Source organism: Massilia phyllosphaerae (genome assembly GCF_034659755.1).
In the GTDB taxonomy this organism is placed as follows: domain Bacteria; phylum Pseudomonadota; class Gammaproteobacteria; order Burkholderiales; family Burkholderiaceae_D; genus Telluria; species Telluria phyllosphaerae.
Genome location: NZ_JAXSQX010000005.1, coordinates 401214 through 592698, shown reverse-complemented (window position 1 = coordinate 592698; position 191485 = coordinate 401214). Strand labels below are relative to the sequence as shown.

The following is a 191485-nucleotide window of genomic DNA, read 5'->3' as shown; positions in this document are numbered from 1 at the left end:
GTACGGCTTGTCCCTATAACCTTGGCAGTACAAGGTTGAGATTGACAGCTGTTTGTTGATACCAGATTCAAAAAACTAAATACTTCTTCCGGATTCAGAGTGGCGCCCAGCACAGCGAAGCGCACTCGTACAGTTTATGCCTGATGACCATAGCAAGTCGGTACCACCCCTTCCCATCCCGAACAGGACCGTGAAACGACTTTGCGCCGATGATAGTGCTGCAACCAGTGTGAAAGTAGGTTATCGTCAGGCTAATTAACATGCTGTGAAAGCAGCAGTAAGTAAAGTAGTAATGCAAAACCCCACTCGGCGAGCCTGAGTGGGGTTTTTGCTTTTCCATCCCGGATTTCACAAAGCGCTCGTCCCATTCCCAGTATGTGTATACTCGGGATATTTCTGATGTCGTCGTCCTATGGCTGCTGATCAACAAGACAGAACATCCCGTTTGCCCACGTTCGCGCGTCGCGCGACTGCCTTATACGTGGGAGTCGCTCTCCTTTCACTGGGCGCCATGGTAGGCATCCCATCCGTGTCGGCACAGGCGACCCGGCCGTCGCCACCTGCCGCTCCTGCTGCACCTGCGCCCGCTCCTGCACCGGTCAAGCTCGACACCGTCACCGCCCAGCGCGGCGACATCCGCGATACCGTCGCGGCGAACGGCAAGCTGCAACTGCACAAATGGGCCGACGTCTACCCACAGATCGGCGGACAGGTGAAGGACGTGCTGGCTGCCATCGGCGACACGGTCAAGGCCGACCAGCCCTTGATCGAGATTACTCCGACCCAGCAGCCGACCAAGGCCGAGAGCAATCGCGCCCAGATGGCCCGCTTGCAGGCGGACCTGGCCGACCAGCGGGCGCAACTCGATTTTGCCGAGCTTCAGTTCAAGCGCCAGACCCAGCTGAAAGCCCAGAACGCGACCCGCGAGGAAGCCTTTGAATCGGCACGCATGAGCGCATCCTCGGCGAGCGCGCGCGTCGATGCGATCACCGCCCAGATCCGCGAACTGGAAGCGACCTTGAAGATCGACGAGGACGCGCGCCAGAAAACCATGGTGAAGGCGCCGATGGCCGGCACCGTCGTATCGCTGGCTGCGCGTCCGGGACAAATGGTAACGGCGGCGCAACCTGCGGCGCCGCTGCTCCGGATTGCCGACCTGTCCGACATGACGGTGGCTGCGCGCGTCGCCGAAAACGATGTGACGCGGCTGCGGCCCGGCATGGACGCGAGCTTCACCACGCCGGGCTACCCCGGCAAGCACTGGTCCGGGAAATTGCGCCAGGTGATCCCGATCCCGGCGGACGGCACCGGTGACCAGGGTAAGCAGGCCTTTTATATTGTCCTGTTCGAGGTGAAGAATCCGAATCATGCACTGATGAGCGGCATGAGCGCGCAGGTGCAGTTCGTGGTTGAGCAGGCGAAGAATGCGCTGCTGTTGCCGGCGAAAGTCCTGGGTGCGCCGGACGACGACGGCCTGTATGACGTGAATGTCGTCGACAACGCCCGGCAGATCAGTCCGCGCAAGCTGAAAGTGGGCGTGCGTGCCGGCCAGCAGGCACAGATCGTGGCGGGGCTTGAAGAAGGCGACAAGGTGCTGGTCGGTCCGGTGCCGAAGGGGCTTGCGCTGCCGGCTGCGCCGAATGCCGGTGCCAGGCCACCCGTGGCCTCGGCACACGAGGCGCATCAATGAGGCTGCGCCCCCTGACGCTGCCATTTCCCCGTGTGCCGGCAGCGGTGTCGTTGGCATTCGCTTGCGCCGCGCTGGCCGGCTGTGCCAGCCGCGGCCCGAGCGCCGAGCCGCCGCCCAAGGTCGATCTGCCCGCCGAGTGGACGGCCGGTACGCCCGAGCACGCGGCCTGGCCCGACAAGCAATGGTGGCAGCGCTTCGGCAGCGCCGAGCTGACCCGCCTGGTCGACGAAGGCCAGTCCGGCAACCTGGAACTCGCAAGCGCGCTCGAGCGCGTCAAGCAGGCCGAAGCAGGGGCGCGCATCGCCGGCGTCTCGCTGCTGCCCACGGCGAGCTTTTCCAGCGGCGCCAACCGGTCGGTGCCGCTTGCAAGCGGCAGCGGCAGCACTTCCGCCAGCAGTGCCCTGCAGGTGTCCTACGAAGTCGATTTCTGGGGCAGGAACAAGGCCAGCGTGGCATCCGCCCAAGCCTCGCTCGCGGCCAACCGCTTCGACCGCCAGACCGTCGCCCTGACGGTCACCAGCGGCATCGTCGCGACCTATCTGCAGGTGCTGTCGCTGCGCGACCGGCTCGCCGTCGCGCGCCAGCACGTGGCGAATGCCGAACACGTGCTGGCCCTGGTCGAAGCGCAGAAGAGCGCCGGCGCGGCGTCGTCGCTCGACCTGGCGCGCCAGCGCTCCGCCGTGGCGCAGCGCAAGTCCGACATACCCGACCTGATGCAGCAGGAACGCGAAGCGCAGTCGGCGCTGGCGATCCTGCTCGGGAAAGCGCCGCAGACCTTTTCGGTGGCCGAGGGAGGGCTGGCGGCGGTCACCTTGCCCGAAGTGGCGCCGGGCCTGCCGTCCGAACTGCTGGCGCGCCGGCCCGACATCCGCCGCGCCGAGGCCGACCTGGCGGCCGCCAATGCCAACGTGGCAGTCGCCCGCGCCAACCTGTTCCCCAGCATCAGCCTGACCGGGGCGATGGGCACGCAAAGCAGCGCCTTGCTGTCGCTGCTGAATGCGCCGAACCTGGTTGCCAACGTCAGTGCCTCGCTGTTCACGCCGATCTTCGACGGCGGCCGCCTCAAGCGCGAACGCGACATCGCCATCTCGCGCAAACAGGAAGTGGTGCAGGCCTACCGGGCGACCGTGATCGCCGCCTTGTCGGAAGTGGACAACGCGCTCGGCCAGGTCCACAGCCTGGATGAGCAGCAGCGCCTGAAGACCGTCGAGCTGGACCAGGCGCGCCAGGCCTACGATCTGGCCGAGATCCGGTACAAGCTGGGTGCCGAGGATTTCATGACGGTGCTCGACACCCAGCGTGCCTTGTCGGACGTGCAGAACGACATGGGGATTCTGAAGTTGCGTCGCCTGCAGGCGACGGTGTCCCTGTACAAGGCGCTGGGCGGCGGCTGGCAGGACGAGCCGGGCGCCGGGAAGCCGGCTTCCGCAAAATCCTGAACCCCAGGCGCCTCGGGCTTTGCGGCCCTAAGGCTTTGCTAAGTCCGGTTGACTACGATGTGCGCGATCCTGTTTCCTCATCGCACGTCCTTGGCGGCGGCGCACACCGGCGTAGTCGATCTCATGAAATTGTTTGCTTCCGTTTTCCTGGCGGCCGGCCTGCTGGCCGCTACCGCATCCACAGTCCAAGCCCGTGACAGGCATCCGACCCCGGTGCCGCCGGCCGCGCGCCTGACGGCGCTGCGCTCGAGCGCCGTCCTGATTCTCGATCCGAAGACAAAACAGGTCCTGTACCAGAAACATGCGGATGCGGTCATGCCGATCGCCTCGCTGACCAAGCTGATGACGGCGCTGGTGGTGCTGGAGGCGAAGCAGGACATGGCGCAAACGCTGGCCATTACCGGCGCCGACGTCGACCGTCTCAAGTATTCGTCGTCGCGGCTGCGCGTCGGCACCCGCTTGCCGCGTTCGACCATGCTCCACCTCGCGCTGATGAGTTCCGAGAACCGGGCGGCGTCGGCACTGGGCCGCAACTACCCGGGCGGCACCAGGAAGTTCGTCGCCGCGATGAACGCCAAGGCGCGCGCGCTCGGCATGCGCCACACGCGTTACGTCGAGCCGACCGGGCTGTCGAGCGCGAACGTCTCGACCCCCAGGGACCTCGCCAGGCTCGTGGTCGCGGTCGAAAAACACCCGCTGGTGCGGCGTTATTCGACCGACCGCGAACACACGATCAGCCAGGGCAGGGACCGCACCGTCTACCACAACACCAATCGCCTGACCGCCAGCCGAAGCTGGAAGATCCGGATGCAGAAGACCGGCTATATCTCGGAGGCGGGCCGCTGCATGGTCCTGCATGCGGCCGTGAGCGGACGCCCCACCGTGATGGTGTTCCTGGACGCCCAGGGCACGCGCGCGCGCGCGGCCGATGCGAATCGCGTCCGCGCCTGGCTGGCCAGTCTCAATCCCTGGGCACGGAACTAGGGACCATTGCGGTCTTGCCTTCATGCCGGCATTGATGCATCCTTGCGGACTTTATTGAACACTGCCGCCTGGCATCGTCCCAATGAGTCAATCCGCCCCACGCCAGACCGTGCCCCGCTGGGGCATGGCCGTCGACACCGAGCGCTGCATCGGCTGCCATGCCTGCTCGGTGGCCTGCAAGGTCGAGAATGCCGTCTACCTCGGCATGTTCCGCACCAAGGTCTATTACCATGACTTCCACGGCCGCGATGCGGTCGGCAAGAACACGCTCAAGCGCGCTTTCCTGCCGACGCTGTGCATGCATTGCGAGGACGCGCCCTGCCTGAAGGCCTGCCCGACCGAGGCGATCCGGCGCGATGCCGACGGCGTGGTGCGCATCGACGCCGACACCTGCGACCGCTCGCGCGACTGCATCGCCGCCTGTCCCTACGGCGCGATCCATATCGACCCGGTGGCGCAGGTGGCCGACAAGTGCGACCTGTGCAGCCATCGCCTCGATGCGGGCCTGCAGCCGGCCTGCGTGGAAGCCTGTCCGACCGAGGTATTCGCCTTCGGCGACCTGGGCGACCCGGACAGTCCGATCAGCCGCTTCAACGCGAAATACGCGCGCGAGCTCACGGTGCTCAAGCCGGAAGAGGGCGCGCGCCCGATGGTGCAATACCGCGGGATCGGCAAGGTGGTGCCGCGCGCGGTGGAGCGCAAGCTGCCGAAGGGCCGCAACCACGATCCGTTTACATATGAAATCGACACCTGGGCCGAGCTGCGCGCCGACTACGGCACCGAGGTCGGCGAGGCGAAAGGAGGCGCATGATGGAGCGCCGCCGGTTCATGAAGTCGGGACTGGGCGCGCTGGCCACGCTCGCGGTCGGGGAAACCATCCTGCTGACGCCGGAGGATGCCGCCGCGGCGACCGCCGCCGCGCCCGATCCGCTCGCCTATGCCGCCGACGCCGACGGCAAGGCGCGCAAGCAGCGGCCCGACTACCGCAACGCCGCGTCGGTAAAGAGCGTCTGCCTGAATTGCTCGACCGTGTGCGGCATCGAGGGCTTTGTCGAAAACGGCAAGGTGGTCAAGATCCGCGGCAATCCGCTCGACCCGAACCTCGGCAGCTTCATGACCTGCGCCAAGGGGCAGAGCGGACCGACCATCAATACCTATCCCGAGCGCCTGCTGTACCCGCTCAAACGCGTCGGCGCGCGCGGCGAAGGCCTGTGGAAGCGCATCACCTGGGACGAGGCGTACGACGACATCGCGGCGCGTATCCGCACGTGCATCGCCGACGGCCATCCGGAGCGCGTGGCGATCCACCAGGGCCGCTCGCGCTACGAATCCGAGTTCTCGCGCTTCCTGAACGCGGTCGGCTCGCCGGTGCTGCTGAACCACCGTGCGCTATGCTCCTCGAACAAGCGCGCCGCCAACTACGTCAGCCTGGGCGAGACCGACTGGGAGTCGATCGACGCCGAGCGCTGCCGCTACTTCCTCAACTTCGGCGCCAATTTCTACGAGGCGCACCAGGGCGGCCTGCACCTGGTCAAGCGCGTGGCCAAGGCGCGCTTCGACCACGGCGCCAAGCTGGTCACCTTCGACGTGCGCATGTCGAACACGGCCGGCCGCAGCGACGAGTGGTTCCGGCCGCTGCCCGGCACCGAGGGCGCGATCGCGCTGGCGATGGCGCACGTGATCCTGCGCGAGAACCTGCACGACCGCGCCTTTATCGCCGACTTCGTGCAGCCCGGCGAAGCGCAGCTGCGCGCCTGGCTGGCAGCGTACACGCCGGCCTGGGCGCACCGGCTGTCCGGCATGCCGGCCAGGGACATCGAGCGCATCGCGATCGAATTCGCCAAGCTGCGGCCGGCGGTGGCCGCCTTCACCAACCGCGGCACCGGCGCCCACTACAACGGCTTCAACGCCGAGCGCGCGGTGGTCATGCTGAACGCCCTGGTCGGCGCCGTCGGGCGGCCGGGCGGCTACTGCTACGGCCTGGACGACAAGTTGTCGCCGGCGCGTTACCCGGCGCCGCAGCCGGAGCCGCCCAAGGTGACCATCCGCACCGATCTCGAAGACCCGCCCGAATGGCCGCTTGCCAACCGCTGGCAAAAGATGAAGGTCGGCCAGGTGGTCTACGACTACCTGAAGCAGGGCCGCGCACGGCTCGACGTCTACCTCAGCTACACGATCGTCTCGCCGATGACCTGGCCCGAGGGCCGCACCACGGCGGTCGAGGTGCTGCGCGACGAGAAGCTGCTGCGGTTCCACGCCTGCTCGGACATCATCTATTCGGAGATGGCGCATTACGCCGACCTGATCCTGCCGGATGCGACCTACCTCGAACGCTGGGGCATGGACATCCGCAACAACCTCGAGCTGCAGCACTACGCCATGTTGCGCCAGCCGATGGTGGCGCCGCCCGGGGAAGCGCTGTCCTTCCCCGAAGTCCTGTTCAACGTCGGCCGCCGCCTGGGGCCGGCGCAGGCGCGCTATTTCGCCTTCGGGACGCACGAGGATTACGTGCGCGTGCAGTGTTCGAAGCTGCCCACGACCGGTCCGGACGGGCGCCGCTTCGCCGACGGCTTTTCCTACATGAAGCACTACGGCGTGCACGTCGATACCAGCCAGCCCAAGGCCTACGAGGTGTTCCGGCGCAAGCTCGGCGCGGCCCAGCTCGAAGGGGCGCGCGTGGACGAGGCCAGCGGCTGCATCGTCAAGGCCGACAAGCCGGGCGGCAAGGAGCGCGCGATCGGCCTGATGGTGGGCGGCGAGGCCTTGCGCGGTTTCGCCACGCCTTCGCGGCGCTTCGAGATCCATGCGCCCGAGGTGGCGAAGGTGGCCGCCGCGGCCGGCATGCGCGACGACGGCATGCCGAGCTTCCGCCCTGTGCCAGGGCTGGCGCGGCTGGCCGCGGACCGCTTCGTGCTCACGACCTTCAAGTGGAACGTGCATACCCAGGGCCGTACCGCATCGCAGAAATATCTGGCCGAGATCGTGCACGACAATCCGATGTGGATGCACCCGCGCACCGCGGCGCGCATCGGCGTGAAGTCCGGCGACCTGGTCGAGTTGACGACCTACCGTCCGCGCTCGGGCAGCGACGGCGACCGCGCCTTCAAGGCCGCCGCCGGCGCCGGCGACGAGGTGGTGGGGCGGGCGCGCATCCGGGTGTTCGTCACCGAAGGCATCCACCCGAAAGTGCTGGCGGTGTCGAATTCGGTCGGCTGGCGCTTCGGCGGGCGTGCCACCCAGGGGCGCAACGGCCGGCGCGACAGCGTGCTGGCCGCCACCGGCCAGGCCGGCATGCGCGGCGCGCTCGACGCCGAAGCGCGCTTGGACGACCTGCGCAATGGCGTGTGGTGGGACGAACGCAACGGCGGGCGTGGCAATGGCGTGAACATCAACGCACTGTTTCCGGTCAATCCGTCGCCGCTGGTGGGCATGCAGGCCTGGTTCGATACGGTGTGCAGCGTGCGCAAGGTGACGGCGGCGTAGCGCCGTGGCGGCGTCCTCGGGTAAGATGGACCGCTATGGAATTCCGCCAGATTAACTACTTCATCGCGCTCTACGAAGAGGGCACCGTGACCCGCGCCGCGCACCGGCTCAACATCGTGCAGCCGGCCCTGAGCATGCAGATCGCCAAGCTGGAAGAGCAGCTCGGTCAGCAGTTGTTCGAGCGCTCCAAGCAGGGCATGGTGCCGACCGCGGCCGGACGGCAGATGTACCGCCTGTTCCTGCCGATCATGCGCGACTTCTCGAACGCGCACGCCCAGCTGCTCAGCAGCGACGGTGCGATCCGCGGCGAGGTCAACGTCGGCCTGATCGCCTCGGTGACGGAAGGTGTGCTGGTCGATACGCTGAGCGAGTTCTCGAACCGCTATCCGGAGGTCGACGTGTCGGTGGCCGACGGCTACACGAGCACGCTGATCGACTGGGTCACGGCAGGGCGGCTGGATGCCGCCATCATCAACAAGCCGCGCCGTCCGCTCGCGCTCGACGTCGAGCACATCGTCGATGAAGAGATGGTCCTGATCACCAGCGCCGCGTCGGACCAGGGCGTGCCGCAGAGCCTGGCTCTGCGCCAGCTGTCCTCGCTGGACCTGGCGCTGGTGCTGCCGACCCGCGGGCACGGCCTGCGCGGCACCATCGATGCGTTCGCGGAAAGCGAGAACATCGAGCTGGCGCCGAAGTTCGAGATCGATTCGCTGGTGGCGACCGTCAAGCTGGTCGAACAGGCCCGCGTGGCGACGATCGTGCCGCGCATCGCGGTGCACCGCCAGCTCAGCAGCGGTATCCTGCGCGCGCATGCGATCACGGCGCCGCGGCTGGTGCGGCGGATGGTGAGCGTGGCGCACCCGCGCCGGCCCTTGAGCCCCGCGGCGCGGCTGTTCCTGTCGATGCTGGCCGCGAACCTGCGGCTGCGCGCACCGGCGGAGCCGGCGGGCCCGCCGCCGCCGGCCTGAGGTTCAGACCAGGCCCACGCTGCGGTAGATGTGCTTGGTCTCGAGGAAGTCGTTCAAGCCCTCGTAGCCGTGCAGGCGGCCGACGCCGCTGCGCCGGTAGCCGCCGGTCTCCGCTTCCGCGAACAGCCGGTTGTGGTCGTTGATCCACACCGTGCCGTTGCGCAGTGCGCGCGCGACGCGCATGCCGCGGTCGCCGTCCTGGGTCCAGACGCTGGCCGACAGCCCGAACACCGTGTGGTTGGCGCGCGCCACCGCGTCCTTTTCGTCCTCGAAACGCTCCAGCACCACGAAGGGGCCGAAGATCTCGTCCTGCACGAAAAAGGCGCCGCTGTCCTGGTGCGCCACCAGCGTCGGCGTCAGGAAGTGGCCGTTTGCCAGCCGGCCGCCCGGACGCCCGCCCTGCAGCACGACCTCGTCGCAGATGTCGAACGCGCGTTCGGCCGCGCCGGCTACCTGCTCCAGCGCCTGGGCGTCGATCAGCGGACCCATGCCGGCACCCGGCGTGTCGCCCGGCGCCACCACGATGCTGCCCAGGGCGTGCTTCAGCGCGTGCTTCATCTCGTCGTAGCGCGCCGCATGCACGAGGACGCGGCGCGCGGCCGTGCATTGCTGGCCGGAGATGACGGTCGCGGCTGCCGCGATGCGCTGGGCGGTCGCGCCGATGTCGGCGTCGGGGAACACCAGGCAGCAGGATTTGCCGCCCAGTTCCAGCGACAGCTTCTTCATGGTCGGCGCGGCCGCCGCCATGATGCGCTGGCCGGTGCCATTCGATCCGGTGAAGCTCAGCACGTCGACGTCCTCGGAGGCCACCAGTTCCTGGGCAGCCTCGCTGCCGGTTTCCAGCACCAGGTTCACTACGCCGCGCGGCAGGGTCTCGACCGCCGCCAGTTCGCGCAGCACCTGGGCCGTGATCTGGGCGGTCTGGTGCGCCGGCTTGACGACGACGCTGCAGCCGGCCGCCAGCGCCGGTGCCAGCGAGCGGATCAGCAGCACGACCGGCGCGTTCCAGGGAATGATCAGCCCCGCCACGCCGGCCGCCTCGCGCAGCGTCGCCGAGTAGGCACCCGGCTCGACTTCCGTGAAGTGGCCCGGCATGTGGCGCGCCATGCCGGCGTAGTAGCGGATTTCCGAGATGGCGGCGGCCATTTCGCCGCGCGACTGCGCCATCACCTTGCCGTTTTCCTGGGTCAGCAGCGCCGCCAGTTCGTGGCGCTTTTCCAGGCGCTCGGCCCATTGCAGCAGCACGTTCTGGCGCAGGCGGGCGTCGTGCGGCCACAGCGAGGTGTCGAAGGCATGGCGCGCGCTGGCGATCGCCGCGCGCGCGTCCGCCAGGCCGCCGGCCGCGAGGCTGCCGATGACGCTGCCGTCGGCCGGATTGCGGCTGGTGGCGACGCCGCCGCCCACCGCGCCCTGCCACTGGCCGTCGATGTAGTTGAGGGCACTCAGCGGACTCATACTCGGTTGGCTCATGCTCAGCTGCCCTTGAACTTCGGTGCGCGCTTGCCGTGGAAGGCTTCCACGCCTTCGCGGAAGTCGTCGGAGGCGCGCAGGCGGCTGTAGCAATGGCCTTCCAGCTCGATCGCGATCGACAGCGGCGCATCCTCGGTGTCGTTCAGCAGCTTCTTGGCGGTGCGCTGGGCCAGCGGCGAGAACGCGACCAGTTCCTCGACCAGGCGGTCGGTGGCGGCTTCCAGTTCGGCATCCGCCACGAATTCGGTGGCGACGCCCCAGTCGTAGGCCTGCTTGCCCGGAATGCGGCGCGAGCGCATCACGATGTCCTTGGTGCGGGTTATGCCGACCATCTTCTGCAGGCGCGCCGAGCCGCCCGAACCCGGGATCTGGCCGAGCTTCTGTTCCGGCAGCGCGTAGAAGGTGGTGTCGGTGACGATGCGGAAGTCGCAGGCCAGCGAGATCTCGAAGCCGACGCCGAAGCAGAAGCCGCGGTTGGCGGCGATCACCGGCTTGCTGCAGCGCGTCGGCGCCGCGATGTTCCAGGCCAGCTTGGAGACGTGTTCCGGCGAGGCTTCCAGGAAGCCCTTGATGTCGCCGCCGCTGGAGAAGTGCTGGCCTTCGGCGCGCAGCACGATCACGCGCACGCGCTCGTCCTCGTCGAGCGACTCGAACACCAGGCGCAGCTGCTCGCGCTGGCGCATCGAGATGATGTTGAACTGGCCGTTGGACAGGACGATGTCGGCGCGCTGGCGCCCGGCATCGACTTCCACGCGGAAGCCGTCGAGGTTCTCGAGCAGGTCGTGGGCAGGGTGTTTCAGTTGGGTCATGCTGTTCTCCTTGGTTATTCTGTGGTGTCGTTTGCTTGCTTGGATGCGGTGGCGCCGCTGCGCGGCATGCCTTCCCAGCGCCGGACCAGGCCCTCGTGCGGCAGGTCGAACAGGTCGAGCAGGCGCCCCACCGTATGGTCGACCAGGTCGTCGAGCGAATCCGGACGGGTGTAAAAGGCCGGCACCGGCGGGAAGACGATGCCGCCCATTTCGGTCACGGCCGTCATGTTGCGCAGGTGCGCCAGGTTCAGGGGCGTCTCGCGCGCCACCAGCACCAGCCGGCGGCGTTCCTTCAGGATCACGTCGGCGGCGCGCGCCACCAGGTTGTCGGCCAGCCCGTGGGCGATGCCGGCCAGGGTCTTCATCGAGCACGGCGCCACCACCATGCCGGCCGAGCGGAACGAGCCGCTGGCGATCGTGGCGCCGATGTCCTTGACGTTGTGGACCACGTCGGCCAGCGCCTCGATGTCGGCGCGGCGCATGTCGAGTTCCTGCTGCGCCGTCATCACGCCGGACGACGACATCACCAGATGGGTCTCGCAGGCGCCGGACGCGCGCAGCGCCTGCAGCATGCGCACGCCGTACACCGCGCCGCTGGCGCCGGTGATGGCGACGATGAGGCGGGGCTTGCTCATTGCCAGTCCACCCCGTGCCAGTCCACCACTGCGCCGGGCACGATTTCCTGGCCGAGGTCGATCTCGAGTTCGCCCGGGATGCGCACCTTGGTGAAGATGTAGCCGCGGTAGGAAACCGGCCGGGTCGCGTCCAGGCCCATCTTGGCGCCGACGCCCTGCAGGTGCGGCGGGGCCGGTTCGTCGATCTCGTGGTGGCCGGTGGCGACGGTGGTGGACGGATCCAGCACCGAGCCCTGGGCGCCGCTGATCACGACCAGGTCGCGGTCGGCCTGGAAGCGCGTGGCCACCGCCCACTCGACCTGCTGCGGATCGTGCACGTCGACGTCGTCGTCGACCACGATCACCTGCTTGATGTCGTAGTGGGCGCCGAACGCGCCGAGGATCACGTTCTTCGGCTCGCCCTCGCGCGCCTTGCGGAACTTGACGAACAGGTGGTAGCGGCCGACGCCGCCGACCGACAGGTGCACGTCCGTCACGCCCGGAAAGCTGCGCTGCAGGTGGGCCAGCATGGTCGCCTCGCGCGGGATCGAGCCCAGCAGCAGGTGTTCCATCTCGGCCGGCACGATGGTGTGGAAGATCGGATTGGTGCGGGTGGTCACGGCATCGACCACGATCACTTCGCGCTTCTCCTGGGCGCTGTAGTACTTCGGGAATTCGCCGAACGGGCCTTCGGCTTCGCGCACTTGCGGCAGCAGCCGGCCTTCGATGACGATTTCCGCATTCGCCGGCACGCGCACGGCGTTGGTCGTGCACTTTACTACCGGCAGCGGGGCGCCGTGCAGGGCGCCGGCGATTTCGAGTTCGTCGTGGTCGATCGGCGTGATCGCCTGCGACGCCAGCAGCGTGAGCGGATCGGCGCCGATGACGACCGCGACGTCGAGCGCCTGGCCTTCGGCTTCGGCCGCCTTGTAAAAGGCCAGCAGGTGGCGCGGCAGCATCAGGATCGCCATGCGGTCGCGTCCGTGCACCTGGATGCGGTTGATCGAGACGTTCTGCACGCCGGTCGCCGGATTGCGCGCGATCACCAGGCCGGCCGTGATGTAGGGGCCGTTGTCATGCTCGCTGTGGGTCGGGATCGGCAGCATCGTGTTCAGGTCCTTCGATGCGTCCATCGGCGTCACCACCTGCTGGCAGGGTGCCTCCGCGGATGCCACCTCGCGCCACGGCAGCGGATGTTCGGCGGCGTGGCGGAAGGCGGCCAGCAGGCCGGCCTGCTCGACGCCCATCGCCTCGGCGATCCAGCCGCGTTTCGACACGAAGCCCGACACCACCGGTATCGTGTGGCCGGCCGGTTTCGGGAAGTAGGCGGCCTGGGTGCCGTCCAGGCGCTTGGCGATGGCGGCCAGGCGGTGCTTCAGCGGCACGCCCTCGCGGATCACCGCCAGGCGGCCGGTGGCCTGCAGGTGCGCGAGCCAGGTGCGCAGGTCGGTCGCCTTGGGCGTTGGTTTGTTGTTCTCGACTGCGTGTGTCATTGTTGGGCCTTTCCTTCTTCGGAGGCCGGCAGGGCTTCGTAGTCGCCGGCGATCAGCTTGCGCCGCAGGATCTTGCCGACCGGCGACTTGGGGATTTCGCGCACGAACACGTAGTCGCGCGGACGCTTGAAATTCTGCAGGTCCGACTGGCGCACGTGTTCGTTCAGCGCTTCCGGGGTGGTCTCGCCGCGCGGCTTGACGAAGGCGACCACGCGCTGGCCCCAGCGCTCGTCCTGCAGGCCGGCCACCGCCACTTCGTCGACGTCCGGGTGCAGCGACAGCACCGATTCGATGTCCACCGGCGAGATGTTCTCGCCGCCGCTGATGATCATGTCGTCGACGCGTCCGGTGACGAACAGGTCGCCGTCCGGGTCGAGGTAGCCGGTGTCGCCGGTGAAGTACCAGCCGGCGCGGATCGACTTGGCGTTGGCGTCGGGACGGTTCCAGTAGGCCTCGAAGGCCTCGTCGCCCTGCAGTTCGCAGACGATCTGGCCTTCCTCGCCCGGCGCCACCACCTGGTCCGCGGTGTCGGCCCCGAGCGCCACCACGCGGATGCGGGTGTTGATGCCTGCGCGCCCGGCGCTGCCGGCCTTGCGGGTGGCGTCCTGGTCGAAGGCGAAGGTGAAGACTTCGGACGAGCCGTAGTGGTTCACGAACAGCTCGGGCTTGAAGGTCTCTCTGAGGCGCTTCAGCAGGCCGTCCTGCATCGGCGCGCCGGCGAAGCCGAGCTTGGTCACCGAGGCGATCTCGGCGCCGTGCTGCGCGCGCCACGCCAGCATGTCGTGGTACAGCGTCGGCACCAGGTACAGCGCGGTGATGCGCTCCCGCTCGATCGACTGGAAGGCGGCGGCGCAATCGAACTTGGGCACGCACACGAACACGCCGTCGACCAGCGCCATCGCCAGCAGCGAGCGCACGCCCATCGTGTGGTACAGCGGCATGACGCCGAGCGTGCGTTCGCCGCGCCGGTACAGGTTCTGCGCCACGTGGCCGAGGGCGGCCGCGCGTTCGGCGCGGTGCTTGCGCGGCACGCCCTTCGGCTTGCCGGTGGTGCCCGAGGTGTACAGCATCAGCGAGATGTCCTCGCTGTTCGCCGCCAGCAGCGGGGCGCTTGGTGCGTGTTCGAGCAGCTGTTCGTAGCGTACGGTGCCGTCGGCGCCGCCCACCGCGATGCGGGTGAGGCGGGCCGCGGTCGGGCTGCCGGCCACCGCTTCGGCGCTGACCGGTTCGTAGACGACGGCCTTGGCCGCCGAGTCGGTGGCGCAGTATTCGACCTCGTCCGGCTTGGCACGCCAGTTCAGCGGCGTGACGATCGCACCGAGGAACTGGCAGGCCCAGTGGATGGTCGCCATCTCGATGCGGTTCTGCAACACGACCATCAGGTGGTCGCCGCGTTTGACGCCGAGCACGGACAGGCCCTCGGCCACGCGTTGAATGCGCTCGTACCATTCGGCATACGTCAGGCGCTGCGCGCCGTCGACCACGGCCAGCGCATGCGGGCTGCGTTCGACGCTTTGCAGGAAGGTGCGTCCTAGATCCAGCACGGTGTTCTCCTCTATTGTTGTTGGATATCGATGACGGTGTCGGGCCGGTGTCAGGCGTTGACGAGCCTGGCCTGCTCGGCGGCGCCGACGCCCGCATGGCCGGGCTTGTCCGCCTCCGGCGTGGCGCCGACCGGGCGGCCGAGGCGCGCGGCGGCGGTCTCCAGCACCGCCTTGACGATGTTGGTGTAGCCGGTGCAGCGGCACAGGTGGCCGGACAGCATCTCGCGCACTTCCTGTTCGCTCGGGTCCGGCTTGCGCGCCAGGTAGTCGGCGCAGGACATCATGATGCCGGCGGTGCAGAAGCCGCACTGCAGAGCGTGGTTGCGGCGGAAGGCTTCCTGCAGGTCGGCCAGGCCGTCCTGCCCCCGATTCAGACCTTCCACGGTCTCGATGCTGCGGCCCTCGGCCTGCACCGCCAGGCTCAGGCAGGTGCGCGAGGCCACGCCGTCGATGGTGACGGTGCAGGCGCCACACACGCCGTGCTCGCAGCCGACGTGGGTGCCGGTCGCGCCCAGTTCGTGGCGCAGGAAATCGGACAGCAGGGTGCGCGGCTCGCAGGTGCCGCTGCGGCGCTGGCCGTTCAGCACCAATTCGATGCGCACGACGTCGTTCTTCTGGTAAGTCTTCATGACATGGCCCTGTCGATCGCGGTGCGGCCCAGGTGGCGCACCAGTTGTCTACGGAACTTGGCGGAGGCGTGGTGATCGTCCTTGGCGCCCAGTTCCCATGCAAAATCGTTGATTGCCGCGTCCAGGTCGGCGCGCGACAGGCAGCCCCAGGACTTGACACGCGGCCGGTCCGAGACGCCGCCGACCGCCAGCCGGATCCCGTCCGGGCGCACCACGGCGGCCACCGCGCAGATCGCGAAGTCGCCGTGGCGGCCGGCGAATTCCTCGAAGGCATAGCGCACGCCGGATTCGGCCAGTGGATAGCGCACTTCCTCGACCAGTTCGTCGGGCCGGCGCGCGGTCATCAGCATGCCCTGGAAAAAGTCGTCGGCGGCCACGCTGCGGCGCCCGCTGCGGCTGCGCAGCACTACCTGGCCGCCCAGCGCCAGCAGACACAGGGGCAGTTCCGCGCTCGGGTCGGCGTGGGCGACCGAGCCGCACACGGTGCCGCGGTTGCGGATCTGGAAGTGCGAGATGTGCGGGAAAGCCTGGGCCAGCAGCGGGACTTCCGCCGCCAGCCCGGGGCGCCACTCGACGCTGCCCTGGGTGGCGGCGGCGCCGATGGCCAGCACGCCGGCCTCGCTGCGCACGTAGTCCAGGTCGGGCACGCGCGAGATGTCGATCAGCACGCTGGGCTGGGCCAGGCGCAGGTTGAGGACCGCCATCAGCGACTGGCCGCCGGCGAGGATGCGCGCGTCTTCGCCGGCATCGGCCAGTAGCGCGACCGCTTCGGCGGCGCTGTCGGGGCGGGCGTAATCGAAGGCTTGCGGTTTCATGCTTTGACTCCAAACAGGGCTTTCAGGCGCTGCCACAGGCTGCGCGGCGGCGTGGCGGCGGTGTTCCCGGTGGCGGCCGGTGCGGCCGCGGCGCCGTTCTCGTCGCGCTTGCCGCCGCCGCCGGCTTCGCGGCCGAGCTGCTCGAACAGCTGGTTCAGCACGATCTTGGCCGCGCCTTCCAGCATGCGGCTGCCGACCGCCGCGACCTTGCCCGAGACGTCGGCCTCGTAGTCGTAGCGCAGCAGCGTGCCAGCGCCCTGCGGTTCGAGCGTGACCAGGCCGCTGCCGCTGGCGCTGCCCACCGACGACAGGCCGGAACCGGCCAGGCGCAGGCTGCGCGGCGGGTCGAGTTCGGACAGGGCGACTTCGGCCGAGTAGCGCGCCTTGATCATGCCGACGCCGACCGTCACGTCGGCGCGGTAGCGGTGTTCGCCGTTCGGTTCGAGCGCGTTGCAGCCGGGGATGACCTTGGCCAGCGCGGCCGGGTCGAGCAGCACCCGGAACACCGCTTCCGGGGTCGCGTCGAGCACGACTTCGCCGCGCGCGCCGAGGGACTTGCCCTTGCCGGTTCTGGCGCCCCTGACCGCATCGACGGCGGCGGTCGACGGGATCGCATCGCCGCCCGCGACCGGCAGCGCGCCGGTGGACGGCTGCTGCGCCTGCGCCACCGCCTCCGACGGCGGCGGCTCGTCGGCGCCGATCAGGTCCATCACTTTCGAAGGCGTCAGCGGCAGCGTCAGGTCGGCCACGCCGAGCGCGTCGGCGACGGCATTCGCGATGCACGGCGGGGTGCTCATGTTGTTGCCTTCGCCGAGGCCCTTGGCGCCGAGCGGCGTGAACGGGGAGGGCGTCTCGAGGTGAATGATCTGCGGTTCCGGCACTTCGCAGGTGGTCGGCACCAGGTAGTCGGCGAAGGTGCCGGACTGGAAGCTGCCGTCCTCGCCGTAGCGGAATTCTTCCATCAGCGCCGCGCCCAGGCCCTGGGCGAAGGCGCCGCGGATCTGGCCGTCGGCCAGCGCCGGATTCAGGATCTTGCCGGCATCGTGGGTGGTGACGTACTTGTCGATCGTGATGCGGCCGGTGTTGCGGTCGATCTCGATGCCGCACACGTCGAAGGCGAAGCCGTAGGCGGCCGAGGTGTTGACGCGGTCCTGCTCGTCCGGCGCGCCCAGCGATTCGGCGGTCCAGAACGCGGTTTCGCGCAGGCCCGGCTCGACGCCCGCCGGCAGCAGCGCCGGCGCCCAGTGCGGGCTGGCGGCCATGCGCAGGAAAGGCAGCGACTTGCCCGGATTGGCGGCGGCGAACACTTTGCCGTCCCTGAACACGACGTCGGCGGCGGCGCAGTCCAGCTGCGGCGCGGCGATCAGGGCCAGCTTGTCGCGCAGCTTGACGGCCGCCAGGTGCAGGGTGCCGGCGACGGCGCCGGCGAAGCGGCTCGAGTAGTTGCCGGCGGCGACCGACCAGGCATCCTTCTGGGTATCGAATTCGACGTTGACCGCGACCTGGTCCGGCTGCAGCCCGAACACGTCGGCCACCACCTGGGTACACACGGTGCGGTGGCCCTGGCCGGCAGGCGCCGACGCGATCACGACGTTGATGCCGCCGAGCGGATCGATGCCGACCGTGGCGGAGGCGATGGCGCCGTTCTTCGGGCCGGCCTTGGCGCGCGCTTCCTTGGGCAGCACGGTCGTGATGTAGCCCATGTTCGAGATCGACGGCTCGACGATGGCGGCGAAGCCGATGCCGTACAGCCGGCCTTCGGCGCGCGCGCGCTCCCTTTTTGCGTAAAGATCGGCCAGGCCGCCATCGCTCTGCACCAGTTCCAGCGCGCGCTGGTAGTTGCCGGAATCGATCAGGGCGCCGGCCGCGGCGCGGTAGGGGAAGGCGTCGGCGGGAATGAAGTTGCGGCGGTAGACCTCGAGCGGCTCGAGCTGCAGTTCGACCGCGATGCGGTGCATCAGGCGTTCCAGCGCGATGTACACCTGCGGGCCGCCGAAGCCGCGCACCAGGCCGGCCGGGGTCTTGTTGGTCAGCACCACGCGGTTGCGCACCGCCAGGTTCTGGATCGCATAGGCGCCGGTGAGCACGCCGTGCATGCGGTAGAAGGTGGCCGGCTCGGGGGCACGCAGGTAGCCGCCGACGTCGTCGAGCTGGTCGTAGTCGAGGGCGGTGATGCGGCCGTCGTTCTCGACCGCGGCGCGGATCGTCGACAGGCGGTTGGTTGCGGAGGTCAGGCCGGCCAGGTGCTCGAGGCGGTCTTCCACCCACTTGACCGGGGCGCCGGCCTTGCGCGAGGCCAGGCACATCAGCACCGCGTACTGGAACACGGCATGCTTGACGCCGAAGCTGCCGCCCGAGTCGCGGAAGTAGCGGTGGCGCAGCTTGTGGCCGGGCACGCGCAGCGCCAGCGCCATCACGGTGTGCAGCGAAAACGGCCCCATGAAGTTGGAGCTGACGTCGTAGCCTTCTTCCTCGGACAGCCAGTCGGCGATGACGACCGCGCATTCCATCGGCGTGCACGAGTTGCGCGGATAGCGCTGGGTCAGCGACACCACGTGCGGGGCCGCGGCGAAGGCCGATTCCGGGTCGCCGTAGCGGAAGCTGCGGTCGCTGACGACGTTGCTGCCGACGCCTTCGTGCAGTACCGGCGCGTCGGCCAGGATGGCGTCGTCGATGGTGGTGACCGCCGCCAACGGTGCATAGTCGACCAGGATCAGGTCGGCCGCGTCTTCGGCCAGGTAGCGGGTGTCGGCGACGACCACCGCCACCGGCTCGCCGACGTAGCGCACGTGTTCGCGCGCCAGCGCCCACATCTCCATCTGCGCCTTGACGCCGACGACGAAGGGTTTCGACCAGTCGGCCAGGTCGGCGCCGGTGAGCACGGCGCGCACGCCCGGGGCGGCGTCGGCGCGGCTGCTGTCGATGCGGGTGATGGCGGCATGCGCATGCGGCGAGCGCACGATGGTCGCATGCAGGGTGCCGGGCTTGACGCCGGCATCGTCGCCGAACTCGCCGCGGCCGGTCAGCAGCGCGATGTCCTCGATGCGCTGCAGCGGGCGCCCGACGAAGGGGCTGTCCTGTGCCGCCGCTCCTGCCGGTGCCGCCTGCGCACCTTCGCCGGCGGCTGGGTGGGTTTTCATTTCCATGTTATTGGCCTGTTGCTGGTGTCTGTCTCCGTGAAACCAGTATAGGGAGACAGGTACATCACGACAAATAATGTTTGTTTATCTTACCTATCAGTATTTCAGATGGATAAACTTGATGCAGCCAGCGCGATCAGTGCGCCTGCGGCTCCTGCGGCGCATCCAGCTTGCCCACGGTTTCCGGCACCACCAGCGCGCCGATCAGGAACAGTACGCTGATCGCGCCCAGGAACAGCGCCAGGGTGTGCGGGATATCGGTGGGCGACGGCGAGGCCAGCGACACGAAGGTCGGCATGATGCCGCCGATGGCGAAGCCCATGTTCCACGACAGTCCGGTGCCGGTGGCGCGGATGGTGGTCGGGAAGCGCTCGTTCAGGAAGATCAGCAGCGGTGCATAGCCGATGCTGCCGAGGGCGCCGAACGCGATCACGCACAGCGCCAGCTGCACCGTGTCGGTCACGCCGGGCATGAACAGCGCCAGCGCCGGCAGGGCGAACAGGCGCAGCAGGCCGGTGCCCAGGAAGGCCTTCTTGCGGCCGATGAAGGTGCTCAGGTGGCCGACCGCGATCGAGGCCACCACCACGCCCACGCTCGACAGCATCAGGATGAAGCCGGTGGTTTCGCTCGGCGTCTTGTTGACGACTTTCAGGTAGGTCGGGAGGAAGCCCGAGGTCAGATAGTAGCCGCTGCCGCCGCCGATGGTCAGCAGCAGGTTCACCAGCAGGATGTTACGGTAGTCTCGCGAAAACAGCGTGCGCAGCGGCGACACCGCCTTGGCACCGGCGGTCGGCGCGGCCGCGCTGTTCGCCGCTTTTGCGCGCGCCTTGGCTTCCTGCAGCTTCTTGAACATCGGCGATTCTTCGAGGTTGCTGAAGATGGTGATGCCCAGCACCGCGCTGATGATCCCGGTGAAGAACATGCAGCGCCAGCCCCAGTCGTCGAAGGCGTCGCCCGGGAACAGGGCCGACATGCCGTAGTAGGTCAGCGAGGCGATCAGCGCGCCCAGGCCGGCGCCGCCGCCGCCGATCAGGCCGGACACGGCGCCACGGTAGCGCGGCGCCACCGATTCGGTGCCGATCGTGTGCGTGGCGGCGACCACGCCGCCGACGAACACGCCCTGGACCAGTTTCAGGATGATGAACAGGATCGGGGCCAGCACGCCGATCGTACGCACGGTCGGCAGCACGCCGAAGGCGGCGGTCGAAACGCCGACGCCGACCATCGCCATGATCATCGCGCGCTTGCGGCCGTGGGTGTCGGCGTAGGAACCGAACAGCGCCGAGCCGAGGGGGCGCATCAGCAGGGTGACGCCGAACGACGCATACACGGCCGCCAGCGACAGCATCGGGTGCTCGGAAGGGAAGAACAGCCTGCCGATGACGGGTGCCACGAACAGCAGGATGAACAGGTCGTACAGGTCGAGCGCCCAGCCCAGGCAGGACGCTACCACGGCCTTGAGCACGTGGCGCTGCTGCTCGCGCTCGGCAATTGCTTCTTCATTCGCTACTACAGCCATGATTGTCTCCTTGTAATGCCCGGGTGGCATGGCGGCGCCCCGGGTGGGCTGGGTAACCGGTTGCCGCTGTGGTTCAGCGGTCTTCTGCCAGCGCGGTCGGGCGCTGGATGCCGGCGGGGTGCCGCTGCGCCAGGATGGCGCCGGCGATTTTTTCGGCCATCATGATGGTCGGGATATTCGTGTTGGCGGACGGCAGGCGCGGCATCAGCGAGGCATCCACCACGCGCAGGCCGGCGACCTTGTGCACCCGTCCTTCGCTGTCGGTGACGGCGCTCCGGTCGTGCGCCGGCCCCATGCGGCAGGTGCCGCTGGCATGCCAGACACCGAACACGCTCTTGCGGATGAAGGCGTGCAGCGCGGCCTCGTCGGCCACCAGCGAGGCCACGGTCTGCCCGCCCGTGAGGAAGCGGTCGACCAGCCAGCGCCGCAGCGGGGCCGGGGTGTCGAGCCCCAGGCCCAGGATTTTGGTCAGCCAGGCATTCGCCGGCGTGTAGCGACTCAGCGCCTTGACGCGCGGCGAGAAGGCGGCCGGGAAGAAGTCGGCGTCGTGCCGGTGCAGTGCGGTCTGCTGCACCACCTCGGCCAGGCGGCGCACGCCGATCGCCATGCGCTGCAGGTCGCGTTCGTCGTCCAGCAGGTTGAGCGCGATGTCGGCGGGCGCCAGCGGGTCGTTCGAAGCCAGCTGTACGCGGCCGCGCGAATACGGCCGGTTACACCACAGGAAGAACAGGCCGAGGCGGTTGCCGAGCGCGTGCCAGGCGGCGCGTGTGGCGCTCGACATGTACATGTCCGAGCCGTCGCAGGCGTCCAGCCCCGAGGAGAAGCGGGCCGCGGTCATGCTGGCGCGGCGGCGCGCCAGCGGCATGCGGAATGCCGGGTCCAGGAAATGGCAGAAGGTCAGCGACGGGTGGTCCTGCAGGTTGCGCCCGACGCCCGGCAGGTCGGCGGCCACCGGGATCGCCAGCCGCTGCAGCATGGGGCCGTCGCCGATCCCGGCATGCATCAGGAGCACCGGCGACTGCAGCGCGCCGGCCGAGACGATCACCTCGGCGCCATCCAGGCGCAGGCGGTTGCCGTCGCCGTCGACCGTCATCACGCCTTGCGCGGTATGGCCGTCCATCAGGATGCGCTCGACGCGCATGCCGGCGAAGATACGCAGGTTGGGACGGGCGCGGGTGGCGCTGTCGAGGTAGGCCGAGGCCGTGGTCACGCGGGTGTCGTCGATGTTCGAGAACGCGGCCGGGAACATGCCGTCGCCGAACTGGGCGTTCTGGTCGTCGAAATAGGGCAGGCCGCTGCCGCGCAGGCCGTCCGCGAACGCATGGCAGAAGCGCGGCCAGTCGGTCGGGAAGATGCGGCGGATGGCCACCGGGCCGGCATCGCCGTGCAGCGGCGCGGCGCCGAAATCGAGGTCGCGCTCGAGCCGGCGAAACCACGGCAGCACCTCCGACCACGACCAGCCGGCGGCGCCGGACGCGGCCCAGTCGTCGTAGTCGCGCGGCAGGCCGCGGTTGGCGGCCTGCACGTTGATGCTGGAGCCGCCGCCCATGACGCGCCCCTGTTCGTACACCTTGAGCGGGGCCGCGGCGGTGGCGCGCGCCTTCAGCTGCGGCCAGATGAAGCGTTCGCCGCAGAACACCGGCATCGGGTAGCTGTCGCGGATCTCGGCAGGCACTGCCCCGGGCGGCGTGTCGGGGCCGGCTTCGACCAGCGCCACGCGCAAGTCCGGATCCGCCGACAGGCGGTTGGCCAGCACGCATCCGGCGGATCCGCCGCCAATAATCACATAATCGAACCGCTCGTGGGCAGCCTGCATCTTCGTCTCCTGCTGTTTTGATGCGCAGCCGGTCGAATGCCCGGATTGCCACGCTGTTGCCATAGCGTAGCGTGGATCAACCATCTATTCTAATAATGTTTGTTTATGTTAAGTATCACGATTAGTGATGAAACAAATTATTCGATGGCGGACGTATGGTCGTGGATGAATTTGCCGGCGGCCTCGATCACGCGCGCCGGCGTGTCGCGGTGCGGCGAATGGCCGCAGCCCGGGATCACCAGCAGCTGCGCCTGCGGCACCAGGCGGGCGATTCCCTCGACCTGTTCCAGTGTGCCGTACTCGTCGTCTTGGCCCTGGATGGCGAGCAGCGGCACCCCGATCCGCGCCACCTCGGCACGGATGTCCCAGCCGCGGAAAGCCGGGTCGAGCCAGACGTCGTTCCAGCCCCAGAACGCCGATTCGACGTCGGCATGATGGCGAGCCAGGCGTTCGCGCAGCGGGCCGGCGAGATAGGCGGCGCGGGCCTCGCCGATCGAGGCGATCGATATGTCCTCGACCATGATGTGGGGCGCGGCGACGATGACGCCGCTCAGCAGCGCGCCATGGCGTGCCGCCAGCAGCAGGGCGATCGAGGCGCCGTCGCTGTGGCCGAACAGCCAGGGTTTCACCAGGCCCAGCCTGGCGAGCAGCGCCGGCACCACCTCCCAGGCCTGCTGTTCCATGAAGTCGAGCGGCCAGCGCTCGTCGTGCGGGCGCGCCGTGGAGCGCCCGTAGCCGTAACGCGAGAACACTAGGCCGCTCAAGCCATGGGCCCGGCACAGCTGGTCCGGGAAATCCTTCCACAGCGACACTGAACCCAGGCCCTCGTGCAAGAACACCACCGGCGGGTAGGCGGAGTCTTCCACGCCCACCCAGTCGAGTTCGAGTTGCAGCAGCTTGTCTCTCCAGGGCAGTTCCAGGGTACGGGGGCGGGCGGCGCTGGCGGAAGTCGGCATGGCGGGCGGAGGCGCAAACGAAAGACGCAGTGTACCCGAGACGCATGGCGCCGGTCGCCGATACCGGGATCGGTATCGCAACGGATAAAAAAGTTATTGGGCGGGTATTTACTTTCTAACTTAGAATTGTTAGCAAGTTAGCGCTAACAAAGTGTTTCAGCACTTGTTCGAAAAGGAGGTCCAGACACCCGACAATCGATTCGCGATCAATGGAAGTCATCGACAGCCTGGCACCGGTGAGCCACACCGGGCCATGTGGACCACTATAAGAACGGAGACACGATGCATACGCCATTCCAACAATCCCTGGTCAGCCTTGCGGTGGCCAGCGCCTGCGCCATCCTGGCCCTGCCGGCCCATGCCCAGCAGGCTCAGGATGCCCAGCCAACCCGGCAAACCGATGCCGCCGCCGCCGGCGCCGCCACCCCGGCCGAAGCGGCCGCCCCGGCGCCCGCCACCGCCGCCCGCGACACCACCGGCGACACCAGTCGCGAAGCCCGCCGGGACGCCGGCGGCGCCGCCGTAAACACCGTCGTCGTCTCCGGGTCGCGCATCGCGACGCGCGGTTTCAGCCAGCCGACGCCGACCACGACCCTGTCCACCGCCGACATCGAAAAGGCCGCCAAGCCCAACCTGTTCGATACCCTGACCGAACTGCCGGCCCTGCAGGGCAGCACCGGCCGCACCACGAATACCTTCAGCACCTCGAGCGGCATCCAGGGCCTGTCCTCGCTGTCGCTGCGCGGGCTGGGCACGATCCGCACCCTGACGCTGCTCGACGGCCAGCGCGTGGTCGGCGCCAACGTCACCGGCGTCACCGACGTCAGCCAGTTCCCGCAGCTGCTGGTCAAGCGCGTGGACGTGGTCACCGGCGGCGCCTCGGCCTCCTACGGTTCGGATGCGATCGGCGGCGTGGTGAACTTCATCACCGACAAGAAGTTCACCGGCTTCAAGGCCAACGTCGAAGGCGGCATGACCAAGTACAAGGACGACAAGAACGGCACCCTGCAGGCCGCCTGGGGCAAGGGCTTCATGGACGACCGCCTGCACGTGACGGTGAGCGGCGAATTCACCAAGCACCAGGGTATCGATGCGCCGCGCTTCGGCCAGGTGAATGCGGGCGGGCGCTCCTGGTACGACAATCCGGCGCTGCAGGAATCGACGCCGGCGATGCAGGCCGCCGGCGCGCCGCGCTACAAGTACATCCACAACGCCCAGCACATCCAGTACGCAAAATATGGCCTGATCACCAACGGCCCGCTGCGCGGCACCGCGTTCGGGCCGGGCGGCACGCCGTACCCCTTCGAATACGGCGCCGATTGCATGGGCAACTTCTGCATCGGCGGCGACCGCTCCGGCAGTGTCGGCAACGGCACCAACCTGGCCATGAACTTCAAGCGCCAGGTGGGCTACACCCGCATCTCCTGGGATCTCGATGCGGACAACGAAATCTACGTCACCGCCAACTGGGCCCAGGTGAAGTCGGTGTTCCAGCCGAATCCGGGCGCGGCCAAGCAGGGCAACCTGGCGATCCGCTGCGACAACGCCTACCTGCCGGCCAGCCTGGTCGCCGGCTGCCTGTCCGGCTACCCGAGCGGCGCGATGTCGGTGGGCACCGCCAACGCCGAGTTCCCGGCCGACATCAACGTCCATCCGACCCGCACCCAGCGCCGCTTCGTGGTCGGCGCGGACGGGCGCTTCGGCCTGTTCGGCCGCGACTGGCGCTACGACGCCTACGTGACCCACGGCGAGAACACCACCGTCATCCACGTGCAGGACATCACGCTCAACCCGCGCTACAACTTCGCCATCGATGCGGTGCGCGACGCCGCCACCGGCCAGATCGTCTGCCGCAGCGCGGCGGCGCGCGCGGCCGGCTGCCAGCCGATCAACGTGCTGGGCGACGTGCCGATCAACCTGGCGGGCTGGAACTATATCGCGCCGGTCAACGGGCCGATGCAGCATACCGATTCGAGCCAGGACGTGGCCAGCCTGAACATCAACGGCGAAGTGTGGCAGGGCTGGGCCGGACCGGTGTCGATGGCCTTCGGCGCCGAATACCGGCGCGAGAAATATGCGGTGCGCGGCGATCCCTACGGCGCCGGGGTGGCGCTCGAGTCGCCGTACAGCCCCAGCTACCCCCAGGACCCGACGCTGTCGGCCAGCGGCGACAACTGGTTCGCGGGTAACTATCACAACGGCAGCGGCAGCTTCAACGTGCGCGAAGCCTACGTCGAGTTCAACATCCCCTTCCTGAAGTCGGACACCTGGGGCGAAGCCAACCTGAACCTGGCCGACCGCGAGGAGAAGTACAGCACCGCCGGCAAGGCCAGCGCCTGGAAGATCGGCGCCACCTGGAAGACCCCGCTCGACGGCCTGCGCCTGCGCGCGGTGAGCTCCAAGGACGTGCGCGCGCCCAACCTGTCCGAGCTGTATGCGGCCATGACCGTCACCAACCAGGCGGTCAACAACAACCAGGGCCAGTCGGTCCAGATCCAGCAGCGCAATGTCGGCAACCCGAACCTGAAGCCCGAGATCGCGCGCAACAATTCCTTCGGCATCGTGCTGAGCCAGCCGAGCTGGGCGCGCAACTTCAACTTCTCGGTCGACTACTTCGACATCAAGGTCGACAACGTGATCAGCTCCCTCAATCCGCAGCAGGAAGTCGACCTGTGCTACGCCGGCAACCAGGAAGTGTGCGGCTCGGTCTCGATCAACGGCCCGGCCGGCAGCAACTACGTGCTGGCGCAGAGCTTCAACTTCGCCTCGCTGCACACCCGCGGCATCGACTTCGAGACCGCCTACCGCCTGAACATGGCCGGCTGGGGCCTGCCGGGCAGCGTGACCCTGCGCGGCCTTGCCTCGCGCACGATCCACGCGATCTCGGATCCGGGCGTGCCGGGCACCACCCCGAGCGAAGGCGCCGGCAACATGACCGGCGCGACGCCGAAGTGGAAGGCACTGGTGTCGCAGTCCTGGGACGGGCTGCTGGATGGCCGCCTCGGGCTGACGCTGAGCGAGCGCTGGATCGGTGCCGGCGTCTTCAACAACGAGTACATCGAGTGCCGCAGCGACTGCCCGCTGCCGACCGCCGCCCACCCGACCATCTACGACAACCACATGCCGGGCGCCGTGTACATCGACTTCGGCGGCAACTACAACATCTCGAAGCAGGTGACGGCCTACTTCAAGGTGGACAACCTGGCCGACCGGGCGCCGGTGCTGGTTCCGCAGACTAACCTCAGCCTCGCGCTGAACCCGGCCGTGTACGACGCCATCGGCCGTACCTACCGCGCCGGTGTGCGCATGACCTTCTGAAGGCGGCCGTCACGATGCAGATGACATTGAAACGCAAGCCGAAGCAGGTGTCCGGAGCGGTGCTTGCCATCGCGCTGGCAACCGCCGGCATGGCGGCAGCTGCGGCGGCCGCCGCTGTGCCGCCGCCATCGGTATCGGCCTACCAGTCGATGCCGGAGGATGCGCGCGCGGTGGTGGTGCAGGCCAGAGGCGACGGTGTCGCCGACGACAGCGACGCCATCCAGCGCGCCATCGACGCCGCCGCCAACAAGGGGCAGGGCGGGATCGTGTTCCTGCCGTCCGGGCGCTACCGCATCAGCCGCAGCCTGCTGGTGCCGATCGCCGTGCGCATCTACGGCGTCGGCAGGACGCGCCCGGTGCTGATGCTGGGGCCGAACACGCCGGGCTTCCAGAAGGGCGTCGCCAACATGCTGATCTTCACCGGCACCGACACCTACAACATCGGCGGCGTGGCGATGCCGGTGCCGGGCGCCGTGCCCTTCGATCCGGTCGATAAGCCGGTGCGCGACGCCAATTCGTCGACCTTCTATTCGGCGCTGTCGAACGTCGACTTCGAGGTCGGCGACGGCAATCCGGCGGCCAGCGCCGTGCGCATGCACACGGCCCAGCACTCGAACCTGTCGCACATCGATTTCCGCATGGGCTCGGGGCTGGCCGGGGTCTACCAGGTCGGCAATATCGCCTACGACCTGCGCTTTTTCGGCGGCCGCTACGGGATCCTGGCCGAGAAGACCTCGCCGGCCTGGCAGTTCACGCTGCTCGACTCGACCTTCGACGGCCAGCGCGACGCCGCCATCCGCGAGCACGAAGCCGCCCTGACCCTGGCCAACACCGAGATACGCAACACCCCGGTCGGGATCGAGATCGACCGCGGCTACGGCGACTGGCTGTGGGGGCAGGACCTGCGCCTGGAAAACGTGTCGAAGGCGGGCGTCGTCATCAGCAACGAGAACAACGTCTACACCCAGGTCGGCTTCGAGCGCGTCAGCGCGCGCAAGGTGCCGACCTTCGCGCGCTTCCGCGACAGCGGCAAGACGCTCACCGGCAGCGGCACTGATTACCGGGTCGGCGAATTCACCCATGGCCTGAAGGTGGCACAGGCCGGCCTGCCGGGCGCCTTCGACACCCGCTTCGTGACCGCGGCGCTGCCGGCCAGGGACGGCACGCGCCAGGTGATGCGTACGCTGCCGGCCACGCGCGACTGGGCCAGCGTGCGCAGCTTCGGCGCCAGGGGCGACGGCGTCAGCGACGACACCGCCGCCATCCAGAAGGCGATCGACAGCCGCCGCACGGTCTACCTGCCGCTCGGGATCTATGTCGTCAACGACACCATCCGCCTGAAGCCGGACACAGTGCTGATCGGCCTGCACCCCGGCCTGACCCAGCTGCGCCTGCCGAACGGCTCGCCGCTGTACCAGGGCAGCGGCACGCCGCGCGCCGTGATCGAAAGCGCGCGCGGCGGCGACGCCATCGTGACCGGCATCGGCATCAACACCGGCGAAGTCAACGACCGCGCCGTCGGCCTGCTGTGGCGCGCCGGCGAGCGGTCGCTGGTGGACGACATCCGCTTCCAGTGGAGCGCGGGCGCCGCCACCGATCCCTATAAAAAAGGGCCGCGCTTCGACACCAGCGCGTGGTGGGACCGCCAGGGCCCGAACCTGTGGGTCGACGGCGGCGGCGGCACCTTCACCGGCGTGTGGGCGCCGGCCGGCCACGGCCAGGCCGGCTTCTACGTGACCAATACCAGGACACCGGGCCGCGTGTACGAGCTCTCGGCCGAGCACCACATCCGCAACGAGATCGTGCTGGACGGCGTCGAGAACTGGGAATTCCACGCGCCGCAGACGGAAGAAGAGGTGCACGACGGCGCCGATTCGGTGGCGCTGGACATCCGCAATTCGAAGAACATCCTGCTGGCCAACCTGCATTCGTACCGGGTAACGCGTTCGATCAAGCCGGCGCCGAGCGCGGTGCGGATCGCGAATTCGAGCGGCATCCGCTTCCGCAACGTCGCGGTGAACGCCGAAAGCGGTTTCCCCACCTGCGACGAGAACGGCTGTACCGCCTACCTGCGCGCCTCCAAGTACGCCTACGAGAACGCGATCACGGACGTCACCAACGGGCTGGAAGTGCGCGAGCGGATGTTCTCGGTGTTCGACTATAACGGCGCGCCGCCGGCGGCGCCTTCGCCAGCCTCGACGTCCACGACCACGGCCAAGGTGGACAAGCTGCAGGACGGCTTCTATTCGATCGCCGGCGGCGCTGCCGACGCCGGCGGGCGCCTGTACTTCATCGACCGCCATTTCAAGCGCATCTTCAGCCACGCCGCCGGGGAAGGCTTGAAGACGGTCAGCGACGCCCCCATCGATCCGGTCAACCTGGCGGTGGAGCGCAGCGGCAAGCTGCTGATCCTGTCCTCGAGCGGCAAGGATGCCACGGTGTATGCGCTCGATCCTGCCAGGCCGGGTGCGCGGCCGGTCATCGTCGCAGCCACGCCGGCGGCGCCGCGCGCGGGCGCGCGCGTGGTCCTGCCGGTGAACTTCTGGAACAACGGCGAATTCAAGGACCAGCTGAACCTCGACACCTACGAGTTCACCACGCTGGACGAGATGTTCGCGCGCGACGTGGCGCAGGCCAAGGCGCGCGAATACGTCTCGCCCGACGGCAGCCTGGTGCTGCCGGCCTTCCGCGTGGTGCGCCACGGCAGCCTGGACCACCTGGGCTACCGCTGGTCGGACACGCTGGACGCCAACGGCTTCGTCACCGCCCCGGTCGGCGGGCGGGCGCTGTTCACCAATGCCTCGCGCAACATCACCTACAGCGCGCTGGTCGGCGAGGGCGGAGCGCTCACCGGGCTGGCCAAGGTGGCCGACCGCGGCGGCGAAAGCGCGGCGCAGGGTCCGGACGGCAAGGTGTACGTGGCCAACGGCCAGGTGTTCGTCTACGGCGCCGACGGCAAGCAGGTCGGGCGCATCGACGTGCCGGCGCGTCCGCTGCAGCTGGTGTTCGGCGGACGGGACGGGCGCACGCTGTTCATCCTGACGCACCACGCGCTGTACGCGACGACGATCTGATCGTGCAGGGGGGATCCGGCACGCGGGCCTATAATGGCCCCGTGTCGATTCCTGCGAGCGCCCATGCACACTTTACTGGTCTTCGATTTTGAAACGACAGGCACGGATACGGTCCGTGACCGCCCCGTCCAGTTCGCATGCGTGCGTACCGACCTCGATCTCGAGATCGTCGGCAATCCCACCACGCTGCATTGCCGGCCGACCCCGGATCACTTGCCCGATCCGGCGGCCTGCTTGCTGAACGGCATCACGCCCCAGTTCTGCCAGGAAGTGGGCTTGCCCGAACTGCAGTTCGTCGATGCCGTCCAGCGCGAGCTGGCCGCGCCGGGCACGATCAGCTTCGGCTACAACTCGATCGCCTTCGACGACGAGATCGTGCGCTTCATGTTGTGGCGCAACCTGATGGACCCCTACGCCCGCGAATGGAAGGATGGGTGTCGCCGCTGGGACCTGCTGCACCTGGTGCGGGCCACCTACGCGCTGCGCCCCGATGCACTGGAATGGCCGCTCAACGAGGACGGCACGGTTTCCTTCAGCCTGGCGCGCATGAGCGCGGCCAACGGCCTGCTGCACCAGTCGGCGCACGACGCCCTGTCCGACGTGTATGCCACGCTGTCCCTGGCGCGCCGCATCCGCGAGCGCCAGCCGCGCCTGTACGCGCATTGCTTCTCGATGATCGACAAGAACCTGGCGCTGGCCGAAATGGACGTGGCGCTGCACAAGCCTTTCATCCACGTCGGGCGCAGTAGTGGGCTCAATACCAGGCCGAATACCGCGCGCGCGGCCGGGGTGCGCATCCTGCTGCCGCTGGCCCAGCACCCGGTCAACCGCAACGAAGTCATCGCCTGGGACCTGGCGGCCGATCCGCGCCAGTTGCTCGACATCGATGCCGAGACCCTGCGCAGGCGGCTGGCGCCAGCCGGCGACGACGAACAGGAGGTCGAGCCGATCCCGCTGGCCTGCATCGCCGCCAACCAGTCGCCGCCGGTGTTCCAGAACCTGAGCGTGCTGTCGCGCGAGCGCGCCGCCGAACTGGAGATCGACGTCGCCGCCGCCCTCGCCAACGTGCCGACCATGCTGGGCGTGCTCGAGACGGTCGACCTGGCGCGGCTGCTGCAGGCCGCGTTCGACCACCGCGCGCCGGACTGCGATCCCGAGCAGGCGCTGTATGCCGGCTTCATCGGCAATGCCGACCGGCGCGCGCTGGACATGCTGCGCGCGATGGACCCGGGCAACCTGGCGGCCTTCGAGCCGGAATTCGGCGATCCCAGGCTGGGCGCGCTGTTCCTGCGCTACAAGGCGCGCCATTATCCGCAGGCGCTGTCGCGGCGCGAACAGGACAAATGGGAAGAGTACCGCTTCGACAAGCTGATCACCGGCGAGTGCGGCAGCCGCACGGTGACTTCGGTGCGCGCCTCGGTGGCCGAGTTGCGGCAGGGGCTGGCCGACCCCGCGGCCGCCGCGCTCCTCGACGAGGTCGTGGCCTACACCGACAGCCTGGCCGTGGAAATCGATCCTTTCGACAGCGGCACGCCGGCAGCCGCGCCCGCGCCGGAAAGCACGGCGCCGCCCGAGGCCGAACCGCCGCCGCTGCCGCCCGTAACGCCCGTGCCGCCGCAGCAGCCGGTTCAGCCCGACTTCTTCGGCGGTGCCGGCACTGCCCCGGCCAAACGCCGCGCTACGGCGCGCCGCCGCTGAGCAGGCGCTCGACCACCAGCGCCGGGTCGGTCGCGTCGTCAAAATCGAAGCGCTGGCGCTGCGTGTCGAACACGCCGCCGGCCTGTTCCAGCAGGCGCCGGATGTCGGCCAGCCGGCTCAGGTCCTGGATCGGCAGGTTCAGGACGTGGCCGTCCGGTTCGAGCGCGGCCAGCTGTTCGCGCAATTCCTCGTTGCTGTCCGGCGCGGGCGCGGCCGGCAGGGAAGGGACGGGCGGCAGCTCGGGCGGGGCGCTGGCGCGCAAGCCGGCCAGCACCGGATCGGCGCCGTAGACGGCCGCCAGCCGGCGCGCCAGGCGCTCGCTGTCGAAGCTGCCGGCGTAGCGGCGGCCGGCGTGGACCCGGCACATCAGGAACAGCCTGCCGTCGTCGCCGGCTTGGAGCAGGTAGTCGTCGGCGAGGTGGTCGACGACCGCCGGGCCGCAGATGCCGACGCGGTCGATCAAGTCCGTGAGCTCCGCTTCGGCCTGCACGCGCACGGGAAAACCGGCGGCGAATATCCGCACGTCGCCGGGATCCAGGTCCGCCAGCCCCAGCGCCTGCGTGCGTATCGCGTCGCCGACGTGCAGGGACAGCTCGCCGGGGCCATGCGCCGGCACGCCGGTCGCATAGCGCACCGCGCCCGGGCTGTCGGGACGCGGCAGCACCAGGGAAGCGAACAGCGCGGCGATGGCGTGGTCGCTCAGCACCGTGCGATAGCGCGGATCGAGGGTGGCCAGGGTGACGCCGTCGCCCAGGCCATCGGCCAGGCAGCGCTCGCGCAGCGCCCGGTAGGCCGGATCGGCTTCCAGGGGCGGCGCCGGGAAGCGCAGTTCGCGGTCGATGCGCTGGCCGTCGTAGTCGTGGACGCGCGCCGCCCGGAATTCGTCGCGGGTCGCCTCGGCTGTCGGCCAGCGCTTGTGGTAGGTCGCGAAGACCTTGCCGAGGCCGATGTAATAAGACAGGTCGTGGGCGGCTTCTTGCGGGCCGAGCGGGAGCTGGAGCTGGGTCGCCGATGCCTGCGCGGGATGCGCTTTTCGCTTCATGGTCGTTCGCCTGGAAAGCTTGTTCTTTGCCAGCCACGATACAGGATTGGCGCCGGGCCCGGCGCCGCACTCAGGACAGCGGGCTGTCCAGCATCCTCAGCAAGGTATCGCCGAAGCCGTCGCGCGCGCGTGCGTCGCGGCGCGCGCTGGTGTAGACGCGCGGCCGCGCGCTCCAGGCGAAGCGCGCGCCGATCCGCTCGAGTGCCTTGACCAGCAGCACGTCCTCGTGGCAGGACACCGCCTCGAATCCGCCCGCCGCCCGGTAGGCCGTGGCATCGACCCCTAGGTTGGCGCCGTGGATGTGGCGATGCCCCTCGCGGTCCTGGTAAAAGCCGTCGAAGTGGGCGCGCAGCGCATCGGCGCGGTCGCCGTGCGGCGACCAGTCGTCGACCGCCACCGAGCCGCAGACCACGTCGGCATCCAGCGCCAGCTGCGCGGCCAGCCATTGCGGGGTCACGCGCGTATCGGCGTCGGTGAACGCCAGCCAGCGCGCACCGAGGGACAGCAGGCGGCGAGCGCCGGCGGCGCGCGCGGCGCCGACCCGACGTTCGTCGACGGCGATGCTGTCGAGCGTCACCCCGGCCGCGGCGAACAGCGGACGGTGGCGCCGCACCACGCCGTCCGAATCGTCGTCGCAGGCATCCAGCACGATCAGCACCGCCACCGCTTCGCCACCCAGGCCGGGATCGCGGGCGGCGGCGAGCAGCGCCGCCAGGCAGGCGCCGAGCACGGCTTCCTCGTTGTGGGCCGGCACCGCGATGCCGATCATGATGCGCTCCGCTGCCAGGTCTCGATCAGGAAATCCTGGTCGAGGTGGCGCACGGTGCGCACCATGCCGGGCAGGCGCCCGGCCAGCGCATGGGCGTCGGCCGTGGCGCTCATGCGGTCGTCGAAATCGTGCAGGTAATGGCACATCACCAGTTCGCCGCCGGCGTCCAGCATGGCGTGGGTGCGCGCCAGCAGGTCTTGCAGGACCGCGGCGTCGAAGTAGTACGCCAGCTCGCTGATGACGACCAGGTCGAAGCGTTCATCCGCCGGCCATTGCGCGGGCAGGCTGCGCTGCTCGATGCGCACGGCTTGCGGCGCCGCGCCGTGCAGGCGGCGCCGCGCAGCGGCCACCGCGCTGGCTGCGCCGTCGCAGGCCAGCAGGCGATCGCAGCGCGGCGCCAGCGCGGCGCTCATCTCGCCGTTGCCGCAGCCCGGCTCGAAGGCGCTGCGGTAGCGTGCCTGGCCCAGGCTGGCCAGCAGGATGGCGCGCTTGCGCCGTTCGTACCAGGTGGTGCGTACGTCCCACGGATCCTCGTCGGCCGCGTACAGCGATTCAAAATGGTCGTGCAGGTTCATGGAAATACAATTCGAAAGGTATCAGGATCCGGTCCAGCGCATGCGCCGGCACTACCGGTTCGGCGGCGCGGCTGGCATCGGGCAAGACCTGGCTCTGGAAACAGGCCATGGCGGCGCGCTTGCGCGCCAGCACCGCGTCCGGCAGGGGCAGCTTGCGCGCATGCGCCAGCGGCATGGCGCCGTCGGCCGGCGTGCTCCAGTGCCAGCCCCAGATCGGCACTTCCAGCAGGCGCGCGCCATGCGCCGCCGCGGCCGCGGCGCAGGCACGCGCCGTGGCTTCGTGGTCGGGATGGCCGTCGTAGCGCCAGGTGGTGACCACGACGTCGTCCGGCCCCAGCAAGTTAGTGAGCCGCTGCGCCAGCTCGGCTTCGCGCGCACGCACGCCACCGTCGGCGATGCCGCAGCGCAGCAGCGACGGCCGGGCGACGCCGAGGCAATCGAGCGCCGCCAGCGTCTCGTGCGGACGCTCGGCGCGCAGCCGTTCGGGCGGCCAGGCGGCGGAACCGGGATGGCTGCCCTCGCCGTCGGTCACCGCGACCAGCAAGGGCGGCGGGGCGCCAGGGGCCAGCAGCTGCAGCAGGCCGCCGCAGGCGAGGATCTCGTCGTCCGGGTGCGGCGCCACGATCACCAGGCGCGATCCGGGCGGCACCAGCGCCACCGCATCGCTCGGTGGCACGGCGGCCAGCGCGGCATCCTCGTGCCAGGCCCCGGCGGCGGTGCCGTCGCCGTGGATCGTACGGTCGTGTGTCACAGCGTCCATGGCTGCTCCATGGTCTCGGCCAGGCGCCGGCCGAGCGCTTCCTGGTCGCGCTCGGCGTGGCTCTGGCGCATGAATACCGGCAGGTCGGCGAAGCGGCGCGCCATGGCCGCGTCCTTGCACATCGGACCCGGTCCGAGCGCGCGGCCGACCGCGCCCAGCGTGACGTTGGCTGCCGCTTCCACGCTTAGGCGCACCGACAGGGCCGCCGTCATGGCGTCATCCATCGGGGCGCGGTCGATCTCGGCGGCGGCCTCGCGCATCAGGGCGGCGGCGCCCTGTAGCGCGACCGCGACTTCGCCGAGTCCGGCCAGGCGGTGCGGATCGGGTTGCGCGGCCGAACGCGCGCGCAGCGCCACGGACAAGGCATCGGCCAGCGCAGTGGCCGCGCCGAACCAGCAGGCGGCGACGCCGGCGCCGCCATGCCAGAATCCGGCGCGCTTCACGTAGAAATTCGGGCCGCCGAGCGGCACCGCGGCGACATTCTCGAAGTGGACGTCGAAACTCGCGGAATCGCGCATCCCGACTGCTTGCCAGCCATCGTCGGTCATGCGTACGCCGGCCTGGCGCAGCTCGACCGCGGCCAGCATCGGCTCGCCGTCCCGGTTCCAGCAGCTGACCACCGCATGCGACACGCTGCGCGCGCCCGAGCACCAGGCCTTGCGGCCATGCAGTACGAAACCGCCGTCCGGCGCCGGCTCGAGGCGCAGGCGGGCGTCGGGCGGTTCCGCGCACCAGGTGGCCCAGGCCGCACCATCGCCGCCGCGGTCGGCGCCGGCTTCGTGCAGGATGGCCAGGGCGTCGGTATGACCTTCGAACAGCTTGGCCAGGCTCAGGTCGCGCGCGCCGACGGCGGCCAGCGCACGCCAGCGCGCCAGCGTCGCGCCGTGGCCGGGCAGGGGCAGGCGGTCGGCGCCGGCGGCGATCAGGCGCTGCAGGGCGGTGGCGGGCGGCTGTCCCGCCATGTCGTTCAATAGCGCGCGCAGGTGGCCGACTTCATCGGCGCCGGAAGAGGAGGGCTGGCTGAGCATGGCGTGACGTTGTAAAAATTACATCGTACCATTGCTTTGCCGAATTTGAACGCACTGGATGCGCCGGCCACGATTGCGGGTACGGCGAAATGATGAAGATGATGGGGGTTTCACTCCTGCCCGTAGCACGCCTTCAGCCGGGCGAGGTCATAGAAATGGCTGCCGGGCGCGATGCGGGCGCCGTCGCAGGCCGGCTTGAAGCCGGTCTCGGCCTCGTTCCACAGCATGCGCACGATGCGCCGTCCATCCGGATGGCGGTAGCTGTCCCACTGCAGGTTGGCGGTGTAGGGCGCCACCTCGGCGCTGCGCCAGCGGCTGGCCTGTTCGCTGAACGGCACCGACTGCGGCAGGGGTTCGGACTTGCCGGGCAGGCCCAGGGCGGCAGCCAGCGGCAGCATGATCTCGGCGTGGGTGAAGCGCAGGTGGGCCAGCGGCGCATCGGCGCCGGCTTCGCGGAACAGTTCGGCGACCAGCCCGCCGGCCATGCGCCAGGTCACGCCATCCTGCTCGCGCATCCCCGGGCCTTTTTCGTAGAAATCCTCGGCCTGCTTCAGGCTGGACAGCAGGCGCGCCTGCGCGGGCGGCAGGTAGGTGCCGAAGTCGCGGCGCGGGTCGCCGCCCAGTTCGCGTGCCAGGCCGGGGGCGATGTCGTGGGCATCCGACAGCGCTTCCAGGGCGTCCTTGGCGCCGGCGATGACGGTCTTGCCGTCGCCTTTCACCGTGGTCTTGAAGCTGCCGTCGGCGGTCGCGAAGTCGAAGCTGCCGGTGTTGGCCGCGTGGACGTCGCCACGCGCCAGCCGCGCCAGGAAAGCGGGGCGGAACAGGCGCCCCAGCACCGCGTGCGTGGCCGGTTTCAGGCGCGGATCGGCATCGATCGCCTCGAGTCTGGCGGCCAGGGCAGGGCTGTCGAGGTAGGCCTGGTAGGCGGCGCTGGCCCGGAACACGTCGCGGCGCCAGCCTTCCTGCGCGCCGCCGTCGGTTTTGGTATTCAGCTTGTGGAAGTACAGGGTGTAGCGGTTGGCGCCGCCATCCTGCAGCCGCGGCGCCAATGCCGGTCTGGCCTGCAGCAGTGCCGCGGTGTAGACGGCGGCGCTGTCGCGGGCGCGGTCGACGCCCGAATGCTCGACCACGATGGCGCCGGCGCCGTCGAACACCGCGGGCTGGCGCGCCAGCGTGCGCCGTGCCAGCCCGCGGTGTTCCTCGATGCCGGTGAGCGACAGGTTGCCGTAGCCCGGCTTGGCGACGCCTTCCACGCCGGCGCCGAGCAGGGCGTTGGCGCGGATCAGCGCTTCCAGGTCCGCCGCCAGTTGTTCGCCCAGCGGCGTGAGCGCCCTCTGCTCGCGCGCCAGGCGGCACAGGTTCAGCAGCGCCAGTTCGCCCTTCATGCCGGTCAGCCCGCGCGCGCCGTGGCGCGCCACCAGCTGCAGCTGCACCGGCACGAAGCCCGGCGGCGGCGCTTCGTAGGTGGCCGGATCCTGGCGCGGCGCGTAGGGCTGCTTGGTGCCGCTCACGTCCGGCGCCGTGGCAGCCGCTAGGGCGCCGCTTGCAATGCAGGCCGGCAGGATCAGCAGGAAAGCGCGCATCACAGCAGCGTCCCCTGCAGGCTGAGGCGGAAGGTGCGGCCGTACTGCTCGTTCTGCACGTTGTACGGCTTGGTGCCGAGGTAGACGTAGTAGCGCTCGCGCGTGATGTTCAACACCTCGAAGCCGAGCTTGACGCGCTTCGTGACCTGGTAGCGCAGCGAGAAATCGACCTGGGTCTGGCTGTCGACCCAGTTGTCCTGGCCGGCGTCGAGCACGTCGGCGCCGGTTTGCAGCAGGTAGCGCGACTTCATGTTGGCGGCGATGCGGGTGCTGAGCGGGCCGGTCTCGTAGCCGACCATCAGGTTCCAGATGCGGTCCGACTGGCCGGGCAGCGCGACCGAGCGCGACCGCATCGCGCCGCTGGCCTTGTCGAAGCGCGACAGGCGCGAGTCCGAGCCCGTCAGGGTACCGTTGGCGCCGACGATCAGGCCGCTCCACAGGCCGGGCAGGAAGCGCAGCGCATGGTTGTAGTTGATCTCGACGCCCTTGACGTCGGCGTCGTCGCCGTTGACGAAGCCGGTGGCGGTGGTGTAGCCGGTCCAGGCGCCGGTGCCGGCCAGGTTGGTCTGGTAGGTGAAGTCGCGGATGTCTTTCTTGAACGCGTACAGCGACAGTGTGCCGTCGGTGCCGAACACGTGCTCGATCCCGAGGTCCAGGTTGTTCGAGCGCAGCGGCTTCAGGTCTGGGTTGCCGATGGTCGCCTCGGTCGGGCTGGCGTAGGCGATGCCCGGCGCCAGCTGGCTGAAGTTGGCACGCACCACGGCGCGCGTGAGGGCGGCGCGGATGCTGGTGTCGGCGTCCACCCGGTAGCGCAGCTGGACGTTGGGCAGCGTGTTCGCGTACGACTGGCTGCTGCGCGCCGGCGTCACGGCGTTGCTGGTGGAGACCTGGTTGCCGTCGGCGCCGAACGCGGTGTTCTCGTGGCGCACGCCCAGCAGCAGGTGCCAGTTGCCGAAGGTGGTGGCGTCCTGCACGTACCACGAACGGATGTTTTCCTTCAGCGCCCAGTCGCTGACGACGGAGGCGGACAGGCTGCGCGCCGCGGCGGCGTTCAGGCCGGCCACGCGGGCGCGCACCAGGTCGGGGTCGATGGCCAGGCCGATCGCCTGCGGAAAGTCGACCGTCGCACCGTTGGTGAAGCCGGACAGCGTGGTCGGACCCGCGCCCCAGTAGTTCGGGCTGGCGGCGCTGGCGCTGGTGAAGGCCCACTGGTCGGTGTCGTTCGACTTGTCGCGGCGGCTGACCTTGGCGCCGAATTTCAGGGTGGATTCCAGTGCGCCGGCGGCGAAGCGGCGGCTCAGGTCGAAGCGCACGTGCTTTTCCTTGTCGCGGCTGGCGCGGCTCTGGAAGGTGATGGCGTTCAGGTTGTAGCGGCCCGCGTCATACAGACTAGCGGGGCCGCTCAGCAGCGGCAGCTCGGTGCCGCTGAACGCGAGGCCGGCCACGTTATTCTGGCGGAACTGGACGTCGTTGAGGGCGTTCGGCTGGTCTTCGTCGGCATGGCTGACGCCGGCGCCGGCGGCCAGTTTCCAGTCATCGATGCTGCGCTCGGCGGTGAGCACGCTTGAATCGATGGTGCGGGTGTACTTGCGCTGGCGCAGGCGTCGTTCGGCACGGCCGGTAAAGGTGGCGCCTTCGGCCGCCGACCCGCCCGTGATGTTGCCGATGGTCAGGCGGTCACGGATCTCGTCGTCGCTGAAGCTGCTGTGGAAGGTCTTCAGGGCCAGCATGGTGTCGCGCGCGGGGCGGTAATCGAGGTTGACGGCGAAGGCCTTGTTCTCGCGTTCGGGCTGGTAATCGCGCAACTCGACGCCGCCCAGACGGCCGTCCTTCCAGGCGCCGCCGGTCTCGACGTCGTCGGACGCCAGCTTGCGGCGGTCGGCGCTGGCGCCGATCGCGATGCCGAACCGGCCGCCGCCGAAGCGGTCGGCCCACAGCAGCCCGGCCTGCGGGCTGTGCTTCTTGGCCAGGGTGTTGTAGCCGTTGCCGAGGCTCATGTTCAAGAGCGGTCCTTTGACGTCGAATGCGGACACCGTCTTGACCTCGACCGTGCCGCCCAGCGAATTGGCATCCATGTCCGGGGTCAGGGTCTTGGTGACTTCGAGCGAGCGTACCATCCCGGCCGGCAGCACGTCGAGCGATACGCCGCGGCGGCCGTTCTCGGGCGCCGGCACCAGCGCGCCGTTGATGGTGACCGCATTCAGGTCCGGACCCAGGCCGCGCACCGTGACGTAGCGGCCTTCGCCCTGGTCGCGCTGCACCGAGATGCCGGGCAGGCGCGCCGCCGCTTCCGAGGCGTTGATGTCGGGCAGGGCGCCGATGTCGTCGGCGCTGACCACGCTGACGATGTTGTCGGCGCCTTCCTGCTGCAGGATTGCCTTGCGGATGCTGGCGCGCTGGCCCGTCACGACGACGGTGTTGTCGACAGGCGCCTGCTGTGCCTGGGCCTGGGCGTGGCAGGTCCAGGCCCAGCAGATGGCCAGGGTCAGGAATCGGGGTGGCGGCAGTTGGCGCAGGATCGCTTGCATGGTGCTCTCGGTCGGGGCAAAGACCGCTACTGTAGGCACAGGGTATGACGCGTTGATGACAAAACGGCATCTTAATAAAAGACAATGCCGGATTGAACCTTTTGTATACTGCCGGGTATTTACAGCCGGGTTCCACCAATCACGAAGTCAGTATGGCATTCAACAAGATCTCGATTTTTCCCCAGGGCGCCTTGCGCCACGCCGCCATCGCCTGCGCGGCCATCGTGGCCGGCAGCACCTTGTTTCTCCTGCAGGGGCACAGCGCATCGCGCAGCGCGCAGCTGGCGGTGCTGATGCTGCCGGGGGTGCTCACCCTGCTGTGGCCCTTGCCCGGCGCCCGCGCCCACCTGCTGCGCAGCGTTGTCGTCACCCTCTGGACAGGCCTGTTCCTGCTCGACGGCGCCGTGCGCTCCTATATGGGCGACGCCTACGGCGCGGCGCCGGACAGCAGCTTCGTCATCGGCGCCGTCGCCAACACCAATTGGCGCGAGGGCAGCGAATATGCGCGCACCTTCGCGCCGACGATCGCCGGCTGGGCCATCGCGCTGTGCATGGCGCTGGCCGGGGCGGCCTGGCTGGCGGCGCAGGGCAACCGCCGCACGCCGGTACCGCGGCTGGCGGCGCGGGTACTGGTCGCGCTGTTGTGCGTGTCGGTGCTGGCCCATGCCTTCAAGCCCTGGCGCAGGCTGCAGCCGGCCGTGTTCTGGAGCGGCTGGACACAGTCGGTGGCCGGCATGCGCGGCGAGTGGGACCGCTACGACGGCGTGCGTGCCCGCGCGCGGGCGCTGGCCGAAGGCGCGCGGCCGGCGGTGAAGGGCGACGGCCCGTCGACCGTGGTGCTGGTCCTGAGCGACAGCGTCAACCGCGACAACATGTCGCTGTACGGCTACGGCCGCGCGACCACGCCGGCGCTGGCGGCCCTGAAGCACAAGCTTGGCGACGACATGCTGGTGATCCGCAATGCCTGGGCCGGCGAAGCTACCACGCTGCCGGCGCTGAACGAACTGTTCGCCCTCGACCAGGGCAACGACGGCGGCGAGGACCTGCACCTGCTGGCGCTGGCGCGCGCCGCCGGCTACCGCACCTGGTGGATCAGCAACCACGACGACATCGGCATCGAGCAGCAGCATGCGCGCCTGGCGGACGTGGCGACCACCACCAACCGCAATCCGGGCCGCTCGGGCGGCGGTCTGGACGAGGTGATCACGCACGACGTGCAGGCCGCGCTCGCGGATGGCGCGCCGCGCAAGTTCATCGTGGTGCACCTGCTCGGCGCGCATCCGTATTACAAGCTGCGCTATCCGGCCGGCGCCGACGCCTTTGCCGCCGCCGATGCGGTGGATGCCGGGCTGGCCGCGGCGGGCCGCTCCTGGCGGGTCGGCACGTTGCGCAAGGAATACGACGCGGCGATCCGCTACCACGATACCGTGGTGTCGCGCATCCTCGGGCTGGTGCAGGCCAGCGCGGCGCCGCAGCCGGCGGGGAACGTGGCCTGGATGTACCTGTCCGACCACGGGCAGGAAGTCGGCCACGACGCCGACTTCGCGGGACACAGCCCGGCCACCCCGGCCGGCTACCGGATCCCGGCCCTGGTCTGGCGCAACCGGCCCTGGCCGGCCGCGGCCGAGCTGGCAAACCGTTCCTTCCGCGCCGACTGGGCCGGCTGGACGCTGGCCGACCTGCTGCAGCTGCAGTGGCAGGGCCAGGCGACGCGCTACAACGTGCTGGCGGCGGACTATGCCTGGACCGAAAGCCGCCTGCCCGGCCCGGTGGCGCGCGCCATCCCGGACTGATCACACCCCCAGCGCCTTCAGGCCGGCATCGACCAGCGCCTCCAGCGGATTGCGGTCGCGGTAGCCGGCCTGGCCGCGTGCGGGAATCTCCTCGTACAGGTAATAGGCATCGTCCCCGGCAAAGCGGTCGTCCAGCAGCGCGCGCCGTCCCAGCATGTAGGGCAGGAAGGGGCGGGCGCGCACGGTGGAATAATGGGTGTTGGTGCTGAAGCCCAGCGTCGCATCCTGGCTGACCAGCCGTCCCGCGCCCGCGTTCTCGAGCCGGACCCCGCGCCGGCCCTTGACGACCAGCGTCGCCGGTCCTTCGAACGACAGGTAGCGCAGCTGCAGCGTCAGCCAGGCGTGCAGGGTGCCGAGCCGCCAGTGGCTGCGGATCCGCGGGCGTTGCCCGCGCCGGTACAGCACCCCGGCCAGGCCCCTGGCCTGCAGCACGAAGGCGGCGCCGGCCGGGATCTCGAGCAGGGCGACTTCCTCGAGCGGGTCGACGGTGGACGAAACCACGATCTCGGCCGCGCGCGGCGCGTGCAGGCGGTTCAGCAGCCACAGGTGCGCCGCGATGCTGGGCAGCCAATAGGACCAGTCGAAAAGCAGCTTGGTGCCGACCTCGACGTGTTCGGGCTGGCTCTGGCAATAGGCCGGCCGGATCAGCATCTCGTCCCCGGGGCCGAGCGTGAGCCGCTGCGACACGGCCGAGATCTGCGGCGCGCTCCCGCGCAGGCGCCGCCAGGCGTGGAACGGACGGTCATCGCCGTCGCGCGGACCGGCGATGACGATGGGACGCGCCCGCGCCGCCAGCGGCGCCAGCACGAAGTAGAAAACGGCGCGGATCGCGAACGGCACCACGATCCACGATACCAGCACGGCCACCGCAGCGCCGAGCACCGGCTTCACCACCTGCCAGGTCTGCCATGCGACGCTCTGCGCGGCAAAGGTCTCGGCACGGCGCAGGCGCCCGGCCAGCGGGGCGGCGGCGGCGGCCAGGCGGCGCTCGTCGATCGCCAGCGTGGCCAGGTCCGGAGCGCGCGGCAGCTGCTCCACCAGCGCCTTCTGGCGCCGGAAGCGGACGAGCGCGGCATCGGTGCGCGCCGTTTGCGCCGCCACCTGGGTCTCCAGTGCGCGCAGCTGGCGGCGCGTGGCCGAATACGGAAACACGCGGTCGAACCATCCCTGCCGGGCGTAGGCGGCGGCGAGCTGCTTCTTCGCGACTTCCTGGACCTGGAATTCGCCCAGGTAGGCCAGCCGCAGGCCCTCCAGGTGCCGGCGTGCGGCTTCCTGGTCGAGCAGGAAGCCGAGGCGGCTGCGCAAGGTCGCCAGCCAGGCGCGCTCCTGGCGCCGCAGTTCGAGTTCGATACCCTGCAGCGCCGCCTGTTCCAGCCGCGCGGGCAGGGTGTCGGCGCCGGCGCGCAGCAGCGCCAGCGGGTCGCGCAGCTGCGCCTGCTGTCGTTCGAGGCGCAGGATGGCGGCGTCGACCTCGCGCATGCGGGCGTCCAGCTGCGGCAGCGTCGCCGCCGACATCCGGCGCGCGTCCCGCATCACTTCGTCGCGCAGCCTGGCCTGGACCGTATCGGCGTGCTGCTGCGCCGTCCGCAGCGCCGGCAGCTCGGCGGCGACGGCGCGCACCTGCCGCCATTCGCCGCGCAGCCAGCTCCCGCACACCAGGATCAGCACGATACCGATGAACAGGAGAGCGTAGCGGCGCAGCAGGGCGAAGAAGGACGACAGCAGATGACCCATGTGGCAAATCCAGCGAAGTGTGTGGCGCCGAAGCGCGATGTCGAGCTTTATATCACTGCCGGCGCCGATCGCTGGGGTCGGTCAGGCCGGCAAGTGTTGTTCGCGCATCGCCTGCACGACCTCGAGCACGTGGCGGATGCAGGCTACCTTGGGCGAGCTGATGGTGCCGGCGACGCATTTGGCGTACGCGCGGGCGATCAGGGTCGCGGCGCCGGCATCGGCCACATGGTCGCGAAACAGGGTTACCAGGCTGACGATGGCGTCGTGGACCACCTGGTAGGACGCCTCTAGGATCGTCTTGCGGGGAGGGTCCTGCATCGCCGCGATCGAAATCACCTGCTCGAGCTGCTGTTCCGCGCCGACGACCGCTGTTCTTATCCGTTCGGATGTCCATGGCTGGCGCATGATATCTGTCCCTTTACGTAATAATATTGCAACATATTTACTTGAATCGTATACGCATTGCTACATATGCACGATTGCAATTTGTTGCAAACCATTACACGAATGGGCCGCGTCTGTTAAATCTCGTAAATCTGGAAATAACAATTGGCGCGAACGCAGGCGTGCAAGGGGTAAGATGCGGCAAAATCGACGATTTCACGGAGACGCATGACCTTTGCCAGCGACCAGAACCAGGCCCCATCCACCCTGTCCGCGAATGCCAGGCGCATGCTGGAGCTGCGTGGCCAGGTGTTCGCGACCTGGCTGCAGCGCGTCAAGGAAGGTATCGCCGAGGCGCGCAACGTGGAGCTGCCCATCCTGATCGATACGATGCCGGTCTTCTACGACAACATCGCCGAAAGCCTCAGTCCGGACTATCCGCGCACCTCCGCCGTCGACGGCACCACGGTGGCGGCCGAGCATGGCGGCGAGCGTGCGCGCATCACGGCCTACACCCAGACCGCCCTGATCGAGGAATACCAGCTTTTCCGCGCGACCATCTTCGACGTGCTGCACCGGGAAAACGTCAGTCTCGACTTCAACGAGACCCACGCGATCAACAGTTCGATCGACTCCGGTATCCAGGAAGCGGTGGAAGCCTTTTCGCTGGTCCACAGCGGCTTCCGGGAACGCTTCGCGGCGGCGCTCACCCACGACTTGCGCGGGCCGCTGGCCGCCACCATGACGGCGCTGGAACTGATCGCGCTCCTCGACGATCCGGCGCGTATCCGAGCGGTCGCGGCCAAGGCCCTGTCGAGCACGCGCCGGATGGCGGACATGGTCGATGAACTGCTGCACACGATGAAGTTCCACAGCGGCGAGAGGATCGAACTGGGCTTGTCGCGCTTCGACATGCGCGAGGTCGTGGCGGAAGTCCAGGCCGAGGCGGCGGCCGCCTGGGGACCGCGTTTCGAGGTCGACGCGCGTCCGGTGACGGGCTACTGGGACCGCGCTGCCCTCAAGCGCACGCTCGAGAACCTGGTCAGCAATGCGGTCAAGTACGGCAGCGAGGGCACGCCGGTGACGATCAAGGTGGACGAGGTGTACGGGCGCCTGCTGCTGTCGGTCCACAACGAGGGCGCGCCGATCCCGCCGGACGAGCAGGAGTGCATCTTCCAGATGTACCGCCGCGCGGAATCCGCCATCAGCGGCGACAAGCAGGGGTGGGGCATCGGGCTGCCCTACGTGCGCGCGGTGGCGGAGAGCCACGGCGGCAGTATCGGCCTCGACACCAGCCACGAACGGGGGACCACCTTCGTCGTCGATATCCCCGTGGACGGCGGCCTGTACCCGAACGCGCCGACCCTGAGCCAGCCTGCCTGAAGATGGGTACAATGGGATCGCCATGAACAAGACCCTCCTTTCCCTTGCCTGCTGCGCGGCCTTGTGCACGACGCTTTCCGCCTGCGACAGCAAGACGGCCGCCAACGAAAAGAATTTCGGCATCACGGTCGGCCAGTATTTCGAGAAGAAGGGCGAGATGTGCCTGGAGCCGGTCACATGGCCGGTCGACGTCTACGAAACCGACCTGCGCCAGCAGAAGCTGTATCCGGACGGCGTCGCCGGCCAGATGGCGGCGCTGGCGGCGGCGGGCCTGGCCAGGGGCGAGGAGGTTGAATTGCCCGGCGCCCTGGCCGGCAGCAAGGTCAAGGCGCGGCGCTATACGATGGCCGATGCCGCCAAGCCCTACCTGCACGGCGGGGTGGGACAGCCGTCGCGCCTGTGCTGGGCCCGCAAGTCGCTGGATAAGGTGGTGCGCTGGGCCGATCCGGCCAAGGCGGGCGACCACCAGGAGTCCAGCGTGATCTATACCTACCGGCTATCCGGCGTGGCCCCCTGGGCCAGGTCGCCGCAGGTCAAGGAAGCGTTCCCGGTCCTGGGACGGACCGTCGACGGCGAACGCACGCAGCAGGAAAAGTTGTATGTCAGGTCGACGCCGCAGGGATGGCAGGCGCTCGGCCTGGACGGCTGAGCCACACTGCCACCGAAGCTCCGGTGGCGCACCACCCCGGCGCACCACCGGGTGTCTCTGCCCGCGCCGCCTACGGCAGCTCGGTCGCCACTTCCGGCGCCAGCCGATTGATCACGCTGTAGTTGATGGCGGTCCACCACTCCGCGCCTTCGCCCTCGAGCGCCGCCAGCGAGGCGGCGATGGCCGGGTAGTCGGCGCCGACCAGGTAATCCTCGACGTCGTTGAGCGATGCGAACGACAGCACCGAGACGGCATCGATGCGGCTGCCTTCGGGGTCTTTCTGGGTCGAGCCGATGTTGTGCAGCTGGGCGTAGCGGCGCACCAGCTCGCGCGTCCCCGGCTGCGCCAGCACCAGCGGCGCGTGCTCCTGCAGCAGCCGCTGCTGGAACACCTCGCGCGACATGCCGGGCGCGCGCATGTGGATCATCACCAGGCTGACCGGGTCGCGGTGGCGCGCGCTCGGAACCAGGATGTATTCGCGGGTGATCTCGCGCGTCACCATGCGGAAGGCGACTTGCTCGTCGGCGACGATGCGCTTGTCGAATTTTTCCTGGCCCAGCGTGCGCTCGATGTCCGCCTCGTCGGCATAGGCGATGTAGGCGAAGCCGTCCCAGCGCGGACGCCGGTAGGCGGGCACGTGCTTTTCGGGATCGGACGGCAGCCTGCCGTCGCCGTCGACCATGGCCCGGTAGGGCGGCGGAAACGAGGAGGAGGGGCCGGATGCCACGCGGTGCACCTGGTCGTAGCGCAGCACGGCTGCGGATGAACTGCCCGGTTCGTCCCAGGCGAACTTCGGACCGTGGACCTTGCGCCAGTATTCGTCCCAATGCTCGAACGCCAGGTTGGGATCGCCTTCCAGCGCCAGCGCGTGCGGGCGCCAGTTCGGGAAGTGCACCTCGTGGCCGTGCCGGCTTTTAGAGGCGCCGGCATCCTGCGGGCGTTCGCCGCGTGCGGTGTCGTCGACGCGGCTGACGAACGTGGGCGTGACGATCAGGGGCTTGGCGCTGGGCGCCCGGGTGGCGCCCAGAGGCGGGCGGTGCTGGTTGTCGCTGCGGTCGAAATCGGTCGTCATGGGCATCTCTCTGCTGGTGGAAGCGGAACGATACGTCGGGACGGGCGGACGCTCCGTGCGCTGCTGCACCCATGCTGCCATGGCGGCGCTTGCCTCGGTCGCGGCGGGGCGCAAGGCAGGTGTGGTTTGTACGCGTCCATCGCGTCGCTTGCAGCCGGATCATCCGTCGTCGGTCTGGGCTGCATCAAGGTCGCGCGCACATGCCGGGCCCCCATCCGAGGAGATCGCGATGCCGTTCCACCCTGCGCGCCTGTTCCTGCTGTCCCTGTTCCTTGGCCTGCTCATGGGCCCGCTCGCCGGGTGCAACCGCGGCGACGGCGCGTCCGGCGTCAGCGGTCCGGTCCAGCCCCAGCCGCCGGCGCCGGCCGTCGGCAGCCTGGTCGTGACGATCGACAATCTTCCGCCGGGCACGGCTGCAATGGTGCGCATCAGCGGCCCGGACGGTTTTGCGCGCGCGCTGGGCGGCACGCAGACCGTGACCGGACTCCAGCCCGGGACCTACGCGATCACGGCCAGGCCGGTGACGGCCGCCGGCCAGACCTGGATCCCGTCCACCGCCAGCCAGCAGGTCCGGGTCGGCGCCGGCGACGCCGCCAGGGCCACGGTCGCCTATGCGGTCAACAACGCGGCACTGGCGCTGGTCCGCGTCGCCACCGGCCTGACCGAGCCGGTGTACCTGGGCGCGCCGGCGGGCGACGCGCGCCAGTTCATCGTCGAGCGCGCGGGCCGCATCCTGGTCATGCAGGACGGCGTGCTCCAGGCCCAGCCCTTCCTCGACATCCGTGCCCTGATCGATCCCATCGTGGACGGCCTGATGTCGATCGCCTTCGACCCGGGCTTTGCCGCCAACGGCCATTTCTACGTCTACCGCACCGATCTGAATCGCGACATCGTGCTCGAGCTTTACACCGTCCCCTGCCATTGCGACGTGGCCGATCCGGCCTCGGTCCTGACCCTGCTGCGCATCCCGCACGCGGATGCCCTGATCCATTACGGCGGCCAGCTCGCCTTTGGCCCGGACGGCTACCTGTATGTGGCGACCGGGGACGGCGGTGTCGCCAACGATGCGCCAGGCAACGCCCACAACCTGGGGTCCCTGCTGGGCAAGCTGCTGCGCCTGGACGTCGGCGCCGCCAGCGTGATCGAGCCCTACGGGATTCCGCCCTCGAATCCCTACCTCGGCCAGCCGGGCAGGCGACCCGAGATCTGGGCGTCCGGGCTGCGCAACCCATGGCGTTTCAGCTTCGATACGGCTGCCGCGGCCGGCGCCAGCCTGTATATCGGCGACGTCGGCCAGGTCACGGTCGAGGAAATCGACCTGGTGCCGGCCTCGCAGGGCGGACTGAACTATGGCTGGAACCGCATGGAGGGCAACACCTGCTACCTGGCCCAGGATTGCGACCGCAGTGGTCTCACCTTGCCGGTGGTCGAGTACGTCCACACCGGCGCGGCCGACAGCCCGTGCGCGGTCACCGGCGGCTACGTCTATCGCGGTACGGCGATCCCGAAACTGGCCGGGCATTATTTCTATTCCGATTACTGCGCCGGCTTCCTGCGCAGCTTCTACGCCTACGGCACCGAGGTCTACGCGCAGCGCGAATGGAGCGTCCCTCGTCTCGGCCTGGTCACGTCCTTCGGCCAGGACGGGAAAGGCGAGCTTTACATGGTCACGCTGACCGGGGACGTCTGGAAGATCGCCAGGGCCACGCCCTGACCGGCACTGCCGGCGTCAACCGCGACAACGGCACCGGCTGCCCCTGCGCAGCCGGTGCCGTTTGCTGTTTTACAACAGCAAACGATTTATCCATGCCGCATATGCATAGGACCACTATCAGTCCAGCGGTATGCCACAGCCCGTCATTCCAGCGTCCCTCACCACCCTGGAGCAGACCACTTGTGGAAACGGTTCCATTGCGGTGCAACATCGCCGCAATGGCATAGAAAAACACCAATAAATTGGTAGTGATCTGGTATCAACCCCTTGTATATTGAACGCAGACTGGTGCTATCCCGATAGTCCAGTCCAGGGAGCATCACCTCATCAACGAAACGGTCACCAAAGAAGCCACTCAAGGGGGAAGCAATGAAAGATTCGAAGGCAGCAGCCGGCAAGCGCCAGGGAGCACATTTCCATACCACGCTGACGCCGACGGCCTGCGCCGTCGCGCTGCTGGTGCTGGGCGCAGCGGGCGCTGCGTCGGCGCAGCAGACGGCGCCCGACGATGCGCCGGTCAACACGGTCGTCGTGTCCGGTATCCGAGCTTCCCTGCAGCAGTCGCTGGCGGTCAAGCGCAATGCTGCCTCGAACGTCGAAGTCATCACCGCCGAAGACGTGGGCAAGATGCCGGACAAGAACGTGGCCGACTCGCTGCAGCGCCTGCCGGGCGTGAACATCAGCTCCTCGGCGGCCGGTTCCGGCGGCTTCGACGAGAACGACCGCGTCAGCCTGCGCGGCACCGCGCCCAGCCTGACCCAGACCACCATCAACGGCCATGCACTGTCCTCGGGCGACTGGTTCGTGCTCGACCAGATCGGCGGCGCCGTCGGCCGCAGCGCCAGCTATTCGCTGCTGCCGTCCGAGATCGTCGGCCAGGTGGTCGTCCACAAGACCCCGACCGCCGACCTGATCGAAGGCGGCGTGTCCGGCACCGTCGACATCATCACCCGCAAGCCGCTCGACTTCCGCCAGCCGCTGTCCTTCGAAGCTTCGGTGCAGGCGGTGCACTCGACGCTGGCCAAGCAGACCGACCCGCAGTTCAGCGCGCTGGTCAACTGGAAGAACGCATCGAACACCTTCGGCGTGCTGCTGCAGGGCTTTTCCGAGAAGCGCAGCCTGCGCCGCGACGGCCAGGAACTGCTGCAGTGGGGCCAGATCGCGCCCAGCAGCAAGATCGCCACCGCCCATCCCGACCTGGCCAACGTCTGGTATCCGCGCCTGATCGGTTCCTCGCTGTTCGAACAGGAGCGCCACCGCAAGGGCGGCCTGCTCGACGTGCAGTTCAAGCCGAGCCGCGACTTCTCGCTCGATGCGACCTATTTCACGTCGAAACTGGATGCGTCGAACTACAACCGCAACTACATGACCGACATGCTCGGTTCGGGCGTGATCGGCGGCGACGTCGCGCCGGACGCCTACACGGTGCGCAACGGCACCCTGACCTCGGCATCCTGGGCCAACCGCGGCACCGCCGCCGCGCCGCTGCGCTACGGTATCGTCGACAACATCAACCGCGAAGGCGCCTACGCCAAGACCCAGTTCTTCGACCTGGCCGGCAAATGGCGCGTGACCAACGAGCTCGAGCTGAGCGCCAAGGCCGGCAAGACGCGCGGCACCGGCGCCACCCCGGCGCAGGGCGTGTACGAGGGCGACATCAACAACTCGGGCGTGAGCTACCAGCTGAATGGCCTGGGCAATCCGGCCACCGTCAAGTTCCCGAGCATTAATACGGCGAATTTCACCGGCACGGTCCTGGACTGGGTGTTCGGCGCCTCGCCGGCCACCACCTTCGACGAGGAGAAATACGCGCAGATCGACGCCGCCTTCCGCCTCGACGCCGGCCCGCTGCGCGAGATCAAGTTCGGCTTCCGCGGTACCGACCACGCCCGCAGCAACCTGGAAGTGTCGCAGGGTCCGAACTGGGCCAACACCAGCCCGGGCACGGCCGACACCAACCCGGCCTGGAACGGCACCACCTACCCTGGCGACTACGCCAGCGACCTGGGCGGCGACTTCCCGCGCAACGTGTGGCAGCTCGATCCCCACATCCTGACCGAGTGGGCCAACCTGCACTCGAACCGCGACGTCAGCCGCACCTATTACCCGGACATGTTCAACCTGAAGGAAAAGACCAAGGCGCTGTACGTCTCGGGCGACTTCGAGGGCGAGGCCTGGAGCGGCAATGCCGGCGTGCGCATCGTGCGCACCGAGGGCACCTCGAACGGCTACCAGATCCTGCCGAACCAGCTCCCGGGCGGCAACCTACCGGCCTTCCCGTGGGGCGGCTTCGTGCAGCAGACCTCGGTCGAGAACAACAGCACCTATGCGCTGCCGAGTGCTAACGTCAAGTTCGACGTCAACAAGGACGTGGTGGCGCGCCTGGGCGTCTCGCGCACCATGACCCGTCCGGACTTCGGCGCCCTGGGCGGCACCGTCACGCTGACCGACGAGAACCACACCGGCAACGGCGGCAACGCGAAACTCAAGCCGGTCATCTCGAACAACATCGACGCCACCGTGCAGTGGTATTTCGCCCCGCGCGCGCTGGCATCGGTCGGCCTGTTCTACATGGACCTGCGCAACTACGTCGGCTATGGCCAGACCACCGGCACCTTCATTGACAGCCGCGCCTCGCAGCAGAGCGGGCAGGGCGTGTTCGCCACCTATGCCATCACCTCGCCGATCAACGTCGACGCCAGCGTGAAGGGCGCCGAGTTCAACCTGCAGCTGCCGCTGGGCGCGGGCTTCGGCACCGACGCCAACCTGACGCTGGCCGATTCCAAGCAGGACTTCGGCACCTGTCCGGCGACCCAGAACGTCACCAGCGCGGATCCGTGCGACATGCTGGGCGCATCCAAGGTCACCGCCAACGTCGGCGCCTTCTACGAGAACGACCGCTTCAATGCGCGCATCGGCTACGCCTGGCGCTCGTCCTACCTGGCAGCCCAGGACCGCGGCACGCCGATGTACCAGGATGCCGTCGGCCAGCTGTCGGCATCGGTGAACTGGAACATCACCAAGTACGTCACCCTGACCGCCAGCGGCCAGAACCTCAACAACCCGGTCCTGAAGAACTACGTCTACAACAAGGACCAGCCGCGCAGCTTCTACGTGAACGGCGCGCAGTACTACCTGGGCGTGCGCATCAAGTATTAATATCAAGTACTGATGCGCGAATACACCCACGTCGACGCCGCGCTGCTGCACGGCGAGATCGTCCCAAGGGCGGCGCCGGCCGTGCTGCGCGGCGTCGCCGCCGGCTGGCCCGCCGTGCAGCGCGCCCGCGCGTCGCCCGAGGCAATCTGCGCGTACCTGCTGGCCTGCGACAGCGGCCAGCCGGTCGACGCGCTGTTGCTGCCGCCCGGCGAGAAGGGGCGCCTGTTCTACGCCCCCGGCATGGACGGCTTCAACTTCGCACGTCGCCGTTTGCCGGTCTCCCAGGTGATCGAGCAGCTGGCGCGCTATTCGCAGTTTGCCGATCCGCCATCGGTGGCGGTGCAGAGCGCGCCCATCGAGGCCTGCCTGCCGCGCTTCGGGCAGGAGAACCGCCTCGACGGCTTGCTGGGCGAATTCGATGCGCCTGCGCGGATATGGATCGGCAACGCCATCGTCACCCCGGCCCATTTCGACGAGTCGGACAACATCGCCTGCGTGGTCGCCGGGCGGCGCCGCTTCACCCTTTTCCCGCCCGAGCAGGTGGGCAACCTGTACATCGGCCCGCTGGATTACGCGCCCACGCCGACGCCGATCAGCATGGTCGATTTCAGCGCGCCCGACCTGGCGCGCTTTCCGCGCTTTGCCCGGGCGCTGGAAGCGGCCCAGGTGGCCGACCTGGGGCCGGGCGACGCCATCTACATCCCGCCGCTGTGGTGGCACCACGTGCAGTCGAGCGCGCCCCTGAGCATCCTCGTCAACTACTGGTGGAAGCCGGCGCCCCAGCAGGGCGATGTGCCCCAGCACACGCCGATGCAGGCCCTGACGATCGCCATGGATGCGCTGCGCGCGCTGCCGCCGGCGCAGCGCCAGGCCTGGGCCGCGCTGTTCGGCCATTACGTCTTCGATGCCGGCGTCGATCCGGCTGCCCACATTCCCGCGCACCGCCACGGTGTGCTCTCCAAGGTCCGACCGCCATGAACAAGACGATCCTCGCCGCACTGCTGGGCGCCTGCACGCTGGCCCAGGCCGCCCCGGCCTTCGTCGCCGGCCCCTACCAGTTGCTGGCGCTGAGCGGCGGCGCTGCGCAGCCGATCCCGCACGGCACCCTGACCTGGGCCTTCGCCACCGGCGAATGCGGCGACGAGGTCTGGCACGACCAGGACGGCCGCCGGGTCGCGGCGCGCAACGTGGCGGCGTTCGTCAAGGCCGGCAAACCCTACATCGTCTCGACCGGCGGTGCCGAGCACAAGTTCACCTGCGCCGGCGCGGCCGGCATGGAGCGCTTCATCGCGCGCTACGAATCGCCACAGCTGGTCGGCATCGACTTCGACATCGAGGATGGCCAGAGCCAGGCGCAGGTGGATGCCCTGATGGCCGCCATCCGCGATGCGCAGCGTCGCCGTCCGCATCTGCGCTACAGCTTCACGGTCGCCACGCACGCGGCCGCCGACGGCAGCCTGGCCAGCCTGAACCCGCTCGGCGAGAGCATCCTGGCCGCGGTCCGGCGCCATGGGGTGCGGGATGCGGTGTTCAACCTGATGGTGATGGATTACGGCCCGGCCGCGCCGAAGGTGTGCGTGGTGGTGGACGGCGCGTGCGACATGGGCCGCTCGGCGCTGCAGGCGGCGCGCAACGTGCACGCCAAGTACGGCATCCCGTACGAGCGCATCGCGCTGACGGCGATGATCGGCATGAACGACGTGGTGTCGAACGTGTTTTCCGTCGACGATGCGCGTGTCATGGTGGAAGGCGCGCGCACGCTGAAGCTGGCCGGGGTGCATTACTGGTCGCTGGGGCGCGACAAACCGTGCGGGAAACCGATGACGGCGGCGAGTGATGCCTGCAGCGGCGTCGATGCGGCGGCCGGGGCGTTCGATGCGGTGCTGTCCCTGGACCGTTAAATTCCACCTGCAGCGCTAGCACGTCGCCCCTGCGCATGCAGGGGTCCAAGTTCGTTGCGTCACTGCGCATGCAAACTTGGGTCCCTGCCTTCGCAGGGACGACCGTTTTATGGCTGGCGAAATTATTCGCTCAAACAGGTCCCAGGGCGTCCGCACGGGCGCCACTCAAGACCGGCGGCGCCCCCATCGGAATCAGCTGCGACAGCACCGCCACCGGCACTGCCGCCACCATCACCCACAGGAAGAAATGCTGGTAGCCCAGCGCCAGCTGGATGTCGCCGCTGACGTACTTGAACAGCGAAAAGCCGAGCTGCATGATGCCGGTCGCAAAGGCGTAGTGCGCGGTCTGGTACTTGCCCGGCGCGACCACCTGCATCATGTACAGGATCAGGCCGACGAAGCCGAAGCCGTAGCCGAACATCTCGGCCGACAGCGCCGTGCCGATGATGGCCAGGCTGGCCGGCTGCGCCATCGACAGGTAATAGAAGACGGCGTTCGGCAGGTTGACCGCCAGGATCAGTGCCAGCATCGCCCGCTTCAGGCCCAGCCGCGCGGTGAAGTAGCCGCCGGCCACGCTGCCGGCGATGAAGGCGACTGTGCCCACGGTGCCGTACACGGCGCCCACTTCCATCGTCGACAGGCCCAGGCCGCCCAGGTTGCGCGCCTCGCGCAGGAACAGCGGGCCGATGGTCTGCACCTGGGCCTCGCCGGCGCGGAACAGGATGATGAACAGGATCGAGACCCAGATCCCGGGCTTCCTGAAGAATTCGACGATCACTTCCCACAGCGTGCCGGCGATCGCCGCGGCATCGGTGCCGACCGCCAGCGTGTTCCGGGCCGGCGGCAGCGCCCAGCTGTTGTACAGGCCGAGCGCGACCATCATCGCCGCGACGATGCAGAACACGACGGTCCAGGCCGACGCCACGCCCATGGTCTTTTCCAGCCAGCCCCCCAGCAGCAGCAGGCCGCTGGCCGAGATGAAGCGGCCGGCATTGAAGAAGGTGCCGGTCCAGCCGGCGTAGCGCGCCTGGCCGGTGGCGTCGAGGCTGGCGATGTACAGGCCGTCGCAGGCGACGTCGTGGGTGGCCGAACAGATCGCGACCAGGGTCAGCATGGCCACGCAGGCGCCGAACCAGAAGGGCAGCTGCAGCGCCAGCCCGACCAGGCCCAGGCAGACGCCGCCGATCAGCTGGAAGCTGACCACCACCAGCTTCTTGCTGGGCGCCAGTTCGAGGAAGGGGCTCCACAGCGGCTTGAAGATCCAGGCCGACATGATGGCGGCGGTCCAGTGGCCGATGGCGTCGTTGGCCAGGCCCATGCTCTTGAGCATCTGGGCGGCCACGATGGCGACGGCGTAGAAGGGCAGGCCCTGGGCGAAGTACAGGCTCGGCACCCAGCGCAGCGGGCTGGGAGGCGACGGCTTCGTATTCCCACCCGCCGGCGCGCTCACCGGCGCACCTCGGCCACGTATTCGTAGTAGTCGCTGCGGCAGTACGAGTGGGTCAGCTCGACGGCCGCGCCGCTGTCCAGGTAGCTGACGCGGGTGATGTGCAGCATGGCGGCGCCGGGTTCGATGCCGGCCAGGCGCGCCTGTTCGGCGCTGGCGTTGACGGCGCGGATGTGCTGCAGCGCGCGCGACGGAATCGCGCCGCGCTGCTCCAGGTAGCCGTACAGGGAATCGACCACGCCGTGCGGATCGGGCATGTAGACCGTGGGGATGGTGCTGGTCTCGATCGCCATGACGACGTTGTCGGCGGTGCGCAGGCGCTTCAGGCGCGCCACCGGCATCCCGGGCGAGACGCCCAGCGACAGCAGCTCGAGCGGGGTGGCCATGCCGACTTCGCGCTGCAGCCAGCGCGATCCGGCGGTGAAGCCGCGCTGCTTGAGTTCTTCGGAAAAGCTGGTCAGGCGCGACAGCGGCTGTTCCAGCTTGGGCGTGATGTAGGTGCCGGAACCGCGCCGGCGCGTCAGCATGCCGCGTTCGCACAGCATGTCGATCGCCTTGCGCGCGGTGACGCGCGAGATGTCGAGCATCTCGGACAGCGTGCGTTCGGAAGGCAGCGCCTCGTTGGCGCGCCAGTCGCCGCTGATGATGCCGCTGGAGAGCTTGTTGGCGACCTGGATGTAGAGCGGCGTGCCGCTGTTGGCATCGGGCCGGAAATCGGCGAGTTGCGCGAGCACCGTCATATTTGATTGCCTGACTATTCTATTGATTAGCTGTCAACGACCCGGTCCGCAGACTATAGGTTGGTAAGGTTTCCATGTCAACAGGTATTTAAGTGGTATTGCCCAGGCGGGGGTGGCGCCCCGTGGCAGGCCGGATCGACGGCGCCAGGTGGTCTGGTCGGGACCCGCCCGGACCGATGTCAGATGCGGTCCAGGGGCAGCGCCAGCAGGAAGGTGGTGCGCGCCGGCGTGCTGTCGACCGTGATGCTGCCGCCATGCTGTTCGGCGACGGTACGCACGTAGGGCAGGCCGATGCCCCATCCCGCAATGCCGCGCTCGCCGTCGCCGCGGGCGCGCCGGAACAGCTGGAAAATGGCTTCGGTCTGGTCCTCGGGAATCGGCGGCCCGGTGTTGCTCACGGCGATGACGGCGGCGCCGTTTTTTGCGAACACGCCGACGTCGATCGGGGTCTCCTTGGTGCTGTACTTGACCGCGTTGTTGAGCAGGTTCTCGACGGCCCGGCGGATGGCCTCGGCATGCCATTGCCCGGTGAGCGGTGCGCCGTCCAGGCGGATGTCGCGGCCGGACGAAAAGGCGACGCTGGCGACCGCCTCGTTCACCGGCTCCAGCAGCGCCGTGTAGGTCACGTCAAGCGTGGCCGGGCCGGCATTGAACACCATCATGTCCAGCAGGTCGCAGATCATGGTCGCCAGCCGCGCATGCTGGCGCATTGCGATCTGCGCCATCTGCTGGATGCGCACCGCATCGTTGGTCTTGTGGATCAGGGTCACCGCCGCCGTCGCCGCCGCCAGCGGGGTGCGCAGGTCATGCGTCAAGGCGCAGAAGAACTGTTCGCGGATCTGTACCTGGGCTGTCGAAAAGCCGGTCAGGGATTCGCGCAGGGCCACGTCGATCGCTTGGTTCAGGCGGCCCACCTCGTCGAGGTCGAGAACGATGCCCAGCCGGTCCCAGGTATCGACGATCGCGCTGCGCAGCAACTGGAATTCGTGGACGATGGAGCCGGCATTGAAGCGCGTCACCCGGGCGCGCTGGCCGCCATGTTCGGCGGCGATCCTGGCATGGTCGAATGGCTCTTCGGCGCCGGTCATGGTCAGCACCAGGTGTTCGTAGAATGCCGGCAAGGTATTGACCAGGGCCGGCAGCGAGATGCTGCAAGCGTAGGGAATTTCTTCTCGAACCCGGCCTTGCCACGCGGCAAGTACCTCATCTCTGGCGGAAAGCAGTTGGGTGAGCCGAACGGAATGCTGGGCCGACATGTTGATCTCCAGTCGAACAACCCCTCATCGTCCCTGCGTGATATGCCGCCTGCCAGCACCTTGCGTGGGACGATTGCCGCTATCGTGTTGGTATGGTTATTTACTCAAGTCATATACTACGCTTCAATAATTCTTAGTCAACTAAGAGATTTCCTAGGTCGATACTAGGAATAATCTTAATTCATCCATATAAAATATTTTTTAGGCAAATACAGAGAGGTATCACATGCATGAACCGGAAAAGGCCAGCCCGGCCGAACTGGCGTTTCAACTCGGCAAGGTCACGCGGCGCGCCGTCGATCACGCGGGCGGCAAGATCGGCACGTCCGGGCTGGCCGCATTCGCCAACGACCTGCTGGAAGCGGGGGAAGGGAAGGTCGGCAGCGAGCTGCTGATGGTGTTCGTCGCCGGATTCGAGGAAGGCGACCCGCCGGAGCGGCGCGCGCATCCGGAAGATCGCTGAAGCCGAGCGCGAAGCCGCCTAGGAGACGGCGAGCTGGCCGCCGTCCTGCTCGACGAAGGGACGGCAGTCGACCGGGATGTCGATCAGGAAGGTAGTGCCGAGTTCCGGCGAGCTGTCCACCGTGACGCTGCCGCCGTGGCTTTCGCCTACGGCTTTCACGAACGGCAGGCCTATGCCCCAGCCGGTCGCGGACAGCGGCCCGGCTTCCCGCCGCAGGTAGTCGAAGATGCGCCCGTGCTGCTCTTCCGGAATCGGATTGCCCCCGTTGTGCACGCTCAGCATGAGGCGCCCGCGGGTCTGGTGCGCCACGATGCCGATGGTGCCTTGGTCGCCGTACTTGATCGCATTGTTGATCAGGTTTTCCAGCGCACGCCGCAGCGAGGCGCGGCACCAGTAGCCGGTGACCGACTCGCCCGCGACGTCGATGGCGACGTCGATCGCGGCGCCGCCGGCGGCCGGGATGTACTGCTCGCGCGTCTCCTGCACCAGGTCGAGGATGTCGAAGCGCGTCAGGTGCAGCGGGATCCTGGCCGAGCCCTGGAAGGTCAGGGCATCCAGCAGTTCGGCCATCATGTCTTCGAGCCGGTCGGCGTTCGATTGCATCTTGGCCGCGACCTTGCGCACCAGCGACCAGTCGTCGGTGCGGCCGAGCAGCTGGGCGCCGTTGGCGACCACCGACAGCGGCGTGCGCATGTCGTGCGACAGTGCGGCCGCCACCTTGTGGCGCAGCTCTTCATGGATGCGCGTGAACGCGCGGATCGCCTCGCGCGTCGCGGCGTTGATCGAGGCGTCGATGACCGCCCATTCCGGCTCGCCCAGCGCGACCCGGCCGCGGGCGACAACGGCGATCGACTCGCGCAGGATCTGGTATTCGTGCACCACCTGGTCGGGTCCGAAGGGCGTCATGCGCGCGCGTTCGTCGCCATGGGCGCTGGCCGCGTTGCTGCCGCTCGCTCCCTGCACGCGCGGATGGTCAGGGCTCAGGGCTTCCGCGATGTTGTCGAAAAAGGCCGGCAGGGTATTCGTCAGCACCGGGCGCAGCAGATCGCGCGCGCCATCGACGCGCGCACGCACTTCGCGCTCCCAATGGTCCATGACCGCGTCGCGGATGGCGATGAATCGCAGGGCGGTCGGCGACAGGCCGTGCCCGTCGGTATTTTGGTCAGTGGCCAGTGTCATGCTGTCAATCAAAGGAAGCGGTGCCAGGACGGCGTGTTGTCGCGCACCCAACGCGGTGCAAAGGTGGCGTTAAAGTTGCCAACTTTCATTATATAGCGCCATTCCGCCACGATGAAATGGCAAACGGCTATTACCTTGGCTTATCAGTCGAGGACAGTGGCGTGGCCGCCACGCGCCCCACTTTGTCGGACCTCACAATGGCTCAAGTCCGCGCCGCAAGGCATCGCGGTCGAGGCTGCCGTCGCGCAGCGCCAGCACGATGCACGCCAGGCCGTGCCCGAGCACGTTGGTCAGCAGCCGGCATTTCATGGTCTTGTCGATCGCGACCAGCATCGCCACCGAGTCGGCCGGCAGCACGTGCAGCAGCGCCGCCGTCGCCGCCAGCGTGGCCAGTGCCGAGCCGGCGACACCGACCGCGCCCTTGGTGCTCAGCAGGCCCACGCCCAGCATCACGGCCAGTTCGTGCCAGCCGAGCGGGACGGCGGAGGCCTCGGCCAGGAACACCAGCGCCATGGCAATATATAAATAGGTGCCGGCCAGGTTCAGCGAATACGAGAACGGCAGCACGATGTCGCTGAGCCGGCGCGGGCAGCCGAGCCGTTCCAGCTTGTCGCTGAGCGGCGCCAGCACCGCCAGCGAGGCGCCGGTGACCGCCACCAGCACCAGTTCGTCGCGCAGGAAGGCGATGAAACGCAGCAGCGGCAGGCGGATCAGGTGGGCCACGCCGCCGTAGACCACGAACACGAACAGGACGCTGACCAGGTTGATGGCGAAAATGAAGCGCAGCAGCGGCAGCAGGGACGCCAGCCCGGCGCGCGCGGCCGCAGATGCCATCGCGCCGAAGGCGGCCAGCGGCGACAGCCACAGCACGATCCTGACCGCGGCCAGCAGGATCCTGCGGCCGCGGTCGATCGCGCCGAGGAAGGGCGTGTGCGCGCGCGTGCCGGCGACCAGGCCGAGCGGCAGGGCCAGCGCGAGCACCACCAGGTTGTTCGCCTGCAGCGGCGGCAGCAGATCCATCCAGTGCGGCAGCGCGTGGCCGGCAACCGCGCCTGCACCTGCTCCGGTGCCTGCCCCCGGCTGCGCCAGCGCCGCCCCGCCGGCGGCCGCGGACGCCATGCCGATGCCGGGTTCCAGCACCCAGCCGGCCAGCAGTCCGGCCACCATCGACAGCAGCGACATCGCCCCGAAATAGCCGAGCATGGCCAGGCCGATGCGGCCCAGGCCCCGGTTGCGGCCCAGTGCGGCGGCCCCGTCGACCAGCATGCAGAAGATGAGCGGGCACATCAGCCATCCGAGCACGCGGATGAAGAGCTCGGTCAGGACGTGCATGTGGGTGGCCGCCGCCGGCGCCGCGAGGCCGAACGCCAGCCCGGCGCCGATCGCCAGCAGCAGCGGCAGGAAGGCGAGCCGGCCCGGCAGCCGCACGGCCGCGCCCCGGCCAGCGGCCCCGGGCGCGCCGCGCACTACACGCGCCCCAGCCGCATGTTGATCGGCCAGCGCACCGGCCGCTGGCGCCCGGGGTCGCCCCAGGCGGCCGCGATGTCGTCGGCAAAGGCGGCCGCCAGGTCGTCGCGGCCGGCTTCGCGCGCGCTGCGCACGGCCGACCAGGTGCCGACATAGCCGAGGAACTGGGGCAGTGTCCAGGCGCAGCGGATGTCCAGCGCCGGCGGCGCCAGTTCCTCGAAGGGAAAGTCGATCGTCGCATAGCCGGTGTCGACCAGCTTGCGCTGCGCCGGCCAGAAGGGGCCGATCTCGTGGTGGTAGAAATGCTGGAAGCGCTGGTCGAGGTCGGGATCGAGCGCCATGACGCCATAGCTGACCAGCGCCAGCAGCGCAGCGGGCCGTGCGACCCTGCGCACTTCGCGATAAAACGCCGGCAGGTCGAACCAGTGCGCCGCCTGCGCCGCCGTCACCAGGCTGGCGCAGCCGTCGTCCACCGGCATGCGCTCGGCCGGGGCCTGGCGGTAGGCGATGCGTTCGTGCAGGCCGGCGTTGGCGATCTGGTCGGCGCTCGGATCGATGCCGATGACGCGCTCGAAGCAGGGTGCGAGAAGCTGGGTCAGCTGCCCGTTGCCGCAGCCGGCGTCGACGGCAAGCGCGCGGTCCGGCGCCGCCGCGGCCAGGAAGGCGGCGAGTGCGGGCGGGTACTCGGGCCGGAAGCGGGCGTAGGCCTCGCCTCCCTGGTCGAACCAGTTGCGTGACGGCGGCGTGGGTGTCGGCATGCGTATCTTCCTCGTGCGTGGGTGTGCGCCGCCATCATAACCTGCACGGCAATGTCACTGCACGGCCACCCGCTCCTTGACGAAGCCACGGTAGACCAGGAAGGTGGCCAGCAGGCTGATCGCGCCGGCACCCGCCATCCACAGGCCGGGCGCCGCCTTGTCGCCCGTGGTCTCGATCAGCCAGGTCGACAGCAGCGGCGTCATGCCGCCGAACAGCGCCGTCGCCAGGCTGTAGGCCAGCGAGAAGCCGGTGGTGCGGATCTGGACCGGAATGATTTCGGTGAGGGCGACGATGGTGGCGCCGTTGTAGCTGCCGTACAGGAAGGACAGCCAGAGCTCGATCATGACCATGTTGCCGAAGCTCGGGTTGGCGATCAGCCAGGACAGCGCCGGATAAGCGGTGACCACGGTCAGGGCGGCGCACACCGCCATCACCGGCCAGCGGCCGATGCGGTCGGACAGCGCGCCCATCACCGGCAGCCAGATGAAGTTCGACACGCCGACGCACAGCGTCACCAGCAGGCTTTCCTCGGTGGAGAGCTTGAGCACGCTCTTGCCGAAGGTCGGGGTGTACACGGTGATCAGGTAGAAGGCGACCGTGGTCAGCACGATCAGCATGGTGCCGGCGGTGACCAGCGGCCAGTTGGCGGCCATGGTGCGCATCATCTGGCGGAAGGTCGGACGGGTCTTCTGCGCCAGGTAGGCTTCGGTTTCCTGCAGCGACTTGCGGATGTAGAACACCACCGGGATGATCGAGCAGCCGATGAAGAAGGGAATGCGCCAGCCCCAGTCGGCGATGAACTCCTTGGACAGGCCCTGGTTCAGCGCATAGCCCAGCGCCGCCGAGCAGATCACGGCGAGCTGCTGGCTGGCCGACTGCCAGCTCACATAGAAGCCCTTGTTGCCGGGCGTGGCCATCTCGGACAGGTAGACCGACACGCCACCCAGCTCCACGCCGGCCGAGAAGCCCTGCAGCAGGCGGCCGATCAGCACCAGCAGCGGCGCCATCAGGCCGATGCTGGCATAGCCCGGCACGAAGGCGATCAGCGCGGTGCCGGACGCCATGATCGCCAGCGTCAGCACCAGGCCCTTGCGGCGGCCGATGCGATCGATGTAGCTGCCCAGGAAGATCGCGCCCAGCGGCCGCATGAAGAAGCCGGCGCCGAAGGTTGCGAAGGTCATCATCAAACCCGCGTACTCGCTGGTGGCCGGGAAGAACGCCGCGGCGATGTGGCTGGCGTAGAACCCGAACAGGAAGAAGTCGTACATCTCGATGAAGTTGCCGCTGGTGACGCGGATGACGGTCGAGAGCTTCGAGTGGGAACGTGCCGGCTCGGCCGCCTTCGAAGGCGGCGCGGCGGATGGTGAAAGATCTGCCTTGGCGGAGGATTGGATGGACATGATGACCTCTTGGTGGTGATGTTTAGCGGGCCGCGGTCGGCGGTGTGTTGACGGGTTCGAGCCCGGTCGCCTCGACGGCGGCGGCGTTGGCCGGCGCGGCCAGGAAACGCAGCAGGGCACGCGCGGCGTCGGCGTGCTGGCTGCCGCGCACCACGGCTGCGGAGAATTCGGTCTTGAGTTGTACTTCCTGCGGGATCAGGCCGACGATGTCGATGCCTTTCACCGGCTGCAGCTCGCTGCGCTGCTGGCAGCCGAAATCGGCGTCGCCGTGGGCGATGATCTCGCCGACCGGCGTGGCCGGAATCTGGGCCGCCTTGCCTTCCATCTGGCCGCGGATGCCGAGCTTGTCGAGCAGCGTGCGCTTGATGTATTCGCCGCTGGCGCTGTCGGAGTAGGCCACGTGCTGCGCCTGCAGGAAGGCGGCGCGCAAACCGTCGACGGTATGGATGTCGGGCTTGGCGGCGCCGTGGCGCACCGCGCAGGCGATCGGCGAATTGGCGAGGACCACCTTGCTGCCCGGTTCGAGGCGGCCCTCGGCCATCAGCTTGTCGAGGGCGTCGCCGACCATGATGACGACGTCGATCGGCTCGCCGCGCGCCAGCCGGGCCGGAATCGCGTTCTTCGTCGTCCCCATCGACGGGCCCCATTCGGAGATCAAATGGTCGCCGCTGGCGCGCTCGTAGGGGCCGGACAGGTCTTTATAGGCCTGGGCGAAGCCGCCCGAGCTGACCACGCGGATGTCGGTGGCCTGGGCCGAGGCGCCGGCGGCCAGCGCGCATGCGGCCAGGGCCGCGGCCGCGATGTGTTTCAAATAGGTTGGTCGCATGGTGTCTCCTTGTCTCCGTTAGAATTTCTGCATGAGCCCGAGCGTCAGGGCGGCGCCGTGGCGGTCGTTGGCGCGCGCCGCCGTCAAGCCGGCGGCGTCGCCGCGCCAGGTGGTGTAGTCGGCTTCGACGTAGGCGGTGGTGCGCGGGGCCAGCGACTTTTCGATGAACAGGAATTCGCGGTCGAAGCCGTCGTCGACGAAGCCGGTGGCTGCGCGCCGCACGCCGTACCAGGCCGCGGTGACCAGCACCCCGGGACCGGCCGGGTGGCTCACGCCGGCCGACAGCACGCGCTGCTGCACGCTGCGCTCCGGTCCGGTGTCGGCATGGTTGCGGGCGAGGTTGGCCTTGAACTGCCAGGCGTCGAGCTTGAGCGCGGCGCCGAGCGTCCAGGCATCCAGCGGCAGGCCGTCGCGGCTGCGGAACTGCATGGTGGCGCCGGACACCGACCACGCCGCCTGCTGGTAGGCCAGCGCCACGCCATGGCTCGACAGCGCCGCGGTGTCGCCCGGCACCTCGCCGAACGAGTAGGCCGCGCGCGCCTGCCACGGGCCGACGGTGGCGGTGTACTTCAGCGTATTGTCGAGGCGGTAGAAATTGTCGGCGTAGCCGCTGGGGCCGTACTGGGTGCCGAAGGCGTGGGTGCCGAACTTGGTGTTGCTCAGCCCCGCGATGTTGATGTTCGGGTTGAAGCTGGCGAAGCGCTTGCCGATCGGATCGACCGGCAGCAGGGCATCCGACAGCAGCGTCGGCTGGCGGCCCAGGGCCACGGCGCCGTAGGGAGAATCGAGGCCGACCCAGGCCTGGCGGTCGAACAGGCGGTCGCTCTTGGCCGAGGTGCCGGTATCGGCATTGATGCCGCCTTCGAGCCGGAACACGGCTTTCCAGTCGCCGCCGAGCGACTCCTGGCCGCGGATGCCCCAGCGGCTGGTGTTGTCGACGCCGCTGCTGAGCGACTGATTGGTGCCCGACGGCAGCGGGGTATTGCCGGCGCTCAGGCCGTTCAGCGAGCGGACACCGACATCGACGATGCCGTACAGGTCGACGCCGGATTGGGCGGTGCAGGCGCTGCTCGCAACGAGCAGGGCGGTGAACATGCAGGATTGGCGCACGTTTGTCTCCATGGGTGTGCCTTCTTGTCGAGGCTGATTTTCGTATAACAGTCATCATCCCTGAGAATGAGTGATTTGATAATTGCAATTTTCTGGCGTATTCTTGCGCCATGCGCATCAATTACGACATCCTCGACCTGCAAGCCTTCGTCGCCGTGGCCGAACGCGCCAGCTTTCGCCAGGCGGCGGCCGATTTGTTCCTGTCCCAGTCCGCGCTCAGCCGGCGCATCGACAAGCTGGAAGAAAGCCTCGGCGTCAAGCTGTTCGAGCGCACCACGCGCCGGGTCCAGCTCACCAACGTCGGCGAGACCTTCCTGGTGAACGTGCGCACCGCGCTCGACGGACTGGAAGACGCGGTGCTGGGCATTGCCGACCTGGCCGCCCACCGCACCGGCAGCGTCACCTGCGCCTGCGTGCCGTCCGCGGTCTGGCATTTCCTGCCCGAGGTGCTGAAACAGTTCAGCGCGCGCTACCCGCGCATCCGCGTACGCGTGCACGACGAGAGCGCCCAGGACGTGCTGAACCTGGTGCTGAGCGGGGAGGCCGACTTCGGGATCAACTTCGCCGGCGCCGAAAACCCGGAGATCGTGTTCGAGCCGGTGCATGTGGAAAGCTATGTGCTGGCGATGCGGCACGACCATCCGCTGGCCGGGCGCAAGGTGCTGAACTGGAAGGACACGGTGGACGAACGCTATATCTCGGTCGCCAAGTCGAGCGGCAACCGCAGCGTGATCGACGCCGCGCTGGCCGGCATCGAGAAGCACCCGGTCATCCTGTGCGAAGTGAATCACGTGTCCGGCGTGCTGGCGCTGGTCGAAGCCGGCATCGGCGTGGCCGCCGTGCCCGGCCTGTCGGTGCTGCCGGGCCGTCCGGACGGCATCGTCGGCGTGCCGCTGGTGAACCCGGAGATCAAGCGCACGCTCGGCTTGATCACCAAGCGCGACCACAGCATGGCGCCGGCGGCGCGCACGCTGTTCGAGATGCTGTCGGAGGCGCTGCTGAAGCGGGCATCCTGAGGCGGCGCGTGCCGCCCCGGATGCGAAGTCGGAGGCTTACTCGCTGAGAGGACGCGACGCCAGCCGTTCGGCCACGACCGCGCTGACCACGGCCTGCAGCACGTGGATCGCCCAGCGCTCGCCGGCCTTGCGCGGACCGGCTTCGATTTCGCCCTCGGTGATGCCGAGGACCGGCGCGATGGCGCCGATGTTGACGGCATACAGCGCGCTGCCGTACAGGGCGCCCAGCGCGGCCGGGGACAGCGAGGGCGCGGCTTCGCGCAGCGCCGGCAGGGCCGCCGCGAACGCCGCCGAGGCGCCCAGGTGATTCACGAATTCCACCGCGCTGGTGCCGGCGTCGCCGATGACGGCGCGCGAGCCCGAGACGCGGTCGATCCAGTCGACCGCATCGCGGTCCAGCGTCTTGGTCAGCAAGCCGGTCTTGCGGCCCACGTTCATGACCAGCGTCGTCACCACGCCCGCGACCAGGCCGCCCACGACGGCTGCTTTGTATTTTTCCATGTCAGCTCCTGTAAATTGGGGACGATACGTGCTTGCGTCCGGCATCTCGGTGCGCTGCTGCACTGAGTGGTGCAATCGTGGCGCATTGGTGGCGCAATCGTGGCGCCGCTGGGCAGCGGCATGCGCAGCGGGTATCATGCTGCAATGAAGCTCAGCCTGAAAATCGGCGCCGCGCTCGCGTTCTGTGCAGCGGCGGCGCTCGCACCCTGTACCACCTTCGCACAACCGGCGCCCGCCACTATCCGCACCCTGGCCGTCCAGGCATCGAAGTCGTCCGCGCAGCCTAGCGGCCCGTACGACGAACGCGGCTGGCTGGACCGCTTTTATGCCCCGCGCAAGTACGCGCCGGCCTGGAGCCCGTCGACCGCTGCCGCCGCCCTGTGGGTGCTGAACCGCGCCACGCTGCAGGGCCTGGACCCGCGCGACTACGGTGCCGATGCCCTGCAGCGGCAACTGAGCGCCGGCGGCGACCCCGCCCGCTTCGATGTCGCGCTGACCTCGGCCATGCTGCACTACCTGGCCGACCTGCGCGTCGGCCGCGTGCGTTCCGAATACCATACCCGGCTGCCGGACGCGCGCCTGCGCCAGTACGACCCGGTCGAACGGCTGCGTGCCGGCCTCGCCGGCGGCAAGCTGCAGGCCGCGGTCAAGGCGGCCGAGCCGCAGCTGCGTCTTTACGGCCAGGTCAAGGCGGCGCTGGCGCACTACCGCGACCTGGCCAGGCAGCCGTATGCGGCGCTGCCGGCGCCAGCCGCCAAGGTGGCGCCGGGCGGCGCCTATCCGGCCGCGCGCGACCTGTTCGAGCGCCTGGTGCTGCTGGGCGACCTGGCGGCCGACGCCGCGCCGCCGGCGGACGGCACCTACAGCGAATCGATGGAAGAGGGTATCCAGCACTTCCAGGCGCGCCACGGCCTGCTCGACGACGGCGTGCTGGGACGCGGCACGATCGAGGCGCTCAACGTCAGCCCGGCGCAGCGCGCGCGCCAGCTGGAATTGACGCTGGAGCGCCTGCGCTGGCTGCCGGAAGTCGGCCGCGGGCCGATGATCATGGTCGACCTGCCGGCCTACCGCCTGTGGGCGCTGGAAAACGGCAGCGACGCCGCGCCGAGTGCCGAAGCGCCGCTCGAGATGCGCGTCGTGGTCGGCGCGCTCAAGACCGAAACGCCGCTGTTCGTCGGCCAGATGCGCTACCTCGAGTTCAACCCCTACTGGAACGTCCCGCGCAGCATCCTGGAAAAGGAAATCCTGCCCAAGATGGCGCGCAACCCCAAGTACCTCGAACAGAACGACATGGAGACCGTGCCCGCGCATGCCTCCGTGGCCGATCTGAAGGCCGGCAAGGCCAGGGTGCGCCAGCGTCCGGGGGCGAAGAACGCGCTAGGTGCGATCAAGTTCGCAATGCCGAACCCGATGGACATCTACCTGCACTCGACCCCGGCGCGCGAAGCCTTCCAGCGCAGCCGGCGCGACCTGTCGCACGGCTGCATCCGGGTCGAGCATCCGGCCGCGCTTGCCCAGTTCGTGCTCGCGCGCCAGCGCCAGTGGAATGCCGACACCATCCAGGATGCGCTGCAGCCGGGACCGACGAAGCACGTCGACCTGGCGCAGTCGATCCCGGTGGTGATCTTCTATGCCACTGCCATCGTCGACACCGACGGCAGCGCGCGCTTTGCCGGCGATATCTATGGACGCGATGCCAAGCTGCGCCAGACGCTGGCGGCGCGGCGCAGCCTCTGATCCGGTTCACCCGGTTTACTAAAACATGTAAACAGCAACGGTGCAGTTCGACACCCTTGAATTCGATCAGGAAAGGCTCGCCCTGCGCCAAAAGCAATGCTAGCATTCCTGTTTGATAACTCATGAGGCCAGCATGCAACAGCCATCCGAACCCCGCCAGGCCGCCACCCCGGCATCCTCCAGCGCCGCCCCGGCAGCCGGCACCGGGATGCCGCAATCGGTGGTGGCCGGGATGCTGTTCCTCGGACTGCTGTTCTTCATCCTCGGCTTCGCCACCTGGCTGAACGGCTCGCTGGTACCTTTCCTCAAGATCGTCTGCAACCTCAACAATTTCGAGGCGCTGCTGGTCACCTCGGCCTTCTACATCGCCTACACCGTCATGGCGCTGCCGTCCGCGGCCGTGCTGAACCGGATCGGCTACAAGAACGGCATGACGCTCGGCCTGGGGCTGATGGGCGCCGGCGCGCTGCTGTTCGTGCCGGCCGCGCAGAGCCGCTACTACGGCCTGTTCCTGGCGGCCCAGTTCACGCTGGCCAGCGGCATGACGCTGATGCAGACCGCGATCAATCCCTACATCGTGCGCCTCGGGGCGCGCGAGAGCGCGGCCATGCGCATCAGTATCATGGGCCTGTTCAACAAGGGCGCCGGGGTGGTGGTGCCGCTGGTGTTCACCTCGCTGATGCTGGCCGATATCAGCCGCTTTTCCGAGGGCGAACTGGCCGCGCTGGCCCCAAGCGCGCGCGACGCCGCCCGTGCCGTGCTGGCGCAGCGCCTGGTGTTCCCGTATGTCTGCATGGCCGGCCTGCTGTTCGCGATCATGGTGTTCATCCACTTTTCCGGCCTGCGCGACATCGCGCCCGAGACCGACATCCAGGACGATGCTGCCGCCACCGAGCGCGGCGGCGTGCTGCGCTTTCCGCAGCTGGTGCTGGGCGCGCTGGCGCTGTTTGCCTACGTCGGCGTCGAAGTCATCGCCGGCGACACCATCGGCCTGTACGGCCATGAACTCCAGGTGGCCAATTTCGGCGTGCTGACCTCCTACACCATGGTCTGCATGGTGATCGGCTACCTGGTCGGCGTGGTGGCGATCCCGCGCTGGCTGACGCAGGGGCGCGCGCTGCTGCTGTCCGCGGTGCTGGGCCTGCTGCTGACGATCGGCGTCGCCACTGCCTCCAAGACCGGCAGCGGCCTGTCGCAGGCGCTGCTGGGCTGGAGCGGCGTGCCGCTGGTGCCGGACAGCGTGATGTGCCTGGCGCTGCTGGGCCTGGCCAACGCGATGGTCTGGCCGGCGATCTGGCCGCTGGCGCTGCACGGGCTGGGCCGCTACACCGCGCAGGGTTCGGCGCTCCTGATCATGGCGATCTGCGGCGGCGCCATCCTGCCGCTGGTGTACGGCCACCTGTCCGACCTGGCCGGTCCGCAGGCCGGCTACTGGATGATGCTGCCCTGCTACGGCATGATCTTCTGGTACGCCGCCTGGGGCCACCGCATGCGCAGCTGGGGCCGCGCAGCCCGTCCGGCCTGAGCGCGCATCGACGCTGCGGCGCCGCCGCGGCGCCGCGTCACCGTCACCGTCACCGTTTTCAAGCTTCAACCACCTGGAGAGACATTTGGGGAATCCACCATCCCGTGGCGGCCTGCTGGCCTTGCTGCTGCTGAGCGCATCGCTGGCGGCCAATTCTTGTAGCGCCGCCGCCGCGGCCCAGCCGGCACCGGCCGCAGCCGCATCAGCAGCGTCCGCCGCCGTCGACGGCTTCGCCAGCGCCGCGCGGATGCAGCTGCGCTGGGAGCTCGGCCCGAACGTGACCACCCCGGAAGCCCCTGGCGGCGGTACGCGCGCGCGCCTGCGCCTGACCAACCGCGACAGCCGCCCCCTGCCGGCGCAGGGCTGGTCGCTCTACTTCAACGTCATGGACGGCGCCGTGGCCGGACCGCTGCCGGGGCAGCTGGTGCTCGAGCACGTGGCCGGCGACCTGTTCCGCATCCGGCCGGCGCCGGGCTTTACCGGCCTGGCCGCGGGGGCGGCGCTCGACACCGAATACAGCTATGCCTGGCGCGTCGCCAAGCTGGGCAAGGCGCTGCTCGGCCCTTACCTGGTGTACGACGCCGCGCCCGGCACCGGCGTGGCGATCGGCGACTACCAGCCGCAGACGGTGGCGCAGCCCGACCGCATGGGCAAGGGCAGCGCCACGCCGGCCGATACCTACCGCATGAACGCCGGCGCCGACCTGCTGCCGGCGGCGGCGCTGCCGCCGGTGCTGCCGACGCCCTTGCAGCTGCAGACCGGCCCCGACCACCTGGCCCTGCGCGGGCGGCCTGCAGTAAGCGCCCCGGGCACCCTGGCGGGCGAGGCTGCGCTGGCCGCAGCACTGTTCCCGGCGGCGCTGCCGGCCGGCGGGCCGCCGCTGCGCCTGAGCGTCGGCAGCGTGCCGGGTCAGCCGTCGCCGGAAGCCTACACGCTGACGATCCGCGCCGACAGCGGCATCGCCATCGTCGGCAACAGCCCGGCCGGCGTGTTCTACGGCTTGCAGAGCCTGCGCGACCTGATGCCGCTGCCCGGCACCGCTGCACCGACGCTGCCGGAAGTGACCATCGTCGACGCTCCGCGCTTCGGCTACCGCGGCTTCCAGCTCGACGTGGCGCGCAACTTCCAGGACAAGCAGACCGTGTTCAAGTGGCTCGACCTGATGGCGCGCTACAAGATGAACAGCCTGCACTTCCACCTGACCGACGACGAAGGCTGGCGCCTCGAGATCGCCGGCCTGCCGGAACTGACAGCCATCGGCGCGGTGCGCGGCCACAGCGAGCGTCCCGGCCTGCGCCTGCAGCCGGCCTATGGGTCCGGCCCGGACCCGCGCGACCCGCGCGGCAGCGGCTACTACACGCGCGCCGACTACATCGCCATCCTGCGCTACGCGGCCGCGCGCCACATCGACGTCATCCCGGAAATCGAGATGCCGGGCCACGCCCGCGCCGCGGTGCAGGCGATGGATGCGCGCCATCGGCGCCTGCAGGCGGCAGGCGAGCAGGACGCCTCCCGCTACCTGCTGCACGATCCGGACGACCGCTCGGTCTACCGCTCGGCGCAGTGGTTCGGCGACAACGTGATCAATCCCGGCCTCGATTCGAGCTTCGCCTTCATCGAGCACGTGGTGACCGAGGTGGCGGCGCTGCATCGCGAGGCCGGGGTGCCGCTGCGCACCCTCCACATGGGCGGCGACGAGCTGGCCAACGGCGCCTGGGAGCGCTCGCCGGCGAGCCAGGCGCGCATGCGCAAGGAAGGCCTGGACAGCGTGGCCGACCTGTGGGACTACTTCTACGACCGCGTCGACGGCATCCTGCGCAAGGAGGGCCTGTACACGTCGGGCTGGGAAGAACTGGCGGCGCGCAGCACGCTGCTGGACGGCCAGCGCAAGCTGATCCCGAACCCGCGTTTCAGCCAGCGCGGTTTCCGTGCCTGGGTCTGGAACAACACCGAGGGTGCCGAGGACTTTGCCTACCGCCTGGCCAACGGCGGCTACGACATCGTGCTGGCGCCGGTGACCCGGCTGTACATGGACATGGCCTACAACGCCAATTTCGACGAGCCGGGGATGACCTGGGGCGCCTACATCGAGCTGGCCGACGTCTACGATTTCATCCCTTTCGACTACCTGAAGAACGCCGCCCCCGGCGCGCGCAGCGGCAAGGATGGCCTGACCGACTACGGCAAGCGCCACGTGCGCGGGCTGGAAGCGACCATCTTCGGCGAGACGCTGCGCGACACCGGCCGCCTCGACTACATGGTGATGCCGCGCCTGCTGGCGGTGGCAGAGCGCGCCTGGGCGCCGGATCCGGCCTGGGCCACCGAAAAGGATGCGGCCAAGGCCGCGGCGCTGCACCGCGCGGCCTGGTCCGGCTTCGTGAATGCCCTGGGCCAGCGCGTGCTGCCGCGCCTCGATCTCGAGCAGCCCGGCGTCGCCTACCGCATCGCGCCGCCGGGCCTGCTGGTGGAAGGCGACGGGGTGAAGGTCAACCACGTGCTGCCCGGCGTCACCCTGCGCTACACGACCGACGGCAGCCTGCCCACTAAAAACAGTCCACCGGTGGCGGGACCGATCCGCGCGCGCGGCCTGATCCAGGTGGCCGCCTTCGACCGCAATGGCAGGCGCGGGCTGGTGGCGCGGGTCGAGCGGCCTTGAGTCTTCGGCCATGTAGTTATGGAAAATGCCCGCCAAAACCCCTGCACCGTCTCGCACGCTCAAGCGGCCAACAAAGTACCGCTAGAGGTAGTCGCACGAGTGCCGGCGTTGCCGATGGAACCGCGTACGCTTAAAACGCCGGGCCGCCTCTATCTTCGTTGGCCCGATCAATGAGCGGATCATCTGCTTTTATCCTGCCCAGGCCGAGCTTTTGGGCGCGTAGCATCGCCATTACCAATGGCACGATCCGCATGCTAGGAAGCTCAATAGCATGGAACGCCAACTTGGAAATGATGAGGAGTGCGGGCACTACAGCGCCAACGACGGCCCAATATGATACAGCAGACATACTACGTGCCACCTCATATCCAGTGACGTACTTAAAGGTAACAAACAAAAGCATCCCATGCAGTAGATAGATGCTATAGGAAAGTTCGCCAAGCACATGCGATGGCCGCGCGCGGAGCGCCCCGAATAAGTCAGCTCCGCCAGCTATAAGCGAAAACGCCACTGCCAGAATGATTAGAGGAGGGTATTGGTAAGCTGTGTCGAACAGGATCACGACGGTGCCGACTAGCACCATTACAAGTAGAGACGCGACTTTTGATCGAGCAAAGGATACAAATGCCGCGTTGCGCACGGCATAGGCGGCAGCTATACCCCCGCCAAAAATTGACATGAACACGGTAGATGCGCCGTTAGCGAAAGCGAACGTCATCATTGCTACGCCCGCCAGCATAAATGGCCATGGGACTTGTATCCGCCGGACAAAGGCCAGCAGCGGAACTGCCAGGTAAAAATACCACTCGTACGGAAGCGACCAATTTACGCCAGCGATCAGCATTGGCGCGTAGACCCCGTTTACTGACGGGGCGCCTGGGATGGTAAACAGCATCCAGCGGGCGATGGAGCGCAGAATATAGCCCGGTGAATCAACTAGATTAGCGCCAGACTGCAAAAATACTAGAGTCATCAGCGCAATCATCGCCGCTACATACAACGGCCCAAGACGCAAAGTTCGCGCTACGAAGAACTTGGGCCAGTCTATCGCCTTGGCATCTTTTCCCAGTAGCTTTCCGTAAAACAGAAAGCCAGTGATCATGAAGAAAAACGTCACACTAGTCTGGCCTAGATGCGTATAAAGGTTTGAATCTGGCACCGTCCACTCACCAGTCGCCATGAATAAATGCCAAACCGACGCATGATGGATGAATACAAACAGTGCTAGATACCCTCGCAACCCATCAATCGTTTGATAGCGGCTATCAGCTTTCTGAGGCGGACTTACGACTGCAAGCAGAAAGCAGCACAGGACCGCGATTAGAAGTACGCCAAAAGAGAAGCCAGGATTGAGGATAGCCATACCGTTATCTGAACCGTGAATATGTTCTACATGATAACGAAAATAATGTTTTATAGGAAATATATGATGCCCGTTTGACCACTTGTTGCAAATTTGCATCGGTGGTCCTTCCTGCTAATGAGCGCGGCTGGAACGAGGTCTAGTTGCGCTAGTTAGTAGGTAACGGCTGCTTCAGGTCGAAATCGGACTGCAACGCACGCTACATGCCGCACAGGCTGCGGCACGGTAAGCTCTGTTTGTTGGCCCGCGGCAGGCCGCGCACGCAGCACGACCATGTGAAGCAAGATTTCGCAGCCGGGCGTACACTTGGCTGATGAACATCATCCGGCTTTCCACCTACCGCATCCCGCCGCGCTGGATGCTGCTGAAGATCGAGACCGACGCCGGCATCGTCGGCTGGGGCGAACCGATCGTCGAGGGCCGTGCGCGAACGGTCGAGGCGGCCGTGCACGAGCTGGCCGACTACCTGGTCGGGCGCGACCCGTCCCGCATCAACGACTTGTGGCAGACCATGTACCGCGGCGGCTTCTACCGCGGCGGCCCGGTGCTGATGAGCGCGATCGCCGGCATCGACCAGGCGCTGTGGGACATCAAGGGCAAGGCGCTCGGTGTGCCGGTCTACGAATTGCTGGGCGGTCTGGTGCGCGAGCGCATGAAGACCTACAGCTGGGTCGGCGGCGACCGCCCGCACGACGTCATCGACGGCATCGCCGCCCGGCGCGAAGTCGGCTTCGACACCTTCAAGATGAACGGCACCGACGACCTGGCCCTGATCGACAGCGCGCGCCGGATCGACGAGACCGTCAAGCGCGTCGCCCACATCCGCGAGACCTTCGGCGACGCCATCGAGTTCGGCCTCGACTTCCACGGCCGCGTGTCGCTGCCGATGGCGCGCGTGCTGCTGCGCGAGCTGGAGCCGCTGCGGCCGCTGTTCGTCGAGGAACCGGTGCTGCCCGAATTCGCGGACAGCTACCGGCGCCTGGCCGACCAGACGGCGATCCCGATCGCCGCCGGCGAGCGCATGTTCTCGCGCTTCGACTTCCGCCACGTGTTCGAGCAGGGCGGCCTGTCCATCGTCCAGCCCGACCTGTCGCATGCCGGCGGCATCACCGAATGCCTCAAGATCGGCGCCATGGCCGAGGCCTACGGCATCGCGCTGGCGCCGCATTGCCCGCTCGGACCGGTCGCTCTGGCGGCCTGCCTGCAGGTCGATTTCGTGTCGCACAACGCCGTGCTGCAGGAGCAGAGCATGGGCATCCACTACAACAAGGGCGGCGAAGTGCTGGACTACGTGGCGAACAAGGAAGATTTTGCCATCGTCGACGGCTACATCAAGCCGTTGCCCAAGCCCGGCCTGGGCGTCGAGATCGACGAGGCGGCGGTGCTGGAAGCCACGCAGCGCGCCATCGACTGGCGCAATCCGGTGTGGCGCCACCCCGACGGCAGCATCGCCGAATGGTGAGGACCGCATGAACGACGCCACCCGCCGCATCCTCGGCATCGACTGGGGCACCAGCAACCGCCGCGCCTACCTGGTGGACGGCGCCGGTAGCCTGGTCGACAGCCGCGCCGACGACCAGGGCATGCTGGCGGCCGGCCCGGACTTCGGCGCCTCGCTGGCCGCGCTGCTGGCGGACATGGGCATCGACCCCGGCGTGCCGGTGCTGGCCTCGGGCATGATCGGCAGCGCCCAGGGCTGGCGCGAGACGCCGTATCTCGACGCCGCCGTCGCGCTGGAAGACTTGCCGCTTCACCTAGTGCCGGTGCCGGTGCCCGGTGCTACCCCCGGGCGCAGCTGCCGGATCGTGCCCGGCTACCGTTTCCAGGATACCGACGGCCGCGTCGACGTGATGCGCGGCGAGGAGATGCAGCTGCTCGGCGCCGTCGCCATGGGCCGGCGCAGCGGCTGGTTCGTCCTGCCCGGCACGCACAGCAAATGGGTGCGGCTGGAGGAGGGCGTGATCCGCCACGTCTCGACTTTCATGACCGGCGAATTCTTCGCGACGCTTGGCAAGCAGGGCACGCTGGCGCCCTTGATGAAAGGCCCCGACGACGATGCGGCCTTTGCCGCCGGCGTCGACGAGGCGCGGCGGCGCGCGCCCCTGACGCACGCCCTGTTCGGCGTGCGCGCCCGTGCCGTCACCGGCGCCATGCCGGCGGCGCAGGTGCGCTCCTTCGTCAGCGGCCTGCTGATCGGCGTCGAGCTGGTGGCGGCGCTCGACCTGACCGGTCCGGGGCGCGGCGGCGTCACCACCGTCGCCGCGCCGAAGCTGCAGGGCATCTATGCGACGGCCGCGGCGCGCCTGGGCATCGACCTGCAGCCGCTCGATCCGGACGCCGTCTACCGCGCGGCGCTCGGCGTTTTCCTCCACAGGATGGACCCCCATGAAGCTTCCCCACTTTGACCTGCCGCTGGTCGCCATCCTGCGTGGACTCGCGCCGCAGGATGCCGAAGCGGTCGGCCGCACGCTGTTCGATGCCGGCTTCCGCCTGATCGAGGTACCGCTCAACCGCCCCGGCGCGATCGACGCCATGCGCACCATCCGCGCACTGGCGCCGCCGGATGCGCTGGTCGGCGGCGGCACCATGCTGACGCTGGCCGACGTCGACGCCGTCGCCGACGCCGACGGCCAGATCTTCGTCGCGCCCAATTGCGACCCGCCGGTGATCGCCCATGCGGCGGCGCGCGGCCTGCTGTGCGCACCGGGCGTGGCGACGCCGAGCGAGGCGTTTGCCGCGCTGGCCGCCGGCGCGCATATATTGAAATTGTTCCCGGCCGAGATGATTGGCCCGGCAGGGCTGAAGGCGATGAAGTCGGTGCTGCCGGACGGGACGCCGCTGTGGCCCGTGGGCGGTGTGGCGCCGGCGCAGATCGGGGAATGGCAGGCGGCTGGTGCCAGTGGGGCGGGGATCGGCGGGGCGCTGTTCACGCCGGGTGTGGCGCCCGACGAACTGGCGCGGCGCGCGCAGGCTTTTGTTGCGGCATGGCGGCAGGCTTGAGCAAAAAAAGCGGGACCGAAGTCCCGCCAAGAGGGTTGACACAGTGAACCGATGCAGCCGGATCAGAAGCGGTAGTTGAGCGACGCTTCCCACGCACGCCCGAAGATCGGACGCGCATTGATCGGGCCGCTGCTGGCGCCGACCAGGCGCGAATTACCTTCGGTCAGGCCGAGCTCGTTGCTGAGATTGCTGCCGCTAACGCGGAACTCGAGCTTGTCCGAGAGTTCGGCAAGGATGCCGACGTCGACCGTGTTATAGGCCGGCAGGTACTGGGTGTTCGCTTGGTCGGCCCAGCGGCTGCCGATGTGCGAATAGGTGCCGTACAGGCGCAGCGCATAATCGCCCATCGGGATCCGGTAGCTCGGCGAGAAGCGGTACTGGAACTTGGGCTGGCGCTGCACCAGCTTGCCGGCGATGTTCGGATTGTCCTTGTAGGTCGAATCCTGCCAGTCGCCGGTCAGCTGCAGCTGCAGGCCCTTTAACGGACGCACGGCCAGTTCGAATTCGACACCCTTGCCCTCCGAGCCGCTGATCGAATACAGGATGTCGGTGGTCGTGATCTGCTGGAACGAGATGCCGCTGAAGTCGGTGAAGAAGGCATTCACGTAGGCGCTGTACAGCGGTGTCGCGGTCTTGAAGCCGACTTCGTACTGGGTCACCTTCGGGTTCGGCACGCGGTTGCGGTCGTTCAGCACGGCCTGGCTGCCGGCATTGCGCATGTCGTCGAAGTAGATGAAGGTGTGGCCCTGGTTGGCGCGCACGAACACGCTCGCATCGCGGCTCAGCTTGTACAAGCCGCCGACCGTGAACGAGTTCGCCGAATCGGTGCGCGACAGCGCGGTGTAGCTGCCATTCGGCATCGAGGTGCCGTTGTTGTAGACGGTCAGCGGGTTGTTGTCCGTGTCGGCGCTGGTCAGGTTCGAGACCGAGCCCGAGAGGCGTTGGCGTTCGTGGCGCATGCCGGCGTCGACCTTGAAGCGGTCGTTGATGCGCCACTCGTCGGCGATGAACACGGCCGTGTTGTCGCCGTCGTAGGAAGCGATCGGCGCGTAGTTGACGTTGCCGTCGGTGCCCTTGTTCGAGACCACCACACCATTGTTCAGGCGCACGTCGAGCAGGCTGGCATTGGGCGTGGCCGTCATCAGGTGGCTGTTGCCCAGGTACCAGACGTCCTTCGACGAGTAATTGGCGAGGTAGGCGCCGGCGGTGACGGTGTTGTTGCCGATCTCCCTGCTGACGCGGAACTCGTCGGTGAAGGAGCGCAGTTTCTTTTCCACCGCCCACAGGCCGGCCTGCACCACCTGCTGGTTGGCGGCGACGGCGCCGCTGCCATTCGTGTAAGTCATGCTGCCGCCGCTGGCCGGCACGCCGCCGGCGGCCGCCAGCACCGCCGCATTGCCGTTGGCCGCGCCGATCGCCTGGGTCAGGTAGTCGGCCGCGCTCAGCGGGTTATTGCCGGTGAACATGGCAATCGTGTTCAGGTCGCCCTTGAAGTAATTCAGCTTGTTCGACACGTCCCAGCCGTTGAATTTCTGCTGGAATTCGGCGCCGAGCAGGTTCGAGCTCAGGCCGCGGCCGTCGCCGAGGTCGTAGTTCAGGGTCTTGCCGGGGCCGGCTTCGACCGTGAAGTTGCGCATCTCGTTGCTCATCAGGGTGCCGGTGAGCGGATTGAAGCCCGGGAAGGACGAGATCGTGTGGCCGTTGTTGGAAGAGATCAGCGGCACGCCGGTATAGAAGGCGTTTTTGTCCGAGGTGGAGCGGGCGTACAGCGTCAGTTCGCCCTGGTCCAGCTTGCGCGTCAGCGAGGCCGACAGCTGGCCGCCGTCGTCGGCCGGGAAGCCGGCATCGCGCACGCCATTGGTAGTGCGGTAGAAGCCGCCGATCATGCCGTACCAGCCTTCGGCGATCTTGCCGCTGTAGACGCCGTCGACGCGGCGCAGGTTGCCGGTGCCGGTGGTGAAGCGCAGGTTGCCTTCCGGCGTATCGCCGCCTTTCTTCATGATGAAGTTCATGGTGGCGCCCGGCTGGCCGACCGAGTAGATCGTGCTCGGGCCGCCGCGCAGCACTTCGACGCGTTCGATGGTGTCATCGAGGCGGAAGGCCGAGGAACCCTCGAAGAAGGACAGCACCGGCACCGGGAATACCGGGTTGCCGTTCATCTGGATCGAGACGAAGGGCGAGTCGCTGCCCGACGGGAAACCGCGCACCTCGATGTTGGCGCCGGACTGGCCGCCGGTCGATTCGGCGTACACGCCGGGGACGATCTTGAGGACGTCGGCGGTACTGGTGGGCGCCGCCTGCTTCAATTGTTCCTCGTTGGCGGTGGTGATCGAGAAGCTGGTGTCGATCTTGCGCGTGCCGCTGGCCGACGCGGTGCCGGTCACGACGACCTGCTGGATCTCTTTCTGCACGTTGTCCTGCGCGGGGAGGGGAGAAGTGTCCTGGGCGGCGGCCTGGACCTGGGCCACGAGGGCAAGGACGGCAAGCGCGCTGGCCGACAGCTGCGGGAAGTGGATTGGCTTTTTCATTGTGGTCTCTCTGCTGGAGGATGGGAATCCGTGAACGGGGCGTCTCCTCCCCGTGCGCCGTCGACTCATTTTTTCGACAAGCAATGAAATCATTGAAACATTGAAATGTTATCGATGTCAACCGGATTGTTATCGATGTCATTTTTTGTCTACAATGCAAACAAATCTGGCATAATGCATCCTCGTTCGCAGACTCATCCGGATTCAGCCACATGGCGCACAACAAGGTAATGCAAGACAGGACCGCGGGCGACAGCGCGGTCACGATGGAAGACCTGGCAAAAATTGCCGGCGTCTCGTCCATCACGGTCTCGCGTGCCCTGCGCGACAGTCCGCTGGTAACCGAGAAGACGCGCGAAAAGATCCGCAGGATCGCCGCCGAGCAGGGCTACCGCTTCAACATCAGCGCTCGCAACCTGCGCATGCGCCGTTCGTACTCTGTGGCGGTGGTGGTCGAGATGACGCCGGTGAAGGGCCGGCCGATGTCCGATCCGTATCCGCTGGAGCTGCTGGGCGGCATCACGCAGGAACTGACCACGGCCGGCTACAGCGTCGTGCTGACCTCGAAGCAGCTGCTCGACACCGCGCCGGTACAGGGCGCCGACGGCCTGATCCTGCTGGGCCAGGGTTCGCACGGCGAAGCGGTGCGCGCGCTGCAGGCGACCAGCCTGCCGCTGGTGGTGTGGGGCGCGCCGGAGGCCGACGGCAGCTACGTCGTGGTCGGCAGCGACAATGCCAAGGGCGGTGCCAGCGCGGCCGACCGTTTCCTCGAACTGGGACGGCGCAAGCTGGTCTTCGTTGGCGACGTCGACCACGCCGAGGTCGAAAAGCGCTGCGCCGGCTTCATCGACGCGCTGTCCGGACGCGCCACCGTCCACATCCTGCGGCCAAAGGCGTTCACCTTCGAGGCCGGCTTCGACTGCGTCAACGCGCTGCTGAAGAAGAAGGGCGGGCGCAACTGCGACGGCCTGTTTGCCGCCAGCGATTCGCTGGCCATGGGCGCCATCCGCGCCCTCACCGAAGCCGGGCTGCGCGTGCCCGATGATATTTCCGTGATCGGCTACGACGACACGCCGGGCGCAGCCAGCTTCGTGCCGCCGCTGACCAGCGTGCACCAGTACCTGCGCGACGGCGGCGTGCTGCTCGCCAAAAAAATGCTGGCCATGATCGAGGGCCAGCCGGACGTGCGCTCCGAAATGCTGCCGACGACGCTGATCGCGCGCCATACCTGAACCACCCGAACCATCCATCCGCCCCACCATCAGCGCCAGGCGCAACGAGAAGAGGAAAAACGAAGTGCAGAATGACATCGATAACATGGGTAGCATGATTACATTGGCGGCCGAGCCCTGGTGCATCCGCGAGCGCGCCATCGATCCCGCCCGGCGCTTCCTGCACGAGACGCTGTTTACATTGGGGAACGGCTACATCGGCATGCGCGGCACGCCGGAAGAGGGCAGTCATGGGCGGAAGGACACGCTGGAGGGCACCTACCTGAACGGCTTCCACGATACAGAAGCCATCCACTATCCGGAAAATGCCTACGGCCTGGCCCGCATCAACGAGTTCATGCTGAACGTGCCGAATGCCAAGCGCATCGACCTGTTCGTCGACGGCGAACGCTTTGCCCTCGACAGCGGCAGGGTAGAGGCCTACGAGCGGATGCTCGACTTCCGCACCGGTCTCCTGACCCGCAGCCTAGAGTGGACCTCGAACTCGGGCAAGCGCGTGCGCATCGTGAGCCGGCGCCTGGTCTGCATGGCGCGCAAGCACGTGGCGGCCGTCGAATACGCGGTGACGCCGCTGAATTTCTCCGGCACGGTGCGCATCGTCGCCGCGATCGATGCCGACGTCACCAACCTGCAGGCGGGCGACGATCCGCGCGTCGGCTCGGCGATCAGCGGTCCCAGCCTGCAACTGGTCGAGCGCCGCCTCGACGCTAGCAGCCAGCTGGTGCTGCAGCGCACCCGCCACAGCGGCTTCCTGCTGGCCAGCGCCACCGATGCCATGCTCGCCGGCGGCAAGCAGGCTCCGGTAAGCGCGCTGGAAGGTGGCCATGCCTTCGATGTCGACGCCGGGCAGGGACAGACGGTCACGCTGCACAAGTTCATCGCCTACGCCAGTTCGCGCGACATGCTTGAGGCGGAGGTGGCGGACTTCGCCGGCGCCGAAGCCGCGCGCGCCCGTACGATTGGTTTCGAGGCACTGGCGGCGGAGCAGGCCGCCTACCTGGCGCAGTTCTGGGACGAGGCCGACGTCGGCATCGACGGCGACGACGCCCTGCAGCAGGGCGTGCACTTCAACCAGTTCCACCTGCTGCAATCGGTGGGCCGCGACGGCAAGACCAATATCGCGGCCAAGGGCGTGACTGGGGAAGGGTACGAGGGCCACTATTTCTGGGATACCGAGATCTACGTGTTCCCCTTCTTCCTGTTCTCGCGGCCCGAGATCGCGCGCGCCCTGCTGCAGTACCGCTACAACGGCCTGCCCAAGGCGCGCGAACGCGCCCGCCAGATGGCGCACGCGAAGGGCGCGCTCTACCCCTGGCGCACCATCGCCGGCGAGGAGTGCTCGGCCTATTTCCCGGCCGGCAGCGCCCAGTACCACATCAATGCCGACGTCGCTTATTCGATCCGCCTCTACCTGCTGGCCACCGGCGACTTCGACTTCATCGCGCAGTACGGCGCCGAGATCGTGCTGGAGACGGCGCGCATCTGGATCGGCCTGGGCAGCTACGACCGCCAGGGCCGCTTCTGCATCAATGAAGTGACCGGGCCGGACGAATACACCGCGCTGGTCAACAACAATTACTACACCAACGCGATGGCGCGCATGCACATGACGTTTGCCGCCGACGTCGCCGCGCGCCTGCGCGCCGAGCGCCCGGACGACTACGCCCGGGTGGCCGCTGCCATCGGCCTCGAGCCGGTCGAGCTGGACGCCTTCCGTGCCGCATCCAGCGCCATGAACCTGCCCTACGACGCGGAACTGGGCATCCACGAGCAGGACGACAGCTTCCTCTCGAAGAAGCCGTGGGACTTCGCGGCCACGCCGCAGGAAAACTATCCGCTGCTGCTGCACTACCACCCGCTGGTGATCTACCGCCACCAGGTCTGCAAGCAGGCCGACGTGGTGCTGGCGCTGCTGCTGCTGTCCGACCAGTTCGCGCTGGACGACAAGCGCCGCGATTTCGACTTCTACGAGCGCGTGACGACCCACGATTCCTCGCTGTCGTCCTGCATCTTCAGCGTGATCGCCGCCGAAGTCGGCTACCGCGACAAGGCCTACGCCTACTTCATGGAGACCGCGCGCCTGGACCTCGACAACACCCACGCCAACACCGAGTACGGCGTGCATACGGCCGCCATGGCCGGCACCTGGCTGGGCGTGGCCTACGGCTTCGCCGGCATGCGCCTCGACGACGGCGGCCTGCGCTTCGCGCCGACGCTGCCCTACCAGTGGCGCGCCTACCGCTTCAAGCTGCACGTGCGCGGCGCGCTGCTGGAAGTGGCGGTCGACGCCGGCGGCGCCGACTACCGCCTGCTGCAGGGCGAGCGCCTGGCGCTGGCGCACCGCGGCAAGGCATTCGAATTGAACGCAACACAGAACAGCATCCGCATGGGAGACCTGGCATGAGCACGAATAACATGATCAACACCCGCTTCAAGGCGGTCATCTTCGACCTCGACGGCGTCATCACCGACACCGCCCACTACCACTACCTGGCCTGGAAACGCACCGCCGACGGCATCGGCGCGCCATTCGACGAAGCCTTCAACGAGCAGCTGAAGGGCGTCGACCGCATGGGTTCCCTGCGCCTGATCCTGGCGCGTGCGCCGCGCAGCTTCTCCGAGGAAGAACAGCTGGCCCTGGCCGACGCCAAGAACCGCCACTACCAGGAACTGATCGCCACCATGACGCCGCGCGACCTGCTGCCGGGCGCGCTGGCGGCGCTGGAGACGGTGCGCGCCGCCGGACTGCGCATCGGCCTGGCCTCGGTCAGCAAGAACGCGTTCACGGTGCTGGACCGCCTCGGCATCCGCGACCGCTTCGACGACGTGGTCGATGCCGCCACCATCCGCAACAGCAAGCCGCATCCGGAAATCTTCCTGACCGCGGCCGCGCACCTCGGCGTGGCCCCGGCCGACTGCCTGGGCGTCGAGGACGCGGCGGCGGGCGTGGCGGCGATCAAGGATGCCGGCATGGTCGCCGTCGGCGTCGGCAGCCCGGACGTGCTGTACCGGGCCGACCGCGTGATTCGTTCAATGGAAGAGTTCGATTTGTCCGCATACTAATAAAATACAAGACGACCACAACCATCACGACGGCGGAGACACCGTGAACAAACGACGCATACTGCTTGCACTATTCCTGATCTATTTCGTGTTCGCCATCCTGCTCAACAGCGTGGGAACGGTGATCCTGCAGGTCATCAACAACTACGGCGTCGACAAGAGCGCCGCCAGCGTGCTGGAAGGCTTCAAGGACCTGCCGATCGCGATCGTGTCCTTCCTGGTGGCCTCGATGCTGCCACGCTTCGGCTACAAGAAGGCGATGCTGGAGGCGCTCGCCATCGTCACCTGCGCCACGCTGGCGATGCCGCTGCTGCCGGCCTTCGCCACCGCCAAGCTGCTGTTCCTGTGCGTGGGCATCGCTTTTGCCCTGGTCAAGGTGTCGGTGTATTCGACGGTCGGCCTGATCGCCCAGGACAGCCGCCAGCATGCCGGCATCACGAACACGCTGGAAGGCTGCTTCATGCTCGGCGTGCTGAGCGCCTACTGGCTGTTCGGCCAGTTCATCGATTCGGCCGATCCCAAGTCGACGGGCTGGCTGGACGTCTACTGGCTGTTGTCGGCGCTGTGCGCGGCCACCTTCCTGCTGGTGCTGACGACGACCTTCGACGAGCGCGGCGCCGCGCCCCCGCACAACCGCGGACTCACGGCCGAATTCGTCGAAATGCTGCGCCTGTTCATGCGCCCGCTGGTGTGCGTGTTCGTGCTGACCGCCTTCCTGTACGTACTGGTCGAACAGGCCGTCGGCACCTGGCTGCCGACCTTCAACAACGAGATCCTGAAGTTGCCGGCGGCGATGAGCGTGCAGATGACCGGCATCTTTGCCGGCTGCCTGGCGCTGGGCCGGCTCTCGGCCGGCGTGATCATGCGCCGCCTGAACTGGTACCCGGTCCTGAGCGTCTGCATGCTGGCGATGGGCGCCACCGTGCTGCTGGCGCTGCCGCTGGCGCAAGGCATCGTGCACGACCCGCACGTCGGCTGGTCGACGGCCCCGACTGCCGCCTTCCTGTTCCCGCTGATCGGCCTGTTCATGGCACCGATCTACCCGGGCATCAATTCGGTGATGCTGAGCTCCTTGCCACGCCACCAGCACGCGCCCATGACCGGCCTGCTGGTGATCTTCTCGGCGCTTGGCGGCACCACCGGTTCGCTCATCACCGGCTATGTGTTCGGGCGCTTCAGCGGCCACTTCGCGTTCTACCTGACGCTGGTGCCGATCGCGCTGATGCTGGTGAGCCTCTATGTATTCAAGCGCCAGGTCCAGCGCGGGGCCGGGGTGCCGATGGCGGGCGCAACGGGGACGGTCTAGGCGGGGAAGGTCCGGGCGAATGCTGGGCGCCGGCACTTGACGCCGGGGCGGGGCTGCGGTCTACTCTCGCGGCCATCATCTTCCAACGCCATTCATGATTCTCCAACCGGTGCTCGACCTGCTGAATGCCCTCCCGCGCAACCTGATCCTGCCGCCCACCAGCCTGTTCCTGGTGATCGCCGTCGGCCTGGCGTTGTGGCGCCGCTGGCCGCGCGCCGGACGCATCGTTGCAGGCAGCGGCCTGGCGGTGCTGGCCTTCCTGTGCACCGGCGCCGGCGCCCAGCTCTTCGTGCGGCCGCTGGAAGCCATGACTGCGCCGCTGCGCGCGCCCGAGCGGGCCGGGGCGCAGGCGATCGTCGTGCTGGCCGCCGGCCACGTACGACGTGCACCCGAATACGAAGGCCGCGACATACCCGACTACATCGCCCTGATACGCCTGCGTTATGCGGCGCACCTGCAGCGCCGCACCGGATTGCCGCTGCTGGTCAGCGGCGGCAACGGCGCCGACAACGGCCATCCGGCGCCGGGCCGTCCGCGCGCCTACGCCAAGGCCGATGGCATGGCCGCGGCGCTGCGCGAAGACTTCGGGGTGCCGGTACGGTGGATCGAATGGCGCTCGCTTGACACCGCCGAAAACGCGTCCTTCAGCGCCGCGATACTGAAAGCCGGCGGCATCAAGCGCATCCTGCTCGTCACCGACGCGATGCACATGCCGCGCGCCCATGCCGTGTTCGCGCAAGCCGGACTCGAGGTGGTCGACGCGCCCACCATGTTCTATACCCGGCGTCCGCTGTCGCTCGATGCCTGGGTGCCGGACGCCGAGGGCATGCGCCTGTCCTGGTATGCAATTTACGAGTCGATCGGCCTGGCCTGGTACCGCGTGCGCGTGCTGCGGACCTCCTAGGCCGAGCGCGCCAGCCGCCGCGCCGCCTGCGCCGGCGGCGTGTCGCCCAGCGGCAGCATGCCGGCCGCGCGCCCCAGTGCGCGCACCAGCGCCGCTTCGCCGGCGCGCAGGCCGCGCCCGCGCAGCTGCGGCAGCGAGCGCACCGGCTCGGGCGCGATCTGCACGGCGGCGCGCACCAGCAACCGCTGCAGCGGGCGCAACGGCGCCGGGAGGATCGTCGCTTCGTTCATGATGTCGAGGAATTCGGCTAGGATCGGCGAACCCTCGAGGCCGGGGGCGGTCGCTGCCAGCAGCGTGTCCCAGGCGCCCCAGGAAGCCGGCACGCCGGTCGCGCCATACAGCGCGGCGGCCGGCTGGCCCTCGGCGAAGGCGGCATCCCTGTCGCGCGCGGACAGGGGCCGTACGTAGCAATGGTAAGCCTGGGTGAAGCCGAAGACGGCCGTGGCCTGCACCCAGTCGAGCAGGCGCGGATCGTTGGCATGGTAGGCGACGCCATCCGGGGTGGTGCCTGCGACACGGCCGTGCATGCGCACCACGCGCGCGATCAGCGCTTCGGTGGCCGAGCGCGGACCATACACGGTCATCATCGCGGCGAAGCCGGTACGGCGCAAACGCATCTGTGGATCGCGGCGGAAGCTGCTGTGGTCCCACACGCCGCTACGTACCGACGGTTCGGCCAGCTCCAGCAGCACCGCCGCCACCCCGCCGACGAACAGCGCCACCGGGTTGGCGAACACTCGCCAGGACACGCCATCGCGCGGCGCCAGCGCCGGTTCGCCGGGCGGCTGGCTGAAGTCGAAGGCCATGCCCGGCGGCGGCTGCATCAGCTGGCGTAGCGTGTCCAGCATCGCCCGGATGCGCGCAGTGGTACCGCGCTCAGGCTGCGCTGCCGCGCTGCGGCAGGTGCCAGTCCTTGCGGATGTAGTGGCAGGTGTAGCCGTTCGGGCGCTTCTCCAGGTAATCCTGGTGTTCCGGTTCCGCTTCCCAGAACGGGCCGGCCGCTTCCACCTCGGTGACGACCTTGCCCGGCCACAGGCCGGACGCGTCGACGTCGGCGATGGTGTCCAGCGCCACCGCGCGCTGCGCGTCGCTGGTCGTGTAGATGGCCGAGCGGTAGCTGGTGCCGATGTCGTTGCCCTGGCGGTTACGCGTGCTCGGGTCATGGATCTGGAAGAAGAATTCCAGGATGCGCCGGTAGCTCGTCTGCTCCGGATCGAACACGATCTCGATCGCCTCGGCGTGGGTGCCGTGGTTGCGGTAGGTGGCGTTCGGGACGTCGCCGCCGGCATAGCCGACGCGGGTGGAGAGCACGCCGGGCAGCTTGCGGATCAGGTCTTGCATGCCCCAGAAACAGCCGCCGGCGAGGATTGCAGTTTCTTGTTTCATTGGAGGTCCTTTCATGGTTGCGTTGGGTGCACTATAGCCGTTTCGCCGGAATCTCACCGGGACCTCGCAAAAACCTTCCACGAGTCAACAGTGCTCCGCACGGATGGGACTGCCTATATTCTTGGGTAGTGAACGCTTCCCCACGTTGCGGGTGGCGCCTCTTAATGCCAAAAGGAAATCCATGAAAGCACTTGTCTATAACGGTCCCTGCGACGTCCAGGTCAAGGACATGCCGGACGCGAAGATCGAAAAACCGACCGACGTCCTGGTGCGTATCACCACCACCAATATCTGCGGTTCCGACCTGCACATGTACGAAGGTCGCACCGAAATGGAAGCCGGCCGCATCCTGGGCCACGAGAACATGGGCGAAGTGATCGAGGTCGGCAACGCGGTCCAGCGCGTCAAGGTCGGCGACGTCGTCTGCCTGCCGTTCAACATCGGCTGCGGCTTCTGCGAGAACTGCGAGCGCGGCCTGTCCGGCTTTTGCCTGACCGCGAACCCGGGCACCGCCGGCGCCGCCTACGGCTTTGCCGGCATGGGACCGTACAGCGGCGGCCAGGCCGAACTGCTGCGCGTACCCTTCGGCGACTACAACTGCCTGGTGCTGCCGGAAGATGCCAAGGAAAAGGAAAACGACTACGTCATGCTGTCGGACATCTTCCCGACCGGCTACCACGCAACCGAACTGGCCGGCGTCAAGCCGGGCGAATCGGTGGTCATCTACGGTGCCGGCCCGGTCGGGCTGATGGCCACCATGTCGGCCTTCATCAAGGGCGCCAGCCAGGTGTTCGTGGTCGATACCCACAAGGACCGCCTGGCGCTGGCCGAGAAAATGGGCGCCGTCGCCATCGACGATACCGAGGGCGAGGGCGTCCAGCGCATCCTCGACCTTACCGAAGGCAAGGGCGCCGATCGCGGCTGCGAGTGCGTCGGCTACCAGTGCTGCGACAAGCATGGCAAGGAAGTGCCGAACCTCACCATGAACAACCTGGTCCAGAGCGTCAAGGCGACCGGCGGCATCGGCGTGGTCGGCGTGTTCCTGCCGCAGGATCCGGGTGCGCAGGACGCGCTGGCGAAAGAAGGCAAGCTGGCCTTCGACTTCGGCAACTTCTGGTTCAAGGGCCAGAAAATCGGCACCGGCCAGGCCAACGTCAAGCATTACAACCGCAACCTGGCCAAGCTGATCCATGCTGGCAAGGCCAAGCCGTCGCAGATCATCTCGCACGAACTGGCGCTGGACGAGGCGCCGAAGGCCTACGAGAAGTTCGACAAGCGGGAACAGGGCTGGACCAAGGTCGTGCTGAAACCCGGCAAGTAAGCAGAGACACGGACGCAATGCGCGGCCAATGAGATGGCCGCGCTCGTCATCAGGACTCAGCAGGCCGATCCGGCGCTGTATCGCCGCCGGCATGCCTGATCAGGCTTTCCCAAGGGCCTCGTCGAGCGCGGCCCTGGCCTGCGCCACCTGCTCGGCATCCTGCTGCAGCAGCATGAGCCGGCGCTGCAGCGGTCCCCAGCCGGCCCAGGGCGCCGCCGGTCCGCTGCGTTCGCGCGGCGGTGTGGCGTCGCCGGGCGCCGCCATCCCCAGCCGGGCGCGCAGCTCGGCGAAGGTCTGCTCCAGCGCCGCCGCCACCTGCGCGCGCGGCATGTGTTCGGCGTAGCGCTGCAGCAGCAGCCGCACCGCCGCCACGTGCGCCACCAGCAAGTAATTCTGTAGCGTGAAGCGGTTCAGCGCTTCCGGCGCGCGCCGCTTGGCCGCCGGTTCGTCGAGCATGCGCCCGAGCGCCGCGCTGAGGTTGGCCAGGCTGTCCATGAAGCCCTTGCGGCGTACCCGGTAGTGGAAATCGTCGACGCTGCGGCCCAGCAGCAGGTCGGCGGCGGCGTCGACGTACTTGCGGTTGGCGTCCAGCACCGCGTCGATCAGGCGCGGCAGGGCCTGGTATTCCCAGCTCGGCAGCACGTAGCTGAAGAAAGTGGCGATCAGGGTGCCGAGCAGGGTGTCGAGCAGGCGCTCGTTGATGGCGCTGGCGCCGTGCGGCAGCGTCAGGCCGATCAGCAGCAGCGCCTGCATGCTGGCGGCGATCGCGGTGTAGCGGTACTTAATATAGAGGAAGGTCGGGCCGGCCGCGGTGGCCACGAACAGGAAGCCGAACAGGATCGCGGGCGCATGCACGAAGCGCAGGATGATGGCGGTCAGCACGCAGCCGATGAAGGTGCCGACCAGGCGGTCGGCGCGGCGCTGGCGCGTCATGCTGAAGTTCGGTTTCAGGATCACGGCGATGGTCAGCGCGGTCCAGTAGCCATGCGACTGGTAGGGCAGCCATTCCGACAGCAGCAGGCCGGCCGAAATCGCCATCGCCACCCGCAGCGCGAAGCGGAAGGTGGGCGAACTCCAGCGCAGGTTCGATAGCAGCAGGCCGATGCTGTAGCGCTGCTGGGTGAGGAAGGGCGTCAGGTCGGCGCCGGGCGTGATCGGCAGCGCACCCTGGGGCGCGCGGCTGGCGGCATGCAGGCGGGCGATCATCCCGATGGTCTCGCGGATCTTGTTGGAGGTGGCGCGCAGCACCGCCTGGGCTTCGCGGGTTCTGTCGTCCTCGTCGCCGCTGGGCAGCGTGCGCAGCACCTCGGCCAGGCGGCGCAGATCGTCCTGGTAATCGACGACGCGGCGCGAAGGGCGGTTGCGCGTCATGGCATAGGCCACCGATTCGATGTCGCGCGCAGCCTTGCCGATCAGGTCCCCGAGCAGCTCCAGGACCGGGCCGCCGGTCGGTCCCTCGGCGAAATGCCGACGTAGCAGCGCGTAGTCGGTATGGGTCGACAGCACCACTTCGTACAGGTCGAACATGGCGTAGTGCACCTGCACCAGGCTGGTTTCGTCGGGGCCGGGTTTGCCGCGCAGGATCAGGTCGCGCGAAGCCTGCTGGCGTTCGGCCAGCACGCTCTGCTGGCGCACCAGTTTTTCCAGCTGGGACGACAGCGGCGTGGCGATGTCGTAGCAGTTGGCCTTCAGGTTGGTATAGCTCGCCAGTTCGTACAGCGCTTCGGCCAGCACCTGCTGCTTGAGGCGCCGCTGCAGGGTCCAGACCACGGCCATCGCATACGCCATGTAGCCGGCGCCGCCCGCCAGGAACAGCGCGCCGTGGCGCAGCGCCTGCAGCGGCGTGGCCGCTTCCTCGGCCGACAGCATCATCACGAACAGCGCCGCGAACTGCAGCGGCATCGCCTTGCGGCCATACACCACCATCATGCTGGCCAGGAAGGAGACCAGCACGATCACCGTGCGCAGCAGCCACGGCACCGGCGAGCACAGGCTGATCAGCAGCGCCACCAACGAGCACAGTAGCACCGCCGCCAGCATCTCGTTGAACTTGTGGCGCAGCGGACTGGGCATGTCCATCAGGCTGGTACACAGCGCACCCATCGCCACCGCCATGGCGGTGCGCAGGTCGGCGAAGGCGTAGGTGAGGCAGCTGAGGCCGACGACGCCGGTGGCGATCCGCAGGCCGGTGTAGAAGTAATGACTAAAGACGAAGGTGCGCGGCGCGAGGGCGTAATGCATGGAGTCAGGAAGGAAATGTTGTGACCATTATATCGCTGCTGCTACCCGTTGATTCGTCCGCTTGACGGAAGGAAAGCGGCCAGACCGGTTGCGCCGCACCTGTCCAGCCAGTTGCATGCAGGAAGCATGTGGTCTGGACGCCACATCCGTGAAAAACGATCGAAAATGTTCCTGCAAAAACCTTGTTTCTGAGCACGTTTTTGTTATCGATATAGTAAGCTCGTGGACACTTCAATAAGAATCCATCCAGGAGACAGGAATGAACATGCACGTCCCGGCGCGCCGCCGCGCCATCGCGCTGGCGGCCGCCCTGTGCGCAGCCCAGGTCTGCGCGCAAGCCCACGCACAATCCCAAACAGGCCAGGGCATTGGCCAGAGCGCCGATGCCGAGGCACCCCTGCAGCAGGTCGTGGTCAGCGGCATGCGCGCCAGCCTCGAAAAGGCGCAGGACCTGAAACGCCGCGCCGACCAGGTGGTCGACTCCATCGTCGCCGACGACATCGGCAAGCTGCCCGACGCCAACGTGGCCGAAGCCCTGCAGCGCATCACCGGCGTGCAGGTGTCGCGCAACCGCGGCGAAGGCGACCAGGTGCAGATCCGCGGCCTGTCGCAGACCCAGACCCTGCTCAACGGCCGTTCGATCTTCACCGCCGGCAAGGAGCGCGGCCTGTCGTTCCAGGACGTGCCGGCCGAATTGCTTGCCGGCGCCGACGTCTATAAAACCCCGACCGCCGACCAGGTCGAGGGCGGCATCGGCGGTCTGATCGACCTGCGCATGCGCCGGCCCTTCGACTTCAGCGGCGCCCGCGTCGCCGGCACGCTCAAGGAAACCTATGCCGACTACGCCAAGAAAAAGAACCCGGAAGGCTCGATCCTGCTCAGCAACCGCTGGAAGACCGCCATCGGCGACGTCGGCGCGCTGCTCAGCGTGGCCCACCAGAAGCTCGACTATCGCTCGGATTCGATCGAGCTGGGCGCGCCGGCGCAGTTGGCCGACGGTTCCGGCATCTACGCCCCGGTCGGCGCCTATTATTCGTACGAGAACGGCCAGCGCGACCGCACCGGCGTCACCGCTTCGCTGCAATGGCGGCCGTCGCGCCAGCTCGACCTGTACCTGGACGGGAACTTCACCCGCCTGAAGACCGCCACCGACACTTATTCGATGTACGCCTCGCCGTACTGGGCCAACTGGAGCGCCGCGACCAATGCCGGCGCCATGTGGCCGAAGGGGGCCATCGAGACCAATGGCGACGCCATCGTCAAGGGCACGGTGTGGGGCGCGCAGATGAGCACCTCGGGCTTCATCGCCGACGACCGCACCAAGACCCGGCAGCTGGCGCTGGGCGGCAAGTGGCGCGGCCAGGACTGGACCGTCCGTTCCGAACTGGGCCACACCAAGAGCGACTACGCCCGCCTGTACCAGGAAGTGCGCCTCGGCGCCTCGACCGCGGATGCCGCCTTCACCTACGACATGACGACGCCGGTGCCGTCGGCCTATCCGGTGCTGGCCAACCCCGCCGACCTCCTGAACCCGTCGAACTACTGGGCCGGCAATGCGCTGTACTTCCGCCAGAAGAACGAGGGCAAGGAAACCACCTGGCGCGCCGACGGCGAACGCAGCCTCGACCTCGGCGCCGTCACCCGCGTGCGTACCGGCGTCCGTTACGCCGACCGCGACGCCAGCAGCGCCGAGATCAACACCATCGACAATATCTGGCGCGACGGTAATTCCGGTGCGGTGGGCGGCGCCGTGCCCGGCCTGGCCAGCCAGGTCGCACCGATCCCGTACAGCGATCTTTTGCACCGCGAGGGCGGCGGTATCTATCCACGCCAGTGGCTGTCGGTCTCGAACCTCGACTGGCTGCGCGATCCGCAGGCGGTGCGCAGCACGCTCGGCCTGAGCGTGCCGGGCTTCGATGCGGCCCAGACTTTCGACTTCTCGGAAAAGTCGACTGCCCTGTACGGCGTGCTCGACTTCGAATCGGCGCTGTTCGGCAAGGACCTGAGCGGCAACGTGGGCGTGCGCTACGTCCACACCAAAACCGGACGCGCGTGGCAGGAAGCCGTGGCCGGCGGTACTTACGCGATGCGTACCGGCGACAGCACCGACAACGACTGGCTGCCCAGCCTGAACGCCAAGCTGGCGCTGACCGACCAGCTGCAGGCGCGCTTCTCGGCCTCCAAGGTGATCACCCGTCCGAACTTCGACCAATTGACCCCAAGCCTGTCGCTGAACGCCAACGACCGCACCGGCTACCAGGGCAATCCGACCCTGCAGCCGCTGAGTGCGCGCCAGCTCGACGCCACCCTCGAGTACTACATGAGCAGCAGCGACTACCTGTTCGGCGCCGCCTTCTATAAAAAGGTGGACGGCTTCATCCAGACCTCGGCCACCAACCTGCAGTACGGCGGCACCTCGTACACGGTCAGCACCCCGAGCAACGGCCAGGATGGCACCATCAAGGGCCTGGAGCTGGGTTACCAGGGCTTCTTCAAGAACCTGCCGGGCATGCTGCGCGGCCTCGGCGTGCAGGCCAACTTCACCTATGTCGACAGCCGTGCGCCGGGACCGCTCGAAGGCCAGCAGACCGCGCTGGAAGGCCTGTCGCGCCAGAGCTACAACCTGGTGGCGATGTACGACTGGGAGAACTTCTCGGCGCGCCTGGCCTACAACCACCGCGGCAAGTACCTGGCCGGCACCACCAACTACTATCCGAACAACGGCAATACGATCGCGCAAACGCCGTACTACATGGACGGCTACGGCCTGGTCGACGCCTACCTGAGCTACGGCCTGAGCAAGACGCTGAAGCTGGCGGTCGAGGCCAACAACCTGACCCGCACCTCGCGCCACAGCTACTATGGCGTGAGCGGGCTGCCGTTCGGACGCTACGTGGATGACCGTCGCTTCGCGGTGAGCCTGCATGCGGACTTCTGAGCCGCGCCGCGGCGTCTTGCGCGGCCTGGCGGCGGCGCTGGCGCTGGCCTTTGGCGGCTCGGCCTGCGCCGCCGGTGCCACGACGCGTGTCGCCGCCAGCCGGTTCTACGCCGGCGGCGACGTCTCGGTGCTGGGCTGGCTCGAACGAAGCGGCGCCCGCTACCACGACCGGCGTGGGCGCCGCGGCGATGCGCTGGCCATCCTGCGCGACGCCGGCTTCGATATCGTGCGCCTGCGCCTGTACGAGCAGCCCGGCCCCGGCCGCGGCCACGACGGCTGGCACTGGCCGGCCGACTGCATGAACCTGCCCGACCTGCTGGCACTGGCGCGCCGCAGCGCCGCGTTGGGCATGCGGATCCAGCTGACCTTCCACTACAGCGACTTCTGGACCAACGGCAAGGTGCAGACCGTACCCGCGGCCTGGCAGGCGCAGCTGGATGCCTTGCCGAGCGAGGACGCGCGCTTCGAGCATCTGCGCGAGCTGGTGTACGCGCGCACGCGCGAGGTGATGCTGGCACTGCAGGCCCAGGGCACGACGCCGCAGTTCGTCTCGATCGGCAACGAGATCGAGGGCGGCATGCTGTTCCCGTACGGTGGCTTGAACGTACCGAATGGCGAGGACAACTGGCCGCGCCTGGGCAAGCTGCTGCAGGCCGGCCACGATGCGGTGAAGTCGGTGGCACCCGGCAGCCGCACCATCCTGCACCTCGACGACGGCGGCAACATCGACAAGTACACCTGGTACTTTGACCACTTGCGCAAGCTTGGCGTGGAATGGGACGTGATCGGCGCCTCCTACTATCCGTTCTGGACCAGGAAGAGCGTGCCCCAGCTGGCCGACTTCATCCGCGCGGTCACGGCGCGCTACGACAAGGATTTGTTCGTGATGGAGGCCGGCTTCAACTGGAATCCAGACCTGCCGGACGGGCGGCGCGGCCAGCTGGCCGACAACGGCCCGTATCCGGCGGCCATGAGTTCGCCCGAAGGCCAGCAGCGCTTCATGCGAGAGCTGCTGTCGACCCTGCGCCGCACGCCGCGCACGCTCGGCGTGCTGTACTGGGACCCGATCATGATCGAAACCCCGGGCGTCGGCTGGGCGCTGCGCGACGCTGACGGCAAGCCAGGGCCGAACGTGGTCTCGAACACCACGCTGTTCGACTTCAAGGGCAGGGCGCTGCCGGTACTCGACAGCTGGCGCAGCAAGCAATAATTTACAAAGAGAGACGATGAAGACTACGACCCACCACCGCCATGCGGCCGCCTTGGTGTGCGCGCTGCTGTTCCCCAGCGCAGCCGTGCTGGCAGATACCTTGTTGACGGTCGACGCCAGCGCACCCGTCAGCGCGCCGCTCGAAGGCCACCTGAAGCAGGGCAGCAAGCGCTCGCCGCAGGGCGCCACCATCGGCATCAACAGCCGCTACCTCACCCGCGCCGGCAAGCCCTGGCTGCCGGTGATGGGCGAATTCCACTACACCCGCATGCCGGCCTCGCAGTGGGAACTCGAACTGCGCAAGATGAAGGCGGCCGGCGTCGACGTCGTCGCCAGCTACATCATCTGGAACCACCATGAAGAGCAGGAAGGCAAGTTCGACTGGAGCGGCCGGCGCGACCTGCGCCGCTTCGTCGAACTGTGCCGCAAGGTCGGCCTCGACTTCGTGGTGCGGGGCGGCCCCTGGGCCCATGCCGAGGTGCGCTATGGCGGCGTCCCCGACTGGGTGGTGGATGCGATGCCTACCCGGGGCGACGACCCGCAATACCTGTCGTATGTGGAGCGCTTTTATGGCCAGATCGGCCTCCAGCTGCGCGGCCTGCTGTGGAAGGATGGCGGGCCGGTGATCGGCCTGCAGATCGAAAACGAATACAACCTACGCGGGCCGGGGCAGGGCGCCGCCCACATCGCCAGGCTGAAAGGCCTGGTACTGAAGGCCGGGCTGGACGTGCCGCTGTACACCGTCACCGGCTGGGACGGCACCGTGTACCCGCCTGGCGAAGTGACCCCGGTATTCGGTGGCTACATCGACGAACCCTGGTCCACCAGTACCAAGGAACTGCCGCCGAAGGAGACCCACGCCTTCCGCTTCGACACCCGCGTCAGCGGCGACCTCGGCGCCCAGACCGCCTCGCACGGCGTCGGCACCGCCGACCAGGAAACCGACAAGACGCCCTTCCTGGGCGCCGAATACGGCCCCGGATTGCCCTTCATGTACCGCCGCCGCCCGGTGCTGTCGCCCGACGACGTGGCCTCGATGCTGCCGGTGCAGCTGGGGTCGGGCCTGAACCTGCTCGGCTACTACATGTTCCACGGCGGGCGCAATCCGGAAGGGCGCACCTGGCTGCAGGAGAGCAGCGCCAGCGGCGGCTATAACGACCTCCCGCTGATCAACTACGACTTCCAGGCGCCGCTCGGCCCCGACGGGCAGGAACGCCCGGTGCTGGCGCGCCTGCGCCCCTTCCACTGGTTCCTGCACGACTTCGGCGCGCAGCTGGCCACCATGACGGTGCGCAAGCCGGATGTGGTGCCGGCCAATCCGGCCGACCTCATGACGCCGCGCTTCGCCGTGCGCAGCCATGGCAAGTCGGGCTTTCTCTTCATGAACAACCACGTGCGCCAGTACGCGATGGCGCCGCAGAAGGGCGTGCGCTTTTCGGTCAAGCTGCCGAACGAAACCCTGGTCTTCCCGAGCAAGGCGGTGGACGTGCAGGACGGCGATTACTTCATCTGGCCGTTCCACCTCGACCTCGACGGCACCGACCTGCGCTACGCCACCGCGCAGCCGATGGCGCGCATCGATGCCGGCAACGAGGGCATCGTCTACGTGTTCGCTGCCCACAAATCGATTCCGGTGGAATTCGGCTTCGATGCCGCTGCGGCGGGCGGCATCGCGCTGGCCGGCGCACAGGGCAGCACGCGCGACAGCACTTACGTGGTCGATGCCGTCACGCCCGGCACCTCGGCCGCGGTGACGATCCGCCGTGCCGGCGCGCGCCCGGTACGCATCGTGGTGCTGAGCGCGGCGCAGGCCGAGCAGGTCAGCATCGGGCAGGTGGCCGGCGCGCGTCGTCTCCTGATGAGCGCCCAGCAGGTGGTGGTGGCGGACAAGGCGCTGCAACTGCGCTCGGCCGGGCAGCCGCATTTCCGCCTTGGCGTGTTCCCGGCGCTCGGCAAGCCGCTGGCCGGCGCGCGCGCGGGCCAGGACGGCATCTTCCAGACCTTCGAGGCCGACCTGCCGGAGCGCCGCATCACGGCCACCGTTACGCCGGTGCGCGACGCGCGCGAAGCCCCGCCGGTCAGGATCGGCGGCCCCGCACGCGCGGCCGTGGAACCGGCGCCGGAAAGCTTCAAGGCCGCTGCCAGCTGGCAGATCGCCGTACCGCGCGCGCAGTTGACAGGTCTCGACGATGCGCTGCTGAACATCGACTTCGTCGGCGACGTCGGCCGCCTGTACAGCGGCGTGCACATGCTCGACGACTGGTACTACAGCGGCTACGGCTGGCAGTTCGGCCTGCGCGATGCGGAGGCGGCGCTGGACCGTCCGCTGACACTGTCGGTGATGCCGCTGCGCGCCGACGCGCCGGTGTATATCCCGAAGGAGGGCCGGCCGGACTTCGGCGGCAAGCCGCAGTTGGCCGCGCTGCGCGGCGTGAGCGTCACCCCGGTCTACCTGCTGACCCTGACGCCGTGATCGCCGCTAAGTGCCACTAAGTGCCACTTAGCGCCGCACGCGCCGGACCTGGCAGGTCAGGCGCGTGTCTGGCTACAACACGCCTTTTCGTTCTTCTTCACCCGGCCTGCATGGCCGCCGCAGCGCTTCCCTCGCGCATACGCGTTCGATACCCATTTCGATATCACGGCGACAAAAAAAGTTGTTGGCCTTCCCGTATTTACTCCGATAAATTGCTTATATATTAGTGTAGAAGCATGAGTGGCACCAAAGCAGTGCCACGCGAGAAGACAACAACAGAGGAGACAAACCATGAACAAGAACTGGAAAGGTGCCGCGCGGCGCCGGCTGGATGCCGGGCGCGAGGTTTTCGTGATGACCGTCCTGGCGGGCATGATATCGAGCGCCTACGCGCAAACGAGTGCGGCACCGGGCGCCACAGACCCGGCCGGCACACCGGCGACCGTTCCGCAGACGGCGCCGCAGTCCACCGACACCACGCCCGACAAGGTGGCCGCCACCGGCAACGGCAACGCCAGGGCAGCCGCCATCTCGACCGTGAACGTGAGCGGCTACCGCAGCTCGCTGGCGCTGTCGGCCAATGAAAAGCGCGACAACAACGGCTTGACCGACACCGTGTTCTCGGAAGACATCGGCAAGTTCCCCGATCCGAACATCGCCGACGCGCTCTCGCGCATGCCGGGCGTGCGGGTGCAGCGCGCCGCCATCGACGGTGAGGGCATGAGCATCTCGATCCGCGGCATGGGCCCGGCCTTCACGCGCGTGCTGCTGAACGGCGCGCCGATGGCGGCGGCGTCGGCCGGCAGCTGGGGCGGCACCATCAGCGCCAACCGCGAAGTCGACATGGACTTCCTGCCGTCCGAACTGTTCCGCAGCGCGACCGTGTACAAGAGCCAGCAGGCCGACATCATGGAAGGCGGCGTGGCCGGTACCGTCAACATGCGCAGCGTGCGTCCGTTCGACAAGGCCGGCTTCCGTTCGGCCTTCACCGCCAGCGGCAACTACCGCGACCAGGACGGCAAGTGGGGCAACACCGGCTCGGCCCTGGTCAGCAATACCTGGAACACGCGCTTCGGCAAGGTCGGGGCGCTGGCCGGTTTCGCCTGGGGCAATACCAAGTACCACACCGACGTGTTCCAGACGGTCGACATGCGCACCTTCCGCCTCAATGCCAACCAGAGGAACGGCTCGGACCCGGCGTCGCTCGGCGGCGACTACTTCAACAGCCCGGCCACCGTGCCCTCGGGGCTGCCGATGAACCTGCTGCCGGCCTACGCGCAGGCGGTGCTCAAGCCCGGCGCGGCGATCGACCGCAACATGCTGCTGGCGCTGAACCCCGGCGCCACCATCCAGCAGATCGACAACGGCCTGATGGGCCGCCTGCCGCGCTACCTGGTCTACGACGGCGCGCGCAAGCGCCGCGGCGAAGTGCTGAGCTTCCAGTGGCAGCCGAACGAAAGCTGGGACTTCTACCTCGACGCCCTGTTCGCCCAGAAGGGCAACAAGATGACGCAGGAGTCGATGAACGTCGGCATGCGCGCCAACACCCCGATCCCGATCGGCCTGCAGTTCGACCGCAGCGATTGCTCGGCCTACTGCACGATCACGCAGGCGACGCTGGCCAACACCTTCTGGTCGCTCGAATTCCGTCCGCTGCAGGAGAATACCCATTTCCGCAGCCTCAACCCGGGCTTCGAATGGCGCGCCACCGACAAGCTGACGATCGACGGCCACGTCAACTACACCGACAGCGGCTTCTGGCGCGACACGCCGTCGGTACTGGTGGCGACCCGCTCGGCGCCGTCGCTGATCAACTACAGCAACACCGATCCCGGCCAGATCCCCAAGATTACCAGCAACATCGACATCAACGACCCCAGCGCCTTCGGCTGGTACCAGGCGGGCCAGAACCTGTCCGGCCTGCGCACCGACCTGTACCAGCGCACCAACACGACCAAGGGCACGCGCCTGAACCTCAACTGGGGAGAGGAAAAGTTCGCGATCAAGGTCGGCGGCTCGTTCGACGACATCACGCGCCGCTTCACCGGCAGCGACTTCACCAATCCCGAGGCGTGGATGAACTACACCTGCGGGAACAACGTGAGCTACCAGTTCTATGCGCCGAACACCGCGCTGCAAGGGCAGTGCGACGGCCGCTCGACCCCGGGCGTGGCCGTGGCGCCGACCCTGTATCCGGGCTACGGCACCGGCGTCAGCGCCGGCCAGACCGCGCCGCTGGTCTACCTGGGCTCGAAGGTGACGAATGCCGACCTGGCCAAGTACGTGCACAAGAGCGACCACGGTTTCATCACCGTCGACTGGGACCAGTTTGCGAAGGACACCAATTACCAGTACTTCAAGGAGCACATGTACGGCGTGGCCACCGCCGGCGGCGGCTACCTGCGCGAAAAGGTCAGCGCCTTCTATGTCGAGACCAATGGCCGGCTGCCGGTGTTCGGCCACACGCTGCGCTACAACGCCGGCGTGCGCTATGCCGCCACCGAGCAGACCATCGGCGCGCCGCAGAACCCGGCCGATCCGCGCAACGCCGCGCAGAACCTGCAGAACGGCGGCCGCTATCCGAACGTGCAGACCTGGGTCTACGAGACCACCAAGTACCACAACGTGCTGCCGTCGTTTAACCTGTCCTACAACCTGACGCGCGACCTGATCGCCCGCGTCTCCGGCTCCAAGTCGATGACCCGCGCCAACCCGGCCGATTTGCACCAGACCCAGCTGACCATCGGCGACCAGGGCGTCAACCAGGGCAGCGTGTCGAACCCGAACCTGAAGCCGTTCAAGGCCAACGCCCTCGACCTGGCGCTGGAGTGGTACTTCAGCCGCGAGGGCTACGTGGCGCTGTCCGGCTTCGCCAAGGACATCGTCAGCCGTCCGGGCCAGCGCCTGGTCGACTACACGCTGTCCCAGCTGGACCAGATCTACGGCACGGTGGGCCTGACCGACGCCCAGCAGGCGGCGGTCGATGCCGCCGGCGGGCGCGACCAGAAACACGTGATCATCACCGAGCCTTACGACATCAACACCAAGCTCAAGGTGCGCGGTTTCGAATTCACCTGGCAGCAGCCGCTGGACATGTTGCCGGTCAAGGGCTTCGGCTTCACCGGCAACTTCACCTACACCAAGCAGACCGACGAAGTGGCCGGTTCGCCGCCGGTGGCAGGCGTGCCGCCGCGTACCAACAACCTGACCGTCTACTACGAGCGCAATGGCCTGAACATGCGGGTGTCGCGCCAGTACACCTCGAGCCTGATCAGCAATACCAGCACCGGCCTGGCGCCCGGCGTGTATGCGTATTCGACCGGACGCTCGCAGGTAGACCTGTCGGCCGGTCTGAACCTGCAGCGCATGTTCGGCTTCCGCTACAACACCGACCTGACGCTGAGCGTGTGGAACCTGAACCGGGCCAAGAGCCAGAACTACACCCAGTTCACCAACGCCGTGTACGACCAGAACGATCCGGGCCGCAGCTATACGATGTCGCTGCGGACCGCGTTCTAAGTCGGCAGGCCAGGCAGTGGACAACCCCGGCGTTGCGGCGCCGGGGTTTTTTTATTGTCTCGCCGCCGCTGCCGGCGACCACGAGAAGCGCACGCAGTCGCGTGCGTCCGGACCCGCTCCGGGGCTGTCGGCGCCGATGGTGCCGGTGGCCGGATCGATGCGCAGGTAACGCCGGGTGGCCAGCGACATCAGCAGCAGTTCGCCGTTCAGGGTCTCGCTCCACTGGAAGCCTTGCGCTTCCTTTGCCGGTCCCGGAGACAGCGCCGCGCGCCCGTCCGGTCCGACTGTCAGGTAGCGCGTGCCGGCGCGCAGGGCGACGCGTCCCAGGCCCAGGTCCTCGACCATGAACGGGGTCGGTGCCGCCACGGACAGCTCGGCGCCGTCGGCATGCAGTCCGGCGCCGGTCCCGGTGCCGGCCAGCCGGATCGACTGGCCGTAGGGGATGGCGCGCATCAGGCCATGCGGCGTGGGCTGGTAGACGTCGATGCTGTCGAAGTCGGCGTGGCCGCCTTCCTTGCCCTGCGTGTTGTAGTTGAACAGGGCGTAGCGCACGCCCTGGAAGGTGGTCAGCTGGAACACCATCGTGAACGGCTCGCCGATCGGCTGGAAGGTCTTGCCGTCCAGCGAGTACGAGAAGCGGGCTTGCTCGCTCAGGAAATCGCAGTCGGCGCGCAGCCACACGCGCGCGGTGTTGGATGAACCCGCGAGCGCGATCCGGCGGGTGGCGGCGCGCGCGCCGTCGAACAGCACGATGGCCAGGCCGGCGCCGGTCTTTTCGACGCCGAGGGTGGCGTACGGCAGGTTCAGCAGCCCCAGGCCGGCGACGTCGCCCGGCCGCATGCCGGCCGCGTCGAGCGCCACCGTGGGCGAGGAGCGCGGACCGATGGCGCGCTGGGTCAGGCTGTTGCGCGCGTCCCAAAACGATGCCGCCGGCAGCGCGTGCAGGCGCAGGAAGCCGGGACGTTCCGTCAGCGACCATTTGCCGTCGACCGGCACGTGGTTCCATTGCCACAGCGGCTGCAGCGCCGTGCTTGAAAAATCGTCGCTGCGCTTGAATGGCACGCGGATCGGCTGCCCCTTGTCCGTCTTCGGCTTGACCCAGGTGCGCGGCGTGCGTCCCAGGTTGCCGGGCAGGCCGAACCAGGGCCAGCCATCCTTCCAGGTCACCGGCGACAGGGCGGTCAGGCGTCCGACCGCGTTCGCATCCATCATCGAGAACCCCCACCATTCGCCGGCCGGGGTCAGCACGATGCCGCCCTGGTGCAGTGGTCCGGCGGACTTGCCCGGCTGCGGCGGCGCGATCGCGGACGAGTCGCCGGTCTGCTTCAGGCCATGGCCGCCCGCCAGGCCGAAGGCTTCGTCGCGGCTGATCGCCTCGTTGACTTCGTAGGGGCCGAAGACGTGGTCGGCGCGCGCGGCCGGCATGCGGAAGCCGCCGGCATAGTTGGCGCTGATGATGTAGTAGCGGCCGTCGATCTTGTAGAAGTGCGCGCCTTCGCCCATGCCGGCGGTCTTGGAAAACACGACTTTTTCGGTCTCCGGGACGATGTCGGTCAGGTCCGCCGTCAGCTCGGCCACGTGCATGTCCTGGTGGCCCCAGACCGCGTAGGCCTTGCCGTCGTCGTCGAACAGCACGGAGAGGTCGTGCAGGCCGCGCTTCATCTCGCGGTGGGTCCAGGGGCCGCGGGGATCTGGCGCGCTGTAGACCTGAGTGGCGCGCCGGTTGACGTTGCTGAAGATATAGAAGGTGCCGTCGCGGTAGCGCAGGCTCGGCGCCCAGATGCCCTGGCCGTAGATGCCCTTGCCGTCTTCCAGCCGGTAGCCGGGGCCGTAGTCGAGGCGGTCGGCGGCGTAGGCGAGGAATTCCCAGTTGACCAGGTCGTGCGAGCGCAGGACCGGCAGGCCCGGCATGGTGTGCATGGTGGTGCCGGTCAGGTAGAACCAGTCGCCCACGCGGATCAGGTCGGGGTCGGAGAATTCGTCGTAGAACAGCGGGTTGGTGAAAGTGCCGTTGCCGTTGTCGGCGGTCCAGGTGGCGCTCGACAGGCCGGCGGCCGGGCGCGGCACCTGCTGGGCGGCGGCGGGCAGGGCCGCCAGGATCGCGCACAGGAGCAGGGGCCAGGTGCGCGGCCTGCGCGGCAGGCTGCGGCACTGCGGGTGGGTGGGGTGTGCTTGACTCAAGTCTCCTCCAGGATGTCGGTCTCAGTGCCTGCTTTCCGCTTCGAGCCGGGCGATCGCGAGCTTCGCATCCGCCATGTCGGGCCAGAAGCCGAGCACGCGCCGGTAGGCCGCGATCGCCGCCACGTTGTCGCGCTGCCGGTCGTAGGTCATCGCGAGGTAGAACATGGCACGCCCGCTGTCCGGATAGAGGCTGGTGGCGAGGCGGTAGATGTCGATCGCCTCGGCATACCGCTTCAGGTCCAGGAAGCGCTCGCCCCATGAAATCAGCGCGCGCTCTTCCGGCTTGAAAGCGGCGTCGCGCCGCTGCATGTCGCGATAGATCGTCTCGAGCTCCTTGTGGCCCTGGCGGGCATAGCGTGTGGCCATCGTCGCCAGCGTCGCCGGTTCGCCTTCGGCTTGGTGGATGTCGACCGCCAGCAGGTGGGGGGGCACCGCGTTCGCCGCCGGCTTGTTGCCCATGAAGGCCAGGCCGGCCGCGTCGCCGCGCAGGTAGGCGTCGAGGAAGGCGCGCACGTAGCGTCCCATCCAGCCGTGGGCGAGCAGGGCTTCCTCGCGCGAGTAGTCGCCGAACCGGTCTTCGGGCCCTAGCCGCAGCGCTTCCGCCTGGAAGGCGGCATGCGTCATGGTGTCCATGGTCACGTTGTACAGCGTCGCGTACTTCATCCGGTTCATCAGGCTGTAGCTTGCCGCCACCTGTGCCGAGCGGTTCATGGCCTCGACGGTCGACGGCTTGCCGCCCAGGTACAGCATCGGCAGCGCCAGGCGTTCCGGCGTCGCATACGCCGCTTGCTGGACGACCGCCGGGTGGTAGCGCACCGACCCGTCGAGCGAGACCAGCGCCGCGATCCGGTCGTCGCGCGCGGCGGCCAGCACGTTGGCCAGGCCGCCCCAGCTGTAGCCCATGGCGGCCACGTGGCGGGTGGCGGCCTGGGGCAGGGTCGCGGCATACCCCACCAGGAAGGAAATGTCGCGCGCCTCGGATTCCGCGCTGACGAGGTCGAGGTCGATGCTGCGCGCATGCACGCCGATACTGGCGCTGGCGACGACCAGGTAACCATGGCTGGCGAGGTATTCGCACAGGTCGGCGTTTTCATGCGCGGACATGCTCGAACCCGGCGCGTAGATCACGATCGGGAAGCGTCCCGCAGCCGGCCGGCCGTCGCGCCGCGCCAGCATCGGCTGGTCGAGCGCGGTCCTGGTCTGGCGCGGGTCGAGGACCGGGTAGTTGTCCTGCATGTAATCGGCGACGAAACGCTCGGTCGCCGCGGCATCGCGCCCGAAATGGTCTTCGGTGGCCGCGGTGCGCAGGTAATCGGCGTAGCGGACCGGAGTGCCCGCCCCTTTTTCGGCCGGATACCATATCAGTGCCTGGATCGGGCGCGCGCGTTCGCCATCGGTCGGCATGCCGGTTACCATGTCCGTCTTTTCCTGGTAGGCGCGCGAACGGTCGTGCAACTGCACGACGCGCAGTCCGACGCCGTATGGCCCCGGTCCGCCGGGAAAGGCGGGGGCGGCCGCATCCGCGACGTGGGATGCCAGTCCGATTGCGAACAACAGCAGCAGTTTGCGCATGACTTCCTTTCAGGTATTCAGACCAGGATGCGGCCGTCGATCTCGCGCACCGACTTCACTCCGGTCAGTACCATGCTGGTCCGCATGTCCTTTTCCAGGATCGCCAGCAGGTTGCGCACGCCGGCCGCGCCGCCCACCGCCAGCGCATAGATGAAGGCCCGGCCGATCAGCACGCCGTCCGCGCCCAGCGCCAGCAGGCGCACCACGTCGAGGCCGGTGCGGATGCCGGAGTCGGCGAAGATGGTCAGGTCGCCTTTCACGGCGGCGGCGATCGAGGGGAGGGCCTTGGCCGTGGACAGCGCGCCGTCCAGCTGGCGCCCGCCGTGGTTCGAGACCACGATGCCGTCGGCGCCGAAGGCCTTGGCGTCGCGCGCGTCGTCGGCGTCGAGGATGCCCTTGATGACCATCGGACCGTTCCACTCGTCGCGGATCCACTGCAGGTCGGACCAGTCGATGCCCGGGTCGAAGTTGGCCGCCAGCCAGCCCATGTAGTCGACCAGGCCGGTCGGGTTGCCGCGGTAGGCCGAGATGTTGCCGAGGTCGTGCGGGCGCCCGAACACGCCGACGTCGAAGGCCCAGCGCGGGTGAAGCATGGCCTGGAACACGCGCCGTAGCGGGCCGCTGCGCCCGCTCATGCCGGAATGGGCATCGCGGTAGCGCGCGCCGGGCACCGGCATGTCGACCGTGAAGACCAGCGTCTTGATGCCCAGTTCGCGCGCGCGGCGCAGGTAGTCGCGCATGAAGCCGCGGTCCTTCAGCACGTACAGCTGGCACCAGATCGGGCGCGCCGACTGCGCTGCGACTTCCTGCAACGGGCACACCGACACGGTCGACTGGATGAACGGGATGTTGCGTTCGGCCGCGACGCGCGCCGCCTGCACTTCGCCGCGCCGCGCATACATGCCGGCCAGGCCGATCGGCGCCAGCGCGATCGGCAGGTCCTGCCTGACGCCGAACCATTCGGTGCCGAGGTCGAGGCTTTCCGAGCCCTTGAGCACGCGCTGGCGCAGCGCCACCTCCTGCAGGTCGCCGACGTTGGCGCGCAGCGTGGACTCGGTGCCGGAGCCGCCGTCGAGGTAGTGGAACAGGAAGGGCGGCAGCTTGCGTCGTGCCGCTTCGCGGTAGTCGGTTGCGGAAGAAATGATCATGTTCGGGTCGGGAGATGGTAAGCCCGACAAGAATGACGGCGCGGGGCCTTGCCTGTCAACCCGGCGCTGTGCCGGACACGGATGTGAGCAGCGAACTGATCATTTTGCGCATATTGATATGCTTTAAATGATCGATTGACCGGCTTCCGTACCGGTTTTTCCCGGGCGCGTACTATCGGTTGTGGCGAGGTAGCAAAGAGGTTATGCAACGGCTTGCAAAGCCGTCCAGACAGGTTCAATTCCTGTCCTCGCCTATTTCCCCTCCAGATTCACGGCATCCAGCCGTTTCCTCCCAAGTTCCGATTCAGCGCCACACCACCCGGTTGCGCCCGGCCTGCTTGGCCCGATACAGGTGATTGTCGGCCGCTTCGAACAGCGCGGCCGCGCTTTCGGCGCCGTGCGTCCCGAGCGTCGCCCCGCCGACGCTGACGGTCAGCACCGGTGCCACCGACGACGCCGCGTGCGCCAGTTGCAGCTCCGCCAGCGCCGCGCACAGGCCGTCGACCACGCCGCGCGCCTCGTCGGCGCCGGTCTCGGGCAGTATCAGCACCAGTTCCTCGCCGCCGTAGCGCGCCGCCAGGTCGGCCGGACGGCGCATCGCCTTGCGCGCCGCCCGCGCCACGGCGCGCAGCGCCCGGTCGCCGGCCGGGTGGCCGTAATGGTCGTTGTACTGCTTGAAGGCGTCGATGTCGAGCAGGGCGATCGACAGCGGCGTGCCGCTGCGCTGGGCGCGCGACCATTCCTGGGCATACACCTCGTCGAAGCGGCGCCGGTTGGCCAGTTCGGTCAGGCCGTCGACGTTGGCCAGGCGCTCGAGCATGCGGCGCTGGCGCACCATCTGCAGGTGCAGCGCCACGCGCGCCATCACCACCGTGGCGTTGAAGGGCTTGGCGATGTAGTCGGCGGCGCCCAGCTTGAGGCCGTTGGCTTCGTCTTCGGGCCGGTCCAGGCCGGAGATGAAGATCACCGCCAGCTGGGCCGTGGCCGGATCGGCGCGCAGTCGGCGCAGCACGTCGAAGCCGTTCATGTCCGGCATGACCACGTCCAGCAACAGCAGGTCGGGCATGAGGCGGGCGGCGCGTTCCAGCGCCTGTTCGCCGTTCTTCGCCAGCAGCACCGTGTAATCGGGCTTCAGCAGTTCCGCCAGCAGCTGGCGGTTGATCGGATCATCGTCGCAGATCAGGACTTTCTGGGGTTCGACCGGGTTCATGCCTGGGTTTCCATTTCGAGGTCGAGCGAGCGCACCAGTGCCGCCAGCTGCGCCTGGGCGGCGTCGAATTCGAGGTCGCCGATGGCCGCGGCCAGCGCCGCCAGCGCGGCCGCGTGGGACGGCTGCGGCAAGGCCTGCCGCAGCGCCGCCAGCGCATCGTCGGCACGGGCGTCGCCGTCGTGCAGCCAGGCTGCCAGTGCGGTGGTCAAGGCAGCAAGATCGGCTGCCGTTCCGGTCGCGACGCCCGACGCCGGGGCGGCCGGGGTGGCCTGTACAGCGGCGCGCGCCAGCCCGGCCAGCACGCCTTCCAGGGCCATGATCAGGTCCGGCACCAGCAGCGGCAGGCGTGCGTGGCTGCCGGCGCGCAATTCGCCTTCCAGGCTGCCTGCCAGTGCCGCCAGCGGCATGGCGCCGATGTAGGCGGCGCCCGACTTCAGGTTATGCGCCAGCGACGCCAGCGGCGCATAGTCGCCGTCCGCCAGCGCGTCGCGCAGCGCCTGTGGCGCGGCGCGGTATTCCTGGACGAAGCCGGCGATGCGCTTGTGCAGGCGCGCCGGCTGGCCGGCGGCGCTGGCCAGCGCGCGCTGCCAGTCGATCCCGTGCACCGGCGCCAGTCCATGGCCGGCGTCCCGCTGTTCGTCCAAGCCGGCGTCGGCGATCGCGGCCGGCGGCACGCTGCGTCCGGCCAGGCGCGCCGGGTCGATCCACTTGGCCAGGGTGCGCAGCAGCAGGTCGGGGTCGATCGGCTTGACCACGTGGTCGTTCATGCCGGCCGCCAGGCTCTTGTCGCGGTCGCCGGCCATGGCATGCGCGGTCATTGCGATCACTGGCACGCCGGCGCACTGCGGCAGCGCGCGGATGCGGCGGGTGGCGCTCAGGCCATCCACCTCGTGCATCTGGATATCCATCAGCACCAGGTCGTAGTCGTTCCTGGCCGCCATCCCGACCGCCTCGAGGCCGCCGGTTGCGACGTCCACCTGCACGCGCGCGGCGGTCAGGAAGTCGAGCGCCACCTCGCGGTTGTTGGCGTTGTCGTCGACCAGCAGGATGCGGGCGCCGTCCAGGGGCGCCGGCGCATCGGCGTGATTGCTGGTCGTTGCAGATGCAGTGCCTGGCGACGATGCATCCGCGGCCAGCTCGGGACGCAGCACCTGCACCAGGCTGTGGTAGAGCAGGGCCGGGCCGACCGGCTTGGTGAGGAAGGCGGCCAGCGGCAGCTCGCCTTCCTGGGCCAGCACGCTTTCGCGGGTGCAGGCACTGACCATCAGGATCGCCGGCGGCGCCGCGACACCCACGACACCGGCGTCGGCGCGGATGCGGCGGATCGCCTGGACGCCATCCATCTCCGGCATCAGGTAATCCATCAGCACCGCCTGGTAGGGCTTGCCGTCGCCGGCCGCCGCGGCCATGCTCGCCAGCGCCGCGCCGCCGGAGTCCACCGTATCGGCCTTGATGCCGAAGCCGTCCAGCATGTCGACCAGCGCGCCGCGCGCACTGGCGCAGTCGTCCACCACCAGCACGCGCATCTGCTGCAGCGCGCCGATCGAGGGACGTGGGTCGCCTGTCGTGGCATCGCCGACGCCCAGGCGCGCCGTGAAGCTGAAGCGGCTGCCCACGCCCGGGGTGCTGGCGACCTCGATGCGGCCGCCCATCAGTTCGACCAGCTGCTTCGAGATCGACAGGCCGAGACCGGTGCCGCCGTACTTGCGGGTGATCGAGCTGTCTGCCTGGCTGAAGGACTGGAACAGGCGCGCCAGCTGGTCGTTGTCCATGCCGATGCCGGTGTCGCTGACCGAGAAGCGCAGCAGGACGCCGTCTGCCGTGCGTTCGGCCACCTCGACCGCGACCACGATCTCGCCTTCGTCGGTGAACTTGACGGCGTTGTTGGTCAGGTTGATCAGGACCTGGCCCAGGCGCAGCGGGTCGCCGACCAGGCGCGCCGGCACCCCGCGCGGCACCGAGAACACCAGTTCGACGCGCTTGTCGTCGGTCTTCAGCGCGGTCAGGCTGGACAGGTGCTCGAGCAGTTCGTCGAGGTCGAAGGGGACCGCTTCCAGCGTCATGCGGCCGGCTTCGATCTTGGAGAAATCGAGGATGTCGTTGATCACGCCCAGCAGGTGCTCGCCGGCGCCCAGGATCTTGCCGAGGTAGTTGCGCAGCTTCGGATCCGGATCCGCCATCAGGCCCAGGCGGCTCATGCCGATGATCGCGTTCATCGGGGTGCGGATCTCGTGGCTCATGTTGGCCAGGAATTCGGACTTCAGGCGCGTCGCTTCCTCGGCGCGCAGCATGGCGTCCTGGATGCCCTTGGTGCGCAGGCCGAGGATGCGCATGAACAGGATCATCTCGAAGGTGCTGCCCAGCTGCACGCCGTGCAGGGTCCAGAAACTGGCGCCGAGACGGCCCTTGATCAGCTCCGCCGCGATCACCGAGCCGGCGAAGGCGACCGCCCAGCCGACCAGGAAGTAGGTGCCGACGGCGTCGCCGCGGCGGGCGCGCTGGAAGGCGCCGGGCAGGCCGAGCAGCATCGGCATGATGCCCAGGCTGCCGACGATCGCGACCAGTACCTTGTCGTCGATCAGGTCGAAGCCGAAGGCGGCGGCGCCGAGCACGCACAGGACGGCGCCGGTCTTCATCAGGCGCGAGAAGATGCGGTCCATGCCGGGGCGCGCCAGCGCCTGTTCGACGAACAGGTAGGCGCCGCAGGACGCCATCAGGGCGACCGTGCCGCCGGCGTGGATCGTGAACCAGGCATTGCCGCCCCACAGGTAGTGGGCGCCGAGGCCGAACCACGACAGGTTATAGATGGCCATGCTGCCGGTCAGCAGCGCGTACTTGCCGAACAGGTGTTCGCGCAGGTTGACCCACTGGGCCAGGCTGTACAGCAGCAGGCACAGGCTCAAGCCGCCCAGCACGCCCTGCAGCAGGAACTCGCTCATGGTGGCGTTGGCGTAAGTGGCCGGCTTCTCGAGGCTGAGCGGCAGGATCTTGGGCCCGTTGGTCAGGACCCGCAGCAGTACCTCGTAGCGCGCGCCCGGCTGCAGGCGCAGCACGAAGGCCGGCGCCGGCGTGCCCAGCGACCCGCTCTGCGCCACCGCGCCGCCGGCCACCGCATGCTGCTCGATGCGGCCGTCGCGCGCCAGATACATGTCGACGCGCTTGAGCAGGCCGAAGTCGAGCTTCAAGACCCAGCTGCCGTCGCCGCCCGCTGCCACCTGCAGCGGCACGCGGACCCAGACCACCGCCTTTTCCATGCCGAGCGTGGCGTAGGCGCCGTCCGGGCGCGTAAACCGCTGCGGCGCCGCCAGCAGCGCGTCCGGTGCCAGGCTGGCGCCAGGGTCGCGCAGCACCGTGGCTGCCGGCCAGGCTTCGATGTGCGGCGTGGCGTCGTCCAGCACCAATGCCGCCGGTGCGACGACCGCGCCGGCCATGGCCAGGGGGAACGCCAGCGCCAGCAGCATGGCCAGCATCAGGCTGCGCAGCACCTGCAGTGCAGGAAGGGAGCGAAGGTTCGGCATGGGAGGATTATCCTTTGGGAGAGGGACGGCGTGTGGTGAGGCGCCGTTCGACCGCATTCATCCAGCGAGGCGCGCGCGGATCGCAGTGCCATGCGCGGACCACGCCGTCGACCTGGTTCAGCAGCGCAGTCGGCAGCTTGAGCGGGCGGGTCTGGTCCATCAGCAGCTTGACGGTGAGGTGGTAGCCGAGGATGCGCGACGCCAGGCGCGCCAGCGAGAAGCCGGGCGAGAACAGGCGCCCGACGCGATCGATGCCGCGTACCGCCGCCATCACCAGCGCGAAGGCCAGGCGCGAGGCCCAGGCCACCCGTCCTTCGAGGCCGAGGTCGCGCGAGGCGGCCTCGCCGCACAGGTGGCGGGTCAGCAGGACCGGGGCGGGTTTCAGCAGGCGCAGCGGGATGTAGGCCTGCAGGTTGCCGACCAGGGCCCGGCCCAGCGCCGGGCGCGGATCGTCCGGGCGCGCCGCCGCGCGCCCGCGCGCCTGGATCGCTTCGAACATCGCCTGCGCTTCGTCCATGGTGTCCGCCATCAGGCCGCGCTCGATGCCCAGCAGGTGGCCGAGCACGTTCCACGCGTGCAGGTAGGCTTCCTCGTCGGCGGGCGCCAGGCCGATGCCCAGCCGGCGCAAGCCTTGCAGGAACACGTAGCCGAAGGTCAGCAGGGTGTAGGCCAGCTGTTCCTGGTTGCAGGGCAGGCCGAGGCGGTCGACGTCCCAGCCGTGCGCGTACAGCGCCTGCTGCAGGCCGGGGCCGCGCGCCGCCAGCGGCGGCACGGCACGCGCCGGTGCGGCGTCCGGTTCGCCGCGCAGCACCAGGTGACGGATGGTGGCGTGGATCAGGCGCACCTTGAGGGCCTGCGCCACGCCGCCACCAGCCGCCGCGGTGAGGCCGCCGCGCATCATGACCGGGAAGATCATGGCGGCGGTGGCGCGCACGCGGTAGTCGGTGTGCTGCTCCAGCTGGCCGGCGACGTGCAGCACGGCGGCCAGGTCCGGCACCACGTAGCACTGCGGCAGGCTGGCGCAGAACAGCAAGGTGCACGAGGTCATGCTCAATTCCATGAACAACTGTTCCGCGCGCGCGATGCGGGCCGGGTCGGCCCAGGCGGGCAGGGCACATGCCGCAGCCACGTAGCCTTCGAGGGCGGCGGCGGCGTGCGGCGGCAGGTCGGCGCCCGCGCGCCATCCGGCCAGGTCGGCGTTATTCTGCCAGCGCGCGATCTCGCGGTTGAGCTGCGCAATGGCGGCCATGTCCGGCCCCTGGCCGGGGGCGTGGTCCGCGCGCGGGCCGAGGATGGCGCCGATGACGCCATCGGCCAGCGGATCGGCGCGCAGGCCGGGATGCCCGGCGTCCAGACGGAAGGCGTCGCGCTTCATGGTGCCACCTTCATGCGGCTTCCTTCAGCGGCGCGGCCGCCACGGCGCCGGGCGCGCCCGCGGCCGCACCCCGGGCGGCGGCGACGGTGGCCTCGCGCTGCCAGCGCAGCAGGCCGCAGGCCGCCGCCAGCAGCGGAAAGCCCATCGCGAACAAGGCGATGGTACGCGTCTCGACCGGGTTGCCGAGAGCGACCAGGAACAGCATCAGGCCGCCGTACACGCCCAGGGGCACCAGCGCATGGCGCAGCATCACCGGCGCGGCCGGACGCAGCGGCTTGCCGCGCAAGCCGCGCCGGAACACCAGCAGGATCGTGAACGAGACCAGCATCCAGCCGCCGAATCCCTGCACGGTCTCGCCGAACCACCAGCCGTCCTTGTCGGTCATGATCCAGGCCTGGAGCGTGTTGACCATGTAGGGGTCGGCGGCCAGGTCGTAGCAGGTCACGACCATCGCGCCCAGCAGCGACATCAGCAGGTCTTGCCCGAGCGGCGGCGCGCCGGCACTGTCGGAGGGCGCCTGCCAGACGATCAGGTTGGCGATCACGTAGGCGACGTAGCACAGCGCGAACCACATCATCGGGATCACCAGCGGCACTTCGCCCAGGCGAGGGCCCAGCATCCCCGTGTAGGTATAGCTGCCGAAAAACCAGCCGCGGGTGGACCCCAGCTGTTCGGCCGCCCAGCCCAGGACGAGCGCGATCAGTACCAGTCTCGAGGCGGCGCGTCCGCCCAGCACATGCGCGGCGCTGACCCAGCAGCAGCCGAACATGACCAGCGAGCTCAGTACGAGCAGGACGGTGGTCTCGCCGGCGCCGCGCGTGGCCAGGATGACGAGGAAGGCGGCCAGCAGCGCGCCCGCGATCATGGGCAGGCTGGCGTACGGACGGGGCATCGGCAAGGTCATGGTGTCAGTGCCTCAAAAGCGGTAGTCGAGCCGCAGCTCGCCGGTGCGCGGATCGCTCGGCACCGTGATGCCGGTCGAATTGATGGTCAGCGGACGCACCTGGTTTTCGAGATTGCGCACGCGCGCCAGCAGGCTCCAGCTGGCAGCGAGCGGCTCCCAGCCCAGGCGCAGGTCGGATTCGGTGTGGCCCGGGATGCGGTAGACCAGTCCCTTCGACGGCACGCCCAGGATGTAGGCGGCGCTGGCGCGGGTGCCGCCGCCCAGCACCAGGCTGCCGCCCGGCAGCGCGAAGCGGTGCTCGTAGCCGAGCGCCAGCGTGCGTGCCGGCGCGCGGTCGAGCTTGGTGCCGGACAGGTCGCGGGTGGCGTCCGGCCGGTAGCTGGTGTAGTGCGCATCGAGCAGGCTCAGCGCATAAGTGACGCGGTCGGCCGCCGTCACGCGCACCTGGCCGTCGGCTTCCAGGCCACGCACCTTGGCTTCGCCGGCGTTGGTGGTTTCATAGCGCGGCTTGCCGTTGACGACTTCCTGCGACGACAGCTGCAGGTTGCGGTAGTCGTAATGGAACACGGCCAGGTTGAGGCTGGCGCGGTTGTCCCAGAAGCGGGTCTTGAGGCCGGCTTCGAGCGCGCGCAGGGTTTCGGGCTGGTACACCAGGCTGTGCGCCGGCACCGCGCTGGCGGCCGGGCAGCCGACGCTGGCCAGGCGGCCGCTGCCGACCGCGCCGGCGCTGCAGCCGTCGTTGAAGCCGCCCGACTTGTAGCCGGTGGCGAGCGAGCCGTAGAGCAGGGTGCCCGGCGCCAGGTCGTAGTCCAGGGCGAGGCGCCAGGTGGTCTTGTTGCTCGAGATCGCGCCGGCATTCAATTCGCGCGGGTCGGTTGCCGTGTTCAGCGTCGCCGCCTGCTGGTAGCCGATATAGCCGTAGCGCGACTTGTCGTCCTCGGTATAGCGGGCGCCGGCGGTGGCGCGCAGGCGCGGGCTCAAGGCGTAGGTCGCCTGGCCGAAGACGGCGCGGCTCCAGGCGTCGACCGGATCGTTGTCGAACACGTAGTAGGGCGTGAGGCCGGCCGCCTTCAGGTCGCGGAAGGTGTAATGGTCGCTGACGTTCTCGTGGAACCAGTACACGCCGCCCTGGGCGCTGAGCGGTCCCTGGCCGTTGGTGGCGATGCGCAGCTCGTGCGAATCCTGCGTGTAGTCGCCGTGGAAGTTCTGGCGTACCCCGAGCGCGACGCTGGGCGCCACGCGGTAGAAATAGTTATACAGGTAGTCGTGCTCGAAACTGCGGTGCGAACCGAGCCAGCTGAGCGTGGCCGGGCCGAGGTCCCAGCTGACGTCGGCGCTCAGGCTGGACGAGGTCTTGTGCGAGAACCCCTGGTCGGGCACGTTGTTGGGCGACTTGAAGCGGTTGGTCAGGCGGCGCGCGCTGTCGTCGCCGTTCCAGACCGGCTTGCCTTGGGCCAGGCCGGTATAAAAATTGGTGTCCGCGACGGTGCTGTCGTTGTTGGTATTGTCCAGGCCCGCCTCGTAGCGCACGATCGCGGTGATGCCGTGGCCTGGCGTGAGCCTGGCCGACAGGCGCGCGGCGCGGTCGTCGCGGTCGAGGCCGGGACGGTAGCCGGTGCCTTGTCCATTGCGAATATAGGGATCGTGGCGGTTGGCAGTGAACGCGGCGCGCAGCGCCAGCACCTCGCTCACCGGCACGTTGACCATGCCGCCCAGCTGGCGCGTGTCGTAGCTGCCGACCGTGGCATTGACGGCGGCCTCGAAATACGGCACCGGTGCCTTGCTGATCACGTTGACGGCGCCGGCGGTCGTGTTGCGGCCGTACAGCGTGCCCTGCGGGCCACGCAGCACTTCGATGCGCTCGACGTCGTAGAACGATGCATTCTGGGCCTGTGGCCGCGCGACGTAGACGCCGTCGACCAGGTAGGCGGCCGACGGATCGCCCTTCTCGGTGGCGTCGGCATTCGAGACGCCACGCATCGTGATGCGCAGGCCGTCGTAGGAATTCTGCAGGTAAGTGTTGGGCAGGCGGTCGGCGATCGCGCCCGGGCTGTCGATGCCCTGCTGGTCGAGCTGCGCGGCGGTGAGCACGCTCATCGCTACCGGCGTGCGGGATGCCGGCGCGGCATTGCGCTGGGCGGTGACGATGACTTCCGGGAGCGTGGCGTCGGCACCAGGTCCCTGCGGCGATGGCTGGGCCTGCGCGGTGGCATGGAACGGTACTGCGAACGAGGCGATGCCGGCAATCGAGGCTGCCAGCAGGGTGGGGTTCAGGCGAACCCATTGCTTCTTCATGAGACTTCCCCAGCTTTATTATGATGGTTCTCCGGTTGCATGCTTAATAAACATTGCGAACCGTCAACGTGAAATTGTGAGAGATTTTATTTCACGCCGAGGTAACTGGGCAGTTGCAAGGGATAGTCGGATGCAAAAATAGTTCCTCAAAGCCACAAAAAAGTGACCATAAAGCAACCGGACCGCCAAATTGGCTCCGCCGTCATGAAACTGAAATGATGGATGTGTGTCCTGGCTATACAGTTGTTTAACTTAATCGGCAGGATTGATGAGCGAACTCAATACCATGTCTTCCCATTTGCCATCGATGCGCAGGTAGGAACGCGCGTATCCCTCGCGCTCGAAGCCGAGCCTGGCCAGCAGGGCGGCGCTGCGCAGGTTGCGCGGCAGATGGCTGGCCATGATGCGATGCAAGCCTTGCGACCCGAACATATGATCGATGCCCGCTCGTGCCACTTCGTGCATCAAGCCCTGGCCCTGGCAGGCCGCCGCCACCGAGAAACCGATGTGGCAAGCCTGGAACACGCCGCGCACGATGTTGGTGAAGGCGCAGGTGGCCACGATGGCGCCGCTGGCGCGGTCGCATGCGATGAAATGCAGGGCGCTGCCGGCGCGGGCCTCGGCCACCGACTGCGCCAGGCGCCGAAGTGCCGCCGCCTCGGTGAAATAGTCCGCGCTGCGCGCTGGTTCCCACGGCGCCAGGTGGGCGCGGTTGTGCAGGCGGTAGGCCAGCAGCAGCGGCGCATGGTCGGGCGCCGGCACCGTCATCACGGTGCGCGCGGTATCCAGGATCGGCAGCTCGCTCATGCGGCGATTGTAGCGGAGCCGGCGCACGACTGATACCGCGCAAACGCCGGCCGGTACCGCTGTCTATGCTGGCTGCATGTTCAACCGGCAGGAGCTTCCATGTCCCAGGCGCCCGCGGTCAGTGTGCTGATGCCCAGCTTCGAGCAGGCGGACTTTATCGGCCGCGCACTTGCCAGCCTGCAGGGCCAGACCCTGCGCAATTGGGAAGCGATGGTCGTCGACGACGGCTCCGAGGACGGCACCGCCGGGGCCGTGGCGCCTTTCCTGGCCGATCCGCGCATCCGCACCGTCCGGCTGGAGCGCAACGAGGGCTTGGGCCGCGCACTGAACACGGCGCTGGACCGGACGGGTGCGCCGCTGGTGGCCTACCTGCCCAGCGACGACGTGTTCTACCCGCGCCATCTCGAACTGCTAACCGGCGCGCTGGGCGCGACCCCGCAGGCGGTGCTGGCCTTTGCCGGCCTGCGCCATCACTACAACCGCTGGCATCCGGGCCAGCTGCCGGACACGCCCCTGCAGCTGGTGCAGGTGATGCACCGCCGCAGCGGCCTGCGCTGGCTCGAACGGGCAAGCCTCGAATCGGACGACCTCGAGCGCCTGTACTGGGGGCGCCTGCGCGCGGCGGGCAGTTTCGTCGGCACCGGCGAGCCGAGTTGCGAGTGGGTCGACCATCCCGGGCAGCGCCACAAGCGCATGCAGGAGCCGGTGGGCGGCATCAATCCGTTCCGCCAGCATTACCGCGTGACGGCGCCGCTGCGCTTTCACACCAGCGCCGGCAACGCGATCGACGAGGACACCCTGTACCGCCGCCTGCGCGAACGCCCGCCGACGCCGCGCGCCGCCGACGGCTTGCGCATCCTGCTGGTGGGCGAACTCGCCTACAACGCCGAGCGCGTGCTGGCGCTGGAAGAGCAGGGCCATGCCCTGTACGGCCTGTGGACCGACACCCCTTACTGGTTCAACACGGTCGGCCCGCTGCCCTTCGGCCACGTGGCCGAGCTGCCGCGCAAGGACTGGCGCGCGGCTGTCCGCGCACTCCGTCCCGACCTCATCTACGGCCTGCTGAACTGGCAGGCCGTGCCCTTCGTGCATGCGGTGATGCTGGCCACGCCCGGTATTCCCTTCGTCTGGCATTTCAAGGAAGGCCCCTTCATCTGCGTCGACAAGGGCAGCTGGCCCCAGCTGCTCGACCTGTACCGCCGCGCCGATGGACGCATCTTCGGCAGTCCGGAAACGCGCGACTGGTTCGAGCTGGCGTCGCCCGGCCTGGCGACGTCGAAGCCGGCCATGGTGCTCGACGGCGACCTGCCCAAGCGCGACTGGTTCGATGCGCCGCGCAGCAGCCTGCTGGCGGCGCGCGACGGTGGCCTGCACACGGTGGTGCCGGGACGGCCGATCGGGCTGCATCCGCCCACGGTGGCGGCACTGGCGGCGCACGACATCCACCTGCATTTCTATGGCGACTTTACCCACGGCCAGTGGAAGGAATGGATCGCCAAGGCGCGCGGCCTGGCGCCGCAACACCTGCACCTGCATGCCAATGTGGCACAAGACCGCTGGGTCGACGAATTCTCGCGCTACGATGCCGGCTGGCTGCACTGCTTTACCAGTCGTAATGGCGGCGACCTGCGCCTGGCCGACTGGGACGACCTGAATTATCCGGCGCGCATGGCGACGCTGGCGATGGCGGGACTGCCGATGATCCAGCGCGACAATCGCGGGGCGGCGGTGGCCGCGCAGACGCTGGCGCGCGAACTCGGCATCGGCATCTTTTACGACGACATCGACGGCCTGGCCGCGCAATTGCGCGACGCGGCGCGCATGCGCGGGCTGCGCCAGCGCGTGTGGCGGGAGCGCGAGCGCTTCAGCTTCGACAGCCACGTGCCGGCGCTGCTCGGCTTCCTCCGGCGGGTGATCGCCGAAGGCGGCCACACCCGCTCATGAGCGCCAGGTCGGCTCAGGGACGAAACGCGGCGCACAGCTTGTTGCCGTCCGGATCGCGCACATAGGCCAGGTGCATCGTACCCATGCTGCTCTCGCGTGGACCCGGCGGCGCCTCGACCGAGGTGCCGCCGTTGGCGACGGCGACATCGTGGAACTGCTTGACGTGTTCCGGGGAGCTGCATTTGAAACCGATGGTGCCGCCGTTGGCCGGCGTTGCCTGTTCACCATTGATCGGTTCGCTTACAACGAAGCTGCTGCCGGCGTGGCGGTAGAATAGACGGGTATGGCCCGAGGCGGCCACGTTGCGCATCGCTTCGCCCGCGCCCAGCGTGCCGAGCACGGCGTCATAAAAACGTTTGGATCGTTCGATATCGTTCGAGCCGACTACGACGTGATTGAGCATCCTTGATCTTCCTTTATTCAGTGGGTCCCGCAAGGCGACGGCCTTGCAGCGGCGACTATAGCACCGGTCGCGGCCCTTACCCGAGCCGCATGCCGTCAACCGTGGCGCACGCTATCGTGCGGGGTTGCTGCATCAAAATAGTCATAATACATATGACATCGCCATTCTTTCTGGAGTCCCGTTTGCCCTATTCCCCCTCAGCATCAACCTGTCAAGCCGGTCCCGTGTCAGGGGAGCGTGCGTCCGCATGAGGGAAGGGGAACTGATCGGATGCCACGACTGCGGCCAGGTCTACCGCTGGCGGCCGCTGGCGCGGCGTGAGCGGGCGCGCTGTACGCAATGCCGCAAGGAGTTGTATCGTTGGCAAGCCGCGGGGCCGACCCCGCATCCGAACACGATGATGGCCGTCACGCTGGGCGCGGTGCTGGTGTGGCTGATCGCGCAGTGCTTCCCGATCGTCTCGCTCAACCTCGAAGGCATGGTGACCAGCGTCACGCTGCTGCAGTCGATCGGCGTGCTGTGGCACGAACGCATGCAGATCATCGCCGCGCTGGTGTTCTTTTGCGCGATCGTGTTCCCCTTGCTCGACCTCGGCGCCCTGCTGTACGTGGCGACCGGCCTGGCGCGCGGCCGCCGCGTGCCCGGTTTCGACCTGCTGCTGCGCATCGTGCAGGCGGCGCGCCACTGGGCCATGACCGAAGTGCTGATGATGGGCATCCTGGTCACCGTGATCAAGATGACCAGCCTGGCCAGGGTGGCGCCGCATCCGGGCCTGTTCGCCTTCGGCGCATTGACGCTGCTGTCGGCGCTGGCCATGCGCTACGACCCGCGCGCGTTGTGGGCACTCGGCGACCAGGTGGCGCCGCGCCGCATGCAACGGGTGGCGCCGGCGCCCGGCACGCCCACCGAATACGTCAGCTGCCATGCCTGCGGCCTGGTTAACCTGTGCGCCTGCCGCGGCCCGGCGGCGCGCTGCGCGCGCTGCGCGACGCGGCTGCACCGTCGCATCCCTGACAGCATCAAGCGCACCTGGGCATTGCTGATCTCTGCCGCGCTGCTGTACATCCCGGCCAACATCCTGCCGATCATGTACACCACCTCGCTCGGCAGCGGCAGCGAGGGCGACACCATCATGAGCGGCGTCAAGCTGTTCTGGGACACCAATTCGCGCGGGCTGGCAATCATCATTTTCGTTGCCAGTATCTTCGTGCCGGTCGGAAAGCTGATTGCATTGACCGTGCTGGTCGTCACTGCGCAATTGCGCTCGCGCCGGGCGCCGCTCAGGCGTACCCGCCTGTACCGTATCGTCGAGTTCATCGGCCGCTGGTCGATGCTCGACATCTTCGTCGTGACCCTCACCGTCGCCCTGGTGCGCTTCAATGCCGTCGCCACCATCACCGCCGGTCCCGGCGCGCTGGCCTTTGGCGTGGTCGTCGTGCTGACGATGTTCGCGTCGAGCCAGTTCGATCCGCGCCTGATCTGGGATCCGATCGAAGCTCGTGAAGAAGGAGAAAGAACATGATTGACCAGGATGGCGGCAACGCCCCTGCGACCCAGGCAGCGCCACCGCAGGCGCGCCAGATGCCGGAACCGCCCCCGCCCGAGATCGACAAGCCGAACCGCTGGCTGCCGTCGCTGATCTGGCTGATCCCGTTGCTGGCCGCGATCATCGGCGCCACCCAGGTCGTGACCTGGCTGTTCGACAAGGGACCGTCGATCACGGTCACCTTCGTTACCGGCGAAGGACTCGAAGCCGGCAAGACCAAGGTCAAGTTCAAGGAAGTCGACATCGGCCAGGTGACCAAGGTGACGCTGGGGCCGGACGGCAACCGGGTCGTCGCCACGATCCAGATGGCCAAGGAAGCCGAGCGCTTCACCGCCGTCGACACCAGGTTCTGGGTGGTGCGGCCGCAGATCGGTACCAGCGGCGTCACCGGCCTCGGCACGCTGCTGTCGGGTGCCTACATCGGCGCCGCCCCCGGCACGTCCAAGGAAACCAATACCAGCTTCGTGGGACTGGACAAGGCGCCCGCGGTGCCGCCCGGCCTGAAGGGACGCGAATTCAAGCTGCACGGCGACAGCCTAGGCTCGCTGGCGGCCGGTGCGCCCGTGTATTACCGCCGGGTGCGCGTCGGCCAGGTCGCCTCGGCCAGGCTCGATCCGGCCGGCAAGGGTGTCGATTTGTCGGTCTTCATCGAAGAGCCCTACATCGGCCTGGTGGGCACCGATACGCGCTGGTGGCATGCCAGCGGCGTCGACGTGCGCCTCGACGCCAACGGCTTCAAGCTGAACACGCAGTCGCTGGCGACGCTGGTCACCGGCGGCATCGCCTTCGAATCGCCGAGCGGCGAAAAACCCGCGGTCCCGGCCAGCGCCGACACCAGCTTCCTGCTCGCCGACGACCGCAACGCGGCGCTGCGCCCGCCGGATGGCCCGGCCGTCACCACGATCATGTATTTCGACCAGTCGCTGCGCGGGCTGACGGCCGGCGCCCCGGTCGATTTCCGCGGCATCGTGCTGGGCGAGGTGCGCACGGTCGGCATCGAGTACGACCCTGTCCGCAAGAAATTCCGCATGCCGGTGACGGCGGACATTTACCCGAGCCGCCTCGGCCAGTCGGTACTGAATGCGCTCGGCACCGATGCCGCCACCTCCGAACAGGCGCTGGCCCAGATGGTCACGCGCGGCTTCCGCGCCCAGCTGCGCACCGGCAGCCTGCTGACCAATCAGCTGTACCTCAACCTCGATTTCTTCCCGAAAGCGCCCAAGGCCAAGCCGGCCACGCTGGCCGCCGCCCCCGGCGTGCTGGTGCTGCCGACGGTACCGGGTCCGCTCGACGAATTGCAGAGCCAGCTGTCGCGCATCGCGGGCAAGCTCGACAAGATTCCGTTCGACGAGATCGGGAATAACCTGAACAAGACGCTGCAGCAGGCGAACGCGATGATCGCCCGCCTCGACGGCAAGGTGCTGCCGGAAATGCAGGAAGCGCTGAACGCCGCCAAGAAGACGCTGTCCAGCGCCGACGCCCTGCTGCAGCAGGATTCGCCGCTGCAATCCGAGCTGCGCCAGACGCTGCAGGACGTGCAGGGCACGGTGGAATCGCTGAACTCGCTGTCCGATTACCTCGAACGCCATCCGGAATCGCTGATCCGCGGCAAAGCAAAGGAGAAAAGCAAATGAGATCGATCCAGGCTGCGGCTTGCATCGGGATGGCCGCGCTGCTGGCGGCGTGCGCCACGACCGACAGCGACCATTTCTATACCCTGAACGGCCCCGCCACGCCGGCGCCAACGGCCCAGGCCGCCGCGCAGCCGGTCTATATCGAGATGCTAGCGGTGAACGTGCCGGCCCAGGTCAAGCGCAAGGAGCTGGTGGTCACCACCGGCGCCGGCCAGGTCGACATGCTCGACCATCACCGCTGGATCGGGCCGCTGGCGGACGAGATCGGCCATGCGCTGTCGCTGCAGGTGAGCGCCGAGCTCGGCGCGATCGACGTCTACCGCACCCCGTACCCGGCCGGGGCGGCGCCCTACCGGATCAGCACCAACGTCCAGCGCTTCGAGTCGGTGCCCGGGCAGTATGCGCTGGTCGACGCCACCTGGAGCGTGCGCCAGGTCGGCAGCGAGACCGTGCTGACCTGCCGCAGCGTGCTGCGCGAACCGGTGGGGCAGGGCTATGACGCGCTGGTGGCCGGCCACCGCGCGGCGCTGGCCAAGCTGGGGAAGGCGATGGCGGCCGCGGTGCGCAAGGGATCCGGCGGCGGCTGCTGACCTTGCTATCTCATACGCTGCGCAGCAGCGCGACCGCGGTCAGCCACAGGATGGCGCCGGTCGCCAGCAGGGTCAGGGCCACGCCGTTGACGGCGCCGCCGGCCAGCAGGGCCGCGCCGGCGACCACGACCAGCGCGGCCGCGGTCAGGTTGTAGGCGCGGAAGCCGAACAGCCTGGCCAGCGGGAAGAAATGCAATCCGACCACCATGATCACGGCCGGCAGGATCCAGGCCACGTGTCCGGTCAGGTTCAGCAGCAGCACTGCGAGACCGATGCTCGACCACTGCATGGCGTTGACCACCATGAAGACCTTGCGTACCCGTTTGCCCGCGGCGGCGTCGGCGGTCGCGGTGAAGCTGCGGCGGCGTGCGCGGAAGGTGGCGATGGCCCATGCCGTCATCAGCAGTGCCGCGATCACGATTGCCGCCAGCAGCGGCAGGTTGGGGCCGGCATACGCGACGCTGGCGCCGCACAGCCAGGTGGCGCCGAACAGGGACAGGAAGATGCCGCCCAGTGCCATGCTGGGGTGGTAGGGAGTGGCTTCGCTCACGATGGCCTTTGCGCAGTCAGAAAATGCAGGTTGGAATCGATCTATACAGAAACGATACCAGACCTGCCATCCCTGAAAATGCACACATTTCCACCAGCTGACCGGAGTGGGCGTCAGGGGCCCGGGTTCCGAAAACTATTGTCGGGTCGAAAAACGGGGTCGAATACCCGCGCCTTGTCTTCAAAGCCATACGACCAGCCGTACACCTGTGCGGCCTGCGCGAAGCATTGCTCGATCCGCTTCCTGTAGGCTTCCATCAGGGGCGGAAAATCGTTGAAGCACACTTCGATGCTGTCGTAGCAGCGGCTGCGGATGTCGAACCAGTGCTGCATGAAATACAGCAGGTAGTGGGTCTGGTCGGCCGTCTCCCTGGACACGGCACCGGCCTCGAACATGAGCGCATTGCGCGGCTGGTCTTCGGCCATCCGGAAATGTCTGGCGCCCAGCCGGCCAACGCGCTCTGCATACGGCGCCGTTTTCGCCAGCTCGGCCAAGGCCGCAATCTCGGCGAAGGTCAGGTTATCTCTGATTACGAACGGCATCGGCGGACGCCATTCAACGGGCGCTGCCGAGCAAGTCGGCACGCGGATAGGTCCAGTCCGGCACCGGATGCGGGCAGGGCGTGTCCGCCTGCGCCGCGATCTCCATGGTCGAGAAATTCGTGCTGCCGACCGGGCCCCAGCGCACGTCGGTGGCCAGGCCGCCGGCGATCGACGGCGCCCGCGCGAAGCGCAGCCAGGCGTTCACGTGGCAATCGCGCGCCAGCAACCGCAGCTCGGCCAGGCTTTCGCGGCGGTCGCCCAGCCAGGCCAGTTGCGGCGTCGCGTCTTCCGACGCGCGGCCGGCAATCGACGCCGGGCAGGCGCGCACCGGATCGATGCCGGGCGCGACGCTGAGCAGGCCGCGCCGCAGGTGGTAGCTGCCGCTGGCCTGGTCCTGCGCCACCGTCACGAAGGACCAGCACAGCGGGTTGGCGGGGTAGGCGGACAGCGCGCTGTCGAGCAGGCGCTCGCCTGGGTCGAGGGTGCGTACGGCGGCCGCCAGCACGCTGCGCGCCTGTTGCAGCGCCACCGCCTGCACGCCGACAAAGGCGAGCGACACCACCAGCCCGGCCGCCAGCGCCAACGGGCCGCGTGCGCCGTGGCGTTCGTGCGCATGGCGCGTCACCCAGGCCAGCACCAGGCCGATCGCGAGCAGGGCCGCCAGCGAACCCCATTGCAGGAAGCCGAGCAGGGTGGCGGCCACCGGGATCAGCACCATCAGGCCGAGGAACAGCCAGCGCAGCCGCGGCCGCGGCACGATGGCCGCCAGCGGCGCCCCGAACGCGAACCAGAACACCGGCTCGACGATGAACACCAGGTCTTTTAACCCTCCCTTTGTTTCATAAAATGTTTTTGATCGAGAACTTTTGTCTTTCTCTCGTCTATTATTTCAACCTCAGCTTGGATATGTTATATGCACTATCTAGTTTTTTGGCCGGATGAGGCCACGATGGAGAAAGCCGACTTTGGTTACATCGCCGAGGTACCTGCCATATTCGACGAGAACTGGCGCTACCACCGAGAAGCGTCTTGGTATCTCCGAGACCGGTCCAAGGGCGAGGCATTCGACGTCGAGCGCGAGGTTCGGGTGTTTCCCGTGCGATCGTCGATCAGCCAGTATGCGTACAAACTGGCAGACTTTCTAGCCTGGTGCGACTGGGTCGAGCGCGACTGGAGAGAGGTGGAATATCACCGCGACTTAGTAAGCCGGTATCAGCAGCACATGTTAAGAGGCAATTGGGCCGCAGAACCAGGACAGAAACTTTCCCCCAGCACCGTCAATGGCCGCGTAGATGAAGCCGTTCGGTTCTCTAATTGGGCTGCCAAGCGTGGTCTGCGGAAGCCATTCAAGGTCCAGACCAAGACGACCCATCGTAAGGTCGCCGGCATTCGTTCCGATAGCCACAAGTTGACCAACATCGAAGCACGCATCGGCAAAGTGCGGCCGAAGCCAATATATCTAAGCATACCGACACCAGCAAAAGTTGATCAATGGTTGCGCCGGTTCGCGGCCGAGAGAGGGGAGACTAAGGCCTTGATGGCGGAGCTAATTTTACGCACTGCGATGCGCAGAGAAGAAGTTGCCCAGTGGCGCATTGACTATTTGCCTTTAGATCTTGGCAAGTGGAAGGTCATGGGGGACTATGTGTCGGCTCTCATTGAGCATGGCACTAAAGGAAACAAACCACGTTATATCGATGTTCCACTGGATCTGGCGGAACGCTTGGTACGCTACCAAAATGTCATCCGCCAGAAATCGCGCATGCGATATGTGACGGCTGGAAAAACGGAAGAAGAGCAAAAGCGTCGTCTTCGTGAAAAAGAGCCCCGCCTATTCCTGTCTGAGCACACGGGTACTCCGGTGAGTGGAAAGAAGCTTTACCAAGCGTGGCATGAAGTGACTAGTCGTCCCGTCGATGGATGGAGCCCGCATCTAGGGCGTCACTACTGGACCTGTAAGACTTTGTTGGAGCGTCATCGAGAGCGCGTAAAAATGCTTGGGGAAGGTGCCGTGGTCACCCCTGATTGGGCAACAGCCCTAGCGCGCGACGATCTCTTGATGTTCGTGAAACCGCAGTTAGGCCATATTGACGGCAAGACGTCAGAGGCCTACACCGTGTGGCTCGGCAAAATGCTTAGAAGTGCGACGGAAACCGGTGAGTGGATTGAGTCCCTTCAAATCGCTGCACCCGAAAATCAAAAGGAGACGTGATGGCTGAATTGCTGTTGAAGCGAAAGAAAGGTTCCGCCCACCCGCCAGCTGAAGTGTTTGAGCTACCAATCGAGCCGGCTCTGTTGTTCCAAACAGCGCATGAAACGGCTCCATACGTTATCGATCTGAGGCTATTCGCGAAAGGAATCACTGCCGAGGAGATCGCACAGCGTCAAAGCGCTGGTAAGCTGGCAAAGCCGTTTACTGCACGTCCGCAGTTGATTCGGGAATTACTTCCTCATATCCGCGATGACCTCATGTACGCCCGTCCCCAAACGTGCAGCACATACATAGACGGCCTGAAATGGTGGTGGCGGTTTCTGGATGCATGCCATGACATCGTACCAGTGCAAGGGGTGGCAGACTTCGATTCCATACATTACGCGTCCTATAGGATAAACCCATGCAGTCCGACCCGCGCTACACCGTTCTTCCGGGTGGTCGCGGCAGCGAGGGCGGCCCGGCGCTTGCCAGATCTTTATTGGACGGCGGTTAGGACAGAGCCGGTGACAACAGACTTGGTTGCGCATGAGGATGTCTCCAAGTTGTACACGTACTTCCAACAAAGATGCAAAAGCATTCTGATACGTTGGGAGGAGGACGAGACCGTGATGCCCGTGCGAGGGGATTTGCATGCGCTGTATATCATGTTCATCATACTCACTGGCTGGAATCCGTCCGTTGTCCTCGCCATCGATGTAAGCGAAACGAACCAAGACGGCTCGCTCGCCTGCATCATGCAAGATGTGCAGAATTCGCTGTACTCAGTGATTACTTCAGTAAAGCATCGCGCACACTCAATCCAGCAGGCACACGGGCTGAACAAGCAGCGCATCTCGTGCATCAACATCGTCAAAGCGCTATACCGGCAATCTGCGCCGCTGCGCGCCCGTCTGCGCGAGGAACTCGCGTTCAAGGAAGCGTTACGTGACAGGGTGAGCAAGCGCGAAATAACAGTTACAAAAGCCGATGGGGATAGGCTAGTCAAGGAAATTGCCGATCTCAAAACCATGCTCAGATGCCCTTGGATCTACACAGGCCAAACTGGCAAGATTAGACTGTTGACGAATACCGATGTTTCAGGCGGCGGCAGAAAGAGCCCGCTCAGTATGGCTGCTTCACGCATCAACGCAGAGCTGGAGGCGTCCCGCCGCGATGGGCGCCTCCCAGCCGCTGCCAAGCCGGTTGCCATGGGTATTGTACTTACCGACTTTCGGGACGCATTTATTTCGTTCCGCTGGCGTAAAGGCGGATACTCCTGGCTTGCCACGATGATGGCGGCAGGGCACAAGAGTCTGACGTCGTTAAATGCTTACTTGAATAAGCGCCAGCATCATCAAGCATCCCAGAAAAGCTTCCTGAGCGTTACTACCGCGATGTGGAGCGCCATCAATGATCTACCAAGCGGCGCGGGAGTCGTCATGCCAACGGTGATTTCGGCGCGTGCCAATGGTATCCCGGAGGAGAAAGTGGTCCGCTGGCTCGACGGTAAGGACATTACGATTCAGGGCGTTGGGTGTCGGGACAATCAGAATCCGCCGCGATTAATCGCTCCTAATCACAAGCTAGATACTGGCTGTAAACCTCAACGGTGCTTGCTCTGTCCGAGCCACGCTGTCTTGCTACCAGATAGTTATTTGTATATTGCTAAACGTTGTGCGGAATTGCGTCACATTCAAGGCACTATGTCGGTGAAGGCATGGGTGGAGTCGGACTATCCGGAGGAGGTTCGCAACGTGGAGTGGGCACTCACGCTTTACAACGATAAAGAAGTGGCCAGGGAACTGGTATTCTGGCAAGAGGAGATTCGAGCTGATCGGCATATTCCGATGAGAATGGAAGGCGTAAATGGGTAGGCATTCAGAAAAACGATCAGCGCAACATGCCAAGCGGGACTTCTCGCGGCATCAAATTCTAAATTCGCTCGGCAATACACTCCAGGCAAAACGGATTCAATTTATGCAACCGGAAGAGCTTTTGCGACTGCAGAAGTACTTCCGACTCGGCACTAAGTGGGGCGAAATTGCGTTCGCGAAAGAATGGCTGCGGCCCCACGAGACAGAGGCCTTTGGACTCTTTTACCTTGCCGAGACCTTCCGAAAGCATGCAGCCACAGAAGACGAGGCGCAATTAGCGTACACCACTTGCCTGCGCATGGTGTTGTTATGCTTCTGCGTTGAATCCCATAGTGGGCGACGGAGTCTACTGGATGTGAGCAGCATCAAAGGGTTTTTGATGACTTATTGGATTCCCTTTGCCAAAAAGGCGCTTCAAAAGCTGCCGCGCGAGGATGGCGGGCTTCTCTCTAGGCTCAATATGGGGGAGATAACATTTACCTCCGATGGCAGCAAAAGAAGAACGTTCACAGAGTTCAGGCGTTTCGAGAACTTCGTCTTCCGCGGGCTTTGGTGGGACCTGATGCAAGAGACTCCTCTGCCCAAGGGAGAAACTACCAATAAAAAGCCCAAGCGAGAACCATCACAAAAGGCCAAGCCCGATCCATTCAGGCCGCTTCCTGACGAGTTCGTCCTAGAGACAGGCAAGCGCGCCGCCTGGCTGGTGAGGCAGGTGATGCCTCAGGCAGTGCGCGCCTACGCGGACGTACTGCCGTTAAGCGTCGATGTTAGCGAAAATACCGGAACCGCATATATCTGTAAATACTTGCGTGAGTTCGAATGGGACCTCAGTGATAACCCGGTTCCCGGCTCTTGCCCAGTTGATCTGAGAATAAAATCGGATGACAAAAGGCCGTGGCCTCCGCAGGATCGAAACCAGCTGAACAGGTTGTTGTTAGTGTGCCAGATGGCCGCCTACTTTGTCGTTGCTTTAAGCAGCGGGCCACGGGCCGGCGAACTCCTCTCAATACAAAACGATTGCTTGACCGAATCAAGCGAAGGAATAACGCTTCTCAACGGCAGAATCTATAAGCTTGAAGCGCTTTTCGAAGGCAAAAAGCGCGACTGGCCAATGCCCGCGCTTGGATTGCAAGCAGTGCAAACGCAGATAGAACTGTCCAAGGTGCTCGACAGAGCGATGATTGTAGAACGGGCCAGGCGCCGGCGCTCGACAAGCCTTTGGCGTGTATTTGGTGGATCCAGTCAGGGTAACCCGCTTAACTACCAGTACAACGAGTATATCCGGGAGTTCACCGATCGGATCGGCACAAGCCATCTACTCGACGACGAATCTCTGACCAATCACCGATTCCGCAAGACGATTGCCCGGCTGGTGGCGCTTGCAATGGTCAATGCGCCGAAAATCCTCATGGATATCTTCGGACACAAGGACATCGCGATGACTATGCACTATATCCTGACGGACAATAGGGTACGCGCAGAAATCATGCGGATACAAAAGGAGTTGCTTGCCATGCGTGTCGAGAAGGCAATCGCCAATGTCGATAGCAACGGCGGACCTGGGGCCAATAAGATTAAGGCCGAGGTTAAGCGCATTAAGTTTATCCGCGCCCGTGAGGACCTCCAGGCCGAAGACGTGCGTGAATTAGTGGTCCGTATGACCTCAGTAGGTCGGGAGTGGACGATTGTCGTGCCTGGGGTCATCTGCACAAAGATGCGCGATCAAGTTGGGCCGTGCGCGCTCGGGTGTAGCACTCCGAATCCATCCAAATGCAGTTTCGAATGCCAGCATCGCTTGGAAGAGGCTGATAACATCAGCCAGGTTAATAGTACGCTGGCTTATATCGTAAAAAATATTAAGGCCGCGTTAGCTCAGAACAATGTTGTTCAGATTGATGCGCTTGAAGGCCAACTGTTCTCCAATCTCAAGCGCTATGACGTCCTTTATCGAAAATGGTCAACCGATTCCATTGTCGCCGCGATTCTCGCGCGCAATCTTGAGGAGGCTACAAATGCCGGCTAAGCAAACTGCGATCAATGACGCCTTGCGCGCAAGCGCTGCTACTGCCGCCAGAGCGCGAAGTCAGGCAGTGGCGCAAAAGATCCGCGCTGCAATGAAACTGATTGACGAAGAGATTAAGGCCAACGAAGGCATTCATCCAGGTGGGAAGCTAAGCCAACGAGAGTTGTGCCGTCGAGCCAGCGTTCACTATCAAACATTGCAGCAGCCAGCGCACAAGGACACGCTAAAGCGCGACGTGGACAACTGGCTAGCGGAAAAAACGGCTCCTAAGACTATCCACGATACACGGAAGGCTGTCGCCGACCGCGCTGATCATTGGAAAGAGCAGCACCGGAAGGTTGCAACCCAAATTTGCATCTATGAGGCAGAGCTTGCCGAGAAAAATACCCTGATTGCCGATTTGGAAAATTTGGTCTCTCGGCTAAGGGAGCAGAATTCGGCTCTCCAGCAGTCTGTGGCAACGTCCCTCTATACCCACCGCAGGGGAAAGGAATAACACGCTACGCGCCTCCATAATTACCCAGATTTTTTTCGCTCTAGCTTTGTTGGGAAAGCCGGGCAAAGGACGAGTTGACGATATTTATAGCATGGTTCCCAACGCGGGAACAATGTTCGGCACGCCCAATGAAGTAACGCGATTCAATAGATATAATACACAAGAGGTTCAAAAATAGTAACCTAGTAATCATTTTTCGTGAACTGCAACATTGCCCAAAATAGGCTTGGCAAGGATTTCGGGCATTGTCTTTATAATTCAGATTAAACTTTTATATGTTTGCTGATGCTGTTGTTTTATTTATGCAAAAAACCAAGCGTGGTTCTTGGGATCCTATTGGTAGTGGTACGCTTGTTTTTTACGAAGGATGGCTTTATATCGTTTCTGCCGCGCACGTGTTTGAGGATTTGGCGAGGGGCGAAGTTTTCTTGGCCGCGGCGGATAAAATATTCTCTCTAAAGAGAGTTCCAGCTTTACTCTCGAGTACTGAAGCTTTCGCGAAGTCTCGCGCGGCTGATCCTGTCGATTTGGGAGTAATGTGGGTGTCAGAAGATATTTTAGATCAAATTAACGGAAAGGTTAAAATAATAACTAGGGATTCGATCGAGGACGAAAAGAAGGCTCAGCATATAATTGCCTATCAAGCGGTAGGTTATCCAGTTTCAAAAAACCGTAAGCAGGCCGAAAAGGCAGCTGCAAAAAACGCTTTATTTACTCCAGAACTTGCCCTTGTTAGCGGTGCCAACGTTACCGAAAGACTAAAGAGGGCTGCAAAGTATAGTCCTATACTCCATATTGCCATGGATTTCACTAAGGTAGGTAATGTAGACGATGACATGATGCCCGCCGACATCCCGGTTCCATATGGCATGAGCGGTGGGCTTCTACAAGGCTGTTTCGATTATCTGCCGCATTCCAATGGGCGATATCCGACTTGTGCAAGCGCGATTTTGATTGAACACATAAAGGCTGTCGATGCATTGATTGGAGTTCGTTTTTCTTTTGTGTATGCATGGTTAGATCAAATCGCACCCCATTTAAAGCGTCTACGTTCTTAACAAGAATTTTAAGTGTAGTTTGAAATTACTGTGGATTTAGCGTAATAATACTAACCTCTTCATGTATATTGGGTTCGTCTTTATTCGCATTTTTCTGTATCGAATACTATGCCGAGGCGGTGGTGTTGCGATAGGTTGAAGTAGCGAAATTGAGTTTATGGGCGCTTAAATGCTGCACTTTCATACTATGTTTTCAGGCATTGAGATCGTGAACTTCGATGAGCGGAATGAGGCACGGCAGGATCAAGAAACGGAAATGGAGGAGCTCCGGCAACTACAGAACGGCAAGCTTCTGTATTAAACATATCGTCTGCGGCTTCCGGTGTATAGCTTGATAGAAAGCATATCTGAAGCGGGAGACGCATGGTGATGAAGAACTCTCATAGGGGGTGATGAAGAACTCTCAGAGCGGGTGATGAAGAACTCCCAATTTGCAGAAGCTAGCCAGGGTTGAGGTTTTCGTATAGCATGACCGTGTTGCTGGAGTGCTGCAGGACATGATATCTTGCTCTTTGGTACTTTGCCTGAAAAATGGTCTTGAGTTGCATTTATTATTTTTTTGCTTGCTCTTTGTTTGCGCTTGCCCCGGAGAACTGACATGCCACGTAAATTCCGTTATGTAGGCCTTATAAACGCCGAAACAAGGGTGCTATTCACCAATGCGGATAGAATGAAGAAGATAATCGACGATGGTTTTAGTCAGCAGTTTGAGCAGCAAAAAGAGTTCCGTGATCGAGAGGAAGCTGGCATTGAAGAAAATTTACCTGTTCAATGTCGAACCAGATAGGTATTAAGTTCCGCGAAATACCTGTGAAGCTGTTTAAAAACTTAGATTCAACTATGTGTAGGTGATAGGTTTTGATGGCGAGGTTGTTACTTGTGAATATCGAATGTTCCGTTTCACCGTCGGCATTGGGTCGGCAGCGGTCGTTGAGGGTTCAGAACTGATTGGTATTGTCCTGTGGCGCCTTGTCTCTTGAAGTGCACTTCAAAGGGCGTCGTTCTGCTGAGTTGTATGAGAGTCGCCTTGCAAGTTCAACTGAAAGTCCGATACGTTCAAACGATTGTGCTGAGACATCGCTCGCCCTCTCGGGCTGTAGCTTGCAGTACGTTGTCGACCAACGCTGCCTCGTACACATCAATTCGTTTCTCTGTACCTTGACAGTACCATTCGCGAAGGCAGCAAGTTGACCAACGTCAAACTCTGTTACGCATGCCGTGGTTATCCGTCGTGCTGAGATGATCCCAAAAGTTCTTCAGCAACTTCCGGCGCCACTCCTCGCTCAAGAAGGAACCTTGTGGCAAACAGGTTTCCGTGAATGCGCGCCAACACTAGCGCAGCAGCAAGTATGTATGGGTTCATAGTTGATCCGTGCGGCAGGATTATTCGTGTTTAGATAGTCTCTCAACTAGCTTCTCGAGGCTTGAGCTATCTCAAACATAGGAAAGCAGGTATGCGCCCATCGAAGTCCGCCCGAGCAGCCGCCTACGTCCGTATGTCAACGGAAAATCAGAACTACTCAACAGATCATCAGCGGGCAAAAATCCGAGAATATGCACTAGCTGAAGGCGTGGAGATCGTTAAAGAGTATGTTGATGAGGGTAAGAGTGGCCTGGGCATTAAGCGCCGTGCTGGTCTCGCTCAGCTCATCCAAGACGTACAATCCCTTAACGCGGACTTTGGTCTCGTGATCGTCTTTGATGTTAGCCGCTGGGGGCGCTTCCAAGATATCGACGAAGCTGCGTATCACGAACACACGTGCCGACGAGCCGGTATCGAAGTTGTGTACTGCGCTGAGCACTTTGCGCGCGACTCTGGCCCGTACGCGGCGTTAATGAAGAGCATGAAGCGGGTCATGGCGGCAGAATACAGTCGCGAGCTTTCCGATAAAGTATTTCTTGCTCAATCGCGATTCGTAGAAATGGGTTTCAAACAGGGCGGTCATGCTGGTTATGGGCTAAGGCGTCTGGCTGTAAAAGCGTGTGGTGCGCCACGTGGCTATCTAGCCTATCAAGAGTCGAAGGCCGTCCGCACGGACCGGGTCGTCTTGGTTTGGGGGCCGAACAATGAGGTTGAAACAGTACGCCGAATTTACCAACTGTATCTGGACAAGAAGCTAAGCGTTCTAGCGATCGTAACCTTCCTCAACGCGGAAAAGGTCTTAAGTGAGTTCGGCCGGCCATGGACGCAGCATATGGTGCGATCCATCCTAACAAACGTAAAGTATTGTGGGACGCTAGCCTACAACAGACGCTCATGCAAACTTCAAGCTTCTCGAGTGAGGAACACTGAGGACAAGTGGGTCGTCAACAATAGTGCCATCGATCCAATTATTGCACGTGAGCTATTTTCGGCTGTGCAAGCAGAGCGCTTAGCGCGGACTCGACGATACTCGCAGAAGGAGTTAGTTGCGATGCTTCGCAGTTGTCATGACCGACATGGGAAGTTGAGTACCGCCATCATTGCGGCGGATCCAGCTATGCCAGATCCTCAGTTATTTGTTCGTAGTTTCGGCTCTCTTGTCGCGGCATACGACGCAGCTAACCTACCGCGCAGGCTTAACTACGCCTTCGTCAAGACAAAGCAAGAACTTTCACGAAAGCGAAGAGAGCTATGCCGCTTGGTTGAGTCCTTGGCATCTCAGGCTGGTGGAATCGTGGAGAAATGTGCAGACCCTTATACCCTGCTCTTGAACGGACGGTTAGTGCTGCGCGTGAACGTCGCGATATGCCGAACTCCGAGACGTGGGCAGCGAAACTGGAAGTTGGAGAATGCTCCAGGTGCCGACTTTGTACTTACTGCGCGGCTTAGTCGAGCTCAGCATGATTTCATAGACTATTTCTTGACAGGAGCAAGCTGCAGACCGACTACTCCAGTCTACCTGCGCGAAGCGAACTTGCAGGAGTACGCGTCATTTCAACACGTATCTTTGGAATCGCTATTCTTGGGACCCGTCACTACACCGATCCCGCTTGCCTCGACTGGATCCCTATGTTGAAAGATAAACTGGTTCATGCCGCACTCTACATGCGCGCCTCAACCGAACACCAGAACTACAGCACTTCCCACCAAGAAGCGGTACTGCGCGAATACGCTAGCGAACATGGGTACGAGATTGTGGGCATATACCGCGACGAGGGGCGCAGTGGCCTTACCATTGAGGGACGTGACGGCCTGATTCAGCTGCTAACAGCGATTGTATTTGGACGCGCCAACTTCGCGACGCTGCTGATCTACGATGTCAGTCGCTGGGGGCGGTTTCAAGACGCAGACGAGCCCGCCCATTACGAATTTGCGTGCCGCCGCGCCGGGATTGACGTGCGCTACTGCGCCGAGCCCTTTCAGAACAACGGCGGTCCAATGGACGCGCTCTTTAAAAGCCTCAAGCGTACGATGGCGGCCGAATATAGCCGCGAGCTGTCCGACAAGGTAACTCTTGCCCAACGACGCTTTGTGGAAGAAGGCTTCAAGCAGGGTGGCTCGGCCGGCTTCGGACTACGCCGCGTCGCGGTCTCATCTAGCGGTGGAATCCGTCGCGTGCTCGAGCAGAAAGAACGCAAAGGAGTCCCCACCGACAGGGTAACCTTTACATGCGGGCCCGACCATGAAGTTAAAGTCGTTCTGCGCATCTACGCGATGTACCTCGAGGACCACCTGGCCGAGATGACAATTGCGGAAAAGCTCAACAGCGAAGGCTTGCGTACCGACAACGGGCGACACTGGCAAGCGCACAACGTCAAATCGATTTTGACGAGGGAGAAGTACGCTGGAACCATCGTGTTCAATCGCAGCACGCAGAAGATGCGCACCCCGCGGCGGCAGAACGCTCCAGCCGAATGGATACGTCACGAGGATGCTTTTCCTGGGATCGTCACACGCGAGCGTTTCCAGGCTGCGCAAGTAGAGCGCGCAAGGCGCCGCCGCGTGTGGAGCGACGAAGAGATGCTCGATGGTTTGCGGGACATCGTGGCCCAGCACGGCAAGGTGACGCCCGACCTGATCAACTTGAGCACGCTGCCAGGGGCGAAGTCATATGCTTTCCGTTTCAACGGCCTCGTAGCAGCCCTGGACGCCGCCGGAGTAGCTGGCACGTCGCTGTCGCGCGCCACGATCACGCGTTTCCGTAGCTACGGCATTACGAAGGAGTGCTCGATCGAGATCGAGTATTGGGCGCGTTTAGCGGGCGCCAAGGTCGAACGGATCGGCAAACGCACGTATCGTTTCAACGATGTCACAGCGCGCCTACTGTGCACTCGCTGTCGCTTCGAGCGGAGCTACATTTGCTGGAAAGTCCTCCTGCGCCAGCTGCCGCAGCCAGACTTCATTATCTGGCTGCGCATGAACGACTCCAACGCCAGGGTCGCGCAAGTGTACCTGCTTCCGGTGGCGGACTTCCCTGAACACAAAGTGCTGTGGCCATCGGCACGCACCCTCGACCGCTACGAAAAATATGCACGCGCGTCGATAGCCGATCTGTTTGGAATGCATATCTAGACGGACCAGCTCGACCGCCAAAAGCTCGCGGGAAGCTAATATCCGTTTCAGAGCCGAGTGAACGACTCTCTTGTCTCCGCCAAGGCCGAACGACGGTGTTTGAGCCGCTCTTGGCGACAGGCTGTACGGATTGTTCATTCTCCGAGATTAGGCAGACCTACTTCAGTGCGATCGTAGACCACGCGATGGGCCTCGAGCGTATCGCTTGGGGGACGCAGTTGGAGCGTGCCGGCTCGTAGGATTGACGAAGGCGAGCCGCCACAGATTCGCCTATGGCCTCATCTACACGTCCGAATAGCCCACACATGCATTTGCGGTTGAAGATGATACTCCGGCTATTTATCATAGGCATCACGATTTCCCCTCCTTGTGAGTACGTTCATTACCATGGTTGAAATCCTCGGTCTGAGTAGCTTCCCGGCGGGAGGCAAGCCAGTACTTGGTGGCTGCTCCCATTCAGAAAATTGTTACTCTCGCCGCTGCACCGTATCTGCGGCTTCACTATACATATGTGTTTCAGCCAAGCAGCGTGACCGGCGCCTCCAGCATGTGCCATCGGAAACCGCATATCGAGCCTTCCTGCGCCTAGACGGAACTCCAGGACCGTACGATAATGGAAAACGAACGCAAGTTGGCTATCTACACTTCCGTAAAGCTAGCTGAGGCGGTCTGATAATCAACAGACCGCAAAACGGTTCGGCCGTACCCGTGACTAAAGTGCAAAAAGCCCGCGGGCGAAGATGAAAAAGCCCGCGGGCGAAGATGTTATCGGACAAATGTAGTCTAATTACCTTAAAATTGAAGCTTAGAGCAACTTAGTAGTTGCCGAACTCGTCCACAAGAATAGAGATAAAATGGCAAACCAGTATACGCCGCTTTCCGATTTTCCAAAAGCATTTGCCGGTCCGGAAGGAAAAGTTGACCCTAAGTTGTTGCGAGAAATCTGCTCAATTCGCGAAAAGCCGGCAAGAAGTGTTAGAGAGCTATTAGCTTTATGCGGCCCAATAAAAGTCGATGCAGCGCAGGCATTTTCCGCGCTCAGCGAGATTATTGTCGACAAGGCTTTCCGTGAGCGATGGTACGAAGAAAGCATTAACAAGAAGCTTGCAATATGGCCATTTTTTGCCTTAACTCATAGGTATATAGTCAGCAAATATAAATATCTCGACTATGATTCCGAGCAGATGGCTAGCTTCTTTGCCAAAAGGCTAGCAAAATCTGGCAGCTTCACCTATTTTCCGAAGCTGCAGAACATGCCGACTTTAATCGAAAACATCAGAGTCGTCGCAGAACTTTCGAAAGACCACGCGGCCATCTTCTGCTGGGCACTTACTGAATCCGCGTTATTCAGCTCGCGCCGGTATCCGGGTGAAAAGTCTTTAACGCTGTTCGCACAAGCATTCTTATCAGCACTAGACGAACATGGACTGAGTGATATCGCAGATTTAGTGAAGATTGGCGACTGGGTGCCTGCTCCAGCCCTTCCCAAATCCCCGATAAAACCAATTATACATCTGCCTAAAAAGGAGCTCGCCGCTCCGGTTGAAATCGTGCCTATAGTTCACAAGCACGATGCCATCTTAAAGCTTGAAGAACGCGTAGATGAGATTTTAAGGAAGCTTCAAGACGCGGATAAGTATGCGAATACACTTTCAGAGAAGGCGTTAGAAGTCCGTTATTCAGAGTCAATCGAAGGCTACTTCGACGAACTGCAAAATACCCTGAGCCACTTGCAAAGAATTAGCTCTGAGATTGCAAGGGATGAACAAACATTCCTCGCCGACTTCTCCCAGCTTCTGACATCAAATCTTTCCGAAATAAAAGTAAACCTAACTGAGCTTGATGTAGAAAAATTATCCCCGAAACTACGAGCAAGCTGGTCAGCGAAGACGAAGGAAATGCTGTCACTGTCAAGTGACATTATCAAATTTAGCATACTCCTTCCTAATAAAAGAAAGGAAGTCAGAGAGCAATTTCTCAAACTGCAAGAAAAGCGAACACTTCCATTGCGTCAAATATGGGAGACACTACCCATTCTCGAAAAAGACTTGCAAATCTGCGAAAATGGCTTCCTCGCCCGTGTAAAGATTTACGATTCTATAAAAAATAATTTCAAAAACATAAGCTGGAATCCATTTTCAAAGTCAACTTCTTCAAGTCAGCTTTGGGGTGACCTCGGTCATGAATTAGTTCGCTGTGGTGAACTTGGGTCGATTCTCGGCATTATCTTACGTCAATCATTTCATATCTTAAAAGACGAATTCGTTCGCTGTGTGGAGTTTTCTGCTTGCGAAATATCAACCAGAGATATGCTCGAGCATGTGATAGATTGTTTCAGTTATTTAACGCTAGGGCAAATTGAGACGATCGCACGCCAGTCGGAAAATCTAAGGAGACTTTTGGCCATTATTGAGCTGCACGCTTTTTTAGACATGGCCCCAAATAATCCTACTGGTGCATTTAAATACTGGAGTATCAGGCCTCTAAACGAGATTTCTTCAATATCGTTAGATGACTTATTTACCGAGTTTTTTCAGTCTGTCTACGAAATTTGTGCACAAACGTCTGAACGCTCGTTTGGCTTTGTCGATCTCCGCCAAGTACTGCTGAAAGCGCGCGCCATTGATGAACAGAGTCGGTTTCTTCTAGACGAACAAGATTTCCGAAACCGCCTGGACGAAATACTTCGGTTCTATAAGCGTGGCCAAAATACATATGGAGAACTGTGGGCACAGGCATACGCTACCGTTGTCACACCGTTGCGAGATTACGCGCAAAATCATTGTCTTTCCGACGTTGCTGAAAAAATCATAGCGAAATGCGAAGGTTTTAAGGTGGATTACCATTTACAAGAGTGGAAACTACATATCCCCGAGCACCTGCGTAAACGGTCCGAATATGACAAACACATACGTGCCCAAGTTGAAGGGAAGGTTTCCGAGTTGCTAAATTGGGCGAACAGTTATCGATTATCCACAGTGCTTCAAAAAAGCGTAGGCAAGCCCGAGTTAACCAGACTCGAGCAAGCCATAAGAAACGTATACCTTTCAAACGAGCAAAGCGTCGGGCTGCTAAAACTGTGGTTTGAGGTTGTTCTCTTGCAAGATCGCGAAGTGAGGAAACGTGTCTGGAGCTTTTCTTCGTCCGAAGAGCCAAGCTGGGACGAAAAGCTTATAGGACATACGGCTACGCCGCTCGAACCGCGCACATATACCAACAATGACATTACCTTCGGAAGACTGTGTGCGGATAGGATTATTCAATATTTCGGACACAACACAGTCAGCGAACTTGCTTTCAACTATGCAGAATTGGGCATGTACGAAGAATATTTCGCACTAAGCTCGAGTACTACAGAATCCATATCTATCGATCTTGATCGAAAAGTCGAACTTGAAGTCGACCAGTTGCAAGTAAAGCAATCTGCCAGGATCGACAACCTCGCAAAGAAGCAAGCAAAATTTCTGGAGTCTGGCGAGAGTATTGACGTCTACTTGCTAGAATTAAAGCAGTTTTTGGAAGAAAAGAGCTGGGCCCGCCTGGAAAACGAGCTTACAGAAGTCGAAGTTTTAGCCCTTGACATTGAAGCTAATCGCGCCAACAAAGTAATACGAGAACAGCTTAGCGTTGAAATTGCACAGCTAGGCGGTACTTTTGACGAAAAGGCAAGCACGCAAGAGCTGACGACTTTACGCGACAAACTATACAATGTTACTCTCCCCCAACGCCTGCATTTAGCTCCTCTTAATCGAATTATCGGCTTTCCCGAAATGGATTCGGACATAATAAATGCAACTCGTGCCGCTTATAAAAACTTTGATACACATGCCAACTTGCCCACGCCGGAGCAATCCGAGTATTTATCATACGTTTTAGAACAGACAATCAGCCCTCTATTAGATGAGCTTTCCCGGTATCGCACGTTACTGCCATCTTATAGTTCGAAGTTGAAAGGTCTGACTATGAACTTGATGGCCAACCTAGAAAAGATGAGTTTAGGCGGCCTCACCGCCGCGGATCAGATTTCAATATTGGAAGGCTTAGCCGATAACTGGTCTCATCTACCTCGACAAGGCGAAAACGGTATTGATATTATATCGGCAAAATTCATTGCTGCCGGCTTTACATGGAGCGACATTACCAATGTTAAGACGCTTAACTTGGGCGTCGACGCAGACCGCCCTAATCGAACGCAAGTCACCGAACAAAATTTGACGGGGGATAGCAACTCGATAATCGCTCGGTTCATCCAAAACCTTCAAAGTCGTTGTGCGTCAAAACTTAACTCTGGCGGGCTCGTTGTCAGTAATGAACAGCTGAATCAGAACATTAGGGCAGGTCGGTGGGACCACTCTTCAGAAATCGCATACAGACTCTACACCGATTCGACGCACCTTACACCACTACAGCAGCAGGAAGTCTTGACAAACTGGGCCATAAGCTCGTATTTGAACGACCCTGCTGAGTTTGATCTCGAATCAATGGCGGCTCTCTTCCGGCTAGTAAATGCGAATAGTTCTGCTGCGGGGGTGCAGTATATACTCCCCACGAAGACTGCACGAGGCCTCCTAGGCGAATTCTTGCTCCGTTTTATCAGGAAACTTTCGCTATCAATGGGATTGACAACAGAAAGATCGACAATCCAAGATCAGCTTTCCGTCATATCAGCATCTATTGCTACGTTCACGCAATACAAACTGTTCCTACGCATCGCCTTTGCGACAGTCGGCGATTCAAAATCCTTAACAACCCAGACATTTTGGGAGTTTTTCGCAGGAGATTCACGGCAAGCCGAAATTAGGGCCGCGTTTATGAGCCTTATATGGAAAAGCTCGCTTCCAAATGTCTTGGCTCAATGTTTGACGTATGCGCCTATCGAGATTTCCTCCAGAAAGGCAAATGCATTAGCGGCTGTCGCAGACCAGATTTTACAAAACGGGAAATTTGATTTAATTCAAAGTTTCTTGGATATGCGAGGTTCAGTTTCAGCGAAACCTTTCGACCTGTTCGTCGCCACGATGCTGTCCATGATTCCCACGTCATCGGAGCAGGCTGCGGAGCTCTCTATAGTTGGGAAATTAAATAAGGTCGACGGTGGCGAAAAATGGCGTGCTACCTTAAGCATTATCCCCAGAAAGAGCGACTGTCCTGATACGATACAATTAACACTTGAGCAACATTCGCCAATACGATTTGCACAGGGTGAACTAAAGCACACTTTGATTGGCCCATTCTTCGAACCGAGTCTTGTCTCACTTGAATTCATCGCAAACGGCTCGGACGCATCAGTCTTTTTATTAGAGGTCGTCTGCGATGCATTTTCGATCACCGGAAAACCGTCTCGATTCATAACAAACTTAGATATAGACCTATCTGCGAATTATCGTTTCCAAAGTTTAGGCAGCGATGAAATTGAAGAAGCTTTTGCCTATTTTCCAGAATACCAGATGCGAGGTGACGACTACGTCGTCCGAATTGAGGATGAAAGGAAGATCGAGAAAGCGTTGTTTGGACGAACGATCAGGAGTTTGTGGATATCAAGCCCTCGAAGGTCAGGAAAGACAACCATGCTTTACCGTATACTTGACGCTTTTTCACATAAGGTTGGAAGAGATAGTCTTGTGGTTTATCTCACGTTAGATAAATCTTTTACTAGTGTTGCTGAGTTCAACTCATGGTTATGGACACGAGTCAGGACTCTACCGGCAAACAAGGAACTGCGGGCGTTATACGATAATTTTGAGGAGCTAGGTAAAAATCTTCCTTGGGATGCAGATGCAGGTACCTTTATCAACTCCTTATCCGACTGCCTACTAACCAACCAGGTGGGTTCGCGAGTTGTTTTCCTTATTGATGAAATCGATAAATTTGCAGCAATGCACTATGCCGGTAGTCAAAGAAAAGATACCGCTAGCGAAATTATGTGGCAACTACGTCACCTGATAGGAGAACGGCGAGAAGTAGGATTTGTGTTCGCCGGCTCATCCGCAGCCAAACGTATATTTGTTACCAATTCTGATTCGCCTTTTTTTAATGGAATAAGTTTACTTGAACTAACGCCGTTTGGATCACGCACTCCAGACGAAGAGCGCTGCGCAAGGGAGATAGTAGAGCCTATTCGAACTCGTCAGATCTATAGCTTTCCAAAGTCGAGCCTAGAGCATTTGATTTGGGTGTGCGCGGGCATTCCTTACTATATGAAGTTGGTAGCGGGCGCTACGATGGCAGTCGCCCGACAGTCGCACATTTTAATAGCAGACGTAAACGATGGACTTCGAGCCCTATTGCAGCGGGGAACAGGAGTTTTAAAACTGGACGAGATGAGCGGTGAACCAGGTTCTGATGAACTTCGAACTATGGCAATCGAAACAGGACAAGACAAACTAATCACCTTAGGTGTGTTGTATTCAATTGCAGAGTCGTACAGCGCGCTCGGTGGTCAACCAATATCACGAAATAGTATTAGTGCTCAAGATGCCCCTTTAATAACGCGATATTCGCTGCCCAAAAAAAGCATAGAAAGAGGACTAGATTTGTGTATCGAATTAGGGTTCTTAAAGCCTTCAACTGAGCGATACGGTGACATAGAATTTTCCATTCCAATATTGGGCGAGTCAATAAAAAACTCATGTGGCAGATTATGGGCCAACATAGACCATGAGTTACGTACTATTGCGAGAGACGAAGAATGATCAATCAGACGATTTTTTCTGAGAAACTAGCCAGAGAGATTGTAAAATCTTGGTCGCGATCAGGGAGTAACTATATCTTAATTGCTCCACCTTTAAGTAACGCGCGCTCATTACTGAAGCGAATCTGTGAAACCGAGCTGATAACATCGGTGCATGGGGTGGATGCCTCAGTAAATTACTCTGTGGCCGAGCTGGATACCAGTGACTTTAAAGATGACCTGACGTTCGCTTTACGTGTTCTACGAGGCTGGCAAATTATGCCTCCCAAGTTTTCGCCGCATGACGACGCCGTCTCACTTTTAAACTTCGGCACCCAATGCGTTATCGATAAAGGCTATCACCCAATTATTGTCATTCATCGATTTCATGAGGCTTTAACAAAACTCGGCGAGGATATAGGTACTGCGCTAAGAAATTTGGAGCACGATTATAATCTCAGTACCGTCGTAGAGTTGCCAGTCTCAATCACGTGTTTGCGACAGCGCTGGAGCGTATCGCTTAACGCTCCACCACCGTTTCTTGCTTCAGATTGGGGCCAAGGGCACTCGGAGAAATTTGTTAAAGGTTTAACTCAGCAGGAAGTTGCAAAATTGTTGCCCGAAATTCCTAAGCGGGATGAGATGGCGAAAACGATATATTCTTTAACTGCAGGGCTACCGGGACTAGTAGATAAACTACTTGTGGCAGCGGAGTCACGAGATCCAACCGGCTTAACTAACTTCGCTAGATCGCAAGCTAGCAAACTTTGCGTGCGGCTAGTTCAATGGGTAGATAAGCCTGGTGATGATTTCTTCAAACGACTGCTTGTAAAGACTGTCGCTCACTCAAATTCGAACGACATAACGAGCCTGCTGGATCATGATTGGGCTGATTTATTTAGAAAGAGCGAACCTTCGTTAGGCATTCAAATGCTTGTCTGGGCCTGCAATAACGAAATCATGCGTGATAGCGCATCTTGGTATATCCAGCAAATGCAAGAGTGTTTCATCAAAGGAACACCTGAGGACTTTGATCTGCTCCTAGATTCGGTTGAGATTGCAAAAACTGATATGGATCATGGTAAATATCAGTTATCTATTTTAAAAAGATTTTCAGATGCCATTAACCCGTTCGATGCAGACTGGGTTAAGGTAGCTAAAATTCTTGATGAGTTCACAGGTTTCTGCCTATCTCATGAATCTGATTCTGCTACATATTTGAACTCCTATTTTTCCGAATGGAAGATCCTGTGCAAAAGCATGAACTCTTTTAGAGTGGAGGCAGACAAAACAGGGGTCAGATTAGAGCAATTTTCGCTGTCTAGCGGAAGTAATGAGATCACTTTAGCGTTAATCGATTTTCTGGAAATTCGCTTGAATTTTGCCAAAAATAATTTCACCCCATATGTAGCGATGAAATCCGTTGTTGAGATGCCAGAGACTATATTGCAGATATACTCCTATTTAGTTTGCGGCATCCGATTCTGGGATTTTGACACTGGCAATGAATATGATGTAAAGAAAATCTCTCAGCTAATACACATGGATTTCAAGATGCCTCGACCTAGAGCGCAACTAAGCTTCTTTGAAATACTGTGCCTGATTTACGTAAAAACACAGGATATATCGGCACAGAGCCGTTTATTTCAGACATTCGAAGAATTTTCGAACATTCAAAAGATTTATGAAGAGAGAAAAAGGCAAGTCCATAGCACGGCGCTAATTGAACACATTGATTGGACGGCTTACGAAAAGTTCTGTAGAGGCTGGCTTGCGAAAATCCGACAATGTGCAGGCGCCGAGGGGCGCGCAAAACCTCGCAGCCCTCATGTCGTTTTCGATGACTTGCTGAAGCGGGTCGCTTGTTAGCACTGCCAACCTAACACACGATGCGTAGAAAAAATTCTACGTTTTGTCGTCAGCATGTTTTTCAGATAACAGTATGCTGGACTTCTGTCATCGCTCAGGCCTGAGAAATTCAGCATGTATTTGGTCGCGCCGCATATGATGACCGGCTTTGGGTCCTTGCGCCTCAACCGTATGGGTGAGCTTGGCCTACGACAGGCGCCTTAGAAGGGACCCGATTCGTATGTTATACGTACTTCGGGTGGGCCTTTCCTCTGAGGCAACATTTATATAAGATGATATTACCTCATGCGTTATATGACCATAGAACCCTTGAATTAAAGCACTTATATAACATCTGTGGGTTTGAAAGATGCTGCCGTAATACCAGTGGGTGTTCCAGGGCCAGAACGGATGCACCCCGTAGACGTTCATGCCGTCCATCGACAGGTGCAGCAGCAGGCCGGCACAGGCCGCGATGACGGCGCCCCAGCGGGCACTGGCGCTGACCTGCAGCAGCCGGCGCGCGTTCGGCCACAACAGCCACACCAGCGCCAGCAGCAAGACCGCTTCGCCCAGCGCCGCCAGCAGCGTGTGGGTATGGCCGCGGTGGTGCAGCAGGTAGCCGAGCGGTGCCGGCAGGATGCGGGTGTAGACCAGGTCGAGGTCGGGGAAATTGCTGGCCAGGCAGCCGACCGTCAGCAGCATGCGCTGGCGCGTGCGTTCGCGGGCGGTGTCGGGTTCCGGCGGCAGGCTGCGGTCGATCAGGGCGCCGACGCCGAGGCCGACGACCGAGTGCGTAATATTGTCCATGCTGCAATCTTACCTTGATCGTAAGCTTGGCAGCATTCGAATGCATGCCTGCGGCATCTTACCGATTATTGCAACTAACCGACGATCAATTTGAGTACCGACTGAAAGCGCCAGCAGGCAGGGCAGGCACCAATGAAAAGCGCCACCAGTCAGGCGCCGTCCGCAGCCAGGGCGAGATAACCCACGTAGCCAGCCTGCAGCGCCAGCGGGAAACAGCGGCAGGCTTGCAGCGCCGGCGCGCGTTCGGCACGCCACTCGTCCAGTTGCAGGCCGAGGCACTTCAAGCGCGCCTCGTGTTCGCTCCAGGCTTGCGCAAACGCGGCATCGCGCACTGCCGCGGGCAGGCCGGCAAGCTGCGCCGTCACGGCCGGCCCGAGATAGTCGCGTGCCACCGGCTCCCAGTCCGGCACCGGCACGACCTGGCTGACGTCGATCCCGACCGCACTGCCGTCGGCGCGGAACACGGCCACCGAGATGTCCCCATCGTGGCTGATCGCGAGCGCAATCCGGCGCTCGCCGCCGTCCAGGGCTGCGGTTGCCCAGGGGGCGGCGCCTTCGGGCGAATGCAGCCCGATGCGGTCCGGATCGATGCCGCAATGCGCCGCCAGCGCGGTTGCCAGGGCGGCGCGGATGCGCAGCCGGGCCGTCTCGCGGTCCGGCTGGCCGGGCACGCCGATCACGCGCACGCCGCCCGGCCCTTCAAGGACGGGATCGCCGGGCCAGGCTACTGTGACCGGCTCGTCCATGCTCACCCCGCCGCCCGCAAGGGCGCTGCCGGCAAGCCGCTCCAGCTGGTCGCCGCCGGAATGTGCTCGCCCTTCATCACCAGCGTCAGCGGTCCCAGGCGCGCGTTGTCGCCCACCTTGGCGCTGTACAGCACGGTGCCGCGCGGGCCGACATAGACCTTGCTGCCGATGTCGACGCGGTCGATCTTCATCACCCGGTCTTCGAACAGATGGGTCTGCGGGCAGGACAGCGCATTCAATTCGCTGTGGTCGCCGATGTGCACGCAGTCGAATTCCGTGATGTCGGTGGTGTCCATGTACACGCCCTTGCCGATACGGCAGCCGAGCAGGCGGAAGGCGACCGGCAGCCACGGCGTGCCGCGCAGGTAGCGCATGAAGTTCGGCACCGCGATGCCTTCATACATATTGGTCACGCCTTCGGACAGCCACACGAAGGGCGTCCACATCGGTTCCGCGCGCTTCTGGTAGCGCCCCAGCAGCAGCCATTTGAAGGCGAGGACGAACAGATAGTTGCCGACGCCGAAGGCCAGGCCGATCAGCGCCAGGTACCAGATCACTTCGCCCCAGCGTCCTTGCCCGGCGATCGGCATCAGGTCCAGCACCACCGTGTAGCCGACCGCGATCACCACCGCGTGCGGCGCCACGATGCGGAAGGCTTCCACCAGCGCGCGGCCGAAGCGGCGCAGCGCGGAAGGGCGGTAGGTCAGGTGTTCCGGGTAGCCGCTGACCTGCTCGCGCGCCGGCAGGTGGATCGGCGGCGATCCGAGCCAGGTGTCGCCGCTCGTCATGCGTTCGTTGACCGGGGCGTGGGTATGCACGCCGACCAGCACGCCTTCGGGCAGGATGGTGCCGTCCGGGATGTAGCTGCCGTTGCCGACGAAAGAGCGGTTCGAGACCACGGTGGGCTCCATCGTCATCCAGCCGCCGTCGATCTGTTCGTCGCCCAGCATCACGGCGTCGGCGATGAAGGTTTCGTCGCCCAGGGTCAGCATGTCCGGCACCACGCCCAGCGCGGTCGAGATCTCGGCGTCGCGTCCGACCTTGGCGCCCAGCAGGCGGTACCAGAAGGGTGCGTACACGGTGGCGTAGATGCCGTGCAGGACGTTGATGCTCGATTCCTGGATGTGGCTGACCAGCCACTTCTGGCAATAGGCGTTCGAGTGCACCGCGGAGCGGCCCGGCTGCATGCGCGGCAGGAAGCCCCAGCGGATCGCGGCCGACACCAGCATGGTCAGGAAGATCAGCACCGCGCTGGCCGGCAGCGCCAGCACGAAGTAGCGCACCAATTGCCCCTGGATGGTGCTGGCCTGCAGCCAGGCCAGGGTGCCGCGTTCGTCGAACCAGTCGATCAGGACGAAGCTCGGGAACACCGGCATGAAGAACAGGGTCGCCACCAGCAGGATGCCGAACACGAAGAACAGCGCTTCCCCGGCCAGGCGCAGGCGGCTGGCGCGCGGGCGCGGCGGCAGCGTCGACGGGTCGAAGGCGCCGGCGTCGCGCGCGGGCGAGCCGTTCCAGATGCGGTTGGCCGGCACCACGGCGCCGTCCTGCAGCGCCGACTGGCCCTCGAGGTGGCCGCGCCGCTCGACCCGGGTGTTCCCTTCCAGGATCGCGTACGAGGACACGAAGGCGTCGTCTTCCAGCGTGACCGCGCCCAGGATCAGGCGGCCGCGCTCGACCCGCGCGTTCTCGAAGTTCACCGCGTTGCCGATGCTGACGTTGTCGCCGAAGTGCAGCAGTTCCGGTGCGCGCACCGTCATCGAACCGATCACGACGTCGCCACCGATCTTCGCGCCCAGCAGGCGCAGCCACCAGGCATACAGCGAGGAGCCGGCCAGCAGGTAGGTCGGCGCCGCCTCGACCAGGCGGTCGGCCAGCCACCAGCGGAAATACGTCCTGCCCCACAAGGGGTAGACGCCCGGCTTGAGACGGCCCGCCACCAGCCATTTGCCGCCGATGGCGATCGCGAATTCCATGACCGTCGCCAGCAGGAACACGCCGATCGACGCCGCGATCGCGCGCGGGATCTTGTCGCCCGGGTCGCCGGTCATAAAGTGGTAAGTAAAGAAGGGCGCCAGCCACTGCGCCATGCGCAGCGTGACCAGCACCGGCACCGTCGCCAGCTGGGCCAGGCCGCACAGCCAGCGCCGCGCCGCCGGCGGCGGGGTCCAGTCGTCTTCCATCGCGGCGGTGCCCGCGGCCTGGTCGAGTGTCGAGGCGATCGCGCCGATCTGGCGCTGCTGGTAGATGTCGCGCACCGTCATGTGGGCGAAGCGCGGGTCCTGGCGCAGGGCGGTGGCCAGGCGAGCGGCAAAGAAGGAGTGGCCGCCGAGGTCGGAGAAGAAATCCTGTTCGCGCCGGATCGCCTGGCCCGGGAACAGCCCGGCCAGCGCCGCGAACAGGGCTTCCTCGCCGGGCGTCTCTGGCGTATCGGATTCGGCCGGGTCGCTCGGCAGCGGCGCGCTCAGGGCCATCGCCTTCAGGGCCTTGCGGTCGATCTTGCCCGAGGTCAGGCGCGGCATCACGCTCAGGACTTCGAAGCGGCTCGGCACCATGTAGGGCGGCAGGCGGCCGGCAAGCGCCTTGCGCAGCGTGGCCGGCGCCAGCTGTTCGTCGCTCGCCCCGGCGGCCGGCACCAGGTACGCGACCAGGCGGTCGATGCCGTCGTCCTTGCGCAGCAAGACGGCCGTGGTGCCGATGCCGTCCTGCTGGGCCAGTACCGCCTCGATCTCGCCCAGCTCGACCCGGAAACCGCGGATCTTGACCTGGTCGTCGGTGCGGCCCAGGCACACCACCTGGCCGTCCGGCTCGATGCGCGCCAGGTCGCCGGTGCGGTACAGGCGCGCGTCGTCCATGCCCGAGGCCCACGGGTTGGGCAGGAATTTTTCGGCCGTCAGGTCGGGGCGGCCCAGGTAGCCGGCCGACAGACCGGGACCGGTGATGCACAGTTCGCCGGTATCGCCGCGCGGCAGCAGCTGCAAGCCCTTGTCGGTTTCGGTGGAGATGACCAGCAGCCCGTAGTTCGGCAGCGGGTCGCCGATCGTGATCGTGCGGCCCGGTTCCATGCGCGCCAGGCTGGCCGACACCGTGGCCTCGGTCGGGCCGTAGGTGTTGAACATGGTGCGGCCGGGCTTCGAGAAGCGCTCGACCACGGTTTCCGGGCACATCTCGCCGCCCAGGTTGATGATGCGCAGGCCCGGCACGTCTTCGGCGAACAGCGACAGCAGGGTCGGCACCGCGTGCAGCACGGTCACGCCGTTTTCCGTCAACAGGCGCGGCAGCGCTTCCGGGTCGCCCGCGCTTTCCTTGGGGCCGAGCCAGAGCGTGGCGCCGACCAGGTAGGAAATCCAGATCTCCTCGAACGACATGTCGAAGGCGACCGAGAAGCCCTGGTAGACGCGGTCGTCGGCACGCACGCCCAGCACCTCGTTCTCGCTACGCAGGAAGTGGCAGATGCTGCGCTGGTCGATCAGGATGCCTTTCGGCTTGCCGGTCGAGCCCGAGGTGTAGATCACGTAGGCCGGGGCGCTGCCCGGCACCTCGCCGCGGCGCTGCAGCACGTAGCCGTCAGCGGCAGGCAGCAGCAGGTCCTCGGCCATGTAAACAGGTCGGGCGGCGTCCGCCCGGGCGACGTCGCCGAGGCGCTCGCGCATCCGTTCGCTGCTGACCAGCGCCGGCGAGCCGGCATCCTCCATGCACACCAGCAGGCGCTCGACCGGCGTGTCTTCGTCGACCGGCAGCCAGGCGGCGCCGGTCTTGGCGATCGCTGCTTGCATGATCAACAACTCGACGCCGCGCGGCATCCACAGGCCGACGATGTCGCCCGGCCCGATGCCGGCCTCGATCAGGCGCGAGGCGGCCAGGCTGGCCTGCTCGTCGAGTTCGCGATAACTCAGCCGGCGTTCGCCGGACACCAGCGCAAGCTGCTCGGGCGACCGGCGTGCACTGGCTTCCAGCAGGTCGGCCAGGATTTCATTGCGCAGCAGCTCGGGCTGGTGTGGTCCGTACAGCACGTCGGGGTGCCGCGTCAGGGAAAGGTGATCGTTCATCGACGCTAGTTGAGGGTAAGCATGGGTTTAAGCAAGGCCGTTGTGCACTTAAAAACATTGGTCTGCAATTATTGCGCGCAGCGTAACCCATTTTGAGCCCAACAACGAAACCGTCTGTTTTTTTCTTCACATAGGCAGGTTTCATTCGCGTTTTTGATCTAAGTCAAGGAAAATAGTTGCCGTGAATCCATAAAATTGCGATGTTTCATCAGAATTAAGGACTACCCGTGCGCACCAACCTGCCTGTCACCGGCATCGAATACCTGCTCAAGGACGGCCAGTCGATCGTTTCCAAGACCGACACCAAGGGCCGCATCACCTACGTCAACCCGGCCTTCATCGAAGTCAGCGGTTTCTCCGTCGACGAATTGCTGGGCAAGGCGCACAACATCGTGCGCCACCCGGACATGCCGCCGGAAGCCTTCGCCGACCTCTGGGCCACCCTGCAAGCCGGCGAACCCTGGACCGGCATGGTCAAGAACCGCCGCAAGAACGGCGATTTCTACTGGGTGGTGGCGAACGTGGTGCCGGTCAAGGAAAACGGCCGCGTGGTCGGCTACATGTCGGTCCGCACCCGTCCCGAGCGCGACCAGGTCAAGAAGGCCGAAGCGCTGTACCGGCGCTTCCGCGAGAAAAAAGCCGAGGGCCTGGCGATCCGCCGCGGCATCGTGGCCAAGAGCGGCTGGCGGGCGCGCCTGCTGGCGCTGCGCAGCATGCCGCTGGGACGCCGCCTCGGCCTGATGCTGGGATCGCAATCGGCGCTGCTGCTGGCGCTGGCCGCCGCTACCGACGGCACCGTGTGGCGCGTGCTGGCCGGTGCCGGCGCCGTCCTGACCCTGCTGGCCTGGGCCGAGCTGCAGCACGCCATCGTGGCACCGCTGGGGCAGGCGCGCGACGCCGTCAACGCCCTGGCCGGCGGCGACCTGTCGCACATGCCGCCCAGAGGGCGTGACGACGAGATGGGCAGCCTGCTGCTGGCGCTGCGCCAGCTGAAGGTGAACCTGACCGCGATCGTCGGCGACGTGCGGGCCAACGTCGGCTCGATCGAAGCGGCCACGCGCGAGATCGCCAGCGGCAACCACGACCTGGCGCAGCGCACCGAAGCCCAGGCCGCAAGCCTGGAGCAGACCGCCGCCAGCCTGGCGCAGGTGGCCGCCGCCGCCGGCCAGAACGTCGACAGCGCGGTCCGCGCGGACGGCCTGGTGGGCGCTGCCTCGAACGTCGCCGGCCGCGGCGGCGAGGCGGTGCAGGCGGTCGGCGCCACCATGGGCCAGATCAGCGGCTCGGCCACGCGCATCGTCGACATCATTGGCCTGATCGACGGCATTGCCTTCCAGACCAATATCCTGGCACTGAACGCGGCGGTGGAAGCGGCGCGCGCCGGCGAGCAGGGGCGCGGTTTCGCGGTCGTCGCTGGCGAGGTGCGCAGCCTGGCCCAGCGCTCGGCCGGCGCGGCCAAGGAAATCAAGGCGCTGATCGAGGATTCGGTCGAGAAGGTCGGCCAGGGCAACGACCAGGTCGGCGACGCCGGCCAGACCATGCGCGAAGTGGTGGCGTCGGTGCAGGACGCCGCCGTCATCATGCACGACATCACGCTGGCCTCGCGCGAGCAGGGACAGGGCATCGCCCAGGTGAATGCGGCGATGGCGGAACTGGATGCGATCACGCGCCAGAACGCGGCGCTGGTCGAGGAATCGGCTGCGGCATCGTCCAGCGTGGCGGAGCAGGCGGTGCATCTGTCGCAGGCGCTGGATGTGTTCAAGATCGATACGCGTTCACTTACTGCTTAATTAAAGGGCTCGGTGGTTTTTGATGTAAGTCAAAGATTTAGCTGAGCCCGATCAATAAACTCCTCGTAAAGATTTCCACATTGCATGGGCGATGTGGATCACCAGGAGTTTGTTACCATGAAATTGCACGACCTGCCGACCGTCGAATTCGACGCCGACCTGATTGCCCGTCTCGGCAAGGCCGGCCCCCGCTATACCTCCTACCCGACTGCCGACCGCTTCGGCGACGGCTTCGGCTACCGCGACTTCCTGCATGCCGTGGCCGACCGCCGTACGCGTGCCGGCGTCCGGCCGCTCTCGCTGTACCTGCATATCCCGTTCTGCGACACCGTCTGCTATTACTGCGCCTGCAACAAGATCGTCACCAGGAAGCGCGACAAGGCCGCCACCTACCTGGCTTACCTGAAGCGCGAGGTCGAGATGCAGGGGCGGCTGTTCGCCGGGATGAATGAGGTCGAGCAGTTGCATTTCGGCGGCGGCACGCCGACCTACCTGTCGGACGCGCAGATGGGCGAGCTAATGGACCACCTGCGGCGCTGCTTCCATTTTGCCGGCGATGCCGCCGGCGAATACGCGATCGAGGTCGATCCGCGCACCGTGTCGCCCGAGCGCGTACACAGCCTGCGGCGCCAGGGCTTCAACCGCATCAGCCTGGGCGTGCAGGATTTCGATGGCGACGTGCAGAAGGCGGTCAACCGCGTCCAGCCGGAGGAGGAGACGCGGGCCATCATCGGCGCCGCGCGTGCCGCCGGCTTCCGTTCGGTCAGCATCGACCTGATCTACGGCCTGCCGAAGCAGACCCCGGCCACGATGGCAGCCACGCTGGACAAAGTCATTGCTGCCGACCCGGACCGCATCGCGGTCTACCATTACGCCCACATGCCGCAGCTGTTCAAGCCGCAGCGCCGCATCCTGGACGCCGACATGCCCGACAGCGACACCAAGCTGCAACTGCTGCAGCTGTGCATCGAGCGCCTGGGCCGCGCCGGCTACGTCTACATCGGCATGGACCATTTCGCCAAGCCGGGCGACGACCTGGCCCTGGCCCAGCGCCAGGGCCGGCTGCAGCGCAACTTCCAGGGCTATTCGACGCACGCCGACGCCGACCTGGTGTCCTGCGGCGTTTCCGCCATTGGCGCGGTCGGGGCCACCTACAGCCAGAACGCCAAGACGCTGGACGACTATTACGACGCACTCGACCGCAACGAACTGCCGGTGGCGCGCGGCGTACGCCTGAGCATGGACGACGTGCTGCGGCGGGCCATCATCCAGAAGCTGATGTGCCAGTTCGAACTGTCGATCCCGGCGCTGGAGCAGGCGTTTCCGATCGTGTTCCGGCGTTATTTCGGGCGCGAGCTGGAGGCGCTGGCCGGGCTCGAACGGGATGGGCTGGTGAGCGTGGGGGAGGAGTGGATCAGCGTGAGCATGAAGGGGCGGTTGCTGATCCGGAATATCTGTATGGTGTTCGACCGGTATTTGAATAGCGTGGAGCCGCGACATTCGAAGACCGTTTAAGGTAGGACAGACACGTAATATGCACGTCGCCCCTGCGCAGGCAGGGGCCCAAGTTGGTGGCGTATCGCAAAACTTGGGCCCCTGCCTTCGCAGGGGCGACGGTTTTCAAGCTAACTTTTCAAGCCAACTATCGCTGGTTGAGCTAGCTGGTTGAGCTAATTTCGGCCAACTCACATCGTCGGCCCGCGCCCCGATCCTTCTTCCTTCTCGATCCGCTCCTGGCACTGGATGCAGGTCTGCACCGTCGGCGTCGCCAGCAGGCGTTCTTCCGGGATGTCGCAGCCGCACACCACGCAGATGCCGGCGCCGCCCGATTCCAGGCGGCCGATGGCGGCGTCGATCTCGTGCAGCATGTTGGTTTCGTGTTCGGCCAGGTGCTCTTCGTTATGGCTGAGCATTTCGCCGGCCGGGGCGTCGTCGTTCTGGCCCATGTGGGCATTCGGCGAGATCGCCGGGCGGTCGTCGGTGTCGCCGTCGGTACGGGCGTGGACGGTGGCGAGGATGTCTTCGCGGCTCTGGCGCAGGCGTTTGCCGAGTTCTTCGTGGAGTTCCGGTGAGATTGGCGGCATAGGTAAGTCCTTGGTACGTTATCGATCGCGTTGTTGATCGCGTTGTTGATTGTCTTGATAACAGTCTAGCCGATGCCTGCCGGGAGGCGCGCACGCGCGCGGAAGTTGGATTGGCTTGAAGGCCGTGATAGATTGATCGGCACCCATAGCGTACGAGGCCAGACGATGAGCATGCCATCCCAGCGCCCAGCCACCGAAGCCGACCTCGTGGCCCTCTGGGCGCTGCGCACCCGTGCCGTGCGGAGCAGCTGCGCAAGCCACTATCCGCCCGAAGTCATCGATACCTGGTCCGCGGCCGCGCCGCCGGCCACCATGCCGCTGCTGGTACGGGCCGGCGGCGGCATCGTCGCGGAAGACGCGGGCCGGCTGCTCGGCTATGCCGTGCTGGATGCCGAGACCGGCGAAGTCGATGCGGTGTTCGTCGATCCCGGCGCGCACGGGCAGGGCATCGGGCGCGCCTTATTGGCGGCACTGGAAGCGATGGCGCGCGCGCAGGACCTCGACCGGCTGTTCCTGTCGGCGTCGCTGAATGCGGTGCCGTTCTACGAGCGCGCCGGGTTCCGCGCGCTGCGCGAGCGGCTGGTCGCGCACCGCAGCGGGATCGCGATTCGGGCGCTGCAGATGGAAAAACGGCTTGGAGCGGCCTGACAAAACCTCCATGACTGCGTTGCATCGTCGCGCCGAGCAGTTGCCGACCCGGCCTACTGTCTTCGCGGTCCGCCGCTGCGGCGATACGCCGGCAAGCCGCATCTCTTGCCCTGAAGGTTTTGTTAGGCGCTCTTACGCCATCGGGCTGCACTGCGCCGTGCCCGCCGCCATCGCCTGCAATCGAGCCGGCTCCAGCAGCACGATCTCGCGCTTGTCCACCTGCACCAGCCCCGTCTTCTTGAAGCGCGACAGCAGGCGGCTGATGCTTTCGATGGTCAGTCCCAGGTAATTGCCGATGTCCTCGCGCGACATGCGCAGCTGGAAGCGGGTCGGCGAGTACCCGCGGGCGGCGTAGCGCGACGACAGGTTGACCAGGAACACGGCAAAGCGCTGCTCGGCGCGCATGTTGCCGAGCAAGAGCATGACGTTCTGCTCGCGCGTGATTTCCTGGCTCATGATGCGGTGGAAGTGGCGCAGCAGCGCCGGTACCTGGCCGAACAGCTCTTCCAGGCGCGCGAACGGGATCTCGCAGACTTCGCTGTCTTCCAGCGCCACCGCGTCGCAGTGGTGGCGGTCGCCGCTGATCGCGTCCATGCCCAGCAGTTCGCCGGCCATCTGGAAGCCGGTGATCTGGGATGCGCCGGCCGCGTTCACCTGGTAGGTCTTGAAGTGGCCGAAGCGCACCGCGTACAGGTTGCGGAAGGGTTCGTCCATCGCATACAGGCGCTCGTCGCGCACCAGGCGCCGGCGGCGGCCGATGATCTGGTCGAGGCGCTCCATGTCGGCGTCTTCCAGGCCCATCGGCAGGCACAGCTGGTGCATGCTGCAGGCCGAGCATTTGGCCTTCAGTGCCTGGACGTTCAGCGGCTGCTCGATGGCAGGGAATTCGGTGGAGCGCATGGGAGGTAAGGGCCGTCAATACCCCGCCATTATAGCTGTTCACTTTCTGCCACCCAATGCATTCGAGGCCTTGTAGCCGCTGCGCGGCCTGGACGCCCACGTCTAGCGAGCGTGTGCCCCCCGTTCGCTGGACGGGCGTGCTGGCGTTGCCTGTCGTCATGCATGCGGCGGGCACGCGCTGGCACGTAAACCGGCCGCGCATGCAAGGCGGTTCAACCGTGCGCGTTCCGTCCTTACGAGCGTCTACACTTTCCGTAAGAATTTATTAACGGGAGAACCATGGTTCCTCAGCAGCCAGACGCATCCGTTAGCCTGCCGCTCGGCGGCGAGGACCAGGCGCGTGCCGATTTCTATGCCTTGCTGGCGCGCCTGCTGCTGGTGCCACCCGATGGCGGCCTGCTGGCAGCCCTGGCCGAGTCGGAGCCGGTCTCTGCCGCCGGCGAGTTCGCGCTGGAAGATGCCTGGCTGAAGCTGACGCAAGCCGCCAGCGTGGTCGACGCCGGCGCGGCGTCCGACGAGTTCGCGCTGCTGTTCCTGAGCACCGGCAACCCGCTGCTGAATCCCTTCGGTTCCTTCTATCTCACCGGCCACCTGAACGACGTGCCGCTGGTCCAGCTGCGCCACGACCTCGCGCGCCTGCGCCTGGCGCGCGCGCCCGGCGCCGGCGAGTCGGAAGATCACCTGGGCGCGCTGTGCGAGACCATGCGCGTGCTGATCCAGGGCGCGCCGGGCGTCGGCCGGCAGCCGCTGCTGGTCCAGAAACAGTTTTTCGAAGCGCACATCCGCCCCTGGTATGCGGCCTGCCTGGCCGATATCGCGCATGCCGAGGGGGCGAATTTCTACCGCGTCGTGGCCGCCGTGGCCGACGCCTTCCTGTCGATCGAAGCCCAGGCCTTTTCGGTGCTGGATGCCGATGACCTGATTGCAGCCTGAGGACATACATGGACAAGGAACAGAAACCCGACTTCACCCGACGCAGCCTGCTGAAGGCCGCGCCCCTGGGTGCGCTGGCGGTGGCCGCCGCCGCCGGTGCGAAGGAAGCCGAAGCCCCGGCCGCCGTGCCGGCGCCGGACCCGGCCAAGCCGCGCGGCTACCACGAGACCGAACACATCCGTAACTACTACCGCACCGCTGCGTACTGGTAAATCGAGGAAATGTCATGACCCTGGTGAAAACATCGCGCGACAGCGGCTCAGGTAATAACACCAAGCGCCGCCGCTTCCTGGTCGGGGCCGGCGTCACCGCCGGCGCCGGCGCACTCGCGCGCCACCTGCCGCTGAACATGATGCAGCCGGCCACCGCCGCCGAGCCTGTGCAGGCCGAACCGACGACCGAGATCAAGCACACCGTCTGCAGCCACTGCTCGGTCGGTTGCTCGGTCGAGGCGGTGGTCAGCAACGGCGTCTGGGTGCGCCAGGAAGCGGCCTTCGATTCGCCGATCAACATGGGCGCCCACTGCGCCAAGGGCGCGTCGGTGCGCGAACACGGCTTCGGCGAGCACCGCCTGCGCTACCCGATGAAGCTGGTGAACGGCAAGTACGAGCGCATTTCCTGGGACCAGGCCATCAACGAGATCGGCGACAAGCTGCTGCAGCTGCGCCAGCAGTCCGGTCCGGATGCGCTGATGCTGATCGGCAGCTCCAAGCACAGCAACGAGCAGGCCTACCTGCTGCGCAAATGGGTCTCGTTCTGGGGAAGCAACAATTGCGACCACCAGGCGCGCATCTGCCACTCGACCACGGTGGCCGGCGTGGCCCAGACCTTCGGCTACGGCGCGATGACGAACTCGTTCAACGACCTGCACTACAGCAAGGCCGTACTGTTCATCGGGTCGAATCCGGCCGAGGCGCACCCGATCTCGATGCTGCACTTCCTGCACGCCAAGGAGCTGGGCGCGAAGATGATCGTGATCGACCCGCGCTTCACCCGCACCGCGCGCTTCGCGCATCACTACGTGCGCGTGCGCCCCGGTACCGATATCCCGCTGGTGTGGGGCATCGTCTGGCACATCTTCGCCAACGGCTGGGAAGACAAGGAATTCATCGCCAATCGCACCTACGGCATGGAAGACGTGCGCAAGGAAGTGGCGAAATGGACCCCGGAAAAGGTAACTGAAGTGACGGGCGTGCCGGAATCGGCGGTGCGCATGGCGGCCGAGATGCTGGCCACCAACCGGCCGTCGTCGGTGGTCTGGTGCATGGGCATCACCCAGCACCACGTCGGCACCGCCAACGTGCGCGCACTCTCGATCCTGCAGCTGGTGCTGGGCAATATCGGCAAGCCGGGCGGCGGCGCCAATATCTACCGCGGCCACGACAACGTCCAGGGCGCAACCGACGTCGGCCCCAACGGCGACTCGCTGCCGGGCTACTTCGGCCTGGCCGAAGGCGCCTGGAAGCACTTCGCCAGCGTCTGGGGCGTCGACTACGACTGGATCAAGGCGCGCTTCGGTTCCAAGGAACTGATGGAAAAACCGGGCATCACGGTGTCGCGCTGGTTCGACGCCGTGCTCGAGGAAAACAAGTACGTCGACCAGCCGAGCAACCTGAAGGCCGTGATCTATTGGGGCCACGCGCCCAACAGCCAGACCCGCCTGCCGGACATGAAGGCGGCGATGCAGAAGCTCGACATGCTGGTCGTGGTCGACCCGTACCCGAGCATGACGGCGTCGATGCACGGGCGCCAGGACGGCGTCTACCTGCTGCCAGCGGCGTCGCAGTTCGAATCGCAGGGTTCGGTGACCGCCTCGAACCGCTCGATCCAGTGGCGCGAGCGCGTGATCCAGCCGCTGTTCGAGTGCAAGACGGACCATGAAATCATGTACCTGTTCGCCAAGAAGCTCGGCTTCGGCGAACAGCTGGTCAAGAACATCAAGGTCGTGCACAACGAACCGGTGATCGAAGACATCCTGCGCGAAATTAATCGCTCGTGCTGGACCATCGGCTACACCGGCTGCTCGCCCGAGCGCCTGAAGCTGCACATGCAGAACAAGCACACCTTTAACCCGACCACGATGCGCGCCGACGACGGCCCGTGCAAGGGCGATTACTACGGCTTGCCGTGGCCGTGCTGGGGCACGCCGGAAATGAAGCACCCGGGTACGCCGATCCTGTACGACCTGAACAAATCCGTGGCCGAAGGCGGCCTGCCGTTCCGCGCCAACTGGGGCGTCGAGCACAACGGAGAGAGCCTGCTGGCCGCCGATGGCTCGTTCACGAAGGACAGCGAGATCGACACCGGCTACCCCGAGTTCGACCACGTGTTCCTCAAGAAGCTGGGCTGGTGGGATGACCTCACGCCGGAAGAAAAGATCGCCGCCGAGGGCAAGAACTGGAAGACCGACCTCTCGGGCGGCATCCAGCGCGTGGTGATCTCGCACGGCTGCGCGCCCTACGGCAACGCCCGCGCCCGCGCCAACGTCTGGAACTTCCCGGACCCGGTGCCGACCCACCGCGAACCGCTGCTGTCGCCGCGGCGCGACCTGGTCGCCAAGTACCCGACCTACGACGACAAGGCCGCCTTCCTGCGTCTGCCGACGCTGTACAAATCGGTGCAGCAGGTCGACTTCTCAAAGGACTTTCCACTGATCATGACCTCGGGCCGCCTGGTCGAATACGAGGGCGGCGGCGAGGAAACCCGTTCCAACCCGTGGCTGGCCGAGCTGCAGCAGAACATGTTCTGCGAAGTCAATCCGGAAGACGCCGCCCAGATCGGCGTCAAGCTGGGCGACTTCATGTGGGTCGAGACCCCGACCGGCGCGCGCCTCAAGCTGATGGCGATGGTGACCCAGCGGGTGCCGATCGGCATCGTCTGGATGCCGTTCCACTTCGGCGGCTGGTGGATGGGCGAAGACCTGGAGAAGCACTATCCGGAAGGCGGGGCGCCGACGGTTCGCGGCGAAGCCGTCAACACCGGCTGGACCTATGGCTACGACGCCGTGACGATGATGCAGGAAACCAAGGTATCGCTGTGCCGCCTGGTGCGGGCATGAGGGCGACAAGCGACGGTAAATGACAGTTGGGCGAGCTGTAGGACGCACATTATGCACGTCATTCCCGGCACTGCCGGAAACGACTCCCCGCGCAGGCGGGGACCCAAGTTGTACGCGTTGTCGAGGCGCAAGCACAACTTGGATTCCCGCCTGCGCGGGAATGACGTTAGTGAAGGTAACGAGAGTAGAGAGCGAGGCTGGCAATGACCGCAAGAATGAAGTTCATCTGCGACACCGAACGCTGCATCGACTGCAACGGTTGCGTGACCGCCTGCAAGAACGAACACGAGACCCCATGGGGCGTCAACCGCCGCCGGGTGGTCACGATCAACGACGGCATCCCCGGCGAGCGCTCGGTCTCGGTGGCCTGCATGCACTGCACCGACGCCCCCTGCCTGGCGGTGTGCCCGGTCAACTGCATCTACCACACCGAGGACGGCATCGTGCTGCACTCGAAGGACCAGTGCATTGGTTGCGGCTACTGTTATTACGCCTGCCCGTTCGGCGCGCCGCAGTTCCCCGAGACCGGCCTGTTCAACCACCGCGGCAAGATGGACAAGTGCACCTTCTGCGCCGGCGGCCCGGAACCGGATACCTCGGAAGCGGAATTCAAGAAATACGGCCGCAACCGCATCGCCGAAGGCAAGCTGCCGGCCTGCGCCGAGATGTGCGGCACCAAGGCCTTGATCGGCGGCGACGCCAACGTGATCGCCGACATCTACCGCCAGCGCGTCGAGACGCGCGGCTACGGTCCGGAACTGTGGGGCTGGAAGATCGCCTACGGCAAGCCGAAACGTGGCGGCGAGATCAAGGCCACGGGCGACGCGCCGCGCGAGAACCAGAACCTCAAGGATTCGCAGAACGATACGGGGAGGCTGCCGACATGAAGCGCTTGTTGCTATTGATGGTGCCACTGTGGGTGCTGACCGGCTGCCTCGAAGTCGAGCAGCATCCGAACTGGGTCAAGGGCCAGTACGCCGGCAAGAAGGACAACCGCCCGTTCGAAGTGCATTTCCACAAGGACAGGCTGGCGTGGTGGGGCACGGTTGCCAACCGCAACATGCACCAGAACGAATACAACCGGGCCAACCCGTAAAGGAGCCGCCATGCGAATCGATTTGCGCGCCGCGCTTGCCTCCGTGCCGTGGTTGATCCGGTTTGCCCTGCTGGGCACGATGCTGTTCGTGTTCGCGACCCATCTGGCGCACGCGGGCGTACCGAACAACCGCGCCGAGCCGGCTTACGCGGAAGAACAGACCATGCTGCAACTGCAGCAGGATGCGCGCGTGCCCGAGCCCGGCCTGGCCGACAAGTCCTCGGGCCGCGTGCACGTCGACCGTCACTACCTCGGCCAGTACGGCAGCACCGAAGCCAACGTGATCGTCCAGCGCGGCGGCAACCAGTGGCGCGTGTGGCGCAACGGCCCGATCGCGACCATCATGGGCACCTTGCTGGTGCTGGTGATCGCCGTCATCTTCGTGTTCTACCGCGTGGTCGGCCCGGCGCGTACCGACGCGCCCGACACCGGACGCCGCCTGCAGCGTTTTAACGGCTGGGAGCGCTGGGTGCACTGGGCCACCGCGATCAGCTTCGTGATCCTGGCCGTCACCGGCCTCCTGATCACCTTCGGCAAGAAGCTCTTGATCCCGCTGTTCGGCCACGACGTGTTCTCGATGTTCGCCTACGTCTCCAAGTACCTGCACAATTTCCTCGGCCCACTGTTCATCGTGTGCTCGGTGCTGATGTTCTTTACCTTCCTGCGCCGTAACTTCCCGCGCAAGATCGACTGGCTGTGGGTCAAGCAGGGCGGGGGCCTGGTCCAGCACAAGCACGTGCCGGCCGGCTTCTTCAACGCCGGCGAAAAGACCTGGTTCTGGTTCGGCGTCGTGCTGCTGGGCCTGGTGATGTCGATCAGCGGCCTGATTCTCGACTTCATCGGCTTCGGCCAGACCCGCTACATGCTGCAGGTGGCGAATTACCTGCACATGATAGGCGCCACCTTCTATATCGCCGCCGGCATGGGCCATGCCTTCATCGGTACCTGGGGCACCCCGGGCGCCTACGAGGCGATGCGCCACGGCACCGTCGACGAAGCCTGGGCCAAGGCCCACCATCGCCTGTGGTACGAGGAAGTCAAGGCGGGCGTGCCGCCCGGCACCTTCGACGACCAGGTGCCGACCGACGTGCCGCCACCGGACAACCCGCCGCCCCCGGGCGGCATGCGGCCGCGCCCCGGCCCGGCCCACTGAGGACAGCGGCATGAAAGCATCGACTTATCCGATACCGGGCGTACTGCTGGCCCTGACCCTGGCCGTGGCCGGCTGCAAGGACCACGGCGACAGCGCCCAGATCAAGACCAAGTTTCCCGGCATGGTGACCGCGGGCGGCGGCACCAGCGGCCAGGTGATGGCGGCGCATGGCGGTCCGAAGACCGACGCCACCTATGCCGGCGGCACGCCGGGCATCGCAGGCGGTGCCGGCGGCAACACCTCCGGCGCGGGCACCGGCGGCACCACCACCGAGACGGGCCACGGTCCGAGTTCGGGCGTCAGCAACCCAGGCGCCGCCAGCGGCACGACCCAGCAGCACTCCGGCCACAACACGCCGCCGCCGGCCCCCCCCCCGCCGGAATCGGGCAACGGCGCGCCGCAGCCGGCTGGGGCCCACCGCGACCCGGGCGCCAGCCAGGCCGCGCCCGGACGTTGAGGAGAACGCAATGACCACCAAGACCATGATGCTGGCCGCGGCGCTGCTGGCAACGGCCTCGGCCTCGCTACCGGCGTGGGCCGCACTGCCGGCCCCGACGCCGGCCCAGCAGCAGGCCGCCGACGCCAAGAAAGCCCAGGCCGCTGCGCAGGCGGCCAAGGACAAGGAAAGCCTGGCGGCTTCGATGGATGCGGTCAGCAGCCGCTGGCGTGGCCGCGCCGCCCAGCAGGGCTGGAAGACGCATCCGCCGGTGGCGATTGCAGCCGCCGCGCCCGCCCCAGCAGCGCCCGGCGTGGCGACGCCCGGCGTGGCGACACCGGCGGGCGCATCCGCCGGCGGGATCGTCACCGCAGCCGGCGCCGGCGGCCAGCAGGCCGGGCAAATGCCAGCGTCGCCCGCCAACCCGATCGTCAAGAGCGAAAAATGGGGTACCGCACCGCCGAGCGAAGACCAGAAGGCCGGCCCGACCAAGGCCGTGCCGCATGGCGCCGAGCCGACGGTCCAGAAAGGGTCACCAGAGAACGTGAGCAAGAAAAAATGAAAATGGGAAGCATGCCGATCGCGGTGCTGATGCAGCGCCGCAGCGTCCAGCACCGCTGGGCCGATGAAGCCTGGGCCGCCGTCGGCATCGTGCCCGACCGCGGCAACCTGCCGCCGGTCCAGATGCTGAGCCAGTCGCCCGAGCGCGACTATTACCTGGTCTCCGGCCTCGAGCTGGAACTCTACCCGGACGAAAACGAAGGCTATTACGAGAACTGCATGGCGCCGGAATCGAAGGTGTTCGTGATGTGGCGCATGGAAGAGGGCAAGGCGATGCCGGTGCGCGCCTCGGTCAGCTACGTCGAGGGCACGCGCATGTTCGACTCGGGCGAGAACGCCGACGGCGTCGATATGCCGGCCGAGGTCTACAGTTGGGTGGCCGGCTACCTGCGCGAGCACTACCAGCCCAAGCCGCGCCGCGGACGGCAGCACGGATGACCATGGCCGAAGAAGGCTTCCTGCGGCGCTGGGCACGGCGCAAGACTGAAACCCTGGCGGGCATCGAGCCGGCACCCGAGCCGGCAGTGGAAACCGCCGCCGAACCCGTGGTCGAATCCCCTGCGCCACGCATGCCGGCGACCGAAGCGGTGCCTGTAGCGCACGCCGCGGCGCCGATCGTCTTGCCGACGATGGACGATGTGGCGCAACTGACCAGCGATTCCGACTTCTCGGCTTTCGTCGCGCGCGGCGTCGACCAGGCCGTGCGCCGCAGCGCGCTCAAGAAACTGTTCGCCGATCCTCACTTCAACGTGATGGACAAGCTCGATATGTACATGGACGACTACAATGTCGCCAGTCCGATGCCGGCGGACATGCTCGCTTCGCTGAAGCATTCGAAAAGCTTTTTCGACCAGGCGGCCGAAGACGCCCGCAAGCGTGCCGAGGCGGAGGCCAGGGCCGAGGCGGGCGGGGTGCTGGCGGCTTCGCAGCCGGTCACGGAGCAGCCTGGCCCGGCCGAGGCAGCGCAGGTGCAGGTACGGCAGGATGGCGGGGACGCCATCGGGCCGGCCGACGTGCCCGGGATGGCCGTGCTGCCGGCCGATATGCAGATCGTGCCGCAAAGCGCCATGATCATGCAAAAACAACCATAATCATAAAAACGACCACCTGAACCAGAGACAGAATGAATATCCGCTTTATCGAAGGACAGGGCGCCGACCCGGAGCAGGAGCGCCGCAACGCGCTGGCCAAGGTCGCCGCCATCGTGGCGCTCGATGCGCAGGGCATGCCCGAGGCGATCGACAGCGTCGGCTACCGCTCGGCCGGCAAGACGCTGGTCATCGGCGCCGCTGGCGACGTGCTGCCCCACGCCGACCGCCTGGCCGCGGCGCTGCCGGTGACCGTGCTGCTGACCGATGGCGCCGACGGCGGCCAAGCCGGAGAACGTCCTGGCTTGCGCCTCTACCCCGTGTCCCAGGTACGCGGCCTGGTGCTGAGCGGCTGGCTCGGCGCCTTCCATGCTACCTGGCAGGCGCCGGGACAGCCGCCCCAGCAGGAACGCTTCGACCTGGTGCTGGACCTCGGCGCCACGCCGCAGATCGCCTCCCACCAGAAGCCGCACGGCTACTACGCGCCCGGCGCGGACGAGGCCGAACGCGCGGCCGCGCTCGAGGCCGTCACCGACATGGTGGGCGACTTCGAAAAGCCGAAGTACTTCGCCTATAAAGAGCGCCTGTGCGCCCACAGCCGCAATGCACGCACCGGCTGTAACGCCTGCATCGAGGTGTGCTCTGCCGGCGCGATCGAAGGCGCGGGCAACCTGGTCAAGGTCAATCCCTACCTGTGCGCCGGCTGCGGCGCCTGCTCGACCGTGTGCCCGACCGGCGCCATGACCTACGCCTACCCGGCGCCCCAGCACACGGGAGGGCGCCTGAAGGCGCTGCTGCAGGCGTACTTCGAGGTCGAAGGCAGCGAACCGGTGGTGCTGCTGCACAGCGAATCCGGCGGCCACCTGCTGGCGAACCTGCCGGAGCCGGTGCCCGCGCGCGTGCTGCCGGTGGCGCTGCACCACACCGCATCGACCGGGATCGAGGTCTGGCTGACCGCGCTGGCCTATGGCGCCAGCGGTGTGACCGTGCTCATGACCGACGACGATGCGCCCCAGTACACGGCGGCGCTCGACCAGCAGATGGGGTTCGCGCAGCAGGTGATGGATGGCCTGGGTTACGCCGGCCCGCACTTGCAGCTGCTGCGGGTGAGCAGTCCGGCCGAGCTGGCGCCGGCCCTGCACCACGCGCCGCGCGGCGAGGTGCCGCCACAACGCGCCGGCTACAACATCGCGCTCGAGAAGCGCAATACGCTGGATTACGCCCTCGACCATCTGTACCGCCACGCGCCGCAACAGGTTCCCGAGATCCCGCTGGCCCCGGGCGCCCCGTTCGGCGCGCTGGCGCTGAACCGCGACACCTGCAGCCTGTGCATGGCCTGCGTCGGCGCCTGCCCGGCCTCGGCCCTGCAGGATGGGCAGAGTGCTCCGCAGCTGCGCTTCATCGAAAAGAATTGCGTGCAATGCGGTCTGTGCGCCGACACCTGCCCCGAAAACGCGATCGCGCTGGTGCCGCGCCTCTCCTTCTCGGAGTCGCGCAAGCAGGCGGTGCTGCTCAACGAAACCCAGCCCTTCCACTGCATCCGCTGCAGCAAGCCCTTCGGCACGCTGCGCATGATCGAGGGCATGCTGGCGCGCCTGGCCTCGCATCCGGCCTTTGCAGGCAACCTCGACCGCATGAAGATGTGCGGCGACTGCCGCGTGATCGACATGCTGCAGCCACAGGACGAGATGAAGGTGACGACGCTGCGGCGCGAATGAACCCTTGATGCCCGGTGCATCTGCCGTGGCCGCCGGAGTCGTGGCAGAATGGTGCGGACAATAACCGCAGAGCGGGGCGGCGCAAGCCGTCATCGCTCGTGACACCACGCACAGGAGACAACCATGGCCGCAACATCCCCGGGCGCGCGCTTCTTGGCCGCGCGCGACTTCCTCCAGCAGCACCGCACCGACTACGACACCGCCTACCGCGACTACCGCGCGCCCGAACTCATCGACTTCAACTGGGCGCTCGACTACTTCGACGGCCATGCCCAGGGCAATGCCACCCCGGCCCTGTGGGTGGTCGAGGAAGACGGCAGCGAACGCAAGATCAGCTACGCCGAGATGGCCGAACGTTCGTCGCAGGTGGCCAACTGGCTGCGCGAGTGCGGCGTCGGCCGCGGCGACCGCATCCTCCTGATGCTGCCCAACCGCGTCGAGCTGTGGGAAATCATGCTGGCCGGGATCAAGCTGGGCGCGGTGCTGGTGCCGACCACGATGCTGGTGTCCACCGCCGACCTCGAGGACCGCATGGAGCGCGGGCAGATCCGCCACGTGATCGCGCAAACGTCTGAAGCGCACAAGTTCGCGTCGCTGGAGGGCGGCTATACCCGCATCGCGGTCGGTGGCAGCGCCACCGGCTGGCGTGACTTCGACGACAGCCGCCACGCGGCGCAAGGCTTCACGCCGGACGGCGTGACCAAAGCCAGCGATCCGCTGCTGCTGTACTTCACTTCCGGTACCACCGCGAAGCCGAAGCTGGTCCTGCACAGCCACCAGAGCTACCCGGTCGGCCACCTGTCGACCATGTACTGGATCGGCCTGCAACCGGGCGACGTCCACTGGAACATCAGCTCGCCCGGCTGGGCCAAGCACGCTTGGAGCTGCTTTTTCGCGCCGTGGAACGCCGGCGCCACCGTGTTCGTCTACAACTACGAACGCTTTTCGGCGCGCGCCTGCCTCGACACCATCGTGCGCTGCGGCGTGACCTCGCTGTGCGCGCCGCCGACCGTGTGGCGCATGATGATCAAGGAAGACCTGCGCGCCTGGCAGCCGCCGCTGCGCGAGCTGGTCGGGGCAGGGGAGCCGCTGAACCCCGAAGTAATCGAGCAGGTCGAGCGCGCCTGGGGCATCCGCATCCGTGACGGCTACGGCCAGTCCGAGACCACCTGCCAGGTCGGCAATTCGCCGGGCCAGCCCGTCAAGCCCGGCTCGATGGGGCGGCCGCTGCCGGGCTACCGCATCGAACTGCTGGACGGCGACGACCAGCCTGCCGACGAGGGCGAGATCGCCATCGTGACCGACCCACGGCCGCTCGGCCTGATGCTGTGCTACGAGGGCGACGAAGCCAAGACCGCGGACGTGATGCGCGCCGGCCGCTATCGCACCGGCGACAGCGCCACCGTCGATGCCGACGGTTACTATTTCTACGTCGGCCGCAACGACGACGTGTTCAAGTCCTCCGACTACCGGATCAGCCCCTTCGAACTCGAGAGCGTGCTGATCGAGCATCCGGACGTGCTGGAAGCGGCCATCGTGCCCAGCCCCGATCCGCTGCGCCTGTCGGTGCCCAAGGCCTTCATCGCGCTGCGTCCCGGCGTGGAACCGACGCGCGAACTGGCCGCCGCCATCTTTGCCTTTGCGCGCGAGCGGCTGTCGCCCTATAAACGCATCCGGCGGCTGGAATTCAGCGAGCTGCCGAAGACGATTTCGGGCAAGATCCGGCGCGTGGAATTGCGCAAGGCCGAGGCGGCGGGTGGGCGCAACGAGACCGAATATCGCGAGGAAGACTGCGGTGCATGATGAAAAAGACCGGGAAGCAGTTGCTCAAGGAGTCTTTCACCAAATCCTTTGATGAACGGTATGCCGAAGCATCCAGGAACGAGCGGATAGGGTATTGGATTTGTGTAATCATCGTTTTTGGGATCATGTTCCTGATGTGGCACGCCAAATAGGTCAGCGCGCATTTGCTCGACCGGCATGAAAGGAAATATCGATGGCAGATACGGTTCTTGCCGAGGCAGGTGAACGATGAAACGCAGGCGCGTAGTCGAATTGGTTTGGTGCCTCCCACTTTGTGCTCTGCTCTGTGTTGCCACCATTGCCGTCGTTCTGTTCAGGCTATTCTCGGTCACATTTTTCTGGACCACCACGTCCGCATGGGCTGTCGTTCCAGCGCTCGTGATCATTGCATTGCTTTTCGTAGGGGGCTTGACGCGCGCGGCAAGACGATACGCGGCGGCAGCCCTCGTCGTCTGCTACCTCGGTAGTGTCTACTTTGACGGCTGGCGCACGATCGTTACCCGAATCGCCGACGGTGGGAATGCGTGGTTTGAAGGAACTGAAACGGCGATTATTCTATTCTTTGCCCTGCTTCATCAAATACCAAACGGGCGCTTGAATGATCCAGCCACCTGACAGCGGCAGGAGGGTTCGAGCCGCCGCATATGGTTACATCACCTGCGAACATCCAGCTTGGGTCGATGCCGAACCAGATGCATGCTGAGCAATGCGTCAGATGACCACAGTCAACGGTGCGCATTGGCGACGTGCATCGGTTTACCATGGCGAATAACACTGCAACACGCGATCGCCAACCTGTACGAGGGCTTGTTTGAACCGGTCTGCTGTGGAACCAGTACTTTCAAATTGTTTAGCAAGGACAAGCCATGCGTTCCTACCCGTCTGATAGCCCCCAAGCCGTTTGCCGATTGCTTGCTTTGACCGTGATCAGTGATGGCGGTGGATCGCCGTCCGAAATAGCGGCCACTTACCGATTGAGCATCCTCGACCATGCCGGCATTGAAGACGATGTCTTCGATCAAGTCGTTCGCGACTTGACCACCGATCTTCCGACCAACGCTGACGGCTTGGCCAAAGTGGACGCCGTCACCGTCGATCAGTGTTTAGCAGAAATTACGCGGCCAGACCTCAGACTACGTTTATGGAAGGCCATGTGGAAATTGGCATACGCGGACGATCGTTTTGCCGATGGTGAATTCGCCTTGCTTCACCGAGCGACGGAGGCTTGGGGAATCGAGGCGGATGCCGAGGGTAATGGAAGGATTGCGGGTGCCGAGGTCGATTAGCGCGTTGAGCGATGAGGCGATGACGGCGACCCTGGACGGATCGCCGTCGCCATATCGAATCAGCGCTCGCCCCTGAGCGTATAGACCGGCTTCTCGGTGTCGCCTTTCTCCACCATCGCCAGCAGCCGCTCCAGTGTCGCGCGTTCCCCGTCCTCCTTCGCAGATGACAGCTGCTTGCGCAGAATGGCGGCATGCGCCGTCTGCAAGGCCTGCGCCGCCGGCACGGCGATGTCCGGTTTGACGCCGACATGCTCCCAGTTGGTCTTGGTGACGGCATTCGTCGTGCGCGCGGTCGGGATCGCCACCACGATACCGTGGCTCGCGCTGAACCAGCCCACCGGATTCGAGCCGCCGCCGGTGGTTTCGCCGACCAGCGTCCCGCGCTTCTGCACCTGGAAGTCATAGGCGCAATCCTCCCCGCCGGAAAACGTGCGGGCCGAGGTCAGCACGTACACGGGCTTGTCGTAACGTTGCGCGACCGACGGCACGGTCCAGATCTGCCGCGTCGTGTCGGTCGCACGGTTGTAGATGTCGATCAGGTGTCGGTCGTCGCCGAGCGCGAAGAAGTGGCTCATCAGGTAAGCCACGCTGGCTGGACTACCGCCGCCGTTGCGGCGCAGGTCGAGGATCAACGCATCGGTTCCCGCCATCAGTGACATCGCCGCGGTGTAGGCCGGGCCCGTGAAGGTCGTGTTGCCGAAGCCGCGCAGCTCGATGTAGCCGACGTTGCCGGGAAGGCGTTCGATCTTCTCGATGCCGAACCCTTGGCGCGCCGCCTGCTCGCGCGCCTCGTCCAGCTCGGCGTGGGTGGGCAGGCTGCGGGCGCCGCTGTACTCGCGAAAACTGTCGTCGAGCCTGGTGCCGAAATGCAGGTCACCGCTGAAGGCGCGCAGGTCTGTCGCCAAAGCTTCGCTGAATGCCTTCGTCGTGGCGGCGGACGCATAGCCGTTGTCGGCATTTTTCCTGGCAAGCGCGCGGCCGACCCGTTCGGCCACGGCGGGGGCGATGTAATTCGCCTTGAGTTTCGTCGCCAGTGTCTGCACGATCGCGGTGCGATCGGACGCGTTCAAGGCGCTGTCCGCCGCCGCCAGGGCGGGAAACGCCAACAGGGTGCTCAGTACAATGCTCGCAATTACACTCTTTTTGCCTGACATGACTTCCTCCATTTTGGACTGACTTGCGTTTCTGACGTATGGAAGCGTTCACCTTAGGCGCCAACCGACCGGCGGTCCAAGCAAATGCGCCGACCCGTGCATACGCTGCGGCCATGCGGTTGAGTCGTTGCATTGGTACGCGAGCAGATGGCGAATTCTCGCCAATTATTGCAGTAGCGTAAATATTTCCGCCGCGTTACCATGGCCGGCCTTCCTGTCACAAGGTCGTCCATCATGCGTATCGCACCCCCGCTGTTGTCACTGTCGCTGCTGCTGTTGGCCTTTTTCGCCGGCGTCACCGCCAAGGCGGCCGATGCCCCGGTCCCGCTGACCGCCTTCTTCGGCAATCCCGGCGTGAGCGGCGCCAAGCTGTCGCCGGACGGCAAGCGCCTGGCCATGCTGGTGAATAACGAGAGCGGGCACGACCAGCTCGGCGTGATCGACCTGGCCGACAATGCGATCAAGGTGGTGGGCACCTTCAGGGATGCCGACGTCGGCTATTTCGAGTGGGTCAACAACGGCCGCCTGGTCTACGATTCGCGCGACAAGTCCACCGCGCCGGGCAAGGAGCGCTACGCACCCGGATTGTTCGCCGTGAATGCGGATGGCAGCGTGCGGCGCCAGCTGGTCGACACCTTCGATCCCTGGGTCAAGGACGCGACCGTCCTGGAACGCGAAAAAATGCCCTGGAATACCTATGTGTTGCGTCAACCCGGCGCCCAGGATTCCGAGTGGGTGTATGTGATGAAGGTCAATTTCTCACGCGACGAGGGTATCGACGAGGTCGCGCTGGTCCGGCTCAATACCCTGAACGGTGCCAACGAGACGGTGAAGGCGCCGCGCTGGACGCGCCAATGGTGGCTCGACGCCAAGGGCCGGCCGGCGCTGGTGACCACGGTCGAGGACAACCGCGAGGTGCTGCATTACCTCGACGCCAAGACCGGCCAGTGGCGCAAGCTGGCGGACAGCGATGCCTTCCTGCGCAGCGAGGATGCGGTCACGCCGGTCGGCTTCGCGCCCGACGGCATGCTGTATGTGAGCAGCTACGGCAAGCGCGACAAGAGCGCGCTGTTCGCCTACGACCTCGCGGCCGGCAAGGTGGCCGCGACGCCGCTGGTCGACCTGGAACAGTACGACTTCAGCGGTGAGCTGGTGACGGACGCCACCCGCCTGCTCGGCGTGCGCTACACGATCGATACCGAGGCCGTGGCCTGGTTCGATCCCGCCATGAAACAGGCGCAGGAAGCGGTCGACAAGCTGCTGCCTGGGCGCGTGAACGCCCTCAGCGTTGCGGTACGCTCCACCACCCCGTTCGTGCTGGTCGAATCCTGGTCCGACCGCCAGCCGCCGGTCTTCATGCTGTACAACCGCGACACCGGCAAGCTGTCCAAGGTCGGCGAGAGCCGCCCGGCGATCGCGGCGGCGCGCATGGGGCCGCAGGCGCTGGTCCAGGCCACCGCGCGCGACGGCCGCACCATTCCGACCTGGGTCACGCTGCCGGCCAAGACCAGCGGCAAGAAGCTGCCGATGGTGGTACTGGTGCACGGCGGACCCTACGTGCGCGGCAATGATTGGCGCTGGAACGCCGAGAGCCAGTTCCTGGCCTCGCGCGGCTATGTCGTGCTGGAGCCGGAATACCGCGGCAGCACCGGGTACGGCGCGGCCCACTTCCACAGCGGCTGGAAGCAGTGGGGGCTGGCGATGCAGGACGATATCGCCGACGCCACGCGCTGGGCGATCGCCGAGGGCATCGCCGACCCGCAGCGCATCTGCATCGCCGGCGCCAGCTATGGCGGCTATGCGACGCTGATGGGGCTGATTCGCGATCCGCAGCTGTACCGCTGCGGCATCGACTGGGCCGGAGTGACCGATATCGAACTGATGTACGCCGGGCACTGGAGCCGCGCCGACGACCTGTCCGGTGCCTACAAGCGCTACGGCATGCCGAAGCTAATTGGCGATCCGGTGCAGGATGCGGCCCAGTTCACGGCCACCTCGCCGCTGAAGCAGGCGGCGCGCATCACCCAGCCGCTGCTGCTGGCCTACGGCGGTGCCGACCAGCGCGTGCCGCTCTACCACGGCCGCAAGTTCTACGACGCGGTCCGGCAAACCAACAAGAATGTCGAATGGGTCGTGTACCAGGAGGAAGGACATGGCTGGACCCTGGTCGAGACGCGCCTGGATTTCTGGGGCCGGGTCGAGAAGTTCCTGCAGAAGAATATCGGGCAGGGCGGCCAATAAGCCTGCGCAGCCGCTAGGCCGCGCGGGCTGCGCGGTAGAGCGCATCGTTGGCACAGGCCCCGGTCCGCAGCCGGGGCGGCGCGGCTTCGTGCACGGCCACCGGCTGTTCATTGCCCAGCAGGCTGACCATCGCCGGCAGGTCGCGGCCGTTGATCGCGGCCTGGAAGCGCAGGACCAGTTCGCGGCACAGCTTCTCCTCGGGCGAGGTCTCGCGCCTGTCCTCGCGCAGCCGGCGGCGCGCGCGCGACAGGTACTGGCGCGCATTCGGCGGCCGGGTCCCGAGCGCCGCCGCGATGTCGGCGTGGCTGCACTCGAACACCTCGTGCAGCACCAGCGCCAGGCGCTCGGCCGGCGACAGGCAGGCCAGCATCCGCGCCAGCGCGTTGCCCAGCCCGGCGCGGCGCAGCAGGGCGTCTTCCGGCGCCTCCGCAACCGCATCTGATACTGGATCGAAGGCCGCGTGCACCGCCAGCGCATCGCGCACCCGCCTGCGCAGGCGGTCGATCGACTGGTGCTGCACGACGGTGGTCAGCCAGGCCGCGGGCGTGGCCAGCACGACCTGGTCGGCACCCATCCATTTGATGAAACAATCCTGCACGATGTCTTCGGCTTCCGCCTCGCTGCCGACGATGCGGCGGCTGATGGCCGTCAGGCGCGGACGCAGCTGCTGGAACAGCGCGCCGGCGGGATCGATCTGGGATGGCATCGTGGTCTCCTGTCGTGGTAGGTACTGCCTGACGCTTGGGGCACGGCGGATGTGACACGCCGGCAAGATATTTCATGCGCCGTCACACCGGCCGGGTCCGCAGGCGTCAAGCGCGGGATTCAACTCTACCGCGAAAGGAAGACCATGACTGCGACAATGCCTCTCGGACTGGGCCTGGTGCCCACCGTGATCGAACAGACCGGCCGCGGCGAGCGCGCCTACGACATCTACTCGCGCCTGCTGAAGGAGCGTGTGATCTTCCTGGTCGGCGAGGTGACCGAACAGTCGGCCAACCTGATCGTCGCCCAGCTGCTGGTGCTGGAATCGGACAATCCCGACAAGGATATCGCCCTGTACATCAACTCGCCCGGCGGGTCGGTGTATGCCGGCATGGCGGTCTACGACACGATGCAGTTCATCCAGCCCGACGTGTCCACGCTGTGCACCGGCTTTGCCGCCAGCATGGGCTCGTTCCTGCTGGCCGCGGGGGCGAAGGGCAAGCGCTACGCCTTGCCGAACGCGCGCATCATGATCCACCAGCCGCACGGCGGGTCGCAGGGCGTGGCGGCCGACATCGAGATCCAGGCGCGCGAAGTGCTGTACCAGCGCCAACGGCTGAACACGCTGCTGGCCCAGCGTACCGGGCAGACGCCGGCGCGCATCGACAAGGATTCCGACCGCGACAATTACATGTCGGCGCACGAGGCCGCCGAATACGGCATCGTCGACCGCGTGCTTGCGGCGCGCGATTCAGGCCGGCCCCGGGGCTGACCTGTTCGGCGCCATGTGTGGCACCGGTGCTGCAATTTGGGCAATAATAGGGACAGCGTTCATTGTCAACGACCTTCGACCTTGCCCATCCGCCCGCCCATGAGCCCATCCGCAAAAACGGCAGCACCGCAACTGTATGAAGTCAGGAAGTCCCCGGTCCACGGCAACGGCGTGTTTGCCCTGCACGACATCCCGGCCGGGGAGCGCATCATCGAATACCGCGGCGAACGCATCACCTGGGACCAGGCCACCCAGCGCGCCGAGGAGCGCGGCGGCCCGGTCAACCACACCTTTTATTTCAGCCTGGCCGACGGCCGCGTGATCGACGGCGGCAAGCGCGGCAACGATGCGCGCTGGATCAACCACGCCTGCGAACCGAACTGCCAGGCCTTCGAGGACGAGGGCAAGGTGTATATCCACGCGATGCGCGATATCGCGGCCGGCGAAGAGCTGAACTACAATTACGCCCTGATCTACGACGAACGCCACACGCCGGCCCTGAAGCGCCTGTTCGAATGCCGTTGCGGCACGCCCGCCTGCAGCGGCACGATGCTCGCGCCGAAGCGCCGGGCCAGGAAGAAGGCCGACGTCGCCAGCGTTTGATACCAGCATTCACGTGAATGCGCGAACAAGAAAGCCCGCCATGACCCCCGTCGTCCGCAGTTTGCTCGAAACCGATCTTTATAAATTCACGATGTGGCAGGCCTTCCTGCACATGCACCCGAACGCGGTGGGAGAGTATGAATTCAAGTGCCGCAATACGCCGGCCTATCCGCTGGCCGAGCTGAAGGAGGAAGTCGAGCGCGAACTGGACCACCTGTGTACGCTGATGTTCAGCGAGGACGAGATCGACTACCTGCGCTCGCTGCGCTTCATCAAGAGCGATTTCGCCGACTTCCTGACCCTGTTCCGCTTCCAGCGCAAGTTCATCCACGTCGAAGCCGAAGGCGAACACCTGCGCATCCGCGCCAGCGGTCCGATCGTGCACGTGATGGGCTTCGAGATCTTCGTCCTCTACATCGTCAACGAACTGTATTTCCGCCGCTTCGACCAGGAAGCGGCCATGCTTGAAGCGCGCAAGCGCCTGGCGCAGAAGATCGACGAATGGCGCGCCTTCGACCAGGAACCGAAGCGCCTGAATCCCTTCGAATTTTTCGACTTCGGCGTGCGCCGCCGCTTCTCGGGCGTGTGGCAGGAAGAAGTCGTGGCCACGCTGGCACGCGAGCTGCCGCAATTCTTCCGCGGCACCTCGAACGTCTACCTGGCCAAGAAGCTGAAGCTGGTCCCGATCGGCACCATGGCCCACGAATATTTTTATCAATGATGGAACTGTTCACCAATACCGTGACTATGCGCGGAAAGTGAAGCGGATGTTGTGGTAACGGGTGCAGCTTGCGTCGCTACCAGAGCACCTGTTCATTTATACTTTCGGCACCCCAAAACGAGTTTTGTTCATGACCAACGCTAACTTTGTACCCGTCATCAAGTCGCTCCTGGAGAACGACCTCTACAAGTTCACTATGTGGCAGGCACTCTTCCACAGCCATCCGGCAGCGCATGCGGAGTACGAGTTCAAATGTCGTAACACGCCTGAGTATCCGCTGTCGGAACTTGCAGACGAACTCGACGCGCAACTTGACTACCTGTGTTCTTTACGCTTCGATGAAGGTGAGCTGGACTACCTGCGAAGCCTTCGCTACATCAAGCCGGATTTTGTGGATTTCCTTTCGCTGTTCCACCTACAGCGTAAGTTCATCACCGTAAGCACCGAAGGTGAGCATCTGCGGGTGCGTGCCATCGGCCCGATGGTTCATACGCTGCCTTTTGAGATTTACGTGCTGCAGCTAGTGAACGAGCTCTACTTCCGTCGCTTCGACAAGGCTCCTCGGATAGAAGAGGGCACTAAGCGCTTGCATCAGAAGATAGAGACTATCAGGGCTGGCGCTAAGCAGATTGCTAACAACCGTCCACACCCGTTTGAGTTTTTCGACTTTGGCCTGCGTCGTCGCTTCTCGGCGGAGATGCAAGAACTGGTAGTGAAGACTCTCGCAGCTGAAGTGCCACAGCATTTCAAAGGCACGTCTAACGTGCACCTGGCGCGCAAATACAATCTCGTGCCAATTGGTACCCATGCGCATGAATGGTTCGGTCTCTTCCAGGCGCAAGAGACTGTACGTCTGCGGAACTTCCAGAAGGCTGCGCTCCAAGCATGGGTCGATGAGTACCGGGGCGACCTTGGAAACGCGCTTACCGACATGGTTGGCATGGATGCGTTCTTGGAGGACTTTGACTTATACTTTGCGAAGCTCTTCGACTCGCTGCGTCACGACAGTGGTGACCCAATCGTTTGGGGTGAAAAGGCGCTAGCCCACTACGCAAAGCTGAAGATTGACGCTCATACGAAGCGGCTCGTGTTCTCGGATGGTCTCAACGTGGATAAGGCTTTCGAGCTCTATGACCACTTCAGCGACCGCATCATGACAGGCTTTGGCATCGGGACAAACCTCACGAACGATACGGGCGTTACCCCGCTTAACATCGTCATGAAGCTGATTCGCTGCAACGGGCAGCCCGTCTGCAAAATTTCGGACACGCCGGGCAAGGCCAGTTGCAGTGACCCCACCTTCGTCGCGTACCTGCGCCAGGTCTTCAACAAGCCAGAGTAGGGGGATGGTTGGTAAGCCGCTTTACGGAAATTGGCCTGCCCCAAGGTCTTTTTGCACCAGAATGTTCTACGATGGATTCACCGTAACCGTGTGAGTGCGTTGCGGTACTTGCCTGTGTATTAGTCGAAGTACACACTTTTAGAAGCCATCTCAAGAAGGAGAAAATGGGTCGCTACTATATGAATCAGGCTCCTGGTCCGTGTGAAGGTTAAGATGTCGTTGCTTCTCGAGTTCGTACTCGCAGATTGACTCCAAATTGAATGTGTAGAGCTGGTAGTCATGGTAAGCAACAGCAAAGCGAGCACTTCCAGTCGCTGCCATTGACCCACTTTTTGCTTGGCTGTTCAGACGTTCCATATAGAGAGCTAATCGCTCTAATGAAAAACCTTTATTTGCAGTACCGTGAGCGATGTTCGCTAAGGCTGACATAACACTCGGCACTTTCTCAGGAAGAGTAAGCATTGCTTCCCAATAAGGGCAGGAACAGAGCTCATGCTTGGCTGAAGCAGTTTTCGCTAGCGCACCGTACAAATGTGCGTGAGCTGCCTCTGGGAATTCCTGTGTCAGGCTAAACACGAAATCGGATGTCAGGGCCATCCCTCCATGCTTTTCGGCGAATTTCTGATGTTCGCCGCGAACACCTTTTTGCCACTCAACCTTGAACTCGAAAATGTAGAAATCTTCTGGAAGATTGTTAGCGTTATCGAGTTGCAGAATCATGTCTCCAATTGCCGGGTCCAGCGGATTATGGCTGAGATTGATTGCACGCATGTAGCGTTCAGCTAAAGGGACCTTCGACAACTCTTCGTCTGCCAAGTCTCTAGATATCCAGCCGACCGCTTGGCAGAAGTATCCTACGAGGACGCTCTCATGAACTTCGAAATTTCCCATCGTTGTGTGCCTTAAAATATTAAGTGTTGAGCGAAATTCTGACAGACGCGTGTTTTGCCATAGGAGTGTCTTTCTCTTTGACCCTGAGAACATATAAAGCGGAGTACTAGACTGGGAGCGTGGGCTCGACAAACCCGAGGTGTGAACTTCTTCAGCTGATATCCCAGATGTTACCTAGTACTACCAGTCTAAAAAGGAACAGCGCGACTGAAAAGTGTCGGAGAGAGGTTTCTCCGTCACTTCGCAGTACAACTCGCCGACTTCCTTATAAAACCAGTACCAGCCGCTTGCACTTTCGGATGTGGTCAAGAAGCTATAGATTGACTATGATTGGTCTTATATTAGGCTCCAATACGACTTTATTGATGCTGCGCGCATAATCAAGGTTTCAGGTTGGCAAGCTGCCACTGCGGCTTGAAACCAGATATGTACACGTCGCACCTAAAATAAACTCCTTTAATGCAATTTTATGGTGCCATAAGCTACATGTCTAGTTTTTGCAGTATGGACACGGCCGCATGCAACGCGGCCTTGTTCACGTTGACCTTAAGCACTTCAATCAGTCTTGGTGACGACTAGGGCAGCTCGCATCTTGCCCACTTTGGCCAGGTTCATGCGGTTGATGAGCTCGGCAGAACAATGCTGAAGAGCCAAATCTAGCGCACCAAACCGCCGGATTCTTTGGCGAACCTGCCGTCCTGGCTCGTCGGTATCGCGGCGTGACGCTACAGCTGGTTAGCTACGCACCTGCAGAGCCAAGGACACCCGTTCAGGTTGGTGGCACCGCAGCGCTTCGGCCAACGTGGATGAGAACAAAGACACTGCGCACTTTGAGCGTTTGTATTCGCCCGTCCTATAACAAGTCTGCAATTTCTTTGAAGAACATATAAACCCGTTGCTTACACTGGTTTTCGGCCAACCATAGAGCACAAAAATGGGAACCTTAGTAGACCTCCCACTCGTGACCTGCCAACTCGGGTTTCTGGATGGACTTGCAGACGTGGCATCATTCCGAGCTGGGGCGGCGAATGCTAGGTGGACAAACAGCGAAATTATAGTTGTGGTTGCAAAGGCGTTTGGCGAGAGCAGTGGCTTCGACGACGTTGGGAGGAGACTTCAGCAATACTGCACTGGCAGTGCTGACGCTTGAACTTAGGGGCAGCAGTTGGCCTACCTCGGTAACGGTTGGGAGTGCCAGCGGGGATATCGTCAAGCTGGGCAGGAATGCGTATCGGTGCAAGTCCCTGAGAACGGTAAGCTGAACTACCGGGCCACGGGTGGGACTGCAACGGGGATACCGGCAAGCTGTGCAGGAGTGTATCGCGGCTCACTCAGTCGTAAATTAGTCGAGACCGAGTGCGGCTTTTAGATGAGGTCGCGACTTATCGCCCTTGGGCTATGTCCCAACATCTTGCCAGCTCTTCAATATTAAGGTACGTCGACATTTGCTTCCTTACGCAGCTAATGGACATGTCATCCGTTGCCAATGTGCGTGTAAGGTGAGTCATTGTAGCTATCGCTCACCTGGCGCGGCTAGCGGTCCTCAACGACAGACTGCAGGCGCGTAAAACGGTCGAGCATCTCGACTTAATACGCATATAGCTGTACCGGCGAATTTGGCCGAGAATAATAGTCTTATGCTGCCTCAGCTTTGTCAATGCGACGCCTAGCCTGGTCGAGTAGAGAACGGGCGCCTAACCTCTACTGTGTTTCGGGCACCTCACGCCCAGCCACCTCCCTTGCCGCTAGCAGCACTGCTAACAGTGTTTTCGCATCGGCCAACGCACAGTGAGTAGATGTTGGCGCAGTATCAACAATCTTGGCTAAAATTTCCAATTTGTGTGACCGCATCCTGCGGCCATGCTGCCCGCGCAACGGGAAGCGTATCGTGGACGAGATTGGAAAATCGGAGACCCGATTGCTGCATGGCTCGTTCCAAGAAGGAGACGTCAAAGGGGGAATTGTGGAAGAACACTGGCCGGTTCCCAATAAAACCTAAGAACTCGTTCAACGCGTCTTGGCGCGAGTGCCCATCCCGGTCGACGTCGAGCTGGGAGATTCCGGTGAGTTCGGTAATGAAGGTGGGGAAACGTCTCCAGCAGCGCCGGACGTTCGACTGAGGACAACTGCGCCGTTTCGCTATCAATACTAACGGACTGCCCCCTGGAAGGTTGCGCCGGCACGAAGTTGCTCCCAAGCGCTTGTCCAGCGTAACTCGCGTATGTTTACGCCGGCGGCAAGCAGTAGGTGTTCGCAGAAGCATCGGCGCCCGACGTATGTTGAATCTGGGCGAGTTTCGTATCGTATCCTGTGCCGTCTCACCCGAAGACCTCTGGCATAAGTCCAATCTTGGGACTTCGCCTGAGCAGTTTTAGGCATGTGCCTCTGAGGAGCGGAGAAGCTCTACCGGGTCCACCTGAAGGGTATTCGCAAGTTTGAGCAGGACGTCCAGGGACACGTTCCGAAGGCCTCGTTCAATCTGGCTCACGAACGTGCGGTGCACGCCAGCAAGCTGAGCCAGGCCTTCTTGAGAAAGGTTCATGGCGTAACGTTGCTGGCGGATGTTGTTTGCTAGTCGAGCGCGCAGCTCGTCTTGTGACAGGGGAACGGGCATGCTCAGCAGATTCGCGTAAGAATGCCTGAGTGTCTACAGACTGGCCGTCTACAGACTGGTAGTCTACATACCCTTGGTCTACAATGGCTCGGCCACCACAGCGCAAGCAGTGCTTTACGTTGACCCTCTAAAGTTTTCGAAAGGCGGCTCAGCATGGGGATATTTGCTGTTCGTCTCTTTATGAGAACGCTGAGACAGAAAGGCGCGCGTGGATTCCAGGTGTTTGTCAATGCGGGGAGCAGCGGTGCACTTTAACGAACACTAAAATTGAGAACGCTTATGAGCACGATTCGCACATCAATAGGGCCCGGACCCAAGCGGAAGGCAAAGCAGAACGTCTCGTCTCCCGCCACACTCGGGGCATTCCACGAGGCTAAGGTCGTTGCGATATTTAGATGCCCGACTTGTCGGTGCGACCACTATGGGATATCAGCGGAGGACGCAGCTACCACAGTTGCGAAGACGAACGCACTTTTGGCGTCAATGGACGAAGCTGAGGCGGTAGAGACATACGGAACACGCACGGTGTCCACAATACGATTCACGCGCTGTTTCTTCTGCGGCACTCCGGCTAGCTCGATGTTGGCACTAGGTAGTGAGGAGCCGTACACGGAGCCGTCACCGCTGCCGATTATAGTTGAGGTACCGCAATATGAGAGAAGGGAGCCCTCCGCCAAAGTAAAGGGCTCAGCAGGCTATTAGCAGGTACTTGGTTGGTGTCGTCCGGCGCCGTTCGTTGGAAGCGAAAGAAGGGGCCGGGCTTCTGTCCACTGGACCAGGTCGCTGCCGACCTGGGTAACGCCCTTAGCTCATCAACAAGGGTCGACACGGAAATGGTCAGGGATGTCTCTGTTTTGCAGATGCCGCTCGCGGGCAATATGTACTGGAGGATACCCGGCTTTGCAAGCATAGTCCTTCGCTGCCTGCTGAGTCTTGTGCTCAGACACTTCCTTCCCATCCACGACGACATGATGGGTAGTTCCGGCGTTTTTGTCACTGCTTTTGAGGTGATGCTCAATGTATGCGGCGGGCATTGCGAGTCTCCGGAGGCGCCAGCGAAGTGTGACCAACTCTACATTGGGCTGCATTCAAAAAAAATAACATGGCCGTAAGGGATACATCGTTGACTCAACGGTTAGGCCGCCCGAAGAAGCTGTTCTCCTGCACTCCTGAAGCGCTACACGAGCATACGTGCGTATTCAAATAAAGCAATGCAAACACCAAGGCCGACATCGTCTTGGAAGCGTAGATTCGTCGGCCTAGCCGTGCCTGAAGAAGATGCCGAGTGCTCATCATGAGGAGTTCTACATAAAACTATGCATTGAGGTTTTCGTCCTCTGATTGAGCCGGGTGAGTAAGAAGTGTGCCATCCGGACCAAATGTGGCTCCCACTGAGGTCTGATACTGATTTTTGCCCAGCTTTTTAGCCAGGTACATTAGCTTGTCTGCAGCTTTGAATACGAAGCTTGAGTTCGTCACTGAGCCGGGCTCTACGTAGTACACACCGACACTCGCGCTGAGTGGACTGCCAAAGAGCTCACCCACGCCTACTGCTCGCTCGAGAAACCGACTGAGCGCTGTTTCCAGTTCTGTACGGCCGACCAACTTATTGATGATGACGGCAAATTCATCACCACCAAATCGGGCAGGCACTCCGAGCTTACTTAGCTCCACATTCAGCCAGTAACTCACGTGTTTTAGCACCGCATCGCCGCCGGCATGAGACTGCTCGTCGTTGATTTTTTTAAACCCGTCTAAGTCGATAAGCACAATGACGCCATGCTGCGTTGCGCCAGCAATGTCACTACACAATTTGTTGACAAGCTCGTCAAAGCCACGTCTGTTTCGCAGCTTCGTGAGCGTGTCGGTACGCAAATCTAGCGCTTGCCAATCTATCAGGCGAAACACGTAAGGCGGGACCAGCCCCATGGTAGCTAGCAAAGCTACCCCAAAGCTGGGATACTGGCTCCAGTATGGGGACCACATCACGGCGAGCAACGTACAAACGGTACCGACCGTCCAAGAAAGCACTCCGTAATTTCGCCCATATCGCAGGTAACTGCTAAAGATGAGGAGCAGGGAAGTCAGAGCGAAAGGAACTGCGATTTCGCCTGTCCACATGAGCATAACCGCGAAAATTACCTGGTCAAGCAGCGTTGTGGAAGTACGCCACACTTGTCCGCTTTCCGATTTTTCTAACGCTACGCACATCGCTACTGACGCGACTGCCACTTGCAAAATGAGTACAACCCAAGCTGCGGCGTATTCTGCTGTGTAGCCAAATTTCGAGTAAGTTGCGCTAAGGTAGAGGGCGAAAAATGCTGTCCAGGCTAGGCGTGCGGTTGCTTGTCCGCGTTCGGTTGCGAGCCCAGGAATGACGAAATACGGCTCAAGCTCAAACTTCTTTAGTACGTTAATGCTCATCTTTATGGTTCACAAAAGTTTCCACATGGACATTATCGCACGTGTTGTTGCACTATGGGGTCAACCTACTGCTCGCACATCCGTTGGCTCAGCCGCCGAGCAACCGGTGCACATCGAACTGAATAATGTTCGCACGACGCTCCGAGCTATCAATGGAATGTCGCTCATACAGAGGTCAATTGTGCAACGGGCTGTTGCACAATTACCGTAGCGTCAGGGGCCGAACTGTTTGATTAAGTTTTTCTTGCTCGGGATAACTCGCCTGCAGGCGTTGGCGGAAATGCGGACAAAAGACGTTCGGCGCACTGCCGTTGGCCTTCCAGAACGCTAGGACCTCCTCTATGTGCAGTTCGACTTAGAAAATGAAGTCCGGTACTTTGTCCCACGGAGACGCCGGGCGCTGGGTTACCTTCGCTGTTCGACATGAGGTAACGAACAGTAGCTGTTTCCGCTGACGCGGGTCTAGTGCCAGTGGTCGATGTAGACTGACACGTGGAGCTAGAGCACCAGTTGCATAATCGAGCATCGAATGCGCATGCCACATCGAACAACATGAGACTGTCTAATCAAGAGATGCAAACCATGGCCAAACTTTTCTTTTCTTACTGTCATGCTGATGAGAAACTTCGCGACCGATTGGAAGTCCACCTTTCGCTTATGAAAAACCAAGGTCTCATAGAGACGTGGCACGACCGCGGCATTACTGCCGGGTCAAGCGTGGATGGGACGATTGATGAGAATCTGGAAAGTGCCGATGTCATCCTGTTACTAGTGAGCGCGGATTTCCTTGCTTCAAGGTACTGCTTTTCTATCGAGATGAAGAGGGCTTTAGAGCGGCATGTCGAGGGTACTGCTCGTGTCATCCCTGTGATTCTTGAGCCGTGTGACTGGCATACCGCCCCGTTTGCTGGGCTACTTGCTGTTCCGAAAGACGGAAAGGCTGTGACTATCTGGGCCAATCAGGCAGAAGCATGGACCGACGTGACTCGCCAAATCCGTAAGGCGGTTGAGGAGATGGCTCGTGTAGCTCCGAAGACCGCTAGCCCGCTTGTCGCAGGTCTTGGGGCAATTGGAGGAGTCGTTCAACCGGCCTCAAGTGTAAATCAGCCATGGATATCGAATGCTGGGCTGGGCCAACCTGCGCAGGACAGACCAAGGTCCAGTAACTTGCGGCTCAAGAAGGAATTCACGGACTTAGACCGCGATAAGTTTTTGCACGAATCGTTTGACTATATGGCGAAGTTCTTTGATGCGTCGTTAGAAGAACTGGCGGCTCGCAATCAAGGTATTCAAGTACGCTTTCAACGTCTCGATGCCCAACGCTTCTCCGCCATAGCATACCGGGACGGGAAAAGCGTCGCTGAATGTTCGGTACGGGTAGGTGGTTTGGGAGGACGTTCTCCATCCCTATCCTTCTCCTTTAGCGCAAATGCACCGGAAGGCAGCTCTAACGAAATAGCTATGATTGAGTCTGACACCCAGTCCATGTATTTCAAGTCAATTGGTATGCAGTCTTTCCATGGGAAAAGGGAGTCACAGCTTTCTGAGCAAGGTATATCAGAGTACTTCTGGAGCCTCTTTATCGAACCACTACAGCGTTGATGCGGGACCCGGCTGCAGTAGAATGCGTCCGGGTCCCCGATTTCAAACCGCACATAAGATACGTCCTTGTAAGGGTCGCTATGCCGCTGCAGGTTTACCCTAGTAGACCCTCTTTTTTACGCCTTTTTTCCACCTCCCCTTGCTGAGCTTTCAAGCGTGTAACGGTACTCTCGAGCATCTGCAGGTCCGCTTCAAACTCATCAGGTTGAGGTAAGGGAGGTGGAGCCTCGGCACCGCCTTCATGAGTAAAGTATGAACAGCGTGTCATACCCCGCGATACGGCCTGTACCTCATCATCACTTACATGTACAGACGCCAGGCGCTGAGTCTCTACTGACCGTCGGAAGCGCTTCACTGCTTCATTGAACAGGAGGTCCTCAACCACGAGCTCCCAGGTATCCCGCATCTTTCGATACCCCTGACGCACGAGGTCGTTGTAGGCCTCATAATCATTTTCTTTTTCAAGCTGTTTCCTCGCGCGTGCGGCTAGGGCCTTGAGGTCGTTGACTCGAGCGTCAAGTCTTTTAGCTTCAAAAGGAAAATTGGGAGCGATATTACCTTTGCTGGTCTGGTTTGAAAATACAAACCGTTCGGAGTGGGGCGCTCCGTTTCGCTTTGCCAAATCTCGTAATGACCAAGCAAATGCTAAGTCATGCGAAAAAACTACCACTTGCCGAGATTTCGACTCTTTGACAAGACGGAGAGCAATCTTCTCGCGTCGAACGTGGTCGACCGACGATACTGGGTCATCAAAAACGATACCCGACCCATCTTGCTCTAGGCTTATCTCGGCTAGAAAGGACGCAAGGGCGATGGCGCGCTGTTCACCCTCGCTAAGGACGCCAGATGGCTTAACGCGAGAAAACTGAGCGCTTGCAGCAAGCTTGAGCTTTTGCATTCGGGTTCCACGTTGTCCGGACATCTCCAGTCCAATGAGCTCCGGATTGATACCCAGTTCACTGCACTCACGCATCAAAGCATCTTCCAGTTCTGTAGTGACGACTCGGTCGTAGAGCTCGTTTATTTTACGGGTGAGTGAGGTGGTCGAACAAGCTCTGCTGGCCTCAGCAAACGCGTGCTCCCGCTTGAGCTCATTTATCGAGTCCGATACAAGATGTAGCATCTCACCAAGTTTTACTCGCGCTTCAAGCTCCCTCAATCTGCGTACTTTAAGCTGTCTAGCCTCCGGGGTTAGAGCGCCTTCAAGCTGTGTCGCATGGCGTGTTTTACCTTCAATCAGCCTCTGAAGCGCCGGCACAGGACTTTCTGGGAGACCGAAGAGTTCGCCGACAGTTCGTTGCGGAGCGGCTGCAATAATGTCGTTTTTGCGGCGCTGCAGAGCGGCGACAAACTCTCGAAGGCTGAGTTCGATTGCAGGGTATTCCTCTTTCAGCTCATCAAGTCGTACTGTGTCGGCCAAGAAACCATCAATGTCTACCCGTGTAATGGCCTTATAAAACGCTGCAGTTTCAAGCCGTTTTTCGGTGTACAACTTCTGCGCTTCGGTGTCCAAAAAGGTTACAAACCTCCGCAAGCGCTCAGTCGCTTCTAGCGATAGTGGTTGCTGGCAAAGTACGCATTTCGCGTCCTCGACTGCAGGAGGAAATTCATGTCCGGGATAAGCTGATTTGGTAGTGAACTCCATTGCGCTGCGCATCAGCACTTCCCATGGTTCAGTGCCCGTGCCTGCGAGCGCCTGACCATTATCCGTTACGGCCTGTGAAGCGAGCTTCGATGCGTTCTCAGCCGCTACCAGCTGCTTAAACGCCAGTTCCAGCGCGTTTATGTGCTCGTCGGTGAGCGGGCTGGCAACTGCTGTTAGTTCGTTCTCTAAAAGTTGCAATCTACCAACGGCCCGGCGGAGAGCGACAGCAGCTTTTGCAGGGTCGTCGTCTCCGAGGAGCTTCCTTAGAACGAGAAGTTCCTCAGACTCTTCAGTTGTTAACGTGGCATGTTGTTCAAACACGTGAAGTAATGACGAGTGTTTGAGCGTCTTGATAAGCTCACCCACTGTAGTCTCTGTTCGAAGTGAGTCAAGCTTGCGCGCATCAGCCCGGTTTTTGGCGGCCTCATCCTCAACATGTTTTTGGACTCTTCGCATCACAGCTGCACATTCTTTCAGGACATCTAGTCCGTAAGGTATGTACGACACAGATGCTTGGTCATCCACGAACACCCTGGCGCAGTGGCTATCAAAAACGGCAATACGCGATAACGGCGCGGGAGTCGCTCGGCCGTCGTTAATCCAGTCATCGGCGGCCGTCGTTTGCCCGACTTGCCATTCGAATCTTGCTTGGGCAGGCGCCGACACCTTACTGGACGAAAAAACGTCAGGATATATGTCCTCCGCTTTCCGGGCACGGCAGGCCCTTTTGAGCGCCCTAGCATACCCAGATTTGCCCGCGCCGTTGTTACCATAGACAATCGTTAAGCCAGCGGCCTCAAAAGTAATGCCATCTTGAACAGTTATCGCGTTGATATGCTTGGGCGCTTTAATCGCGAGCACGCTGACTGGCCCATCGCTAGCCTTCTCTGTAGGAACTTGAGCTCTGTTCATTGGCACGGCCGTTCGGCCGTTAGTATCTGCTATGCCGTGCATTGTCTTTACGAGGGCCGCTAAATCCTCGATGTCGTCGTCGTGAAGTTCACCCTTCTCGAAGACCCTTCGGACGGCATCTGAAACCCATTCGGATTGCTGGTTTGCCCAGTCTACTATCTCGCCAACTATCGACACGGAATCACCTTGCGTAGGTTTAATACTGGCAATATTGACATGGATTTATGGAGTCGTGCTATCAATGTTTCGATTTACAGCAATGGTTGACCCAGCGGTTATACTTGAGTGCGAAGGGGATTAGTGCCTAGCACAGGTTAAATATTTAGCTAGCACTGCCAGGTAGTCTCGTCTGAGCATCCCAGCTACATTCCCCTCGTGGCGACTCGTTGTCAACGAGTAAAGCGTAGAGGTCTCACTCAGCAGCGCCAAGACATTTCGATATTCGTTGAAATGTCGAATAAATCAGGGTACTATACTTCGAAAATCGTAAAAGTGTCAAAGGATGTCTTCATGGAAACAAAACAGGTGCTGGCGGCCTTGGCTGCTTTGGCGCAGGACACTCGACTGGCAATTTTTCGATTGCTAGTCCAAGTAGGGCCGCTAGGAATGGCCGCTAGCAAAATTGCTGAGCATCTCGACATGGCGCCATCGTCGCTCTCCTTTCATTTGAAGGAGCTCACTCATGCGGGATTGATATCGTCGAAGCAGGAAGGACGCTTTGTCATTTATTCGGCGGATGTCGATGCGATGAATGGCCTCATCAGTTTCCTGACAGAGAATTGTTGTGGGGGAGTGCCTTGTGCACCCGATGCCAAGTGTGGACCTGAAGCGCGTAACGTAGCTCCGACCTGAGGCCATACGCTCCAAACTCAGGCGCATGCCTAGGCACCTTTTTCAGCCTTCCCGTTCACGTCCTTGAACGCCCTCAGCAAGAAATCGATGCCGTTGGCAATGCCTCGGTTTAACACCTAAATCACAACTACTGTACTAGCCAAAACTATGAACGTTCTCTTTCTTTGCACAGGAAACTCCTGTAGGTCCGTCCTCAGCGAAGCAACCTTCAACCATCTCGCTCCACCCGGTTTACAAGCTATCAGCGCTGGCAGCAAGCCGACGGGCCAACTCCACCCGCGAGCAGTCGCACTCCTTAATCGGAAGGGCATATCGACCGAAGAATATTTCAGCAAGTCCTGGGATGACTTACCGGTGGCGCCCGACATCGTTGTCACGGTTTGCAGCAGTGCTGCAGGCGAAACCTGCCTGGCTTATTTGAGCCCTGTGCTGCGTACACACTGGGGCTTAGAAGGCCCAAGCCATGTAGTTGGGACAGAGGAAGAAATCGAAGCGGTATTCAATCACTCTTACGGAATCATTCGAGCACGCATCGAAGCCTTCCTGGCGCTACCTCTTGAGCAGCTGGAGAACGATAAAGCAACGTTAAAGGCTGAGCTCGACCGTATCGGCGCACTTCAGGCGTAATTCTCCACCGTACGTCCGTACCGTCTCCCGGAAGAGTCACGATTCGCTGCCGGTCGACCATTTGCCGTCGTGGGCGCGGCTCGCGAATTACCATCAAGGAATTCAGGTGTTAACTGCGTTTTTAATCTTTCTCGCCACTCTCGTTTTCGTAATTTGGCAGCCCCGCGGGCTTGGAATCGGCTGGAGTGCTGCTGCCGGGGCCGTAGTCGCGCTTCTTGCCGGCGTCATCCATGTTAGCGATATTCCCGTCGTCTGGCACATTGTGTGGAATGCTACTGGGACGTTTGTAGCGGTCATCATTATCAGTCTTCTCTTGGATAAGGCTGGTTTCTTCGAATGGGCGGCCCTCCATGTCGCTCGTTGGGGGCAAGGTAACGGCCGCCGGCTCTTTGTTTTGCTGGTTTTACTGGGAGCCTCAGTCGCAGCACTGTTTGCCAACGATGGCGCCGCCCTCATCCTGACGCCAATCGTAATCGCCATGCTGCGTGAGCTACGCTTCTCGAAGAAGGCAACTTTGGCCTTCGTGATGGCGGCAGGCTTTATTGCGGACACCTCGAGCTTGCCCCTAGTCGTGTCGAACCTGGTCAACATCGTGTCGGCAGATTATTTCAACATACGCTTCGCTCGCTACGCCTCAGTGATGGTACCGGTAGATATCGTAGCTATAGTCGCTACCCTAGCTGCGCTGATGTGGTACTTCCGAGGCGATGTACCTACGCAGTACGATTTAAAGCAGCTGAAGCGTCCTAACGAGGCAATCCATGACCGTGCAACCTTCCTAACCGGATGGTGGGTTCTAGGCCTGCTTCTAGTCGGATTCTTCTGGCTTGAGGGCCTCGGGGTGCCGATTAGCGCCGTCGCGGCCGCAGGCGCAGTCTTGTTGCTGCTCGTGGCGGGGCGAGGACACAAAATCTCGACTACAGACGTCATCAAAAACGCCCCTTGGCAAATCGTAGTGTTCTCTCTCGGGATGTACCTGGTGGTGTACGGCTTGCGTAACGCTGGCTTAACGGGTTACCTGACGTCCGCGTTGAATGACTGTGCTAGCTACGGTGTCTGGGGGGCGGCTCTGGGTACTGGGTTCATCACGGCTATTTTGTCCTCAATCATGAACAACATGCCGACTGTCCTGATTGGCGCATTGTCTATCGATGCGACGAGCACGCAGGGCGTCGTGCGCGAAGCCATGGTGTATGCGAACGTCATCGGTAGTGACCTGGGGCCAAAAATCACCCCAATTGGCAGCTTGGCCACCCTCTTGTGGCTCCACGTTTTGTCGACAAAAGATATCCAGATTTCGTGGGGATACTATTTCCGAGTAGGTATCGTTTTGACGTTGCCTGTTCTGCTCGTCACACTCGCAGCTTTGGCAGTACGCCTGAGCTGATATAGGAGAAATTAAATGAACGTGACCATCTATCACAACCCGAACTGTGGGACGTCCCGCAATACCCTAGGGTTGATTCGCAATGCGGGAATTGAACCGACAATTGTCGAGTATCTGGTGAACCCGCCTGACCGGGCAACGCTTGTATACCTTATCCGCGACGCTGGCCTCACGGTACGGGAAGCGATAAGAGAGAAGGGGACTCCGTATCTTGAACTAGGCCTGGACGCCTCCAACCTAACCGACGAAAAACTGCTGGACGCAATGCTCGAGCATCCCATCCTCATCAATCGGCCGTTTGTCGTCACGCCAGCTGGCATACGCCTTTGCCGGCCTTCCGAGGCTGTGCTCGACATTCTGTCGGTTCTTCAAAAAGGGCAATTCACCAAAGAGGATGGGGAACGCGTCGTCGACGACAACGGCCAGCGAGTCAAACATGGGTAAGATTCCGAACCTTCGCAACGTTAACGCTGCGCAGCTCGACATCCCGTCGATGGCAAAGTTGGCCACATCGGGCGATTTTGACCATCCGCCACGTATCCTCATGTTATATGGGTCGCTCCGTGAGCGCTCGTTTAGTCGCTTCCTAACCGAAGAGGCTGCACGTATCCTGGAACACTTTGGCGCGGAGGTTAGGATTTTTGACCCGTTGGAGTTGCCTATGGCCGGAAGTGTCCCAGAGGACCATCCAAAGGTGCGGGAACTGCGCGACCTCTTCCTATGGTCTGAAGGCCAGGTTTGGTGCAGTCCGGAACGCCACGGAGCCGTAACGGCGGTAATGAAAAACCAGATTGACTGGGTTCCCCTTGAGCAGGGTGCCCTAAGACCGAGCCAGGGGAGAACATTGGCGGTTATGCAGGTTTGCGGAGGCTCGCAGTCCTTCAACGTTGTGAACACTCTGAGGCTGCTCGGTCGGTGGATGCGTATGTTCACCATCCCCAATCAATCATCGGTCCCGATGGCATACAAGGAGTTCAATGACGCAGGTCGTATGCGCCCCTCTGCGTACTATGACCGGGTAGTCGACGTCATGGAGGAGCTGTTTAAGATGACGCTGCTCCTCCGGGGGCGCACCAACTATCTAACAGACCGCTATAGCGAGCGTAACGAGCAGGCATTGGCTTCCATTAACAAACAGCTTAAAAAGATTTGAGGGCAGGGTGTCCATCAGCCGCTTCCAACTGCTGCCTTCGCCGATGAGGTGGAACTCGCAGCCAGAAAGTAATGGCGTGCTGCATTGTTGTTTGATAGCATTAATGCCATTGTTTCAGTTCACGAGGTTTGCTTATGTCTTGGATTAACGATAGCTCGTTGCTAACAAAAACTACTGGAACAGGCGCCCATTGGACGAAAGACTTTGGGCCTTCAGTTAAGGTGCCTGTATCCGGCATCTATAGATGCACGGGGTGCAAGAAGGAGATAACTTCAAATAAGGGCGACCCGTTTCCTCCTCAAAATCATCACCAGCACGCGGCTTCCCAAGGTGAGATTCGTTGGAAGCTGAACGTGCGTACCAATACCGACGGGGAGTAGCCGTCTCAGGCGGTAAGGGCCTGCCTGGTTTGGGTCTAAGGTGAGCATAAGAAAACGACTGAATCATTCCTTTACAACACCTTGGGTGAACGGTTTGGCTGTGTGAGCGGCGGCCCATGACTACCACTCTGCCGAACTGTTTGCAGCAGTAGCATCTTTCTCACCCAACTGCAGCTCCAGCTCAAGTGCCGAGCACCAACTGAGCAACTGCTTAACGCTAATTTCGTCAGCATGTCTCTCCAGGTGCGAGACGCGGTTTTGACTCAGTCCAACGCGGCTGGCTACCGCAGCTTGCGTGAGCTTCTGTCGCCTGCGCGTTGATACCAGAAGCTGGCCAAGTTGTGGAGCGTTGAGGAGCGGAAGGAAAGTTGGCCTGAAAGACATAGTGAAAGCATTCTATATTTAGCTGAAATTCAGATAAAGTCAATATAGCTGAATAGCAGATAAACGTAAGATATCTGAATCTCAGATACATTGCCAGTTTCGCTCTCGCTTAGATGCCCCTGTGAAAGCTTGCTCTAAGATAAAATCACCGTTGTGCCAAATATATTACGGTAACGTTAGCGCGCAAAAATCAAAGTCAAGGGAAGAGTAGGATGCTTAACAGAGAATTAGTTGAAAGCGCGAGAAGCAAGCTCACCGAAGCTGTCGCATTACACGGCGCGCAGGCTTATCAGGTAACAAAACTTAGTACTAAACTGTATGCGCTACGCCGTGATAGCAGCCAAGGCCTCATTGCCGAAGTAGAGACATACGTGAACAGCCTGACTGCAACGCCGAAGGAGTACAGTCGTGCCTTCGCCGAATACAAGGTTGAGCTGCGAACTTTCGACGGTGTCGTCAACGATGTTGATGCAAAGCTTCACGATGCGACAGTTAAGGGTAGCGCTGGGACAGGTGCTGGCGTTGCCGCTGGAGCTGCAACTGCGCTGCTCGGGCCTACCGCTGCTATGGCTATCGCCACGACGTTTGGTACCGCCTCTACAGGCACCGCAATCGCAACGCTCTCTGGTGCAGCGGCGACTAACGCTGCTTTGGCATGGCTGGGTGGCGGCGCACTTATAGCTGGAGGCGGCGGGATGTCAGCGGGAGGAGCCCTCCTTGCTTTTGCTGGCCCGGTAGGTTGGGGGCTAGCTGGTCTTGCCGCCGCGGGAGGTGCTGCATATGTGGCACAGGCCAATAAAAAAACTGCAGAGGAAGCTAACGAGAAGAGGCTTCCAATCGAGGCAGAAATCCGTTCATTGAAGCATGCTGCTATCGAAATAACAAAGCTCTTGGACCTCACTACGCAGCACACTGACGGCATGAAATCGTTGCTGAAGAGTCTTAAGCACGATGCTCCTGGCGACTATCGCAAGTTCTCCTCGCAGCAGAAGTCGCAGATAGGTGCGTTAGTGAACCACGTCCAGACTCTGAGCCACTTGCTCAACAAAAAAATCTCCTAATGAGCATCGAGCGGGACCTAGATGGCTACCAAAACAAAAGCACACAGCTCGGCACTGGCTGACCAACTCAATGCGACTCTCGTCGGAGGCATAAACGACGCGCGCCTTGCTGACGAATTACTTCAGAAGGCGAACCAAGATGCGGCTTGGGGGCGCGCGATGGATGAGGTGCAAAAGGTCAGAGATTTCATTGGGTCCCCCAAAAATATTCTAGGGAACGAGTCGACGAAGCATGGTGAGATTGCTGAGCATGTCGAAGTCGGCGTGCGTCGGGCCAGAGACGTGCTTGCTAGCGCCTCGCCATCAGCCACCATGGATGGTGTCGGTCGCACGGCCGGCATCGACTACCAAATTAATGGTCTTGACGTCCAGTCTAAGTTCATCAATGGCAGTAACAACACTTTGGGCCATGTGATTAAGCACATGGGGGACTACGAAGATTTCGGCAAGGACGGGAGTTTTTACCATATTCCCAAAGACCAGCATGACCAAATCCTCCGCGTCATCAAGGGCGATACCGATGGGTTAAATTCGAAGTCAGTGCGGGCCATCCTGGAGAAAGTTGAGAAGATTCAGCAGGAGACAGGAAGGCCCTTTGAAGAAGTAGTGCGCCCTTCGGTCTCCACTTATGGCGAGGTTCAGCAAGGCCAAGTGCATGACACGCTCAATTCGCATGAGGAGGACCTTAAGCAGCAAAACGACGCTCTGAAGGAGCAAATCGCTCAAGAGCACCAGCCATCGCTTTCGGAAGGATTGCGCGCGACAGCAGGAGCAGCTGCCGTCGGTGCTGCAGTGGGGTTCGCTTCCGCAGCTTTCGCAAAGTACAAAGAAGGCAAGAATATCTTTAAGGGCGAATTTACACGCAAAGATTGGGAAGAGG

The 191485-nt window shown here is 64.4% G+C and carries 139 protein-coding genes, 1 tRNA gene, 1 rRNA gene and 1 pseudogene (1 of these 142 running past the window's edge); 80 read left to right on the top strand and 62 right to left on the bottom strand.

Features of this window, described 5'->3' with window-relative positions; all coding sequences use genetic code 11:
• Positions 1-139: 139 nt before the first annotated feature.
• From rrf to U1H99_RS21255, 7 genes are all read left to right on the top strand, one after another.
• Positions 140-252: ribosomal RNA gene (gene rrf / locus U1H99_RS21285) — 5S ribosomal RNA — on the top strand.
• A 259-nt stretch (positions 253-511) separates the two neighbouring features.
• Positions 512-1690 carry an efflux RND transporter periplasmic adaptor subunit gene (locus U1H99_RS21280; protein WP_323143712.1) on the top strand — a complete coding sequence of 393 codons (1179 nt, stop codon included), beginning with the start codon at positions 512-514 and terminating at the stop codon, positions 1688-1690.
• Entirely contained in the window at positions 1687-3129 is a 1443-nt protein-coding gene (locus U1H99_RS21275) for an efflux transporter outer membrane subunit (RefSeq protein ID WP_323143711.1), read from the top strand. Before U1H99_RS21280 ends, U1H99_RS21275 begins: the two co-directional genes overlap by 4 nt.
• Before the next feature lie 123 nt (positions 3130-3252).
• Positions 3253-4113, top strand: a complete 861-nt coding sequence (locus U1H99_RS21270; RefSeq protein WP_323143710.1) for a serine hydrolase — start codon at positions 3253-3255, stop codon at positions 4111-4113.
• 82 nt (positions 4114-4195) lie between these two features.
• The gene (locus tag U1H99_RS21265; protein WP_323143709.1) at positions 4196-4924 is read left to right on the top strand and encodes a 4Fe-4S dicluster domain-containing protein; all 729 of its coding nucleotides are present in this window, start codon (positions 4196-4198) and stop codon (positions 4922-4924) included.
• Complete coding sequence (locus U1H99_RS21260; protein WP_323143708.1) at positions 4921-7596, top strand: molybdopterin-containing oxidoreductase family protein; 2676 nt, start codon at positions 4921-4923, stop codon at positions 7594-7596. The genes U1H99_RS21265 and U1H99_RS21260 overlap by 4 nt, the downstream gene beginning before the upstream one ends.
• A gap of 35 nt (positions 7597-7631) precedes the next feature.
• Entirely contained in the window at positions 7632-8564 is a 933-nt protein-coding gene (locus U1H99_RS21255) for a LysR family transcriptional regulator (protein WP_323143707.1), read from the top strand.
• 3 nt (positions 8565-8567) lie between these two features.
• On the opposite strand, the gene U1H99_RS21250 is transcribed toward U1H99_RS21255, so the two are convergent.
• The 11 genes from U1H99_RS21250 to U1H99_RS21200 form a co-directional block, all read right to left on the bottom strand.
• A complete protein-coding gene (locus tag U1H99_RS21250) occupies positions 8568-10034 on the bottom strand; it encodes an aldehyde dehydrogenase family protein (protein ID WP_323143706.1) in 1467 nt (488 codons plus the stop codon).
• A gap of 2 nt (positions 10035-10036) precedes the next feature.
• A complete protein-coding gene (locus U1H99_RS21245; protein WP_323143705.1) occupies positions 10037-10843 on the bottom strand; it encodes an enoyl-CoA hydratase/isomerase family protein in 807 nt (268 codons plus the stop codon).
• A gap of 14 nt (positions 10844-10857) precedes the next feature.
• Positions 10858-11478: a UbiX family flavin prenyltransferase gene (locus U1H99_RS21240; protein ID WP_323143704.1), complete on the bottom strand. Its 621-nt coding sequence runs from the start codon at positions 11476-11478 to the stop codon at positions 10858-10860.
• On the bottom strand, positions 11475-12950 hold the full coding sequence (locus U1H99_RS21235) for a UbiD family decarboxylase (protein ID WP_323143703.1): 1476 nt from the start codon (positions 12948-12950) through the stop codon (positions 11475-11477). Before U1H99_RS21235 ends, U1H99_RS21240 begins: the two co-directional genes overlap by 4 nt.
• On the bottom strand, positions 12947-14494 hold the full coding sequence (locus U1H99_RS21230) for an AMP-binding protein (RefSeq protein ID WP_323143702.1): 1548 nt from the start codon (positions 14492-14494) through the stop codon (positions 12947-12949). The genes U1H99_RS21235 and U1H99_RS21230 overlap by 4 nt, the downstream gene beginning before the upstream one ends.
• Before the next feature lie 50 nt (positions 14495-14544).
• Complete coding sequence (locus U1H99_RS21225; protein ID WP_323143701.1) at positions 14545-15123, bottom strand: (2Fe-2S)-binding protein; 579 nt, start codon at positions 15121-15123, stop codon at positions 14545-14547.
• A complete protein-coding gene (locus U1H99_RS21220; RefSeq protein WP_323143700.1) occupies positions 15120-15938 on the bottom strand; it encodes an FAD binding domain-containing protein in 819 nt (272 codons plus the stop codon). The genes U1H99_RS21225 and U1H99_RS21220 overlap by 4 nt, the downstream gene beginning before the upstream one ends.
• Positions 15935-19084 (bottom strand): xanthine dehydrogenase family protein molybdopterin-binding subunit, encoded by a 3150-nt coding sequence (locus tag U1H99_RS21215; protein ID WP_375341636.1) that lies wholly within the window; start codon positions 19082-19084, stop codon positions 15935-15937. The genes U1H99_RS21220 and U1H99_RS21215 overlap by 4 nt, the downstream gene beginning before the upstream one ends.
• Before the next feature lie 130 nt (positions 19085-19214).
• Positions 19215-20597: an MFS transporter gene (locus U1H99_RS21210; protein WP_323143698.1), complete on the bottom strand. Its 1383-nt coding sequence runs from the start codon at positions 20595-20597 to the stop codon at positions 19215-19217.
• A 73-nt stretch (positions 20598-20670) separates the two neighbouring features.
• The gene (locus U1H99_RS21205; RefSeq protein WP_323143697.1) at positions 20671-22413 is read right to left on the bottom strand and encodes a GMC family oxidoreductase; all 1743 of its coding nucleotides are present in this window, start codon (positions 22411-22413) and stop codon (positions 20671-20673) included.
• 137 nt (positions 22414-22550) lie between these two features.
• Positions 22551-23369, bottom strand: a complete 819-nt coding sequence (locus U1H99_RS21200; protein ID WP_323143696.1) for an alpha/beta fold hydrolase — start codon at positions 23367-23369, stop codon at positions 22551-22553.
• Between the two features lie 282 nt (positions 23370-23651).
• On the opposite strand from U1H99_RS21200, the gene U1H99_RS21195 reads away from it, so the two are divergent.
• From U1H99_RS21195 to sbcB, 3 genes are all read left to right on the top strand, one after another.
• On the top strand, positions 23652-26687 hold the full coding sequence (locus tag U1H99_RS21195; RefSeq protein WP_323143695.1) for a TonB-dependent receptor plug domain-containing protein: 3036 nt from the start codon (positions 23652-23654) through the stop codon (positions 26685-26687).
• A 20-nt stretch (positions 26688-26707) separates the two neighbouring features.
• Complete coding sequence (locus U1H99_RS21190; RefSeq protein ID WP_323143694.1) at positions 26708-29761, top strand: glycosyl hydrolase family 28-related protein; 3054 nt, start codon at positions 26708-26710, stop codon at positions 29759-29761.
• Positions 29762-29824: 63 nt separating this feature from the next.
• Positions 29825-31459 carry an exodeoxyribonuclease I gene (gene sbcB / locus U1H99_RS21185; protein ID WP_323143693.1) on the top strand — a complete coding sequence of 545 codons (1635 nt, stop codon included), beginning with the start codon at positions 29825-29827 and terminating at the stop codon, positions 31457-31459.
• Here the strand turns inward: sbcB and U1H99_RS21180 are convergent.
• From U1H99_RS21180 to U1H99_RS21150, 7 genes are all read right to left on the bottom strand, one after another.
• Positions 31440-32501 (bottom strand): hypothetical protein, encoded by a 1062-nt coding sequence (locus U1H99_RS21180; protein WP_323143692.1) that lies wholly within the window; start codon positions 32499-32501, stop codon positions 31440-31442. The two genes, sbcB and U1H99_RS21180, sit on opposite strands and share 20 nt — an antisense overlap.
• A gap of 70 nt (positions 32502-32571) precedes the next feature.
• Complete coding sequence (locus U1H99_RS21175) at positions 32572-33270, bottom strand: glycosyltransferase family 2 protein (RefSeq protein ID WP_323143691.1); 699 nt, start codon at positions 33268-33270, stop codon at positions 32572-32574.
• Positions 33267-33845 (bottom strand): methyltransferase domain-containing protein, encoded by a 579-nt coding sequence (locus tag U1H99_RS21170; RefSeq protein ID WP_323143690.1) that lies wholly within the window; start codon positions 33843-33845, stop codon positions 33267-33269. The genes U1H99_RS21175 and U1H99_RS21170 overlap by 4 nt, the downstream gene beginning before the upstream one ends.
• Entirely contained in the window at positions 33823-34605 is a 783-nt protein-coding gene (locus U1H99_RS21165; protein WP_323143689.1) for a PIG-L deacetylase family protein, read from the bottom strand. Before U1H99_RS21165 ends, U1H99_RS21170 begins: the two co-directional genes overlap by 23 nt.
• Positions 34593-35633: an acyl-CoA dehydrogenase family protein gene (locus U1H99_RS21160; RefSeq protein WP_323143688.1), complete on the bottom strand. Its 1041-nt coding sequence runs from the start codon at positions 35631-35633 to the stop codon at positions 34593-34595. The genes U1H99_RS21165 and U1H99_RS21160 overlap by 13 nt, the downstream gene beginning before the upstream one ends.
• 110 nt (positions 35634-35743) lie before the next feature.
• Positions 35744-37216: a histidine phosphatase family protein gene (locus U1H99_RS21155; RefSeq protein WP_323143687.1), complete on the bottom strand. Its 1473-nt coding sequence runs from the start codon at positions 37214-37216 to the stop codon at positions 35744-35746.
• Positions 37216-39744 (bottom strand): TonB-dependent receptor, encoded by a 2529-nt coding sequence (locus U1H99_RS21150; protein WP_323143686.1) that lies wholly within the window; start codon positions 39742-39744, stop codon positions 37216-37218. Before U1H99_RS21150 ends, U1H99_RS21155 begins: the two co-directional genes overlap by 1 nt.
• A 152-nt stretch (positions 39745-39896) precedes the next feature.
• On the opposite strand from U1H99_RS21150, the gene U1H99_RS21145 reads away from it, so the two are divergent.
• Positions 39897-41537: a sulfatase-like hydrolase/transferase gene (locus tag U1H99_RS21145; protein WP_323143685.1), complete on the top strand. Its 1641-nt coding sequence runs from the start codon at positions 39897-39899 to the stop codon at positions 41535-41537.
• Here the strand turns inward: U1H99_RS21145 and U1H99_RS21140 are convergent, their stop codons facing one another.
• Both U1H99_RS21140 and U1H99_RS21135 read right to left on the bottom strand, forming a co-directional pair.
• A complete protein-coding gene (locus tag U1H99_RS21140; protein WP_323143684.1) occupies positions 41538-43271 on the bottom strand; it encodes a coiled-coil domain-containing protein in 1734 nt (577 codons plus the stop codon).
• 81 nt (positions 43272-43352) lie between these two features.
• Positions 43353-43676 (bottom strand): hypothetical protein, encoded by a 324-nt coding sequence (locus U1H99_RS21135; RefSeq protein ID WP_323143683.1) that lies wholly within the window; start codon positions 43674-43676, stop codon positions 43353-43355.
• Positions 43677-43883: 207 nt separating this feature from the next.
• Between U1H99_RS21135 and U1H99_RS21130 the strand changes: the two genes are divergently transcribed.
• Positions 43884-45038 (top strand): sensor histidine kinase, encoded by a 1155-nt coding sequence (locus U1H99_RS21130; RefSeq protein ID WP_323143682.1) that lies wholly within the window; start codon positions 43884-43886, stop codon positions 45036-45038.
• Positions 45039-45060: 22 nt separating this feature from the next.
• Positions 45061-45687, top strand: coding sequence for an SEN1982 family lipoprotein (locus U1H99_RS21125; RefSeq protein ID WP_323143681.1), 627 nt, complete (start codon positions 45061-45063; stop codon positions 45685-45687).
• Positions 45688-45757: 70 nt separating this feature from the next.
• Here U1H99_RS21125 and U1H99_RS21120 read toward each other — a convergent pair whose 3' ends face one another.
• Complete coding sequence (locus U1H99_RS21120; RefSeq protein ID WP_323143680.1) at positions 45758-46759, bottom strand: EthD domain-containing protein; 1002 nt, start codon at positions 46757-46759, stop codon at positions 45758-45760.
• Between the two features lie 229 nt (positions 46760-46988).
• On the opposite strand from U1H99_RS21120, the gene U1H99_RS21115 reads away from it, so the two are divergent.
• From U1H99_RS21115 to U1H99_RS21100, 4 genes are all read left to right on the top strand, one after another.
• A complete protein-coding gene (locus U1H99_RS21115) occupies positions 46989-48473 on the top strand; it encodes a PQQ-dependent sugar dehydrogenase (RefSeq protein WP_323143679.1) in 1485 nt (494 codons plus the stop codon).
• Positions 48474-48842: 369 nt separating this feature from the next.
• Positions 48843-51632, top strand: a complete 2790-nt coding sequence (locus U1H99_RS21110; protein ID WP_323143678.1) for a TonB-dependent receptor — start codon at positions 48843-48845, stop codon at positions 51630-51632.
• Positions 51633-51644: 12 nt separating this feature from the next.
• The gene (locus U1H99_RS21105; protein WP_323143677.1) at positions 51645-52610 is read left to right on the top strand and encodes a cupin-like domain-containing protein; all 966 of its coding nucleotides are present in this window, start codon (positions 51645-51647) and stop codon (positions 52608-52610) included.
• Positions 52607-53533: a glycoside hydrolase family 18 protein gene (locus U1H99_RS21100; RefSeq protein WP_323143676.1), complete on the top strand. Its 927-nt coding sequence runs from the start codon at positions 52607-52609 to the stop codon at positions 53531-53533. Before U1H99_RS21105 ends, U1H99_RS21100 begins: the two co-directional genes overlap by 4 nt.
• Positions 53534-53663: 130 nt before the next feature.
• Here U1H99_RS21100 and U1H99_RS21095 read toward each other — a convergent pair whose 3' ends face one another.
• The 3 genes from U1H99_RS21095 to U1H99_RS21085 form a co-directional block, all read right to left on the bottom strand.
• Entirely contained in the window at positions 53664-54983 is a 1320-nt protein-coding gene (locus tag U1H99_RS21095; RefSeq protein ID WP_323143675.1) for an MFS transporter, read from the bottom strand.
• Positions 54980-55720 carry a GntR family transcriptional regulator gene (locus U1H99_RS21090; protein ID WP_141837227.1) on the bottom strand — a complete coding sequence of 247 codons (741 nt, stop codon included), beginning with the start codon at positions 55718-55720 and terminating at the stop codon, positions 54980-54982. Before U1H99_RS21090 ends, U1H99_RS21095 begins: the two co-directional genes overlap by 4 nt.
• Positions 55721-55899: 179 nt before the next feature.
• A complete protein-coding gene (locus U1H99_RS21085) occupies positions 55900-56976 on the bottom strand; it encodes a sensor histidine kinase (protein WP_323143674.1) in 1077 nt (358 codons plus the stop codon).
• Between the two features lie 226 nt (positions 56977-57202).
• On the opposite strand from U1H99_RS21085, the gene U1H99_RS21080 reads away from it, so the two are divergent.
• Positions 57203-57439 carry a hypothetical protein gene (locus tag U1H99_RS21080; protein ID WP_323143673.1) on the top strand — a complete coding sequence of 79 codons (237 nt, stop codon included), beginning with the start codon at positions 57203-57205 and terminating at the stop codon, positions 57437-57439.
• An 18-nt stretch (positions 57440-57457) separates the two neighbouring features.
• On the opposite strand, the gene U1H99_RS21075 is transcribed toward U1H99_RS21080, so the two are convergent.
• The 6 genes from U1H99_RS21075 to U1H99_RS21050 all read right to left on the bottom strand — a co-directional run bounded on the left by U1H99_RS21075 (position 57458) and on the right by U1H99_RS21050 (position 64180).
• The gene (locus U1H99_RS21075) at positions 57458-58618 is read right to left on the bottom strand and encodes a sensor histidine kinase (protein WP_323143672.1); all 1161 of its coding nucleotides are present in this window, start codon (positions 58616-58618) and stop codon (positions 57458-57460) included.
• 192 nt (positions 58619-58810) lie between these two features.
• The gene (locus tag U1H99_RS21070) at positions 58811-60085 is read right to left on the bottom strand and encodes a dicarboxylate/amino acid:cation symporter (protein WP_323143671.1); all 1275 of its coding nucleotides are present in this window, start codon (positions 60083-60085) and stop codon (positions 58811-58813) included.
• Positions 60085-60843, bottom strand: coding sequence for a class I SAM-dependent methyltransferase (locus U1H99_RS21065; RefSeq protein WP_323143670.1), 759 nt, complete (start codon positions 60841-60843; stop codon positions 60085-60087). Before U1H99_RS21065 ends, U1H99_RS21070 begins: the two co-directional genes overlap by 1 nt.
• A 54-nt stretch (positions 60844-60897) precedes the next feature.
• Positions 60898-62244, bottom strand: coding sequence for an MFS transporter (locus U1H99_RS21060; RefSeq protein WP_323143669.1), 1347 nt, complete (start codon positions 62242-62244; stop codon positions 60898-60900).
• Positions 62245-62266: 22 nt separating this feature from the next.
• On the bottom strand, positions 62267-63070 hold the full coding sequence (locus U1H99_RS21055) for a substrate-binding domain-containing protein (protein WP_323143668.1): 804 nt from the start codon (positions 63068-63070) through the stop codon (positions 62267-62269).
• An 18-nt stretch (positions 63071-63088) separates the two neighbouring features.
• Positions 63089-64180 (bottom strand): porin, encoded by a 1092-nt coding sequence (locus U1H99_RS21050; RefSeq protein WP_323143667.1) that lies wholly within the window; start codon positions 64178-64180, stop codon positions 63089-63091.
• 110 nt (positions 64181-64290) lie between these two features.
• On the opposite strand from U1H99_RS21050, the gene U1H99_RS21045 reads away from it, so the two are divergent.
• Entirely contained in the window at positions 64291-65196 is a 906-nt protein-coding gene (locus U1H99_RS21045; protein ID WP_323143666.1) for a LysR family transcriptional regulator, read from the top strand.
• A gap of 36 nt (positions 65197-65232) precedes the next feature.
• Here U1H99_RS21045 and U1H99_RS21040 read toward each other — a convergent pair whose 3' ends face one another.
• Positions 65233-65697 carry a hypothetical protein gene (locus tag U1H99_RS21040; protein ID WP_323143665.1) on the bottom strand — a complete coding sequence of 155 codons (465 nt, stop codon included), beginning with the start codon at positions 65695-65697 and terminating at the stop codon, positions 65233-65235.
• Positions 65698-65841: 144 nt separating this feature from the next.
• Here U1H99_RS21040 and U1H99_RS21035 point away from each other — a divergent pair, with 144 nt between their 5' ends.
• The 3 genes from U1H99_RS21035 (at position 65842) to U1H99_RS21025 (ending at position 71615) form a co-directional block, all read left to right on the top strand.
• The gene (locus U1H99_RS21035; protein WP_323143664.1) at positions 65842-67434 is read left to right on the top strand and encodes a L,D-transpeptidase family protein; all 1593 of its coding nucleotides are present in this window, start codon (positions 65842-65844) and stop codon (positions 67432-67434) included.
• A 133-nt stretch (positions 67435-67567) separates the two neighbouring features.
• Complete coding sequence (locus tag U1H99_RS21030) at positions 67568-68959, top strand: sugar MFS transporter (protein ID WP_323143663.1); 1392 nt, start codon at positions 67568-67570, stop codon at positions 68957-68959.
• A gap of 85 nt (positions 68960-69044) precedes the next feature.
• A complete protein-coding gene (locus U1H99_RS21025; RefSeq protein WP_323143662.1) occupies positions 69045-71615 on the top strand; it encodes a family 20 glycosylhydrolase in 2571 nt (856 codons plus the stop codon).
• A 130-nt stretch (positions 71616-71745) separates the two neighbouring features.
• Here the strand turns inward: U1H99_RS21025 and U1H99_RS21020 are convergent, their stop codons facing one another.
• A complete protein-coding gene (locus U1H99_RS21020) occupies positions 71746-73077 on the bottom strand; it encodes an acyltransferase family protein (protein WP_323143661.1) in 1332 nt (443 codons plus the stop codon).
• 214 nt (positions 73078-73291) lie between these two features.
• On the opposite strand from U1H99_RS21020, the gene dgoD reads away from it, so the two are divergent.
• Genes dgoD through U1H99_RS21005 form a run of 3 tightly spaced genes read left to right on the top strand, consistent with a single transcriptional unit; the run spans position 73292 to position 75978 of the window.
• Positions 73292-74440, top strand: a complete 1149-nt coding sequence (dgoD, locus tag U1H99_RS21015) for a galactonate dehydratase (RefSeq protein WP_323143660.1) — start codon at positions 73292-73294, stop codon at positions 74438-74440.
• Between the two features lie 7 nt (positions 74441-74447).
• Complete coding sequence (locus U1H99_RS21010) at positions 74448-75383, top strand: 2-dehydro-3-deoxygalactonokinase (RefSeq protein WP_323143659.1); 936 nt, start codon at positions 74448-74450, stop codon at positions 75381-75383.
• Positions 75364-75978: a 2-dehydro-3-deoxy-6-phosphogalactonate aldolase gene (locus U1H99_RS21005; protein ID WP_323143658.1), complete on the top strand. Its 615-nt coding sequence runs from the start codon at positions 75364-75366 to the stop codon at positions 75976-75978. Before U1H99_RS21010 ends, U1H99_RS21005 begins: the two co-directional genes overlap by 20 nt.
• Positions 75979-76040: 62 nt before the next feature.
• Here the strand turns inward: U1H99_RS21005 and U1H99_RS21000 are convergent, their stop codons facing one another.
• Positions 76041-78506 carry a TonB-dependent receptor gene (locus U1H99_RS21000; RefSeq protein WP_323143657.1) on the bottom strand — a complete coding sequence of 822 codons (2466 nt, stop codon included), beginning with the start codon at positions 78504-78506 and terminating at the stop codon, positions 76041-76043.
• Between the two features lie 230 nt (positions 78507-78736).
• On the opposite strand from U1H99_RS21000, the gene U1H99_RS20995 reads away from it, so the two are divergent.
• The 5 genes from U1H99_RS20995 (at position 78737) to U1H99_RS20975 (ending at position 85011) form a co-directional block, all read left to right on the top strand.
• Positions 78737-79738 carry a LacI family DNA-binding transcriptional regulator gene (locus U1H99_RS20995; RefSeq protein ID WP_323143656.1) on the top strand — a complete coding sequence of 334 codons (1002 nt, stop codon included), beginning with the start codon at positions 78737-78739 and terminating at the stop codon, positions 79736-79738.
• Positions 79739-79802: 64 nt separating this feature from the next.
• Positions 79803-82142 (top strand): glycoside hydrolase family 65 protein, encoded by a 2340-nt coding sequence (locus U1H99_RS20990; protein ID WP_323143655.1) that lies wholly within the window; start codon positions 79803-79805, stop codon positions 82140-82142.
• Positions 82139-82801, top strand: a complete 663-nt coding sequence (gene pgmB / locus U1H99_RS20985; protein WP_323143654.1) for a beta-phosphoglucomutase — start codon at positions 82139-82141, stop codon at positions 82799-82801. The genes U1H99_RS20990 and pgmB overlap by 4 nt, the downstream gene beginning before the upstream one ends.
• A gap of 43 nt (positions 82802-82844) precedes the next feature.
• Positions 82845-84107: an MFS transporter gene (locus U1H99_RS20980; RefSeq protein WP_323143653.1), complete on the top strand. Its 1263-nt coding sequence runs from the start codon at positions 82845-82847 to the stop codon at positions 84105-84107.
• Between the two features lie 94 nt (positions 84108-84201).
• Positions 84202-85011: a YdcF family protein gene (locus tag U1H99_RS20975; RefSeq protein WP_323143652.1), complete on the top strand. Its 810-nt coding sequence runs from the start codon at positions 84202-84204 to the stop codon at positions 85009-85011.
• Here the strand turns inward: U1H99_RS20975 and U1H99_RS20970 are convergent.
• Entirely contained in the window at positions 85008-85859 is an 852-nt protein-coding gene (locus tag U1H99_RS20970) for an oxygenase MpaB family protein (RefSeq protein WP_323143651.1), read from the bottom strand. The genes U1H99_RS20975 and U1H99_RS20970 overlap by 4 nt on opposite strands.
• 28 nt (positions 85860-85887) lie before the next feature.
• Positions 85888-86397, bottom strand: coding sequence for a peptide-methionine (S)-S-oxide reductase MsrA (gene msrA, locus U1H99_RS20965; RefSeq protein WP_323143650.1), 510 nt, complete (start codon positions 86395-86397; stop codon positions 85888-85890).
• Between the two features lie 181 nt (positions 86398-86578).
• Between msrA and U1H99_RS20960 the strand changes: the two genes are divergently transcribed.
• Entirely contained in the window at positions 86579-87718 is a 1140-nt protein-coding gene (locus U1H99_RS20960) for a glutathione-independent formaldehyde dehydrogenase (protein WP_323143649.1), read from the top strand.
• A 99-nt stretch (positions 87719-87817) separates the two neighbouring features.
• Here the strand turns inward: U1H99_RS20960 and U1H99_RS20955 are convergent, their stop codons facing one another.
• Complete coding sequence (locus tag U1H99_RS20955) at positions 87818-89959, bottom strand: FUSC family protein (protein WP_323143648.1); 2142 nt, start codon at positions 89957-89959, stop codon at positions 87818-87820.
• A gap of 259 nt (positions 89960-90218) precedes the next feature.
• Here U1H99_RS20955 and U1H99_RS20950 point away from each other — a divergent pair, with 259 nt between their 5' ends.
• The 4 genes from U1H99_RS20950 to U1H99_RS20935 all read left to right on the top strand — a co-directional run bounded on the left by U1H99_RS20950 (position 90219) and on the right by U1H99_RS20935 (position 100099).
• Positions 90219-92897, top strand: a complete 2679-nt coding sequence (locus tag U1H99_RS20950) for a TonB-dependent receptor (RefSeq protein ID WP_323143647.1) — start codon at positions 90219-90221, stop codon at positions 92895-92897.
• Positions 92884-94107, top strand: coding sequence for a glycoside hydrolase family 53 protein (locus U1H99_RS20945; RefSeq protein WP_323143646.1), 1224 nt, complete (start codon positions 92884-92886; stop codon positions 94105-94107). The genes U1H99_RS20950 and U1H99_RS20945 overlap by 14 nt, the downstream gene beginning before the upstream one ends.
• A gap of 16 nt (positions 94108-94123) precedes the next feature.
• Positions 94124-96580 carry a beta-galactosidase gene (locus U1H99_RS20940; RefSeq protein WP_323143645.1) on the top strand — a complete coding sequence of 819 codons (2457 nt, stop codon included), beginning with the start codon at positions 94124-94126 and terminating at the stop codon, positions 96578-96580.
• A gap of 291 nt (positions 96581-96871) precedes the next feature.
• Entirely contained in the window at positions 96872-100099 is a 3228-nt protein-coding gene (locus tag U1H99_RS20935) for a TonB-dependent receptor (protein WP_323143644.1), read from the top strand.
• 51 nt (positions 100100-100150) lie between these two features.
• Here U1H99_RS20935 and U1H99_RS20930 read toward each other — a convergent pair whose 3' ends face one another.
• Genes U1H99_RS20930 through lldD form a run of 3 tightly spaced genes read right to left on the bottom strand, consistent with a single transcriptional unit; the run spans position 100151 to position 105000 of the window.
• Positions 100151-102280 (bottom strand): family 43 glycosylhydrolase, encoded by a 2130-nt coding sequence (locus U1H99_RS20930; RefSeq protein ID WP_323143643.1) that lies wholly within the window; start codon positions 102278-102280, stop codon positions 100151-100153.
• A gap of 21 nt (positions 102281-102301) precedes the next feature.
• On the bottom strand, positions 102302-103852 hold the full coding sequence (locus tag U1H99_RS20925) for a CocE/NonD family hydrolase (RefSeq protein WP_323143642.1): 1551 nt from the start codon (positions 103850-103852) through the stop codon (positions 102302-102304).
• Between the two features lie 17 nt (positions 103853-103869).
• Positions 103870-105000: an FMN-dependent L-lactate dehydrogenase LldD gene (gene lldD, locus U1H99_RS20920; protein ID WP_323143641.1), complete on the bottom strand. Its 1131-nt coding sequence runs from the start codon at positions 104998-105000 to the stop codon at positions 103870-103872.
• A gap of 183 nt (positions 105001-105183) precedes the next feature.
• On the opposite strand from lldD, the gene U1H99_RS20915 reads away from it, so the two are divergent.
• Positions 105184-105254, top strand: a tRNA-Cys gene (locus U1H99_RS20915).
• A gap of 50 nt (positions 105255-105304) precedes the next feature.
• On the opposite strand, the gene U1H99_RS20910 is transcribed toward U1H99_RS20915, so the two are convergent.
• The 6 genes from U1H99_RS20910 to U1H99_RS20885 form a co-directional block, all read right to left on the bottom strand.
• The gene (locus tag U1H99_RS20910; protein WP_323143640.1) at positions 105305-106210 is read right to left on the bottom strand and encodes a diguanylate cyclase; all 906 of its coding nucleotides are present in this window, start codon (positions 106208-106210) and stop codon (positions 105305-105307) included.
• A complete protein-coding gene (locus U1H99_RS20905) occupies positions 106207-109728 on the bottom strand; it encodes a hybrid sensor histidine kinase/response regulator (protein WP_323143639.1) in 3522 nt (1173 codons plus the stop codon). The genes U1H99_RS20910 and U1H99_RS20905 overlap by 4 nt, the downstream gene beginning before the upstream one ends.
• Positions 109729-109735: 7 nt before the next feature.
• Complete coding sequence (locus U1H99_RS20900; RefSeq protein ID WP_323143638.1) at positions 109736-111103, bottom strand: oxygenase MpaB family protein; 1368 nt, start codon at positions 111101-111103, stop codon at positions 109736-109738.
• A gap of 10 nt (positions 111104-111113) precedes the next feature.
• Positions 111114-112007, bottom strand: coding sequence for a carotenoid biosynthesis protein (locus tag U1H99_RS20895; protein ID WP_323143637.1), 894 nt, complete (start codon positions 112005-112007; stop codon positions 111114-111116).
• Between the two features lie 12 nt (positions 112008-112019).
• Positions 112020-114302, bottom strand: a complete 2283-nt coding sequence (locus U1H99_RS20890; protein ID WP_323143636.1) for a TonB-dependent receptor — start codon at positions 114300-114302, stop codon at positions 112020-112022.
• Between the two features lie 252 nt (positions 114303-114554).
• Complete coding sequence (locus tag U1H99_RS20885) at positions 114555-115109, bottom strand: GNAT family N-acetyltransferase (protein ID WP_323143635.1); 555 nt, start codon at positions 115107-115109, stop codon at positions 114555-114557.
• A 99-nt stretch (positions 115110-115208) separates the two neighbouring features.
• Between U1H99_RS20885 and U1H99_RS20880 the strand changes: the two genes are divergently transcribed.
• Entirely contained in the window at positions 115209-117053 is a 1845-nt protein-coding gene (locus tag U1H99_RS20880; protein ID WP_323143634.1) for a glycosyltransferase, read from the top strand.
• 13 nt (positions 117054-117066) lie between these two features.
• Here the strand turns inward: U1H99_RS20880 and U1H99_RS20875 are convergent, their stop codons facing one another.
• Positions 117067-117456 (bottom strand): VOC family protein, encoded by a 390-nt coding sequence (locus tag U1H99_RS20875; RefSeq protein ID WP_323143633.1) that lies wholly within the window; start codon positions 117454-117456, stop codon positions 117067-117069.
• A 124-nt stretch (positions 117457-117580) separates the two neighbouring features.
• Here U1H99_RS20875 and U1H99_RS20870 point away from each other — a divergent pair, with 124 nt between their 5' ends.
• The 3 genes from U1H99_RS20870 to U1H99_RS20860 are packed head-to-tail and all read left to right on the top strand — an operon-like array spanning position 117581 to position 121226.
• Complete coding sequence (locus tag U1H99_RS20870; protein WP_323143632.1) at positions 117581-118978, top strand: paraquat-inducible protein A; 1398 nt, start codon at positions 117581-117583, stop codon at positions 118976-118978.
• Entirely contained in the window at positions 118975-120636 is a 1662-nt protein-coding gene (locus tag U1H99_RS20865) for a PqiB family protein (RefSeq protein ID WP_323143631.1), read from the top strand. Before U1H99_RS20870 ends, U1H99_RS20865 begins: the two co-directional genes overlap by 4 nt.
• Positions 120633-121226: a PqiC family protein gene (locus U1H99_RS20860; protein WP_323143630.1), complete on the top strand. Its 594-nt coding sequence runs from the start codon at positions 120633-120635 to the stop codon at positions 121224-121226. Before U1H99_RS20865 ends, U1H99_RS20860 begins: the two co-directional genes overlap by 4 nt.
• Positions 121227-121236: 10 nt before the next feature.
• Here U1H99_RS20860 and U1H99_RS20855 read toward each other — a convergent pair whose 3' ends face one another.
• From U1H99_RS20855 to U1H99_RS20845, 3 genes are all read right to left on the bottom strand, one after another.
• Positions 121237-121776 carry a hypothetical protein gene (locus tag U1H99_RS20855; protein ID WP_323143629.1) on the bottom strand — a complete coding sequence of 180 codons (540 nt, stop codon included), beginning with the start codon at positions 121774-121776 and terminating at the stop codon, positions 121237-121239.
• A gap of 113 nt (positions 121777-121889) precedes the next feature.
• The gene (locus U1H99_RS20850; protein ID WP_323143628.1) at positions 121890-122318 is read right to left on the bottom strand and encodes a hypothetical protein; all 429 of its coding nucleotides are present in this window, start codon (positions 122316-122318) and stop codon (positions 121890-121892) included.
• Between the two features lie 13 nt (positions 122319-122331).
• On the bottom strand, positions 122332-123132 hold the full coding sequence (locus U1H99_RS20845) for a hypothetical protein (protein WP_323143627.1): 801 nt from the start codon (positions 123130-123132) through the stop codon (positions 122332-122334).
• A gap of 135 nt (positions 123133-123267) precedes the next feature.
• On the opposite strand from U1H99_RS20845, the gene U1H99_RS20840 reads away from it, so the two are divergent.
• The 10 genes from U1H99_RS20840 to U1H99_RS20795 all read left to right on the top strand — a co-directional run bounded on the left by U1H99_RS20840 (position 123268) and on the right by U1H99_RS20795 (position 142997).
• Positions 123268-124530 carry a site-specific integrase gene (locus U1H99_RS20840; RefSeq protein WP_323143626.1) on the top strand — a complete coding sequence of 421 codons (1263 nt, stop codon included), beginning with the start codon at positions 123268-123270 and terminating at the stop codon, positions 124528-124530.
• Complete coding sequence (locus U1H99_RS20835) at positions 124530-126386, top strand: hypothetical protein (RefSeq protein WP_323143625.1); 1857 nt, start codon at positions 124530-124532, stop codon at positions 126384-126386. The genes U1H99_RS20840 and U1H99_RS20835 overlap by 1 nt, the downstream gene beginning before the upstream one ends.
• A complete protein-coding gene (locus tag U1H99_RS20830) occupies positions 126379-128409 on the top strand; it encodes a site-specific integrase (RefSeq protein ID WP_323143624.1) in 2031 nt (676 codons plus the stop codon). Before U1H99_RS20835 ends, U1H99_RS20830 begins: the two co-directional genes overlap by 8 nt.
• On the top strand, positions 128399-128905 hold the full coding sequence (locus U1H99_RS20825) for a hypothetical protein (protein WP_323143623.1): 507 nt from the start codon (positions 128399-128401) through the stop codon (positions 128903-128905). The genes U1H99_RS20830 and U1H99_RS20825 overlap by 11 nt, the downstream gene beginning before the upstream one ends.
• Positions 128906-129180: 275 nt before the next feature.
• Positions 129181-129963, top strand: a complete 783-nt coding sequence (locus U1H99_RS20820; RefSeq protein ID WP_323143622.1) for a hypothetical protein — start codon at positions 129181-129183, stop codon at positions 129961-129963.
• 598 nt (positions 129964-130561) lie between these two features.
• Positions 130562-130750, top strand: a complete 189-nt coding sequence (locus U1H99_RS20815; protein ID WP_323143621.1) for a hypothetical protein — start codon at positions 130562-130564, stop codon at positions 130748-130750.
• Positions 130751-131417: 667 nt separating this feature from the next.
• Positions 131418-132962 (top strand): recombinase family protein, encoded by a 1545-nt coding sequence (locus U1H99_RS20810; protein WP_323143620.1) that lies wholly within the window; start codon positions 131418-131420, stop codon positions 132960-132962.
• Positions 132956-134458 carry a recombinase family protein gene (locus tag U1H99_RS20805; protein WP_323143619.1) on the top strand — a complete coding sequence of 501 codons (1503 nt, stop codon included), beginning with the start codon at positions 132956-132958 and terminating at the stop codon, positions 134456-134458. Before U1H99_RS20810 ends, U1H99_RS20805 begins: the two co-directional genes overlap by 7 nt.
• Before the next feature lie 854 nt (positions 134459-135312).
• Positions 135313-141150 (top strand): ATP-binding protein, encoded by a 5838-nt coding sequence (locus U1H99_RS20800; RefSeq protein WP_323143618.1) that lies wholly within the window; start codon positions 135313-135315, stop codon positions 141148-141150.
• A complete protein-coding gene (locus tag U1H99_RS20795; RefSeq protein ID WP_323143617.1) occupies positions 141147-142997 on the top strand; it encodes a hypothetical protein in 1851 nt (616 codons plus the stop codon). Before U1H99_RS20800 ends, U1H99_RS20795 begins: the two co-directional genes overlap by 4 nt.
• Before the next feature lie 186 nt (positions 142998-143183).
• Here U1H99_RS20795 and U1H99_RS20790 read toward each other — a convergent pair whose 3' ends face one another.
• The 3 genes from U1H99_RS20790 to U1H99_RS20780 all read right to left on the bottom strand — a co-directional run bounded on the left by U1H99_RS20790 (position 143184) and on the right by U1H99_RS20780 (position 148581).
• Positions 143184-143786: a metal-dependent hydrolase gene (locus U1H99_RS20790; RefSeq protein ID WP_323143616.1), complete on the bottom strand. Its 603-nt coding sequence runs from the start codon at positions 143784-143786 to the stop codon at positions 143184-143186.
• Between the two features lie 149 nt (positions 143787-143935).
• The gene (locus U1H99_RS20785; protein ID WP_323143615.1) at positions 143936-144532 is read right to left on the bottom strand and encodes a 4'-phosphopantetheinyl transferase superfamily protein; all 597 of its coding nucleotides are present in this window, start codon (positions 144530-144532) and stop codon (positions 143936-143938) included.
• A 2-nt stretch (positions 144533-144534) separates the two neighbouring features.
• Complete coding sequence (locus U1H99_RS20780) at positions 144535-148581, bottom strand: Pls/PosA family non-ribosomal peptide synthetase (protein ID WP_323143614.1); 4047 nt, start codon at positions 148579-148581, stop codon at positions 144535-144537.
• 227 nt (positions 148582-148808) lie between these two features.
• On the opposite strand from U1H99_RS20780, the gene U1H99_RS20775 reads away from it, so the two are divergent.
• Positions 148809-150371 (top strand): methyl-accepting chemotaxis protein, encoded by a 1563-nt coding sequence (locus tag U1H99_RS20775; RefSeq protein ID WP_323143613.1) that lies wholly within the window; start codon positions 148809-148811, stop codon positions 150369-150371.
• A gap of 117 nt (positions 150372-150488) precedes the next feature.
• Positions 150489-151886 carry an oxygen-independent coproporphyrinogen III oxidase gene (gene hemN, locus U1H99_RS20770; RefSeq protein ID WP_323143612.1) on the top strand — a complete coding sequence of 466 codons (1398 nt, stop codon included), beginning with the start codon at positions 150489-150491 and terminating at the stop codon, positions 151884-151886.
• A 170-nt stretch (positions 151887-152056) separates the two neighbouring features.
• Here the strand turns inward: hemN and U1H99_RS20765 are convergent, their stop codons facing one another.
• Positions 152057-152455, bottom strand: coding sequence for a TraR/DksA family transcriptional regulator (locus U1H99_RS20765; RefSeq protein ID WP_141837325.1), 399 nt, complete (start codon positions 152453-152455; stop codon positions 152057-152059).
• A gap of 165 nt (positions 152456-152620) precedes the next feature.
• Here U1H99_RS20765 and U1H99_RS20760 point away from each other — a divergent pair, with 165 nt between their 5' ends.
• Positions 152621-153103 (top strand): GNAT family N-acetyltransferase, encoded by a 483-nt coding sequence (locus tag U1H99_RS20760; protein WP_323143611.1) that lies wholly within the window; start codon positions 152621-152623, stop codon positions 153101-153103.
• A 132-nt stretch (positions 153104-153235) separates the two neighbouring features.
• On the opposite strand, the gene fnr is transcribed toward U1H99_RS20760, so the two are convergent.
• Positions 153236-154003: a fumarate/nitrate reduction transcriptional regulator Fnr gene (gene fnr / locus U1H99_RS20755; protein ID WP_323143610.1), complete on the bottom strand. Its 768-nt coding sequence runs from the start codon at positions 154001-154003 to the stop codon at positions 153236-153238.
• Positions 154004-154282: 279 nt separating this feature from the next.
• Between fnr and U1H99_RS20750 the strand changes: the two genes are divergently transcribed.
• From U1H99_RS20750 to U1H99_RS20685, 14 genes are all read left to right on the top strand, one after another.
• Positions 154283-154936, top strand: coding sequence for a TorD/DmsD family molecular chaperone (locus U1H99_RS20750; protein ID WP_323143609.1), 654 nt, complete (start codon positions 154283-154285; stop codon positions 154934-154936).
• Positions 154937-154944: 8 nt separating this feature from the next.
• Positions 154945-155148 (top strand): formate dehydrogenase, encoded by a 204-nt coding sequence (locus tag U1H99_RS20745; protein WP_323143608.1) that lies wholly within the window; start codon positions 154945-154947, stop codon positions 155146-155148.
• Between the two features lie 14 nt (positions 155149-155162).
• Positions 155163-157994, top strand: coding sequence for a formate dehydrogenase subunit alpha (locus U1H99_RS20740; protein ID WP_323143607.1), 2832 nt, complete (start codon positions 155163-155165; stop codon positions 157992-157994).
• Positions 157995-158209: 215 nt separating this feature from the next.
• Complete coding sequence (gene fdh3B, locus U1H99_RS20735) at positions 158210-158881, top strand: formate dehydrogenase FDH3 subunit beta (protein WP_323143606.1); 672 nt, start codon at positions 158210-158212, stop codon at positions 158879-158881.
• On the top strand, positions 158878-159090 hold the full coding sequence (locus U1H99_RS20730) for a hypothetical protein (protein WP_323143605.1): 213 nt from the start codon (positions 158878-158880) through the stop codon (positions 159088-159090). Before fdh3B ends, U1H99_RS20730 begins: the two co-directional genes overlap by 4 nt.
• Positions 159091-159100: 10 nt before the next feature.
• Positions 159101-160243, top strand: coding sequence for a formate dehydrogenase subunit gamma (locus U1H99_RS20725; protein WP_323143604.1), 1143 nt, complete (start codon positions 159101-159103; stop codon positions 160241-160243).
• 10 nt (positions 160244-160253) lie between these two features.
• Positions 160254-160700, top strand: a complete 447-nt coding sequence (locus U1H99_RS20720; protein WP_323143603.1) for a hypothetical protein — start codon at positions 160254-160256, stop codon at positions 160698-160700.
• Positions 160701-160710: 10 nt separating this feature from the next.
• Positions 160711-161241, top strand: coding sequence for a hypothetical protein (locus tag U1H99_RS20715; protein WP_323143602.1), 531 nt, complete (start codon positions 160711-160713; stop codon positions 161239-161241).
• Positions 161238-161678, top strand: a complete 441-nt coding sequence (locus U1H99_RS20710; protein ID WP_323143601.1) for a DUF3305 domain-containing protein — start codon at positions 161238-161240, stop codon at positions 161676-161678. The genes U1H99_RS20715 and U1H99_RS20710 overlap by 4 nt, the downstream gene beginning before the upstream one ends.
• Positions 161675-162331, top strand: a complete 657-nt coding sequence (locus tag U1H99_RS20705) for a DUF3306 domain-containing protein (protein ID WP_323143600.1) — start codon at positions 161675-161677, stop codon at positions 162329-162331. Before U1H99_RS20710 ends, U1H99_RS20705 begins: the two co-directional genes overlap by 4 nt.
• A 32-nt stretch (positions 162332-162363) precedes the next feature.
• The gene (locus tag U1H99_RS20700) at positions 162364-164046 is read left to right on the top strand and encodes a 4Fe-4S binding protein (protein ID WP_323143599.1); all 1683 of its coding nucleotides are present in this window, start codon (positions 162364-162366) and stop codon (positions 164044-164046) included.
• 123 nt (positions 164047-164169) lie between these two features.
• A complete protein-coding gene (locus tag U1H99_RS20695) occupies positions 164170-165849 on the top strand; it encodes an AMP-binding protein (protein WP_323143598.1) in 1680 nt (559 codons plus the stop codon).
• A 228-nt stretch (positions 165850-166077) separates the two neighbouring features.
• A complete protein-coding gene (locus U1H99_RS20690) occupies positions 166078-166464 on the top strand; it encodes a hypothetical protein (protein ID WP_323143597.1) in 387 nt (128 codons plus the stop codon).
• A 251-nt stretch (positions 166465-166715) separates the two neighbouring features.
• On the top strand, positions 166716-167135 hold the full coding sequence (locus tag U1H99_RS20685) for a TerB family tellurite resistance protein (protein WP_323143596.1): 420 nt from the start codon (positions 166716-166718) through the stop codon (positions 167133-167135).
• Positions 167136-167194: 59 nt separating this feature from the next.
• Here the strand turns inward: U1H99_RS20685 and U1H99_RS20680 are convergent, their stop codons facing one another.
• On the bottom strand, positions 167195-168289 hold the full coding sequence (locus tag U1H99_RS20680; RefSeq protein WP_323143595.1) for a S41 family peptidase: 1095 nt from the start codon (positions 168287-168289) through the stop codon (positions 167195-167197).
• A 234-nt stretch (positions 168290-168523) separates the two neighbouring features.
• On the opposite strand from U1H99_RS20680, the gene U1H99_RS20675 reads away from it, so the two are divergent.
• Entirely contained in the window at positions 168524-170530 is a 2007-nt protein-coding gene (locus tag U1H99_RS20675; protein ID WP_323143594.1) for a S9 family peptidase, read from the top strand.
• Positions 170531-170543: 13 nt separating this feature from the next.
• Here U1H99_RS20675 and U1H99_RS20670 read toward each other — a convergent pair whose 3' ends face one another.
• Complete coding sequence (locus tag U1H99_RS20670) at positions 170544-171236, bottom strand: sigma-70 family RNA polymerase sigma factor (protein ID WP_323143593.1); 693 nt, start codon at positions 171234-171236, stop codon at positions 170544-170546.
• A 144-nt stretch (positions 171237-171380) separates the two neighbouring features.
• Between U1H99_RS20670 and clpP the strand changes: the two genes are divergently transcribed.
• From clpP to pncB, 4 genes and pseudogenes are all read left to right on the top strand, one after another.
• The gene (clpP, locus tag U1H99_RS20665; protein ID WP_323143592.1) at positions 171381-172007 is read left to right on the top strand and encodes an ATP-dependent Clp endopeptidase proteolytic subunit ClpP; all 627 of its coding nucleotides are present in this window, start codon (positions 171381-171383) and stop codon (positions 172005-172007) included.
• Between the two features lie 99 nt (positions 172008-172106).
• Entirely contained in the window at positions 172107-172610 is a 504-nt protein-coding gene (locus tag U1H99_RS20660) for an SET domain-containing protein (protein WP_323143591.1), read from the top strand.
• 40 nt (positions 172611-172650) lie between these two features.
• Positions 172651-173319: pseudogene (locus U1H99_RS20655) on the top strand (beta/alpha barrel domain-containing protein); the annotation flags it as partial.
• Between the two features lie 142 nt (positions 173320-173461).
• Positions 173462-174673 (top strand): nicotinate phosphoribosyltransferase, encoded by a 1212-nt coding sequence (gene pncB / locus U1H99_RS20650; protein ID WP_323143590.1) that lies wholly within the window; start codon positions 173462-173464, stop codon positions 174671-174673.
• A 150-nt stretch (positions 174674-174823) separates the two neighbouring features.
• Here pncB and U1H99_RS20645 read toward each other — a convergent pair whose 3' ends face one another.
• The 4 genes from U1H99_RS20645 to U1H99_RS20635 all read right to left on the bottom strand — a co-directional run bounded on the left by U1H99_RS20645 (position 174824) and on the right by U1H99_RS20635 (position 180602).
• On the bottom strand, positions 174824-175564 hold the full coding sequence (locus U1H99_RS20645) for a hypothetical protein (protein WP_323143589.1): 741 nt from the start codon (positions 175562-175564) through the stop codon (positions 174824-174826).
• Positions 175565-177374: 1810 nt separating this feature from the next.
• A complete protein-coding gene (locus U1H99_RS30165) occupies positions 177375-177827 on the bottom strand; it encodes a 3'-5' exonuclease (RefSeq protein WP_375341635.1) in 453 nt (150 codons plus the stop codon).
• 108 nt (positions 177828-177935) lie between these two features.
• Entirely contained in the window at positions 177936-178178 is a 243-nt protein-coding gene (locus U1H99_RS20640) for a helix-turn-helix domain-containing protein (protein ID WP_323143588.1), read from the bottom strand.
• Positions 178179-179492: 1314 nt separating this feature from the next.
• Positions 179493-180602, bottom strand: coding sequence for a GGDEF domain-containing protein (locus tag U1H99_RS20635; protein ID WP_323143587.1), 1110 nt, complete (start codon positions 180600-180602; stop codon positions 179493-179495).
• Between the two features lie 582 nt (positions 180603-181184).
• Here U1H99_RS20635 and U1H99_RS20630 point away from each other — a divergent pair.
• The gene (locus U1H99_RS20630) at positions 181185-182204 is read left to right on the top strand and encodes a toll/interleukin-1 receptor domain-containing protein (RefSeq protein WP_323143586.1); all 1020 of its coding nucleotides are present in this window, start codon (positions 181185-181187) and stop codon (positions 182202-182204) included.
• A 94-nt stretch (positions 182205-182298) separates the two neighbouring features.
• Here the strand turns inward: U1H99_RS20630 and U1H99_RS20625 are convergent, their stop codons facing one another.
• Positions 182299-184938: an AAA family ATPase gene (locus U1H99_RS20625; RefSeq protein ID WP_323143585.1), complete on the bottom strand. Its 2640-nt coding sequence runs from the start codon at positions 184936-184938 to the stop codon at positions 182299-182301.
• A 333-nt stretch (positions 184939-185271) separates the two neighbouring features.
• Between U1H99_RS20625 and U1H99_RS20620 the strand changes: the two genes are divergently transcribed.
• The 5 genes from U1H99_RS20620 (at position 185272) to arsH (ending at position 188780) form a co-directional block, all read left to right on the top strand.
• Positions 185272-185613 (top strand): ArsR/SmtB family transcription factor, encoded by a 342-nt coding sequence (locus tag U1H99_RS20620; protein WP_323143584.1) that lies wholly within the window; start codon positions 185272-185274, stop codon positions 185611-185613.
• A gap of 147 nt (positions 185614-185760) precedes the next feature.
• Positions 185761-186240, top strand: a complete 480-nt coding sequence (locus U1H99_RS20615) for an arsenate reductase ArsC (RefSeq protein ID WP_323143583.1) — start codon at positions 185761-185763, stop codon at positions 186238-186240.
• 106 nt (positions 186241-186346) lie between these two features.
• Complete coding sequence (locus U1H99_RS20610) at positions 186347-187627, top strand: arsenic transporter (RefSeq protein ID WP_323143582.1); 1281 nt, start codon at positions 186347-186349, stop codon at positions 187625-187627.
• 15 nt (positions 187628-187642) lie between these two features.
• Complete coding sequence (gene arsC / locus U1H99_RS20605; protein WP_323143581.1) at positions 187643-188071, top strand: arsenate reductase (glutaredoxin); 429 nt, start codon at positions 187643-187645, stop codon at positions 188069-188071.
• Positions 188064-188780 carry an arsenical resistance protein ArsH gene (gene arsH / locus U1H99_RS20600; RefSeq protein WP_323143580.1) on the top strand — a complete coding sequence of 239 codons (717 nt, stop codon included), beginning with the start codon at positions 188064-188066 and terminating at the stop codon, positions 188778-188780. The genes arsC and arsH overlap by 8 nt, the downstream gene beginning before the upstream one ends.
• A 500-nt stretch (positions 188781-189280) precedes the next feature.
• Here the strand turns inward: arsH and U1H99_RS20595 are convergent, their stop codons facing one another.
• A complete protein-coding gene (locus U1H99_RS20595) occupies positions 189281-189544 on the bottom strand; it encodes a helix-turn-helix domain-containing protein (RefSeq protein ID WP_323143579.1) in 264 nt (87 codons plus the stop codon).
• A 212-nt stretch (positions 189545-189756) separates the two neighbouring features.
• Here U1H99_RS20595 and U1H99_RS20590 point away from each other — a divergent pair, with 212 nt between their 5' ends.
• Together U1H99_RS20590 and U1H99_RS20585 are read left to right on the top strand one after the other, a co-directional pair.
• Entirely contained in the window at positions 189757-190605 is an 849-nt protein-coding gene (locus U1H99_RS20590; RefSeq protein ID WP_323143578.1) for a hypothetical protein, read from the top strand.
• 21 nt (positions 190606-190626) lie between these two features.
• A protein-coding gene (locus U1H99_RS20585; protein WP_323143577.1) for a hypothetical protein crosses the window boundary here: on the top strand, positions 190627-191485 show its 5' portion. Its footprint extends 581 nt past the window's final position; the window shows 859 of its 1440 coding nt (coding positions 1-859); its start codon is at positions 190627-190629; the stop codon falls past the right edge of the window.

What these genes read in the sequence shown, in the direction of transcription:
- U1H99_RS21280 (WP_323143712.1), top strand. Translation starts at nt 512, where the DNA reads ATGGTAGGCATCCCATCCGTGTCGGCACAGGCGACCCGGCCGTCGCCA.
- U1H99_RS21275 (WP_323143711.1), top strand. Translation starts at nt 1,687, where the DNA reads ATGAGGCTGCGCCCCCTGACGCTGCCATTTCCCCGTGTGCCGGCAGCG.
- U1H99_RS21270 (WP_323143710.1), top strand. Translation starts at nt 3,253, where the DNA reads ATGAAATTGTTTGCTTCCGTTTTCCTGGCGGCCGGCCTGCTGGCCGCT.
- U1H99_RS21265 (WP_323143709.1), top strand. Translation starts at nt 4,196, where the DNA reads ATGAGTCAATCCGCCCCACGCCAGACCGTGCCCCGCTGGGGCATGGCC.
- U1H99_RS21260 (WP_323143708.1), top strand. Translation starts at nt 4,921, where the DNA reads ATGATGGAGCGCCGCCGGTTCATGAAGTCGGGACTGGGCGCGCTGGCC.
- U1H99_RS21255 (WP_323143707.1), top strand. Translation starts at nt 7,632, where the DNA reads ATGGAATTCCGCCAGATTAACTACTTCATCGCGCTCTACGAAGAGGGC.
- U1H99_RS21250 (WP_323143706.1), bottom strand. Translation starts at nt 10,034, where the DNA reads ATGAGCCAACCGAGTATGAGTCCGCTGAGTGCCCTCAACTACATCGAC.
- U1H99_RS21245 (WP_323143705.1), bottom strand. Translation starts at nt 10,843, where the DNA reads ATGACCCAACTGAAACACCCTGCCCACGACCTGCTCGAGAACCTCGAC.
- U1H99_RS21240 (WP_323143704.1), bottom strand. Translation starts at nt 11,478, where the DNA reads ATGAGCAAGCCCCGCCTCATCGTCGCCATCACCGGCGCCAGCGGCGCG.
- U1H99_RS21235 (WP_323143703.1), bottom strand. Translation starts at nt 12,950, where the DNA reads ATGACACACGCAGTCGAGAACAACAAACCAACGCCCAAGGCGACCGAC.
- U1H99_RS21225 (WP_323143701.1), bottom strand. Translation starts at nt 15,123, where the DNA reads ATGAAGACTTACCAGAAGAACGACGTCGTGCGCATCGAATTGGTGCTG.
- U1H99_RS21220 (WP_323143700.1), bottom strand. Translation starts at nt 15,938, where the DNA reads ATGAAACCGCAAGCCTTCGATTACGCCCGCCCCGACAGCGCCGCCGAA.
- U1H99_RS21215 (WP_375341636.1), bottom strand. Translation starts at nt 19,084, where the DNA reads ATGGAAATGAAAACCCACCCAGCCGCCGGCGAAGGTGCGCAGGCGGCA.
- U1H99_RS21210 (WP_323143698.1), bottom strand. Translation starts at nt 20,597, where the DNA reads ATGGCTGTAGTAGCGAATGAAGAAGCAATTGCCGAGCGCGAGCAGCAG.
- U1H99_RS21205 (WP_323143697.1), bottom strand. Translation starts at nt 22,413, where the DNA reads ATGCAGGCTGCCCACGAGCGGTTCGATTATGTGATTATTGGCGGCGGA.
- U1H99_RS21200 (WP_323143696.1), bottom strand. Translation starts at nt 23,369, where the DNA reads ATGCCGACTTCCGCCAGCGCCGCCCGCCCCCGTACCCTGGAACTGCCC.
- U1H99_RS21195 (WP_323143695.1), top strand. Translation starts at nt 23,652, where the DNA reads ATGCATACGCCATTCCAACAATCCCTGGTCAGCCTTGCGGTGGCCAGC.
- U1H99_RS21190 (WP_323143694.1), top strand. Translation starts at nt 26,708, where the DNA reads ATGACATTGAAACGCAAGCCGAAGCAGGTGTCCGGAGCGGTGCTTGCC.
- sbcB (WP_323143693.1), top strand. Translation starts at nt 29,825, where the DNA reads ATGCACACTTTACTGGTCTTCGATTTTGAAACGACAGGCACGGATACG.
- U1H99_RS21180 (WP_323143692.1), bottom strand. Translation starts at nt 32,501, where the DNA reads ATGAAGCGAAAAGCGCATCCCGCGCAGGCATCGGCGACCCAGCTCCAG.
- U1H99_RS21175 (WP_323143691.1), bottom strand. Translation starts at nt 33,270, where the DNA reads ATGATCGGCATCGCGGTGCCGGCCCACAACGAGGAAGCCGTGCTCGGC.
- U1H99_RS21170 (WP_323143690.1), bottom strand. Translation starts at nt 33,845, where the DNA reads ATGAACCTGCACGACCATTTTGAATCGCTGTACGCGGCCGACGAGGAT.
- U1H99_RS21165 (WP_323143689.1), bottom strand. Translation starts at nt 34,605, where the DNA reads ATGGACGCTGTGACACACGACCGTACGATCCACGGCGACGGCACCGCC.
- U1H99_RS21160 (WP_323143688.1), bottom strand. Translation starts at nt 35,633, where the DNA reads ATGCTCAGCCAGCCCTCCTCTTCCGGCGCCGATGAAGTCGGCCACCTG.
- U1H99_RS21155 (WP_323143687.1), bottom strand. Translation starts at nt 37,216, where the DNA reads ATGCGCGCTTTCCTGCTGATCCTGCCGGCCTGCATTGCAAGCGGCGCC.
- U1H99_RS21150 (WP_323143686.1), bottom strand. Translation starts at nt 39,744, where the DNA reads ATGCAAGCGATCCTGCGCCAACTGCCGCCACCCCGATTCCTGACCCTG.
- U1H99_RS21145 (WP_323143685.1), top strand. Translation starts at nt 39,897, where the DNA reads ATGGCATTCAACAAGATCTCGATTTTTCCCCAGGGCGCCTTGCGCCAC.
- U1H99_RS21140 (WP_323143684.1), bottom strand. Translation starts at nt 43,271, where the DNA reads ATGGGTCATCTGCTGTCGTCCTTCTTCGCCCTGCTGCGCCGCTACGCT.
- U1H99_RS21135 (WP_323143683.1), bottom strand. Translation starts at nt 43,676, where the DNA reads ATGCGCCAGCCATGGACATCCGAACGGATAAGAACAGCGGTCGTCGGC.
- U1H99_RS21130 (WP_323143682.1), top strand. Translation starts at nt 43,884, where the DNA reads ATGACCTTTGCCAGCGACCAGAACCAGGCCCCATCCACCCTGTCCGCG.
- U1H99_RS21125 (WP_323143681.1), top strand. Translation starts at nt 45,061, where the DNA reads ATGAACAAGACCCTCCTTTCCCTTGCCTGCTGCGCGGCCTTGTGCACG.
- U1H99_RS21120 (WP_323143680.1), bottom strand. Translation starts at nt 46,759, where the DNA reads ATGACGACCGATTTCGACCGCAGCGACAACCAGCACCGCCCGCCTCTG.
- U1H99_RS21115 (WP_323143679.1), top strand. Translation starts at nt 46,989, where the DNA reads ATGCCGTTCCACCCTGCGCGCCTGTTCCTGCTGTCCCTGTTCCTTGGC.
- U1H99_RS21110 (WP_323143678.1), top strand. Translation starts at nt 48,843, where the DNA reads ATGAAAGATTCGAAGGCAGCAGCCGGCAAGCGCCAGGGAGCACATTTC.
- U1H99_RS21105 (WP_323143677.1), top strand. Translation starts at nt 51,645, where the DNA reads ATGCGCGAATACACCCACGTCGACGCCGCGCTGCTGCACGGCGAGATC.
- U1H99_RS21100 (WP_323143676.1), top strand. Translation starts at nt 52,607, where the DNA reads ATGAACAAGACGATCCTCGCCGCACTGCTGGGCGCCTGCACGCTGGCC.
- U1H99_RS21090 (WP_141837227.1), bottom strand. Translation starts at nt 55,720, where the DNA reads ATGACGGTGCTCGCGCAACTCGCCGATTTCCGGCCCGATGCCAACAGC.
- U1H99_RS21085 (WP_323143674.1), bottom strand. Translation starts at nt 56,976, where the DNA reads ATGTCGGCCCAGCATTCCGTTCGGCTCACCCAACTGCTTTCCGCCAGA.
- U1H99_RS21080 (WP_323143673.1), top strand. Translation starts at nt 57,203, where the DNA reads ATGCATGAACCGGAAAAGGCCAGCCCGGCCGAACTGGCGTTTCAACTC.
- U1H99_RS21075 (WP_323143672.1), bottom strand. Translation starts at nt 58,618, where the DNA reads ATGACACTGGCCACTGACCAAAATACCGACGGGCACGGCCTGTCGCCG.
- U1H99_RS21065 (WP_323143670.1), bottom strand. Translation starts at nt 60,843, where the DNA reads ATGCCGACACCCACGCCGCCGTCACGCAACTGGTTCGACCAGGGAGGC.
- U1H99_RS21060 (WP_323143669.1), bottom strand. Translation starts at nt 62,244, where the DNA reads ATGTCCATCCAATCCTCCGCCAAGGCAGATCTTTCACCATCCGCCGCG.
- U1H99_RS21055 (WP_323143668.1), bottom strand. Translation starts at nt 63,070, where the DNA reads ATGCGACCAACCTATTTGAAACACATCGCGGCCGCGGCCCTGGCCGCA.
- U1H99_RS21045 (WP_323143666.1), top strand. Translation starts at nt 64,291, where the DNA reads ATGCGCATCAATTACGACATCCTCGACCTGCAAGCCTTCGTCGCCGTG.
- U1H99_RS21040 (WP_323143665.1), bottom strand. Translation starts at nt 65,697, where the DNA reads ATGGAAAAATACAAAGCAGCCGTCGTGGGCGGCCTGGTCGCGGGCGTG.
- U1H99_RS21035 (WP_323143664.1), top strand. Translation starts at nt 65,842, where the DNA reads ATGAAGCTCAGCCTGAAAATCGGCGCCGCGCTCGCGTTCTGTGCAGCG.
- U1H99_RS21030 (WP_323143663.1), top strand. Translation starts at nt 67,568, where the DNA reads ATGCAACAGCCATCCGAACCCCGCCAGGCCGCCACCCCGGCATCCTCC.
- U1H99_RS21020 (WP_323143661.1), bottom strand. Translation starts at nt 73,077, where the DNA reads ATGCAAATTTGCAACAAGTGGTCAAACGGGCATCATATATTTCCTATA.
- dgoD (WP_323143660.1), top strand. Translation starts at nt 73,292, where the DNA reads ATGAACATCATCCGGCTTTCCACCTACCGCATCCCGCCGCGCTGGATG.
- U1H99_RS21010 (WP_323143659.1), top strand. Translation starts at nt 74,448, where the DNA reads ATGAACGACGCCACCCGCCGCATCCTCGGCATCGACTGGGGCACCAGC.
- U1H99_RS21005 (WP_323143658.1), top strand. Translation starts at nt 75,364, where the DNA reads ATGAAGCTTCCCCACTTTGACCTGCCGCTGGTCGCCATCCTGCGTGGA.
- U1H99_RS21000 (WP_323143657.1), bottom strand. Translation starts at nt 78,506, where the DNA reads ATGAAAAAGCCAATCCACTTCCCGCAGCTGTCGGCCAGCGCGCTTGCC.
- U1H99_RS20995 (WP_323143656.1), top strand. Translation starts at nt 78,737, where the DNA reads ATGCAAGACAGGACCGCGGGCGACAGCGCGGTCACGATGGAAGACCTG.
- pgmB (WP_323143654.1), top strand. Translation starts at nt 82,139, where the DNA reads ATGAGCACGAATAACATGATCAACACCCGCTTCAAGGCGGTCATCTTC.
- U1H99_RS20975 (WP_323143652.1), top strand. Translation starts at nt 84,202, where the DNA reads ATGATTCTCCAACCGGTGCTCGACCTGCTGAATGCCCTCCCGCGCAAC.
- U1H99_RS20970 (WP_323143651.1), bottom strand. Translation starts at nt 85,859, where the DNA reads ATGCTGGACACGCTACGCCAGCTGATGCAGCCGCCGCCGGGCATGGCC.
- msrA (WP_323143650.1), bottom strand. Translation starts at nt 86,397, where the DNA reads ATGAAACAAGAAACTGCAATCCTCGCCGGCGGCTGTTTCTGGGGCATG.
- U1H99_RS20960 (WP_323143649.1), top strand. Translation starts at nt 86,579, where the DNA reads ATGAAAGCACTTGTCTATAACGGTCCCTGCGACGTCCAGGTCAAGGAC.
- U1H99_RS20955 (WP_323143648.1), bottom strand. Translation starts at nt 89,959, where the DNA reads ATGCATTACGCCCTCGCGCCGCGCACCTTCGTCTTTAGTCATTACTTC.
- U1H99_RS20950 (WP_323143647.1), top strand. Translation starts at nt 90,219, where the DNA reads ATGAACATGCACGTCCCGGCGCGCCGCCGCGCCATCGCGCTGGCGGCC.
- U1H99_RS20945 (WP_323143646.1), top strand. Translation starts at nt 92,884, where the DNA reads ATGCGGACTTCTGAGCCGCGCCGCGGCGTCTTGCGCGGCCTGGCGGCG.
- U1H99_RS20940 (WP_323143645.1), top strand. Translation starts at nt 94,124, where the DNA reads ATGAAGACTACGACCCACCACCGCCATGCGGCCGCCTTGGTGTGCGCG.
- U1H99_RS20935 (WP_323143644.1), top strand. Translation starts at nt 96,872, where the DNA reads ATGAACAAGAACTGGAAAGGTGCCGCGCGGCGCCGGCTGGATGCCGGG.
- U1H99_RS20925 (WP_323143642.1), bottom strand. Translation starts at nt 103,852, where the DNA reads ATGCGCAAACTGCTGCTGTTGTTCGCAATCGGACTGGCATCCCACGTC.
- lldD (WP_323143641.1), bottom strand. Translation starts at nt 105,000, where the DNA reads ATGATCATTTCTTCCGCAACCGACTACCGCGAAGCGGCACGACGCAAG.
- U1H99_RS20910 (WP_323143640.1), bottom strand. Translation starts at nt 106,210, where the DNA reads ATGAACCCGGTCGAACCCCAGAAAGTCCTGATCTGCGACGATGATCCG.
- U1H99_RS20905 (WP_323143639.1), bottom strand. Translation starts at nt 109,728, where the DNA reads ATGCCGAACCTTCGCTCCCTTCCTGCACTGCAGGTGCTGCGCAGCCTG.
- U1H99_RS20900 (WP_323143638.1), bottom strand. Translation starts at nt 111,103, where the DNA reads ATGAAGCGCGACGCCTTCCGTCTGGACGCCGGGCATCCCGGCCTGCGC.
- U1H99_RS20895 (WP_323143637.1), bottom strand. Translation starts at nt 112,007, where the DNA reads ATGACCTTGCCGATGCCCCGTCCGTACGCCAGCCTGCCCATGATCGCG.
- U1H99_RS20890 (WP_323143636.1), bottom strand. Translation starts at nt 114,302, where the DNA reads ATGAAGAAGCAATGGGTTCGCCTGAACCCCACCCTGCTGGCAGCCTCG.
- U1H99_RS20885 (WP_323143635.1), bottom strand. Translation starts at nt 115,109, where the DNA reads ATGAGCGAGCTGCCGATCCTGGATACCGCGCGCACCGTGATGACGGTG.
- U1H99_RS20880 (WP_323143634.1), top strand. Translation starts at nt 115,209, where the DNA reads ATGTCCCAGGCGCCCGCGGTCAGTGTGCTGATGCCCAGCTTCGAGCAG.
- U1H99_RS20875 (WP_323143633.1), bottom strand. Translation starts at nt 117,456, where the DNA reads ATGCTCAATCACGTCGTAGTCGGCTCGAACGATATCGAACGATCCAAA.
- U1H99_RS20865 (WP_323143631.1), top strand. Translation starts at nt 118,975, where the DNA reads ATGATTGACCAGGATGGCGGCAACGCCCCTGCGACCCAGGCAGCGCCA.
- U1H99_RS20860 (WP_323143630.1), top strand. Translation starts at nt 120,633, where the DNA reads ATGAGATCGATCCAGGCTGCGGCTTGCATCGGGATGGCCGCGCTGCTG.
- U1H99_RS20850 (WP_323143628.1), bottom strand. Translation starts at nt 122,318, where the DNA reads ATGCCGTTCGTAATCAGAGATAACCTGACCTTCGCCGAGATTGCGGCC.
- U1H99_RS20840 (WP_323143626.1), top strand. Translation starts at nt 123,268, where the DNA reads ATGGAGAAAGCCGACTTTGGTTACATCGCCGAGGTACCTGCCATATTC.
- U1H99_RS20835 (WP_323143625.1), top strand. Translation starts at nt 124,530, where the DNA reads ATGGCTGAATTGCTGTTGAAGCGAAAGAAAGGTTCCGCCCACCCGCCA.
- U1H99_RS20830 (WP_323143624.1), top strand. Translation starts at nt 126,379, where the DNA reads ATGGGTAGGCATTCAGAAAAACGATCAGCGCAACATGCCAAGCGGGAC.
- U1H99_RS20825 (WP_323143623.1), top strand. Translation starts at nt 128,399, where the DNA reads ATGCCGGCTAAGCAAACTGCGATCAATGACGCCTTGCGCGCAAGCGCT.
- U1H99_RS20820 (WP_323143622.1), top strand. Translation starts at nt 129,181, where the DNA reads ATGTTTGCTGATGCTGTTGTTTTATTTATGCAAAAAACCAAGCGTGGT.
- U1H99_RS20815 (WP_323143621.1), top strand. Translation starts at nt 130,562, where the DNA reads ATGCCACGTAAATTCCGTTATGTAGGCCTTATAAACGCCGAAACAAGG.
- U1H99_RS20810 (WP_323143620.1), top strand. Translation starts at nt 131,418, where the DNA reads ATGCGCCCATCGAAGTCCGCCCGAGCAGCCGCCTACGTCCGTATGTCA.
- U1H99_RS20805 (WP_323143619.1), top strand. Translation starts at nt 132,956, where the DNA reads ATGTTGAAAGATAAACTGGTTCATGCCGCACTCTACATGCGCGCCTCA.
- U1H99_RS20800 (WP_323143618.1), top strand. Translation starts at nt 135,313, where the DNA reads ATGGCAAACCAGTATACGCCGCTTTCCGATTTTCCAAAAGCATTTGCC.
- U1H99_RS20795 (WP_323143617.1), top strand. Translation starts at nt 141,147, where the DNA reads ATGATCAATCAGACGATTTTTTCTGAGAAACTAGCCAGAGAGATTGTA.
- U1H99_RS20790 (WP_323143616.1), bottom strand. Translation starts at nt 143,786, where the DNA reads ATGGACAATATTACGCACTCGGTCGTCGGCCTCGGCGTCGGCGCCCTG.
- U1H99_RS20785 (WP_323143615.1), bottom strand. Translation starts at nt 144,532, where the DNA reads ATGGACGAGCCGGTCACAGTAGCCTGGCCCGGCGATCCCGTCCTTGAA.
- U1H99_RS20780 (WP_323143614.1), bottom strand. Translation starts at nt 148,581, where the DNA reads ATGAACGATCACCTTTCCCTGACGCGGCACCCCGACGTGCTGTACGGA.
- hemN (WP_323143612.1), top strand. Translation starts at nt 150,489, where the DNA reads ATGAAATTGCACGACCTGCCGACCGTCGAATTCGACGCCGACCTGATT.
- U1H99_RS20765 (WP_141837325.1), bottom strand. Translation starts at nt 152,455, where the DNA reads ATGCCGCCAATCTCACCGGAACTCCACGAAGAACTCGGCAAACGCCTG.
- U1H99_RS20760 (WP_323143611.1), top strand. Translation starts at nt 152,621, where the DNA reads ATGAGCATGCCATCCCAGCGCCCAGCCACCGAAGCCGACCTCGTGGCC.
- fnr (WP_323143610.1), bottom strand. Translation starts at nt 154,003, where the DNA reads ATGCGCTCCACCGAATTCCCTGCCATCGAGCAGCCGCTGAACGTCCAG.
- U1H99_RS20750 (WP_323143609.1), top strand. Translation starts at nt 154,283, where the DNA reads ATGGTTCCTCAGCAGCCAGACGCATCCGTTAGCCTGCCGCTCGGCGGC.
- U1H99_RS20745 (WP_323143608.1), top strand. Translation starts at nt 154,945, where the DNA reads ATGGACAAGGAACAGAAACCCGACTTCACCCGACGCAGCCTGCTGAAG.
- U1H99_RS20740 (WP_323143607.1), top strand. Translation starts at nt 155,163, where the DNA reads ATGACCCTGGTGAAAACATCGCGCGACAGCGGCTCAGGTAATAACACC.
- fdh3B (WP_323143606.1), top strand. Translation starts at nt 158,210, where the DNA reads ATGAAGTTCATCTGCGACACCGAACGCTGCATCGACTGCAACGGTTGC.
- U1H99_RS20730 (WP_323143605.1), top strand. Translation starts at nt 158,878, where the DNA reads ATGAAGCGCTTGTTGCTATTGATGGTGCCACTGTGGGTGCTGACCGGC.
- U1H99_RS20725 (WP_323143604.1), top strand. Translation starts at nt 159,101, where the DNA reads ATGCGAATCGATTTGCGCGCCGCGCTTGCCTCCGTGCCGTGGTTGATC.
- U1H99_RS20720 (WP_323143603.1), top strand. Translation starts at nt 160,254, where the DNA reads ATGAAAGCATCGACTTATCCGATACCGGGCGTACTGCTGGCCCTGACC.
- U1H99_RS20715 (WP_323143602.1), top strand. Translation starts at nt 160,711, where the DNA reads ATGACCACCAAGACCATGATGCTGGCCGCGGCGCTGCTGGCAACGGCC.
- U1H99_RS20710 (WP_323143601.1), top strand. Translation starts at nt 161,238, where the DNA reads ATGAAAATGGGAAGCATGCCGATCGCGGTGCTGATGCAGCGCCGCAGC.
- U1H99_RS20705 (WP_323143600.1), top strand. Translation starts at nt 161,675, where the DNA reads ATGACCATGGCCGAAGAAGGCTTCCTGCGGCGCTGGGCACGGCGCAAG.
- U1H99_RS20700 (WP_323143599.1), top strand. Translation starts at nt 162,364, where the DNA reads ATGAATATCCGCTTTATCGAAGGACAGGGCGCCGACCCGGAGCAGGAG.
- U1H99_RS20695 (WP_323143598.1), top strand. Translation starts at nt 164,170, where the DNA reads ATGGCCGCAACATCCCCGGGCGCGCGCTTCTTGGCCGCGCGCGACTTC.
- U1H99_RS20690 (WP_323143597.1), top strand. Translation starts at nt 166,078, where the DNA reads ATGAAACGCAGGCGCGTAGTCGAATTGGTTTGGTGCCTCCCACTTTGT.
- U1H99_RS20685 (WP_323143596.1), top strand. Translation starts at nt 166,716, where the DNA reads ATGCGTTCCTACCCGTCTGATAGCCCCCAAGCCGTTTGCCGATTGCTT.
- U1H99_RS20680 (WP_323143595.1), bottom strand. Translation starts at nt 168,289, where the DNA reads ATGTCAGGCAAAAAGAGTGTAATTGCGAGCATTGTACTGAGCACCCTG.
- U1H99_RS20675 (WP_323143594.1), top strand. Translation starts at nt 168,524, where the DNA reads ATGCGTATCGCACCCCCGCTGTTGTCACTGTCGCTGCTGCTGTTGGCC.
- U1H99_RS20670 (WP_323143593.1), bottom strand. Translation starts at nt 171,236, where the DNA reads ATGCCATCCCAGATCGATCCCGCCGGCGCGCTGTTCCAGCAGCTGCGT.
- clpP (WP_323143592.1), top strand. Translation starts at nt 171,381, where the DNA reads ATGACTGCGACAATGCCTCTCGGACTGGGCCTGGTGCCCACCGTGATC.
- U1H99_RS20660 (WP_323143591.1), top strand. Translation starts at nt 172,107, where the DNA reads ATGAGCCCATCCGCAAAAACGGCAGCACCGCAACTGTATGAAGTCAGG.
- pncB (WP_323143590.1), top strand. Translation starts at nt 173,462, where the DNA reads ATGACCAACGCTAACTTTGTACCCGTCATCAAGTCGCTCCTGGAGAAC.
- U1H99_RS20645 (WP_323143589.1), bottom strand. Translation starts at nt 175,564, where the DNA reads ATGGGAAATTTCGAAGTTCATGAGAGCGTCCTCGTAGGATACTTCTGC.
- U1H99_RS30165 (WP_375341635.1), bottom strand. Translation starts at nt 177,827, where the DNA reads ATGCTTCTGCGAACACCTACTGCTTGCCGCCGGCGTAAACATACGCGA.
- U1H99_RS20640 (WP_323143588.1), bottom strand. Translation starts at nt 178,178, where the DNA reads ATGCCCGTTCCCCTGTCACAAGACGAGCTGCGCGCTCGACTAGCAAAC.
- U1H99_RS20635 (WP_323143587.1), bottom strand. Translation starts at nt 180,602, where the DNA reads ATGAGCATTAACGTACTAAAGAAGTTTGAGCTTGAGCCGTATTTCGTC.
- U1H99_RS20630 (WP_323143586.1), top strand. Translation starts at nt 181,185, where the DNA reads ATGGCCAAACTTTTCTTTTCTTACTGTCATGCTGATGAGAAACTTCGC.
- U1H99_RS20620 (WP_323143584.1), top strand. Translation starts at nt 185,272, where the DNA reads ATGGAAACAAAACAGGTGCTGGCGGCCTTGGCTGCTTTGGCGCAGGAC.
- U1H99_RS20615 (WP_323143583.1), top strand. Translation starts at nt 185,761, where the DNA reads ATGAACGTTCTCTTTCTTTGCACAGGAAACTCCTGTAGGTCCGTCCTC.
- arsC (WP_323143581.1), top strand. Translation starts at nt 187,643, where the DNA reads ATGAACGTGACCATCTATCACAACCCGAACTGTGGGACGTCCCGCAAT.
- arsH (WP_323143580.1), top strand. Translation starts at nt 188,064, where the DNA reads ATGGGTAAGATTCCGAACCTTCGCAACGTTAACGCTGCGCAGCTCGAC.
- U1H99_RS20595 (WP_323143579.1), bottom strand. Translation starts at nt 189,544, where the DNA reads ATGTCTTTCAGGCCAACTTTCCTTCCGCTCCTCAACGCTCCACAACTT.
- U1H99_RS20590 (WP_323143578.1), top strand. Translation starts at nt 189,757, where the DNA reads ATGCTTAACAGAGAATTAGTTGAAAGCGCGAGAAGCAAGCTCACCGAA.